The sequence below is a fragment of the Methanolobus sp. genome (assembly GCF_030682845.1).
Lineage (GTDB): Archaea > Halobacteriota > Methanosarcinia > Methanosarcinales > Methanosarcinaceae > Methanolobus.
Genome location: NZ_JAUXNK010000075.1, coordinates 1 through 183,903, shown reverse-complemented (window position 1 = coordinate 183,903; position 183,903 = coordinate 1). Strand labels below are relative to the sequence as shown.

General features: G+C 46.4%; 199 protein-coding genes, 3 tRNA genes and 2 pseudogenes. 108 read left to right on the top strand and 96 right to left on the bottom strand.

The window, feature by feature from the left end:
• Positions 1-86: 86 nt before the first annotated feature.
• From Q8J68_RS10475 to Q8J68_RS10460, 4 genes are all read right to left on the bottom strand, one after another.
• Entirely contained in the window at positions 87-671 is a 585-nt protein-coding gene (locus tag Q8J68_RS10475; protein ID WP_305311463.1) for a winged helix-turn-helix domain-containing protein, read from the bottom strand.
• Positions 672-751: 80 nt separating this feature from the next.
• Positions 752-1,434 (bottom strand): IS1 family transposase gene (locus tag Q8J68_RS10470; protein WP_305311462.1). Its coding sequence is split into 2 segments (ribosomal slippage): positions 752-1,111 and positions 1,114-1,434, totalling 681 coding nucleotides; the frame shifts between segments, so codons are not numbered across the junction.
• A gap of 55 nt (positions 1,435-1,489) precedes the next feature.
• Complete coding sequence (locus Q8J68_RS10465) at positions 1,490-1,843, bottom strand: DUF1622 domain-containing protein (protein WP_305311461.1); 354 nt, start codon at positions 1,841-1,843, stop codon at positions 1,490-1,492.
• Between the two features lie 83 nt (positions 1,844-1,926).
• On the bottom strand, positions 1,927-2,106 hold the full coding sequence (locus Q8J68_RS10460; RefSeq protein WP_305311460.1) for a hypothetical protein: 180 nt from the start codon (positions 2,104-2,106) through the stop codon (positions 1,927-1,929).
• 247 nt (positions 2,107-2,353) lie between these two features.
• Between Q8J68_RS10460 and Q8J68_RS10455 the strand changes: the two genes are divergently transcribed.
• From Q8J68_RS10455 to Q8J68_RS10440, 4 genes are all read left to right on the top strand, one after another.
• A complete protein-coding gene (locus Q8J68_RS10455; RefSeq protein WP_305311459.1) occupies positions 2,354-3,163 on the top strand; it encodes an undecaprenyl-diphosphate phosphatase in 810 nt (269 codons plus the stop codon).
• An 83-nt stretch (positions 3,164-3,246) separates the two neighbouring features.
• Entirely contained in the window at positions 3,247-3,555 is a 309-nt protein-coding gene (locus Q8J68_RS10450) for a DUF134 domain-containing protein (RefSeq protein WP_305311458.1), read from the top strand.
• A gap of 93 nt (positions 3,556-3,648) precedes the next feature.
• On the top strand, positions 3,649-4,482 hold the full coding sequence (locus tag Q8J68_RS10445; protein ID WP_305311457.1) for an Mrp/NBP35 family ATP-binding protein: 834 nt from the start codon (positions 3,649-3,651) through the stop codon (positions 4,480-4,482).
• Positions 4,483-4,576: 94 nt separating this feature from the next.
• The gene (locus tag Q8J68_RS10440; protein WP_305311456.1) at positions 4,577-5,296 is read left to right on the top strand and encodes a hypothetical protein; all 720 of its coding nucleotides are present in this window, start codon (positions 4,577-4,579) and stop codon (positions 5,294-5,296) included.
• Here Q8J68_RS10440 and Q8J68_RS10435 read toward each other — a convergent pair.
• Entirely contained in the window at positions 5,262-7,298 is a 2,037-nt protein-coding gene (locus tag Q8J68_RS10435; protein WP_305311455.1) for a PAS domain-containing sensor histidine kinase, read from the bottom strand. The genes Q8J68_RS10440 and Q8J68_RS10435 overlap by 35 nt on opposite strands.
• Positions 7,299-7,518: 220 nt before the next feature.
• On the opposite strand from Q8J68_RS10435, the gene Q8J68_RS10430 reads away from it, so the two are divergent.
• Positions 7,519-7,947: a polymer-forming cytoskeletal protein gene (locus Q8J68_RS10430; RefSeq protein WP_305311454.1), complete on the top strand. Its 429-nt coding sequence runs from the start codon at positions 7,519-7,521 to the stop codon at positions 7,945-7,947.
• Between the two features lie 18 nt (positions 7,948-7,965).
• Here the strand turns inward: Q8J68_RS10430 and Q8J68_RS10425 are convergent, their stop codons facing one another.
• The 3 genes from Q8J68_RS10425 to Q8J68_RS10415 all read right to left on the bottom strand — a co-directional run bounded on the left by Q8J68_RS10425 (position 7,966) and on the right by Q8J68_RS10415 (position 10,651).
• Positions 7,966-8,730, bottom strand: coding sequence for an ABC transporter ATP-binding protein (locus Q8J68_RS10425; RefSeq protein ID WP_305311453.1), 765 nt, complete (start codon positions 8,728-8,730; stop codon positions 7,966-7,968).
• Complete coding sequence (locus Q8J68_RS10420; protein ID WP_305311452.1) at positions 8,731-9,558, bottom strand: ABC transporter permease; 828 nt, start codon at positions 9,556-9,558, stop codon at positions 8,731-8,733. It abuts the gene before it with no gap.
• An 85-nt stretch (positions 9,559-9,643) separates the two neighbouring features.
• On the bottom strand, positions 9,644-10,651 hold the full coding sequence (locus Q8J68_RS10415; RefSeq protein WP_305311451.1) for an ABC transporter substrate-binding protein: 1,008 nt from the start codon (positions 10,649-10,651) through the stop codon (positions 9,644-9,646).
• Positions 10,652-10,803: 152 nt separating this feature from the next.
• On the opposite strand from Q8J68_RS10415, the gene Q8J68_RS10410 reads away from it, so the two are divergent.
• Complete coding sequence (locus tag Q8J68_RS10410) at positions 10,804-11,331, top strand: helix-turn-helix domain-containing protein (protein WP_305311450.1); 528 nt, start codon at positions 10,804-10,806, stop codon at positions 11,329-11,331.
• 23 nt (positions 11,332-11,354) lie between these two features.
• Here the strand turns inward: Q8J68_RS10410 and Q8J68_RS10405 are convergent, their stop codons facing one another.
• From Q8J68_RS10405 to Q8J68_RS10380, 6 genes are all read right to left on the bottom strand, one after another.
• Positions 11,355-15,245, bottom strand: a complete 3,891-nt coding sequence (locus Q8J68_RS10405; RefSeq protein WP_305311449.1) for an S-layer protein domain-containing protein — start codon at positions 15,243-15,245, stop codon at positions 11,355-11,357.
• 50 nt (positions 15,246-15,295) lie between these two features.
• A complete protein-coding gene (gene thiL / locus Q8J68_RS10400; protein ID WP_305311448.1) occupies positions 15,296-16,285 on the bottom strand; it encodes a thiamine-phosphate kinase in 990 nt (329 codons plus the stop codon).
• 141 nt (positions 16,286-16,426) lie between these two features.
• Positions 16,427-17,278, bottom strand: a complete 852-nt coding sequence (locus Q8J68_RS10395) for a DUF4349 domain-containing protein (protein ID WP_305311447.1) — start codon at positions 17,276-17,278, stop codon at positions 16,427-16,429.
• 64 nt (positions 17,279-17,342) lie between these two features.
• Positions 17,343-18,131 (bottom strand): anaerobic ribonucleoside-triphosphate reductase activating protein, encoded by a 789-nt coding sequence (locus tag Q8J68_RS10390; protein WP_305311446.1) that lies wholly within the window; start codon positions 18,129-18,131, stop codon positions 17,343-17,345.
• A 5-nt stretch (positions 18,132-18,136) separates the two neighbouring features.
• Entirely contained in the window at positions 18,137-20,440 is a 2,304-nt protein-coding gene (gene nrdD / locus Q8J68_RS10385) for an anaerobic ribonucleoside-triphosphate reductase (RefSeq protein WP_305311469.1), read from the bottom strand.
• Between the two features lie 128 nt (positions 20,441-20,568).
• Entirely contained in the window at positions 20,569-20,820 is a 252-nt protein-coding gene (locus tag Q8J68_RS10380; protein WP_305311445.1) for a glutaredoxin family protein, read from the bottom strand.
• A gap of 391 nt (positions 20,821-21,211) precedes the next feature.
• On the opposite strand from Q8J68_RS10380, the gene radB reads away from it, so the two are divergent.
• Positions 21,212-21,868 carry a DNA repair and recombination protein RadB gene (gene radB / locus Q8J68_RS10375; protein WP_370867629.1) on the top strand — a complete coding sequence of 219 codons (657 nt, stop codon included), beginning with the start codon at positions 21,212-21,214 and terminating at the stop codon, positions 21,866-21,868.
• 9 nt (positions 21,869-21,877) lie between these two features.
• Here radB and Q8J68_RS10370 read toward each other — a convergent pair whose 3' ends face one another.
• Positions 21,878-22,630 (bottom strand): tRNA (adenine-N1)-methyltransferase, encoded by a 753-nt coding sequence (locus Q8J68_RS10370; RefSeq protein WP_305311444.1) that lies wholly within the window; start codon positions 22,628-22,630, stop codon positions 21,878-21,880.
• A gap of 13 nt (positions 22,631-22,643) precedes the next feature.
• Complete coding sequence (locus Q8J68_RS10365) at positions 22,644-24,470, bottom strand: HD domain-containing protein (RefSeq protein WP_305311443.1); 1,827 nt, start codon at positions 24,468-24,470, stop codon at positions 22,644-22,646.
• A gap of 273 nt (positions 24,471-24,743) precedes the next feature.
• Here Q8J68_RS10365 and Q8J68_RS10360 point away from each other — a divergent pair, with 273 nt between their 5' ends.
• The 8 genes from Q8J68_RS10360 (at position 24,744) to Q8J68_RS10325 (ending at position 33,021) form a co-directional block, all read left to right on the top strand.
• Positions 24,744-25,310: an LURP-one-related/scramblase family protein gene (locus tag Q8J68_RS10360; RefSeq protein ID WP_305311442.1), complete on the top strand. Its 567-nt coding sequence runs from the start codon at positions 24,744-24,746 to the stop codon at positions 25,308-25,310.
• A gap of 40 nt (positions 25,311-25,350) precedes the next feature.
• Positions 25,351-26,133 (top strand): hypothetical protein, encoded by a 783-nt coding sequence (locus tag Q8J68_RS10355; RefSeq protein ID WP_305311441.1) that lies wholly within the window; start codon positions 25,351-25,353, stop codon positions 26,131-26,133.
• A 92-nt stretch (positions 26,134-26,225) separates the two neighbouring features.
• Complete coding sequence (locus tag Q8J68_RS10350; RefSeq protein WP_305311440.1) at positions 26,226-26,720, top strand: DUF1269 domain-containing protein; 495 nt, start codon at positions 26,226-26,228, stop codon at positions 26,718-26,720.
• Positions 26,721-26,758: 38 nt separating this feature from the next.
• The gene (locus Q8J68_RS10345; RefSeq protein ID WP_305311439.1) at positions 26,759-28,030 is read left to right on the top strand and encodes an anaerobic sulfatase maturase; all 1,272 of its coding nucleotides are present in this window, start codon (positions 26,759-26,761) and stop codon (positions 28,028-28,030) included.
• Between the two features lie 119 nt (positions 28,031-28,149).
• Positions 28,150-29,688 carry an arylsulfatase gene (locus Q8J68_RS10340; RefSeq protein WP_305311438.1) on the top strand — a complete coding sequence of 513 codons (1,539 nt, stop codon included), beginning with the start codon at positions 28,150-28,152 and terminating at the stop codon, positions 29,686-29,688.
• A gap of 36 nt (positions 29,689-29,724) precedes the next feature.
• A complete protein-coding gene (locus Q8J68_RS10335; protein WP_305311437.1) occupies positions 29,725-30,441 on the top strand; it encodes a bile acid:sodium symporter family protein in 717 nt (238 codons plus the stop codon).
• A 148-nt stretch (positions 30,442-30,589) separates the two neighbouring features.
• Positions 30,590-31,867, top strand: coding sequence for a sodium:proton antiporter (locus tag Q8J68_RS10330; protein WP_305311436.1), 1,278 nt, complete (start codon positions 30,590-30,592; stop codon positions 31,865-31,867).
• 68 nt (positions 31,868-31,935) lie between these two features.
• Positions 31,936-33,021, top strand: a complete 1,086-nt coding sequence (locus tag Q8J68_RS10325) for a mechanosensitive ion channel family protein (protein ID WP_305311435.1) — start codon at positions 31,936-31,938, stop codon at positions 33,019-33,021.
• A gap of 22 nt (positions 33,022-33,043) precedes the next feature.
• Here Q8J68_RS10325 and Q8J68_RS10320 read toward each other — a convergent pair whose 3' ends face one another.
• A complete protein-coding gene (locus Q8J68_RS10320; protein WP_305311434.1) occupies positions 33,044-33,643 on the bottom strand; it encodes a hypothetical protein in 600 nt (199 codons plus the stop codon).
• A 657-nt stretch (positions 33,644-34,300) separates the two neighbouring features.
• Here Q8J68_RS10320 and Q8J68_RS10315 point away from each other — a divergent pair.
• The 3 genes from Q8J68_RS10315 to Q8J68_RS10305 all read left to right on the top strand — a co-directional run bounded on the left by Q8J68_RS10315 (position 34,301) and on the right by Q8J68_RS10305 (position 36,743).
• Positions 34,301-34,816 carry an HdeD family acid-resistance protein gene (locus Q8J68_RS10315; protein WP_305311433.1) on the top strand — a complete coding sequence of 172 codons (516 nt, stop codon included), beginning with the start codon at positions 34,301-34,303 and terminating at the stop codon, positions 34,814-34,816.
• Positions 34,817-35,085: 269 nt separating this feature from the next.
• Positions 35,086-35,601: an HdeD family acid-resistance protein gene (locus Q8J68_RS10310; protein ID WP_305311432.1), complete on the top strand. Its 516-nt coding sequence runs from the start codon at positions 35,086-35,088 to the stop codon at positions 35,599-35,601.
• Between the two features lie 101 nt (positions 35,602-35,702).
• On the top strand, positions 35,703-36,743 hold the full coding sequence (locus Q8J68_RS10305; protein ID WP_305311431.1) for an AI-2E family transporter: 1,041 nt from the start codon (positions 35,703-35,705) through the stop codon (positions 36,741-36,743).
• Between the two features lie 37 nt (positions 36,744-36,780).
• Here the strand turns inward: Q8J68_RS10305 and Q8J68_RS10300 are convergent, their stop codons facing one another.
• Positions 36,781-38,367 (bottom strand): MFS transporter, encoded by a 1,587-nt coding sequence (locus Q8J68_RS10300; protein WP_305311430.1) that lies wholly within the window; start codon positions 38,365-38,367, stop codon positions 36,781-36,783.
• Positions 38,368-38,596: 229 nt separating this feature from the next.
• Here Q8J68_RS10300 and Q8J68_RS10295 point away from each other — a divergent pair, with 229 nt between their 5' ends.
• A complete protein-coding gene (locus Q8J68_RS10295; protein ID WP_305311429.1) occupies positions 38,597-39,616 on the top strand; it encodes an S-methyl-5-thioribose-1-phosphate isomerase in 1,020 nt (339 codons plus the stop codon).
• A 97-nt stretch (positions 39,617-39,713) separates the two neighbouring features.
• A complete protein-coding gene (locus tag Q8J68_RS10290; protein ID WP_305311428.1) occupies positions 39,714-39,893 on the top strand; it encodes a preprotein translocase subunit Sec61beta in 180 nt (59 codons plus the stop codon).
• A gap of 113 nt (positions 39,894-40,006) precedes the next feature.
• Here the strand turns inward: Q8J68_RS10290 and Q8J68_RS10285 are convergent, their stop codons facing one another.
• Positions 40,007-40,303, bottom strand: a complete 297-nt coding sequence (locus Q8J68_RS10285; protein WP_305311467.1) for a signal recognition particle protein Srp19 — start codon at positions 40,301-40,303, stop codon at positions 40,007-40,009.
• A 105-nt stretch (positions 40,304-40,408) separates the two neighbouring features.
• Between Q8J68_RS10285 and Q8J68_RS10280 the strand changes: the two genes are divergently transcribed.
• Positions 40,409-40,663 carry a hypothetical protein gene (locus tag Q8J68_RS10280; RefSeq protein ID WP_305311427.1) on the top strand — a complete coding sequence of 85 codons (255 nt, stop codon included), beginning with the start codon at positions 40,409-40,411 and terminating at the stop codon, positions 40,661-40,663.
• A 24-nt stretch (positions 40,664-40,687) separates the two neighbouring features.
• Here Q8J68_RS10280 and Q8J68_RS10275 read toward each other — a convergent pair whose 3' ends face one another.
• Positions 40,688-41,125, bottom strand: coding sequence for a DUF5806 family protein (locus Q8J68_RS10275; RefSeq protein WP_305311426.1), 438 nt, complete (start codon positions 41,123-41,125; stop codon positions 40,688-40,690).
• A gap of 123 nt (positions 41,126-41,248) precedes the next feature.
• Here Q8J68_RS10275 and Q8J68_RS10270 point away from each other — a divergent pair, with 123 nt between their 5' ends.
• Entirely contained in the window at positions 41,249-41,671 is a 423-nt protein-coding gene (locus Q8J68_RS10270) for a universal stress protein (RefSeq protein ID WP_305311425.1), read from the top strand.
• Here the strand turns inward: Q8J68_RS10270 and Q8J68_RS10265 are convergent.
• Positions 41,668-42,480: a sugar phosphate isomerase/epimerase family protein gene (locus Q8J68_RS10265; RefSeq protein ID WP_305311424.1), complete on the bottom strand. Its 813-nt coding sequence runs from the start codon at positions 42,478-42,480 to the stop codon at positions 41,668-41,670. The genes Q8J68_RS10270 and Q8J68_RS10265 overlap by 4 nt on opposite strands.
• Before the next feature lie 85 nt (positions 42,481-42,565).
• Between Q8J68_RS10265 and Q8J68_RS10260 the strand changes: the two genes are divergently transcribed.
• The 11 genes from Q8J68_RS10260 to Q8J68_RS10210 all read left to right on the top strand — a co-directional run bounded on the left by Q8J68_RS10260 (position 42,566) and on the right by Q8J68_RS10210 (position 49,860).
• Positions 42,566-43,597: a peptidase U32 family protein gene (locus Q8J68_RS10260; RefSeq protein ID WP_305311423.1), complete on the top strand. Its 1,032-nt coding sequence runs from the start codon at positions 42,566-42,568 to the stop codon at positions 43,595-43,597.
• The gene (locus tag Q8J68_RS10255; protein WP_305311422.1) at positions 43,594-43,980 is read left to right on the top strand and encodes a DUF5402 family protein; all 387 of its coding nucleotides are present in this window, start codon (positions 43,594-43,596) and stop codon (positions 43,978-43,980) included. Before Q8J68_RS10260 ends, Q8J68_RS10255 begins: the two co-directional genes overlap by 4 nt.
• A 254-nt stretch (positions 43,981-44,234) precedes the next feature.
• Entirely contained in the window at positions 44,235-45,146 is a 912-nt protein-coding gene (gene mtrE / locus Q8J68_RS10250; RefSeq protein WP_305311421.1) for a tetrahydromethanopterin S-methyltransferase subunit E, read from the top strand.
• A gap of 5 nt (positions 45,147-45,151) precedes the next feature.
• A complete protein-coding gene (gene mtrD, locus Q8J68_RS10245; RefSeq protein ID WP_305311466.1) occupies positions 45,152-45,862 on the top strand; it encodes a tetrahydromethanopterin S-methyltransferase subunit D in 711 nt (236 codons plus the stop codon).
• A gap of 1 nt (position 45,863) precedes the next feature.
• On the top strand, positions 45,864-46,709 hold the full coding sequence (gene mtrC / locus Q8J68_RS10240) for a tetrahydromethanopterin S-methyltransferase subunit MtrC (protein ID WP_305311420.1): 846 nt from the start codon (positions 45,864-45,866) through the stop codon (positions 46,707-46,709).
• Positions 46,706-47,020, top strand: a complete 315-nt coding sequence (locus Q8J68_RS10235; protein WP_305311419.1) for a tetrahydromethanopterin S-methyltransferase subunit B — start codon at positions 46,706-46,708, stop codon at positions 47,018-47,020. The genes mtrC and Q8J68_RS10235 overlap by 4 nt, the downstream gene beginning before the upstream one ends.
• Position 47,021: 1 nt before the next feature.
• Complete coding sequence (gene mtrA, locus Q8J68_RS10230; RefSeq protein WP_305311418.1) at positions 47,022-47,747, top strand: tetrahydromethanopterin S-methyltransferase subunit A; 726 nt, start codon at positions 47,022-47,024, stop codon at positions 47,745-47,747.
• A 5-nt stretch (positions 47,748-47,752) separates the two neighbouring features.
• Positions 47,753-47,980 (top strand): tetrahydromethanopterin S-methyltransferase subunit F, encoded by a 228-nt coding sequence (locus tag Q8J68_RS10225; protein WP_305311417.1) that lies wholly within the window; start codon positions 47,753-47,755, stop codon positions 47,978-47,980.
• A gap of 1 nt (position 47,981) precedes the next feature.
• Positions 47,982-48,230, top strand: coding sequence for a tetrahydromethanopterin S-methyltransferase subunit MtrG (gene mtrG / locus Q8J68_RS10220; RefSeq protein ID WP_305311416.1), 249 nt, complete (start codon positions 47,982-47,984; stop codon positions 48,228-48,230).
• Between the two features lie 19 nt (positions 48,231-48,249).
• Positions 48,250-49,206 (top strand): tetrahydromethanopterin S-methyltransferase subunit H, encoded by a 957-nt coding sequence (gene mtrH, locus Q8J68_RS10215; RefSeq protein WP_305311415.1) that lies wholly within the window; start codon positions 48,250-48,252, stop codon positions 49,204-49,206.
• A 90-nt stretch (positions 49,207-49,296) separates the two neighbouring features.
• On the top strand, positions 49,297-49,860 hold the full coding sequence (locus Q8J68_RS10210) for a hypothetical protein (RefSeq protein ID WP_305311414.1): 564 nt from the start codon (positions 49,297-49,299) through the stop codon (positions 49,858-49,860).
• Between the two features lie 21 nt (positions 49,861-49,881).
• Here the strand turns inward: Q8J68_RS10210 and Q8J68_RS10205 are convergent, their stop codons facing one another.
• From Q8J68_RS10205 to Q8J68_RS10195, 3 genes are read right to left on the bottom strand one after another with little or no spacing between them, the layout of a single operon-like run.
• Complete coding sequence (locus Q8J68_RS10205; RefSeq protein WP_305311413.1) at positions 49,882-50,163, bottom strand: DUF1894 domain-containing protein; 282 nt, start codon at positions 50,161-50,163, stop codon at positions 49,882-49,884.
• 15 nt (positions 50,164-50,178) lie between these two features.
• The gene (purM, locus tag Q8J68_RS10200; RefSeq protein WP_305311412.1) at positions 50,179-51,180 is read right to left on the bottom strand and encodes a phosphoribosylformylglycinamidine cyclo-ligase; all 1,002 of its coding nucleotides are present in this window, start codon (positions 51,178-51,180) and stop codon (positions 50,179-50,181) included.
• Positions 51,177-52,589, bottom strand: a complete 1,413-nt coding sequence (locus tag Q8J68_RS10195; RefSeq protein WP_305311411.1) for an aspartate kinase — start codon at positions 52,587-52,589, stop codon at positions 51,177-51,179. Before Q8J68_RS10195 ends, purM begins: the two co-directional genes overlap by 4 nt.
• 366 nt (positions 52,590-52,955) lie before the next feature.
• Here Q8J68_RS10195 and Q8J68_RS10190 point away from each other — a divergent pair, with 366 nt between their 5' ends.
• The 3 genes from Q8J68_RS10190 (at position 52,956) to Q8J68_RS10180 (ending at position 55,771) form a co-directional block, all read left to right on the top strand.
• Positions 52,956-54,158, top strand: coding sequence for a cofactor-independent phosphoglycerate mutase (locus Q8J68_RS10190; protein ID WP_305311410.1), 1,203 nt, complete (start codon positions 52,956-52,958; stop codon positions 54,156-54,158).
• A gap of 168 nt (positions 54,159-54,326) precedes the next feature.
• On the top strand, positions 54,327-54,788 hold the full coding sequence (locus Q8J68_RS10185; protein WP_305311409.1) for an Hsp20/alpha crystallin family protein: 462 nt from the start codon (positions 54,327-54,329) through the stop codon (positions 54,786-54,788).
• Positions 54,789-55,009: 221 nt separating this feature from the next.
• Positions 55,010-55,771: a coenzyme F420-0:L-glutamate ligase gene (locus tag Q8J68_RS10180; RefSeq protein WP_305311408.1), complete on the top strand. Its 762-nt coding sequence runs from the start codon at positions 55,010-55,012 to the stop codon at positions 55,769-55,771.
• On the opposite strand, the gene Q8J68_RS10175 is transcribed toward Q8J68_RS10180, so the two are convergent.
• Entirely contained in the window at positions 55,768-56,217 is a 450-nt protein-coding gene (locus tag Q8J68_RS10175; RefSeq protein WP_015054084.1) for a cytidine/deoxycytidylate deaminase family protein, read from the bottom strand. The genes Q8J68_RS10180 and Q8J68_RS10175 overlap by 4 nt on opposite strands.
• A 104-nt stretch (positions 56,218-56,321) precedes the next feature.
• On the opposite strand from Q8J68_RS10175, the gene Q8J68_RS10170 reads away from it, so the two are divergent.
• The 6 genes from Q8J68_RS10170 (at position 56,322) to Q8J68_RS10145 (ending at position 62,979) form a co-directional block, all read left to right on the top strand.
• Complete coding sequence (locus Q8J68_RS10170) at positions 56,322-57,224, top strand: protein translocase subunit SecF (RefSeq protein WP_305311407.1); 903 nt, start codon at positions 56,322-56,324, stop codon at positions 57,222-57,224.
• Positions 57,221-58,930: a preprotein translocase subunit SecD gene (locus Q8J68_RS10165; protein WP_305311406.1), complete on the top strand. Its 1,710-nt coding sequence runs from the start codon at positions 57,221-57,223 to the stop codon at positions 58,928-58,930. The genes Q8J68_RS10170 and Q8J68_RS10165 overlap by 4 nt, the downstream gene beginning before the upstream one ends.
• 31 nt (positions 58,931-58,961) lie before the next feature.
• Positions 58,962-59,990: an AAA family ATPase gene (locus Q8J68_RS10160; protein WP_305311405.1), complete on the top strand. Its 1,029-nt coding sequence runs from the start codon at positions 58,962-58,964 to the stop codon at positions 59,988-59,990.
• A 32-nt stretch (positions 59,991-60,022) separates the two neighbouring features.
• Positions 60,023-61,669 carry a tRNA uridine(34) 5-carboxymethylaminomethyl modification radical SAM/GNAT enzyme Elp3 gene (locus Q8J68_RS10155; protein ID WP_305311404.1) on the top strand — a complete coding sequence of 549 codons (1,647 nt, stop codon included), beginning with the start codon at positions 60,023-60,025 and terminating at the stop codon, positions 61,667-61,669.
• Positions 61,670-61,761: 92 nt separating this feature from the next.
• Positions 61,762-62,112 (top strand): helix-turn-helix domain-containing protein, encoded by a 351-nt coding sequence (locus Q8J68_RS10150; RefSeq protein WP_305311403.1) that lies wholly within the window; start codon positions 61,762-61,764, stop codon positions 62,110-62,112.
• A 111-nt stretch (positions 62,113-62,223) separates the two neighbouring features.
• Positions 62,224-62,979, top strand: coding sequence for a ParA family protein (locus tag Q8J68_RS10145; protein ID WP_305311402.1), 756 nt, complete (start codon positions 62,224-62,226; stop codon positions 62,977-62,979).
• A 25-nt stretch (positions 62,980-63,004) separates the two neighbouring features.
• Here Q8J68_RS10145 and Q8J68_RS10140 read toward each other — a convergent pair whose 3' ends face one another.
• Entirely contained in the window at positions 63,005-63,817 is an 813-nt protein-coding gene (locus Q8J68_RS10140) for a hypothetical protein (protein WP_305311401.1), read from the bottom strand.
• A 486-nt stretch (positions 63,818-64,303) separates the two neighbouring features.
• Between Q8J68_RS10140 and Q8J68_RS10135 the strand changes: the two genes are divergently transcribed.
• Positions 64,304-64,705 carry a DUF1699 family protein gene (locus tag Q8J68_RS10135; protein ID WP_015054076.1) on the top strand — a complete coding sequence of 134 codons (402 nt, stop codon included), beginning with the start codon at positions 64,304-64,306 and terminating at the stop codon, positions 64,703-64,705.
• 79 nt (positions 64,706-64,784) lie between these two features.
• Here the strand turns inward: Q8J68_RS10135 and Q8J68_RS10130 are convergent, their stop codons facing one another.
• The gene (locus tag Q8J68_RS10130) at positions 64,785-65,210 is read right to left on the bottom strand and encodes a secondary thiamine-phosphate synthase enzyme YjbQ (RefSeq protein WP_305311400.1); all 426 of its coding nucleotides are present in this window, start codon (positions 65,208-65,210) and stop codon (positions 64,785-64,787) included.
• A gap of 14 nt (positions 65,211-65,224) precedes the next feature.
• Positions 65,225-65,404 (bottom strand): hypothetical protein, encoded by a 180-nt coding sequence (locus tag Q8J68_RS10125; RefSeq protein ID WP_305311399.1) that lies wholly within the window; start codon positions 65,402-65,404, stop codon positions 65,225-65,227.
• Positions 65,405-65,500: 96 nt separating this feature from the next.
• Here Q8J68_RS10125 and Q8J68_RS10120 point away from each other — a divergent pair, with 96 nt between their 5' ends.
• Positions 65,501-65,998: a hypothetical protein gene (locus tag Q8J68_RS10120; RefSeq protein ID WP_015054073.1), complete on the top strand. Its 498-nt coding sequence runs from the start codon at positions 65,501-65,503 to the stop codon at positions 65,996-65,998.
• Positions 65,999-66,007: 9 nt separating this feature from the next.
• Positions 66,008-67,390, top strand: coding sequence for a DHH family phosphoesterase (locus Q8J68_RS10115; RefSeq protein ID WP_305311398.1), 1,383 nt, complete (start codon positions 66,008-66,010; stop codon positions 67,388-67,390).
• A gap of 55 nt (positions 67,391-67,445) precedes the next feature.
• Here the strand turns inward: Q8J68_RS10115 and Q8J68_RS10110 are convergent, their stop codons facing one another.
• From Q8J68_RS10110 to Q8J68_RS10095, 4 genes are all read right to left on the bottom strand, one after another.
• Positions 67,446-68,198 carry a DUF128 domain-containing protein gene (locus Q8J68_RS10110; RefSeq protein ID WP_305311397.1) on the bottom strand — a complete coding sequence of 251 codons (753 nt, stop codon included), beginning with the start codon at positions 68,196-68,198 and terminating at the stop codon, positions 67,446-67,448.
• Positions 68,199-68,256: 58 nt separating this feature from the next.
• Positions 68,257-68,991, bottom strand: coding sequence for a glucose-6-phosphate isomerase family protein (locus Q8J68_RS10105; RefSeq protein ID WP_305311396.1), 735 nt, complete (start codon positions 68,989-68,991; stop codon positions 68,257-68,259).
• A 74-nt stretch (positions 68,992-69,065) separates the two neighbouring features.
• Positions 69,066-70,868, bottom strand: a complete 1,803-nt coding sequence (uvrC, locus tag Q8J68_RS10100) for an excinuclease ABC subunit UvrC (RefSeq protein ID WP_305311395.1) — start codon at positions 70,866-70,868, stop codon at positions 69,066-69,068.
• Between the two features lies 1 nt (position 70,869).
• Positions 70,870-71,625: a ribonuclease H-like domain-containing protein gene (locus Q8J68_RS10095; RefSeq protein WP_305311394.1), complete on the bottom strand. Its 756-nt coding sequence runs from the start codon at positions 71,623-71,625 to the stop codon at positions 70,870-70,872.
• A gap of 148 nt (positions 71,626-71,773) precedes the next feature.
• On the opposite strand from Q8J68_RS10095, the gene mdh reads away from it, so the two are divergent.
• The 6 genes from mdh (at position 71,774) to Q8J68_RS10065 (ending at position 77,410) form a co-directional block, all read left to right on the top strand.
• Entirely contained in the window at positions 71,774-72,688 is a 915-nt protein-coding gene (mdh, locus tag Q8J68_RS10090; RefSeq protein ID WP_305311393.1) for a malate dehydrogenase, read from the top strand.
• A 105-nt stretch (positions 72,689-72,793) separates the two neighbouring features.
• On the top strand, positions 72,794-73,063 hold the full coding sequence (locus Q8J68_RS10085) for a PRC-barrel domain-containing protein (protein WP_015054065.1): 270 nt from the start codon (positions 72,794-72,796) through the stop codon (positions 73,061-73,063).
• Between the two features lie 7 nt (positions 73,064-73,070).
• Positions 73,071-73,832, top strand: coding sequence for a tRNA(His) guanylyltransferase Thg1 family protein (locus Q8J68_RS10080; RefSeq protein ID WP_305311392.1), 762 nt, complete (start codon positions 73,071-73,073; stop codon positions 73,830-73,832).
• Between the two features lie 43 nt (positions 73,833-73,875).
• Complete coding sequence (locus Q8J68_RS10075; protein WP_305311391.1) at positions 73,876-74,826, top strand: tyrosine--tRNA ligase; 951 nt, start codon at positions 73,876-73,878, stop codon at positions 74,824-74,826.
• A gap of 92 nt (positions 74,827-74,918) precedes the next feature.
• Positions 74,919-76,052 carry a hypothetical protein gene (locus Q8J68_RS10070; protein ID WP_305311390.1) on the top strand — a complete coding sequence of 378 codons (1,134 nt, stop codon included), beginning with the start codon at positions 74,919-74,921 and terminating at the stop codon, positions 76,050-76,052.
• Positions 76,053-76,102: 50 nt separating this feature from the next.
• Entirely contained in the window at positions 76,103-77,410 is a 1,308-nt protein-coding gene (locus tag Q8J68_RS10065; protein ID WP_305311389.1) for a methanogenesis marker 16 metalloprotein, read from the top strand.
• Here Q8J68_RS10065 and comE read toward each other — a convergent pair.
• From comE to Q8J68_RS14990, 10 genes and pseudogenes are all read right to left on the bottom strand, one after another.
• Positions 77,379-77,942 (bottom strand): sulfopyruvate decarboxylase subunit beta, encoded by a 564-nt coding sequence (comE, locus tag Q8J68_RS10060; RefSeq protein WP_305311388.1) that lies wholly within the window; start codon positions 77,940-77,942, stop codon positions 77,379-77,381. The two genes, Q8J68_RS10065 and comE, sit on opposite strands and share 32 nt — an antisense overlap.
• Positions 77,943-77,949: 7 nt before the next feature.
• On the bottom strand, positions 77,950-78,468 hold the full coding sequence (gene comD / locus Q8J68_RS10055) for a sulfopyruvate decarboxylase subunit alpha (RefSeq protein ID WP_305311387.1): 519 nt from the start codon (positions 78,466-78,468) through the stop codon (positions 77,950-77,952).
• The gene (locus Q8J68_RS10050) at positions 78,462-79,094 is read right to left on the bottom strand and encodes a (Fe-S)-binding protein (RefSeq protein WP_305311386.1); all 633 of its coding nucleotides are present in this window, start codon (positions 79,092-79,094) and stop codon (positions 78,462-78,464) included. Before Q8J68_RS10050 ends, comD begins: the two co-directional genes overlap by 7 nt.
• Before the next feature lie 3 nt (positions 79,095-79,097).
• Positions 79,098-79,796 (bottom strand): GTP-binding protein, encoded by a 699-nt coding sequence (locus tag Q8J68_RS10045; RefSeq protein WP_305311385.1) that lies wholly within the window; start codon positions 79,794-79,796, stop codon positions 79,098-79,100.
• Positions 79,793-80,557: an ATP-binding cassette domain-containing protein gene (locus tag Q8J68_RS10040; protein WP_305311384.1), complete on the bottom strand. Its 765-nt coding sequence runs from the start codon at positions 80,555-80,557 to the stop codon at positions 79,793-79,795. Before Q8J68_RS10040 ends, Q8J68_RS10045 begins: the two co-directional genes overlap by 4 nt.
• Positions 80,558-80,559: 2 nt before the next feature.
• A complete protein-coding gene (locus Q8J68_RS10035; protein WP_305311383.1) occupies positions 80,560-81,810 on the bottom strand; it encodes a cysteate synthase in 1,251 nt (416 codons plus the stop codon).
• 211 nt (positions 81,811-82,021) lie between these two features.
• The gene (locus Q8J68_RS10030; RefSeq protein WP_305311382.1) at positions 82,022-82,753 is read right to left on the bottom strand and encodes a tetratricopeptide repeat protein; all 732 of its coding nucleotides are present in this window, start codon (positions 82,751-82,753) and stop codon (positions 82,022-82,024) included.
• Between the two features lie 16 nt (positions 82,754-82,769).
• Complete coding sequence (locus Q8J68_RS10025; protein ID WP_305311381.1) at positions 82,770-83,441, bottom strand: HAD family phosphatase; 672 nt, start codon at positions 83,439-83,441, stop codon at positions 82,770-82,772.
• 53 nt (positions 83,442-83,494) lie between these two features.
• Positions 83,495-86,320: a tetratricopeptide repeat protein gene (locus Q8J68_RS10020; RefSeq protein ID WP_305311380.1), complete on the bottom strand. Its 2,826-nt coding sequence runs from the start codon at positions 86,318-86,320 to the stop codon at positions 83,495-83,497.
• Positions 86,321-86,404: 84 nt separating this feature from the next.
• Positions 86,405-86,566, bottom strand: a pseudogene (locus tag Q8J68_RS14990) (tetratricopeptide repeat protein); the annotation flags it as partial.
• A 374-nt stretch (positions 86,567-86,940) separates the two neighbouring features.
• Here Q8J68_RS14990 and Q8J68_RS10015 point away from each other — a divergent pair.
• The 3 genes from Q8J68_RS10015 (at position 86,941) to Q8J68_RS10005 (ending at position 91,148) form a co-directional block, all read left to right on the top strand.
• Positions 86,941-87,609, top strand: coding sequence for a phosphoribosyltransferase (locus tag Q8J68_RS10015; protein WP_305311379.1), 669 nt, complete (start codon positions 86,941-86,943; stop codon positions 87,607-87,609).
• A complete protein-coding gene (locus Q8J68_RS10010) occupies positions 87,606-88,271 on the top strand; it encodes a dienelactone hydrolase family protein (RefSeq protein WP_305311378.1) in 666 nt (221 codons plus the stop codon). The genes Q8J68_RS10015 and Q8J68_RS10010 overlap by 4 nt, the downstream gene beginning before the upstream one ends.
• Before the next feature lie 237 nt (positions 88,272-88,508).
• Complete coding sequence (locus Q8J68_RS10005; RefSeq protein ID WP_305311377.1) at positions 88,509-91,148, top strand: tetratricopeptide repeat protein; 2,640 nt, start codon at positions 88,509-88,511, stop codon at positions 91,146-91,148.
• 114 nt (positions 91,149-91,262) lie between these two features.
• On the opposite strand, the gene Q8J68_RS10000 is transcribed toward Q8J68_RS10005, so the two are convergent.
• Complete coding sequence (locus Q8J68_RS10000) at positions 91,263-92,045, bottom strand: winged helix-turn-helix domain-containing protein (RefSeq protein ID WP_305311376.1); 783 nt, start codon at positions 92,043-92,045, stop codon at positions 91,263-91,265.
• Between the two features lie 914 nt (positions 92,046-92,959).
• On the opposite strand from Q8J68_RS10000, the gene Q8J68_RS09995 reads away from it, so the two are divergent.
• The 4 genes from Q8J68_RS09995 (at position 92,960) to Q8J68_RS09980 (ending at position 95,981) form a co-directional block, all read left to right on the top strand.
• Positions 92,960-93,373, top strand: coding sequence for a hypothetical protein (locus tag Q8J68_RS09995; protein WP_305311375.1), 414 nt, complete (start codon positions 92,960-92,962; stop codon positions 93,371-93,373).
• Entirely contained in the window at positions 93,333-93,620 is a 288-nt protein-coding gene (locus Q8J68_RS09990; RefSeq protein ID WP_305311374.1) for a dihydrofolate reductase family protein, read from the top strand. Before Q8J68_RS09995 ends, Q8J68_RS09990 begins: the two co-directional genes overlap by 41 nt.
• A gap of 317 nt (positions 93,621-93,937) precedes the next feature.
• On the top strand, positions 93,938-94,849 hold the full coding sequence (locus tag Q8J68_RS09985) for a RimK family alpha-L-glutamate ligase (RefSeq protein ID WP_305311373.1): 912 nt from the start codon (positions 93,938-93,940) through the stop codon (positions 94,847-94,849).
• Between the two features lie 610 nt (positions 94,850-95,459).
• A complete protein-coding gene (locus Q8J68_RS09980; protein ID WP_370867628.1) occupies positions 95,460-95,981 on the top strand; it encodes a gamma carbonic anhydrase family protein in 522 nt (173 codons plus the stop codon).
• Between the two features lie 75 nt (positions 95,982-96,056).
• Here Q8J68_RS09980 and Q8J68_RS09975 read toward each other — a convergent pair whose 3' ends face one another.
• The gene (locus tag Q8J68_RS09975; RefSeq protein WP_305311371.1) at positions 96,057-96,737 is read right to left on the bottom strand and encodes a hypothetical protein; all 681 of its coding nucleotides are present in this window, start codon (positions 96,735-96,737) and stop codon (positions 96,057-96,059) included.
• A gap of 443 nt (positions 96,738-97,180) precedes the next feature.
• On the opposite strand from Q8J68_RS09975, the gene Q8J68_RS09970 reads away from it, so the two are divergent.
• Entirely contained in the window at positions 97,181-98,182 is a 1,002-nt protein-coding gene (locus Q8J68_RS09970; protein WP_305311370.1) for a hypothetical protein, read from the top strand.
• Positions 98,183-98,213: 31 nt separating this feature from the next.
• Here Q8J68_RS09970 and Q8J68_RS09965 read toward each other — a convergent pair whose 3' ends face one another.
• Positions 98,214-99,164: a mechanosensitive ion channel family protein gene (locus tag Q8J68_RS09965; RefSeq protein ID WP_305311369.1), complete on the bottom strand. Its 951-nt coding sequence runs from the start codon at positions 99,162-99,164 to the stop codon at positions 98,214-98,216.
• 342 nt (positions 99,165-99,506) lie between these two features.
• Positions 99,507-99,959, bottom strand: a complete 453-nt coding sequence (locus tag Q8J68_RS09960) for a DNA-deoxyinosine glycosylase (RefSeq protein WP_305311368.1) — start codon at positions 99,957-99,959, stop codon at positions 99,507-99,509.
• A 163-nt stretch (positions 99,960-100,122) separates the two neighbouring features.
• On the opposite strand from Q8J68_RS09960, the gene Q8J68_RS09955 reads away from it, so the two are divergent.
• The gene (locus Q8J68_RS09955; protein ID WP_305311367.1) at positions 100,123-101,250 is read left to right on the top strand and encodes a hypothetical protein; all 1,128 of its coding nucleotides are present in this window, start codon (positions 100,123-100,125) and stop codon (positions 101,248-101,250) included.
• 88 nt (positions 101,251-101,338) lie between these two features.
• Here the strand turns inward: Q8J68_RS09955 and Q8J68_RS09950 are convergent, their stop codons facing one another.
• The 7 genes from Q8J68_RS09950 to Q8J68_RS09920 all read right to left on the bottom strand — a co-directional run bounded on the left by Q8J68_RS09950 (position 101,339) and on the right by Q8J68_RS09920 (position 107,841).
• The gene (locus tag Q8J68_RS09950; RefSeq protein ID WP_305311366.1) at positions 101,339-102,337 is read right to left on the bottom strand and encodes a CBS domain-containing protein; all 999 of its coding nucleotides are present in this window, start codon (positions 102,335-102,337) and stop codon (positions 101,339-101,341) included.
• Positions 102,338-102,446: 109 nt separating this feature from the next.
• Complete coding sequence (locus tag Q8J68_RS09945) at positions 102,447-103,220, bottom strand: HPP family protein (protein WP_305311365.1); 774 nt, start codon at positions 103,218-103,220, stop codon at positions 102,447-102,449.
• 204 nt (positions 103,221-103,424) lie between these two features.
• A complete protein-coding gene (locus Q8J68_RS09940; RefSeq protein ID WP_305311364.1) occupies positions 103,425-104,018 on the bottom strand; it encodes a YkgJ family cysteine cluster protein in 594 nt (197 codons plus the stop codon).
• Positions 104,019-104,211: 193 nt separating this feature from the next.
• Positions 104,212-104,904: an ABC transporter ATP-binding protein gene (locus tag Q8J68_RS09935; protein ID WP_305311363.1), complete on the bottom strand. Its 693-nt coding sequence runs from the start codon at positions 104,902-104,904 to the stop codon at positions 104,212-104,214.
• Between the two features lies 1 nt (position 104,905).
• Complete coding sequence (locus Q8J68_RS09930) at positions 104,906-106,114, bottom strand: ABC transporter permease (protein ID WP_305311362.1); 1,209 nt, start codon at positions 106,112-106,114, stop codon at positions 104,906-104,908.
• 9 nt (positions 106,115-106,123) lie between these two features.
• Complete coding sequence (locus Q8J68_RS09925) at positions 106,124-107,251, bottom strand: COG1361 S-layer family protein (RefSeq protein WP_305311361.1); 1,128 nt, start codon at positions 107,249-107,251, stop codon at positions 106,124-106,126.
• A 101-nt stretch (positions 107,252-107,352) separates the two neighbouring features.
• On the bottom strand, positions 107,353-107,841 hold the full coding sequence (locus Q8J68_RS09920) for a GbsR/MarR family transcriptional regulator (RefSeq protein ID WP_305311360.1): 489 nt from the start codon (positions 107,839-107,841) through the stop codon (positions 107,353-107,355).
• A gap of 73 nt (positions 107,842-107,914) precedes the next feature.
• Here Q8J68_RS09920 and Q8J68_RS09915 point away from each other — a divergent pair, with 73 nt between their 5' ends.
• The 3 genes from Q8J68_RS09915 to Q8J68_RS09905 all read left to right on the top strand — a co-directional run bounded on the left by Q8J68_RS09915 (position 107,915) and on the right by Q8J68_RS09905 (position 109,282).
• Positions 107,915-108,103 (top strand): hypothetical protein, encoded by a 189-nt coding sequence (locus tag Q8J68_RS09915; protein ID WP_305311359.1) that lies wholly within the window; start codon positions 107,915-107,917, stop codon positions 108,101-108,103.
• Entirely contained in the window at positions 108,091-108,300 is a 210-nt protein-coding gene (locus tag Q8J68_RS09910; protein WP_305311358.1) for a hypothetical protein, read from the top strand. The genes Q8J68_RS09915 and Q8J68_RS09910 overlap by 13 nt, the downstream gene beginning before the upstream one ends.
• A 196-nt stretch (positions 108,301-108,496) precedes the next feature.
• Positions 108,497-109,282, top strand: coding sequence for a winged helix-turn-helix domain-containing protein (locus Q8J68_RS09905; protein ID WP_305311357.1), 786 nt, complete (start codon positions 108,497-108,499; stop codon positions 109,280-109,282).
• Between the two features lie 289 nt (positions 109,283-109,571).
• Here the strand turns inward: Q8J68_RS09905 and Q8J68_RS09900 are convergent.
• From Q8J68_RS09900 to cofD, 17 genes are all read right to left on the bottom strand, one after another.
• A tRNA-Gly gene (locus Q8J68_RS09900) sits at positions 109,572-109,642 on the bottom strand.
• Positions 109,643-109,720: 78 nt separating this feature from the next.
• Positions 109,721-110,671 carry a mechanosensitive ion channel domain-containing protein gene (locus Q8J68_RS09895; RefSeq protein ID WP_305311356.1) on the bottom strand — a complete coding sequence of 317 codons (951 nt, stop codon included), beginning with the start codon at positions 110,669-110,671 and terminating at the stop codon, positions 109,721-109,723.
• A 64-nt stretch (positions 110,672-110,735) separates the two neighbouring features.
• The gene (gene pscS / locus Q8J68_RS09890; protein ID WP_305311355.1) at positions 110,736-111,896 is read right to left on the bottom strand and encodes an O-phospho-L-seryl-tRNA:Cys-tRNA synthase; all 1,161 of its coding nucleotides are present in this window, start codon (positions 111,894-111,896) and stop codon (positions 110,736-110,738) included.
• 192 nt (positions 111,897-112,088) lie between these two features.
• A complete protein-coding gene (locus Q8J68_RS09885) occupies positions 112,089-112,367 on the bottom strand; it encodes a DNA-directed RNA polymerase subunit L (RefSeq protein WP_305311354.1) in 279 nt (92 codons plus the stop codon).
• A gap of 24 nt (positions 112,368-112,391) precedes the next feature.
• The gene (locus tag Q8J68_RS09880) at positions 112,392-112,961 is read right to left on the bottom strand and encodes an exosome complex RNA-binding protein Csl4 (RefSeq protein WP_305311353.1); all 570 of its coding nucleotides are present in this window, start codon (positions 112,959-112,961) and stop codon (positions 112,392-112,394) included.
• A gap of 402 nt (positions 112,962-113,363) precedes the next feature.
• Positions 113,364-113,951: an METTL5 family protein gene (locus Q8J68_RS09875; protein WP_305311352.1), complete on the bottom strand. Its 588-nt coding sequence runs from the start codon at positions 113,949-113,951 to the stop codon at positions 113,364-113,366.
• On the bottom strand, positions 113,948-114,946 hold the full coding sequence (gene dph2, locus Q8J68_RS09870; RefSeq protein WP_305311351.1) for a diphthamide biosynthesis enzyme Dph2: 999 nt from the start codon (positions 114,944-114,946) through the stop codon (positions 113,948-113,950). Before dph2 ends, Q8J68_RS09875 begins: the two co-directional genes overlap by 4 nt.
• A 1-nt stretch (position 114,947) precedes the next feature.
• Positions 114,948-115,502, bottom strand: a complete 555-nt coding sequence (gene hpt, locus Q8J68_RS09865; RefSeq protein WP_305311350.1) for a hypoxanthine/guanine phosphoribosyltransferase — start codon at positions 115,500-115,502, stop codon at positions 114,948-114,950.
• A 169-nt stretch (positions 115,503-115,671) separates the two neighbouring features.
• Positions 115,672-116,061 (bottom strand): Fic family protein, encoded by a 390-nt coding sequence (locus tag Q8J68_RS09860; protein ID WP_305311349.1) that lies wholly within the window; start codon positions 116,059-116,061, stop codon positions 115,672-115,674.
• 15 nt (positions 116,062-116,076) lie between these two features.
• Positions 116,077-116,385, bottom strand: a complete 309-nt coding sequence (locus Q8J68_RS09855) for a hypothetical protein (RefSeq protein ID WP_305311348.1) — start codon at positions 116,383-116,385, stop codon at positions 116,077-116,079.
• Positions 116,386-116,546: 161 nt separating this feature from the next.
• Complete coding sequence (locus Q8J68_RS09850) at positions 116,547-116,801, bottom strand: type II toxin-antitoxin system RelE/ParE family toxin (protein ID WP_305311347.1); 255 nt, start codon at positions 116,799-116,801, stop codon at positions 116,547-116,549.
• Positions 116,798-117,016, bottom strand: a complete 219-nt coding sequence (locus Q8J68_RS09845) for a hypothetical protein (RefSeq protein WP_305311346.1) — start codon at positions 117,014-117,016, stop codon at positions 116,798-116,800. Before Q8J68_RS09845 ends, Q8J68_RS09850 begins: the two co-directional genes overlap by 4 nt.
• Positions 117,017-117,367: 351 nt before the next feature.
• A complete protein-coding gene (locus Q8J68_RS09840) occupies positions 117,368-118,159 on the bottom strand; it encodes a hypothetical protein (RefSeq protein ID WP_305311345.1) in 792 nt (263 codons plus the stop codon).
• Between the two features lie 62 nt (positions 118,160-118,221).
• The gene (locus Q8J68_RS09835; RefSeq protein WP_305311344.1) at positions 118,222-119,574 is read right to left on the bottom strand and encodes a VWA domain-containing protein; all 1,353 of its coding nucleotides are present in this window, start codon (positions 119,572-119,574) and stop codon (positions 118,222-118,224) included.
• Between the two features lie 12 nt (positions 119,575-119,586).
• Entirely contained in the window at positions 119,587-120,708 is a 1,122-nt protein-coding gene (locus tag Q8J68_RS09830; RefSeq protein WP_305311343.1) for an ATP-binding protein, read from the bottom strand.
• Between the two features lie 37 nt (positions 120,709-120,745).
• Positions 120,746-121,153, bottom strand: coding sequence for a hypothetical protein (locus tag Q8J68_RS09825; protein ID WP_305311342.1), 408 nt, complete (start codon positions 121,151-121,153; stop codon positions 120,746-120,748).
• Between the two features lie 189 nt (positions 121,154-121,342).
• Positions 121,343-122,260 (bottom strand): 2-phospho-L-lactate transferase, encoded by a 918-nt coding sequence (gene cofD, locus Q8J68_RS09820; protein WP_305311341.1) that lies wholly within the window; start codon positions 122,258-122,260, stop codon positions 121,343-121,345.
• An 81-nt stretch (positions 122,261-122,341) separates the two neighbouring features.
• Between cofD and Q8J68_RS09815 the strand changes: the two genes are divergently transcribed.
• From Q8J68_RS09815 to Q8J68_RS09775, 9 genes and pseudogenes are all read left to right on the top strand, one after another.
• Positions 122,342-123,544, top strand: coding sequence for an HD domain-containing protein (locus Q8J68_RS09815; protein ID WP_305311340.1), 1,203 nt, complete (start codon positions 122,342-122,344; stop codon positions 123,542-123,544).
• Position 123,545: 1 nt separating this feature from the next.
• Complete coding sequence (locus Q8J68_RS09810) at positions 123,546-123,935, top strand: hypothetical protein (RefSeq protein WP_305311339.1); 390 nt, start codon at positions 123,546-123,548, stop codon at positions 123,933-123,935.
• Complete coding sequence (locus tag Q8J68_RS09805) at positions 123,926-124,477, top strand: UbiX family flavin prenyltransferase (protein WP_305311338.1); 552 nt, start codon at positions 123,926-123,928, stop codon at positions 124,475-124,477. The genes Q8J68_RS09810 and Q8J68_RS09805 overlap by 10 nt, the downstream gene beginning before the upstream one ends.
• Positions 124,478-124,505: 28 nt before the next feature.
• Entirely contained in the window at positions 124,506-125,252 is a 747-nt protein-coding gene (locus Q8J68_RS09800) for an ABC transporter permease (RefSeq protein ID WP_305311337.1), read from the top strand.
• A gap of 109 nt (positions 125,253-125,361) precedes the next feature.
• Positions 125,362-125,439, top strand: a tRNA-Pro gene (locus Q8J68_RS09795).
• A gap of 106 nt (positions 125,440-125,545) precedes the next feature.
• On the top strand, positions 125,546-125,830 hold the full coding sequence (locus tag Q8J68_RS09790) for a ubiquitin-like small modifier protein 1 (RefSeq protein ID WP_305311336.1): 285 nt from the start codon (positions 125,546-125,548) through the stop codon (positions 125,828-125,830).
• 15 nt (positions 125,831-125,845) lie between these two features.
• Positions 125,846-127,042, top strand: a complete 1,197-nt coding sequence (glp, locus tag Q8J68_RS09785) for a gephyrin-like molybdotransferase Glp (RefSeq protein ID WP_305311335.1) — start codon at positions 125,846-125,848, stop codon at positions 127,040-127,042.
• Between the two features lie 55 nt (positions 127,043-127,097).
• Positions 127,098-127,352: pseudogene (crcB, locus tag Q8J68_RS09780) on the top strand (fluoride efflux transporter CrcB); the annotation flags it as partial.
• Between the two features lie 201 nt (positions 127,353-127,553).
• Complete coding sequence (locus Q8J68_RS09775) at positions 127,554-127,907, top strand: CrcB family protein (RefSeq protein WP_305311465.1); 354 nt, start codon at positions 127,554-127,556, stop codon at positions 127,905-127,907.
• A gap of 30 nt (positions 127,908-127,937) precedes the next feature.
• On the opposite strand, the gene Q8J68_RS09770 is transcribed toward Q8J68_RS09775, so the two are convergent.
• Both Q8J68_RS09770 and Q8J68_RS09765 read right to left on the bottom strand, forming a co-directional pair.
• Entirely contained in the window at positions 127,938-129,056 is a 1,119-nt protein-coding gene (locus Q8J68_RS09770; protein WP_305311334.1) for a cytochrome c biogenesis protein CcdA, read from the bottom strand.
• The gene (locus Q8J68_RS09765) at positions 129,019-129,486 is read right to left on the bottom strand and encodes a hypothetical protein (RefSeq protein WP_305311333.1); all 468 of its coding nucleotides are present in this window, start codon (positions 129,484-129,486) and stop codon (positions 129,019-129,021) included. Before Q8J68_RS09765 ends, Q8J68_RS09770 begins: the two co-directional genes overlap by 38 nt.
• On the opposite strand from Q8J68_RS09765, the gene Q8J68_RS09760 reads away from it, so the two are divergent.
• Positions 129,485-129,670: a DUF190 domain-containing protein gene (locus Q8J68_RS09760; RefSeq protein ID WP_305311332.1), complete on the top strand. Its 186-nt coding sequence runs from the start codon at positions 129,485-129,487 to the stop codon at positions 129,668-129,670. The genes Q8J68_RS09765 and Q8J68_RS09760 overlap by 2 nt on opposite strands.
• A 20-nt stretch (positions 129,671-129,690) precedes the next feature.
• Here Q8J68_RS09760 and Q8J68_RS09755 read toward each other — a convergent pair whose 3' ends face one another.
• The 3 genes from Q8J68_RS09755 to Q8J68_RS09745 all read right to left on the bottom strand — a co-directional run bounded on the left by Q8J68_RS09755 (position 129,691) and on the right by Q8J68_RS09745 (position 131,519).
• Positions 129,691-129,951, bottom strand: a complete 261-nt coding sequence (locus tag Q8J68_RS09755) for a YhbY family RNA-binding protein (protein ID WP_015054006.1) — start codon at positions 129,949-129,951, stop codon at positions 129,691-129,693.
• Positions 129,952-130,092: 141 nt separating this feature from the next.
• A complete protein-coding gene (locus Q8J68_RS09750) occupies positions 130,093-130,800 on the bottom strand; it encodes a recombinase RecA (RefSeq protein ID WP_015054005.1) in 708 nt (235 codons plus the stop codon).
• A 179-nt stretch (positions 130,801-130,979) separates the two neighbouring features.
• Positions 130,980-131,519, bottom strand: coding sequence for a molybdenum cofactor biosynthesis protein B (locus tag Q8J68_RS09745; RefSeq protein WP_305311331.1), 540 nt, complete (start codon positions 131,517-131,519; stop codon positions 130,980-130,982).
• A 46-nt stretch (positions 131,520-131,565) separates the two neighbouring features.
• On the opposite strand from Q8J68_RS09745, the gene Q8J68_RS09740 reads away from it, so the two are divergent.
• The 7 genes from Q8J68_RS09740 to Q8J68_RS09710 all read left to right on the top strand — a co-directional run bounded on the left by Q8J68_RS09740 (position 131,566) and on the right by Q8J68_RS09710 (position 139,166).
• On the top strand, positions 131,566-132,645 hold the full coding sequence (locus Q8J68_RS09740) for a DUF1786 domain-containing protein (RefSeq protein WP_305311330.1): 1,080 nt from the start codon (positions 131,566-131,568) through the stop codon (positions 132,643-132,645).
• A gap of 212 nt (positions 132,646-132,857) precedes the next feature.
• Positions 132,858-133,376, top strand: a complete 519-nt coding sequence (locus Q8J68_RS09735) for a 50S ribosomal protein L16 (RefSeq protein WP_305311329.1) — start codon at positions 132,858-132,860, stop codon at positions 133,374-133,376.
• A gap of 24 nt (positions 133,377-133,400) precedes the next feature.
• Positions 133,401-134,009, top strand: a complete 609-nt coding sequence (locus Q8J68_RS09730; RefSeq protein WP_305311328.1) for a translation initiation factor IF-2 subunit beta — start codon at positions 133,401-133,403, stop codon at positions 134,007-134,009.
• Between the two features lie 135 nt (positions 134,010-134,144).
• Positions 134,145-135,008, top strand: coding sequence for an ATPase domain-containing protein (locus Q8J68_RS09725; protein ID WP_305311327.1), 864 nt, complete (start codon positions 134,145-134,147; stop codon positions 135,006-135,008).
• On the top strand, positions 134,929-136,131 hold the full coding sequence (locus tag Q8J68_RS09720; RefSeq protein ID WP_305311326.1) for a radical SAM protein: 1,203 nt from the start codon (positions 134,929-134,931) through the stop codon (positions 136,129-136,131). The genes Q8J68_RS09725 and Q8J68_RS09720 overlap by 80 nt, the downstream gene beginning before the upstream one ends.
• Positions 136,132-136,369: 238 nt before the next feature.
• Positions 136,370-137,677 carry a tryptophan--tRNA ligase gene (locus tag Q8J68_RS09715; protein WP_305311325.1) on the top strand — a complete coding sequence of 436 codons (1,308 nt, stop codon included), beginning with the start codon at positions 136,370-136,372 and terminating at the stop codon, positions 137,675-137,677.
• Between the two features lie 10 nt (positions 137,678-137,687).
• On the top strand, positions 137,688-139,166 hold the full coding sequence (locus Q8J68_RS09710; RefSeq protein ID WP_305311324.1) for a phenylalanine--tRNA ligase subunit alpha: 1,479 nt from the start codon (positions 137,688-137,690) through the stop codon (positions 139,164-139,166).
• 27 nt (positions 139,167-139,193) lie between these two features.
• Here the strand turns inward: Q8J68_RS09710 and Q8J68_RS09705 are convergent, their stop codons facing one another.
• Positions 139,194-140,315 (bottom strand): DUF362 domain-containing protein, encoded by a 1,122-nt coding sequence (locus tag Q8J68_RS09705; protein WP_305311323.1) that lies wholly within the window; start codon positions 140,313-140,315, stop codon positions 139,194-139,196.
• A gap of 204 nt (positions 140,316-140,519) precedes the next feature.
• Between Q8J68_RS09705 and Q8J68_RS09700 the strand changes: the two genes are divergently transcribed.
• From Q8J68_RS09700 to Q8J68_RS09675, 6 genes are all read left to right on the top strand, one after another.
• Positions 140,520-141,125 (top strand): PEF-CTERM sorting domain-containing protein, encoded by a 606-nt coding sequence (locus tag Q8J68_RS09700; RefSeq protein ID WP_305311322.1) that lies wholly within the window; start codon positions 140,520-140,522, stop codon positions 141,123-141,125.
• Positions 141,126-141,529: 404 nt separating this feature from the next.
• Positions 141,530-142,147, top strand: a complete 618-nt coding sequence (locus Q8J68_RS09695; RefSeq protein WP_305311321.1) for a PEF-CTERM sorting domain-containing protein — start codon at positions 141,530-141,532, stop codon at positions 142,145-142,147.
• Between the two features lie 181 nt (positions 142,148-142,328).
• A complete protein-coding gene (locus tag Q8J68_RS09690; protein WP_305311320.1) occupies positions 142,329-142,967 on the top strand; it encodes a PEF-CTERM sorting domain-containing protein in 639 nt (212 codons plus the stop codon).
• Between the two features lie 166 nt (positions 142,968-143,133).
• Complete coding sequence (locus tag Q8J68_RS09685) at positions 143,134-143,757, top strand: PEF-CTERM sorting domain-containing protein (RefSeq protein ID WP_305311319.1); 624 nt, start codon at positions 143,134-143,136, stop codon at positions 143,755-143,757.
• A gap of 266 nt (positions 143,758-144,023) precedes the next feature.
• Positions 144,024-146,183: a fasciclin domain-containing protein gene (locus Q8J68_RS09680; protein ID WP_305311318.1), complete on the top strand. Its 2,160-nt coding sequence runs from the start codon at positions 144,024-144,026 to the stop codon at positions 146,181-146,183.
• Positions 146,184-146,623: 440 nt separating this feature from the next.
• Positions 146,624-148,549, top strand: coding sequence for a hypothetical protein (locus tag Q8J68_RS09675; RefSeq protein ID WP_305311317.1), 1,926 nt, complete (start codon positions 146,624-146,626; stop codon positions 148,547-148,549).
• 84 nt (positions 148,550-148,633) lie between these two features.
• Here Q8J68_RS09675 and Q8J68_RS09670 read toward each other — a convergent pair whose 3' ends face one another.
• The 4 genes from Q8J68_RS09670 to larE all read right to left on the bottom strand — a co-directional run bounded on the left by Q8J68_RS09670 (position 148,634) and on the right by larE (position 151,270).
• Positions 148,634-149,392 (bottom strand): DUF166 domain-containing protein, encoded by a 759-nt coding sequence (locus tag Q8J68_RS09670; protein ID WP_305311316.1) that lies wholly within the window; start codon positions 149,390-149,392, stop codon positions 148,634-148,636.
• Positions 149,393-149,476: 84 nt separating this feature from the next.
• The gene (locus Q8J68_RS09665; protein ID WP_305311315.1) at positions 149,477-150,013 is read right to left on the bottom strand and encodes a DUF531 domain-containing protein; all 537 of its coding nucleotides are present in this window, start codon (positions 150,011-150,013) and stop codon (positions 149,477-149,479) included.
• 4 nt (positions 150,014-150,017) lie between these two features.
• On the bottom strand, positions 150,018-150,473 hold the full coding sequence (locus Q8J68_RS09660; RefSeq protein WP_305311314.1) for a GNAT family N-acetyltransferase: 456 nt from the start codon (positions 150,471-150,473) through the stop codon (positions 150,018-150,020).
• The gene (gene larE, locus Q8J68_RS09655; protein ID WP_305311313.1) at positions 150,470-151,270 is read right to left on the bottom strand and encodes an ATP-dependent sacrificial sulfur transferase LarE; all 801 of its coding nucleotides are present in this window, start codon (positions 151,268-151,270) and stop codon (positions 150,470-150,472) included. The genes Q8J68_RS09660 and larE overlap by 4 nt, the downstream gene beginning before the upstream one ends.
• A 105-nt stretch (positions 151,271-151,375) precedes the next feature.
• Here larE and glmM point away from each other — a divergent pair, with 105 nt between their 5' ends.
• A complete protein-coding gene (glmM, locus tag Q8J68_RS09650) occupies positions 151,376-152,716 on the top strand; it encodes a phosphoglucosamine mutase (RefSeq protein ID WP_305311312.1) in 1,341 nt (446 codons plus the stop codon).
• Positions 152,717-152,746: 30 nt separating this feature from the next.
• Here glmM and Q8J68_RS09645 read toward each other — a convergent pair whose 3' ends face one another.
• Both Q8J68_RS09645 and Q8J68_RS09640 read right to left on the bottom strand, forming a co-directional pair.
• A complete protein-coding gene (locus Q8J68_RS09645) occupies positions 152,747-153,337 on the bottom strand; it encodes a DUF99 family protein (RefSeq protein WP_305311311.1) in 591 nt (196 codons plus the stop codon).
• A 130-nt stretch (positions 153,338-153,467) separates the two neighbouring features.
• Positions 153,468-154,757 carry a proteasome-activating nucleotidase gene (locus tag Q8J68_RS09640; RefSeq protein WP_305311310.1) on the bottom strand — a complete coding sequence of 430 codons (1,290 nt, stop codon included), beginning with the start codon at positions 154,755-154,757 and terminating at the stop codon, positions 153,468-153,470.
• An 80-nt stretch (positions 154,758-154,837) separates the two neighbouring features.
• Between Q8J68_RS09640 and Q8J68_RS09635 the strand changes: the two genes are divergently transcribed.
• The 3 genes from Q8J68_RS09635 (at position 154,838) to Q8J68_RS09625 (ending at position 156,721) form a co-directional block, all read left to right on the top strand.
• The gene (locus tag Q8J68_RS09635) at positions 154,838-155,323 is read left to right on the top strand and encodes a multiprotein bridging factor aMBF1 (RefSeq protein ID WP_305311309.1); all 486 of its coding nucleotides are present in this window, start codon (positions 154,838-154,840) and stop codon (positions 155,321-155,323) included.
• A gap of 41 nt (positions 155,324-155,364) precedes the next feature.
• The gene (proC, locus tag Q8J68_RS09630) at positions 155,365-156,180 is read left to right on the top strand and encodes a pyrroline-5-carboxylate reductase (protein WP_305311308.1); all 816 of its coding nucleotides are present in this window, start codon (positions 155,365-155,367) and stop codon (positions 156,178-156,180) included.
• A gap of 163 nt (positions 156,181-156,343) precedes the next feature.
• On the top strand, positions 156,344-156,721 hold the full coding sequence (locus Q8J68_RS09625) for a DUF356 domain-containing protein (RefSeq protein ID WP_305311307.1): 378 nt from the start codon (positions 156,344-156,346) through the stop codon (positions 156,719-156,721).
• Positions 156,722-156,723: 2 nt separating this feature from the next.
• On the opposite strand, the gene Q8J68_RS09620 is transcribed toward Q8J68_RS09625, so the two are convergent.
• Together Q8J68_RS09620 and Q8J68_RS09615 are read right to left on the bottom strand one after the other, a co-directional pair.
• The gene (locus tag Q8J68_RS09620) at positions 156,724-157,194 is read right to left on the bottom strand and encodes a toprim domain-containing protein (RefSeq protein WP_305311306.1); all 471 of its coding nucleotides are present in this window, start codon (positions 157,192-157,194) and stop codon (positions 156,724-156,726) included.
• 440 nt (positions 157,195-157,634) lie between these two features.
• Positions 157,635-157,961 carry a DUF167 domain-containing protein gene (locus Q8J68_RS09615; protein WP_305311305.1) on the bottom strand — a complete coding sequence of 109 codons (327 nt, stop codon included), beginning with the start codon at positions 157,959-157,961 and terminating at the stop codon, positions 157,635-157,637.
• A 365-nt stretch (positions 157,962-158,326) separates the two neighbouring features.
• Between Q8J68_RS09615 and Q8J68_RS09610 the strand changes: the two genes are divergently transcribed.
• From Q8J68_RS09610 to Q8J68_RS09585, 6 genes are all read left to right on the top strand, one after another.
• Positions 158,327-159,430: an amidohydrolase family protein gene (locus Q8J68_RS09610; RefSeq protein ID WP_305311304.1), complete on the top strand. Its 1,104-nt coding sequence runs from the start codon at positions 158,327-158,329 to the stop codon at positions 159,428-159,430.
• 28 nt (positions 159,431-159,458) lie between these two features.
• Positions 159,459-159,914 (top strand): universal stress protein, encoded by a 456-nt coding sequence (locus tag Q8J68_RS09605; RefSeq protein WP_305311303.1) that lies wholly within the window; start codon positions 159,459-159,461, stop codon positions 159,912-159,914.
• Between the two features lie 14 nt (positions 159,915-159,928).
• Complete coding sequence (locus Q8J68_RS09600) at positions 159,929-160,783, top strand: CBS domain-containing protein (protein ID WP_305311302.1); 855 nt, start codon at positions 159,929-159,931, stop codon at positions 160,781-160,783.
• Positions 160,784-160,848: 65 nt separating this feature from the next.
• Positions 160,849-161,532, top strand: coding sequence for a 2,5-diamino-6-(ribosylamino)-4(3H)-pyrimidinone 5'-phosphate reductase (locus Q8J68_RS09595; protein WP_305311464.1), 684 nt, complete (start codon positions 160,849-160,851; stop codon positions 161,530-161,532).
• A gap of 140 nt (positions 161,533-161,672) precedes the next feature.
• Complete coding sequence (locus Q8J68_RS09590) at positions 161,673-162,137, top strand: co-chaperone YbbN (RefSeq protein ID WP_305311301.1); 465 nt, start codon at positions 161,673-161,675, stop codon at positions 162,135-162,137.
• 3 nt (positions 162,138-162,140) lie between these two features.
• Positions 162,141-162,788, top strand: coding sequence for a cytochrome c biogenesis CcdA family protein (locus Q8J68_RS09585; protein ID WP_305311300.1), 648 nt, complete (start codon positions 162,141-162,143; stop codon positions 162,786-162,788).
• Between the two features lie 80 nt (positions 162,789-162,868).
• Here Q8J68_RS09585 and Q8J68_RS09580 read toward each other — a convergent pair whose 3' ends face one another.
• The 7 genes from Q8J68_RS09580 to cbiT all read right to left on the bottom strand — a co-directional run bounded on the left by Q8J68_RS09580 (position 162,869) and on the right by cbiT (position 167,209).
• Complete coding sequence (locus Q8J68_RS09580; RefSeq protein ID WP_305311299.1) at positions 162,869-163,573, bottom strand: precorrin-8X methylmutase; 705 nt, start codon at positions 163,571-163,573, stop codon at positions 162,869-162,871.
• Positions 163,563-164,366, bottom strand: coding sequence for a precorrin-3B C(17)-methyltransferase (cobJ, locus tag Q8J68_RS09575; protein WP_305311298.1), 804 nt, complete (start codon positions 164,364-164,366; stop codon positions 163,563-163,565). Before cobJ ends, Q8J68_RS09580 begins: the two co-directional genes overlap by 11 nt.
• Positions 164,335-164,688 (bottom strand): cobalamin biosynthesis protein, encoded by a 354-nt coding sequence (locus tag Q8J68_RS09570; protein WP_305311297.1) that lies wholly within the window; start codon positions 164,686-164,688, stop codon positions 164,335-164,337. The genes cobJ and Q8J68_RS09570 overlap by 32 nt, the downstream gene beginning before the upstream one ends.
• Positions 164,685-165,131, bottom strand: a complete 447-nt coding sequence (locus Q8J68_RS09565) for a cobalamin biosynthesis protein CbiG (RefSeq protein WP_305311296.1) — start codon at positions 165,129-165,131, stop codon at positions 164,685-164,687. The genes Q8J68_RS09570 and Q8J68_RS09565 overlap by 4 nt, the downstream gene beginning before the upstream one ends.
• Before the next feature lie 62 nt (positions 165,132-165,193).
• Positions 165,194-165,928, bottom strand: coding sequence for a precorrin-4 C(11)-methyltransferase (gene cobM / locus Q8J68_RS09560; protein ID WP_305311295.1), 735 nt, complete (start codon positions 165,926-165,928; stop codon positions 165,194-165,196).
• 17 nt (positions 165,929-165,945) lie between these two features.
• The gene (locus Q8J68_RS09555) at positions 165,946-166,557 is read right to left on the bottom strand and encodes a cobalt-factor II C(20)-methyltransferase (protein WP_305311294.1); all 612 of its coding nucleotides are present in this window, start codon (positions 166,555-166,557) and stop codon (positions 165,946-165,948) included.
• Between the two features lie 79 nt (positions 166,558-166,636).
• A complete protein-coding gene (gene cbiT, locus Q8J68_RS09550) occupies positions 166,637-167,209 on the bottom strand; it encodes a precorrin-6Y C5,15-methyltransferase (decarboxylating) subunit CbiT (RefSeq protein WP_305311293.1) in 573 nt (190 codons plus the stop codon).
• 148 nt (positions 167,210-167,357) lie between these two features.
• Between cbiT and Q8J68_RS09545 the strand changes: the two genes are divergently transcribed.
• The 10 genes from Q8J68_RS09545 to Q8J68_RS09500 all read left to right on the top strand — a co-directional run bounded on the left by Q8J68_RS09545 (position 167,358) and on the right by Q8J68_RS09500 (position 176,824).
• Positions 167,358-168,851, top strand: a complete 1,494-nt coding sequence (locus Q8J68_RS09545; RefSeq protein WP_305311292.1) for a cobyric acid synthase — start codon at positions 167,358-167,360, stop codon at positions 168,849-168,851.
• A gap of 269 nt (positions 168,852-169,120) precedes the next feature.
• Entirely contained in the window at positions 169,121-169,357 is a 237-nt protein-coding gene (locus Q8J68_RS09540; protein WP_015053965.1) for a ferrous iron transport protein A, read from the top strand.
• 33 nt (positions 169,358-169,390) lie between these two features.
• Complete coding sequence (feoB, locus tag Q8J68_RS09535; protein WP_305311291.1) at positions 169,391-171,412, top strand: ferrous iron transport protein B; 2,022 nt, start codon at positions 169,391-169,393, stop codon at positions 171,410-171,412.
• Between the two features lie 34 nt (positions 171,413-171,446).
• On the top strand, positions 171,447-171,908 hold the full coding sequence (locus tag Q8J68_RS09530; RefSeq protein ID WP_305311290.1) for a hypothetical protein: 462 nt from the start codon (positions 171,447-171,449) through the stop codon (positions 171,906-171,908).
• Entirely contained in the window at positions 171,905-172,210 is a 306-nt protein-coding gene (locus Q8J68_RS09525) for a FeoC-like transcriptional regulator (protein WP_305311289.1), read from the top strand. The genes Q8J68_RS09530 and Q8J68_RS09525 overlap by 4 nt, the downstream gene beginning before the upstream one ends.
• Positions 172,211-172,395: 185 nt before the next feature.
• Positions 172,396-173,457 carry an anthranilate phosphoribosyltransferase gene (trpD, locus tag Q8J68_RS09520; RefSeq protein WP_305311288.1) on the top strand — a complete coding sequence of 354 codons (1,062 nt, stop codon included), beginning with the start codon at positions 172,396-172,398 and terminating at the stop codon, positions 173,455-173,457.
• A complete protein-coding gene (locus Q8J68_RS09515; RefSeq protein ID WP_370867627.1) occupies positions 173,444-174,100 on the top strand; it encodes a phosphoribosylanthranilate isomerase in 657 nt (218 codons plus the stop codon). Before trpD ends, Q8J68_RS09515 begins: the two co-directional genes overlap by 14 nt.
• Complete coding sequence (trpE, locus tag Q8J68_RS09510; RefSeq protein WP_305311286.1) at positions 174,093-175,664, top strand: anthranilate synthase component I; 1,572 nt, start codon at positions 174,093-174,095, stop codon at positions 175,662-175,664. The genes Q8J68_RS09515 and trpE overlap by 8 nt, the downstream gene beginning before the upstream one ends.
• Positions 175,664-176,251, top strand: coding sequence for an aminodeoxychorismate/anthranilate synthase component II (locus tag Q8J68_RS09505; protein WP_305311285.1), 588 nt, complete (start codon positions 175,664-175,666; stop codon positions 176,249-176,251). Before trpE ends, Q8J68_RS09505 begins: the two co-directional genes overlap by 1 nt.
• Before the next feature lie 24 nt (positions 176,252-176,275).
• Complete coding sequence (locus Q8J68_RS09500; RefSeq protein ID WP_305311284.1) at positions 176,276-176,824, top strand: adenylate kinase family protein; 549 nt, start codon at positions 176,276-176,278, stop codon at positions 176,822-176,824.
• A gap of 51 nt (positions 176,825-176,875) precedes the next feature.
• Here Q8J68_RS09500 and Q8J68_RS09495 read toward each other — a convergent pair whose 3' ends face one another.
• From Q8J68_RS09495 to Q8J68_RS09475, 5 genes are all read right to left on the bottom strand, one after another.
• Entirely contained in the window at positions 176,876-178,780 is a 1,905-nt protein-coding gene (locus Q8J68_RS09495; RefSeq protein WP_305311283.1) for a PAS domain-containing protein, read from the bottom strand.
• An 11-nt stretch (positions 178,781-178,791) separates the two neighbouring features.
• Positions 178,792-179,022 carry a response regulator gene (locus tag Q8J68_RS09490; RefSeq protein WP_305311282.1) on the bottom strand — a complete coding sequence of 77 codons (231 nt, stop codon included), beginning with the start codon at positions 179,020-179,022 and terminating at the stop codon, positions 178,792-178,794.
• 11 nt (positions 179,023-179,033) lie between these two features.
• Positions 179,034-179,240, bottom strand: coding sequence for a hypothetical protein (locus Q8J68_RS09485; protein WP_305311281.1), 207 nt, complete (start codon positions 179,238-179,240; stop codon positions 179,034-179,036).
• Complete coding sequence (locus Q8J68_RS09480) at positions 179,227-181,464, bottom strand: LytS/YhcK type 5TM receptor domain-containing protein (protein WP_305311280.1); 2,238 nt, start codon at positions 181,462-181,464, stop codon at positions 179,227-179,229. The genes Q8J68_RS09485 and Q8J68_RS09480 overlap by 14 nt, the downstream gene beginning before the upstream one ends.
• 279 nt (positions 181,465-181,743) lie before the next feature.
• Entirely contained in the window at positions 181,744-182,040 is a 297-nt protein-coding gene (locus tag Q8J68_RS09475) for a hypothetical protein (protein ID WP_305311279.1), read from the bottom strand.
• A gap of 127 nt (positions 182,041-182,167) precedes the next feature.
• Here Q8J68_RS09475 and Q8J68_RS09470 point away from each other — a divergent pair.
• Together Q8J68_RS09470 and cysS are read left to right on the top strand one after the other, a co-directional pair.
• Positions 182,168-182,240, top strand: a tRNA-Cys gene (locus Q8J68_RS09470).
• A 48-nt stretch (positions 182,241-182,288) separates the two neighbouring features.
• On the top strand, positions 182,289-183,725 hold the full coding sequence (gene cysS / locus Q8J68_RS09465) for a cysteine--tRNA ligase (protein WP_305311278.1): 1,437 nt from the start codon (positions 182,289-182,291) through the stop codon (positions 183,723-183,725).
• The last annotated feature ends 178 nt before the right edge of the window (positions 183,726-183,903 follow it).

Sequence of the window (183,903 nt, the reverse complement as noted above, 5' to 3'; positions counted from 1 at the left end):
TGTTTTGGCCTTAATTCAACCTTATCACAGGTCCTTGAATTGAATGGTAGAAATGACATAGGGCGGCGTTCCCGCCGCATATAAAGCTATCGGAAAGCATTATTCTGTGTCCTATTCAAAATTAGTGAAGTACTGAATTTGTCAAGTACTTCCCGGGCGATAATTAAATGGATTTGAACTTTTCGATCCATTAGTTGAGGATATAGTGTAGAATACATGGGATGAAAGTATGTACTTACTCTCGATACAGAACCGGATATCTTCGAATGCTCATAAAACTCATTGTTGAATTCATGCATTTCTGTGATTGCAGGATGTATTATCTTACATTTTCCAAGTTCATTTATTCTTTTCAAAAGATGTGGTGGAATGAAGTCAAGTTTATGAGTTCCCCAATAATCTATGTCACTATCAAAAACCTCAATAGTACCCAGCAAAGGAACCATTTTACCAGCAGCAAGTTTTCCAATAGTGGTTAATTCATAAACATGAGCGAAGTGAGCAACAAGATAATGTTCTTCCAGTGTCCTGATCTGTGGAAGTAATGCCTGTCTTGTAGTTCCAAGTGACTTGAGGAGGGTTTCCATTTGCTTTGGGCCGTCCTGCAACAATAATAGAACATTCTTTCTCTTCTCAGATGCAAATATCACATCAAGTAACGGTTTCGTCATGCTCCCCGCTCTTCCTTAATAATTCCTACTACCATCTTTGTAATCCGCACTACTTAAAGTGAACAGAAATTTTGGCATTGTTAATTAAACATCGCTAGTTCTTTATTTCTGTACTTCATTAACAGGAGAACAGAGTATCTCAACATTTCAAGACTCTTTGAATAACACTTAGACTTTCTTCTCAATCTTGCCAGGAAATGCCTAAATATGCTGTTATATCCTTCTACGGTATATGTTTCAGCTTTGGATCGAGTATGAATAGCCTCTGGAAGAAACTCTGCATATGCTTTCCAGTGATCTGTCATGACTTCTTTTATTTCCTTATCCTTTAATATTTCCCAGAGTTGTCTTCCAGTTTCCGTGCCTCTGCTACCAAAAGAGCAGTTGATGAACCTTTTCCCAATCCTATCAACAGCAATCCAGATCCAGCAATATTTTTTTTGTTGCCTATATAAGTGTGCATCTCGTCTAATTCAACAATCTCTATCTCATTTTCACTTTTTAGGTCCTCTAACTCCTGACCAAATTTTTTAATCCAATTATAAACAGAAACATGACTTACTCCCAAAAATCTTCCGATTGAACGAAATCCTAATCCTTCAAGATAGAGTTGTAAAGCCTGCCTTTTAACGGAAGTAGAACTCGCAGTCGATTTTATCTCGACTGTATAGTTATATCCGCAATCATAACATTTGTAGCGTTGACGTTCATCGACTTTCCCATTCTTTTTGTGGTTGGAACTCTTACATTTAGGGCAGTTCATACTGAAGTATAGGCTTTCATCCTATATACCTCTATTTACTTAACAATACCAAAAACTATTCTTCAAAAGAGTATTCCTCAATCTCCTTACTAAGGAAGTGAGCCATAATCGTCCTTATCAAAACGATTGCACCAAGGGTCAGAATCTCCTCGATTGAAGGATCCAGAACGGTCCTTATCACATCTGCAGCAATCAGGAACTCCAGGCCGAATAAGATCTTATCGGTGAACTGGTGCCTGATGTGAGCATAAGTATAGTTTTTTTTCTGCGCCTCATGGAGGATTATCTCTATTGTGGCCACAATACCCCCATAGATGATCATTGCCAGACCCACCATAACAAAAAACAGTTCAAAAAGGCCAAGGGCGAGAGATCCCCATTCAAGCAAAAGTCCTGTTCCCAATACCATACAAATACGCCCATTAAGAATTAACTGCCTCCCCATAATAAGCCTTACTTACGGAGGCACTTGTTGTGACCAAAAGAGCTTATTCATGGAAATCCGGGATAAGTGAATGCTTCGCGCACCAGTGAAATGAAATCTGCGATCTCATCAGAAGACATCGCCATCAAAGCCAATATCAAAAGCAGCACAAGCACTTCAGAGTAATCAGGAATCGATTGTAAGGCATGCGCAAAAGTCCCTGAACTCCTGTTCACTGATTGTGACATAAATAGCCCCAAATAGAATTCTGCCCTCCTACAATAAAAGGATTGCGAGTTCTATAACTATTTATAATTACATTTGCTGGTAACTTATTATGATTTAGTGTCCGATGTTAATTACTAACCATATCCTAGCATACTGGAACCCTTATTAGGCGTAACATATATTCTGTTTGGAATAAGAATATATAATTATACCCATATGTGCATAATACCTTAAAGACCACCCAATATATATACAAAAAAATCAGATATGGGCAGAATGTTAACATTCTATGAGGCAATAGTGATTGGGGTGGTCCAGGGCATAGCCGAATGGCTCCCGATAAGCAGCGAGGGTATGACAACTCTTGTAATGATCAATGTCTTTGACAAGACGCTTGCTGAAGCCTTGCCAATCTCTATATGGCTACATACAGGCACCCTCCTCTCAGCAACCATCTATTTCAGGAAAGACCTTAAAGGAATTTTTGAAAATATACCCCAGTATATCCGTAATATTGGCTCCCGCAAGGCAGAGGATCATGCACTTATAAGCTTCCTGGTAACCTCAACACTACTGACCGGAATTGTTGGCCTCCCACTTGTGATATTTGCCACAGGCTTTACGGACTTCTCAGCCAAGATAGCAACCGCATTTATAGGATTACTACTGATATTCACAGGTGTCCTGCAAAAAACAGCGCTTGGGAAAGAGGTTAAAAAAGAAGTACCTACATTCAATGATTCACTGATAACCGGAATAGCCCAGGGTTTTGCCGCACTTCCAGGCATCAGCAGGTCCGGCATTACAGTCTCATCATTACTTTTGAGAAATTTCAATGCATCAGATGCTATTAAGCTGAGCTTCCTCATGAGCATACCCGCAGTCTTAGCGGCAAACATAGGCATAGCTGCCATGGGAATGCTGACAGTTGACCTCAACGCACTGTTTGCAATGCTCTTTGCATTCCTTTTCGGACTTCTGACAATCGATCTGTTCATAAAGATGGCCCAGAAATTCGATTTCGCCAAATTCTGCATAGCACTTGGAGTATTAACCTTATCTGCCTACTTCATCTGATTTTTCCAAAAATAGGCACATTTGGGAAGAAATATATGAACTTAACTGGCAAGTAATAAATATTGGCATATCCATGAATATGCTTGATGAAATGCAGAGGGAGACCCAAGTCCCCAAGAAGAGTAGAGTGCTCTCCGGAAGTGCTTTATTTCAAACCAAGGGGAGTACCGCTGAGTGAACTTGAAACTGTAGCACTTGCAGTTGAAGAGCTGGAAGCTTTAAGGCTGGTCGACCTGGAAGGAGTATCGCAGGAAGAGGCAGCTTTCAGGATGGGTATTTCAAGGAGGGCGTTCTGGGAAGACCTGCAGAGCGCAAGGAAAAAAGTAGCTTTGGCACTGACAACCGGAAAGGCGATCGAGATATCAGGTGGCAGTTACATACACACAGGCTAAGAGTAGCACTGCTTCCGATTCATATATTACATTCCAGAATAATTTATACTTAGTATCCGATACCAATCATATAAATTATAAAGAGGTTACCAAATGACACAAACAATACAGAGCCCTCAGGACCTGTTACAGAAACCGCAGGAATCCAGGCTTATAAAGCAGATGAGAGCCATCAGAAAGAAGATAATGGTCATGAGCGGAAAAGGAGGCGTAGGCAAAAGCACTGTTGCCGCTAACCTTGCTGCACGTCTTGCAGACCGCGGATACAAGGTAGGCCTTCTTGATGCTGACATTCACGGACCCAGCATTCCCAAGATGTTTGGAATCGAAGACATGAGACCCTCTGTTGACGAAAATGGCATAGTCCCGATACAGGTTACCGAAAACCTGAGTGTTATGTCAATAGCACTCCTTGTGGAAGACAGGGACTCTCCTATAATATGGAGGGGGCCTGCAAAGATGGGAGCCATCAAGCAGTTCCTGCAGGAAGTCTCATGGGGCAAACTGGACTATCTTTTCATTGACCTTCCCCCCGGAACTGGCGACGAGCCCCTGAGCATTGCCCAGTTGATTGAGAAACTTGACGGGGCAGTGGTTGTGACAACCCCCCAGGATGTGGCCCTGCTCAGCGTAAGGAAATCACTCACCTTTGCCAGTATGCTCAAGGTCCCGGTCATTGGGATCGTCGAGAATATGAGCGGTATGAAATGCCCCCACTGCAATGAGAAGATCGATATCTACGGAACCGGAGGCGTTGAAAAGGCCGCAGCAGATTTCAATGTACCGGTACTGGGAGAACTGCCAATTGATCCGGCAGTAGCAACGATGGAAGATAATGGCAGAGTACACCTTGAAGGCAATTCAGACCTTGAATGGTTCAGGGAGTTCAGCCGCATTGTTGACAGCGTGGAGAATTTCAAACAATAAGAATACCAGGAAGAGCACATTTCGTCCTTATTTCCGGTTTTAGATGTACGAGTTCCTGCAAAACAATAAATAAATGGCTGGCATCTATGCCATTATGTACTTCAAAAGTGAGATCTCCTTTAATTGGCTCCTTTCCAGGAACATCCATGAGGTGAAGGAACTTTCACGCGCCATGCTTGCATGCCACCTCTGGGATGTGAAGAGCGACATGGCACCAAGGCTGATAAGGCTGAAAACTGAAGGTTCATGGAATCACTCCCTGAGAGATACCTCCAGGGCAGCCTCAGCCCTTGCAGCTATTGGCATTGCTTACCCTGATGTGAGCACATGGATGCTGTCGGAGCAGAGTGGCAGCTCATGGAATGAGGAAGTGTACGACACAGCCTATGCACTTATCGCTCTTGCAGATATGGGGATAGAGAACATGAATGGATGTTCATGGCTTGTTGAGAACTATGGACCAGCCTGGGAGCATCCCGGAACAACAGCTCTTATACTGCAGGCCCTGTTATCGCAGGGGAGACTTGTAGACAAAGATATTCATGATTGGAGCGGATTCATTCAGGAACGTGCCGGATGGCTGCTTTCAAGGTGCACCCTGGGAGGAGCATGGGGACCTATCGCCACAAGCAATCTGGTCATGCAGGCTTTACTGCTTGCAGGATACGCCCGTGAACTGGAAAGAGAAAATTTGTGGCTCTTTTCCAGCATGAATACAAATGGGTCATGGGGAAAAGGCACGGGAGATATTACTGCGACCTCCTTGTCTTTGATCACTCTTAAGTGCTTGGAGAAGATGAACAGAGAGGAATAGTGACAACTGGAAGATATACATGAATCGTAGTGCCTCTATTCCGGATGCTCTCCAGGCGGATACTGCCTTTGTGGGCTTCAACTATTTTTTTACAGATATAGAGACCAAGCCCGTTGCCACCATATTTGCGTGTTGATGAGCCATCCACCTGATAGAACCGAGTAAATATCTTTGGCAGATTTGCCTCCTCGATGCCAATCCCGTCATCAGATATCTGGATGTGTATGTTGCTATCTTCGACAGCTGCACAAATGCGGATATTCCCGCCAGAAGGTGTGAACTTGATCGCATTATCGATTAGGTTCACAAATACATCTGTTAAGTATTCAAGGTCGCCTTCTATCAGAGGAAGGTCACGGGGAAGGTCTTTTTCAATCTTATGACCTTTACTTATCATTTCCGGTGAGCGGTCACATATTGCAGATTCGAGAACCTCGGCCACACGTAGAAGAACAAATGTATATTCAGCATTGCCACCTTCAGTAATGCTTACATAAAGAAGAGAATCTATGAGCCTCTTTAACCTCTCAGAACTGAGCAGTACTTTTTCCATAGCATCTTTCTGTTTCTCGTTAAGCTCACCAAGGGCACCTTCAGCCATCAGCTCGCTGTAGCCGCGTATGGGAATGAGAGGAGTCTTAAGTTCGTGCCGCAGGTTGGAAAGGAACTCATCTTTCATGCGGTCAAGGGACTTTAGCTCAGTGTTTGCTTTTGCAAGGTCTTCGGCGTACTTACTCAGAGCTTTTTCTGCAGTCTTGCGCTCCGTGAAATCCTCAACAACACATACACCACCCATGAGCTTGCCTTCTTCAGAAATGACAGGACTGAATTCCGCCTTTATAGGTACGACCTTGTCTGAAAAAGGCGATATGAAATCATCTTCATACCTGGCCGGTATTCCTGAAAGCACCTGTTTTATGCATTTCACCATAGCTTCGTCTTTGAAGGATGTCAGCATATTGAAATTAATAATTGTGCTAATGACATTTTCATGAGCAGCACCGACTATCTTTACGAGTTTCTCATTACATTGAGTAATGACCCCTTTCTCATCAAAATGAAAGATACCCAAAGGCGACTTCTGGAAGATCATGCGGTACTTGTTCTTGGAAATGGTAGTCAGACGTTCTTTCATCTTACGCCTGGAGATATCATTAAGGAAAGCACCATGGAAGACCTTGCCATTCATCCTTGTGGTAGTGGCGGCAATCTCAAGAGGAAATTCACTTCCATCCTTCCTGAGGCCCGAAGCTTCAAATATCCTGCCCATCACGGGAGATTTACCGATGGAAATTATCTGATCCCATCCCTCGTGAGCTTTTTTGTAGCGCTTTGGCATAATGACAGTTAGAGGCTCACCCATGACCTCAGCTTCGTCATACCCAAAGAGAGTAGTTGCAGCCTTATTCCAGAAAGAGATCATGCCGGAGTGATCCGAAAAGATCACTGCGTATGTGGCAGAACGAAGGAAGGACAACAACCTTTCATTTTCATGTATGCAATTAAGTTCGATAGCTTTTTGCCTGGAAATGTCGTTGCCTGCGAGTATAAAACCTGCAGGAGAGCCATCATCATCCTTCAGGAATGTAACATTCCAGGATATCACTATCTCAGGGACATCTTTTCCAATTATCAGGGAATGCAGGGGTTCTGAAATAGCAGTGTTCCCTGAGATAATTTCAAGGAAGGCATCTTTTAACAGTTCCCTGGAGCTTTCATGAACCAGCGTATCTATCCAGTTCTTACCTGCAAGCTCATTATCCTTATAACCCAGCAATTTCTCTGCCATGCGGTTCATGGAAAGTATTCGATGTTCAGTATCTGTTGTAAGGATAAGGGAATTCAGGGTATCGAAAAAAATTCTGGCCTGTTCCAGCCCTCCAGGTAGGGGCCTGCTTTCCAATACGTAAAGAGGACCGTGTCCTATGGAGCAATCTGTATCAATATTGCCTGCCGACTGGTATTCATTACTACTATTGACCATCCATGCACCCCGGTCCATAAAACTAACCAGATGTCCAAATTATTATATAAAGGCCCAGAAATATACAATTGTATATATGCGATTATATATAATACTTGTCATTAACAGGAAGCCATACCCATTTTCCAGAAATTAACAGATGTCAACTTCAACTCACTTAACCTGTACTCATGAATGGACGATAGGATACAATCAATTTATAATGAACGAAACTATAGAGTAAGTTCAGGTGAATGAGATGAGTTCAGATCTTAGATATCATAAGGCATCAAACACTTATATTGCCAGGAGAAGGTCTTACTTTGAGAATGATGTCATTATTGACGGTAACTTTATTGCAGGAGCAGCATCCTCTTTCTGGAAAGGCCTCGTTGTAAAGGGGACTCTGAAGCTTGGGAAAAACTCTTCCGTCAGGGGAAATGTCAAAGCTGATGACATTGTTATTGGACCGGGATGTGAGATCAATGGAAATGTTGAAGCATATAATGATCTGAAATTCTTTGATTCTGTAACTGTGAATGGATTAGCCACCGCAGGTGGGACTATCTCGATACGCCCGGGGTGCTCCCTGGGATTTGCCAGAGCCAATGCAACACTTGAAATGATAGGGAAAGTACATGTAAAAGAGATCGAATCCGGCACCAAGGTCATAGTGCGCTCTGAATGAAGTTAAAACCCGGAGGTATCAGCTTATTTTTTTCTGCTCTTCTGCCAGTAGCTTCAGCACACGGTTACGTAATTGATTGACTTCCGTGCTTGTCCTGTCACGCAGCCTTTGGATATCGACTCTTATTACTTCTTTGATCTTACCTGGCCGTGCAGTCATTATAACGATCCTGTCCGCAAGGAAAACTGCCTCATCCACACTATGCGTGACAAAAAGAATAGTGATGTTCTTTTTTTGCCAGATATCCAGTAGTTCATGCTGCAATGAATTCCTTGTCTGAGCATCAAGGGCTCCGAAGGGCTCATCCATAAGAAGCACTTGGGGTTCATTTGCAAGGGCACGGGCTATTGCAACCCTTTGCTTCATGCCTCCTGAGAGCTCATGAGGATAACTGTCCCTGAACTGTTCAAGGCCAACAAGCTCCAGGTACTTTTGTGCTTCTTCAATTGCATCCTTCTTTTGCACTCCCCTCATCTGGGGACCGAATATAACATTATCTATAACGGTCTTCCAGGGGAAAAGGGAATACTCCTGGAATACCATGCCTCTTGTAGGTCCCGGACCTTTTATACGTTCATTGTCAACGAAAACCTCACCTTCATCGGGATAGTCAAGCCCGGAAACTATCCTGAGCAAGGTAGTCTTCCCGCACCCGGAAGGACCTATGAAGCATACAAACTCCTTATCCTCAATATCCAGACTTACGTTATCAAGGGCCAGGGTCCGTACTATGTCGTCTTTCACGAACTTCCGGGACACACCCTTTATGTTTACCCTGCCCATTTACATCACTACTCCCGTCCGCCATTTAAAGAACTTGTCCTCAAGATAGGATCTTAATAGCCGGTCTATCAAAAGCCCCAGGAATCCCAGGACAAGCATATAAACCAGCACAAAATCCATGTGATGTAAATAATAGTTGTGCCATATCTTGAACCCAAGGCCGTTCCTGCTGACACCGAACATCTCGGCCGCTACCAGACACATCCAGCCTACACCCATAGCTATCCTGACACCTGCTGCTATTGAAGGGAGAGCGGAGGGTATGGCGACACGTCTCATCAGTTCACGGTCAGTGTTGCATCCGAGGACCTTTGCAGCTTCAACATATATCCGTGGAACACTTTTGAAGCCTGTGAATGTGTTGATTATTATAGGGAACAGAGCTCCAATGAATATCACAAATCCTGCTCCAAATGGGTTTAGTCCTATCCAGATTATAGCAAAGGGGATCCATGCAAGAGGAGGTATGGGACGTACTATCTCTATCAAAGGATCGAAAACTCTTTCAACGGATCTGAACCAGCCCATGAGCATACCCACCGGGATACCTATGGCCAGGGCAGCTGCAAGACCGATAGAGAAGTGCATAAGGCTATAGAGGGTGTCAACCAGCAGCACCGGAAGCTCAAGGTTCATAGAGAGGAAAGGGAATACACCCTGCCTTGAAATGGTAATAATGAATGCTTCAGCAACATCTGTGAAACTGGGAAGGAAAAACTTGTTCTGTACAATATAGACAGCCGTCACCTGCCAGATGATCAGCGCAGAAACTACAGATAATAATTCCACACTGTTATTCTTTAATCTTTGAAAGCTTCCCCTAACCATGATTCCCCTACATAATTTGAAAATATTCCAGCGATTGTTACCTTATCGTTTTTTAACAGTATCCAACTCATCACCATAAAAATTATTAATCAAGAGCTTCATAGAAGCTCAGATCAAAGAGGTCGTCCTGTGTGAGTTGTCTGTTAATGGTGCCCTGCTCGTACTGGACCTGTGCATACTCAACTGTGGAGTTAATGATTACACCAGGATCGGCCACCCATGTGCCGTCCCAGTCCGCAAGGGACTTCTCTACTACACTAACATCCCAGTCCTGGTCTTCAGCAAAAGTGGCGGCTGCCTCATCAACATGCTCAGTGTCGTACTGGGTTGCACGTACATGGGTAGCAACTATCTGCTGCACGATCTCCGGGTGGTTGCGTATGAGATTGCCACTGACCACAACTACACAGCATGCATGGTCTTCTTTCATCTCTCCGGAGAGAACTACCGATCTGCCAATACCCTGCACTTCGATCTGGGTTGGTGCCGGATGAGGCAGGAACACCGCATCGACCTGTCTGGCAGAGAGCGCTGTCACAGCATCTCCCGGGCCCATTGGAATAATATTGACATCTCTATCAGGGTTGATGCCGTTATCCCTAAGCCAGTCCCTCAGAAGTGTGTCCTGTATGGTGCCTGGCGGGAAAGTAGCTATCCTGAGTCCCCTCAGGTTCTCCGGACCCTCGTATGGAAGGTCATTGCGAAGCACAATATCCGATCCCTGTATCTGTGCAGCGGCAACGATCTTGGCGTCAAGACCGCTTGAAGCAGCAGCTACGAATGGAGCGGCTCCGACATAAGCGACATCTATCTCGCCTGCTAGCATCGCGGACATTTCAGGGGCCCCTGTCGGGAAAAGCCGGTCGTTGATTCTCTGCACACCTAGCGGAGAAAGATCCTCAGCCCACCATCCCTGATCTTTCGCAGTCAGGTAAGCTATCTGATGGGTGCTGGGCTGGTATCCGAATGTCAGTGTGGACACCTGCTGGGGCTCAGTATCTCTTTCGGCACAACCGGATATAAGTACGGCTGCTATAATGAAAATAATCAGAAGCGAAAAAGCATATAACTTCGTAGATGTTCTGTATCTCATATTATCACCTATTGTTCCGTTTTTTGAAAGCATGACAAGATAGATTATATATATTACCGTTAAGTCCAGGCAGATGGCCCAAACGTATTAATATACAAGACTACATTGCCTTAAGAGGATATAATTTTAATCATAACAGTAGTGTGGGACAAATGAATGCCGCTGATAAAATAACTGATGCTGTCTTTGAATCTGACGAAAGGCTAAGGGAAGTGCTTTCAAAGGTCATAAAGGATGAACTTGGCCTTACTGCCCTGGAGTTTGCAGAAAAGGCCGATATACCTCAAAGCACCCTGTACAAGATAATGTCCGGAAAAAGAGAGCCAAATATGAAAACCCTTCGTCAGATAGTGAAAACAATAAAAAGGATAGAAGGATCGGAGAAGGGGAATTTCATAGCTGTGATAGCCGCGCGACCTGTACTTGACAATATAAATGAGACTAAAAGAAAGATATGCGGGAATCTCTGCACCATCAGGGAATATTCGGCAACCTCCATGGAAGAAGCTATAATTGCAGCCGTGCGGGCTGAAAGAGATGGTGCCAAAGCTCTTGTGTGCGCACCCATCGTAAGTCCGACTGTCGAGAAGATATTAAGGATCCCTGTTGCCACAATAATGCCAAAAGATAGTCTTATAGAAGCTATAGAGCTTGCGGCCAAGAAGATCAATTTAGAATAAAAATAAAAAGAGGATTGGAGCTATCAGCGCTTGCTGACAAGCTCCTGCAATGTCTGTATTGCTTCATCTACCTTTGCCTGGGCAATTTCTGCAGTCCAGCCCCCAGCGGTGAAGAGGTATCCAAGACCACCTACAACAACCACTGCGATGGCTCCAAGCACATACCAGATGACTCCCGATTTCTCGAACACCTCATAGGTCGTGGTCAGGTCAGCGACCTTCACAACATAAGTGCCAGGTTCTTTTTCCGCATGTTTGAACGAAAGTGTCTGAGATTCACCTATAGCAAGAGTAATTGTCTGGGTGCCAACAACAGTGTCGTTGACCTTGAGGTCAACAGTATAACTGCCTCCCGCTGTACCCGTATTCTTGACATCGACATTGAAAGTTGCCTCCTTACCCTGCCTGATGTCGAGCGGAGTTATAGCCAGATTCGTGAACTCGAACTTTGCTGCGATCTCTTTAACTTCCAGGTTCATTGAAGCGTCAAGGAATCCACTCTTAACTGCTGTCAGCTTGTGCATACCAGGGTCTGTTACCGTGTAAGTAATCGTTCCATCGGATGATGTAGAGCCAATCGACTTACCGTCATAAGACACCATGGCACCCTCTATGGCATCTCCTCCTATTGCCTTGAGCACAAAGAAGGTCACTGAAGATCCTTCATATACTTCTTCGGGAGAGACTTCAATAATGATCTTTCTTGAATCATCGTCCGGAGATATTACTTCAAGTTCACTGCTTCCTGAAGCATAACCTTCTTTCTCTGCCGTGATCTTGAGCTTTCCGATAGTGGAAGCTGTGTAGACGAGAGTGCCTTCATCACCGGTCTTCCCGATGGTCGAAGTGCCGGCCTCCACTGTGGCATCACTGATAGCTGCGCCGCGGGAAGTCACGGTGACCGTGACCTTGTCCCCTTTTGTTGCAATGGACTTGTCAAGGCTCACACTTAGCGTCTGGGATGGTGCAGTGGTTACCTCAACATACGGGTAGTACCTTACTGTGCTAGAGTCAGCGACATTGATGCTGATATCACCCATTAGTGTTATGGACTTACCTTTTGACAGGGAGATGGAATCTTTGTTGGACATTGTTATGCTGCCACCTATACCTGTGACTTCCATCTTGCCGAAGGTATCGCCATCTTCAATCTCAAGATAATCTTCCGATATCTGGAAGATACCCTTTACGAATACAGCATTTGATTCCGTGCCGCTGAATATGGAATCGAAATGGATTGCAATTATCGGCACATCATCTGAATCGCCAAGGTCTGTCTCATAGATGTAAGTGCCACTTCCACTGATAATTGAAGTGTCTACCTCTTTACCGTCCCTGGTAAGAGTTACCATTACCTTGTCGCCGTTCTTGTCAACCTGGACGATGTTAAGAGTATATCCTTCCTCAAGAATTAGAGCGGAACCGGAATACACGGATTTCTTGTCATCCTCATCGATAAGAACCTTGGAGAGCAGGCCGTCAGAAATGATATCCGCGCTGCTGCTGCTGCCAAATGCACCAGAAGGATAACCTGCGAAGTATTTCTCGGCCATGAAACCGATTACATTGTACTTACCCCAGTCAGAGTGTTGAAAGGATACCTGTGCCGGAGTACTGGTATAGACTAACTGGTTTTTCGGTATGGACCTGTCGTTAATATCTTTGAGCTCAAGCTTCTCCGTCTGGATTCCTTCATCAATATCATAATAGAAGCCTTCGAAGTTCAGGGGAGTCCACGTAAGTTTCTCAATGCCCTCTGCTACAGTGCCGCGAAGTTCGTATTTACCCGGAGAGGACATGTCCACGAATGGTGCAAAACGCAGGGTGTTCGAATCAGCTACTATGAACTTGATTTTACCCATGATGGCAATTGTCTTTCCTTTTGAGAGAGAGAGAGATCCATCATTCTTCATCTCGATGTAATTATCGCCAAAGCCTGTGATTTCCATCTTACCATAACTTGCGCCATCCTCCAATTCAATGTAGTCTTCGGATATCTGGAAGATACCCTGGATTGTGACAGCGTTAGATTCAGTACCACTGAAGATAGATGTAAAGCGGACAGCTACGATAACAACATCATCGCTATCTCCGAGGTCAGTCTTGTATATGTAGTCGCCGCTTCCGCTGATTACTGCACTGTCAAGCTCGTCACCATCTTTTGTGAGGGTGACGAAGACCTTATCGCCATTCTTGTCAACCTGGACAATGTTAAGTTTGTAGCCATCCTCGAGGGTGAGTGAAGAGCCGGAATATACAGATTTCTTGTCATCATTGTCAATAAGGACCTTCGAGAGCTGTCCGGAAGATATCAGACTGACAGAATCCACTCCATTAATGTTTGTATTTGAAGTATATCCTGCAAAATACTTCTCTGCCATGAAACCAATGACTTGGTACTTGCCCCAGCCAGAGCGCCCGAAGTTGCTTTCCACAGACTCCGTGCGATAGACAAGCTTTCCATCACCTATGGTCCGTGAAATATCAGTAATCTTCATTGTCTCAGAGCTAAAACCGGTTTCCAGGTCGTAGAAGAAGCCGGAGAAACTCTTTGCATTCCATGTGTAGGTTGTTGACTGACCTGCATCCTCATCCCATATACGGTCACCTGTGAAGTAGGTCTTTGGATGTATGGTGATAGTTGCAGAAGCAGTGCTTACGGGATTGGTTCCATCAGACATATAGAAAATATATGTATGATTCCCCTGTGCAAGTGTAGTATTATAGGTATATTCAATACCATTGGTTGCATCATTATCTGCACTATTGACTTTAGACATTGTCTTGTTGACGCCATCTATCTGGACATAACTGTATGTAGGCAATTGGTTGTCGGAGTCTGTGTAAGTAACATTGAAATAAATGACCCCGCCGACAATGAAGTTGTTAGCCCCGGTTACAGAAGCATCTGTAAGAGTGGGGGCATGGTTTGAAACATCCACATCAAAAGTACCTGCTCCCACCGGACCTATGGTATCTGAACCAACACTTGCTGTAAAACTGTATGAGTGGCTGCCAACAGAGAAACCGGACATGCTGTAAGTATATTCTTTTCCGTCAACTGTATTTGTGTCTGCAGGAGTGACCGCAGTCATATCATAGGGAGTTCCGTCGATGGTAACCCGTACATAATCTGCAGTATCATTGTCTGCATCCGTGAAAATTGCGTTGAAGACGAATGTAGTGGAAGGAGTGCCGCTAGCAGAAGAAATAGTTCCTGACAGTGAGGAGTCAGAGTTTACAGAAAAAGTGCCCACAGAGGTAGGAGTAGCTGTGGTCGTACCATCTGATGCGGTGAAACTGTATGTGTGAGAGCCTGCAGCCATACTTGAATTGGAGAGCGTGTAACCTTTTCCGTCAGCCGTATTTGTGTCTGCAGGATCGACAGCTGTCATTGGATAGTTAATACCGTCAATTACTGCATTTACATAACTTGCGGTGTTATTATCGGCATCTGTATAGGTCACCGTGAACACAAATTCCGTTGCAGGTGAACCACTACTTGGAGTAACCAATGGAGAAGACAGCACCGGTGCAGTGTTTGTGACAGCAAAGGTGCCTGCCCCATAGGGACCAACTGCGCCATTTGCATTGCTCGTAGAGAAAGCATAACTGTGAGCTGGATTTACAGAGAAACCCGATTTTTCGAACCTGTAAGCTTTCCCATCAACGGTATTGACATCTGAGGAGTTAACTTCTATCATTGAGTAAGGAATAGTATCTATAGTAATGTTAACAAAACTTGCACTGAGATTATCAGGGTCAGTGTATGTAACTGTAAAAATAAAGTTTGTTCCTACAGTACCGCTTCCCGGAGAAATGCCTTCACCAGAAAGAGAAGGTGCAGCCATTGCACCACCCGTGAACATAAGCAATATTAGTCCAAATAAAAGCAGTCGAATGTTTTTATTCATTTTTAATCATCCTTTTTTCCTTAAATATTGTAATCTAATCTTGTGTAAATCTAATTCCCTAATTGTAGATAACCTTTTCGATTTATCGACGAGTTTGACCCGTCATTTCGTTCAATGAGCATACCAGCTGATTGTTCAACTACTTCACCGATTATACTTAAATTAAATGTTGGAAATACTTGGTTCAGTATATCAGGAGAGGCGGTAAAGAGCAATTCGAAGTCACCACCCGTGTAAAGTGCAAGGTCCGTGAGCTCATGAGGATCTGTGGTCACATGCTCCCTGATGTCATCATGTATCGGGAGCTTGGATTCGTATATGAGGAAGCCGACCTGGTTGAGGTCAGCAAGGTCATAGAGCGACAGGGCCAGGCCATCGCTTGTGTCCATCATGGAGGTCACGAGGCCGGAACGTGCAAGTTCCCTTGCTTCAGCGACCCGGGGATATGGCTCAAGAAGTTCCTTTAGCAGCCTGTCAGGTACAGAGATGTTGTTCTCGATGGCGTGCAGGGCAGCGCCGGCAGAACCTGCAAAGCCAGTAACGCAGACTTTGTCTCCTATCCTGGCACCCTTCCTGGCGAGCAGCTCGTGCCTCGGGACTATTCCAAGAGCAGTGCCGGTGATGGTTAACTCATCATGAGTGTCGATATCACCGCCTATCACAGAAGTACCACAGGCCTTTGCACAGTCTGCCATTCCGTGAGCGATATCTTCGACGAAAGACACATCCGTATCCTTTGGAAGACCGATAGCCGAGAGGAAACCTATAGGACTTGCACCCATGGATGCGATATCACTTAAGTTGACAGCAGCAGACATCCAGCCTATCTGCCATCCGGTCATCTGAATCGGGAAATCAGTCTTCCGATGAAGCATGTCGGTGGTTATGACAAGATATTCATCACCCTGCATCTCAAGCACCGCACAATCATCACTTCCAGGGCCTACGGCAACGTAAGGATTGCTGCTTTTGTTGAATATTCTTGTCAGGAGGCCGATCAGGGGGCGTTCACCGACTTCAGATACAGGTATGGACTCCATTCTTTCACGTTGTAATTTAAAGTTATGACATTATATATTTATACGCTAACAAACTTATTTTATTTAAAATGAGTGGGTGCAGAGGGAAAGAAGATAAAAAGAACATAATTGTCCTAATTGCCCTCTCTCCGTATGCTCGCATTACCTGCGGGCAATACGTCTTATCCCGATGAAGACACCTCCAAGAGCAGTCAGCAGAATAACTATCGGTAGGAGATAACCTGCCAGAATTATCAGCGCATTGACCATTGATATGAAACCTCTGGCGGATTCTGAGACGGCATTTCCAAGTCCCCATGAATAGATCACACGGTCCGGCTCTGTAAGACGGATGCTGATAGTTGAGAATTCGACCCTGTCATTGAGGTATGTAAGGCGCCCGGTCAGACTGTCTATCTCACCACGGACACGCTCGATCTCCTTCTCCACGCTCAGCACTTCCTCAACTGTCCTGCTCATATTGAGAACTTCATAGAGACGCTGCTCCTGCCTTTTCAGGTTTTCCAGACGGGCAGTGACGTCAATATATTCCTCAGTAACATCCTGGCCACTCACACTCCTTGAAGTGACTTCCCCGAGTTTTTCAACTTCTTCCAGGAAAAGGGGGTGCTCTGCTTCAGGCACCCTTACAGTGATATAGCCATCCTTCCAGGTGCCTGAATCATAGGTATGAACATATATCGAAGAACCGGAAACATAACCACCGAAAGCTCTTGCGGAGGTAGATATCTGTTCGATGGCCGCAGGGACTTCGTCCACTTCAAGGGTCATATCGACAGTAGTAATAGTCTTCCGGTCCACGGAAACTGTACCTGCCCCCCCTGAGGAAGCCTGTCTTACGGAATCCTCTGTGGCAGAGTCATAGCCATATACAGCCTTTTCGTTGGAAGTATAAGATAAAGAATCAGCATCTTTATCCAGACTCATGCATCCACTGACAACAACAGCAGATACCAAGAGCATTAGTGCGCATAGAAGGTATGTTTTTTTCATTCGAAGATACTCCTTTTAGTATGTTGAATGATTGCACCAAACCTATAAGAAAATTGTTTAAACTTCAAACCGGTTCGAAGTTAACTTTCTCGTTACCACGTTCCTTTGTCCGAATCCATACATTATCCAGAGATTCATGAGCGGACGAGGCTAGCCCAAGCATCTCCTCCCTGATGAATGGCCTGATATCCCGCATGCTTGCAAGTGCCGCGTTCTCCGCAAGACCCTGCTGGAGCACGTAAGGTACGTTCCTGTCACCTGTGAGAGAGAGAATGGAAGCGGCTATTTTCCGGACATCATCTGTATCACCCATGAATCCCCTGAAAACAGTGGTCCTTAACTCCAGTTCAACACCACTTTCAAGAACAAGCAGTACTGATTCCCTTATCCTCCTGACCGAATCCGCAGGGTCTGCCCGGACCTGTGGAAAAATGCCGCAGCCAATTACCCTGCCGTATGCCTCAATATCGTCAAGATGAGCCTTGATATCTATAAAAGCCTTGTCGAGGAGCTTTTCCTTTATCAGCTCACCAAGGGCCAGCGGATAGAAACCATTGGTATGTACTCCCACAAGCAGACCGTTCTTTTTTGCGAACCCTGCCAGATGCATCACCGCCTGCTTCTGCATAAGAGGCTCACCCCCAAGAAAGATGACACTGCTGACAAAAGGTTTTGATTTCTTAATGGCATTCTCAAGTACCTGGACATCTGTCATGTCTGAACTATCCAGGATCTCATGGTTCTGACAATAGGGACAACGAAAAGGGCATCCTCTTAAAAAAAGAACGACTGACACATGACCGTGCCAGTCCACAGTAGAGATTGGAACACAACTACCGTAATTAACTTTCATCGATATCAGATCATATCGCTTGAACTGTAGCGCATCCGGTCTGCAAGTTCCTGCTTCTTGGCAGAATTCCAGCCGTTGACAGCCTGCACATAACCGGTTACCCTTGAAACCTGCTCGACATCTTCGGAACCACAGTTCTCACAGCATTCCTTCAGGCCGGACATGATGTGGAAATCGTTGAGGCAAACAGTCATATCCTTAGTGAAGGCAAAATAGCCGATCTGGGTGTTCTTCGCAATGTTCATCGCAAACTCCTTCAGCCCCTTTGCATCCGGTGCTCCCTCTCCCATCCATATATGGCAGATGTTACCGCCGTCAACAATAGGGAAGAACACATGCTCTATGTTCATCCTGTCTACCAGGGATATACGGGCACCCGGAGGAACATGGGTACCATTAGTGTAATAGACAGGCAGGTCATGGGTCCTTTTAATATTTGCAAGAGCTGCTTCCTTGTCGCCCTTGACAACCTGCAGGACAGCATCCTTATATTCGTCGTGCAGCATATCGGACACTGCAAACCTCTGACATGTGGTTTCAGCAGGGGTGCGTGCAAGAGCTATTTCCATACCGTGCTTACGAGTGAGCTCTTTGCCGTACAGCTCCATCTCGGTCATTGCCCGGATAGCGAACTTGAACGCTTCTTTTGACTCATGTATCTGGGAGCCTACATGGTACTGCACCATCTCATTGATCCCGATAACGCCTATTGTGTTGACAAGTGCACCTATGTCGACAGCTATTGCACCTTTCTCACCCGTAACAGGGTCCTTTGGCCTCTGGGTAGCAAAGGGCATCCTGCTGTTCTCGATAATACTCTCCATCCAGCTGCGCTTTGTTTTGAAGAGCTTGATGCTCTGGTCCATGAGATTCCTCAGGTCTGCAAACAGCGCTTCATCATTTCCTTTAGCCCTGTATGCCGCCCTTGGACAGTTAAGGGACACAACCTGCCAGGAGCCCATTGAGAAATGCTTTCCGTCCTTGAACAGGAGTTTGTCATCAAAGCTTTCGTCAGCATCAGCATTTGCCGAGAACTGGTATGCGCAGCACTGGTAACATGATATGCCCTCGCCTGCACCCCTGTACTCCGGCAGCTGGTTATCAAAGTAAGGCGTTCCGAACTTCGCGGCCAGTTCGAAGGTCAGGTCATAGAGCTCTTCGTAAGTAGGAAGCTCCGGGTGGGCCCTGTTGAAGAAGTCGTCCTCTTCAATGAAATCAGGCTCAATGGATATTTCGGGCTTGGGGAAGTTGAAAGGCTTGCCCCAGTTGTCACCTTCTATCATTACATCCATAAGAGCCTTGAATGACAGGCGCACTTCACGTTCGAACTCGCTGTAGTTACGCTTCTGGGTGCCATTGGTTCCGTCGTGTACCCTGCCCTTATAGACTGCAGGCTTATCCTTCCAGAGCTTTGGCACTCCCGGGGAAAGCTGGACAGAGGAGAATACGACCTGCCCTCCGCGGGCAACCATCATCTGAGTCATCTCGTACACGAACATCTGCATGAGCTGCTTTATGTCGATGTAACTCTTGCCTTCAAGGTAAGGAGCAAGGAAGGTCAGGAAATTGTAAAAGCCCTGTCCGCCCGCAAAGTTGGTCTGGGCGCTTCCCAGAGCCTTCACAGCGTGCAATATGGCCACTTCCGCCTTCATGGCGGGGCCTGCAACACTTGCCTTTGCTCCAGAGCCATCGGGCATGAGCCCATAGTAGAAGAAATACCTGAGATCCCAGTCCTGGCAGAATGCACGGGTGCCAAGGTACTCGAGGTCATGGATATGGATGTCGCCGTCCAGGTGCAGGTCTGCTATCTTTGGAGGAAGCAGGAGCAGGTACTGTTCTTTGGATATCTTGTCCGCCTTTTTCTTGTGAGAGGTCTCAGCGTTCTCCTGCAGGTTAGCATTGTCCTTTGCCTCGAAACCGCTTCCAAGGTCTATCTCGCACGCGTCATATACAGGAGTACCTACTCTTGTACAGATATTCCTCCATTCTATGTGGCCTTTCTCAAGAAGCACTATGTTGACAACTTCCCTTATAAGAGGGCCGGAAAGGAACTTCAGTTCAAGACTCCTGATACGGTGTTCAACCTCTTTTGCAATATTATGGGCTTCTTCCTTTTCTATGCCGGGCTTTCCGTGGAATCTTTCGGAGAGTTTTGTCTCTTTCAACAATTGGTTAATGATAATATTGCGGTCCCACTCGACCATATGCCCTGCTGTGGTGCGCACCTTTGGCAATATGGATATAGTGTTACCATCAAGCGTTTTCTGAATCGCAAGCGGCTTACTGGTCTGTGTCATACTTATCGGCATCTCTCTTTTTTCCCCGGACTGAACCTGTGTATCACAGCCCTGATCGAATTGTTCATATTCAGTTTCACCGGTAGCGGTTTTATTTATAGTAGTGCATTCTTCCATTTTCCCACCTCACACCATGATCATCAGAGCAGGCTGCTCAACGCTTCCAGGTTAACATCAGGACCCTTGAAGAGGTCTTTATGGGTTAAAAATTCATCGTTGATCTGGAGGACCGGTGCGGTCATGGTGAACACCCCGTTAAACTTCAGTTCTGTGAGTGCTTCAGGAGTTGACATGTCTGCAGTCTTGAAAGGTATACCTTTCGATTCCAATACCTTCTTCAGCTGCTCACATTTGGGGCATGTCTTTGTTGTATATATAATTACGTCAGCCATTATCTCGCGTCCCTTCGATGATATAATTTGATTATTATATTAGTTGGCTCCGGAGAGGAACTACAATGCCATCTGAAAAAATAAGATTCAGTTGGCATTGCATTTTGACTTGTTCTTTTCACCGTGAGGTAAATTATAAAATGACCTCCAGCTTAATAATGCTTTTTCAGACTCCATCTGGTAACAGAAAAATCTGCCATGATAACAAAAAGGATTGTAGTGATGAACTAACAGATAATATACCCTTCACAATATACATCATTACTGGTAACTATACTTAATCCTAATTGAATACATACCTGAATACAAATGTTTCTGCCAAAAGATGTATATTAAGAACTCCATTATAAGCAATTATCTCAGGCAAGGGGTGTAAACAATAACCAAGCAGATATCATCAGGCTGTCAGCCTATCGATGAACTCCTGGAAGGAGGATTTGAAACAGGCATCGTGACACAGATATTTGGAGAAGCCGGAAGCGGCAAGACCAATCTCTGTATGCAGCTGGCTGTGGAATGCGTGAAGAATGGCAACAAGGTCATATATATAGATACTGAGGCCATCTCACCCCAGAGATTCAGGCAGATCGCCGGAGAGAACGCAAAAGAGATAGCCAGGGAAATAATTATCTTCGAGCCAACAAGTTTTGAAGAACAGTATTCTGCAGTTAAGGAGATCGGGAAGCTTATCTCGGACAGGATAGGGCTGATAGTAGTTGATTCCGCAACCTCTTTCTATCGCTTCGAACTTGACCAGGATGAGTCCAGCATACGATCCAGAAGGGAGCTCTCAAACCAGATAGGCGTCCTGCACGGAATTGCCCGTAAGTACAGGCTTGCAGTCGTCATAAGCAACCAGGTCTACAGCGATATGGCATCAGGCACCCTGAAACCTATCGGTGGCAGCGGGATAGAACATATATCCAAGACCATCATCCAGCTGGAAAAGACAGGAGAAGGTACAAGGCGGGCGAAACTGTGGAAGCATCGCTCACTTCCCGAAGGCAGGGCACGTGACTTCAGGATAACCAATGAAGGCCTCAGGTAAGTTTTAACTTTATTTCCTTGCTATTGTTATAAAACCGGTGTGCCCCACCCTTGCAGTTGCCGGGCGTGTACCTCTGTCTGAAAAGGAGATCTCACGTTCTGAGAACTCCATGGTCCTTACATCATAGAAATGCGCAGCTTCTATTGCCTCACGGATATCTTTTGTCTGCTCGAAGAATGGGGAATAGGTAACCAAGAACCCACCCGGATTGAGAACATTCCTGACGTGAGGGATGACATATCTTGAATCCTGGGTATCCAGGGTGACCACATCGAAGCTCTCATCGAGGGAAGCTATCTCTTCGATAATGTTCCCGCAACGTATCTCCACATTATCAAGCCCTGCGCTGAGAACATTCTGCCTGGCAATCTGCGCGAAGTCCTCACGAATCTCATAACTAAGCACACGTTTTGCGATCGAACCCAGGTACATAGCAAGCACGCCTGAGCCTGTGCCCGCATCTAGTACATTATCCTGCTTATTGAGACCAGTATAGGCAATTATTGGACCGATGTCCTTTGGCATCATCGGTGCGCCTGAACGTTTCGCGTGGTTGAAGAAATCAGGCATACGTGGACGCTGTATAGTGAACTCCTGGCCCATATGTGAGATTACAGCATCTCCAGGCTCTTTATCAATGAGTACAGACAGGTCGATTTTCCCGAAATCCGTATGGAAATCATCTTCAGATACATTCACAATGAACTCCCGGACCTTTCCGCGGTGGGAGGTTTTTAGCATGACCAATTCGCCTGATAACATTTTGCACACCTGTCTAGCGTTTTTTAGAAGCGTATCTGTTAGCCGGAATAGTGACAATGTCCCTGGGGATGGAATGCTTGTTCATTACAAGATAATCCCTTATCTCCCCGAACTCCGGCTGGTAAGCATCCGCAAGCATCCTTGCATATTCGACACCATCCCATGTCAGCACATATTCATAACTCTGCCGGAACCTGCCTCCTTTCTCATAGTACCTGAGATCCTCATCGACTATACCCATGGCAACAAGTATCTGTATGTCCTCAAAGAGCCTGTCGCTGTAAGGGAAGCCGTACCTATCATGGAAGGAGTAGTCGAAGAGATTCCGAAGCCGTGAAGAGTCGCGCAAGTGCCGGATAGTACGGTACAGCCAGGTGATATGCCTTAGCCGGGGAATGGATACAAAGCCATCCTTCCCGTTCTCAAAAAGACTATGCACTCCGTAAAAGAGCAATAGCACACCTTCTATGGGCAGGTACTGTTCCGTACGTATGAAATGAAGGAGCTTCGGAGACAGTTCCTCAACAGCTTCCCGGAGGTTTAAGGAAACTGATCCGTCATCCATATCCATAACAACAGAGGGATGCGCAAAAGCTGTGAGAGACAGCTGTCTTGATATTGCACGCACAAGACCATTGGCAAGTGCGGACTCATCGTAGAAGAAGGCGTCCTCTTCGCCTATGGAAATGCGCATGCTTTTGGGAACTCCAGAGGCAACGCTCAGGTCCACTAGTACATCCCCAAGCTCCTTTGCCAGAAGGCTTTCCAGTTTTTTTGTAGCCACCCCATGACGCGCAATAGTGGCCAGCGCCATCCGAGTGGAAGGCGGAATGGTTTTCTGGCTGAGCCTTGCAACCGGAGCATAAATATTGCCATCGCGAATATCTGCAAGCAATTGTAAGGACCTTTGTGATGCATGCGACCTGATGAAACCAAGAAGGTCGCTATCATTATAGGTCTTGAAAAAGAGCACGACCTCTTCCTTTGCCTTTTCCATGCCTGCTTTTTTCGCATAGCTCCCAAGGGCGTCCTCAAGCGCATACAACAGCATGACGCGGGATGCCTGCGTCTTAGGGTTGTGAATAATAGCAGTGTAGTGATGGGCCCTGGATATCAGAAGGGACTCGGCTGCCGTGAGGGCCATGTCCTCGCCATAACCCGAACTGTCCAGGCTACCCAGAACTATATTCCCGTTTCTTATGACCAGGCTGCGCACTATCTGGTCCACGTCTATCATCCCGAAGGATACACCTGTATGATAGGAATCCCTGAGCAGGAAGTCGATGCGGTCTGCATCCACATCGTCTGCGATTATCTGCGCAAGGTATGGCTTCTTTAGAGAAGTGTCACCTGTGGCAATCTTTGCGATCTCCCCGAAGAATTCAAAGGGATCAGTCCCGAATTCCTTTTCCACGTACCTTGCAATGTAATTATCTTCAGGCAGGCTACCGGTGATAATATCCTTAGTGAAAGCCTCATGTTTTATCAGACGGGTACCATTAATATTTGGCTGCAGCAGAGGATTCCTTTTCAGCACACCCTCCACCACGTGGGAGAAAGCAGAGTGTCCTACATCGTGTAAAAGCCCCGCCACCCTGACTTTGCGAATATCATCCGGTTCCAGGTTAAGGGAATGACCGATAACAGATGCCATGTGCATTGTCCCGATGCTGTGCTCAAAACGAGTATGGTTAGCACCTGGATATACAGTATCCACAAGCCCGAGCTGCTGGATGTTCCTGAGCCGTTGGACATGCTTAGTATTAACAAGCATCTGCTCGAACTCGTCCAGCAGGATTGTCTTGTGCACAGGATCATGGATGAGCATGGGTTTCTGCATATCAGATAATATTCAATATTAGAATATATAAACATAGGAAGTTTGTTGAATTTCCTGAAAGTGGCTATTCCAAAGAGAAAATCCTGAATAAAGCACTGATAGAAACTTTACTTCTACATACTGTTTCATAAGATTTTTAATCCATTCCGAACAAATATCTTCATACAGCAAGTTATTAAGTTAAACTGGATCTTGCAAAGGGAAGTCAGATGGACATGGGGATTGCATAAGCCTGTCCTTGGTACAACTATAGGGAGAATTCTAATGTTGAGAATGAGGGACAAATTAGCCGGAGGCAGGGATATAAGTCAAAATAAAGATACGCCTCCAGCTACCGTAGAAGAAGAACAGCTAGGTACACGATTCAAAATGCGCCAGCGTTTTTTTACAATTGGGGATCGTTTCTTCATAGAGAATGAGCATGAAGACAAGGTTTTCCAGGTTGAGAACAAGGTACTACGTTTGCGAAAAACGCTGAATTTTCAGGACCTCCGGGGGAATGATATCTACAAGATCCAGGAGAAAGTAGCGCGCATACGTGATACCATGGATATCGAGAAGGACGGCCATGCAGTAGCTAAAGTACACAATGCTTTAATAACACCACTACGTGACCGCTGGAAGATCTCGGTTTCCAACGGCGAGGACCTGACGGCAAAGGGCAATATCCTCAATCATGAATACAAGATACTCAGGGGGAACCAGGTGATAGGAGCCGTCTCCAAAAAATGGTTCCGCATCCGAGACACTTATGGCGTAGATGTGAGCAACAATGAGGATGCCTTACTAATCCTGGCCATTACCGTGGTTATTGACAGCATGGCACATGAAGGAAGGTAAAAGGGGATACAAAATAATTGGATAAATAAGGGAGAGAATTATGTTAGGTCCTATACAAATGTTAGCTATTGGCTTTGAAACTAACGAAAGGTTCAAAGGCGACATTATGCGGGAATTGAACGAGACACGCAGCAGAGGAGTAATAAGACTGCTAGATATGCTTTTTGTAATGAAGGACAAGGAGGGGAATGTCCTTACCATGGAAGACACTGATCTGACACCTGATGAGGAAGTAGAAGTCGGTAAAGTAATCAGTAAGATGCTGGGAATAGAAGAAAGCAGTGCAGGAACTGCCGGGTCCGATACATCTGCTGAAAATAGCTATGGTCTGGGCATACAGGATATCATGGATGTTGTCGACCAGATAGAACCCGGTACATCAGCAGGTCTTCTGCTCATTGAGCATGTCTGGGCTGCAGGTCTGAAGCAGGCCATCAGAGAAGCTGGAGGACATCCCATTGCCCAGGGCTTCCTTACACCCGAAGCAATGATGATGATCGGCAAGGAAGCCGAAGCTATTGCCGAAGCTGAGATAGCCGTTGAGATCTCCGAGGCCATTAAAGGTGCTGCCTTGCTTGACGTACTGTCCACCATTGACACTGCTGAAGAACTTAAGGAAGCTGCCATTGACGAAGCAGCCGAAACAGTTGTGGAAATGGAGTTTGTAAAGACGGCTGCCGTTGCAGAAGCTGTGAGGACTCTGGTTGTAGCTGGAATCATAGAAGAAGCTGCTACCATGGAAGCAATTGACACCCTTGCAGAAGCCGGATTAGTTGAGGCTGCTGCGCTGAAAGTGGCTGAGAAAGAGGCGGCTGAAGCCTGACAATTGATTGGCGATGGATGTTCATCTCAGGGCGGTGAACCTGATCAATCAATGAACAAATTGAGTTTTAAGGTTTTAAAGGAGAATCGAATATGACTATGACGTCTTTAACAGTTCTGAAGTTTGAAAGCGCAGATGGCGCAGAAAAGGCTCTTGGAGTTATCGAAGACCTGAACAAGAGACAACTGATCACTTTGCATGATGCAGCTATCGTTACATGGCCGGAAGGTAAAAAGAAACCAAAAACAAAACAGCTGGCCAATATGACAGGTACGGGCGCTTTAAGCGGTGCTTTCTGGGGCATGCTCTTTGGCCTGATATTCCTGGTCCCGTTCCTGGGCATGGCTTTCGGGGCAGCGATGGGAGCTATGGCAGGCTCTATGGCGGAAGTGGGCATCAGCAAGGATTTCGTTAAATCGGTCAGGAGCAAAGTGACCGAAGGAACCTCTGCCCTCTTCCTGATGAGCAGTAATGCCGTGATGGACAAAGTTGTCGAGGCTATGAAAGACTTGAAGTTCGAACTGATCGCTTCCAATCTTTCCAAGGAACAAGAAGAGAAACTACGTGAGGCCTTTTCAGAAGACTAAGAGGACTTATCAATACCATAACTGGCAGAGCCTTACGAATGACACTAAGTTACAGGTCTTCCCGTATCCATGTGCTGGCCAAGCCAACAGGAGCAGTCTGCAACCTGGCCTGCAAATACTGCTTTTTCCTTAGTAAAGAAGCACTCTATCCAGACAGCGATTTTCGCATGTCTGACGAAGTGCTGGAGGCATATATACGACAGCTCATCGAAGCCCACCGTACTCCGCAGGTGACTATCGCGTGGCAGGGAGGAGAACCTACAATTATGGGCATCGACTTTTACCGGCGAGCCATCAAGCTACAGGAAAAGTACCGTAGACCAGGGATGACATTCGAGAATACCATGCAGACCAACGGCACGCTGCTAAATGATGAATGGTGTCGCTTCTTTAAGAAGAATAACTTTCTTATTGGCATCAGTATCGACGGTCCACGTGAACTGCACGATGCATACAGGGTGAACAGGGAAGAACAGGGGACCTTTGACCGTGTAATGCATGGGCTGCGTCTCTTGAAAAAACACAGAGTTGAATACAACATCCTGACCACCGTCAATCATGTCAATGCTGACCATCCGCTGGAAGTCTACCGCTTCCTGCGGGATGAGGCAAAGACCACATGGATCCAGTTCATCCCAATCGTGGAGCGCATCAACGTGGACGGAAGCACGCTCTGTCAGGAGGGGGACAGAGTATCGGAACGTTCCGTAAGACCTGATCAATTGGGTAACTTCCTTATCAGTATCTTTGATGAGTGGATATACAATGATGTGGGAAAGATGTTCGTCCAGACATTCGAAGCCGCAGCACGTAACTGGATGAAACTGCCTTCATCAGGTATGTGCGTCTTCGATGAGACCTGCGGAACGGGCCTTGCTATGGAACACAACGGTGACATTTACTCATGCGACCATTTTGTAGAGCCAAAATACCTGCTAGGCAACATCCTGGAAAAAGAACTTGCCAGCCTAGTCTCATCCGAGAGGCAGCACAGCTTTGGCAGCAACAAAAAGGATTCTCTGCCCATGGAGTGCCTGGAATGTGACGTGTACTTTGCCTGTCATGGAGAATGTCCGAAGAATCGCTTCCTTAAAACTTCAACAGGTGAGGCGGGCCTCAACTACCTCTGTGAGGGATGGAAGGCTTTTTTCCATCATATCAGTTATCCCATGCAGATCATGGTCGCGCTGATGCTGCGTGGCTATTCGGCTTCAGAAGTTATGCGTGTTCTATCCAGGGAGAGAGCTTCTCAGGAAAGAGCCCTTTCAAAGATAGGGCTAACGAGCCCTCCCCATGTGGCAAGGGACTAAATTCAAACGCTTCCGGGGCAAGAATATCAGGGAAGATGAGGAGAATAGGGAGCAGGTAAGATACGTCAATATTCAATCATTTAGATTATCGGTGATTAATATTAGAAGGAGAACAAACAATGGGAGAAAAGAAACCAAACATTCTGGTCATCTGGGGAGATGACATAGGCATCAGCAATCTAAGTTGCTACAGCGATGGATTAATGGGGTACAGAACACCAAACATAGACCGCATAGCCAATGAAGGCATGAGGTTCACAGACTCTTATGGGGAACAGAGCTGCACGGCAGGACGTGCATCATTTATCACAGGCCAGAGTCCTTTCAGGACAGGACTGAGCAAGGTGGGCCTGCCGGGGGCAAAGACAGGATTGCAACAGGAAGACCCTACCATTGCCGAACTGCTGAAATCCCAGGGCTATGCAACAGGCCAGTTTGGCAAGAACCACTTTGGAGATCGGAATGAATATCTTCCCACAGTCCATGGCTTTGATGAGTTCTTCGGAAACCTCTACCACCTGAATGCCGAAGAGGAGCCGGAACTGCCCGACTATCCGCCTGAGGAGGACTTCCCTCACTTCAAGGAGCGTTTTGGTCCGAGGGGAGTGATGCATTCCTGGGCCATTGATGAAGACGATCCCACCGAGGACCCTCGCTGGGGCCGTGTAGGCAGACAACTGATCGAAGATACTGGTCCGCTAAACAGGAAACGCATGGAGAAGGTTGATCTGGAGTTCATAGGGGCTGCTATTGACTTCATCAAACGCCAGAAGGAAGCTGGTAAGCCCTTCTTTGTCTGGCTCAATACAACCTGGATGCATTTCAGGGTGCACATCCCCGAAGAGATCCGCGGCCAGGCCGGGCGCTGGCAGTCGGAGTATCACGATGCCATGATCGAGCATGACAGGCAGGTTGGTGTGATGCTTGATCTGCTTGACGAGCTGGGTATTGCAGAGGATACTATTGTCATGTACAGCACAGACAACGGACCTCACATGAATTCCTGGCCAGACGGAGCTATGACTCCTTTCCGCTGCGAGAAGAATTCGAATTGGGAAGGTGCTTTCCGTGTTCCTGAGGTCGTGCGCTGGCCGGGCAAGGTGCCTGCAGGCGTGGTATCCAATGAGATCATCAGTCACATGGACTGGCTGCCCAGTTTCCTTGCCGCTGCAGGGGTGCCGGACATCGGAGAGAAGCTTAAGAAAGGGTACCAGGTTGGTGAGAAGAACTTCAAGGTGCATCTGGATGGTTATAACCTGTTGCCTTATCTGACAGGCAAGGAGAAAAAGTCCCCGCGCACTGAGTTATTTTACTTCTCCGATGATGGGGATCTGGTTGCAGTACGGTATGACAACTGGAAGCTGGTGTTCATGGAACAGCGTGCTGTCGGGACCCTGCAGGTATGGGCCGAACCTTTCATACAGCTGCGCGTCCCAAAGATATTCAATCTGCGAACGGATCCATATGAGCGCGCAGACATGACATCCAATACATACTATGACTGGATGCTTGATCATGCTTTCCTTCTGGTGCCGGCACAAAGCATAGTTGGTGATTTTTTATCAACCTTTGTGGAATTCCCACCACGTCAGAAGGCAGCCAGCTTCACCATAGACAGAGTGATGGAAAAGCTACTGGAGGGTATCGGCAGCACCTGATACATTCAGTAATTAAGAGAGGACAGAAGTGGCGACATGGTAGAGACAGTATCTTTTGCAGAATTCCTCGGGACCATCGGAGTCCTTGCAACGGTGATCTTCGTACTCACCAGCATGCTCGCAATGGGGTTCTCCCTCACACTGCAGCAGATCATCAAGCCTCTGAAGAACACACGGCTGCTGATTCTGACACTGGTAGCCAACTTTGTGCTAGTGCCACTCCTGTCACTCCTGATCTTATTTGTTATACCGCTCTCGGAGGGACTTTCAATAGGACTTGTCCTTATAGGAACTGCCGCAGGAGCTCCATTCCTTCCAAAACTTGCCCAGGTGGCAAAGGGAGATCCTGCCTTTGCAGTTGGCATGATGGTGCTTCTGATGGTCGTTACCATAGTGTATGTACCTATCATTCTACCATTCTTGCTTACAGGAGTCACTGTCGACCCCTGGGCAATTGCCAGATCTCTCATCTTTTTGATGCTCATTCCGCTGGCTATTGCCCTGCTGGTGCGTGCACGTTACGAGGAGATAGCAAATGGCCTCATACCTTTGATGACACAGGCAACGAATCTGTCGCTTCTGGTACTTGTTGTAGCTTTCTTTGTAGTCTACTTCAACGACCTTATAGGTGTCATGGTCATGATCCTGGTAGTTGGTCTGGCTGGGCTTATCCTTTTGATGTTCGTAAGCGGGGAAATGGGAAAGCATGCAAAAGATATCGAAAATATAAATCCGGAAGTTACAGGGGTTTGAAAAAGATTCATCAGTAAGAAGGAGTTGATCGTCAAAATTTCAGGACAAGAGTTTCTGGATAGTAGGTAAATGCAAGTGTTTTGCATTCAGAAGCCACCGAACAAGTTTGTATCATATTCGGCAGATTAACAAGAAACAGAGTAAATCAATGGCAAATGAACTTACGACCTTTGTCCTGATATTCGGAACACTATTATTTGTTTTTGGCCTGTTTTCCAGGAAGATTGCCGGGACAGTTGTTACTGCCCAGATGATGTTCCTTGCAGCAGGAATGCTTCTTAGTCCCATAGGGCTTGATCTGATATCCCTTTCTCCTAAAAGCGGACTCGTTCTGGGGATAATCAAGGTTGCACTGGTGCTTACCTTTTTCTCCGATGCATCAGCAATAGGGTTACACTCGCTGTTTCTGAAAGAGCGGCTTTCATCACGACTGCTCTTTTTTGGACTTCCACTTACGATCTGTCTGGGAACAGCGTTTGCAACTCTGCTTTTTCCTGACATCACCTTTACAGAGGCAGCATTGCTCGGAGTCATTCTTGCTACTACAGATGCAGCTCTTGCTCAGAAGGTGGTGGAAGAACGTAAGGTACCGACTCTGGTCCGAAAGGGCCTGATCATTGAAAGCGGGCTTAATGACGGTGCTGTCATGCCATTATTCATTTTTGTCATTGCGCTTGAAACAGTTGAGGAAATGAACAAGCCCCTGGGAACATTCCTTACCATCGCACTTGAACAGATAGGATTTGGGATAATTGTTGGTATAGTCATCGGCCTTGTTGGGGGATGGTTGTTCAGCAGGGCCTTTATGAGCGGGTCGATGTCAGAGATATACTATAGGACTGGATTTTTAACATTGGCCCTAATCTCCTGGATTGTGGCAGAATATATAGGAGGAAGTGGATTCGTTGCAGCTTTCGCTGCAGGCCTTGCAACAAGGACGACAGCAAGGAAACTTACCGAGGAGGAAGTGATCCTTCCAAAAGCCGAAGGGAATACACTTAGCCTTGCTGTCTTATTTATCCTGGGAGTCATGTCGGTAGAGTATCTTCCCCTTGTAAACCTGAAAATATTCGCATATGCCGTGCTTAGCCTTACGGTCGTTCGCATGGTCCCTGTAGTTATCTCGCTTATTGGAAGCCATCTTGACATTAGGACTGGCCTGTTCATTGGCTGGTTTGGTCCGAGGGGTCTTGCATCTATTGTCCTTATGCTCATCGCCATTGAAAGACTTGAAGGGATAAAAGTTTCGGGAACCATAGGCTTGGCTGTAATAACAACAGTCATTATAAGCGTCTTTGCACATGGGATCACCTCGGGTCCTGCAAGCAACTGGTACGCCCGGATAGTAGCGACGCTCCCGCCGGATGCTCCGGAAAAAGAAGATGTTGAAGAATTGCCAGCACTTTTGGAAACTGGCACTGTTTAGAACTTAAATCATGAGTTTCATTGAAAACGTTGCAAGGATATATCATCATAAATGGAGGAACTATATCGTTGATAGCAACTGATACCGTGCTGACAACCGGGAGTGTACTCCTCAGAATTACCGCTATAATCGTACTCACTGCAAGTGCTATACTGGCAAGCCGGTTAATACTGAAGCATCTGTTCTGGTCCAGGATCAGAAAGACCGAATCAGAACTGGACGACAGGATCCTCCACCTTTTTGAGAGCTTTCTGCTGATAATAATCATCCTTCTTGGTACTCAGGCGATAATCCGATTGCTGGGGGAATACCTTGGAACCTATGGGAAGTTCACGGATGATATTTTCTTTGTTATATATTGGATCGTCGGGCTCCATATGAGCTATCGTATGATATCGATTGTTTCTAACTGGTACCTTTCAAAAGTACCGCTGAGAGATCGCGGGGCTATTGACAAGCGCTTGATCTACTCCATACGAAATATCCTTATGGTTACAGTATCTTTTTTTGCTCTCCTTATACTCCTTGACTATTTAGAGATCAACGAGACCGCATTGACTGCGATGCTTGCTGCGCTGGGAATAGGTGGCGTCATAGTGGGCTTTGCTGCCAAGGAAACCATCAGCAATATCATCACAGGAATTATGCTCCTTATCGACCGTCCCTTCAGGATTGGAGACCGTATAAGGATAGAACAACTTGATACATGGGGTGATGTGATAGAGATTGGCTGGCGGTCAACACGTATCCTGACCAGAGATAACCGGCTTGTAGTAATTCCCAACTCAATAATCGGCACAGACATGGTCACAAACTATTCAATACCTGAAAAGATGTTCCGCGTTGAGACTGATGTGATAATATCCTATGGACCGGACATAGAGTACTTACGCGATCTCATCCTGGATGCCCTGAAAAAAGAGAAGTGGCTCATGCAGGAGAAACCTGTACAGGCTTTGCTTCTCGAATTCACCGAGTCGGGGGTTAAGTTCAGGATTAGGTGCTGGATAGAGAATTATGTGGAAATCCGCATCTCTGAGGACAGGCTTAACACTGCCGTATACAAAGCCCTCATAAACAAAAAGATTGCCATGCCGTCCTCGGATCTGGTAGTCTACTTCGCCAATCCTGAAGATAACAGGTTCGTTCCCTGAGGAAATAAGTGCATCATTAATTCTAATTTATCTGGCCAGGTCCGGCATTGATATCATTGGTGTCTTGCTGTCGAAGCTGCTGGCGCAGCTTCATAGCATCATTGAAAAGGACAATGAAGCCAAACAGGGCCCACAGGCCTGCCACCAGATATAATCTATAATCATCCTTGGCACGTATATACATCAGCAATAGGCCCAGAACCATCTCAAAGAAGCCTAAGGATATGACACTCTTTGGCCTTTGAAAAAATTCTTTCTCTTCTATGGAAAAGCCACCTATCACACGTAAAATGCCGGTCATCAGGATCACTGTCCCCAAGACAAACATACCTAATGCTCTGGGAAACGGCCAACCGATCAGCACGATAGAACCTGTAAGGATACCGACGATGCCAGCTAAAATTGGAATTATTTTTTTTTCATTACTTCGAATACCCCAGCGCAGGATGATAATACCGTTCATTAACCAGAACATTCCCATAAAGTCTACCAACATTGGCACTTGCTCTCCAGGCAGGAAAATAAATATCACTGCAAGACCCAGAGTAAGTGCAAGACCTGCTCTTATGAGTGTGACCCAGTAGAGGATCTTAGTCTTTTTCTCTAGTGCTATTTCAGACATTTATAACTCCCAGCCATTTCCTCATGACCTAATCCTCATGAGATGGCCTGCATGTAAGCAGGAACAAAACAAACTGAGTTCACGCCTACAATGAATGTAACATACAAGCTAAAAACAAATCCTCATAATCTTGTTTGCATCGTAAGATTTAGACTTTTCGACACAATGTTACATAGTGATGGAGCATGGAATTACTGAAGTCGGTTCTTCTTATGGATATATGCCTTCAGAAGCCGATGGAACTTTACTTCTGCTTATAGTTCCATTAAACTTATAAGTCTTTTAAGAGAGATAATGAATTATAGTAAACTACTGAAAAAAACAGAGGTCTTGCATTAGGAATGAGGGTTTTTGGGGGTCAGATCCTCCCTTGGTGCAATTCAGGCAGATGTGGCGCCTTTTGGGTTATGGAGGAGCATTGCTGGGTGTACTTGTGGATTACCTGGAAGATATAATCAGGTCGGTAAAGTGATAGCGAACAGGAATTCTTCCCTTTCCATTTTTGCTTTTCCTGGAGGGAGCATTCCAGGGATATCGCCTGACAACGTAAGATAGTCTCAATGAAAGAACACAAACTTGCATCTTCTTCCGATATCATACATATGTTGCCAGAATATCAAATCTAAGTATAGTTAATATAAATTGTGGGGTAAATGAATGTCAAATGCAGACTATATACAGAAAGTGAATAGCCAGGAAGCCGTGCTGGGAGGGATTGCCTCCATTATATTTGGTATTTTGTTACTTACATGGCCTGGAGCGACTCTATCTGCGATCATGATGCTGGTCGGTCTCTGGTGGCTGGTCCAGGGAATATTCATGATATTCTCCATTTTCATTGACCGGTCCAAGTGGATCTGGAAATTGACTGGAGGCCTTATTGGCATATTTGCAGGTATTCTTGTTCTTCAACATCCACTTCTGATCCCTGTGATTGGTACAATCACCCTGACACTAGTTTTAGGGATACTGGGTATGAGCATGGGCATTCTAGCTGTGATTGCTGCCCTAGTGGGAGATGGATGGGGGACCGGGATATTGGGGATTGTAAGCATCATAATCGGACTGCTGTTAATATTCAATGTCCTTATAGGTGGAGTGGTACTTCTATTTGGAACAGCTTTCCTGATGATCATATCGGGAATCAGCACTATATACTGGGCGTATAAGTAAACCGGTCTACAAAAACTAACACCCATAGAAGCGCATGATAGAAGTGGGTAGATGCAGGAAGATACAAACGGAACTCTGTTTCTGCTCATAGTTTCAAGTAATTTATAATTCTTTTAAAAGAGATATAGAAACAGATAAGAAGACGGATAAAAACAGGATGCTATCGAAGATAATTGACCTAATATCTCGACTTTCTTGAGAAAGAATAAGAAGAACACAGATATGGATTATCAGAAAGGGGTAAAATCGAATTTTCAAGGGGGAGTGGAATGGAAACTACAATCGATGAATATAATATAAACAATCAGGCTCTGCTATTGGGAGGTATAACCTCCCTCATATTTGGAGTAATGTTGCTGACATGGACAGGAGCCACCCTGACCGTGATCACATTGCTTATTGGTCTCTGGTGGCTTATACAGGGACTATTCCTTATACTTGGCATTTTCCAGAACAGGTCTCAATGGATATGGAAACTCCTTAGTGGTGTTATTGGTGTACTTGCAGGTATCCTGGTCTTGCAGCACCCTTTGCAGAGCGCCCTTATCTTGCCTGCAACCCTTGTGTTCATTCTTGGGATCATGGGTATAGTCATAGGCATCACATCCCTGATCGCTGCTTTTGGTGGTGAGGGCTGGGGCATCGGAGCTTTCGGAATCATCAGTATAATAATAGGGGTAACCCTGGCAACGAATGTAATAGTGGGCGCTCAATTTTTGTTATGGATCACAGCTGGTTTGCTTATTCTGGAGGGAGTTGTGGCAATCTACATGGCTTACAAATGATGTGCGGGTTCTTGCAAAATGGATGGAAAACAGGTAGATCGGGACTTATATAATAAAGTATATAGATAATAGATATTAATGAATATCCAAGAGGTATGTGCATGAGAAATTTACAAACTGACACATTTTCCGCGCCCGCAAAGCTTCTATTCATTATAGTTGCCGTGGTACTTCTGACAATTGGAATGCGGGCGATCGCACCAATATTGATACCCATCCTGTTCTCACTCTTTGCAACACTCATATTTGCTCCTTTGATATACAAGCTCCAGAAAAGAGGAGTACATCCTGTGATCAGTATCGCCCTTGTCATCCTGCTGTTCCTGGTGATCGTTGTGGTTGTCAGCATCCTTACAGTCAGTGCTATACTGCAGTTCAATGAACTGACCCCTGCTTACCAGAGCAACCTGGCAGAGAGAGTTGACAGCCTTATGGAATACATTCCATACATAGAGAATCTTGATATCTCCCTGGGGTCTATCGCCCGCGACGTGGGAATTTTCCTGCTGGCTTCTCTGGCATCGATATTTTCAGGAACTGTAAGTGCTGCAACAACAATCGGTCTCATAATAATCACAACTGCGTTCCTGTTGTTAGATGCCATAGGAATTTCGGAGAAGGTCCAAAGAGAAGTCGAAGAGCGTTTTACACTTGCAGTAAACATCAAGAATTTAGGCGGCCAGGTAATGGACTATGCGGTGATACGTACAAAAACCAATCTTGTGATGGGCATTGGAACTACTATCATTCTGCTCATCGCAAATATTGAATTTGCCTTCCTTTGGGGTTTTTTGGCATTCCTGCTAGGCTATATCCCATATATAGGCCTGACACTAGCCGTTATCCCTCCGGCGATCCTTGCGCTTTTGCAGCATGGCCCCCTGGGTGCTCTGGTTATTGTAGTGGCCATATTGATCGTAAACGGTCTTTCTGAGAACCTCCTGTTCCCCTCACTTGCAGGGAAGGGACTGGAATTATCGCCATCTGTCGTATTCCTGTCCCTTATATACTGGGGTTTCGTGTTAGGGCCTGCAGGAGCACTCATAAGCACTCCTCTTACAATGGTGGTGCGGACCGTCCTGGGAAGTTTTGAAGACACACACTGGATAGCTGAGCTTATAGGAGAGAGCAAAAACAAATGATTATGCCTTTCTTCTTGGGCATCCTCACATTTAATCCTCAGAGCTTCCTGTTCGATAACCCGACGGTGGACACCAGGCCCACCATGGCCAGGAAGATCAGGAAGATAATCCCTATTTTAAAGGCCTTCGTTCGGTTCTGAGCATAAATATCCATGAGCTCTGCCTGCATTGCAGCATCAGCACCTGATGCTTCCAGCGTCGACTGTAGCTGGGTGTCCGAAACCAGCTCTACACTACTTTCCACAGCCGCAAGCAGTTCAGGCTTATATTCCTCAGGAATCTCAGTGCTTTCCTCAATGCTCATCTGCAAACCGATAAGCAGTGTGCTCAGCATAATAGTACCCACCAGGGCCACGCCTATTGAATTACCAAGCTGCTCGAAGGTGCCGTTCAGACCTGAGGTCTCAGGAGTGTCCTTCTCATCTACCGAGGAGAAAATAAGGTTCAGTATCTGGGAAGCTATCAATCCCACGCCTGCGCCGAATACCACCCCCAGGCTCATATCGGAAGGTTGCACATCAGGCTTAACCGCCCATGCAACTATTCCCAGGCCGAGGATGGCCAGCAGGAATCCTGCCTGTATAATGCGCTTTGCAATGAACCGGCCCGTTAGTTTGGCTCCGATTATGGCAGATATCAGTACAACTATCGAAAAGGGAAGAAGGGCAAACCCTGTCTGTAAGGCAGAGAACTCGAATGTCAGCTGCAGCAACAGCGGGAATGTAAAAAGGAAGGCTGCCATAATGGCCATATGGAGATTACGGACAATGAATCCCGGCGTAAGTCCCTGGGTGCTGAAGAGCGATGGTTTGAACAGGCCATCACCACCTGTTTCTTCCTGCCGCTTTTCCCACCTGAACAATAACATTATCAATAATGCACCCAGCCCTATCAGGATAGGGGTTACGGAGAGACCGAAGGGAGCTATTTCCCATGATCCGATCACCAGCGGCTGCTTGGCCAGCCAGAATCCGTAGGTCTGTCCCAGCAAAATACCCATGACAATGGAAAACAAGCCCAGAACTGATAGAAATGCCCCTGCAAAATCGAACTTCGGCTTCCTTGGGAGGGGCACATCGGCTTCGATGCTGCGACTGAGCACTAGCACTGTAATCACTATCAACACTTGCCCGAGGAAAGCCCAGCGCCATGTATAAAAGGTCGTCAGAAAACCACCTACGATGGGTCCTACGGCCACTGCTACTGCACCGATAGCGCTGACTATGCTATAGGCAAAAGCCAGGTCTTTTCCCTGATACTCGTCTCTCAGTAGTGTCTGGATATTGGGAAGCATCAGCGCCGAACCCAAACCCTCGAAAACAGACCAGCCAATGACTAAAACACCCAGACTGGGGCTTATGGAAGCCGTGAAAGTGCCTATACCAAAAAGAACTGAGCCAATCAAAAAAGTTCTTTTCTTGCCCAGGATGTCCCCAAGTTTACCACCTATGAGTATAAAGGATGCCATGACCAGAGCATAGAGCGAGATAGCACTCTGGATACCTCTCACACTGGTATCCAGATCTACTATCAAAGCCGATATCGACACATTCATTATCGTCGTGTCAATGACTATGATGAACATCGCCATTGAAAGAGTAATCAACACTAACCATTTCTTCATATACCTAATCCCCCGCCTACCACAGTCTGAACAAGAGCAAGAGCTGAAAAACTGAGCTGTCGCAGTTCCCCCATCAGAATAACCTAAAAGCCAAACCCAAATTCCCATAATGTGTTTATATCCTCAGATTTTAGACTTTTCGAAACATTATTAAGTATAATTGGTTTCAAATGTGTAAGCTGACCTTCACATTTTTATCTAAGGCTTGTCTTTTATTCGGATAGATATTATGAGAACCATAGACTGGAATGACGAATCAAACTCTATTGTAATGATTGACCAGACCCTTCTTCCACTGGAATATAAGGTAATTGAGTGTAACACTCTGAGCTCCCTCTGCGAAGCCATCAGGTCCCTTCGGGTAAGAGGGGCGCCGGCTCTTGGTGCAGCCGGTGGTTTCGGAGTAGCGCTTGCAGCCACGCTGAGCAGTGCCGGCACGATGGATGCGTTGATAAGGGACATGGATATAGCTGCAAAGACCATCAAGGCCACACGTCCTACCGCAGTGAACCTGGCATGGGGAGTTGACAGGGTCATCGATGCAACATCAGATGCCTACGATGTGGAAGGCATCAGGGACATTACCCTTTCCGAAGCAAAGAACATCGCAAATGAAGATGTGGCTACTAATAAGATGATAGGCAAGCATGGGGCAAAACTGCTCAAGGACGGTGATACCGTTATGACCTACTGCAACGCCGGAAGGATGGCCTGTGTGGACTGGGGTACTGCTCTTGGCGTAGTGCGCTCGGCAGTGGAGGCAGGGAAGAAGATCAATGTGATAGCCTGCGAGACCCGTCCCCTAAACCAGGGAAGCAGGATCACAACATGGGAATTAATGCAGGACAATATCCCGGTGACACTTATTACCGACTCTATGGCCGGGCATGTGATGAGAAAGGGTATGGTAGACAAGATTATTGTTGGAGCGGACAGGATAACAGGGGATGCAGTGTTCAATAAGATCGGAACCTACACCCTCTCGGTGCTGGCAAAGGAACATGAAATACCGTTCTATGTCGCGGCACCGGTCTCAACCTTTGATTTTGAGGGCTGGGAAGAGACTGTGACCATAGAACTGAGGGATGAGGACGAGCTCAGGTTCTGCAGGGGTGCCCAGACTGCACCAGCAGATGTAAAGGTGTACAACCCTGCTTTTGACGCTACCCCAATGGAGAACATCAGCGGGATAATCACTGAGAATGGTGTGTTCCACCCGCCTTTCCTGCTGGACGAGGTGCTTCCCTGAGGCACAATCTTTTAAATGATTAAGTCCATCAATGATAGCAAATAACTAATATAACAACTAATCATATATCACTGAATAAAGGTTCACGGAGATAATAATGACAAAGAAGAAATCCAGCGGCAGCGGGCTGATGTCATCGGCCGGCCTCATGCGCTATTACGAGGCTGACAAGAAAGCAATACATATCAATCCAAAGACAGTAGTTGCCTCAGGCGTGGTAATCGGCCTGGTAATAATGATACTTGACGCCAGCTTTGGAATATGGCCTCTTCCCTGAGATTTCCAGGGAACAGGACCTTTTTGATTTATAATTTTGATCCAGAGATCACTATTTACTCATTTTTTGATCGTTCCCTGCTTTGGGGTTGCTTGCTGTAAGTATCAACAGGATTATTTTGTCTGACCGGAGCGCATGTCTTTGATGGTGGAAGCTATCTTTCGGGCTAGCGCTGTCTTTGGTGCAGTATTATCTATCAGGACCCTGCCTTTAGACTCCCACCAGGACTTCGGATAAGCTTTATCAGCTTCAATTTCCGGGGCCATTCCCAGCTTTTGGGCTGCAAGGCCTATTTCCTGGAGAGTAGGTTCACTCACAGAGGACTTCCGAGAGATAATACGGCCATTACTTCTTGATCTGGTCTTGTCGATATATACAGGCCAGATAACGAGTTTTCCCTTATCCTTCATTAACATGGAGCATACATTGGAACTCATTAAATTTAAATTTGCCCGGGAAGGCCTGCTGCCGGGAGAAGAATAAAACTTAAGTAGTGAAAAGAAGGGTTTAGTCCCATGACAGACAATCCAGTGCAAATCCGGATAGAGAAAGAAGTAGAAGAATTCATAAAAAAATCTGGCAAGGATTTCAGGCTGTGCACGACCTGCGGGGGACCTGCCATATATCCTGTAGAGTTCAGCATCCCAAAGGAGTCGGACATAGTTGTGAAACTTGGCGACAGCACCCTGTATGTATCAGTAGTGCAGGCCAGGTATCTGAGACAGATAGAGATGAGGATGATCGAAAGATATCGCAGATCGCTGCGATAAATGCAACAAACCCATGCCTTCCTTTTAATCCTCGTCCAGGGACTCGTTTATCCTGCGAAGCACCTCAGCGATCAATAGCTGGACCTCAGTTGCATGTTCCTCAGGGACTTCGCTGCCTTCTGTGACCATGAGCTTTTTGATGTCTGTAACGATCTGGTGAATTATTCCGAGCATCTCTTCCTGGGTGATCAGGCCTGCATAGTATGCATAGAAGAATGTAGTTCCACTTCGCTGGACTTTCTTTTTGAAGGTTGCACGCGCATTGGAGACTTCCTGCCTGGTGTATGTTTCTTCCATGAAGGGAACAAGCTCAGGAAGCTTTTCTCCTATCCAGGTCATTTCTGACTGGTTGGAAAGGTTCTTGAAATCCGCACATAGGCGGGCAGTCACCCATTCCCTTGCTGTGAGATGTGTGGTCTTCTTGAGGAAGCGGGTCACATCTGAATAACTCTTAGTATCCATTTTCTTGAATTTCTGGTATTTGTTCACCTTTGCACTTCCTTGATCATAAATTGTATTGCAGCCAGTATAATACATACATTACAAACCCAAATATTTAATATTTGCGTGACATATCCCCAAATAATGAAAATCTTGATACCAACAGATGGTTCGGCATATGCGGAGAATGCTGCAAAGGTTGCAGCTAAGATCGCAATTAAACACGACTACCAGTTAATAGTCCTCCATGTAGTGCCTGACAAGGGCATTACCAGGAAAACATGGCGCAATGAAGGTGCTGAGAATGCACTTCAGGCTATCAAAGACACACTCATGAAGATGGGATGCCAGGAAGAACTCATCGAAACGATCATAATGGATGGCAGTGCCCCTGAAAAAATAGTAGAGGTGGCAAAAGAGCGCAACGTGGACAGGATAGTGATGGGTACACAGGGGAAGAGCGGCATTAAGAAATTTTTAGGCACTGTAACTGAAAAAGTATTGCAGTTATCCGATGTGCTGGTGCTTGTGGTGCCTCCCAACTACAATGGAGCAGCAGCTGCCTAAGGTATGCGGATAGCATTAAGGATTGTTTCCCTGCCTTTCACCACATCTTCCATGGAAAAGACTTCCATGTTGTAGATGCCTCTGTAGCCGGTCAGTTCGTTGAGGACGCTATAGTCTATTATCCCTTTTCCCGGTGCCAGGTGCTCGTCACCATCGTAATGCTCCAGCCATATGCCCCTGTTATCGTGTACGTGCACATGCACTACATACGTAGCTATGGCGCCTGCGAACTCGCGCAGCTTCACCATATTGCCCCCGCACGTAAGATTGGCGTGCCCTATATCAAAAGTTATACCCAGATTATCAGAATTGACTTCCTCGATCGCTCTTATCAGCTCTGCATAGCCGGTGCATAAATTGCCCTGATCCGTACCTTCTTTGTTCTCAAGACCCAGCATTACCCCATGCTCTTCTGCTGTTTGGGCGATTGAGCGGAGATTGCCGACCATTGAGGAGAAAGCCCTCTCACGATTGCCGTTTACTCTTCCCGGATGCAGCACCACAGCACGCGAACCAAGCCTGCCTGCAATCTCTATGGATTCCCGGATAAGCCGGAAAGCAACATCATCCATGTCCCCGGTGTCCACCAGTACATCCTGCGGATAAGTGGGCGAGGCGGCAAAATAAGGTGCATGCAGGGAAGTGTACAGATCAATTGTCGACAGCTCATCGATTATCTTGTCAAGAAGATCATTCCTGAGTATCGCATTGCTGTAAAGTCCCATCTTGGGAATGTAGAGTTCTATGGATTCCACTTCTGATGCTATCTGCGAAAAACTGCCTGCGAAGGATGAGGCGCCAAGTATCATACCATAAAGAGATAGCTGAAACATGATATAGTTTTGGCCTCCGCATACCAAAATACTTATCTTAATTCAGGATTACCAGCAAACAATGAAACTTTACGTACCGCACGCAGGGCATATGGAAGGACTTCAGGACCTGTTAGCTTGTCCGGAAGATATCTATGCTGTGTATATGGCCGGGGCTCCCGACTATGTTGGAACCGGGAGGACAAACCTAAGCGCGCCAGGACTTGAGGAGATACGGGAGCAGACCGAGTATGCGCACGAAAAGGGCGTTAAGATGGAAGTGGTCCTCAACAGTTCATGCATGGGAGGGCAGCACCTGACTCCCCAGGGTTTCAATAAGATCAACTGGTACTTTGACCAGCTCAATAAATCAGGCATTGATTCCATTACAGTTGCAGAGCCTTATTTTGTAGAGATGCTCTCAAGAGAATATGACATGGAAGTAGTAGTGTCAGTGCTTTCCTTCGTGGACTCGCCGCAGAAAGCAGTGTTCTACGAGGAACTGGGCGCAGACACTATTGTTATAGATCCTGCTGTCAACAGGGACTTCCAAAAGCTTGAAGCCATCAAAGAATCAGTCTCCTGCGGGCTGAAGCTACTGGTGAATGAAGGATGTCTATACCAGTGCCCTTTCAGGTACGCACACTTCAACTTCTTCTCACATGCCAACGGTCCTGGCCCGAAACTGAACGTTCTTGACGATTACTATTATTATAAGTGCCTCTCACTCAGGATCAACGACCCTCAGCAGCTTATTAAATCACCCTGGATAAGGCCTGAGGACCTCAAGGAGTACGAACATATAACGGATACGTTCAAGATCGGCGGAAGGACACACTTTCCCAACTGGATACTGAACAACGTCAGAGCATATGCAGGAAGGCACTACGATGGCAATCTGATGGACCTGCTTGACTGCCCGAAGGACATAAGGGACCTGTTCTACATACCTAACAAGGAACTCGAAGGCGCTATTTCCCAATGGAAGCGCTGCGATAAGGTATGCATCAGGTGCGGATATTGCAAAAGGCTCACGGAGAGGGTCGTACAGATATACTCTTCCGAGGGTGAGCAACAACTGCTTCAGCCCCTGAATACGGAGAGAAGTATATGAGAATAACAGACAGACTATCAAAGAACCGCGGGCAACTTGAGAACAAATTAAGGAACATTCTTGCCAAACCTGTTTTCCTCATCGAGGAGGATATCTTTGCACTTCCCTGCGGATGCTGCGGTATTACGATCAATACAAGGGGACTCCAGGCGGATGACCTCGAGATATTTGAAGAGCACATAAGAGAATACCTCAAAGCCGCATCTTTAGATCTTGAAGTAGAGCCATCATTCCTTTTTGCAAGACTTGTGCCCGGCACCGCAGAAATAGCTTCCCTCAACTCCCGCCTGCTATGCAGCAGATGTTACATGGATTTTGCCAGAGGCAGCGGTAAAAAGCCCAGGCCGGACATATATATACTTAACTTTGACCGGCGGGAATGACACGAGTTAAGTAGTCAAAATATTATATAGATGGAAAATTATATTTTTGTACCTTCGTTAATATGCGATTTTAATAGGTCACAAGGGTTTTTCATAAGATTTCATTCGAAAGGTTTAATAAGTATTTAATATAATGCAAACCACCTGACGTTAGTTTACGCCATATCAAGTATGATAGGAGATAGAACAGACAGTGTTGTATCTCTGGTGCTATTTACCCTTAAGAATGATAAAATAAAAAGGAGGAAATGTGAATGGAACCGCTCACAAGTATGGGCGTAATGGCACTGATCGGAGCCGCAGCAACTATTGCTGGTGCCTCGGAGGACCTTGAATCTGATGTAGGGTCCCAGAGTAACCCGAACTCCCAAGTGCAATTAGCGCCCCAGATGATGTATCCACACAGGATCTATAACAAAGCTATTTCTGGTGAACCACCATCGAATGCACTTATGTGTGCGATCGGTGGAACTACTGCTGCTGTTCTGATGAGCACCGGCGCATCTGTTATCCTGGCACTGGCCATAGGAGCCATTGTCGGAGCAGTTGTACACGGTACTTATTCAGTCACAGGTTATTTTGGCAGAGTAGCAAGCCAAAAACGTTTCAAACAGCCACTATATCTTGACATCGTACAATCACACACCCCTGTCATTATGGGATACGCATTCATTACTACTTTCTGTATACTTGTTGTATCGTATCTTATGACAGCCGTTATGGGACACCCATTCTCACTGCCACTGCTGGCATTCATTTGGGGAATCACTGTCGGTGCGATAGGATCTTCCACAGGTGATGTCCACTATGGTGCAGAACGTGAATTCCAGAACGTGGAGTTCGGGTCAGGCCTGAACGCCGCCAACTCCGGAAACATCGTGAGGAAAGCAGAATCCGGTATCAGGAACGGTATCGACAACTCATGGTTCTGTGCCAAGTTCGGAGGACCTGCCACAGGGATTGCCTTCGGTATGGTCGTGTTCCTCAGCGGATGGATAACTGTAGTATTCGATCCTTCGATCAATGAAACCCTTGGATGGGAATCCATCATAGCAGGTGTTGTCATTGTACTGTTGCTGGCTATATGGAACAGGAAGATCGAAGTAGCTGCTCGTAAGGCATTTGGGCCTTATAAGATAGATGAGGAAGCAGAGGTGGCAGCTTGATAGATATTGTTGGAATTATAGCAGAAGATTTTCTTAATATACTTTTAATTACCCTCGGTGGTGTACTTATTTCATTGGGTGTCCATTTAGTACCTGTAGGTGGAGCCCCGGCAGCTATGGCACAGGCAACTGGAGTAGGTACAGGTACAGTTCAGCTTGCTGCAGGGGCAGGTCTTACCGGCCTTGTAACAGCAGGGTACATGATGAATGTGACTGACAGTATGGGACTTATCATAGCATCCGGAACTGTTGGTGCCATGATAATGATATCAGTTACAATGCTTGTCGGACAGTGGATGTATGTTTATGGCGTTGGTTGCCCGGCAGCATCTGCAAAGGTCAAGTATGACCCCATAACGAAGGACAGGCAGGACCTCTATGTATCACAGGGCACAGAGGGTCACGCAATACCGACAGCATCTTTCATAAGCGGCATCATAGGTGCCGGACTTGGAGGATTTGGCGGGTCTTTGATATACTATTCCCTTCTCAGTATCGAGAATGGGTTGCCTGAGGCAGACTTCATAGGAATTGCAAGCATTTTCGCTATTGGTCTTTTCTTTGTTAATGCGGTCATACCCTCATACAACATCGGAGGAACCATCGAAGGTTTCCATGACCCCAAGTTCAAGAGATTCCCAAAAGCTGTGTTCGCGTCCTTTGTTGCAACATTCTTAGCTGCCATCATGGGTGTAGTAGCAATCGGAGGTATGTAAAATGTCAGCAGGCGGAGGAGGAGGAGGAGCCCATGCGGTAATTCCCCAGAATAACATAATCGCCTTCGGAATAGTAGGAGGCCTTTTAGGAATATATGGAGCGTATTTCCTTGTTGACATTGTAGGACCGTACATGTCATTCTTAGGTGCCCTTGGTGCGATATGCGGCATCGTATGGGGCGCTGCAGCAGTCAGGAGAGTCGCAAATTACGGATTAGGTACGGGTGTACCTTCAATCGGCATGCTTGCCCTCGGTATAGGTATAATAGCAACTACATTCGGACTTGCAGTCGGAGGAATACTCGGACCCATAGTAGCACTGATTTTTGCTGGCCTAATAGGACTCGTAGTAGGTTTCCTTGCTAACAAGGTACTCAATATGGGCATACCGATAATGGTACAGTCCATGACCGAAATTGCAGCCGCGGGTGCCATAACCATTGTCGGCCTCAGCACTTCTATGATCGGGACATTCATGTTCTTTGACGAAGTAGTCAACGGCGTGGTCGTGGCCCAGGGAGTCGCAAGCGGAGTCATGACAACCGGATACATAGCAGTCATCTTCATTGCAGGCGGTCTTGCAATTCTGCACCCCTACAATGCAAACCTCGGACCTGATGAGAAACAGGACCGTACACTTGCGTGTGCTTTCGAGAAAGGTGCTATTGCAATGATAATTGCAGGAATAGTTGCTACCATTACCCCATTTGCGTCCGGGTCCCTTACAATCCTTATAGGAGTCGCTATATGGTACGTTTCCTTTAGCGGATTCTACAAGCGTGTAAAGAGAGATGCATATATGGTAACAGGTGCAGGGCTTCTGCCTTCCAAGGAGGAACTGGAATGAGCATGATTCATGTAGCCCCAGAGGCACATCTTGTATTGGATCCCCTCACCTCTTTGCTCGCTGCAGAGAGAGAGGATGTTATAGCATATTCCATGGATCCTGTCATGGTACAGCTTGATGAACTGGATAAGATAGCAGATGATCTTGTAAACTCCCTTTCGCCCAACAAGCCATTGCTCAGCTCATTTGCAGGACGTGAAAACACTTCCATGCAGGCTGGTTTCTATGGCAATACCTTTTACGGTATCGTAGTTGGCCTGGGAGTCGCCGGACTGCTGCTGCTTGTGATGAGCGCACTCGGAGGCATATAAAATGGTTACAAAAAGAGAAGCAGCTCCTGACTGGCCAATACTCAAAGGAGAGTATGATGTAGGCAACATCAAGAACTGTGTAGCTGTGATTACCTGTGGCTCTCACCTTGCACCCGGAGCCCAGCTGGAGGCCGGTGCCGCCATTACAGGCCCCTGTAAGACAGAGAACCTGGGTATTGAGAAGGTAGTTGCACACATTATCTCAAACCCAAACATCAGGTACCTGATAGTTACCGGAGCCGAAGTAAAGGGACACATCACCGGACAGGCAATGCTATCCCTGCATCGTGGCGGGGTGAAGGACAACAGGATTGTCGGCGCAACAGGTGCGATCCCATACATTGAGAACCTTACCGAGGCTATCATTAAGAGATTCCAGGAACAGGTGGAATGTATAGATTTCATCGGTACTGAAGATATGAATGCCATAGTTGCCAAGATCAAGGAATATGCGGCAAAGGACCCTGGAGCCTTTGATGCAGATCCCATGGTCGTTGAGGTTGGCGGAGGCAGTGAAGAGGAAAGCGCAGAGGCAGGCGGGCTTAAACCAATGGCTGCCGAGATGGCAACCATCAGGAACAGGATACTGGACATCAACAGGGAAATGATGTACATCGGTAACCTGAACAAGTTCCACTCCGGTGTGCATGCAGGCAAGGTTGAAGGAATAATGATAGGTCTTGCCATCACTCTGACACTGCTTGGAATGTTATTGTTCGGGAGGTAATTGACATGGCAGAAGAAGAATATGGAAAAGGAGTTCCGACGGTCATCAGCCCACAGATGGGATCCATTGAAGCAGTTGTAGAGGATATCCGCTACAGAGCTCAGCTCATAGCAAGGAACCAGAAGCTGGATTCAGGAGTGTCCGCAACAGGCATTTCCGGATTTATCGCCGGTTTTGTCTTTGTATTGTTCATGGCCATCATACTTCCGATGTTTATCTGGCAGGTGATCTGAGATGAGCAATGCAAGTGACAAAATACCAAGCGTGGTAGTTGATCCTGCAGATTTCAGTGCTGTGCTCGAAAGACTCAATAAGATAGATGAAAAGGTCGAGTTCGTAAACAGTGAGATCTCACAGCGTATTGGTAAGAAAGTAGGCAGAGACATAGGCATATTGTACGGAGCAGTGACCGGGATAATCATATTCCTGTTGTACGTTCTGTTCATAGCACCATACCTGGCAAGTCTAGGAATCAGCATCTAAATGATAAGAGGTTATTCATATGTTCAGATTTGACAAAAAGCAAGAAGTATTCGAAGTCGGAGGCGTCAAGTTCGGTGGACAGCCCGGCGAATATCCGACAGTGCTTGTAGGGACGATGTTCTATAACAGGCATAAGATCGTGACTGATGAGGATAAGGGTATTTTCGACAAGGCTGCAGCAGAAAAGCTCTGGCAGAATATCGTCGAGATGGGAAGCATCACCGGTAACCCTTATGTCAATCAGATAGTGGGCGAGACACCCGAAGCCATCAAGAAATATATCGACTGGTTCGTCGAGCTTGATGACAAGACACCTTTCCTCATTGACTCCTCCGCTGGCGAAGTACGCGCTGCAGCAGCAGAGTACGTGACCGAGATTGGCGTCGCCAAGAGGGCCATCTACAACTCCATCAACGCCAGTGTCCACGCAGACGAAATAGAGGCTATCAAGAACAGTGACATCAACTGTTCGATTGTCCTCGCATTCAATGCAACCGACCCCAGCGTAAAAGGAAAGCTGGAAATCCTCGAGACCGGTGGTACCGGACAGAGCAAGGGTATGCTTGAGATCGCAAGGGAATGCGGTATCAAAAAGCCCCTTGTGGACGTTGCAGCAACTCCCCTCGGAGCCGGTTCAGGCGCATCCATGAGATCAGTCATAGCCATCAAGGGCCACCTTGGCCTGCCTGTTGGCGGGGGATACCACAACATGGCATCCGCATGGGACTGGATGAAGAACTACAAGAAGAAGTTCGAGACAAAGGAAGAGAAGCAGGCAATCTATATGCCCGCAGATATCGGAACAAACCTTGTGCCACAGGTGCTCGGTTCAAACTTCCAGCTGTTCGGACCTATAGAGAACACTGACAAGGTGTTCCCTGCAACAGCAATGGTCGATATCATGCTGGCTGAGACAGCAAAGGAACTTGGCATCGAGATAAAGGATCCGAACCACCCCATCTTCAAACTGGTTTAAACCACCAGCTTTTTCTTTTTTTTCGTTCCCTGCAACCTTTAGCCACAGCACTGGAAAAAGAATTAAATCAGCAGATTATATTGTCACCACATGACAGATGTGATGCTGCTCTGGGACAATCCTCTTCTTTTCGAGAAGCTTTTCGCTGAACATGGCATAAAGTGCCAGAGAATAAGCGCAGAAAGCATTGGCACTCCTTTCCTGCCGCCATGCAGATGCCTGGTCATACCTACAGGCTTTGCAAATCAGAATTATACAAAGATCCTGAAAGGTCTTGTTCGCAATAAAAAACAGATTGCGAAATTTGTGGAGAAAGGGGGGACCTTGCTGATTTTCGGACCAATGGTGGACGGACATGAATTCAACTGGCTTCCTATGGAACTCAAATATGTACAAAAACAGATGTCTGCAGATGTAGTTAAAACCGATAAGCACAACATCCAATGTATAGTCGATGAGTTGGGCCAGCTGGAGTTTGACGGTTATTTCACAGATGTACAGGGAGAAGTACTTCTCACTGACAAAGACAGGAATGCTCTGATGGTATCCAAAAAAATAGGAGAGGGCATGATCATTGCAACAACCATTCACGAATTTCCGTCAGGGAATTTCCTGAAATGGATGGTAGAAAGATCAAAAAGCGCAAGGCTGTGAGAGTGGCATGCAACGCAGAGGTTACTTCTTTTTGAATTTGGAACGCAGCTTTGCGATCTCATCTGCAGCATCAGGAAGCCTGAGGACAAAGAGTCCGAAGCAGGGCTTTATGTACACAAAAAGAATCTCTTCCCCTTTAACGCCTATTGGAAGAGAAGCACCTTTGAGCATGACACCACGGATGGTGTATCCTCCCTCAACATGGTAAACCTCATCGCATCTCTCCCGGATGAAGGCTTCGCTCTTCGCAGGTGTAGTGCCTTTAAGCATTATCTCGTAGGGAATATCGTCGATACAGGCCATGGTCTTCCTCATTGACTATACAATAACTAGGCCGGAAACCTTTATACCACTTTCCACTATCCTGCCTACTATTTTACCGCCAGTCATGGAAGCTGCTTTCTCTGCCTGCTCCGGCGGGAGGATGATGACAAAACCCATACCCATATTGAACGTCCTGTACATTTCAAGGGTATCAACATTACCCTCCTTCTGGAGGAGCTTAAAGATGTCATGGGGCTCAATGGGGTCGTAGAAGTCAAACCCCAGGCTGGTCACACGCTTCAGCTTCAAAAGACCACTACCTGTTATATGGGCAAGCCCGTGGACATCGCATTCCTTTATGACATCAAGGATCTCCATATAAATACGAGTGGGTATCAGCAACTCGTCACCAATTGTGGTTGACGGGTTGAAGGGAAAAGGATCATGATATGAATATGAGGAGTTCTCAATGATCTTCCTGACAAGGGTGTACCCATTACTGTGGACTCCTGCGCTTGGTATACCCACAATGGCATCTCCCAGGCGGACTTTCTCGCCGGTGATGATGTCCTCCTTCCTTACCATACCCAGGCATGTGCCAGCAAGGTCAAAGCCGTTTATTATATCGGGCAGAGTGGCAGTCTCCCCTCCCGCGATAGACATGTGGGAGAACTCTGCTCCTTTTTTAAGGCCTTCCCCTATCTGGGAGGCGAAATCCTCATTGTGCTCCTCAAGGGCAAGATAATCGACGAATGAAATGGGCTCTGCGCCTATTGCCAGCAGGTCGTTGACGTTCATTGCTATACAGTCGATGCCCACGGTGTTCCAGCGTTTCATCTCATTGGCTATGAGAACCTTGGAACCCACCCCGTCGGTGGCAAGAGCCAGCGCATATTCCCCGAAGTCAATGAGACCGGCATAATGACCTATGTCAGTCAGTGGCGCACCGAGTCCTGTACGCTTATAGGTCATGCCCTTTGTCAGAGCCCTTATGGTCTTCTCTTCCTCTTCGATGTCTACTCCTGACTCTGCATAGGTTAGCTGCTTATCACTCATTGTTGATCCCTGCATTGACGGTCCAGTTCAAATTCCTTGTGTAGGACCCTTACAGCTTCAATGGCATCCTCAGAACTGACAACAAATGATATGTTATGCTGTGAGGAACCCTGGCTGATCATGATAATATTAATGCCTGCCTTCCCAAGGGCATTGAATACCTTGCCTGCAACGCCTGGTATGCCATCCATGCCTGCGCCTACGACAGCCACAACGCATACGTCCCGGTCATAAGCAACATCCCCTACCACATTGTTGCTGAACTCACGCCTGATGGCAGCAACTGCCTTCTCAAGGTGGTCCTCGTTAACAATAAGGGTCATGTTAGCTTCAGAGGAACCCTGACTGATCATGATAATGTTAACACCTTCGCTGGCCAGTGATGAAAAAACCCTTGCCGCAGTGCCTATAGTACCCATCATGCCGGCGCCAGATATGTTTATAAGAGCTACTTTTTTGATGAGCGTCACAGCTTTTACGACATCCTGCTTTTTATTCTGCTCAGCAACGATGAGAGTACCTTCGAACTCAGGATCGAAGGTGTTTTTTACTCTCACGGGTATCCTGTGCCTGATAGCAGGCTCTATTGTGCGGGGATGAAGGACCTTTGCGCCGAAATAAGAGAGTTCCATTGCCTCTATATAGGATATCCGGGGAATGGACTGAGCTTCCGGCACTATCTTGGGGTCTGTTGTCATGATCCCACCAACTTCCTTCCAGAGCCATATCTCGTCTGCGTTCACTGCAGCGCCGAGGATGGATGCTGAGAAATCGGAGCCACTGCGTCCCAGAGTAGTGATTATCTCCTGGCTGTTCTGGGCGATGAATCCGGTCACCACTGGTATCGAATCTGCCACTAATGGACACAACCTCTCGTTTGCCTGGGAATAGCTTTGCTCAAGGGGCTTTGCATCACCATAATTAGAGTCCGTGGTTATGCCTGCCTCTCCACCAGTGAACGACCTGGAACTGATTCCCAGGGAGCGTATGGAACCGCTGACAATGGGAGCTGCAAGGCGCTCACCATAAGATGAGATATAATCTATTGAACGCGGTGTGAGTTCACCCAGATAGCATATGCCAATAAGGGCTTTTTCAAGCTCATCCAGCCGGCAGTCAAGTGATCCTATACACTCCGCCTGGAGAGCTTCACCATCGACCGCTGCATGGATAGCATCGTAATGTTTCTTAGTTATGTCGGCTATGAATTCCTTGACACGTGTGACTTTTCCGCTAAGAGATACCTCATTTGCTGTGCTTAGCAGACCATCTGTGACACCGCTAAGCGCCGAGGTCACTGCTATAACTTCATTACCGCCCTGATGATACCTCTTTAAGAGCTCTGCGACATGACGGATCTTTTCGCCGTTGGCAACCGACGTACCGCCGAATTTCATTACGATTCTCATAGTTCAACCACGTTTTGATCAATACCGCTTTTGCCAGTATAAAGATACGGACTGATATAAAGATTATGAGTATCCAAAAATGATAAAGAATGATTAAAGAACCTTCGGACCAATATCTCAAGGGGAATAACATTGGAATGCACTCCTGTCAGGAAAATGGTCCTCCCCTTAATTCGCGGTAAATTCGTACTGATACTTGCTTTTATAGAGCTCGTAATGCCTGGATACAATCTCTTCTGACAATTTGCCTTGTATGATATTTCTCCAGGGTCTATCATCCATCTGAACAACAACGGCAAAGTAAACATACTTGAGAGAACGTTACTAACTAATTCCTGTTTATTGAAGTCTTACTGAGGTTAAAATATGAAATATGTAGTACTTATCGGAGACGGCATGGCTGATGAGCCCCTTGAGGAACTTGGCGGAAAGACAGTCCTTCAGAAAGCCAACACACCAAACATGGATCATATAGCAAGGAACGGACGCGCAGGACTTGCCCGGACAGTGCCTGAGGGCATGCACCCAGGCAGCGATGTTGCAAACATGTCCATTATAGGTTACGACCCGAAGAAGTACTACTCTGGCAGGGCACCGCTTGAAGCCGCAAGCATGGGGATCAAGATAGCCGGAGATGATGTGGCCTTCAGGTGTAACCTTATTACGATAAATGACGGGCTTATAGCAGATTACAGCTCCGGGCATATCACAAATGCCGAGGCGAAAGAGCTTATCGAGGCCGTGGATGCGAAACTGGGCAACGCGACTTTCAGTTTCTATCCGGGAATCAGCTATCGCCATCTGCTGGTGAGCAAGGGATCGCTTGGATCTGAAACCAAATGCACACCTCCCCATGACGTTATAGATCAGGAGAGGCTTCTTCACATGCCTGTGGGAAAGGATAGTGAAGTGCTGAGTGAGCTTATCGAAGCTTCGATGCCAATACTGGAAAATCATCCGGTCAATGAGAAAAGGATTAATGAAGGCAAGAACCCCGGTAACTCCATATGGCTCTGGGGTCAGGGATTCGCACCTGCTTTCCCGCTTTTCAGCGAACTTTATGGTCTTAAAGGAGCCATAATATCGGCCGTGGATCTGGTGAACGGCATCGGCATATATGCCGGGCTGGATGTCATAAAGGTCCCCGGGGCCACAGGTTATCTTGATACTAATTACAAGGGGAAGGGTGAATACGCAATGAAAGCCCTGGATGACCATGACTTCGTATTCGTGCATGTCGAAGCGCCTGACGAGGCAGGGCACATGGGAAACCTGAAAGCCAAGATCCAGGCTATAGAGGACTTCGACGAGAAGGTCGTCGGCACAGTCCTGAAAGCAGCCATGGAATATAGTGAAGCTGTCACCATAATGGTACTGCCCGATCATCCAACTCCTGTTGCACGCAGAACGCACACTTCAGTGCCAATACCCTTTGCAGTCTATTCAACTGCCGCAGATGAGCCGGATGACGCTCAGGCCTTTGATGAGGAGTCAGTGAAGAAAGGCTCTTTTGGTACAGTATACGCAGCAGACCTTGTAGGGATTTTGATCAGATCCGGTCAACAATAATTGGAAAGGGAGATGAGTTCCTCCCTGCTTAATCTTCCGAAATTCAAATCCGGTTGACTTTTTTCTTTAATCATCTTTAAATAGAACCATCTTTAAATATAGATAGTGGAGGCGCCTGAAGCAAGTGCTTCCATGTGACTATATGAATTAGAAATGAGGAGTGGCATAATGAGATTTGGACTTACAAGATGGAATCCTTCTTCCGTGGACAGAATGGATCCCTTTGAAGAAATGAGAAGTATGCAGGACCGTCTGAACCAGCTTTTCGGGGAGAGTGAGACTGGTGGAGGATGGATGGATCTTGACACATTCCATCCTCTTGCTGATATCAAAGAGAAGGAGAACAATATAATCGTCACCACAGACCTTCCCGGCATCGAGAAGAAAGATGTTAATATCGACATCAAAGGGAACAGGCTTTGGATCAGCGCAAACACCCAGAGAGAGAACGAAGAAGAAAAAGAAGGTTACCTTATGAAGGAGCGCTCGTTCAAAAGATTTGCCCGTTCCTTAAGCCTGCCTGCTTCTGTGACCGAACAGGGATCAACTGCCAAGATGGAAGATGGTGTGCTCACGATCACACTTCCCAAGGCAGAAGAGGAAGAAAAACATAAGATAATGATAGAATAAGTACTCTAGCACAATATATTTTGCAGTGTTCCCTGAATGTCCACAAGGAAGTGGACATCTTTCTGTTTTCACCTTCTTCAAAAATACGGTCTTAGCGCGGCATCAGTTAGAGTAATCATCATCCTTTGCTCAGTGGGGGTAACTATCATCATCGCCGCGATTTCCTGTTATACGATACTATTATTTATGCCTACTCCTGTTACTCCCCTGAGGAATATCCTGTGAAGATGGAAGCATTTACTGTTGAGAACGTGCCGCTGATCAAAGCGGGAGATGACATAGCATCTATTATCTGCCAGAATGCAGAGATCAGGGATAAAGACATCATTATTATTGCTTCAACAATAGTAGCAAAAGCCGAAGGCAGGGTGTTCAGGCTAGATGACATAGTAGCAGGCGATGAGGCTTGCAGGATAGCACAGGAACATCAGGCGGACCCCCGCTTTATACAGGCCGTGCTTGACAGGAGCCGTGACATATTGATCGAGTCACCCATATTCCTGGTGGAGACAAATAACGGGCATGTGTGCATAAAGGCAGGCATCGACACATCTAATGTAGACAAGGGATTCCTTGTGGATCTCCCGACGGATCCCGATGCAAGTGCTGCGGATATGGGAAAAAGGATCGAGGATATCACAGGCAGGAAGATCAGCGTAATCATAACCGATACCAACGGTCGGGCATTCAAGATCGGACAAACCGGGGTTGCGGTTGGCCTCTATCATATCCATCCAATCAAGAACTGGAAAGGGGAAAAGGACCTTTTTGGGAACATACTTCAGATAACAGAGGAGTCAGTCGCCGATGAGATAGCAGGTGCAGCGAACCTGCTCATGGGAGAAGGGGATGGAGGGTACCCGGTGGTCATCTTAAGAGGTCTGGAACTGCGCTCCGATGACAAATCATCTGTGAAAGAGATGTATCGGGACAACAGTCAGGATATTATCAGAAAAGGACTTTTCAGTCTCAGGCATGCCTAAAAGGGCATGCTGACAACCTCTACACCTGCATCTGCAAAGAAACTTAGTGCATCAGTGTCAGGATAGGGCTGGATATATACCACTCTTTTGATATTCGCGTTTATGATCATCTTGGCACACAGGATGCAGGGCTGGTGTGTGCAGTAAATTGTCGCCGAATCAGTACTCACACCATGGAGTGCCGCCTGAAGTATGGCATTCTGCTCTGCATGAACGGCCCTGCACTTCTCATGACGGGTGCCCGATGCGATATTGTTCTGTTCTCTTATGCAGCCGATATCAAGACAATGTTGCATATTACGCGGGGCACCATTGTAACCTGTAGACAATATTCTCTTATCTCTGGCAATAACAGCGCCAACCCTGTTCCTAAGGCAGGTGGAACGCTTGGCAACCACAGTGGCAATCTCAAGAAAATACTCATCAACGCTTGGTCTGTCTGTCATTCGTTTAGAAGAAATGGCAAGTAGTATATATAAGTTGTAGTGTATGAATAGCAACTACTTTGTTGGCACCAAGAGAGCTAAAAAAGTTTTTTGGAGTATAAAACATGGAACTCGGTTTAACCGAACGTTTAGATTCATTTGTTAAAAGCCACAGTAACCGTCAGCTTGCAGCAATACCCCTTGCCCTTTTCCTCGTATCCGTTATTATACTGGGAATTACTTTTGCAAGCACGGGCTCACCTGTGCAACTTGGAATGGAATTCAAGGGCGGAACATTGGTCTCAGTAGCGACCACCCAGAGTGCGGAGTCGCTTGAGGATCAATTTTCCAGCTATCCCATCATCGATGCCCGCGAAACGGGTTCACGCGTTGTGATGCAATTCGGGCCTATGAGCAACGAAGAACAGAGCCAGTTAGCAAGGGAAGTGACATCTGCATACACGGGCGTGGAGATAAAACAGATAGGACCTGTATATGGAGCAAGCCTTCAGAAACAAGCAGTTATAGCCGTGCTCCTTTCATTCATAGGAATGGCTGCAGTCATATTCCTGATATTCAAGACCTTCGTGCCATCCGGCACCATAGTGTTCACAGCCATGTCAGACATCCTGATAGCTGCCGCATTCATGAATGTGGCAGGTATCGAGCTTTCACTCGGCACGGTTGCCGCCCTGCTGATGCTTATAGGTTATTCAGTGGACAGTAACATCCTGCTCACTACAAGGGTGCTTAAAAGGCGTGGCACGGTCCAAGAGAACATATCTAATGCAATGCAGACAGGCATAACAATGACAACAACAACACTTTCAGCACTTATTGTGATGTACGTGGTCTCAACATATTCATATGTTGTCATCCCGTCCTTTTCACAGATAACACTGTTGTCAGATATCTCTATAGTGCTGATATTCGGACTGGTAGCTGACATGACTAACACATGGCTGCTTAACACATCGATCCTCAGACGGTATGTAACCGGTTCAGGCCAGAGGAGGAGAAAAGCATGAGAGAGGATGAAGAACAGCAAAGTCTCTTCAGGGACTTCAGGGTAATAGTTTTCATAATTGCCATATTTGCCTCGATCATCTTCATCCAGCCAGGATACTCTTCTGAGGAAGGTTTCACTACCGGGCTCAATTACGGACTTGACCTTGAAGGAGGTTCGTGGCTGCAGGTCAAGCTTCAGGGAGCCACGGCGCAGCTTGACGCTGATGCCGAAGCACTGTCTGGCGCAGTACTCAGGAATGAGATTGGCGATAGTATCAATATCGTGAATGTTAACACGGATAACGAACAGCTTGTTGTCACCTTTACAACTACCGAACAGCTTACCACTGCCAGGATGGACCAGCTAGGATTGGGGCAGTCAACTGTTACCAGGGAGAATAACGTAACAGAAGTTGTATTCTACACATCCAAATCAACACTTATCACATCTTACCTCAGCGATACCCTCAAAGCAGAAGTCATTCCCGAAAGGACCGATTCAGGCAGCATTGAATATGAGATAAGGACTCCTGTATCCCAGGAAGACCTGGAAAGGATCATGTCCAATGTTGGCGGGTACATAGTCCGCGGCAGTGATGGTACGCCCATCTACCGTGAAGGTGTAAGGGAAGAAACAAGAGACCTGACAAAGGACATACTGAGTGAGAAACTGAACACCCTCGGACTCAAGGACATACCCGTGAGAGTGGTAGGTGATGATTACATCCTTATTGATTTTGCGGGAATGGACCTTGCCACTGCTCAGGATATCGCATCAAAACCAGGAAAATTCGAAATAAGAATAGCGACACAGGGCAATGCCAGCAGGCATGTGCTCTATGGTGATGAGATCCAGAGTGTCGGAATAGCAGGGTATAATGACAGGGACGGGCAATGGTACACCCCATTCACCCTGACCGATGCCGGAGCACTTGCACTGCAGAGAGCAGCCATTGAAACGGGGGCAACAACTGACCCCATGTCACATAACCTGATAATGTACCTCGATGAGAACGAGGTATACAGTGCACCTCTAAGCTCTTCTGCGGCAGCAACACTATCCCAGTATCCGATATACTCCTGGCAGGCATCCACCGGAGGAGATGAGGAGAGCAGGGCAAAAGCTGAGCAACTGCAGATACACCTGCGCGCCGGGGCGCTTCCCGTTAAGGTGGAGATAATAGGCTCAGGGCAGGTGGACGCCTCCCTGGGTGAGCAGTTCAGGAGCCAGGCCATCTTTGCCGGGCTGATGACCCTGCTTGCAGTTGCAGCAGTCGTTTACAGAAGGTACAGGAAGCCGGAGATACTACTGCCAATGATAGGAATAGTTGTCAGTGAAGTGATAATGATCCTTGGTTTTGCCGGCGCCATCGGATGGCAGCTCGACCTTCCAAGCATTGCGGGTATCATAGCTGTCATGGGTACTGGTATAGACCACCTTGTCATCATCACAGATGAAGTGCTTTACGAAGGCAAGCTCCCTCCGAGAAAAGTATATCTGGCCAGGATAACAAAAGCATTCGCCATCATATTCGCTGCCGCTGCGACAACTGTGATAGCAATGTCCCCGCTGGTAGTAATGGGATTCGGTGCCCTCAAGGGATTCGCAATAACAACTATCGTAGGCGTCCTTATAGGCATACTGATAGCCAGGCCGGTATATGCAAAGATCATCCACAGCGTGCTTGAGGCAAGTGCTGAGAAAGCCGCCAGTAAGTCAGAGTGAACAAAAATAAACAGACAATCGGGTGAGGAAAATGAAAGATCTCTGGACGGTAAAATACAGGCCTTCGAATCTGGATGAAGTATTGGGTAACGAGGAATCCATAGATATGATCCGCAGGCTGGTCCGTTCCAGGAATCTTCCTCACATGGTTTTCCACGGACCTGAGAACACAGGCAAATCCTCGGCCGCCTTTGCACTGGCACACGAAATATATGGTGAAGACTATGAGCGCAACTTCACTTATTTCAACGCCTCTGATTTTTTTGAACAGGGCAAGCGCTACCTTGTGCGAGATAAAAGGTTTTTGCGCATCATAGGCACTGACGACCCTTCTAAGATAACAAAGAGCGTTATTGCTATTTTTAAGGAAATCATCAATGAGTATGCCAGTATGGGACCTATCGATGCAGACTTTAAGATAATATTCATTGATAATGCAGAAGCTTTCAACTCAGATTCCCAACACGCCCTGAGAAGGATAATGGAAAAATACACAGCTACATGCAGATTCGTGCTTTCCACGACACAGCCTTCAAAACTTATAGCACCTCTGAGATCAAGGGGCCTTCAGCTGTTCTTCAGGCATGTGTCGGTAGACAAGCTTGCAGCTTTTATCAGACAGGTTGCAGACAACGAAGGTGTGCCAATATCAGATGACGGGATTGATGCACTTGGCTATCACGCAAATGGGAACGTTGCCATAGCACTTCATACCATGCAGGTGGCATCCCTGCAATCCCAGGGCTCCGGTATCGGGGCACAGGAAATATATGACTGCACTTTGAAGGAAAGGTCAGAGAACATCACTCATCTTTTCCATGCAGCTGTGGCAAAGGATATCATCGAAGCCCGCAAGGCTATAGACGATCTGATCCTGGAGGATGGCATGTCGGGCCAGGAAATCCTCTTGCAGTTACATGCGATGGCAGCATCTTCCAACGAGAGCGATGCGACCATTGCGGGCTGGATAATAAAGATATCTGATGCCGACCTCTGTATGACAGACGCATCCAGTGAGCGAATACAACTGGAAGCCCTCGTAGCAGGTTTTTGCCAGTAATGCAGGGCTGCAGAGGATAGGGCTTACAATAAATGACTGCGCAAGACACTGATTATAATAAAGCATGCAGAGAGATACTTGAGTTGGTTATCGCCGGGAAGATCACCGATCTGCGCCAACTGAACGTGGAGAAGAAGAGAACAGCAAAGAGCTGCAGGCTTGCCAGCCTCCCGAAGAATGCAGACATTATCATGACAGGCAACGAAGAAGAACAGGAAAAGGTAAGGGATATCCTGCAACGAAAACCGGTGCGTACCATATCAGGGGTCGCGGTCATAGCAGCTATGACGTCCCCTGCGCCCTGTCCTCACGGAATATGCGTTCCCTGCCCGGGAGGACCGGATTCGCAATTCAATTCCCCCCAAAGTTACATGGGCAGGGAGCCTTCCACCATGCGTGCGATACAGCACGACTACGACCCTTACAGGATAGTTACTTCCAGGCTTAGGCAGCTAAAGGAGATAGGGCATGAGATAAAGAAAGCCGAACTCATTGTCATGGGCGGCACTTTTTCCGCAAGGTCTGTAGACTACCAGGAATGGTATGCAAAACGCTGTATTGAGGCAATGAACGACTTTTATGGTACTGAGTGGCGCAATGATGCCAATACTATAGGAGAGGCTTGCCCCTATGTCACCCTGGAAGAGGTACACAAGGCCAATGAGACCGCAGAGGTGAGAAATACAGGTATTACCTTTGAGACCAGGCCGGACTGGACAAAGCCTGAACATATTGACAGGATGCTGGAACTTGGAGCTACCAAAGTCGAGATCGGCGTTCAGAGTACTTATGACTTCGTGCTCTCAAGAATGCGCAGAGGGCATACTGTTGCAGACAGCACTGAAGCTAACAGAGTGCTGAGGGACAGTGCCCTTAAGGTAGGATTCCACATGATGCCCGGGCTTCCAGGCATGAATGAGGAAAGCGAGATAAGGAATTTCAAAAGACTGTTCACTGACCCGAGATTCATGCCTGACTATCTTAAGATATACCCCACGCTTGTCACAGAAGGCACAGAACTGCATAAAATGTGGGAGGGCGGAGATTATAGCGCGATAACAGACGAAGACGCTGTGGGGCTTCTGGCGCAGATCAAGTCACTTGTACCGAAATGGGTCCGCCTGCAACGCATACAAAGAGATATTCCTGCTCCCCAGATACTTGCCGGTGTCAGGAAAAGCAACGTGAGACAGCTTGCACAGGACCATCTTGAGCGGCATGGGGGAAGGTGCCGATGTATCAGGTGCCGCGAAGTAGGACATAATATCCTCAAAGGAAGAGAGCCCGATTACGAACATATCGAGCTCACGGTCGAAAGTTATGACTGTTGCGGAGGAAAGGAGCATTTTATTGCTTTTGAGGACACGGTTCAGGATATACTCATAGGCTTCATGAGGCTGCGCTTCCCTTCCATGCCACACCGGGAAGAACTTGAGAATGCTGCTCTGGGAAGAGAGTTGCATGTATATGGTTCCATGGTGGCTGTGGGCGATAGCGCCGGAAAGTTTGACTGGCAGCACAGAGGGTATGGCAGGGAACTAGTTGCATGTGCAGAGGAGATATCCCTTGACGCAGGTTATAGCAAAATGGCAATCCTTAGTGGCATAGGCGTGAGAGGATACTACCGTAAGTTGGGCTATGAACTTGACGGGGTATACATGTCAAGGAAACTGGGATAAGGGAAATGAAAAGATTTATTTTGATTAACCAGTAAACCTGAATAAATATCAGGAAGCATGCTAAATAGCAGATAAAAACAAAAGGGAAAATAATGCCTGAAAACGAAATCCTTGAGGAGATACTTTATAATCTTAAAGAGATCAATTCCAAATTGGACAGGTTGCTGTCAAAAGGAGAAATAGTTCCTTTTTCAAATGAAAAATTGAATGTGAACAGTTCACTGGATGTCATGATGCTGCTTTCACTGCCTGATCATTTGCGTACTACAGCAACCACACTCTTTGAGATCGGACCCGCGACGGCTGAAGATATTGCAGAGATCACCCGCAAGGAAAGAGCTGTTGAAAGCAATTACCTCAATCAGCTTGTACGAATGGAACATGTTGAGAAATACAGAGAAGGAAGGAAAGTGTATTTCCATATCAACAGCAACATGTGTTGATACCCGGAAACTCCTTACATTTTATTATTATTTATCGTGTACATTCAAAGGAAAAGTATTTCTTATCAAAAGTCTAAATTGCTCCAAACTGTTCAGGAGCAGCGAGTTGCTATGACATTCACAATAGCAGTACATTCAGCAAAAGGCGGGACCGGAAAAACGAGTATCTCAGTAAATCTTGCCGCAGCTTATGCTCTTGATGGAAGGAATGTGTGCCTGCTGGATATGGATGTAAGGGGACCGTCTCTGCGTACATTCTTCAAACATGACACATCCGGCATACCCTTCTGGGTCAATGACCTGCTCTCCGGGAAAAGAGGGATCAATGAAGTGGTAGTGGATGTAAGCGGAGAACTTGGGACAAATGGAAAATTCCTTGTTGGCTATTCCAAGGCGGATATAAACGAGATACGAGAACTTGCGAGCAAAGACAGGAAATGGCAGTCTAATGCACTGAAAAATATAATCATCGGGAAAAAAGAACTTATCAGGAACGGGACAGATGTGATCATATTTGATACGGGGCCCGGGGTAGAGTATGAGTCGATCAATGCTGTTGCAGCCTCTGACATCGTCCTGATAGTGCAGAGCCCTACTAAAGCCTGCTTTGATTGTACTGAACAGCTTGTTAATGGAGTCTACAAGTCCCTTAACAAGAAGTGCGCCATAGTCGACAATATGCATCACTGCTCAGTTGATGGGAATGTTCTGCAGCAAAAGCGTTACGACATACCTGTGCTTGTGACGATACCATGCATGTGCAATATTGCAACAAGGAGCCAGGAGATACTGGTCCTTTCAGACAGGGGACATGTGTTTTCCATGGCCATCTCATGCATGAAGCATAAACTGGAAAGTTTTCAATAGACCCTTGGCCGGAAAAGCAGCCTTGTCAGCGTTCATACCCTTCATTTTCAATTATCTGCATTACATCGCGGTTCAAATACTCCTCCAGTTCCTGTGATTTGAGCCTGTCGACATCTTCTTTGAAGTTATCGGAAGACAGGATTAAGTCCCTGTAGATAGCCAGAATGAAAAATGCAATGAGAGTGGCACTCAACGCCAGTATGGCGCGTTCCATTGGATAGAGCAGCACTACGGAAGAAAATGCAGATGCTGGCAGGTCATAAATGTAGGAATAGGCAATGGAGCCTGCGATATGATCCGAGAGGACACCTAAAAGGGCTGCAAAGAACAAATAGATAAAAATAAACGTTTTTGAGTGGATAGACTCTACAACATATTTGCCGACTACTAGAAACGCTATTAATGTGATTATATGGAACCAGGGATAATAGTAAGCTTCCCTGCCGACATCCGTAGAGTACCACAAAAACAACAGGAACCCGTAGATAAGTGCAGCCATACGATGCTGCCTTTGAACTATCAGGCCTGAAACCACTGAGCACAGCATTATGAAGAAGAGAGAGAGCATGCTGAATGCGTTCTTGCTGATATAGCCGGGAGTGTTGAGCTCATGAAGAAACATGCCTGTACCTGAAACAATAGCACCCCAGAAAGGACCGAAAAGCATGCCATTCAACGATCCAAATGCAACCAAGGAGCTTATTCTTGTTCCTTCTATCCCCACTACCCCTGAAAGATCAGGCAGATAGCTCGAGAAATAAGTAAGTATCACACCAAAGAGCAGATAGCTGAATCGAATATTCATTTTAATCCGAGGGCTCGCTGTATGTGGTGGCATGACAAAGAGGGAATGTCATTTTATTTATAAATAGATTTACATAAGAAATGTATCCTGCGAAGGATGAGATAGGCTTCTTTATTGAAAGTGAGAAAAACTTAAATACAAATTGCTGTATGTGTATACAATACTTTGATTATATTTAGAGTTGAATAAATAAAAATTAAGGTTGGATAATAAAGAATAAGATAAACATAAAATAAGGTTTCAATTTGAATATAAAATTACGAATATTAAAAATTATGCATTCCATTGGATTCACACAAAATTGTTAAGATCACTGTCCTCGACGGCTATTTATAAAGCAAGGTCTGCCTAAATAAAAATAGACATTATACGATTAAACTAATTTATACTATGAGTATAATCTTATATGTTTAGGAACCTTTAAATAAAACTTTGTATATACACTAATTTATTACTGGGTAAAATGCTGCACAGTTTGTGGCAAAATAATATGCGCATATTAAAATAAGGTGATAAAACATGAAAATAAGAGTCGTAAGTTCAAAAGATGAGATTAATACGCTTGGACAGAATGAAGAAATCGTACATCTTGCGTTCCGGCCATCTAACACTGATATATTCTCCCTTGTCATGAAATGCCCCAACGTAAAGGCATTACACATCCCAAGCTCCTACAAGAGGACCATTTCAAACTCAGCCAGGATGTACCTTGAAATGCAGGGAATCGACCTTCTTGAAGGCGATGTATGGGGACACCGGAAAGATATCAATGAATACTCAGAGGTTTCACAGAGTGTTTATGACCGTATTGACCAGTACAGGGCAGACGGACTCTCAGACGATGAGATCGAGGACAAGATGGTCAGGGAAACAAGGCTTAGCCCGGATTTTGTTAAATTCCTTGTCAAGCAGAATAACTGAAATGAAATATCCACAAAAGAGATCCTGATTTCCGGAATCAGGGTTTCTATTATATTATCAACTTTTTATCTTCCGGTACCTATGCCCTTTCCCCGCATACCTGAACTACTACTTTTCTTGAGCGAGGACGGTTGTCAAGATCGATAAAAATAATCTGCTGCCATGTACCAAGTAATATGTTCCCCTTGATCACAGGGAAAGATTTGCTTTGCCCAAGCAGTGAAGCCCTTATATGAGAATGTCCGTTCCCGTCGTGCCACTTTTCATGATGTTTATAATACATATCCTGCGGAACAAGGCGGTCCAGGGCTTCCCGAAGATCAGAAACAAGACCCGGCTCATATTCAAGTGTGGTTATTGCAGCTGTGGAACCCGGTGCAAATACCAGAACAGTACCATCAATGATAGAGGATGAGGCAACAATCCCTGCGACACGGGAAGTCACATCTATGATATCAGTGTCCCCTTTAGTATCGAATTCCAGATAACCTGTAAATACCGCCATTACACATCCCGGCTTCATTCCATCCTGGTCAGTTTAAGACCAATTAAGGAAACAACTACTATAAAGACAACAAGCGCAACAACAAAACCATATTCCTGGGACTGCGGGATGTTCTGGTGGACCAGAATGAAAAGTATTGTCAGCAGGATCACAGAGCCTACTGAGGATAGTATTTCCATGTTTCTCTTATTCATCCCCGGATAATTGAAGCATAAAGTACATCAAGTTAACGCAAATACACAGTATTTTTAAATTATAAGGATTATCTTATCCTAAAAAGCAGGTTTTGTATGACAGAGTTTGAAAGAGTACTTGTCCAGTCGTTCAATAAATATTTTGAAGAAAAGAACATAAAAGGCATCGCTCACCGCCTGAAGCAGCACAGGTTCACTGCGCAGTTCCTGGATGTGCTTGTAGATTCACTCAATCCGGACTACTATCTGGGCATAGAGTGCAAGAGTATCTCTGTCGATAAAGGGGCGAAAGCGCTGTATTTCACCCAGCACTTCACTACAGACAAGAACGGTTCACACCAGATAGACAGGATATCTGATTTCCTGAAACGCTCCGGGAGAACAGGTTTTCTTGCTGTGGAACTGAAAATGGGAGTCGGACATTCAAGGGAAGCTTATATCGTTCCCTGGGACGTGCTTGATGCCAGGTTCCATCAGGATGAGATGACCAAATTCACCATCGGAGAGATCCAGGAGTTCTGCAGGATGGAGAGAACAGGAAACAAATACGTAATCGATCCAGATGGCTGGAAGAAGAATTCAAAGGCAATATGATGAGGAAAGATGTCTGACACCATGATACAAATGGCTCAGCGTGCCAGAAGGTGCGCAGAGGAGATAAAGAAACACAAAGAAGTGCAATTGGTGTCGCATATCGATGCCGACGGGATAAGTTCTGCGGCTATCATTGCCAGGTCAATGGAAAGAGCTGGTATCGAGTATGAGATGCTTTTTGTGAAACAGCTTGATGAGAATATCGTCAGGAAGCTTGCAAACGAGAACCCCGAACTTGTGATATTTACAGACCTTGGCAGCGGGCAGATAGAACATATTAACAATTACGGACTGCATGCAGTAGTTGCTGACCATCACCGTCCACAGGGAGATCTGGAAATGCACCTCAACCCTCATCTTTTCGGGGCCAATGGTTCCTTTGAGATCAGCGGCTCAGGGACTGCATTCCTGCTTGCGGAACAGCTCGGAAGTAACAGGGATCTTGCAGACCTTGCCATCGTAGGATGTATTGGAGATATGCAATACCGCAAATATGGCAAACTCGTAAGTCTCAACCGGGAGATACTTGACAATAATCCGGACATCATCACAGCAAAGACAGATATATCCCTTTTCGGCAAGCAGACAAGGCCGGTCTATAAAATGCTGCAGTATTCTTCAGACCCTTATCTGCCGGGGCTTACAGGCAACGAGGACGCTTGCATAGAATTCCTCCGGAAGATAGGATTCCGCTGCGCAGAAGATGAGAGATGGCGCAGGTGGATAGACCTTACAGAGGAAGAAAAAATAAAGGTGACTTCTTCCCTCCTTCAATATTCGGTGAAGAACGGCCTTTCATCATACAGCGTCAACCGCCTGGTCAGCGAGTGCTACATACTCCTGCAGGAAAGTGAAGGAACCGAAATGAGAGACGCCAGCGAATACGCCACTCTACTTAATGCCACTGGACGATACATGAAAGCAGATATCGGAATGGCTGTCTGCATGGGGAACAGGGGAGAGGCTTATGAGGATTCGAAGAAGCTCCTGGGCGAGCACCGCAAGAACCTTGTGGACGGCCTTAACTTTGTCAGGGAAAAAGGAGTAACTCAGTTATCGAACCTCCAATATTTCGATGCAGGTAGCTCTATACCGGAAACTATTGTCGGGATAGTTGCGGGTATGAGCCATGCATCCAACAACCGGCATCTCCCCATCGTAGCATTTGCCGATAAGGAGGACGGACATAAGGTATCTGCAAGAGGCACACAGGAGCTTGTGAACAAAGGGCTCAACCTTTCAGAAGCCATCAGCCAGGTGTGCCAGGAGATCGGAGGCGCCGGAGGAGGGCATGACATTGCTGCGGGTGCAACAGTACCTTTTGGTAAAAAAGAGGAATTCATTGAGCGACTGAATGAGCTCATAGCCAGGCAGATAACAGGCCGCACCTGATATTTCCAAAGCGCATTGGAAGGATATACATTGGCATCGCTTAGATGCTTGATGCTTACAGTTCCCTGATATGTTTCATTTCACTGAAGCTCATCAGAGTGGACATTGCATTGGTCCTGATGGAAATGCCGTGCTCCTGGACAATAGCCATGGGGTTCGTGCCCCCTATGACCACGATGCCCAGGTGGTCCCTTTCCACAGGTATATCCAGTATCCTTGTATTGGGCTCACCCACCTCAAGTATGCCTGTTATACCTGCCTCGACCATATCGGAAAGAGTGCTGTCGATGATGTCCCGTGCGATCATGGGGGCTTCCCTTAAGTTCGCAAGGATCTTGCCCGTCCCGGTCCTGAGCATTTCCATGACAGATGTGAGTTCCTGTGACATCAGTACTTCCAGGGGGTCTATTGTAGTGCTTTGATAAGTGAGCACATTGGTAAACCTTACAGGCAGGCCTTCCCGGATCTCCACCAGACCGCCAAATTTAGGTTTTATCATCACACCGGATTTAAGGAGGATTCCGTCGATAGTTATACTGCATACCGTTGCAAAACCGACCTCGTTCTTCCCTATGATCATGTTCCCTATCGCATCTCCTTCACGGAAGACCTTTATCATTGGACTCACCGTGAGACCGCTATTCATCGCCATACTGAATATCTTGATGACATCATCGTAATCTTTGCTGCTGATGAGGGAAAGATTAACTATCACGTCCCCTTCACGGGTCCTGGGGTCAAATGTAGTCCTGAACATCAGGTCCTCTATCCTGGCAGAAGTAAACTGTATACGACCATTTTTTTGCAACGATACACCTCTAACCGTTCTAATAACTCGGACCATTTATATGTTCGCACATAAAAAGTTACTTTCCTGCAATAGCTTTCTCAAACACGGACGAGTAATCCTGCGGTTCTCCCAGGAATGCCAACTGGGATACATCATTGACAAGTTCGTACATATCCTTTCCTGCAAAAAGTCCCAGTTCCGGATAATCCATGACATCCATGAACCGAATGGGCGGAACATCCTGATAGCGGGTATTCCTGACGAATCCTTCCACAAGCAGGTAGTAGGCCCCTCCTGAAAGTTCCTTGATAGTCCCGTATATGGAGGAAAAATCCCTGTACACCCAGTTTGCCATCTTCAGGGTCTCACCGGTAGCGTTGATGGTTATATGCCCGTATCCCGGAGGTATGAGCACACAATCTCCCTTCTTTGCGTTGTAGACCATTACATCAGTTATCATGTCACCTTCCTGCTTCTGCAGCAGGTAAGTAGCTTTGCCCTCAAGCACCTGGTAAACTTCAGTGTATGAAAGCTCAGTTCCCGGAACATGGGGGTGATAATGGCCGGCGGTCTTTATATATTCCCTGCCCAGCATCCTTGGAGGTATTATCGTGATATCATATCTTAGGTTGTGCCTGCTGATGAGCTCATGCTCAGAGTTGTTCCTGTACAGGTTCCTGTACATGTAGTACAATTCCATATTTTCAGCGGATATGAGCCATTCCCTGTCAAAGAGAACCTCGGACATATCGTAAAGCATCCTGACATCAGGAGTCCTGATGTTGCCATAAAAATCAAGTTCATTTCCCATTTTAACTCACCCTTAAAACACTAACTCTGATTAACTTTCAAACTTCCTACAAGAAGGTAGGAACCCAAGATATTTTAATTTTGGGTCTTAAGATATTCATGGATAGACTCTGCAATCTTCTTGTTTATCCCTTTGACCTCTGTCAGGGCCTGGACAGACGCAGACCTTATGTTATCCACTGAACCAAAGTGTTCGAGCAATAGTTTCTTTTTACCGGGGCCGATACCAGGTATCGCATCGATCTCGGAATGAGTCAGTGTCGCAGATCTCCTGCGGCGATGGGATGTGACGGCAAAACGATGGGCTTCATCCCGGATATGCATCAAGAGCTTGAGCGCGGAAGAGGTCTTGGGAAGGATGATAACTTCCTCAGGACCTTTCCTGGGAGTTATGATATGCTCAAAGCGTTTTGCAAGTCCTATAAGAGGAATATCAAGCCCGAGGGAATCCAGGGAAGACTTTGCCGCACCTACCTGACCCGGACCCCCGTCTATAAGAACCAGGTCCGGCAGAGGCGCATTTTCCTTTATCAGACGTGTGTACCTGCGGGTAACCACCTCGGCCATCATTGCAAAATCATCTATTCCCTTCACTGTCCTGATATTATGCTGGCGGTATTTGCTGTTTGAAGGGAGGCCGTTCTCGAATATCACCATCGAGCCCACCGCATTGGTACCGGAAATATTGGATATGTCAAAACCCTCTATATGCTGAGGCAGTTTCTCAAGTGATAACACTTCCTGAAGTTCTTTAAGTGCAGCCTGTGCAGCAACAGACGGACCGGGTCTCAGCTCAGCCACCCTCATAGCCATTTCCGCATTACGGACAGCCATTTCAAGCATCTTCTTCTTATCGCCTTTTTGGGGCACATGCAATTTGACTTCCCTGCCGGACCTGCCGCTAAGCCATGTCATGATGAGTTCTTTCTCAGGTACCTCATATTGCACAAGTATCTCAGGAGGGATGGGAGAGTCCTGATAATACTGTTTGATAAATGTGGCAAGGGCTTCAGGTATCTCTTTGGAGCCTTCAGCGCCGACAAGAGAGAAATCGGCCTTCCCCACCATACTTCCGTGCCTTATGTAGAATATCTGGAGGAACACCACGGTTTCGTCAGATACCGCTGCAATGACATCCCTGTCATCCGTGCCCGAGGTTGCAATCTGTTGCTGGCTGAGGCATCTCACTCCTTCTATCTGGTCACGCACCTCTGCAGCGGATTCATAATCCTGCTGCTGTGCAAGCAGATGCATCCGCTCTTCCAGTTGTCTCAGCAGGCCGGAGGTATCGCCTTTCAAAAAGCGCACAGCTTCCATAATTCGAACTCGGTATTCACTCTCTACCATTGCGCCCCTGCATGGGGCAGCACATAACTTTATGTGGTAGTTGAGGCAGGGTCTTGTCCTTCCTGCAACGATGGGTTTTCGGCATTTGCGCAACTGGAATATTCTCGATATGAGTTCCAGAGTACTGTGAATAGCCCTGGAATTAGTGTAAGGGCCGAAATAGAGAGCATTATCCATCAGCCTTCTGCGTGTAAGGAATATGCGCGGAAATTTTTCATTGACAGTTACCTTGACATAAGGATAACGCTTGTCATCTTTCAGCCGCACGTTATAGCGAGGCTTGTATTTTTTGATAAGGTTGGCTTCAAGTACAAGAGCATCTATTTCAGTGGCTGTCAGTATGAACTCGATGTCCTCAATATGCCTGACAAGCACCTTTGTTTTGGGTGTATGACCGGCAGAGGATTGGAAATAAGAACGTACTCTTCTGGAAAGGGATATCGCCTTTCCGACGTAGATGATATCTCCGGATACATCTTTCATGAGATATACACCGGGAGAATCAGGTATCTTGCTTAGATCGGGAACCATATCATCTGCAGTCTGCAAACTTGTTATCGATAAATCTTTGAAGGGTCATCTGCATTATAGTTTCGAGGTTAACTATATCGGCTCTGTTGTACTCAAGGAGTAGTTCAAGTGCTTCCTCATCACCTCTTTCGTATTGATGCCACAGGCGCACTGCATCAAAGCCAGAAATCCCTGCAACATCCTCGCTTCTGGTGATTCCAAGCTCCACTTCGATCTTTTTAAGGCCGCCTGTAAGAGAGATGCGCCTCAGAGGATACATCAGGTCTGCATGAAGCTTATTCATGTCAACCTGGGGGAATTCGCGCTTGATAAAAGGAAGATCGAACCTTGCGCCGTTGAAGGTGACAAGGAAATCGTATTTCTCAAACTCCTCGACTATATCGTCCATATCTATGCCCCGGACGAATGTCTTTGCCTCTTTTCCATCATATATACCGATGACTGTTATGTGCGAATGACAGGGTGAAAGACCTGTAGTCTCAATGTCTACATAAGCGACTTTATCCCCGAACTCAGGGAAAGCACGCCAATGCTCCACGCCAGGGAGTGAACGGGCAAAGAACTCACAGTCATGTGACACTAGACGCTCACGGGATTCCTCTATTCCCGGAATAATGAGCTCCATCTTGGAACGCGGTATGTGAAGGTCGCTTTTTTTATCCAGGAACTCATCCCATGTCCTGATGCCACTTGCCCATATCTTTTTTTCCACCGTGGCCCCTACCCTGGGAATATGGATGTATGTACTGGTGAGCATTTATTTCACTTAACCTGTTAGGTCTGATATATGATAAATCATAACGTTCCACCGGGAAATTTACAAATACGATCATTCTTTATATAATGCACCCCGGCCATGGATAAAGGCTTAAGGGTATGACTTGATAATTAAGCAGGGATAACTTATGAAAGTCTCAATAATTGGAGCCGGAAATGTGGGAGCCACGACAGCGCAGCGTCTTGCTGAGCTTGATATTGCGGATGTCATGATGCTGGATGTAGTGGATGGCCTGGCGCAGGGCAAAGCACTGGATATCGCCCAGGCAGCGCCTGTCATGGGATACAATGTGGATGTTGCGGGTACTAATGACTACAGCGATATTAGCGGTTCTGACATTGTCATTGTGACTGCAGGTATTGCCCGGAAACCCGGAATGGACAGGGATGACCTGCTTACAACAAACATAAAGATAACCAGAGAAGTTTGCAGTCATATTCAGGAACATACGCCTGGTGCCATCATCATGACAGTTACAAATCCCCTTGATGTGACAACATATGCAGCTGTAAAGTGTACACAGCAGGAAAGAGGAAGGGTATTCGGGATGAGCGGGCTTCTGGACTCCAGCAGATTTGCGACCTTCATAGCAAAAGAGATTCAATGCAACGTGAGAGATGTCAATGCAATGGTCCTTGGCGGACATGGGGATTCCATGGTGCCTTTGCCCGAATATACCACCGTTTCGGGAATACCGCTTCCAGGGCTGATGGAAAAAGAAACTATTGACCGGCTGGTGCAAAGAACTGTCAATGCGGGAGCGGAGATAGTAGGTCACCTGAAGACAGGCAGTGCATTCTATGCGCCATCTGCGGCAGTTGCAATCATGACCGAAGCAATCCTCAAGGATACAAAAAAGATCGTGCCGGCGTCTGTCTATCTTGATGGCGAGTACGGCCTCAGGGACATTTGCCTGGGAGTTCCCGTAAAGATCGGAAAAAGAGGCGCTGAAGAAATAATAGAGCTTAAGCTTACCGTGGATCAGGAGCATGCATTGAAGCAGTCTGCAGAAGATGTGCGCCGTAGCATATTAAAAATATAAATATGATGATGGCTGTATTAGATATTAGCAAAATTAATAAATACGGCACCGGCACTTACATACAAATATTGATATATAAGTAAAATATAAGTAAGAAGGGATACCATGCGTGCAGACATAACTTCACTCTTCGGATTGAACATTTACACCGATACAGGCACATATGTAGGCAAGGTTGCCGATCTTGTGTTGGACGTTGATGAAAGGACGGTAAGGGGAATAGCAGTTTCCTCCATAAACAAGGATATATTCGACGTCACTTCTAAGGGTGTCATAATACCCTACAGATGGGTAGTCACAACAGGCGACATAGTCCTTATCAGGAACATTGTGGACAGGTTCAGAAAACCGGCCAAGCAAGAGCCTGAAGAATGAACGGTTTATGAAAAGGCGAGAGATCTATTCAGATCTTTACTGTGTACCGCCTGTCATTGTGCGCGTTGATGGCCGCAACTTCAGACATGTGCTCTTGCGCATGGGATTTGAAAGACCATATGACATCAAGTTCGCATCTGCAATGGCAGATGCTGCGGAGCTTTTCTTCAAGCATAGCGGCCTGAGTCCGGTGTTTGCTTACACTTTTTCGGACGAGATCAGTTTCTTTTTCAATGAATTAGCTTTTGATGGCAGGATAGAGAAACTTGATTCCGTGATAGCTTCGTTTATCAGCAGTGCGCTGACATTACTTCTAAAGCCCGACGAGCCCCTATCCTTTGATTCAAGGATCATACCTATACATGAAAACCTTATTGAGGAATATCTTGTGTGGAGGCAGGCTGAAGCGTGGCGCAACTGTATCAATTCCCATGCCTATTACGCACTCCTTAGTGAAGGGATGGACGAAAAGAGCGCTGCAGGACTCCTGCGAAGTAAAAAGTCAGGACAGATGCATGAACTGCTTTTCCAGCGCGGCACAAATGTAGCGGCTGTTCCGGCCTGGCAGAGACGTGGGATCATGGTGCTCAGGGAAATATATGAGGTTGAGGGTTTTAATCCCTGCCTGCAAGAAGAAACACTGGCCACCCGCACCCGGATAAAGCAGGACTGGGAACTGCCACTTTTCAAAGCCGGAGATGGAGCGGATCTTATTGATGAACTGCTCAGTTTAAAAGAGCAGAATGACCGCATAAGAAAAAGCATTTAAGGAGATAGGCAATTATACAGCACACGATTGCAACGGTGAACCTATGGACAGACTTGAACTTATAAAAAGGAACGTACAGGAAATAGTAACAGAAGAGGAGCTGACAAAACTCCTGGAAACAAAAGAGCATCCTACTGCTTATGTAGGGTACGAACCTAGCGGCAAGATCCATATGGGGCACGTGCTGACTGTCAACAAGCTCCTTGACCTGCAGAAAGCAGGCTTTAAGATAACCGTCTTGCTGGCAGATGTCCACGCATATCTCAACCAGAAAGGAACGCTAGAACAGGTTCGTGAGACTGCGGACTATAACAAGCGCTGTTTCATTGCCCTGGGACTGGACCCTGAAGAGACGAACTTCGTCTACGGGTCAGATTACCAGCTCAAGCCGGATTACATGCTGAATGTCCTCAAACTCACGCGTCTCACCTCCCTTAACCGGGCCAGGAGGAGCATGGACGAGGTAGGGCGACAGATGGATGACCCGAAGGTGTCCCAGATGGTCTACCCCATCATGCAGGCGATAGATATCGCAATGCTGGGAGTTGATGTGGCTGTTGGCGGTATCGACCAGCGCAAGATCCACATGCTTGCAAGAGAGGGACTTCCGGCACTGGGCTATAATGCCCCGCTGTGCATTCATACTCCCATTATCCTCGGATTTGACGGCAATAAGATGTCCTCGTCAAATGACAATTTCATTTCTGTCGATGATTCCGAGGCAGAGATCAATGCCAAAATGAAAAAAGCATTCTGCCCTGCGGGGGAAATTGAGAACAACCCTGTGCTGGAACTATTCAGGTATCACATCTCTCCGCGCTATGAAGAGATTGTATTTGAACGGCCTGAAAAGTTCGGAGGGGACCTCAAGTGCAAAGGTTACGGGGAGCTTCAGGAAGTCTATGCAAGCGGCCAGCTTCACCCCATGGACCTGAAGAACGGTGCTGCACGCTATATGAATATGATATTGGAAAGCGTAAGATCCGTAATATGATCTTATGGGAAAGACAAACTCTCAAATCGAAATATATATAATCGAAATGAGGACATAATAATATTAGAAGTATATTTCAAAAAGGGATTTGGATGAAATACACATTCCAGGATTCAACTGCATTACCATTGCAAAGGGATTTTATTCAGGACCTGAATGACTTCATAGGAACTGCCAAGAAAGTCATTCCTCTGGAAAATTCTGCCATTGAGCTTAGCGAGGATGAATCCGAGGAGATATCTTCCCTCGAATTAAGGATAATGGAGCTGGATAAATTCAGTAAGGATGTCCAGGCTTATGTAGATCAGCTTTCCAGGGATGCAAGGGACAAGGAAATACTGGAATGCCGCAACTCTGTTATGGATGCCTGCATTGCAAGCTCAACAAAGGGACTGAAGAGCCTGAACCATAAATTGGACCTGATCAGAAACGATTCAGAAAGCGGATTATATAAACTGGAGAAAGAGATCCTTGCCACTCTGAACCCTCTTTTCAGATCAGGCATATACGGGACAACGAACCAATATCATATTTCCATGAAGGAAGGTGCCCTCGTTGGCACAATGATGGCAGTATTTTCAGGCATGGAATATACATCCGAACTCACCTATGCCCATGAGACACTTACCATCAAGGAAGCATACGGAGACCTGTTCCTGCCTACATGGACAAAATCCGGCCTGATCCATAAGGAGAACAAGGTCAAGATGATCGATGTTTCCGAGTATCTTGTCACTTCTGTGAACTATGACGGAGTTGACCATATCGATGCCACCTTCGAAACAAGGAAGAGGGACCAGCAGTTCAGAATCAGTTGCAATGATGGCAACTGCCAGATCAATTTCGGCGAAACCGATATAACAGCCGATGAGACCCTCATAAAGTCAGTCAAGCTGGAAAGCATCGAGGACCTTATGAGCGAACTGCGCAAGTATGTCGAGTTGTTCATACGCTCGCAGACCCTCACCCGAATAATGCTTGACGGGAGGGATGCCGTTCGCACCAATGAAGTGTTCGACTGCCTCAAGCTGATAGCTCAGCAGTACGGGGAAATTGTCAGGGAATCCTTCGAGCGCGGTTATGTCAAGAACGAGATAACCATCAAGGTAGAAGCCTCCGATGGCACCCGTACCGAGAAATACATAACCAAGCAAGAGGCCTTTGACAGGCTTTCCGAGATCGGAAGCGAAGGGCTTGAGCTGGCAAGTATCCTCGGCCTGGACTGATAGCAAAGCATAAATTAAATATCAGTTCCTATCTTCTTTTAGAATATCAGGTGAGTGGATACAGGGGTACTATCGTGGAGCGTTCAATTGAAGATATCAAAAAGAAGATTATTAGTAACGATGCAGTAGTGATGACCTCGCAGGAGATATGCGAGCTTGTGGAAAAAGGAGAAGGCATCACGATCAGGGATGTTGATGTGGTGACCACCGCCACAAGGGCGGTAATGAGCGGGACCTATGCCGTGCTTTCTTTCCCGGTAGAATCCCCTTTTCCCTTCAAGAGAGCGTCAAAGGTTTTCCTTAACGGAATAACCGCACATGTAGGACCATGTCCCAACGAAAGCCTTGGCATGCTCGACCTGGTAGTTTTCGGGACAGCACATTCACACACAATTCCCGGATACGGCGCAGGCCACCTTTTCCGGGAGATGGCAGAAAAGAAGTCAATAGATGTTGCAGTCACCACTGAAGGGAACGAAACTTTCCACACACAGGTCACACTGGACGGGATGCCTCACGCAAAATTGTTTGCCACCAGGCACACATTCAAAAACTACGCAGCTTTTGTTAACTGTTCCGGGAAGCCTGTCGGCACGATATTCCACGCCACGGAATTCGAGCCTGATATGAAGACTGCGACATTCTCAGGATGCGGCCAGATCAATCCTCTGAAGAATGACCCGCAGCTTGAGACAATCGGAATAGGCACACGGATGCTCATGAACGGTGCACAGGGTTTTGTCATCGGAGAAGGGACACGCAGCAGTCCGGCAAGGCCAAACCTCACCGGATTTGCAGATATGCACGACATGGACCCTTCTCTCATGGGAGGGTTCTCCACTTCTGCCGGGCCCGAGTGCATAGTCTCATGGGCGATACCTATTCCCGTTGTCAGCCAGTCAGTGCTTGATGCCATCATTGTGACAGATCCGGATGTACCGATGCCCGTAATGGATGTGGACAGGCGCGTGACGATTGGCAGTACCAGTTATGCAGACGGCTGGAGGGGCACCGATATCTCCGTGGAGTTCAGGCCTTCATCATGTATCCAGTGTGAAGAATGCAGGGCTGCAGAGTGTTGCCCTATGGATGCGATACATTACAATAATGACAGGCCGGTCATGAACATGAGACAATGTTTCAACTGCGGCCTGTGTACTACCCAATGTCCAGGGAATGTATTCCGCGCAGAGCTTGGGAGCATCCGGTTCGAGATGGAAGGCAGGATGCACGAGGTTCCAATAGTGCTGAGGCAGTCTGACCGTAAAAGAGCATTGGAGCTTGAAGAAAAGCTCAAAAGAATGATACTTGACGGCTCTTTTGTGATCAGTCAGATGGTTGATACGATCCGGTCATGAACCTGCGCAGTATATCTCCTGGGCACATGTTTATATTTGGAGCATCTGCGTTCCCGGGATTCACTTTCACAACGATAATGCCGTGATCATTATCTTGCAGGATATGTTTCAGTTCCTCATGGCTGTCGGCCCGGCAGACCCTTCTGTTGCCGGCTCCCATTGCAACCTTTGACAAATCAGCTCCTTTTGATGTTGCTGTAGGCTGATCGCCTGTGGAACCGTAAGAGCCGTTATCAATTATGACAAGAAGATAATTTTCCGGAGCCTGTGTGGCTATGGTTGCCAGGCTCCCCAGATTCATGAGTACAGAGCCGTCACCATCAATGGCTATGATCTTCCTCCTGGGAAGGGAAAGCGCAAGGCCAAGACCGATGGACGAGGCCAGGCCCATGGAGCCAAGCATGTAGAAATTGCCAGGAGTGTCGCATACGCTGTAGAGTTCCTTGCAGGGTATACCGATATTACATACAAGGAGAGCATCATCTTGTCCTGCTTTTTGGGCTATCTCCCTGATAGCGTCGATACGTTGCATGCTTGCATCACCTCCAGAAAGGGATTGGCAAAAGCACTGCTGAAGGTTTCTTTCCCTCAAGTGCGGTTTTCCAGGCCACCTGTATCTTCTCTATTGCATCGGCCTTTGAATCCGGAAGAAAATAAGGGATTTCGAGTATTTCCAGCAACTGCGTAGTCAGCTCCCCCATGGGCACCTGGGCACATATAGGCTCACCTTCAACCCCGCGATGGCTCATTATCATTACAAGAGGAATGCCATACAATTGATTCAAAGAGGCAAGCGCATTGACAGAATTCCCAAGCCCCGAGTTTTGCATCAGCATCGCGGGCCTTCTGCCTCCCATGTAGGCGCCTGCACATACTCCGACACCCTCTTCCTCCCTGGTCACAGGCACATGGATGATATCAGGGTCCCGATGCACCATTTGGATAACTTCCTTCAGGTTAAGGCAGGGCACACTGACTACAAAGTCAATGCCTGCTCTCTTCATACCCTGGTATACAGCCTCCGAAGAGGTTCCATCCACCGGCAAAGGTTTCACCATACCTTCAGGTCTATACCCTCTATACGTATATTCTTACCCTCTACACCCACGACCATCCCGGAGTGGACTTTCTGCATCATACAGTATTCCGGGATGAATTTGACTGTCTGGCCGACCTTTGGGAGTTGCCCTCTGGAAATTCTGCCCTCAAAGGCAAGTATCATGCAAAGGCCAAGATCCTTGAACTTGAAGTCCTCCCTGCCTAAGCGATGCAGGGGACCCACAAGGTGTATAGTGTATATGCCGGGATCTATATCGATCACCTTTGCAAAATGAGTGACAGGGCAGGCAAGTGGCCTGTAGCGTATGAAATCACCGACCTGTATCTCAACTGAGCCATCGAACGGATGGATGAACTCCCTGCAGGAGCATTCGTCCCTGAGAGGAGCCAGCATGAAGTCTGCTTCAAGCCCGTCGATAATGCCTATTATCTTTTCTTCCTGAGTTGTGTCGGTACCTACAAGAGCTGTCAGTTTCTCGAGGTTTTCCCGGAAAGTATCCCTCTCGAGGAAAGGACAGCGCTGGAGGTCCTCCGAACTTTTCAGCTGTGCAGCAAAATCCCTGCACTGCCTGAAACCGCAGCTTCCGCAGTTATAACCAGGCAGGAGTGACAGGACGTCAGTCAATGCTCACTCACCCCTGTACTCCATGAAACCGTCAAGCTGCCTCAACACGCCCATGTGATGCTTGCGCGCCACACGGGTCTCTCCTGTACACAGGGAGCATATGGCAAGCGGAGGGTTGTATCGCAACACCATGTTCTCACACACATCCGGGCCTTCGGTGACCATTTCAGCAAGTTCGAAAGCCCCTTTTCCGGTAAGCCCGTTGGCCTCAACTATGATACATCCGGGATTGACATCAAGCACCCTCTCCCTGAATACCTCCCTCTCGGCCTGGGAAACCAGGTCGCCTTTTGTCATAACGACTATATCCGCAGTTGTGAGCAGGGGACCCACTTTCAGGGGCGTGTTAGGTCCGGTTGTGACATCGATCACACAGATGGCCAGGCATTCGTCCGGGTATGGCGCACATCGAAGGCACAGTCCTGCAGTCTCGTTCAAAACTATGTCAGCACCATTGGATGCCCCCCAATCCAGCATTGCATCGGTGTTATAGATCGTGAAATGATCGGGGCACATGTCCTTTGCAAGACCCACATGTACCGGGATGCCAAGCTTGCTGAAGCGCTGATCGTCATCTGTCCACAGGCAATCGACCTTAACGACAGCCGGTTTCTTTCCGCTTTTAATAAGCGACCTGATGGTATGGAGCAGCACAGATGTTTTACCTGAACCCGGAGTACCCGCAAGTACCACCAGCTTCATGCCAGCTCCTCTACGATCTCTCCCCTGCGAATGGTATCCCTCAGAGACATGAGCCAGTTGTCCACCTGAGTGATCCTGCCACACACATCCTGCTCCTCCCTGCTGGTGGTGATGATGTCCATCATTGCACCGTTGCGGATAACTATCCTGCGGGATGCCATTAGTGCCAGGACCGGGTCATGAGTGACTACAACAACGATCTTACCCTCACCTGAAAGCAACCTGAGAGCCTCCTGCTTTTTAATACCTGCATTCTCGATCTCGTCTATCAGGACTACAGGGGAATCACTTATGACCGCAATGTCTGCTGTCATCAGGGACCGTGACTGGCCTCCGCTGAGGACTGTCAGGTAATGGTCGGGGGATATAGGCTCTCCTGTCAGGGTGTTGGCAAGTTCGATAACCCTGTCCACGAGCTCAGGCCCCTTACCCCTGCTGCGCGCATGCATGTGCAAGAAATCAACAACTGTCATGTCTGCCAGGAAATGCATCTTCTGGGACAGCTGTGCCACAAGTTTTTTCCGCGGATCTACACGGATAACAGCATCCGGCCTTTTACCGTTGATAAGTAGGGACCTGCCAGTGGGCGTGTCTCCCTGGGCAAGCTGTTCTATATCATCTATGAGGGTGCTCTTGCCCGAGCCGGTCGGCCCCACAATTCCTATGATCTCGCCTTTGCTTACTTCCACGAATTTCACAGGTTCAGGGACCCCATCCTTATCTACACCGCCAAGTATTGTTAGAGTCAGTTCTTCGTTCATATCTATCCACCAAACACACTTTGTACCATAGTTACAATCATATCCTCTGCATGGGAGTCTTTTGCAGACACCCTTACAGATGGCTCAATTATCTTTGTGGGATAGTCCTGCATCAGCCTCTTCTGACCGCCGCCGGTTATGTTCAGGACTATCCGGTCGTCGGGCTGGACACTGCCTTCCCGTACTGCTTTCACCAGTGCTGCAACAGCCACCGCAGCAGCAGGATTTATGTCTATGCCTTCTTCCTTTTCAAACACTGCCTGTGATTCAGCCGCTTCCTCATTCCTTATTGCATATACAGTGCCGCCTGTAGCTTCAAGCGCGTCCCTGACGCCTCCTTTTATCGCATATGGAGGTTTCCGGTTGAACAGCACGTCATCATACATCCCTCCTGGACATTCTGGTTCAACAGCATCAGCTCCATACTTAAGAGAGTACAGCGGAGCACAGGGGAGGCTCTGTGCCAGATGAAGGCGTGGGAGCTTTGAGCCGAACCTGCCATCCTCTATCAGCCGCATGGATGCCTCCCAGGCAGATATTCCGCCTGTACCGCTCCCCACCGCCTGGAAATAATGATCCGGAAGTGAACCTGCCGTGAGAACGGCATCAAGCATAACAGTCCCCATGCCGTCCCTCCTGGCGACGTTCCTGGCCCCGCCTTCATTCACAAACCCTTCCCTTGAGGCAATCTTGCCTGCAAGGGAAATAGCATCAAAATAATCACCTTCCACTGTAGCCAGGAAGACCGCGGAGGTGTCGTCATGGGTTGTCCATAACCTGTGTGAGCTCTCCTGTGGTACAATCAGGAGCAGAGGCTGTCCGGTGATGCTGCACACGTGGGAAAAAGCTCTTGCAGTGTTGCCTGCAGATGCCACCACCATTATCCTTGCCTCATCCTGTTCCCTCAGTCGCTGCATGGTCGGGAATGATTCCAGGTCCTTGAATGTGCAGGTCATCATCCTGGCATCTCTTTGTGGCCAGTAACCATTGAAGGCTATCCACAGGTCCTTAAGCTCCAATTCCGAGGCAAGCTTTTCACTTTTGTAAGTGACAGTCTTTCCCGAACCTTCTTCGATGATGCCCTGTACAGGTAACCATTCCTTATACCGCCATATACCAGGCATGTCCACAGGCTGAAGCTGCCTGGCTGAATACTCTGCACGCAGGAGAGCATCGTCACCATTCCTGCAGCTCAGTGAATATGGCCCATGGATTTCCCCGCAGTGCAAACATCTGACAGTATACTTATTCATTAACTCAAGTGAACAAAAATATGTTATAAAACTATCCCTTCTCGGAGCATGTTTTACCTGAGTAGGGCAAATAATATAGAGATATTAATACATATAGGACATATAAGAGGTAAATATACATAGATTACGATACGCGCATTTCCAAAAACAGGAACTGAAGAAGAGGGAATGAAAAAGAGATAGAGAAGAGAATTTTCTCTGTAAATGGAGCTTATTTTTCCTCTGCATCATCCATTGTCAGATGGTAAGCCTCCTTCCCTGCTACTTGTCCCATCCTGTAAAAGTTACGTACATCCGGACCGAAATTGTCGATCAGACTATTGATCCGCATGAAACTTTCAGAAAGTTTCTTATTGTGATCTTCATTCAGACCGTTCTGCTGTATCCTTGAGAGATGCTCACCCATCAGGCCGTCAAGCATGCCCTTGAAATGCCATTGAGGGGCTTCCTGTGGAGTTATACTGATAGAAGCCTGATATGCTTTCATGGCCTGATCATGCTTTTTTAACCCAAGGAGAGCTATGATCTTTCCGGATACCGCCTCAAGGTCGCCGGAATCTTTTTCCAGCAAAGTCGTAAATGCATCGACAGCTTCCGCGAACTTCCTTTGCTTGTTAAGCAACATGCCCCGGTATCTTTTCAGCCGGATGTCTTCCGGGAACTTTTCCTCTGCTTTTCCCAGGAGTTTAACTGCCTCATCATCCCTATCCACCATGCTCAGGACCATTGTGTTCATCACGAGCCTTTCCATTTCATCTTCTATCTGCATGAGGAAAGCCTCTGCAAAACCTATGCCGCGTTCGGTCTGCCCAAGTGCGTCATATATAACGGCTATCTGGAACAGGTTGTCCATAGTGGGATCCTTGCTGAAATCCTGTTTAAGACCTCTCAGGTCTTCCAGAAGCCTCTCCCTTGGATCTGTACTATCGGTCGTATTATCCATACATATATATTGGAAATTACGCTTTAAAACTTTCCGAAGGATGAACCGGAATCATCCGCAAAAGGTAGCCGGAGAGAGATGAATGGTTATCCAGTACAACATCTGCCTTTGATAACTTATCGGCAGTAACGTAAGTGGGAACGCCCACGCAAAAAAGCCCGGCACTTTTTGCAGCCTGAACGCCCATAGGAGCATTCTCGATGACGATGCATTCTTCCTTCTGGATACCAAGCAGTTCCACAGCTTTCAGGTATGGGTCAGGAAAGGGTTTCCCTCGCTGCACGTCATCTCCGCACACGACCACATTGAATATGTCCGGGAAGAACTCATCCAGTAATCGCATGACTGTTACTCTCTCGGAGCCTGTCACAACGGCAAGATCGAACAGTCGAGCGAGTTTTTCAAGGCAATCATAGATTCCCTCAAAAGGTCTCACCCGGGATATGCTGGAAAATATCTCCACTTTCCTGGCGAGTATAGGATCGTAATGTATGGGATCCAGATCCCTCCCAGCCTTATGGAAAAGCCACTGAAGACCCAGTATATGATTGGCTCCTTCTATCTCGTAAATATCATCCCGGCTGACATGAACACCCCATTCACGGGAAACCTGTATCCATGCATCTGCATGGGACTGCATAGAGTCCAGCAGCACGCCATCCATATCAAAAATAAGAGATTTCAGCATGGTGAGAAAAGGGGGATATGCACGATAAAGTTTGTGATATCCACCCCTGCAACTTACTTCTCACTCACCCGGATATACTCGGTGGTCCCATTGTACCATCTTACCGGCAGCTCATAGTCAAGTGTGTCACTATAGGCTGTCGGCAGGAAGAAAGCTGTGCCCCTGTCCTGCAAAGAGGTAACAAATTCAGGATCTATGAGCCCTATCATCTCGTGTAGACGGGCGGCTTCCGAGGACTTACCCAGACGATACAGGGCAAATTCCTTATTGTACATAGCTGAGACGGAAGCGGGATCCAATTCCAGCACTCTGTCATAACTCACAATTGCACCTTCCGTATCTCCCCGGACATTCTGGACAAAGCCCCTGTTATACCATGCAGTGATACAGTCGGGATCCAGCTCCAATGCCTTATCGTAATAATAGATAGCACCTTTGGGACTACTGAGCATGTAAGCCAGCATACCCCTGTGATACCAGGCAGAGGGATTTTCGGAGTTAATGGATATTGACTTATCAAACATATCCGCTGCAGTTGCCGGATCGCCCATGAGATAATAGGCAAATCCCTTCTGGTTCCACGCTTTGGTATTCTCTGGCTCAAGTTCAAGTATACGGTCGTATACCTCAATAGCCATTGAATACTGGCCGGCTTTCTCGTAGGTTGTTCCCATTATGAAAAGCACCTCAGTGTCATCCGGGTGTATTTCCAGTATGCGCTCATTGTAGCCGATAGCTTTGCCGTAATTGCCCATCTGCGCCGAGGACATGCTCTGGTACATAAGTACGGTCACATTTGAATTATCATGCTGCAGAACCTTATCAAAAGATTCCAGTGAATCATCATACATGTAAGCCTTATATTGCGCCAATCCCCGCATATACCAGATTTCGGTATTCTGAGGATCTTCTGCCAGCATGGCATCATAAGACTCTATGGCGTAAGCATACAGTGAAAGGCTTTCGCAAACAGACGCCTTATAGTATAGAGCTTTCTGGTTGCCAGGTTCCTGTTGCAGTACCCTCTCAAAATATTCCAGTGCTGTCCATTCATCCATATTCCTATAATGTGAGATCCCTGTCCTTAGAAGGGCTTCAGGATCATTAGGCTGTGCCAGAAGAGCCTTTTCATGAAGTCCAAGTGCTTCCTCATGCATACCTAACAGGTCGAATGAGAAGCCTTTGCCGGACCATGCAGCAGTTGAATCACTGTTTAACATCAATGCCTTATCATAGCAGGCCATGGCATCTTCGGGCATGTTCATGCCATTGAGAGCATCGCCTTTGCCTGCCCACAGCTGATCAAGGCTTACAGGCATGCCAAGTGTTTCATAGGCACCAGCAGCTTTCCTTGTACTGTACGCGGGTGCAGGTGAAAAGCTGTTGTAAAGAACAAAGGCATTGGGCAACAGCATATCGTTAGCTGTGTTCCCTGACAATTTGTTGTTGTTCGCAATGGTCATGGATCTCAGGAGAACGCTGGAAGTGCCGTTCTGCTTCTGAAGTCCGGCATTCATCTTCTCTGTTGCACCAGGATGCGAGGGCTGCAACTCAAGCACCGTTTCATAGCAAACGATAGATTCGGCCGATCTTCCCAGGCTGTCCAGGGAATTGCCTTTATTGAACCATGCATCTACGAAGCCGGGCTCAAGTTCGAGAACTCGGTCATAATATCCTATTGCATCGCTGTGCTTTCCAAGACGGGAGAGATCTGCAGCACCGGCATACCAGGCAGCTGCAAAATCCGGGTCCAGACTGAGAGCACTTGAATAGGATTTTAGCGCCATACTGCTTTTTCCAAGCCGGTCATAATCCTGACCCATCTCATACCATACCCGGGGATAGGATGCATCTATTTTGAGAGCCTGAGCATAGCAATCAATGGCTTTATCGTACTGTTGCAAGTTGTCCAGTGCAACGGCCTTCTTATACCATACGACAGCAAAGCCCTTTTCCTGACCCAGCACCCTGTCATAGGCATCGACAGCCTCCTTGTGCCTGCCAAGCCTGTCATAAGCCAGTCCTTTATTATACCATATCCCGGCAGTATCGGATGTGAAAACAGGTTGTTCATCATAGGAAGCCATCACATCGATGCTTGAAGCAAAAATATCCGGCGTATCAACCGGATTTGAAAGTGAGAGCCTGCGCTGGCTCTGGAGCTGAAGGGACATATCATAGGCAAGGATAGCCTCATCATACATACCCAGAGAATCCAGCAAAAAGCCTTTCTTTGACCAGACCTCTTTATTGGCGGGTTCATATGTAAGGATCTGTTCATATGCCCTTAATGCATACTCATAGTTTCCCTGATCCTCATAATTACGTCCCATGCCATACCATGCTTCGGAACTGGAGGGATTGACCATAAGCAGGAGATCATAATCCTCTATTGCTTCTTCGATAGCGCCTGTTTTTTCCCAGGCCTTCGCCCTGTTCAAAAGAGCGTCCTCATAAGAGGGATCAAGCTCGATCGCCTGGCTATAACAACCAATGGCATCCTCATGATTTCCCATTGCATCGAGTACAAGCCCTTTTTCATACCATACTACGGCATTGTAAGGTTCGATTAAGAGCACACTGTCTAACAGCTGTAAAGCCTTGCCGTACTCCCCGGAGCCATAAGATTTGAGACCCTTCCTATGCAATGAATCTGCATATGATGATGTGAGTGCGGTGGCATTCTCATAGCACACCAGGGCTTCCTCGTATCTGCCAGCTTTCTCCAGTGCTTTACCCTTATGATAAAATATGGTAGCAGCCCGGGGGTCAAACTCCGTTAATTGGGATACATTGTCCCCATGTGACAGAACAATGCTGCCGATGTCAAAACCATTATCGTAGTCAGAACCGCCTTTTTCAAGCCTGTTCAGGGACATGTCATAGGCACTTATAGCATTCTCATAATCCCCCGTTGCGGAAAGGATAAGCCCTTTCTTGAAATGTGCTGTAGGGGAGCCAGGATATCTGTTGAGCAGGATTTTGTTTACGTCATAAGCTTCCTGGTACTGCCCCGACAGGAACAGAATTGAGACCTTATTATCCAGTGTTTCGGCATTTGAGGAATCCAGAGCCAGAGCCTTGTTATAATATTCGAGTGCCTGGTCGTAATTTCCATCTTTTGTGAGAGCAACAGCATGTGAATTCTAATCCTTTACGTCAGTGCTGGCACTGACAGCCAGAGGGCTAAAAAGAAATGTTGCAATAAACATCAGTGTTAAGGAAAGCACATATATTTTCGTTTTCATGGGAATCATTTTTTAGCGTGATGTGGTTACTCGAGGATAGATTTGAAGATATATACGGATAACGAATGTTAGTTAATTAACTATCATCCTTATTAAATATAAGTATTCTACTCTATTTTCACTTTCATAAGACGTCTTATGGCTACTGATTATCCTGCCTGGGATATGCAGTCCTCCAGGGTACTTGCAGTATTCCCATGCGCATAAGTAAAATAGTAATTAAGGACATTATAAAACAGGGGAAGGGAACAATGAGTTTATTCAGTAACAGAATTGATGCAGGTCAAAAGCTTGCAGAGAGACTTTCCGGATATTCAGGGCACAAGGACTTGCTTGTGCTTGCGCTGCCACGGGGAGGAGTGCCGGTTGCTTTTGAGGTTGCCAAGGAGCTGGGAGCGCAACTTGATGTGTTCATTGTCAGGAAACTGGGAGTTCCGGGTCATGAGGAGCTGGCGATGGGAGCCATTGCCAGCGGAGGCATACGTGTGCTGAATATGGATGTGGTCAGATCCCTTAGAATCTCCGATAATACTATCGCTACTGTCGCTGCTGCTGAGCAGGTGGAACTGGAGAGAAGGGAACAGACATACCGTAAAGGAAAACCGGAGCCACATATAGCCGGCAGGACAGTTATCCTGATAGATGACGGATTAGCTACAGGCGCTACTATGAGTGCGGCAGTAAAAGCTGTCAGGACCCAGAAGCCTGCGCATCTTATAGTGGCAGTTCCTACTGCAGCAAAAGACACTTGTGAGAACTTTGCGGCAGAGGTTGACGAGACAATATGCCTGACAACTCCTGAGCCTTTCTACGGTGTAGGCGCCTGGTATACGGATTTTTCTCAGACTAGCGACAACGAGGTTTGCAACTTACTGGAGAAGGCTGCAAAAATGGAAACTCAGGAGGAGGGTAAGGGATGATGGGCCCCATAATCGAAGAGCATGTCAGCATTCCGCTGGGTCCGATCATTCTTGAAGGAGATCAGAACATACCTGATGGTGCGGCATGCATTGTGGTGTTTGCACACGGCAGCGGAAGCAGCAGGCACAGTCCTCGGAACAGGTATGTCGCGCAGCAACTTCAGGACAGAGGGTTTGCAACACTGCTGTTCGACCTGCTGACCCCGGAAGAAGAGAATATAGATGCAGTGACAGCCCATCTTCGCTTTGATATAGAGCTGCTTGCTACCCGTCTTGTCGCGGCAACCGACTGGCTGTTGCAACAACCAGCTACAGAAAAATTCCGAATAGGTTATTTTGGGGCCAGTACGGGTGCTGCTGCAGCTCTTATCGCTGCTGCCCGCAGGCCTGAAGCTGTCATGACCGTGGTGTCCAGGGGAGGCAGGCCAGACCTTGCAAAAGATTCCCTTGCAAATGTAAAAGCTTCCACGCTGCTCATTGTGGGAGGTATGGATACACCTGTAATAGAGATGAACAAATGGGCTCTGGACAGGCTGAATGTACAGAAAGAGATGAGAATAGTTCCGGGGGCTACTCACCTGTTCCAGGAGCCGGGCAAACTTGAGGAAGTTGCTGCTATTGCAGGAGAATGGTTCGCAGGGAACCTTGGCTCGCTCAGATGAGATGTGAAAGGAAGATAAAAATACCAGGCAGAATTCTCTAGATATCCTTCCAAAAACTATCTTTTGCTTTAGAACAGGCTTCATAGGTGCATTTTTAAATAATGTAATGCAATTAGCAACATTCCGGCAGAAAAATATAATACTATGCTAACTGTTGCTTTGAGATATAGTACCAACTGACTAACACTCAGTATCAACACTCACTATCATAACTGAAGATCCAGAGAAATACCACCTATGTCCACACGATCAAGAGATATAGCAGTCAGACACCTCAACAAAGGGGTGTCCTTCATCGAGAAAGGGTTATATGAGGATGCGCTTCATGCCCTGGAGCTGGCAGAACACAGTGTAAAGGAAGCCGAATCTCCCGAGATCCATGCCAGCGTATTGCAGACATACGCCGATCTCTTGCTTTCAACGGGCCGTGAGGATGATGCTTTTGAAAGATACAGGCTCGCTGTTGATGTCAGCAATGATCTTTCGGTCAACGGCTATGTAAATTACGAACAGAGGGCAGGTATTTTCAGTAATCTGGCTGGCATCCTGGAAAAAAAGGGATCCAAAGAAGAGGCAAGGAAAAATTATGATATATCCATACACGCTTATGATAAACTTCTGGGGAGTGACAGTAACAACATGACTTACAGGTCAAACGCTGCTTCAACGCTGAACAACCTTGGAGCCCTGCTGGCGGAAGAGGGAGAAGAGGAAGCTGCACAGAAAAGCTTTGAAAAAGCTCTACGCATACTCCGGGAGAGTCCCGAGGAAGCTGGCAGGGCTACGACCCTGCAGTTCAAGATGGCAACTATCCTTGAGAATCTCCTCAATCTTGAGGCAGGCAGCTCGCCAGGGGATCTTTCGGAAGAGAAGTACCGGCAACTGGTGGATACCTACCGCAGAATTATCGAGATGGACCCAACAGCACTTTATGTTGAGAGGCTCGCCTTTGCCCTGAAGGGCTATGCAGATGTGCTCATGTCTGCCGGTAAAACCATTGATGCCAAAGCCCTGTACGCCGAGGCACAGGCAATAGAGGAACGCCTTGCTGCAGAAAGGAAAGATGACAGCGCAGCTAACGCTGCAGGAGCCCCGTCAGAGGATATAAATCATGAACTTTTTGCAGAATCAAAGGAACCGGAAAGTGAGAGAGAGAAGCTCATCAATTCTTTGCAATACTTCCGGGAGTTACTTGAGAATGAACCTGAGAACCCGGAATACCGCTCAGGGATCATCTCTGTGCTCAGGGAACTTAATGAGTTTGTAGACCAGGAGGAAAGTTCCCGGGAAAAACTCCGAGACCATGAGCTAATACTCACAACATGCGAGCTGCTACAGGACATCGATCCTTCCAACATGTCCTATCGGCTGAATGTTGCTTTTGCTCTGGATATCCGCGGAAAGCTCCTAAAGGATCTGCATGAGGAAAGCATGGCTATGCAGGATCTTGTCCTGGCATCTGATATTGCACTGGAAGCTCTTGAAGCAGAAGCATCGGATGAGATGTTCCAGTCCGGCGCCAGGTATATTATCGATGATCTGCGACATTTTGCAGAAGGGATAGATGAAGGTCAGGAAAAGATCCGGGCCTGCGAGATAATACTTAAGAGGCTTATAAGGCTTGGCGGGATCATGCAGGATGATGCCGGCATCAAAAAGGATATTGCAGGCCTGCAGGATGAGACAGGGAAGCTTATGCTGGGCATGGAGATGCACAATGAGGCTGCAGAGCATTTTGAAAAGGCTGCCGCAATGTATGAGTCACTGATGTCCGTTGAGGGTAGCAATGAAGAATACATGGATAAGCTCGTTTCCGCTCTTGAAGCCGTCGGTATTGTCCGGACAGACCTCAAAGAAAAAGACAAGGCCCTTGAGATATATTTCAGACTCTGTGGCATGGAGCCTTCTGTTAAGAGCCATAGGGATAAAGTTGACAGCATCCTCATGAACATGGAGAGGGATCCCCTTGATGCCAGCAACAGGCAAGCGCTTATCGCTGAATACGGGAAGATACTTGCAATGCGTGAGAAACTGCTTGCAATAGAGCCTGATAACCTGCGATACTTCCAGAACATAATAAGCCTCAGGGAGGAGATAGCAAACCTGATGATCGATGAGGGACAGGTCGCAGAAGGGTTGGACATCTACTTGAAACTCATTTCAGGAGAGGGTAAGAATTCACAGTACCGCCTAAAGGTCACTCGCATGCTGGAGAACTTGAAGGTGTCTGTTCCTGAGATAGAGGATTTTGAGCAGAGGATCAAAAGCTATGACATGCTGCTCAGGCTGTGTGAGAAGCTTGCTGAGATGGACCCTGGCAATATATACATCGGAAAAGACAGTGCTGCCATACTGGAGAATATGGCACTGCAACTCGATGAGAATGGATACATGGACGAGGCAAGGAAGTACTATGAAAGTGCATTATCATCCTATGGAGAACTGGCCGCAGTGGATACTTCGAGTCTTTTCTACCTTGAAAGAACAGCATCCATGAGATGCAAGCTAGGCGCCCTGCTGACTGATATGGGACAGGTGGAAGAGGCACGAGGCTTGTTTGAAGCATCTTTTATGGAATACCAGACACTTCTCGGAGAGAACAGCCACAACATTGAGTATCAGCAGAACGTAGCGTATATACTTAACAACCTGGGGTACTTCCTTCTTGAGGAAGGAGAGCTAGAGAGAGCAAAGCCCCTGTACGAGAATGCACTCAAAAGATACGCCATGATTCTTGAGGAAGAGCCTGATAACGTGTCATACAGGGAAAGCGCAGCATGCACCCTGAACAACCTTGGCTACATACTTGAGAATATGGGTAAAGAAGATGATGCACTCTGGATGTACGAAAAAGCAAAGGAACTGATAGGTAATTGATATAACAGCCCCGTAAAAATCCCCTTCTTGTTTTCATTCGCAAGTAGCACCAAGGGGACTTATCTTTTTTAAATCATTGCGCAAGTATTAGTAGTAAATAGGCCACTACAAAGCCTAAATTTCAGTTATTGGTGTTGAATCTTTCAGATAATGGTCAAAAAGATCTTTTCCCCATTTAAGCGCATCCTTTGTACTACACAGGATGTACTTGCTATCAACATCCCCATTTTTCTTTAGCATGTTTATAACTATATGGTAATCATCAAATGTAAAGAATAAAAAGTTCATGTTTTTATCGTAGACGTATAAATTAAAATATTTACTTTTAATGAAAACTTTAAAATCTTCATAATATTCATTTCTTACTTTATCAAACAAATTCTCAGACACAATATAATTAGTAGTGATTTTATTATCTATCATCTCAGTGAATCTTGATTGGTAATCAGGATAAAAGATGTTACCAACTGAATAGACATATTCTGTTATTTTATTGTGATGGTATGTTTTATGCAGAGAATACAAGTCCGCAAGGGGAGGATTAATAATCTCATAACTCCTCAACTCTTTGATTCTTTTCAGTAGAGCTGGTGGAATAAAATCGAAATCATGAGTTCCCCAGTAATCAATATCTGCATCCAAAATTTCAAGGGTACCCACCAGTGGAGCCATCTCATCAACTGTCAGTCTACCAATGGCTGTCAGTCCATAGGTATCTTCGTAGTGATTAACAAGGTGATGCTCTTCCAGTATCCTTATCTGAGGCAGCAGAGCCTGCCTGGTAGTACCAAGGGATTTGAGAAGATATTCCATTTCCTTCGCACTGTCCTGCAAGAGTAAAAGTGCTTGTTTTCTCTTCTCTGACATTAACAGCACGTCAATTAATGGTTTCTTCACTTGCGACACTCCTCTTAATACAACTATATTTTCAAATACTCCCCTCAAAAAAGTATAAGGGCTTATTTGTATTTATAAGAATCTAAATACTGGAATAAGCATATTTTTTGAGCTGCACCTAATTTAGTTCTCATTTATACGCCTCCAACCGGGAAAATGATTCATGCAGCTGGGATATCTTTAACTGGCTACCTCAAAGAGTCAGAGAAGAAGATGATGTGCTTCGGATTTACGAAAAAACAAGGGAACTGAGTGGTAATTGAGTTTACCACCCGTTATTTTTCCCCTGGACGGAGGGACTGACTATAATCGCAATGTTGACAATAACCCCGGCACATCCCGGCATTGCCGTGATGTACCCCAACTTGCTCATACTCCGATATTTACTGTACCCACACTCTTTTACTTCCCACTCCTAATCCACTATTCCCACTGAACCACCACAGTCCATCGTTTCCCACTAAACCGCTCATACTCCACTTATTGTGTGTTACTGCATGGATAAGGACAAGGTTCAATGTTTGGAGGGAGAGGTTGAGGGGATGAGCCTTTGCCCTTATTCCATTTTGCAGTTACATTTCGTTTTTACTTATCGGGATTTCCGGTTAAGTTACATATCATACCTATATGTAAATTGGTCATTGCAGTTTCCTGCGTCGCAGGCATTGCACCTGCAAATCCTAGTAATTGATTATACTATATAAATATATCTATACTATCTAATATAATAATCATCATCATTATGATATACACGATTTATGAAGTTTTAGCCATAAGAGTAATAGAAACAGAACGAATGCAATTCAGGTCGGAAAGCATTGATTATTACTTTCGGAGGACTTTCCTCAGGATTAAATAGGATGGTCTATAATCTCAAAAGAAATCATATAGCTTCCACGGGCCTGGAGAAATAGATGTTCCCAGAACTGATAATACATAACACCATCAGCCTTGATGGATCCCTGGCAGGGTTTAGCGCAGATATAGGATTGCACTACCGGATACTAGGTTCCCTTGGACCTGATGCGATGCTGGTCAGCTCCAATACAGCTAAGACCGGAGCCGAGATGTTTATCGGCAATATCCCGTCAGAAGAGCCATCCGATATCGTAAAGTCTGCATATAAAGGAGATGAAGCAAGACCTTACTGGATAATTGCGGACAGCAGGGGCATTCTGGAAGGTATGCTACATGTGTTCAGGCGATCGGAATATTGCCAGGATGTAATCGTACTGATTTCCGAAGGAACGCCTGCTTCATATGCAGAGTACCTGCAACAGAGAGATTATGACCACATTATCACAGGTAAGGAACAGGCAGGCACTTGAGATATGCAATCAGAGATATGGCTTCGGGAAAATTGTGACTGATTGTGGCAGCACGCTATGTGGCATACTGCTGGATCAGGGACTGGCAAGCATGATCAGCCTGGTGGTCACACCAGCAATAGCCGGAAAAGAGAATCTATGCCTGTTCGGGAAAACTGTGAAGGCAGGCGTGACCCTGGAACTGGTAAGGCAGGATGTATTTGACAGCGGACATTTGCATGTGCTTTACCGGGTGATCGAAGGGTAATCCTACAATAGACCAGCCTGACTGAAAATGTAGGCGAATATTGCGCCAAATGTGACAGTCTCCACCTGACTCTGACTGCATGGAAGGGGGCTTGTTAATGCATATATTGCAAAACAGACTAACACGCCAATAGCAATCGCACAAATGATCGTATCTTCTGTTTCCATCTTGTACCTGCCTGATCTGTCCCGCGCAATGACAGTATGCTATAAAGCCGTGACCTTGGGCTTTAGATGCAAATGGTCATGATATTTTATCAGATATGCTATATACTAATAAGCCAATTGTATAGCAATATCCAGTTGAGGTTAATCGGGATGAAGGGATGGATTCTTTACAAATATACCCAGAAAGAACTGTGGCCTGATGCTTATGAGATTCATCGCCTGATAGAAACAGCACGCAAAAGGAACATAGAGATACAGGTTGTAAGACCCGAACAGATAGACCTCATTGTTACAAGGGAAGATCGCAAGAGCATACTTCTCGATGGAAAGATAGTTTCACTACCGGATTTCCTGCTTCCGCGTACAGGAGCCGGGACCACCTATTTCGGGATGGCGGTTATCAGACATCTTGAAAGGCTTGGCGTCCGCACATTTAACTCAGCCCATAGCATAGACACTGTCAAGGATAAACTTTATTCGCAGCAGATACTTGCAGAGAATAATATCCCTGTGCCAAGGACCATGCTTGCAAAATACCCTGTAAATGTGGACCTTGTGGAAAAATACCTGGGATTTCCTCTTGTCATAAAGACCATTTCAGGGTCCCGCGGAAAAGGAGTATACCTCTCGGACAATAAGGCAAGTTTTAACGACCTGATGCCTTTAATACACTCAACCGATCCTAAACTGAACATAATACTCCAGGAGTTCATACAGACGAGTAAAGGCAGGGACCTCAGAGTCTTTGTTCTTGGCGGCCGGCCCATAGCCTGCATAGAAAGGACATCCAGGGATGGGAATTTCAAAGCAAACTTTTCAACAGGCGGGCATGTGAAAAGTTACGAGATGACGCCTGAAATAGAATGGCTTGCAACAGAGACCTCGCGTATCTTTGGCCTTGATATAGCCGGAATCGACCTGTTATTTGACGGGAACCACTTCAAGGTGTGCGAAGCAAATTCTTCACCAGGGTTCCAGGGAATCGAAAGCTGCTGCGATATAGACATAGCTAACGAAGTATATAATTTCATAAAAATAAGGCTTGGTATTTTCGATGACTGAGCAACTGTATGCTAAAGCAATAAATTAAAAAAGTAGAAGTATTTGCAAGAGATATTTCTACCAATTTAAAGGAAATCACCGGATGCATGGTAACCACAGCCCGGACAGAAGTAAAATAGATTCATGCCCAGCATATGTTTCTTAAGTGTCCCTTTGCACCTGGAACAGGATTTTCTCTCTTGTACTTCCACTTTCCCACCTTATGCAAACACCATTACCGAATCCATTCTGGCAGTTCCCTTCTGCGTCCAATATCCACATATCTCACAATGCTGTATGTTTTGGTCCATGTCATGCAAGCGTGCCTTACACTCAGGACATTCTTTTAGCTGCTTCAAATATTCACCCCACTATTTTCAGGAAATGTACCTGTCCCCCACCCGTTAATAGATTATAAGGGTGCCCGGGGAACTCCATCCTGACATTAACATATAACCCCATGTTTTTATTTAATCTAAACCCTACTTAAATTCAATAGCTTGTCACAAATCATACGGCTTTGAATATTCTAACAGCTCTTGGTCACAGACTGGCAGTTATATGTGGTGTCAGCCTGACAGGGAACATAGACAAATAGCTCTAAACAAAATGAGTGTAAGGAATTGAATAGATGATTCGGGAATTTATGACTAAGATGCCCTTGATTTGCAGCACAGCATTCATTGCAGATTCCGCTGAGATAATCGGGGATGTGCAGATCGGGGAGTTCTCCAGTGTATGGTTCAATGCAGTCATCAGGGGAGACATGGGAAAGATAATCATCGGTAACAGGACCAGTATACAGGATAGCGTGGTCATCCACACTGATCCTTCCATAGTGACAGAAATAAAAGACAATGTAACAGTCGGCCATGGAGCAGTTCTTCATGGATGCAGGATAGGAAACAATGTAATGATAGGAATGAATGCCACGGTCCTGAATGGTGCTGTCATCGGGGACTACTCCATCATTGGAGCTAACGCGCTGGTAGCCCCGGGCAAGGTGTTTGCTGAAGGAAGTGTAATTCTGGGTATTCCCGCCGACATCAAAAGACAGGTGAATGAGAAGGAAAAGGAACACATAGAGGAAAACGCTGCCTCGTATGTGGAACTTGCAAACCGTTACAAGGAAATGTCGCCTGAATATCTGTAATAAATAATAACTGCCACTCGTGACTGATACCCTTAGAACCAGTAAAAGAGAGCAGGAAATGAATGATGCCTGCTACTATTCCTTTCTTCCGAAGATTAACGCCAGTCCTATCAATATTGTCATGGGAAATAGTATTGTAGGGAACTCCGGTATGTCAGAGACAGGAACTTTCATTCCATAATAGAACATATTGTGTTCATCACTACAGGCCTCAAGAGTGCTCTCGTTGAATGCGACAACTTTTCCTGCACTGGAGAACTGCCCCTCCAGGACATCGTATGTGACTGAGAAAGACACACTCTTACCTGCTTCAAGGGTTCCATATTCCCCTATATCTCCAAAGATAGTATCTGTGACAATGATGTCATCAAATGATACATTACCGATGTTGGTAACAAAATACTCTGCAGTGGCCTGTGAGCCTGCAACAAACCCTTGGCCCGGAGAATTACCTGCATCCTGCCCGTTAAGGAGAATTACCAGATCCACCTTCGCAATCTCTGCAGTATTGCCCGTGTATTCCCTGCCGCCGTAAGATACATAGCTGCGCCCCTTATGAAGCCACCAGCCGCGCTCGTCTTTAACATTCTCTTCCGTGTTGGGATCACTATCCGGGACAGACATCATTGAAGCAGGAATTGTGTCACTGTCATTTACATCCACATCATCTGGAGTATATTCATGAGGAAGATTCAAACCGAGAATTGCAGCGAGCATTACTACAAAGAACAGTAAGAGCAAATAACCCGTTTTCATTTTTATCCCTGAGGCATCTGAATTATCCCTAGTGCCAGCAAGATATTATAATGCAGGTCCTATATAATTATGTATCGCATGGATCTTACCTGCATGGAGTGTTACTGATACAATGGTAAGGAACATTAATACCCGAAAATATATACGGCCCTATTGAAATAGAGTATCAGGGGTAGTGGGTAAAAAGACCATTGTCGAATTCAGATTTACCTGACAGACATATCCCTTTACGAACAATATAAGGAGGTATAGGGGACATGGGACTAAAGAAACTGGCTTTTATTACTATAGCTACAAAAATAATAGCCTCTCTGATCAAAAGGAGAAAATGACATTCTGCAGAATAAGATTGTCGGGTGTCAGTGCAGAAAGAGATCAGCCAGTATTTGAAAAGACCCGGGAAGGCTGGCCAGGGTTATAACAATCCGAATCATGGAGACAACATGCTTGAGACTACCGCATTCGGCCTGTCAGTAATTGTGTCAGGAGCTATTTTCATCGGACTTATGTTCTGGCTCTGGAGCAAAAGGAACCTTACCCTGCAAAGAAAAGGCCAGATCACCTTGTTCCTGCTGGTAGGACTGACAGGAGTGATATATGCTTCCTTTGCTTTTGCGCTGATATCCTTTGACAATGCATCTTACTCTAGTGAGGGGCGAAACCTGGGAAATACCGATTACGACCAGATGATATCAAGTGCACGGCAAGCAGGCTACATTGTCGAAGGTCCAATGTATATTGATTCAGACTTATTTGAGGCAAGTGGCATCTGGTCTCCCGGAGTCTCTCAGGTCAGAGCATATCTTGGAGACAGCTTCTGGGTCAGTTCCTTGAATTACTATTTTCCAGACGGGATATCGATGGAAGCAAAATTTGGAAATGGGACAACGATCATCACTTTCTATAACGAGACCTGGCAGGATCCGTCCTTCAGACATTTTGAAACCGAGCATCTTCCCGACGATGAAGTGATGACAGAGCTATTCAGGACTATGTTTGGAATAAGTGATGCAGCAGCTCAAACATATCTGGTTCGGCTAAAGGAAAACATCGAGAGTGAAGAAAGTGCCACGGTCATAGTTACTCATCCACCGGACTTTAATTCAACATATACGGATATGAAGAGCAGAAGTGATGCTTTCAGCTTCACAGAAACGACAGGTTCCGGCTCAATAAGACAATTATTCTATGAGGATGACAGGATAGCAGGAAGTATCAATTATATTCTGCAGAATTCAAGAGTGATCCATCGACAAAACGGGAACGATTACATCATACAGGCCGACCCCAAAGGAGGAGTAAATCTTCATGTCCGGCTTACAACAGAAAAAGAGATACCTGAGGAAGATTACAGAAGTGTTTTCAGGAAAATGTTCTCTGACCTTGGCTTGGATTCAGATGAAGTTGATAATTTTGAGTTTGAATATTCTCCATCGCAATGGTGACAGGCTGCCGGGGTTTCAGTTATGGTTGCTATCATTCAGTCTTGTTGCCATCAACTTCCTGCTGCTGACGTGAAGACCTGTGGATTTCCCTGAACATGACCCTCAGCACCCTGTCCCTGATCATGTTGCGCTCTTTATATGTACACTTGTAGTACACCCTTATTTTCATGCCTTCCTTGTCTGAATCCAGCCTCATTGTAACCCGTGTTGATACCGTCTTCCCGATCTCCAAGGATATCCTTTCCAGCAATTCATCAAGGTCCAGGAACATATCCCCCATATCAACCGGCATTTTCTTCAGGTATAGGTCAAACTCACTGCTAAAACGGCTTCTTCCATAATTGTGAATAGGTTTTTCCAGGAACATCTTATTGGGTATCTTATAAAAATCCTCATAAGTTTCGGGAGAATCGTCCAGAAGTACATAGAACATTCCTATATGCTTGACAAGCCCTTCCACCCCTTCGATACTTATATAGTCCCCTATCTTGAAGGGTTTTTTCGTGAGCAGGATAAACCATGCAATGTATGAAAGGATAACATCCCTTATCGCAAAAGCAAAACCTGTAGCAATCAGACCGAAGAAAATCGCTATGTTCTGGACAGTTATTCCCAGCTGCACAAAGATAAAGACCGACGCTATAGAATACAGCAGGCCGATATACGCTTTTGTGAGCAATATCTTCTGTTCAGGTTCAAAAGTGTCCCCGAAAAAGTCCATAATACTATTAACTGTCAGCCTGGCAGCCACAGATGCAAGTGCATATGCCAGAAGGATAGTAATGACCAGCTCCACATATTCCATGATGGCCTGTGGGATATTGATGATGTTTTGCTGGTTGGCGAGCACAATGGATGCCATTACCATGCTCAGGAGCAAGAACAATAATATTGTCCGGTTCAGGAAAGTGTGTTTCAGCCGCCCTTTGAACTCGTTCAGTGAATTTCCATTTTTCTTCCCAGTGGGTGGTTCTGTGACCATAAAAGTACCTTTTTAAAGCATTTTTGCCTAGTCATGGCTTTAGTGCATATATATCTTTGTCGGATATATGAATCTATAGGCTGTAGAAAAACTATTCGGATGTAATGCCCTTGGTTAGTAGCAGAGGTGTGCCGTGGAAACTGGGTGTGGAATGTGGGGGGGTGGTACGTTGAGAACAAACACACCTCTTGCTAAAACTCTAACGAATTCTTATAATAGATCATTGCTTTAAAGCCTTGCGGACAACAGTATATCGTTTCTTATGTATGGTATAAGTTGCTCATGCAGTCACACATGATCTTGCGGATATCCCATCCATAAATACACTTTTGGATAATAATCTTAGCAGGACATTGCCTTTTTCCATTGCTCCAGCTTTTCGCTGAATTTCATAACCCTTGCAGAACTTGAAGACGGAACTGTGAATACCATGACATCAGCAGGCACCTTGCAATGCCTGATGTATTTTCCGGCCATGCTGCCATTACAAATAATCCTGCGGATATGGGTCAGACCTGAAAGGTCGTTGTATATCTCGTTTTGGATGTTGCTGTCAAGGCTGCCCTTCCTCTGGCAACTTTTTAGAGTATCCCACAGACCTATCCTGTGCTCCTGTAAAACCCGGAGTCTCTTATCATAATACAACCCCGCCAGATCAACATCAAGAACACAGCCCACCAGTTTCCAGAAATGGTTCCTTGGGTTACCGTAGTACTGGCCAGAACTCAGAGATATTTCTGAAGGATAGCTTCCCACAATCAATATGTCAGTATACTGGTCAATTACAGGCTCCATTTCCTTCTACCCAATATTGTGCCGGGCACATATAAGTATGATTGAACGGGCAACTTTACCCACATCTAGTTTTTGAACATTGATTCAAAAATGATAAGGGGTATCATCCTATAATCAAATTGTGCATCAAGATAGGGGAACCGGATAGAAGGAGAGTTATCAAATGATCATTAAAAAGACTGCTGCAGTCTGTTTTTTGAGTGTATTGCTTTTGACCGCCACAGGCACCGTTGCGGCACAGACTGAAGGCAACGAGACTCCTATAACAATGGGAGAGTCAGACCAGAACGATCCTGCGATATATGCAGACATAGTTGTGTGGACTGACTGGCGCAATGCCAACACATCTTCGGATGAACTGCTTGTATGGAACGCGGACATATACATGTATAACACCTCCATGGAAGAGGAAGTGCAGATAACCGCAAACGAGTCACTGCAGATAGGACCTGCAATATATGAGGACAGGATAGTGTGGACAGATCTGCGTAACGGGAATGCAGACATATACATGTACAATGTCACTTCCAAAGAGGAGACACAACTGACAGACAACGAGTCTGATCAGTGGTATCCTGCCATTCATGGTGACCGGGTAGTCTGGGAAGATATGCGCAACGGGAATGCAGACATATATATGTATAATATCACATCAGGAGAGGAAATCCAGATAACATCCAATGAGTCATTGCAAATAGACCCCGTAATATATGGGGACATTATAGCCTGGACGGATACCCGTAATGCAAACATACCAGAAGATGACCCGGACTTGAAACTGCAGGACCTGCTCCGATCAAATGTGGATATCTACATGTATAACCTGTCCTCGGGCGAGGAAACACAGGTAACGGCCAACGAGTCATGGCAGGAAGGACCGGGCATCCATGGGGACAGGATAGTGTGGACAGACATGCGTAATGCAAACCTGACATCCGATGACTGGCTGGAATGGAACGTGGACGTCTACATGTACAATCTTACCTCTGGAGAGGAAACACAGGTAACAACCGATAGGTCTAACCAGTTGCTTCCTGCAATATACGGGGACAGGATAGTGTGGGAAGATTACAGGAATCATGCTGCATTATCAACGGATATGAACACGGCGGGAATGCAATGGAATTCAGACATATATAGTTACAATATTTCCTCCCAGGAAGAGGAGCAGATAACTGCAGATCCGTTCCCGCAGGAATATCCGGCAATATACGAGGATACTGTAGTGTGGGTGGATATGCGCAGCGGATACTTTGACATATACATGATCGAACTTGCAGAAGAAACCTAAAGGGATGTATGGGAACACTGCAGGAACAAAAGGATTAAGCTGTGAAGTAAAAAATAGGAAGGGTGGAGAAGGGATTCAGGGCACTTCTTCACTCGGATATTGCCCGGAGGAAGTCTCTTTCAGTGATTATCCCTACAAGGAAATCACCCTCCATCACAGGCAGCGAACCAATGTTTTTGTCAACCATAATATGGGCTGCCTCGCCTATATCTGTTTCCTGGTTTACCTTTACCGTTTCCTTTGAGATAAGGGAAAGGACAGGTTCATCGAATGCTTCATGGATGTTGCCTGTAGTGAGTTTCTCAAAGGCGCTGCCTCCCCCCAGGAAGTGCATTATATCAGAGGCAGTTACCATGCCAAGGATCTTTCCGTTGTTGACTATGGGAATTCTCCTGAACCCATTGTCAATCATGATCCTTGCCGCCTGACCGATACTTGTATCGGGAGTTGTGGTCTTCACTTTCCTGCTCATATACTGAGATACCTTCTTCGTGGAAGTAATGCCTGCTGCAAATCTTATCAGGTCCTTTTCGGTGCATATAGCCACAACCCTGCCCTCATTATCAACTATCGGCAGCCCGCTTGTGTTATTGTCAAGCATTGCCCGTATAGCATCATCGATGCCGGCATTATCCCTTATGCTGACGACGTCCTCCTGCATGATCTCCCGCACAGGAGAATTGATAGCAGACAGCAGGTTTCCATGATGACGTTCTTCCACGAGCAGATTCTTGCTGCCGCCTCCCAGGAAATCGATGATTTCTACAGATGTGACAATGCCTTCCAGCCTGTTCGTACCGGCATCTGTCACCGGGATACGCCTGAAACCGTTTTCGGTCATGGTCCTGATGGCATTGATGATGCTTGTAGTGGGCGGCATGGTCACTGCATCTCTGCTTGCCAGTGCCATGATGCCGCCCTCATGCTTTGATATCTTTTCATCGAAGTCAATAGGTCCGGTCTTTATCATACGGCTATTATTGTACAATGCAGAGCCCTTTTGCTGAATGGTCCTGTCGTTAGCGTGCAGTTTTCCCCGCACTCTTGCCTCATTTTCTGCAACCCTTATATTATCTCTTGTACTCAATATATCACCACACTTTTTGATACCTTGATACCCATTGAAAAAAGAAGATGGGAGTGAAAATTTACAATTTATAGATACAGTCTGATCCGGATAGTCAGCCCGGATGCTGTCATAAACCAGTTCCTTCTAAACAGGCCTTCAATAGATCGTGCCTGTCCACAATGCCCAACAGTTCCCCTCCGTTGGTAACGCTGATCCTGCCGATATCATTACGAAGCAGTTCACCGATGGCCTCACTTACGGATGTTGTCGGAGGTACCGAATATAAAGGAGTGGACATGACTTTTTCCACTTTCATAGAACCGCCCGAGCTTCTGCCTTGCATATTGGTGGTACCTATCCTGGCATAACCGGCCTTTATTATATCAAGCCGGGTAACAATTCCCATTGTTTCTTTTTTATGGGACACCACAGGTATACCGGTATAATCCCATTGAAGCATATTCTCCCATATTCTGGAAATGTTATCATCCGGAAGTGCTGTCTCGACCTTTGTGGTCATGATCTCTCCGACATTCCGGGGAGAAACTTTTGTTGGCTGAATGTGCCGCAGGAGGTCCGCGTTGCTCAGTATCCCTGCAATGGACCTATCAGACGTTGAAACGATCACAGGTGAGAGGGGCTGTTTTGCGTCAAGCAGCATTCTGGCAGCTTTGCGGATATCCATATCCGGCGTGATCAAAGGTGACTCGCTTATGTAACCACGGACAGTCACATTGGATTTGCTGGACCGGATGTTCAGTATATCCTGATCTGTGAGGATCCCCAATACTTTATTCCCTTCGTCCACCACAGGAAGACCCCTGAGAAAATTGTCCCGCAAGATCTGCCGGGCGTGGGTCATATAGTCGTCCTCCCTTATGGATATAGGGTCCTTTGACATTATTTCTCCAACTGTTATTCTTTCACTCCCTGGGGTACAAAGTCGATGCTACAGTACTTTTCCCCATAGAAAAAATGAATCCGCAACTATTTAAATGCAACCTCTGTAAAGCAGAAAAGACATTTGGAGATCTAACAGACAGGATTCCCAGGTGGCTTTTCCGGGTGGCCATTTCCCATCCCGGATGAAATTACTGTAAGCCGGTTATTTTCCACTGTTCCTTGAGGCAAGGAACATGGAGAGCATCCCAAGCTCGTCATAGGGGATCTGCATTTCCATGAGAACAGGCCTGGAATGAAACTCTGAGAGTTCCAATGCATATGATTCCACATTCTTCTTCCATTCATCAACCAGCACGGACCTTTCTTCCGGAGAGATATCCGACTTTGAGAGAGTGTCAATTATCCAGGAAGCAAAGTCCCTGATTATCAAATAACCCACCGGACATGGCTGTAACCCAACTGTGGTACCCGAAGTATTGACCTTGAAAGGATACATGCCGCAGACCGTGGGCCTTCTTTCATATACATGGCACCTGCCTATGTCATTAAGGAACGAACATGGAGCCTGCATGAGATACAGGCTGGGGGAATTGCTGTCCGTGGTGATCTTCCCCGCCCTTGCCGGATCAAGGGACGACAGCACCTTCAGCTCATCCTCGAACATATGTATCTGCCCTTTACTGCAACAGTGGGAGTGGCAGGAGGGCGGGCACTCATAGTGCCGGAGTATGTTCTGTATAATATCGTAACGAATTGCCCTTTTTACGGCCAGGCTAATAGCCACACTTTCTCCCATGATCTGTTTTCACCGACTGTATCTTCGTTTATAAAAAAGTATAAGGGCTGGATAAAATGCCCGGAGAGATATAATGGTTTTGCTGGTAGAGATGGATATAAGGACTTACTAAAAATACAACCCCTACAGACTGTTAACACCGTTCATGAGACAAATCCTACTTTGTTTTTCATGATGTTCACTTCATGTTCTTTCATTCTTTCACTTTCATTTTTTTATCATCGCTAAGTAAACTACCATCTTTGAATGTGATCACCCTGTCAACATAATCAGTGTGCCATGGTTCATGCGTTACCATCACGATTGTCTGGCCATATCTTTCATTCAGCTCTTTGAATACATCCAGTACTTGTTTTGAATTGGTGGTGTCCAGGTTGGCACACGGTTCATCGGCAAACAAGATGTCCGGTCTTTTTGCAATGGCCCTTGCGATTGCCACTCTTTGCTTTTCGCCACCCGACAATTCATCAGGAACTCTATCATGCTTTCCTTTCAGGCCAACCTTTTCCAGTGCTTCAAGGGCAGTTCTGTACGATTCCTTCTTAGACTTTCCTTCCATCATGGAAAGCAGATACACATTTTCGGCGGCACTCATCTCGCTGATAAGTGCATAATCCTGAAAGATATAACCGACCTGTGTCAGCCTGTAATAACTTCTTTCTGCTTCAGGCAAGCTTGAAACCTTTAATCCCCTGATCGTATATTCCCCATCTGTTGCATCGTCCAGGAGTGCCAGTATCCTTAGCAGGGTTGTTTTTCCACTTCCGGATGCGCCCATTATAGCTACAAATTCCCCTTTGTTGATCTCAAATGAAACACCCTTAAGAGCCCTGACAGCCGTGTCTCCTGTGCCATAACACCTTTTCAGGTCCTTTACTATTATCATTTTATCTTCCCCATATGGCTTTGAGTATGCTTTCCCTTGATACACTCCAGGCAGGGAGTATCCCGGCTATCACTGACAGCGTAAGCATGGTGACCACGCTCTGGACAAGCAGCACAGGATCAATAGCGGGCCTTATCTCCAGAGTTTCATAGAATGTTACCGGATTCGCCTGGAAGTAGAACATAAGTGACAAGTATAGTATCAATCCTGCAGATATTCCCAGGGAAACATAGAACGTGCTGAGGAATGCATAGGACAGCACAATGGACCTTGGAGTGATACCCACTGCTTTCAGGATACCTATCTCTTTTTTCCTGTTCAGCACATTGATGTAGATTATGATAAGGACCAGTGCTGCACCTACGATCAGGCTCACGATCTTGGACATGGTATCTATGGCGCCCATGCTTTGCATTGCCTGCCTTATGAGAGACTCCGACTTATCAGCCCATGTAAAGATCTGCTCATTCACTCCTGCTTCTCTTATCTTGTCCTGTATCTGTGCTTCCGTTCCCTGCCTGTCAACCCTGACAACTACACTGGTGGCTTCTTTTCCTTCAAGGCCATATACATCCTCGATCTCTTTGTAATGGACCAGGGCATTAAGATCGACAACCTCGAATTTGCCTTCCATTATGCCTTTGACCTTATAGGTCCTCTTTACCCCATTGCTGTAGGTTACGTCAACAAACGCTCCCGGCCTTACTTCACCCAGGTTGTCATATATCTCGGAGCCAAAACCGGTCCCTGCGATCATAGCGCCAATGATGATCTCGTCCCTGGAAAGATCGCTTAAGAAATCCCCTTCTGAGATAATGTACGGATATCGTGATATCTCGTATTCTTCCGTGGGAAGCATTCCGGTTATCGTTACACCGACAACTTTCTGTTTATGGTTGATGGATGCTCCCACGTCCAGTCTTTTTGTACCGGCTCTCACGCCTTCTACAGCCCGGACCTTCTTCAATACGTTATCAGCATTGTTAATGTAAGTGTTATCGCCCGTTGGCTCAATGACGATATCTCCGTAGGGATAGTCCTGCATGAATCCGGTAAACAGGCCTGAAAGTCCTCCTATCATTGACGGAAGGAACACCAAGTTCATGAAAATGAGTGAAAGGACAAAAACTATGAAAATGAGGGTTTTCTTGTTTCCTCTCTTTACACTGCAGTATGCAATGAGGGCTCCCACCCGGATATCATTGATCATATTGAGCCCTCATTCTTTTTTGTCGTTACCGGAATTATCGTTGCCTTCCATCAGCTGCCTGATGACCGCATCTTTTGATCTTGTGGTCCTGTAATTATAATATATAAGGCCGCCAATAACTGTCAGGATAAGCAATATGATTATTATTGTTCCTATCCCGCTGTTCTTTTCCATAATAATGAGATTAATGTTGGTTTTGATCTGCTCTTCCCCAAAATCATCACTATAGGTTATGGTTACCGGCAGTTCGTATTCCCCTGCCCGGTCCGCTACAAAGGTAATCACGGCAGGCCCGTCTTCATTAGGGGCAAGGGTTCCTATGAAAGATTCTTTTAATCCTTTGAACGGGTGGTCATAATAAACCCGTATTGAATTTATTGTATTGTCACCGGAGTTCTCGATCCTCATTGTCAGTTCGACAGTATCCCCGTCATAGGGGAGAACCGGATTGACCTTTACCGATGCAACGTTCAGATTCCCTTTCCTGTCAAGCACGGTCAACTGGATGTCATATTCGTCCCTTTGCTTGCCATAGTCGTCTTCATAGCTTATGATAACAGGGATCACGAATGTGCCTGCCGTGCTTGCCTTGAACTTGAATAATGCGGTCTGATTACCACCCGGGGCAAGAGAGCCAACTGTAGAGTTGGTGATTCCCTTAAAATTGTGATCTAAGTTGACTACTACGGATTTTGCTATTGCTTTACCGAAGTTCTCTATCTCCAGATTCAGGTCAACAGTATCCCCTTCATAGAGATATTGAGGATTTGTTCTGACAGAAGATATCCTTGGTTCTGCATGTTCGCCTGTCACCATCACTTCGACATCATAGTATTTTACTACGTATGCATCCTCACTTCCGTATGTCAGTCTCATTTTTATGATATGGGGGCCGGGGTTTGCATCAGGGGCTGTCCGCATATGGTACCTTAGCTGCCTTTCGCTGTTACGGTACACGAATCTGGGAAAATAGGCAACCAGATCTTCTGTTACTATGATATCCGGGGGGATGCGGATTATTTCAAAAGTGATGTTTTCAGGAACCCTGGTGCCGCAATTCTCAAGACTGATACCAATGGTGAATTGTTCATTGATTCCTACCGAACTTGGACTTATGTTCTCTACAACCGCATTCAAACATTCATCACCGGCAGATACTGCCTGAACAGTATTTATTCCTGTTAAAAGGAGTGTAAAGATAAACAGGACCAAAAATGTCAGTTTTGTATTGTAATTCATTATGTACTCATCTCTTTTTGGATTTTTTCCGTAAATTCGATCAGGTTTTTAAAAATCATATCCAGTGCCACCATCTGCTGATAATATTGTTCTATTATCCTGAGTGTCCTTTCGGAACCTTCCGCTTTGCTGTTCCTGCATTTTTCAATTATACCGGGAAGATCATTAAGTGCAGGAGCTACCATGAATTCACTCTTGGACCTTATTGCAGCAATGGTGAGCGTCAACATATTCCTCTGAACTGAAAAGTATAACTTTTTTGAACCGGCTTTCTTTGTTTTCTCCACGACCTTTATGCCACTAAGCAGTTTCATTGTTGCACTCACAGCCGAAAAACTATACCCCGTGATCGCAGAAAGCTCTTCCAGTGTCAAAGGATCCGGTTCAGAATACAATATTGCGATCAGCCTGGATGACAATTCGTCAAATCCCTGAGATTTTATCCCCTGATACACAAGATTCTCAAATTCCTTTTTTGTAGTTTTCATCATAACCACATTTACGCTATTTCCAGTGATTACAGTAAATAACATAAATCAACATATATAATTTCTGGTGGCCATGATGGGAGTTGAAAATGAGGTTGCCTGGAAATACTGGAAGCCATTAAGTGACGTGTTCCTTGAATTCATAGATCATCCTGAAGCCAAATTTGAAGGCAATATGGGGTTTTGCAAAGAAGGCATGTTAAGCCTAAAGGGTGCGTGTACATTGGCAAGGAAGCTAATAAAGTTGAAATGCAGGAATTAGAGAACAATAGAGTTGAAACCTATTATGACATTGCAAAGTTGCGAGAGTACATTCTTAATTTAACTCCTGCCGAAGCTAGAGAGATTGGGATAAAATACAGGAGTACGTTGAATAAATTGAAGGATAGGGTGAGGGAAGGGGAGTTAAATATGAATACGAAGGAGATGAGGAAGATATTGAATAAGGTTATTTGGTAAATTTTTTTCTTTTTTTCAATTAGCTTATGCAAATGGCAAATTATAAATACGAGGGGTTAAAGGTTTAACTCTTCGAATTTTAACAATTATACATTAAATAGAATATCGACAACTTGATTCTATAAGATTGAGCGACCAGCAACTATATGAGTCAATTATCCCCTTACAAGTATACTTCTGCATGGGATGGGGAACAATGAAGAAACCACTACTTGATGTTATTTTCATGTCAGAGAAAAGAAAGGGAGTTCTTCTCTTGCTCAAAGATGGAGCTAAGAAGATGGAATATTTACTAAATTCCCTTGATACTACTAGGCAGGCATTGCTTCCTCAGATAAAGACACTTGAAGAACATTATCTTGTTAATAAATACGATGATACTTATGAATTGACAACAATTGGAGAACTTGTAACTGATGATATGTTTCCTCTTTTAAATACTCTCGAAGTTTTGGATAGTGATGTTGATTACTGGGGAACTCATAACCTTAATTTTATCCCGCCTCACCTTTTAAAAAGAATGAATGAGCTTGGGGGTTGTGAAATCATAAAGCCTCTTGTGAGTGAAATGTATGACCTTAACGCCAAAATAACTAATTCCTCTTATATTTCTAATTCTGTAAATATGATTGCTGCGTCATTTCACCCGAGTTATCCCACTGTTTTTTCTGAAATGGCTCGTAAAAATGTAAATGTAAATGCCATCTTCTCCAAAGATGTGATTGACACTTTACAAGAGAATCACTATACTTTTTTAGAGGAAATGACGAAGGGCAAGTCATTTAATATTTTTGTTCACCATAAAAAGTTAGACTTTTTGGCATTTCTGGTCAATGACTACTATACTCTCATGCGGTTGCTAACAAACGAGGGGGAGATTGATGGGCAATACATTATGTGCAGCAATCTCGCCGCTCTTAAATGGGGAAAATATCTTTTTGACTTTTATTTAAAGGATTCCATTCCAATTACTGAACTCTAGTGTTATTTCTTCTTCAAATAAACATAATTTTAATTTGAAGTTATGAAAACAACGTCTTTTTTAATATATTCATTTTATTTCTCAAAATTAAAACGTGGTTGTGCATAATAAGCGCAAAACATCATACATTATTTCTTTGCTTCAAAAGTAGTCTTAAAAATTAGCGTACACTTTTTTCACGTTGTATATATCCCCCACCTTCTGTGCGGTGGATATGATCAGAACCTACGAAAAAAGAAGTTTTAAAGAGGTGGCATTATTGAAACTCACACAATAAACACAAAAATCATGCGGCTGCCGGGATTCGAACCCGGGTTAAAGGCTTGGGAAGCCTCTGTCATACCGCTAAACCACAGCCGCGTGCATGATATATCCTTAATAATACTTCTGAGATTAAAGGCTTTATGGTATCAGGGCACGCGAAAAGAGGAATGGGGGTCAGAGGGAATACCTGAGCTTCCTGGGTTCATGTACCTTGGCGGCCTCGGGGGTCAGGATGCCCATCTCTTTCATGATAATGCAGATCAGATGGTGTCTTGCTTTTTCTTTGGATTCGAATGTGGCCTTATATTCGGTGGTCAGTTTGAGGCCGTCCTTGTCGGAATCGAGGTGGAAGCGTGCATCCCCGTAACCGGCTGACCTTGCTTTCTCTCTGATGCTCTCCACCTTCTCATCGAGATACGCGGGGATATCTTTGATGTAAAAGTCGAACGCCAGTTTGAATTTACCCTTGCCGTGGTTGGTGATAGCCCTCTCAAGGAATACCTTGTTAGGTATCTTGTGGAAGTCCTCGTATGTCGAGGGGGTAGGATCCACCACAACGTAGAACAGGCCTATGTGCTTGACCATGCCTTCCTCATCCCCAACCTCGATATAATCGCCTATCTTGAACGGTTTCTTTGTGAGCAGGATGAACCATGCGAAGTAGGAGAATATGATATCCCGCAGCGCAAAGGCAAAACCCGTGGCAATAAGCCCGAGGAATATGGCTATATCCCTGGTATCGATACCAAGCTGCCAGAAAACGACCAATGTCGACAGAGCGTAGATGAACGCTACATAGGCCTTGCTGAGCAGTATCTTTTCTTCCTGACTGCCTGCACCGCCAAATCGTTCGGGAACCAGATAGATGGTCAGTTTGAGAAAAACAGTCGCTATTGTATATGACACCATTATGGTTAGAATAGCTTCCAGAAAGGCCAGGATTAGTTGAGGAACAACTATGTATTCAAGTCTGATAGCTATTATGGCACCCTGGAGGGGAAGGATCACAAACAGGAAAAGAAGTATCAGCTTGTTGAGAGCCTTATTTACTGTTCCTGCCTTGACCTTGACTTTGTTTAATGCCTCGTCTGCACGTTTTTTCCTCAGTATCGTACTAATGGGCATGGTCCATTGAAGTAATTCTTAAGCGTGCAATTGAGTATAAATGGGGAATACACGTTGGGAGTCTTTAAGCGGTCCGATGTTTTTCAATTATTTCTTCAAAGGAGTCAGCAACATACTTCAAGTTGTCCCTTCCGACCTGGTAGGTACTGAGCTTGAAATACTTTGTCAGCCCGGACTTGATGCCGTGTATGTTCCTTTCCTTCAGCTCTCGGTAGAGGAAGTAGCGGCCTTTTTTGGCTGTCTGGGATATCTCATAGAACACCGGCGCTTCAAAGAACATCAGGTCATGGTTATGTGGCATCTCACCCTTTTGCACGATGCCAAGGTCTGCCAGCCTTGAAGAGAACCAGCGGGCATCTGCTACTTCATTGTACCAGTTCCTTGTGCGCTGCACCACCTGGGGGAAAGAGGCTATCATAGTCATTATGGGGGCACCTCTTACACTGCATCCCAGCAATTCAATTTCCTTGGCAGGATGGGTCGGCGATTTACCGAACACGATACCTGCGTAGTCCTCTTTAACACCCAGGACACCGATGGGACCAGAAGATGCCATGGACTTGTGGCCGCTCCCTACGATGAAATCCGCACCCATGGCCTTTGCGTCAACGGGCATCTTTCCGACTGAATAGGCACCATTGACCATGAGAGGCACATCATAGCTGTGACAGATGTCGGATATCCGCTTCACATCCGTAAGATTTCCATAGTTGCCGTCGGGGTAGGTCACCTGTGCAAGCGCCGGCGCCTTACCCGTATCCCTTATAACTTCCTCGATAGCAGTGGCATATCCTTCGACATAGGTCATGTATCCAGGAGCCTCACTGTGAGGAACTGTCCTGACATTAAGCCTTGCACGCTGTGCCGCAACGAAAGAGGAATAATGAGCAAGCTTATCCATGACTATATAGTCCCCTTCCTTTGCCATGGAATGCATCACAGCAAACTTAGACTCCCTGGCTCCATGAGTGACCCGTACAACGTCAATATTGAGGAACTCAGGCAATGCGCTGTGAACGAACTCCTCTATAGGTGGCTTCTTTATAAGGTCCAGTACCCCTCCACAAAAATCACAGACAGAGTAACCGTCACCCCATTCCAGAAGAGCCCGGCGGGCCTCCTCGGTAAGTATACCGCCTGTCTGGAGCGGATCGATATTGATCGCATCCTTCGGTTCACGTGGAATAAAACCAAACTTCTGTAGTGCTGCATCATCAAGTGCCATTGTCTTCACCTGTTAAATCTTCACCTGTTAGAATTACCTTTTTGGATAGTGAGCCAATACTAATTAAGAATATTCATTAAAGCTTCCCCTGCCAAACAGCAATGAATGTCAGAAATACAAAGCCGGATCTGAGGCAATAGCCACAGAGAGCCGTAAAAAGAGAAATGCACCTCAAAGGTGCTGCAGGTAATCTCAGGCTTCTACTGCTTTTGAGAAAACACCTATGAACTCATCGCATTGGGAAATGAGAACTTTCAGTGCATCCTTGATGACATCTATAGGATCGGTGCCATCTGTTTTGACAAAAAGTATAGGGTCGCTGATAGAAACATGTTTCATATCATAGGTTGCTATCTGCACTCTGCTGTCGTCAAGGAGAACTGACTTGAGCATGTTGAGAAGCGTATGTGTCTCGCCTTTGATCTCAAGGTGCATTTCGTCATCGATCTTATCAATTATCTTCAATTCCATCTTTATCTCACCTGTTATAGTTATTCAGAGTATTCCGGTTCCGTAATCGGAAGACAACTTTCTCTTTTCGATATAGCCACATGAAGGGCATTTGAGTTTACTTTCGTCCTTCTCAAGGATCGTCCTGCATCTGGAGCAACTGGCCCTCATGACACCCAATGACGCTTCAGCAGTGCTCAGGCGCATATTCTGGGTATTGATGACCTTTGCCTTGACGATGTCAGACATCGCAAACTCCTGGGAAAGGCTCTTGACAAAAGAATCCCTCACATTGGAAACATGAATAGCGGCCGGACCATCCATCTGGAACTCACGCTCTCCCTTGCCCCTGATCGCACCAATCGCAACCAAGACAACGGATTCACGTATATTCACAACGCTGCCAACAACAATATCCCCTTCGATCAACTGTGGAGGCGTTTTGGTTTTAGGAAGCACGGATATTACTCTTGAGTTCCTGTCAATATGCACATATCCTGTACCTATTGAATGTATATCACCCACATCAATGTAGGTGCCTTCACCGGCAGTGAACTCTTCGGTAGTACCGACAAGGTCACCGGGCATGACAAAAACACTTTCTTTTGCATCCATTTTATATTCTTCCACAGAACCGCTCACCGGCGGATTTGTTATTATCTCTGCCTCACGTTCTTTGGCCTTTACTTCTGCTTTTGCAGCAGGGCTTTTCCTTGCCCCGGACTTCCCGGAGAAGGGTTTTTTGGCCTCGGATCTTGTATTTCCTGCTTTCTTTGCCTCTGCTTTTGGAGCGAAGGCTCCCTTAGGTCCAGCAGGTTTGCCCTGAGTAGGGGGGGTATCGACAGATACCTCAACTTCACTGACCTGCGCATCCCCGGAGCTGGAAGACTTGATCTTCCTGCGTGAAGTTTTTCTCCTGTTTCTTATTCTAATTAGAATCCCTCTTATGACACTGAAATCGATTTAAAAGTTTGAAAATACCAATCCTGAAATAAGACTGCATTATGACTTAAGGATTTATCGCATAATACGGTACATTTCTACATTGATCATCTCTACATCTTTTTTATGGAATTTGAATGTTCGCTTTAGCGGAAACGCCGTTGAATACCAGTCGGTAATCCTGGCATCACCTATGAACCTGGTGATAAAATCATGGCTCCCACTGTTATGAATGGAATATACCACATCACTGGTTCTCAAGGCACTTAAAAGGAACGGTCGGTCGTTACCTTTTGCCTGGGCCCCGAAAGGAGGGTTCATCACCACCGTATGAGTATGTCCCTGAATCTCTGAGATGTCACAATGGACAAACTCGACATCCACTCCCATTACCTCTGCATTCCTCCTGGCAACCTCAAGAGCCTTTTTGTCCAGGTCAAACCCGACAACTTTCTCAGCCCCCAGCATTTTTGCGCCTATGGCAAGTATGCCGGTTCCGCAACCAAGGTCAGATACCGTGTCCTCAAGATCACCCTGCATATATGCAAAATGCAGCAGTTCAGCAGCAAGGACCGCAGGAGTTGCATACTGCTCAAGAGCAGCACTTGGAGAATCGAATCCCTCTATCTTCTCAAGCAACATCTCGAGTTTGCGTTGTTTCAAGGGCAATCACCTGTGATCTCATCAAATACAAGAGCTTCCCATGACCTCTCCCCCAGGACGATCTCAAATTCCTGTGGAGTCAGCATGGGAGCACTGAACCTGCCAACTTCATCCACTGCAAGCCGCGGGCACGCGGTGTTAACAAAGGCATCCACCCTGAACTGAAGCAGCTGGTCCGGGGTCACCAGGTCCATGGTAAATATATGAGCACTCATGCCATGCCTGACAGCCAGGTCCTTTAAGTCCTGTGCCAGTTGCATTCGCTCCTGCCCCGGCTTTGAGGATACAATGATCCCGAATACTTTTGCATCAAGGGATTTAGCTATCACGGCACTCCTCTGCCTAAGCACTCTTGAAGGATCAGCATGGCGGACCTCATTCACGAATGGGTCCGCTATAAGCACATTTTTTCCCGTTGCAAGTGAAACACCAAGAGGGTGAAACTCACCGCTGCCGATGTAAAGATACTCATCACATTCCTCCCCGCGGCCGGCAGAGAAATTGCACCCGAGCACCTGGCCCGGATAAGCTATCTTACTGTCACCCCTCCCGATGACACATTCCTTACCGCCGGTTTCAAGTATCCTGCAGGCATCCTCCAGTTTATGAACATGCTGGACTGTGGTTATCAGGCATATCCTGTGTCCTGAGAGTTCAGGCAATGCCTTTCTCACAACCTCTGTCACATCCGCCCGGGACCTGACCTCGATAAAGAAAGTCTTTCCGGCCAATCCATTATCATCCAGCGGCGCATGTCCGAAGTGGAAAAGCATGTCCACCTTGTCCAGCAGGGCCACATCTATGTCGCATGCTCCGAAACAGGGATTACCGGATATGATAACATTTACACTGGTCCCGGATTCTATCTGCGCTGCAATTGCAGGTGACTTGCGCTTGAAGCCTTCCGGGAACTGCAGGCCAACTACCTCCGCACCACTGTCCTTTATCACGGAAATGATATGATCTACCTGGAAATCGAAACCTTCCTCTCCCATACTATGCCTCTATTGAAACCCCTTTTTCATTAACGCTTATGCGGACAAGGGTCTTTACGTTAAAGCCCATTTCCCGTAACCTGGAAGCCCCTTCACCACGCTCGATCACAACAATTGCATCTGATATCTCCACACCTGCGTCCCTCAGTGCGGTCATCAGCGCGAGGAGCGTGCCTCCGGTGCTTATCACATCATCAACTATGAGTACCCTGTCTCCTTTTTTAACAGAGTTCACATACAGTTCCCCTTTGGAATATCCCGTATTCTGGGAGATAACGATCTCCCCGTCAAGTGCATACTGGCGCTTCCTGATAATGGAGAAAGGGATACCCGTTCTCATGGACAGGGAAGTTGCAAGAGGAATGCCCATGGCCTCGATGGTCAGTATCCTGTCAATATCCATATCCGCTATCTGGATTATATAAGCCGTAATCTCCTCAAGAAGTTCCGGTTCCAGAAAGGGCACGCCATCAGAGATAGGATGTATGAAGTAATTGTACTCCCCTCTGCGTACTATAGGAGCATTCATTAAAGACTCATGGAGTTTTTCAAGCATAATTATGGCTTAATATCTGACAATATATAAGAGGTATTCCTGAGAACGGAACTTCACCCGGGCATGCTGGCAGGAGTCATCCTTCTTTTTTCCCGTACTCCGACAAGTACCTTTCAACTGCATTCCTTGAGGAGTAACACGCCCTGCCCATTTTTACCGCATCCAGCACTCACTGCCTTGCACGAAGGCTTAGGTACTCCTGTGAGTAAGGCGTATATCCTGCCAGTTCCTTAAGCAAGAGAAGCTCATCGGAACCTCCGGAAGCCGAGACATATAAAGTCAGGCTGTGGTCGACTGCCTTTGCGATGAACTGTGCCAAGGGTTTCAGGTTCCCGGAGTCCGCCGACCTGAGTGAGGCATAGTATTGCCTTCGGTCTTCCTTTTTCAGGACCACCGGTGGATAATTCCGGGAGATCAGGTAGAGATTCGTGAGAAGGCGTGCCACCCTGCCGTTACCGTCGGTGAAGGGGTGTATCTCAACAAGCCTGTGGTACAGCAATGCAACGGTCTCTATCGGATGGGTGCCTGCTGCCCTCACCCTGCCCAGCAGCTCATCCATGAGCACGACAATCTTTTACCGATCAGGAGGTGTTTTTACAACACCCGTGATCCTTATATTATCTGTGCGATATCTGCCGGCATCCTCAGGCAGGCCCGAAGTTACAACTTCATGGAGCCGCTGGATACTGACATGATTTATGGGGACCTTGCCCCTTGCCATGTCCCCGACCAAGTCAAAGGCCCTTGCAGTGTTGCTGGCCTCGATATGCTCCCTCAGGGATTTCCCGCTTATGGTTATCTCCTCCAGCACGATCTTTGTTTCCTGAAGAGTGAGAGTGTTTCCCTCCATGGCGTTGGAATGATATGTGTGCATCAGTTTCATTTCCTCATACAGCCGCCTGAGAACCGCCGGAGGCAAAGGAAGCATGAATCAAGCATTTCAGCTTCATACCGATGCGCTCAAGAAGCCGCCCATCAATGAGTGTTGTATCGGTATCGGCTTATTCCCTGACTACCCGGTACTGCCAAACAGTTGGAAACACATTATCGCGTATAGATACTCTTTCTGTGCCCGATCATGATAACAAGTATGTACAGATTCTCATTATCAAGGTCCAGAATTATCCTGTAATCCCCCACCCTGTATTTGTAACCCGGGTCACCCACAAGTTTTGAGATATAGCTTTCCGGGCGTATCCTTATCCTCTCAAGGGCTGCTATTATTCTCTTTTGCACATTTTGTTCAAGCTTCTGAAACTGCTTTTTTGCATTTTCAGAGAAGATCACAGTATAGGTCATAGACCCAGCTCATCCCTGACCTCTTCAAGAGTTGAGAATTTCCCGGCCCTGATCTGCTCACGTGACTCCTCTATCTCTCTTTTGGTTTCAGCGGAAAGCTCTTTCGTATCCTCGAGCAGGTCCCAGATGACCTCTTCATAGGTCTCCCTTGAGAAAAGTTTCCGGTTTGCCAGTTCAGCCTGCAGTTCTTCACTGATCTGTATCGTCGTGGCCATAGTTTACTATAATATACTATAGAGTATTAAAGTTTTGCAGCTCTGAGCTTCAAATAACATCATTTCAAAAAGACAGGTCCAAATTATCACTTAATACAATCGTTGCGATGGTGATTATGCTAATTCTTGTGGTTGTGATACTGCTTCTTGTGTCAAACTCGACTGGCGGATATTTCGGGATTATGAAAGAAAAACTCGATGTACCAACTCATACTTCTGAATGCAAGATTAAATGCTATAAGTGTTGTAATTATGTTAATTTAGATCCTAGTACTCCATATCCTGAGAGTTGTGGAACTTCCGCAGATAATAATAGATTTAAAACTGAAAATTGTGACTGTAAATGCTAAATTAAAGACCTAAATTTCGTTCTGCAATTTTAAAATAAGATTCGGGAAGACCTCTATTTAAACTAAATTCTTTATTTATTTCATAAATCTCAGAAGTTAAGCCACCGGTCTGATCTGCTTGAACATAATCTGCTGCTAAATTACTGAAATAAGGCATCATGATTACATGTTTCTCGCCGCTGGATCCATGCAATGTTAAAGCACCGTAATTATAACGAGGACCTGTGTAGGGGTCCTTAACCGCTAAGGTCGCTTGGGCGGTCGCTTCGATCATGTCAAGGTCGTTTAGGTCGCGGTAAAATTCTAAGGTTCCGGATGTGGGTCGGAAATATTGTTCTGAAAATTCACGGCCGACATCGGATTTCAGGAGGCCGGATAGAACTACGGGGGATAAGTCTGCGCGGTAATAAAACAGAGTTCCTAAAAAATCTGGATGTTCAGTGAAGAGATTCGTTGACACAATTGTGAATCTAGTGCCTCCTTCATGGGCATATTCTCGCATATAACCGGATACATCGCCACCGTGGACTCTCTCAAATGCTGAATCTTCAATAACAATATGAGAATATACATTTGGATTATAATAATCAGCTGCAATATCTATATTTATTTCTTCGGGAATTGGTTCTTCAAAGACTGGTATTTCTGTATCAAAAGTCGGATCTGCAACTACTTCAAGCTCACTTTCAGCAGCAGGTCTTGCCGCTTCATCGTCAGTGCTGGAGGAAAGGCAGCCTGAGAATGCAAGAACTACTATCATTATGAAGACAATTAAGCCTGAGATCCTGTTCATGTGATAATATCGCTGTCAAAAAGATATAAGATTTTTTTCTTTGTGCCGGATTCCCTTTAACATCATACAAAAGCAATTTTTGCATCCCTCTCCTGTGTGATGGCGGAGTACAGGGCCTCTTTGCTGAGCGAACCGGGATGGTAGTAATTGCCCCTGCTATGAGCAGCCATCTCCTGTACCAGTTTTGATCCTGTGGGGCTGATATCCACCAGAAGCATATTGACATTATGGATGGCTATCTGCCTGCAAACCTGCAGTACCTCCCTCCTGATATTGCCTCCCAGGTGCAAGGCACAGTTAGCAGTTCCGTCCGTGACCAGTACCATTATGGGAACTGCTGAAGGTTCCTTTTTCACCTCACGCAACATGGTGTCCATTCCGGTAAGCACACCTGCGGCCATAGGTGTTGTGCCTCCGAAGGGAACCTTCTCCAGATACCTTTTGGCAGCCTCCACAGATGAGGTGAAAGGCAGCACAAGTTGGGAAGACCTGCCGCTGTAAGTTACAAGTGAAACCCTGTCACGCCTCTGGTAAGCATCCTTGAGCAGGGCTATGACAACACCTTTGGTGATCATTATCTTATCCTGCTCATCCATGGAACCGGACGTATCAAAGACAACAGTGATAAGGCTGGAAATGCGTCTCCTGCGGACCTTCTCCCTTATATCGCCACTCATTATCTCAAGTTTGCCATCCTTTGCGTGCAGGGCCGCTGCGCGCACAGTTGGAGCAATGGCTATATCGTTTATCTTTTCCCCGGGCATCCGGTATCTGACATAACGCCCACGCTTGCTTTTTGTCAGCACCTCTGCCCGCCTGCCGGACTTCAGCCTGCCGGAGGCAAGCCTTTTCTTTGGAGAATTTCGGGCGAAATCATTCATGATCTTCCCGACTTTCTTATCCTCCTGCAACTCCCGGCGTAATTCAGTATCTGAAGCAGGAACAGATGCCTGCCCGGTGTCCTTTTCACCCTCAATATTTCCAGGGAGATATTCTTTTGGTGTCAGCTCTACAAGGACCTGCCCCCCGGAGGAAAACAAGCCTGACGTATCTTCAATCAACGCATCTTTTTCATCCAGGAGTACTGCAGGAGTTTCTCCTGCCTGTATCAAAGGCAGTTCCAGCAGCGCATTTCCAACACTTCCCAACAGAGGTTCGAAGAACTTTAAAGGCTCCATTTCCAGATGGTCTGAATCAGCTATGATATAGATCACACTGATCTCATCAGGTCTTACCTGCTCGAAATTATACTGCAGGATCCCGTATAGTGTGTCAGTGTCCTTTTTAGATATATCCGCCACCGACTCCCGGGGTATGCGCAATCCAAGCACTGCTGCACCGAGATACATCACCTTTACTCCGTAATTCCGGAGAAGGTTCCTGCGAAGTCGCTGGGCATTATCACCGGAGTTCATGTGCACACCCCGTCAGAAGTTGCCTTCTACTACCGCACGCAACTGATCTGTGCTGAATTCTTCTTCTTCGAAAGGCTTCTTGCGCATCCTGTGTGGCAGGACCATTTCGGCAGCCTCGATGATGTCATCATTTGTGATGCGCTCCCTGCCTTCATAGGCAGCGTTAGTGCGTGCCGTGCGCTCGATCATGATGTCAGCCCGGTGGCCGTCCACATTGAAAACGATGCATATCTCCGCAATGGTACGCAGATTGTCCCTTGTGGTCGTTACCCTTGGCAGCAACTGCATAGCCTTGAGTATCCTTGAACGCAGTTTTTCCTGCTCGCTCTCAAACTCGCGCATGAAGTGCTTAGGATCATCATTAAAGCGATTCCTCCTCTCCACGATCTCAATACGCAGTTCAACATCATAGATACCTGTGACCTCCACCTGCAGCGCGATCCTGTCAAGTAACTGAGGCCTTAGCTCTCCTTCTTCCGGGTTCATGCTGCCTACGATAATGAAATTTGCAGGATGGCTTACACTCACACCCTCACGCTCAACTGTATTCACACCCATGGCTGCCGCATCCAGCAACGCATCTACAACAAAATCGTCAAGCAGGTTGATCTCATCCACATATAATATGCCGCGGTTGGCCATAGCAAGAATACCAGGGTCAAATGCCTGCACACCCTGCCGGACAGCTTTCTCGATGTCAAGGCTGCCCACGACCCTGTCCTCGGTAGCACCCACTGGGAGATCTACGACCTTCATCTGCCGCTTCTGGATACGCAGGGTCCCCTTAGACCTTTTGCCCATGCATTCCCAGCACATCTTCTCCGTATCTGAAGGGTCACAGTTGAACTTACACCCTTCCACCACTTCTATTTCAGGCAGTATCTCGGCCAGTCCCCTGACTGCCGTGGACTTGGCGGTTCCTTTCTGCCCCCTTATAAGCACGCCGCCTATGGAAGGATTGATGGTGTTCAGTATAAGGGCCCTGAGCATCTTTTCCTGGCCCACCACAGCAGATATGGGATACAGCACCCTTTCAACCTTTGTAACCGGACGGATGATATCCTCCAGAGAGCCGGCTGGTTTTTCTATCTCTTTAGGGACTTCTTTTATTGTTCCACTTATGTTCAAACTCATATTATCGCCTTCCTTGACAAGGATGACCGGATCATGTTTACAGGTACCTCAGTATTATTGCTGATATCAGCGCCATGAAAAGTAAGACCATTCCAATGGCAAACAGTGTAAAGGTAATAGTTGTGTGTACCTTTTTGTCTTCTTTTTTTGCAAGCGTGTTCAGCCCATACAATGAGAGGGTCATGGAAAGCAGGAAGAAAAGAGATGATATGAGCAGGAGTGAACCTGCAACGACTATGTACTCCGCTGTCCATGTAAGGGCCTTCGCATTAAGAAGATCGATAAAAAAGTCCTTGCCGTTCCTCTCGTAAGCTGAAGTTATCCACATCATTGTGTAAGCGATCTCCGCCGCGCTCAGGATAACTGAACATATCGCAGTTGCCAGAAGTGTGATCATTGTCCCTATATCAGGAATCTTAAGGTCTATTTTCCATTCATCGCCCACAATTTCACCTTGTAGAGATATTAAATAACATTTTGCAATATATCAGTAGTAATATGATATTAGGATAATAAAAATGTATTTACTAAAACGCCAAATGTAAAACAAGCCTTTTCAGGATGTTCGGGGCAGAACCTGAAACTCCGGCAGCACCATCAAAAGCAAAAAAGAGGGCATCGACCTGAAAACGCTTCAGGCATTGAACTGTTCCATTACCATGCGGGATAGATCCATACTTATTTCCCGGTTCTTCATGAGAGTATCGGCGCGCACCACTTTACAGCCTATTTCCTCAAACATGGATTCATCTGCAGTGTCGCGATTATCGATAACCATTATATCCAGGAACTCCTTGTAATAGGCTGCCACACCTGCCGATGATACGGGTAATCCTTTTGAACGCATCAGCTTTCCTGCAGGGCCACTCACGGGCTCATTTCCTATAACAGGACTGACTGCAATGACCTTCTTAGTCCTGAGGATGTCCACCATCCCCGGTAATCCTATTATCGGACCGATACTTGTTATCGGGTTGCTTGGGCCTATCAGGATATACTCCTCAGCTTCCAGGGCTTCCAGGACAGCAGGTGATATTGTTGCCGTTTCTATCCCTTCCTGAAACACGTCCAGCACTTCAGGCTTCCCGTGATTAGCTATCCAGAAGTCCTGGAAATGCATCTTTCCTGCCGGAGTTACTATCATGGTCGCGACCTGATCATCCGACATGGGCAGTACTTTGGCTTTTATCCCCATGGAGGCTGACAAACTCCTGATGGAATCGGTCAGCGAATAACCATTGCGCAGGTACTCTGTGCGGATGATATGAGTAGCGCGGTCGAGGTCTCCCAGCATCATCCTTTCCCTGTGTCCTAGCGACCTCATAAGCTCATATGTGCAAAAAGTATCGCCTGACACACCCCACCATTTATCAAGGTCGATCCTGTCCGAGAACAGATAGAGCACCGTGTCTATGTCCGGGGTCACCAGGTTACCGGAAACCCACAGATCCTCTGCAGTATTCACAATCACAGTGATGTCTTCTTCAGGCATCACTTTACGAAGGCCGTTCAGCAATTTTGGGGTTCCTGTCCCACCAGATAATACAAGCATGTTAATTTCTCTCTTCGCTTAGCGGAATATAAGGGATTACAATCAAGATAGCATTTATACCATGAAATATATTTAAAATATATGAAAGTCATCCGTGACCCTATCCATGGATATATAGAACTTGACGCCCTCACCATGGCCCTGATAGATTCTTCTCCAATGCAGCGCCTCAGGAGAATAAGCCAGCTGGGGCTTTCAAACCTGGTCTATCCGGGAGCTAATCACACCCGTTTTGAGCACTCCCTCGGAGTGATGCATCTTGCAGGTATGCTCACATCCAGGATAGACACTGTCACAAGGGAAGAAAAAGAGGAACTGCGGGTTGCTGCCCTGTTGCATGACCTCGGACACGGGCCTTTCTCTCATGTGACCGAAGGGCTGGTGAAGCACTATACCAGGCAGGGACACGAAGATATACGGGACATATTGAAAAAGGGAGAAATTGCCGAGATACTGGGCGAACATGGCATCAATCCCGTAAAGGTCGAGAGACATATCCAGGGGCAGACGGATTTTGGCAAAATACTCAACAGCGAGATAGATGTGGATAAAATGGACTATCTTGTGAGGGATTCACATTATACGGGCGTTGCATTCGGACTTGTGGACCATGCAAGGCTGATAAACGAGATGCAGTTCTATGAGAACAAACTGGTTGTCGCCGCAGGCGGCGTAAAGGCTGCGGAATCGCTGCTTGTTTCCAGGTTCCTGATGCATCCTTCGGTATACTACCATCATGTGTCCAGGATTGCTGAGACAATGTTTGTCAGGGCTGTTGAAGACCTCATCCAGCAGGAAATGCTTGACCCCTTTGAGCTGAGGAGGATGGACGACGCCAGGATATTCGAGACAATGCGTAACAATAGCGGCTATGCCGGAGAACTTGCAGCAAGACTTGATGACAGGAAACTGTACAAGAGAGCCCTTTATGTTGGTTTTGAGGATGTGGGGGAAGGTGTGCTCAAGCAGCGCAAAAACGTCCGGCGCATCGAAGCTGAGATTGCCGACATTGTGGGCATTGACAGCAAGGAAGTCCTCATCGATATACCAAGAGACCCTGAGATAGTCGAGATGAAAGCACTTGTCAAGATGAACGGAAGGATGCTGCGCCTGGATGAGGCTTCGCATGTTGTGGCAACGCTGGAGCAAGCTCACAGGGATAACTGGAAGATGGGAGTCTACACCACACAAGAGAACCGTGAAGCAGTAGGAAAAGCTGCTAGGGACTTCTTTGATATCAAGAGAGAAACAAGACAGTTCCGTTTGACGGACCTGGAGGTATAGCTTGGAAAGCCGCCAATTGCCCTGCCAGCGCATAGAGCGTGTTTTAGGTAGAACAGCCCTTTTACTTGAATGGGAAAAGCTAGGCAGCGACTATAGCGCGCGGCTTACTGGCGGCAGGGCACATGTGGGGGCGGTGGCATTGGGTAGCTTTGACAGCATATCAGGGCGTGCTTCATCCTCTGTGATAACCGCACCCGGGCACAGGGAAGATGAACTCGCGCTTAAGGGAGCGAGGCAGTTGAGTGAAGCCAGTCGCTCGACAATTGTATTTATAGTTGGTATCCATGTGGACAGTATAACTAAAAAGGAGATAGACGAGATAGTCGACGTTTCAGAAGGGATGATAGATGAACTATCGGACATCCTGCGGGAGGATAAAAAATGGAAATAGTCATTGGTATCAGCGGTGCATCGGGTTCCATATACGGGATAAGGTTATTGGAGATCCTTTCTAAAATGGATATTGTAACCCACCTTGTCATAACTAAGACCGCGAAGCAGATAATAGAGATTGAAACTGATTATTCTGTCATTGAAATAGAAGACCTGGCAAGCCACGTATATGGGGAAGGAGAGCTTACAGCGCCTATTGCAAGCGGATCTCACCGGTTCGCCGGGATGCTGGTCGCCCCCTGCAGCATGAAAACGCTGGGTGAGATCGCCTGTGGCATGTCCAATAACCTGCTTGGGCGCGCGGCGGATGTGTGCCTGAAAGAGAGGAGAAGGCTTGTCCTGATGCCCAGAGAAGCGCCATTCAACCAGATACACCTGGAAAACATGCTCAAACTCGAACGGGCAGGCGCAATAATACTCCCTGCATGCCCCGGTTTCTACTCCAGGCCGCAGACAATAGACGATCTGGTCAATTCCATGGCAGGCAGGGCACTGGACCTCATGGGCATCGATAACGAAGTGTACAAACGCTGGAGATAATATGGGCCTCACCGGGATGAAGCATAGCATGAACACTGTATTCACCCTGTGGCTTCGGGAGATGCTTCGATACAGGCGCTCACGCTCAAGGATAATCGGGTCACTTGCCACACCGTTGTTTTTTCTTGTCATAATGGGGTCTGCCCTGGGAAGCACAATGACCATGCGCAATGGCAGTTACATTGACTATATGGCCCCGGGCATCATCGGCATGTCTGTGCTGTTCGCATCGCTCATGGGTGGTGTTTCCATCATATGGGACCGTGAGTTCGGTTTTCTCAAAGAGATACTTGTGGCGCCTGTAAGCCGCTTCTACACAGCTCTGGGGAAAGCTGCAGGTGGCGTGACAGCAGCTATGGTGCAGGGAACGCTGCTTATGATCATCAGCGGACTGTTCATTGTGGACTACACATCTGTCATGGGGCAGATATTAAGCATCCTGATAATGTTCATTACAGGCATGGGCTTCATCGGACTTGGGATCACCCTTGCGTCAAGGATAGAATCTCATGAAGGCTTCCAGATGATGATGACATTCATCACGTTCCCTACACTGATGGCAAGCACGGCATTCTATCCCATGGCCAACCTTCCTCCATGGCTAAGCATACCTGTTCAGCTCAACCCCCTCACCTATGGCGTGGAAGCTCTCAGGTGGGCGCTTCTTGGCGTATCCGAAATACCGATCATGCGTTCCATGACAGTCATAATAGTATTCGCACTTACCATGATACTGCTTGGAAGCTGGTCTTTTGATAAGGCAGGAGATCGTTAGACCCTGTATCCGGAGATATTTAGCCGGATTACCCTGCATCAAGACCTTTTCTCACGCAACCTATTTAACCGAGAAAGTATATTGAGCAGCTACCCTTCTGAATCAAAATGGGATAGTAGGGTAGCTTGGTCCATCCTCGAGCGTTTGGGACGCTTGGACCGCGGTTCAAATCCGCGCTATCCCACCACTTATCCAAATTTTCAAATATGCCACACATTCATTTGTCACACATTTTTGTCTAAAATTCCCGAACTGGAATAGATTTATTAATTATACGTTTAGAATAGAGGTCCATGGCAATGGTCAAGGTCAAACTATTCGCAAACCTGAGAGAGATCGCAGGCGAATCTGCGATTATGCTCAGCGGAGATACCGTGCAGGAAGTTTTGTTCTCTCTTACAGACCGGTACCCCGCCTTAAAGGAAATGGTTTTTGAAAGAACAGGCGATGAGCCTAAGCTTCGCGGGTACATCAATGTGTTCCTCAACGGGAACAATGTAAAACATATGGAGAGCCTCGCAACGGAAGTCAAGGACAGGGACGAGCTAGGTGTTTTCCCGCCCGTATCCGGCGGATAAGCTTGAGGATAAAGCATGGACAGCAGGATATTTAAAGAGCGCAGCAGTGTGAATGAAGCAAGAGAGAAGTTCCTTGGAGAGATAAGCTCCCTGGAACGCACTGACATAGTAGCGATCAATGAAGGTGTGGGAAGGGTGCTTGCAACCAGCATACTTGCACCGAGAAATGTGCCTCACTACCGCCGCTCTGCCATGGATGGCTATGCTGTCCGTTCAACTGACATCCTGGGAGCCTCACCAACCAACCCTGTGATGCTGCTGATTCAGGACGAAGTGAATGAGGGCATTTGCTGCCCAATGAATACGGGAGCCTATGTACCTGATGCTGCCGATGCCGTGCTCATGGAAGAGGACACAATATGTATCGGAGATATGATAGAGGTGCGCGCACAGGTCCATCCGGGAAAGAACATAGGCGACATAGGCGAGGATGTGAGGCAGAATGAGATCATATTCTACAAAGGCCATCTGCTGCGACCCTGCGACATAGCAGTGCTCGCTTCACTCGGAATAAGGGAAATAAAGGTTTACTCCAGGGCGCTGGTTGCCATCATTCCCACAGGTAACGACCTTATACTGCTTGAGAGCAGCAGAGAGGTGCCACCTCCGGGGAAGACACTGGATATCAACAGCCTCATGATAGGCCTGTATGCCAGTCAGTGGGGTGCACTGCCGCGATACTGCGCAATCGTTCCCGAGGACAGGGAACTTATAAGGAAAGCTATCTCAGAGAATATCGATGCTGACTTCATAGTAATCTCCGGCGGGACATCTGTTGGCGAAAAAGACTATGTGCCCGAGGTGGTGGCTTCCATGGGCAGGAAGCTTGTGCACGGCGTGGGTTTAAGCCCCGGGAAACCGACAGCACTTGGGATCATCGGTGATGTACCTGTACTGTGTATGCCCGGATACCCTGCCGCAGGACTGGTGGCGCTATTTGCTTTCGGTAAGCCGGCAATACGCAAAAAAGGAAACATCCCGCAGATACCTGACATCACCGTAAAGGCAAGACTTACAGGCAAGATAAATTCCAGGGAAGGCTATGTGAGCTACGCAAGGGTGATACTGGAAGGTAATACAGCCCGGCCTCTAATGACCGCAGGAGCGGGGATCCTGAGTTCCATCGCCAAATCCAACGGTTTTGTGATCATACCTGAGAACGTGGAAGGGTACGAAGAAGGAAATGAAGTGGATGTTGTATTGATTGAGTAAAGAAGCCACGTTTCAGGAGAAGTGCCAGCCCCTGCTTATAATAGGAACAGGGGGGGTGCTGGGCGCAACATCCAGGTTTGCGCTTTCAGGTTATTTCAGCCCGGCCACGGGTACACTTGTGGTCAATGTGCTCGGCAGCATCCTGCTGGGCTTTTTGCTATACAACTCCGAGTATCTCGGTTATGTCACCCCAAAGGCAAGGATGTTCTTCGGGATAGGTTTCCTGGGCTCTTTTACAACATTCTCTGCATTTGCATTACAAACATTCCAGATGCCGCCCCTGGCTGCATCCCTGAACATCCTTGGGAACACAGTCCTCGCGGTTGCAGGAGTTTTCGCAGGCAAGGGGATAGTGATATACCTTACAGGTCTGAAGGAAAGGAGATTATTTTTCCCCTTGCCAGACACGATGGCGACTCTTCTTAAAGGCAGGCATGCGGGTCACATGGCATATGGCGTAGCAGGATTATCAATCCTGATACTTTTCCCGGCCATGGAGGGAGGATATACAATGAGTACAGAGTTGTTGCTTGTGGGGACAGGAGGATTTGCAGGTGCAACTCTCAGGTTCCTTGTAGCCGGCGCCATTCCGAGGGTAGGAGGGATCCCCACCGGCACCCTTGCAGTGAATGTCATAGGCAGCTTCGTACTTGCCGCACTTACATTCTCATCAGTATCCGGTTCAATGACATATCTTGTGAGCATTGGAGTGCTCGGCTCTTTCACAACCTTTTCTACGTTTGCCTACGAGTCCTTCAGGCTCCTCGAGGAAGGAGAGAGGAAATATTCATTCCTAAATATCATACTGAACCTGGGTGTGTGCATGGCAGGCGTTATGGCCGCATACCTGATATTCGGGCAATAAGTGCCGATGCCGGAACCCATAAGATGTACATCAGATCACTTTCAATTGCAGCAGTACAGCCAGCAGGATAAGCGTCATTCCGGTTATCAGCCGTATCTCAACACGCCTTCTCTCCTTGAAGTCCGAGACCTTTTCAGGATCCAGCCCGAAAGCAAGCATGCCTCCCAGTATGAGGATAGGCAGGACTACGCCAAAGTTGTAGAGGCCTAGGTACACAGCACCTCCTAAAAGGTCGCTCCCGGAAATAAGCATATCCAGGATTGCAAGGTACACAGCCCCTACACATGGAGCTTTTATAAGTGAGAATAAGCCGCCTGCGAGGAAAGAGAGTAAAAGGATGTTCCTGCCTTTGATCTCCCCCATGAACCTGATAAAAAATTGAGGCGTCCTGAATGTGCCTTTATGATGAATCTTCATGTAAAAAGCATCATAAAGGTGCCATATCCCCAGAACAAAAATGAGTGCGACCATTACCAAGGTGATGGTTTCCTGCACATTCGGGAAAGAGTTTACAGTATTGAGTATCCAGATACCTACGATCATATATGTTACAAAGATGCCTGTGCAAAAGCCACAAACAAGAGTAAGCAGATCCCTGCGGGTCCCGTTAGAGGATATGATGGCTGATGACAGGAAGGCCATGACTGCCAGAAGGCAGGGGTTAAAACCCGCAAGCAGGCCTGCAATGAATACAAGCAGATGGGACTTCCCGAGAATCAGGCCTTCATTTGGAAATGCATCGTTTTTCCAGGACACTTCCGGACCCTCAGCTGCAGGAGGATTCTCTATGCCCTCAACCAGCAGGTTCTCAAGTACTACGATGTCACCTTTGTAGTCATCGTAAGTTATTACCAGGCTTTTATTTATGACAACAGCCGGTACAAGGGTTACCCCATATTGCTGTGCATATGTGAAAGAGGAACGTATATCATAACGGGTAAAATTGACGTTCTCATACCGGCCTGCGACATCTTCGATCACCGGGGCTGCCCTTGTGCACTTGATGCATGCAAGATCAGAGAAGTATTCTACCTGTACTTCATTTGAAATGACTGTAGCTGCCGGAACCGGTACAATGAAAAGCGCGCACAGAGCCAGTATTAAAAGGAATTTAATGACAGGCTGTTGAAGCACAGGTCTCTTTTTCATAGTTCTTCTCCGGAGCCTTCATAGTTTTAACGTAAAGGATGTTGCCCGTATCTGCATCTACATAGCCCTCAACCACATAAAGTTCATTTGGCGCCGGGCATGCACAGGTACGTTCCATGATCTCGACCTTCCAGACCCGGTCACCGTATGCTGCATTACTGTCGGGGTCGTCCTGAGTGCTATTTAAGAACTCAGCTCTCTGAATAAGCGTAGTCTTTGTCGCCCTCCAGCTTGAAACCTTGAAATTGTCAGAGATAAAGGCAGCTGCTGCAGGATTAGTCTCTATCATATTCACTGCCCTGGAGGAACTCACATTCAATCCGCCAGGATTTTGAGCCTTCAAATGAACCATTCCCAGATAGATGCCCCCGAGAAGGAGGAGGAGCACAAGAACTCCCAGGAGAACTGCCGGGAATCTACTTTTTTCCATGAGAGAAAATAGTTACCTTAAGATTATATATCTTACTAACCTGCCCGTGATCATCCAGGCCGTCGACAGGGAAGAGAAAATAAGAGACATTATCCCTGAACTCAAAAGGATCCTGCCTGGAAAACTGATCATTATTGAGGACATCGAGATAGTTTCCGGTGAAAGATTCACGGAAACATCCTGATATCCTTCAGCCTAACAGGATCACCTATAGAGGACCACAGTACTGCCGCGCACTTCTATAAGAGTTGTGCCCGTAACTTCAGCCAGCTTTTGCGCAGCCTCTTTAACGTCCTCTCCCTCAGGAGTGGTCTTTAACATCTTGATCTTCACCAGACGGTACGCTTTGACCTGTTTTTTAACCTCTTCAACTACAGCGTCAGTAATCCCGTTCTTGCCGATATTGAGAATTGGTTTTATGCCTGAGGCTTCCGCCTTAAGCTTGTATAATTTGTCTTTTTCCATGTGATACACCTACATAATAATGATTGTACTTTATAATTGCTTTTAGTGAAAAACATATGTCCGGTAAAACCGCACTTATTGTTTGCCAGGTACATATGGCTGAAAATGCCCTTTCGCATATTTTAAGTAATCTGCCGGGACCTAAGGTTTTTTCGGCTTATTAAGAATTATTTCGGTCCCTATGATATCATACTCGAACCAGGGGGTCGGCTTTGAGGTCATACCGACTACTCTCATAGCATAAGAATCCCCGATGTCCTTTATCTCGATCAGCCCATCGAAAAGTTGCTTTAAGGTTGCTATGGTTTGTGCATCATGCATCTCATCTTCCACTACATACAACCCGAAACCATTCGCAGCTTTCACACGGCCGGTAAAAACGTGCAGGAACCTGAAAACGGTCTGCAGGTTAGAGTACATCAGTATTGTTGAAAGGGAATTTATGGAAAGCCTGATCTTTCCGAGGTTCTTTTTTACAAGGAAATCCTCGAAGAACTGGCTAATCTTCACACCAATGCCAGTCAGGTCCACGGGGCTTGAGGCCCGCTTTATCCTGGCCGTGTCGGATGCACCCATTCCAAGGGTCTTTGTGACACAGTCCACTACCCCGATGTTGGCTTCTGACAGGTCTATACCCTGGTCTGTGAACCATTCCAGTACCCTCTCTCCGGGTTCTCTGGTGGAAACTATGATCACCCCGTCATCGGCACCGAGATTGTGGGACAGGATAGCGTCCAGCAACTCGTCCTTCCGGCTCATAGGCGGACCTATCATCATAAGATTAGTGCCTTCCCGGATGCTACCTAAATAATCATCCAGTTCCTTGATACCTAGTGAATAACCGGGCATACTTTCTCCATCACGGGAACAATGTAGCGAATGTCTCTGCCATATCTGTACTCTTTTCGGGCTCACAATGAAGTGCAGTGCATACCTTTTGTTAAGATGTGCAATATATAATTATCGGCCTATATTTACAATATTTACTCAGGTATGTACATATAACAAACAATATAAAACTTTTTTCTTTACTCGCGTACATGTTTCATTATATGCCCTGCCTCAGGGATTATTATATCGCCCAGAGCTAACTCCACTGCAGCCGGAGAGCCAGGCAGGCAAAAGACTGCCTTTCCCGATATAACTCCAGCCGAGGCGCGGGTGAGTATAACAGAATTGCCTATTTGCTCAATGCTCTTATACCTGAAAAGCTCTCCGAAGCCCTGCATCTGCTTGCTGAACATGGGCACAACGGACTCGATGGTCACATCCCTTGAGGTGAGACCTGTGCCACCACTAGTTATAACCATGTCGGCATCCGACTTTACAGCCTCAAGGACCGCGCCGGCGATAGAGTCCGGGTCGTCATCCACAAGCCGGTAACGGTATATCCGGTGGCCTTCCCGGAGAATCAGGCTCTCCATTATCTGCCCTGACCTGTCCTCCGCTTCCTGCGGAGAGGATACATGACCATATTTCTCAAATCTTGAACTTGATATTATGATAATGGCAAAACTGTAAGGGCCTTTGCTCCCTTTATGGTGTTCCTTTACAGCGGAGTCTTTCATACCAACTTTTATACGCACCCGGGTATATGAACAACTCGATACGATCATGAGAATACTGGCAATCGATATAGGTGCAGGTACCCAGGATATAGTCCTGTACGACACGGAAAGGGAAGTGGAGAACAGCCTTTTAATGATAATGCCGTCACCTACCGTGGTAATTGCCGGGAGGATATATGGTGCCGGATCAAGGAATAAAGGTATCTTCCTTAAAGGCAGCCTGATGGGAGGCGGGGCTTCAGCCAGGGCTGTAAGGCAGCATCTGAAGCAGGGACTGGAAGTCTATGCCACCCCGGATGCCGCACTTACTATCAACGATGACCTTGAGAAAGTGAAGGAAATGGGAATAAGGGTAATAAGTGATGATGATACAAAACCGGGAACACTCGAAGAAATAATCCTGCAGGATATTGATATGCAGGCCATTGGGAAGGCTTTGGCCGGTTTTGGAGTGGAAATGCCCGATATGTTCGCTGTTGCCGTCCAGGACCATGGGAATTCACCTTACCTGAGCAACCGCATTTACAGGTTCAGGATATTTGAGAGGATCATAGGCGAGGGAGGGGAATTTGAGAGGTTTGCATATACCAGAGATGACATCCCTGCAGATCTCACGCGCATGAAGGCTGCAGCGCACACGCTGGAAAAAAAAGGAATGATCTTCATGGATACAGGGCCTGCGGCAATCTTTGGGGCCCTGTTCGACCCTGCGGCGATACAGCCGGCCATTGTCGTGAACATAGGCAACGGACATACCCTTGCAGCCATCGTTAAAGATGACAGGGTCAGGGCGCTCTACGAGCATCATACATCCAGCCTTACCGGGGAGAAGTTACAGGAGCAGATAATTCTTTTTGCGGATGGCAAACTCTCATTCGATGATGTGTTCAATGAAGGCGGACATGGGTGCCATGTAAAAGAGACTGAAGGCTTTGATGCCATCAGGTCAGTCATAGTAACCGGCCCCAGGCTTAATGTACTGAAGAACATGCAATCTGAGAAAAAGAATATGAGATTATGGGAAAAGCTGCATTTTGCGGCGCCTTTTGGGAACATGATGCTCTCAGGTTGTTATGGCCTGCTTGCTTCCTACCTGCGGGAAACACAGGCAAGGTCACATATATAAATTAGAAGACGGATACGAGAGTACAGTTATGAAGACAATAAGGCTTATAAAGTCCTAAGTAGTAGGGGATGAACCATCCAGATGAAATCGTATCCAACTGATATTTTACGATATCAACAAATTCATATACGGACATATCAATTAAGAACGGACTAAAAAGTAAAATTGATAGTGACTTTATCCTTATAATCGATCCAAGGAGACTTAAACTCATGGTAAGAAAACCAGCAAGTATGTACAGGAACGTAAGACAGCGTTCATTCACAAGAAGAAAATACATGGGTGGTGTGCCTGGAAGCCAGGTCATTCACTACGATATGGGTAACAAGAATTTCGAGTTCCCGATAAAGCTTTCACTGGTAGTTGAGGAAAGATGCCAGATACGCCATACTGCACTTGAGGCCGCACGTATCACTGCCAACAGGGCCATAACAGCTGCAGCTGGACGTACAGGCTTCCACCTCAAACTGAGAGTCTATCCTCACGAGGTGCTCAGAGAGAACAAGCAGGCAACCGGAGCAGGTGCAGACCGTGTATCCAGTGGTATGCGTGGCGCCTATGGCAAGAATGTAAGTACCGCAGCAAGGGTTTCTGTAGGACAGAAGATATTCACGATCTCAGTCAATAAAGAGAACTTTGCAACAGCAAAGGATGCACTTCGAAAGGCTGGCCACAAACTGCCGACTCCAGTCAGGATCACTATCGATCAGGGACTTGAGCTGGTGCAGTAAAGTGTAGGACTTGGGAGTGATGGTATGAAAGATTACGAAGCGCTTTTGAACCGTGCGATAGAGAACCTGCCTGACAAGGAGACCACGGACATCCGTTTCGTGATCCCTGAGCCTAAAATAATGATGGAAGGCAAGACCACCATTCTGGATAACTTCCTCAACATAGCGGATGTCCTGAACAGGGATCCAGACCACGTGATGAAATACCTTACACGTGAGATGGGAACCGCATGCAAGATAGAAGGCATGCGTGCTATATTCCAGGGACGCTTCTCAAAAGACCAGATACGGTCCAACATAGAAGCCTATGTGGAAGAGTTTGTCATGTGCTCTGAATGTTCAAGGCCTGACACACAACTCACCAAGATGGAAAGAGTGCTCGTGTTGAAATGCTCTGCATGTGGAGCCCACAGACCTGTGAAGAAGAGACGCAGCACAGCGCCAGTGAAGCAGGATGCTATTGAGGAAGGAAAGGAATACGAAGTTCACATAGATGCAGTCGGCTCCAAAGGGGACGGCATTGCCAAAGTGGATAAATACACTATCTTCGTTCCCGGCGCTGCAAAGGGCCAGGCAGTGAAGATAAAAGTAAAACGCCTCAGTGGTACTTTGGCCTTCGCAGAAAAGGTATAATCTCCAAAGGGTCAGATGCATGTCTGATCCTTATCTGTTTTTATTTATCATTTTAAGTCTCGTGTATAAGCAATAGGTTATATTATATAAAAGCCATGAATATAATATCGCTTTAATTTTACCTCGAGGTTTTGAATGGCTCGCGTACCTACTGGAATACCCGGATTTGACCAGCTTATAGAAGGCGGCTTCATAGAGAATGATGTGATCCTCCTCATAGGCGGGCCTGGAGCCGGAAAGTCAACCTTCGGAGCACAGTACCTGTATGAAGGTATCACAAGATACGGAGAAACAGGAGTCTATGTCACCTTCGAGGAGACACCTGCGCGCATCATGCGCAATATGTGGAGACATGGCTGGGACCTTGAGAGGCTCGTAAAAGAAGACAAGCTACGTATGATCAGGGTAGACCCCATCGCTTATGAAAGGTACATCAAGAAGAACCAGGATGCAGGGTCCGGCAGTGAAACAGATACGACCACCATTGAGGCTGTTCTGCGGCAGATATACGCCAGCGTACAGGAAATTGGCGCCAAACGTCTGTTCATTGACTCTATGACATCCCTCAAGATTACTCCCGACCCGGTCAATGTCAGGTACATCATCCTTGAATTCATCAAGAATATCGAGAGCTTTGATTGCACTACCCTGATAACAAGCGAACTCAATAATGACCCGGACCATTTCAGCGTAGAAGAATATCTTGCCGAAGGAGTTATTTGCCTTAAGGTATTGAGGATTGGCGGAGAAAGGATCAGGTCTATAGAGATACTGAAGATGCGAGGCACCAAACACGATGAGGTGTTGCGCCCTTATGTTATGACCGATCACGGGATCGTTGTCTACCCAACACAGTCCGTCATAGGTAAGGAAGCGGATGTTTTCTCCACGGAAACACTCAATGACAGGAGAAAACCAGATGAAACCGGATCATGCAGACTCACAGGACGAGAAGATCACGTTACTCTCAATACCGGGACTTTCCATCAGGATGGATAAAAAAGACGATTTCATCCAGTTGAAGGCAACCGGAGGCTTGCACAAGGCTTGCGCTCCTTTTCTAAGCAGGATCAACGAAAGACTCAAGGAGGAAAGGCCAGCTCTTGTTACAAAAGACTATGTTGTGGCTTCCACATGGCTTCCGCCCATACCGGGTAAAGCCTTCAAGAGACTTCTTATGGCTGAAACCCAGATAGCCCTTGGAAGGTACATCCCTGAAACCGTTTCTTTTGAAATTACCCGCCAATGCAAATGCAAATGCGAACACTGTGTTGTAAGCGGAGGGGAGGGCGATCTGGATATAAACACGATCAAGCGTGCAATAGATGAAGTACTTGACATGGGAGCAATGGTTATAGTGTTCACCGAAGGCGACCCCATGATGCGGGAAGAGATATACGAGCTCATAGACTATGTCGACAAGGAACGCGCCATAGTCAATATGTACACTCCAGGAACCGAGATGACTCCTGAGAACGCAAAGAGGCTCAAGGAAGCAGGACTGCATAACCTGCTTGTGAGCCTCTACTCCACTGACCCTGCAAAGCATGATGCTGTACGTCGCCTCGAAGGAGCTTTTGAGATAGCCACGGGTGCTATGAAAATGGGACTTGAAGCAGGTTTGCTTGTCACAATGGCAACGCACGTTTCACCGAAGAACATAGGTGAACTGCCTGCCATGTACGAACTGGCAAGGCAGATAGGTGTGCATGAGTTCTCACTTTGGGAATCAGTTCCCAAAAAGAAAGGTGATGCCATAATAACGGAAGATGACAGGCGAATTGTCCTTGACATGTACCACCGCATCAATTCTACCGGGAAAGGACCCCGTCTTTTTGCAAACTCGTATTTCGAGGGAAAGATGCTTGGTTGCATGGCAGGCCAGAGATGGCTCCACATATGTGTGGACGGCGCGGTCAAGCCCTGCCCCTACATTCCCTTCAGTTATGGGAACATCAGCAGGGACAGCATGAAGGATATATGGGAAAGCATACGTAAGGACAAGGCTTTCAGAGGGCAGCGCAGCACCTGTCTTATGCAGGAAAGAGAATATCTGGAGCTTGTGGAAAAGATACCTGAAGGTGCATCGAAACCTTACGATATCGAAAAAATAGAACACTAAACTTATCATTGACTTCTTTTTCACTTTATGGAAATCGTTTGTATCAAGGTTTCCCAGCAGTTTTTTGTTTTGCCAGTAAAATCCAATTACGGCATATTTGATGAAAATTGGAATGTATGCCCGGACTTGCGATAAGAACCTTTACATATCACTACGTATTTTTACTAACAATTTTATGCGACACGCTTATAGGAAAACGAGTGCTCCTATCTGACCATTCGATATAAAGAGGCCTCAAATGAATATGAAGATCGACCCCTGGAGTGCATTGATCATAGAAGATTATTCCAAGTTATTTGAAGAGTTTGGGATATTACCTTTTGATAATGTGCTTTCGGAGATACCGAATCCGCACAGGTACATGCGCAGGAAGGTCATTTTCGGCCATCGTGACTACGACATGATAGCCGATGCAATGAATAACAGTAAACCATTCTCCGTTATGAGCGGATTCATGCCCTCCGGTAAGATACACCTTGGACACAAGATGGTGATGGAAGAGATCATCTGGCACCAGCAGCAAGGCGCCGATGCTTTTGTCGGTATCGCAGACAGGGAAGCACATGCTGTCAGGGGTATCTCCTGGGAAAGGTGCAGGGACATCGGTATCGAAGAATACATAATCAGCCTTATTGCCCTTGGTTTCGAACCAAAGGGGCACATATACTTCCAGTCGGACTCGCAGCAGGTGAAGGACCTGGCTTTTGAGCTAGGGTCAAAGGCAAACTTCTCAGAACTGAGCGCTATCTACGGGTTCACGGGGGAGACCAGCGTATCTCACATGCTAAGTGCCGTGACCCAGAGTGCCGATATACTGCACCCGCAACTCGAAGAATACGGCGGGCCAAAACCCACAGTCATACCAGTGGGTGCGGACCAGGACCCGCATATTCGCCTCACAAGAGGGCTGGGCAATAAAATGAATATGCTCAAGATAGAGAGACGCAAGGACAAGGAAGGCAACGGCTACTTCAGCATACGAAGCAAAACTGCATCTCAGGAATCCATGAAAGAGCTTCAGGAGCGTATCCCCGGCAGGACAAAACTGTTTGAAGGGCACCTGGACGTTCAGGACTGCGATAACTTTGATGAGTTGCTCCGAATCGTACGGGAAGTGGAGCTTAGGTCAGGTGGGTATGCGTTCGTTCCCCCATGTTCCACTTACCACAGGTTCATGTCAGGACTGCAGGGCGGGAAAATGTCAAGCAGTGTTCCTGAAAGTTATATCTCACTAACAGAAGATCCAAAGGAAGCCGCAAAGAAGGTTAAAAGGGCAAAGACTGGCGGCAGGATGACACTTGAGGAGCAAAAGAAGCTCGGCGGCGAGCCTGGGAAGTGTTCAGTCTACGAATTGCTGATGTTCCATCTCGTGGAGGATGAAGAGGAGCTTGCATTGATATATAGCGAATGCGTGGGCGGACAAAAGGTTTGTGGCAACTGCAAGGCCCTTGCTGCGGAGAGGATGGAAAGGTTCCTCAGGGAACATCAGGAGCTACGCGAGCATGCGAAGGACAGGCTTGAAGAATATGGTTTAAAGAGAAAATGAAGGTGCAATTATGAAATCCCGTTATAACCTTACATCTAATGAGAAGACCCTGCTGATCTCACTTGAAAAGTTGAAGAAGGCAACTCCGGGAGAGCTTGCGCAAAATGCAGGAATGAAAATAGAGACTGCGATGCAGGCAGCTTTCCTGCTGGAAGAGAACGGCCTTGCACGGGTGGATGAAAGTATCATAGAGACCTATGAGCTCACCAGCGAGGGACAGAAGTATGCTTCCGAAGGGCTTCCGGAGAGGAAGGTAATTGATGCTATCTCTGAGCCGATACCAATGCAGGAACTCAAGCAGAGATTCTCTCCGGATGTAGCCGGCATAGCTACCGGCTGGCTGCGCCGCAAGGGATGGGCCAACATAGAAAATGGAGTGGTCGTACCTACCGGTAATGCCGGGAAGGGAGAGGATGAACATGTGCTGGAGAAATTTGAAGGTCGGGCAAGAACTATTGAGGAACTGGGAACAGACACAGGAATTGTTGCCGAGCTGCTCAAACGTAAACTTGTGACCAAAAAAGAAGATAAACACCGTTCTGTTAGTATCACCCCCGAGGGTCTTGAAGTGGCTGCCTCCGGAATCGTAATCGAAGAAGAGGTTGCCCAGATCACTTCAGAGATGCTCAAGAGCGGACAATGGAAGGATATGAAGTTCAGGCCTTACAATATCCACACTCAGCCAAGGGCCATATACGGTGCGAAATCCCATCCATACCAGCGCCTGATAGACCAGATGAGACGGATCTTCCTGGATATGGGTTTCACTGAGATCAAGGGGGAGGTCGTGCAGAGTTCGTTCTGGAATTTCGATTCACTGTTCCAGCCTCAGGACCATCCTGCAAGAGAGATGCAGGACACTTTCCACCTTTCCAGTACTTCGGAACTACCAGCGGAATATAAGGATAATGTCTGTACCATGCACGAATATGGCGGAGATACCGACTCAACCGGCTGGGGAGGCACCTGGAGCGAAGAAGTGGCCTGCAAGAACGTGCTCAGGACGCACACTACGGCTCTGACCATCAAGTATCTCGCAGACAATCCCAACCCTCCCGTGAAAGCATTCTCCATTGACAGGGCATACCGCCGCGAGACCATAGATCCAACCCATACACCCGAGTTCGAGCAGCTGGAAGGTGTCGTTATGGATAAAGACATGTCCTTTGCCAATCTGCTGGGATGCCTGAAGGAGTTCTATCACAGGATGGGATTTGAGGATGTGCGCTTCAGGCCCGGTTACTTCCCATACACAGAGCCCAGTGTCGAGCCGGAAGTATATGTCGAAGGGCTTGGCTGGGTAGAACTTGGGGGAGCAGGCGTGTTCAGGAAAGAAGTGACACAGCCCCTGGGAATCAAGTACCCGGTACTTGCATGGGGACTTGGCGTAAGCCGTCTGGCCATGCTGAAGCTGGGGCTTAAGGATCTGCGCCTTCTGTACCAGTCCGATATAGACTGGCTACGCAAGAGTGAGATATGCCAGCTCTGAGCTGGCTATCCTTTTTTATTTTTTACTTCAGGCATTTGCAAGTATTCTTGCAAGCAGGGACCTATCGGATGCTACTGCGTTCTGCGGGCACATCTCACGACAGCAGTAACACAGGATGCATCTTTCATTGTCGATCCTGAGCTTTCCATTCTTACTTTCAATGGCATGGACCGGACAGGCACCAGCGCACGCTCCGCAAAGGATGCACTTTGAAGCATCTATGCACGGCCTTACGGTGTAGTATCTTCCGAATATACGAGTGATAACAGGCGGGACATTGAACAGGATACCTCCGTTGGAGGGTTTGTACTTTACTGCTACCTCATCGAGCGGAATTCCTGCTACTTCAGGTTCCACAGTCCCCAATCCTCTTTCAAGCGCCGCCCGGGTTGTTGGGACCTTCATCGGGTCAAGCCCTATCAGCCTGGATGCAACTATATCCAGGGAAACAGGATCATAGCTTGCCATTACAACACCCGTATTTACCGGCTTACCGTGTGAAGGACCGTTGCCTTCCATTCCTACAACGCCGTCCATCACAGCAAGGTGGGGCCTTGTCACGGTGTAAAGATCGATCACAGCCTCTCCGAACAACCGCCTCTCGGCAAGGAGATGCATCTCTTTTCTGGCCTTCAGCGGCAGCGCGCCGAACATATTCTTGACAGCACCTGTGTAATAGGTCAGTTCATGGGTCTTGAGCTTTGGAAGGGATATTATGACATCTGCATCCAGCACAGCCTTTGATACGAAGAGTTGTGGAAAGTGTCTGGAATTCGGCACATTTACTAGCTTAAAGCCTGCAGTCTGGAAATTGATGAGCTCGACATCCAGCTCTTCTGCCACTGCAGCTATCCCTGAGACTACGAACGCCTCAGCAGTCGCTCCCGGACGGGCGATACCTGCGCCATCACCTATTACCGGGATGCCGCCGGCCTCGCGCACAATCTCACACAGTGTGGAGATTATGGCCGGATGGGTGGTAACAGCTTCTTCCGGCCTGCGTGCAGCAAGGATGTTGGGCTTGAGAAGCACACGATTACCCTTTTTGATAACTGCAGAGAGACCGCCTATCAGGTTAACTGACATCCTGACGCTCTCTGCGGCGACAGAATAGTCAGTGCAGCGAACTATGGAGACTTTACTGGCCATAAATGAATGTAAGGCCGGGGGAGTAAATCTCTTTTACTGCAGTTGTTAGGATAGAAATGAAGTATAGGTAGACAAAACTATAGAAAACACTATATCACTGCACCTAAACTGCTCATCATCATTATGAGCACTTTTATAATCAGCAGAGAATATAAATATCAGAAGAGGACACTGTGCACTTGTACAAACATAAAAGGTGGTACAATGCAAAACACAATATTTAGGATAATCATGGCAGCTTGCCTGCTAATGATTGTGGGGACAGCTAGTGCAGCAGTAACTGAATTCCACTTGACCGAAGAAGACGCAAACGAATACTATAACGGCGAGATCGATGTAAAGATCACCGTGAATGATGTCAGCAAAACAGTAGAACTTGAGATCATAGAACCATCCGATGCAAAGGTCTCTATGAAGACAGTACTTCTCAATATCCCGGCAGACAAGATCATAAATGTCTCAGATGATAACCCGAAGGTTGACTGGGTGATCGAGGATGACAAAGGCCAGGGCAATGCAGGATACGGAGCAATGCTCACGGCAGTTGACAGGGACAAGGGCGACCAGGGAACTGTACAATACATCAAGATACAGATGAAACAGGACTGGGACGGCGTGCTTCCAAAGAATGTGAATGACTATTCCATAGTTCTGCACGTTACAAGGCTGCCTGGATGCCCTGAAAGTGTCTGGCTGGGATATCAGGATAACGGTGGCAACATCAACGAAATCCCTGAATTCCCAACAATTGCATTGCCAATAGCAGCAATACTGGGACTTGCATTCATCTTCCAGCGCAGGAAGGAGTAAAACCTCCTTCCACCGTTCCTCCCTTTTTTTCCTTTATATAGTATTCGCGTTTATTAGAGCGATATTTTCCTTTTATCATACTCATAAATATAAACTTTATGAGTAACATCCATCAGTGCGGCAACTCAGGCGCGATTAGAAGTGATGAAGTCATTAGTTCCGGATGAGGCATAAATTCCTGGCACCGCAGACAATTTGGCCTCGGCGACCATAATATGAGAGAAAATTAAGCTAAACTCTTTTCAGAGTTGTTGCAGATAATTGGTAAATATGCCTGGCAGTAGAGAAACAGATATATAACAGCCTCTTTGAGCCTAATTATAATTAGACCCTTTAATATTTCAAGAGGTAAATATAAATAGGTAGAGAGGTCATGTGCGCCTGTACTTAAATAAGGTGGTACGATGAAAAACACACTACTCAGAATGATCATGGCAGCTTGCCTGCTCATGGTCTTAGGAACAGCCAGTGCAGCAGTGAATGAATTTCACCTGACTGAAGAAAATGCGAACGAATACTACAAAGGCGATATCGACGTTTTAATCAAAGTCAATGACGCAGACAAAACAGTAGAACTTCAGATCCTGCAGCCAACAACTGCCAAGGTTTCTATGAAGACATTACTGCTTAACATCCCTGCAGACAAGATTGTAAGTGTCACAGATGACAACCCAAAAGTCGACTGGGTAGTCGAGGATGACAAAGGTCAGGGTAATGCAGGATACGGAGCAATGCTCACAGCAGTTGACAGGGAAAGCGGCAACCAGGGAACTGTAAAGTACATCAAGATACAGATGGACCAAGACTGGGATGGCGTGCTTCCGAAGAATGCGAACAACTACTCCATAGTTCTGCACGTTACAAGACTGCCCGAATGCCCTGAGAGTGTATGGCTGGGATACCAGGACAACAGCGAGGATAACGGCGGCCCTGTACAGGAAATCCCTGAGTTCCCAACAGTTGCACTGCCAATTGCAGCAATACTGGGACTTGCGTTCATGTTCCAGCGCAAGAAAGAATAAGCTTACATTCGTAAGCTTTAATCCTCTCCTTACTTTTTTAAATTAAATAGTCATATTTTAAGATTAAGCATAAATGCTGAATCTCATCATCATCATCACAATCACTTCATGCACAAATTAGAAAAGTATATATCCTCAGGAAGAGAGATAAGGAATGAATATATCAAATAGAGGTGGTAAGGTGAGAACGATACTGAAAACTGCAATAATGGCTATTTGTATGCTAATGATTATAGGGACTGCAAGTGCTGCGTTCACTTGTGACGACTGGCAATACAGCGATGAGCTCCCTCAAGGAATTGATATTGACTTTGATATAGAATGTGACAATGGCATGTTGTCAATTGTTGACAACAGTAGCGGCATTCTGAATCCAGGCATAAAGACAATACAGATATGGTCTAATACATCAACTGCAACACAAGTCATTGATGATGATACAGCCATAAAATGGAGTCCAAAGTCTCCTATGACAGGACCATTCAAAAATGAATTTGCTGATGGCGTTGAGTTTGAGATAGATCAGGCAAACAAGAGAAGCACCGGAGTAAGCATACTCTTTAATGATGGAAAGTGTCCCGAAGAGATTGCACTTGCAATCCACATCCGCTGGGAAAATGAAAATGGCGAAATGATGCAGGGTGTACTTTTCGCAAATGGTTGTCCAGTTGAGGAAGAGGAACTTAGCTCCGTCTGGGCATTCACACGCTGCACCAATGGCGGCAGTGGAATAAACGAGATTCCAGAGTTCCCAACTGTTGCGCTCCCAATAGCAGCAATCCTTGGTCTGGCATTCTTCTTCCAGCGCAGAAAGGAGTAATTTTACTCCTCTCTTTTTCTCTTTTTTACTGCTTATTATTCTGTTTTAAAGTGTTAACACTGAATAACACACCTCCTAATTATAGATATACATATAACATAAATTAGAAAAGTATATATCCTCAGAACAGATAGTTAAGAGTTGAAATACCGTTTGGGGTGGTTAGTTGAGGACAATACTAAAGATAGTGACAATAGCTGTAGCTATTTGCATGCTAGTGATTGTGGGAACTACAAGTGCTGCCTATAGTTGCAGTAGCTGGAAATATAGTGATGATATCCCGGAAGGGATGGACATAGATTTTGATATAGAATGTATTGACGGCAAACTGCACATTGTTGACAACAGTAGTGGAATCCTGAATCCAGGCATCAAGACAATACAGATCTGGCCAAGCGCAACAACAGCAATTGATGACAATCCCTCCATAAACTGGAGCATAAAAAGTCCAATGTCAGGACCTTTTCAAGATGAATTTAGCGATGGTACTGAATTCGAGATCGATCAAGCAAAACTTAGGAGTACTGGATTAAACATCTCCGGCTTCGAAAATGATACGTGTCCCGATGAGATTAAGATCGCGATCCACATCCGCTGGGTAAATGAAAATGGGGAAGAAGAGTATGCAGTGCTTTATGCAACTGGCACAGAAGGAGAACTTAGTTCCGTCTGGGCATTTGCAGAATGCACCAGTGCCAGCATCCAAGAGATTCCAGAGTTTCCAACCGTTGCACTTCCAATAGCATCAATCATTGGTCTTGCATTCATGTTACAGCGCAGAAAGGAGTAAATTAACTCCTTCCTGACTTTTATTTTTAAATATTATTCGTTCTATTTTTGTTTCCGTGCATTATTCAATGTACTTTTGCTGCTAAGACGGTTTCAGCGGTACTTGTGGCTAACTATATACATAAACCGGCAAGGTCATGCTTTTTACAATCTAACTCAAAAGCCAGAATGTATCTGCCTTTACAATCCTCCGAAGTTAAGTTTCGCAACCCCCTTAAGCAAAAAAAAGAACCTTATATGTAACACTTTAAGTGGGGTGGTACAACAATGAAACAAAGAATATTGCTTTTAGCTGTTGCGATTGCGGTCCTTTCTATAGGCTTTGCGAACGCGGCATGCTATATAAATTTAGTTGAGGAGAATAAGAGCCAGTATGATGGCGACCTCAACGCAACAATGACCATAAACAACCAGACCACACCATACTCAGCTGAGATCGAGCTGAGCAATGAAACTCTGGAAGTTTTCCCGAACGCTACTATGACCACTATTCTATTGAATGTCCCTGCAGACCAGATAGAGAGTGCAAGCAGTGCAGCCGGGAACTGGTCAATAGTAGAGATAGATGAACAAGGTCAGACCAATACTATCATAACGGCTGATATAGACGAGAACACCGAGAATGCATCAGGTCCTGTAATCATAAACTTCAATGACAGCTGGAACGGAACATTCCCGGAGAACGATGAAGGATACGTTATAGCAGTCGATATAGAGAACATTGGAGAGATGGAGGATGACAGTGCATGGGTAACCCTGGGATTCTGTGATGAGGACACACCCATAGATGATGTGCCTGTAGATGACGAGGAACCAGTCAACGGGGAAGAACCCGCCGAGAACGTTACCAATGTAACAACATGCTACCTGAACATTGTTGAAGAGAACAAGACACAGTATGATGGTGATCTGAACGCTACAATGATCGTCAATAATGAAACCACGCCCTACACGGCTGAGATCGAACTGACGAATGACACCCAGGAAACGTTCCCGAATGCAACATTAACGACAATAGTGCTGAATGTGCCAGCGGATCAGATAGTCAATGCAAACGATACACTTGGGAACGAGTGGGAAATAACGGAGATAGTGGAGGAAGAACCAAATCCGTTTGGTAATTTCACTACAATGCTCACCATGAGTGAGGATATGATGAACCCGTTCGGCCAGTTCATTACAAAGATAACCATCAATGAGACCAGCAGCAATGCAACAGGTCCTGTCACAATATACTTCGACGACAGCTGGAACGGTACATTCCCAGAGAATGAGGAAGGATATGTGATAGCTGCGAACATCGAAGATATCGGAGAGATGGGTAATGACAGTGCATGGGTGACACTTGGTTTCTGCGAGACAGAACCAGCAGTGGAAGAACCACCTGTTGAAGAACCGCCAGTAGAAGAACCACCTGTTGAGGAACCTCCAGTGGAAGAGCCACCAATAGAGGAACCGCCTGTGGAAGAGCCACCGGTTGACATGATGACCCTGTGTTATATCAACCTTGTTGAGGAGAACAAGAGTGAATATGCAGATGACCTCAATGCAACCATGATGATCAGCAATGAAACAGAGCCTTATTTCATTGAGATCGAGCTTACAAATGAAACTCTTGAGACGTTCCCGGACACGATGATCGAAACCATCCTGTTCAATATCCCTGCAGACCAGATAGACAATGTAACAGCTCCGCATGGAAACTGGACATTGGTTGATCTGGGTGACAACAGGACAGTTATCGAGAGATTTGCAACGGACGAGGCCAATGCAACAGATACAGGCCCCATTACCATCTACATGAATGAGACATGGGATGGAACTCTGCCTGCAAACGAGGAAGGATATGTTATCTCTGTTGATTTCCAGAACATTGGAGAGATGGGAGATGACAGTGCATGGGTAACCCTGGGATTCTGCGAGGTAGATGAAACCACAGAGGAAATGAATATTGTCGAAACAGCAACCGCGGCAGGTTCTTTTACAACTCTGGTCCTGGCCCTGGAGGAAGCAAATCTTACTGAGACGCTGAGTGGAGATGGACCTTTCACGGTATTTGCTCCAACAGATGAAGCCTTTGAAGCACTCCCGGAAGGTACACTGGATGAACTACTACAGGATGAAGAAGCTCTGACTGCTGTTCTGACATACCATGTAGTTTCAGGAGAGTACACAGCCAGTGACATAGCAGATATGGAATCCCTGACAACGGTACAGGGCGAAGATATCAATGTCACAATAGAAGACGAGAATGTCATGGTAAATGATGCCAATGTAACAACAGCAGATATTGAAGCCAGCAACGGCATCATACATGTAATTGACTCGGTGATGCTGCCACCTTCAATGCTTGAAGGAACAAATGAGACCGAAACAATGGAGGACATGGAAGCTGTAAATGATACAGACATGAACGATACAGAATAATTGAGAAGGTGATTAAGAGATAGATCAGATTGCAAGAAACGAATAGTAACAGAATGAAGGTGTACCAGTGGAAGAAGGGAAATGTCCGGCAATTGAAACTGTTTTCATTTGCGACACTGGTCCTTTATTCAATTTTATATTTTACCATTAACTTTCTTACCATTAACTTTCGCCATTTCTAATTTCCAGTAGTTCTAATGTTCCTTATCGGGCATATTTTTAGCTCCTGATGTTGTTGTTTCTTGTGTTCTCAAAGCAGAGAAGGATCATTTATTACAGCCTTTTTGATCACAAGATATAGCCTCAAGATTGCTCTTGCATTAGTGCTACCACCTAAGATATGTAATCACTAAGCAAATTATGTAGCAATGTTTCGCAAAGAGAATAACACACTAGAAACAAAAGCATTATCGACTACACTTAAATGTAGGTGGTACAATATGAAAATGAATGATTCGAGGTTAAGAATAGCGTTGATAACTGCTGTTATGGTATTCCTGTCAATCGGGCTTACCAGTGCGGCATGTTATCTAAACGACGTCCAGGAAGACGAGTACGACGGGCAATTGAATGTGAGCATGGATGTGGCCACATCAGTTCCATATACAGCTGAAATGATGCTGACAGATGAAACTCAGGCCCTTTATCCGGAAGCAGTGATTGAGACCATACTGCTCAATATTCCTGCCGATCAGATAGAAAGCGTAACTGATGCAGAGGGAAACGAATGGCAAGTAAATGAGGTTAGCGAAGATGCAGAGAATCTTGGCACTTTCACTACCAGCGTTGAGCCAGGTGCAGATATAGAAGTCGAACCTGCTACTACCATCACCATAACTATGGTGGAGGACTGGGACCAATCATTCCCAAGTAACGATGCAGGATATCTCATAGCAACTGAGATCAACAACATCGGAGAAACTGCCGATGACAGTGCATGGGTAACCCTCGGTTTCTGTGAAGCACCAGCACCTATAGAAGGTGTGCCTGAAGAAGCACCGGTAGACGAAGAAGCACCAGTGGATGAAGAAGCTCCGGTAGACGAAGAAGCACCAGTAGATGAAGAAGCACCAGTAGATGAAGAAACTCCAGTGGATGAAGAAGCTCCGGTAGATGAAGAGGCGCCAGAAGAAGCTGACTGCTATCTGAACATTGTTCAGGAAGACAAGAGCGAATATGAAGGACAGCTCAATGCAAGCATGATAATAGATGATGAAGCAAACACTGCCGAAATAGAGCTGGCAAATGAAACTCTTGAAACATTCCAGAGTGCACAGATAAGCAAGATTCTAGTCAATGTACCTGCAGATCAGATCGAAAGTGTGACTGATGCTGAAGGAAATGAACTTGAGTTCACAGAGATCGAGGAAGAAGCAGACGACAGGCCATTCGGAGACTTCCTTATAGTGATCGTTTCTAGGATGACCGCTATGGAAGAACATGATTTCGGAAACTTCGCAACAGAGATCACAGTATCTGAGGAGAACGGCAACGCAACAGGTCCAATCACCATAACCTTTACAGAGGAATGGGATGGAACCATGCCGGTTACAGAGAGTGGTTATGTCATTGCAGCACTGGTCGAGAACATCGGTGATGCTGAGGATGACAATGCGTGGATAGCCTGCATGGGAGAAGGGATAACAACATGTTATCTGAACGTTGTTCAGGAAGACAGGAGCGAATATGATGGTCAGCTGAATGCCACCATGATAGTTAACAATGAAACGACCCCTTACTTCGCAAACATAGAACTGACAAGTGACACCCTGGAAACATTCCCGGATGCATCTATCAGTACTGTCATGCTCAATGTGCCTGCAGACCAGATAAGCCATGTAAGTGATGAGAATGGAAACTGGACTGAGATAGAGGACAATGAGACAGGCCAGGTCATGTTCGTAAGAGATGAAGCGAACATGACTGAAATGGAGGACATGGAGAACCAGACTGAGGACATGAACCAGACTGAAGACATGAACCAGACTGAGGACATGAACCAGACTGGTGAAGCCGGAATTACTTCTATTGTCGTTCACTTCGAAGATACTTGGGACGGAGTACTTCCACCAAATAATGAAGGATATGTCATTGCATTAGAAATCGAGAACATCGGAGAGATGGGAGATGACAATGCATGGGTGACTCTGGGATTCTGCGAGGTAGATGAAGAAGCTCCAGTAGATGAAGCTCCAGTAGACGAAGAAGCTCCAGTGGATGAAGGAGCACCAGTAGACGAAGAAGCTCCGGTAGACGAAGAAGCACCAATGGATGAAACTCCAGAAGACACAGAAACAGTAAACGATACTGAGACTGTGAATGATACAGCAACACCAGATGATGACAATGTTATAGTCGTGAATTAATGTTGGTCAGCTGTTGTTCCAAGGGTACTCTGGATGAGATATTCTAATCCGTTGAAGGAAGGGGTGAATGTCACTCCTTTCGGTCTATTTTTTCTGAGCGTCTTTTTTCATAGCATCTTCAACACTTTTCCTAATGATATAACCTGCTTCATGCAGGACAGTATCGCCGATCTGAGAGTCTTTCTCCATACTTGCGGTACATGGATAAGAATGATGAGCTCCGGAGATGGTATCCTTATAATCCTTGACATCCGACCATTTGAGCTTCTTCGCAACGAACCATGTTGAGCCACAGGGAGCGTCTCTCAGAACCTCTGCATGGGTGAAGATCTCATCATCGTGCCCCAGTTCCACTTTTAAGAGAGGTTTCCCAAAACCCAGTTTAACAAAATCATCTATAGGTTTTTTTCCTGTCAGGTGAAGGGCACAGAAAGGCTTGGGACATTCACAATCAATGCCTTTTTCTTCCAATCTTTGCCTCACTTGCTCGGCCAGGCCTGCGGGAACTATCTTTGAATCATCGATAGGAATTATAACACCTTTTGCACCTGAGATCTCTGCAATCTCAGGAATCACTGTAAGTAAATCAGGATTTATATCAATGGCTATGACAAGATCACACCTCGGAACAATGTCAGGCATGTATTCCATCGGCTCTTCAATGAAGTCCGGAAGATCGTTCCTTAATTCAAAGATTCCTGTGATGATGTTTCCAAAACCTGGTCTGAGCTCTCTGCAATGATCGCACAGGTCACCACAGGCCACGCAGAACCGGTCGGAATTGACAAGATTACCGATCACCTTTTTCCCAAACTCACCCGAATAGAAAATGTTCACTCGCATGCATTGTCTTTTCCGGATAAAGTATTAATTAGGTTTCCCTGAAATAATCATGGATTTCCCTGGAACTCTTCGCAATATAGTTTTTTACTTCTTTCCTGCTTTCATTCTCACAAGCCCCATCAGATAGGCAGGTATACATCCAATGGCAGTGCAGGTTTCCAGGGAGATGCCATTGCCTGTAATATCAAGATGGAGGGGTGCTACCTCAAAGAGGCTCTTTGGAAGGCCTTTGTGACCGAGCCCCACAAGCAGCAGGAAAGATTTGTTACGCACGATCTCGTCAGCAAGTTCTTCGGGCGTGATAGCACGCCTGTCCTCGGGTTTGGAGGATGTCACCACAACATCACCGAACTGGGACTGGAAGCCTTTTTTGGGAAGCTCAAAGACAAAGAGCTTGCGCTTCTCATGAAGCAGGCGCAGGTATTTCCCGGATTCACCTATTGTTGTCTTGTCCGCAACAAAGTCCACAAGCTCATCGGGTGTCATCTTAAAGGGGAAATCAAAGAGTGCGAGTGAAAATCCAAATGCATGGCATATCGGCGCAGCCCTGGCAATGGCCCTGTAGTGTGCATCGAGCACTTTGATCTTATCATAAGTGTTAACAATTCCAAGAGTCAGCATTTTTTCACCTTTGTCCTTGTTTAAGGCACATGACAGACTGCCTGCACGTACTTAACCTGTCGCATGAGGAACAGTCTTCCCATAATTCTGCTTTTGTGACAGGATCAAGTTCGATAAATCCCACTTTTTCAAAGAACAGAGGTGAAGTTGTCCTTGTGTAGACACAAATATCAGCATCGTTCCTGCTCTTCAGTCTCAACAGGAGATAACGTATCACGGACGAACCAATTCCCTTTCCGCGGTAGTTCGGATGCACAGCTATGGAATGGACCTCAGGAAAACGACCGTTCACAATAGCTCCTGCACCCACTATTTTTTCACCGCTCTGTGCAACAACGAAATCTTCCACGGGAACTCCTTCAATATCAAGGAAGTAAGTAGACATCAAAACCTGGATAGAGGGGATATCTTCCGGTAAAGCGTCACGTATCCGGATATCAGCGTTCAGGTCGGAGTTCAAAGTATCTCATCCATGCTGCCGCTACGGAAACCTTCGATATCGAGTGTCACATAATCAAAACCGATCATTTTGAAATAGGACAGGATCTTTTCCCTGTTGATCAGAAGCTCCCTGAAATCGGAAGGACATAGTTCAATGCGCGCCATCCCATTATGGTCTCTCACTCTCAGCTCTGTGAAGCCCATATCTGAAAGGAAATACTCAGCTGTTTCGACCCTACCGATCGATTCCCGGGTCAGTACATTCCCGTATGGAAACCTTGATGCAAGACAGGGTGAAGGAGGTTTATCAGCTACAGTGAGCCCGGCTTGCCTGGCTATTTGCCTTATCTCTTCTTTTGTTACACCATGTTCGACGAAAGGAGAGTACACAAGTTTGCCTGCTTCTGAAAGAGCTTCCCTTCCAGGACGATACACAACTGTATCTGAGGCATTGCTGCCTTCGAGTATCACATTAAACCCCAATTCTTCCTTTACAATAGCAAGCAAACCCAATATCTCTTTCTTGCAGTAATAGCATCTTCTGGAAGTGTTTGCTGCTATTGAAGGGACCTTCAGCTCATCAAAGTCCACTATCCTGTGCTGTATACCTATTTCTGCTGCAATCTTTTTCGCATTATCGAGCTCCCTTTTTGGATAAGAAAAGAGCTTCACTGTGACCGCTACAGCCCTGCCTCCCAGTGTATTGTGAGCAAGATATGCAAGTGTTGCACTGTCGACACCACCTGAAAATGCTACAACGGCACTATCCTTTTCCATTATCGCTTTCTGCAGCTGGTCAATCCTTGCATCAGACATAACCTTCAATATGGAGAAATATCTTATTAATAGCATCGCGTTAACAAAATATAAAGTGCAGATTTGACATATCATATTAAGGAATCTGAAGATAGGAGAGATTAAATGGCTTTTTTTGGAACTAACGGAGTAAGGGGAATCGCAAACGAGTACATAGATCCTCAGCTTGTGATGGATGTTGCCAGAAGTCTTGGCACATATATGGGGTCAAAGGGAACAGTTGCAATCGGCAGGGATACAAGAGCTTCGGGAGAGATGCTCAAGTCAGCAGCAATTGCCGGTGCCCTTTCAACAGGACTCACCGTGGTAGATATAGGAGTGGTCCCAACGCCTTCCATCCAGTATTATGTACGGGATCATGCTGATGCAGGCATAGTAATAACGGCATCACATAACCCCCGTGAGTACAATGGCATAAAACTGATAGCAAAAGACGGCACTGAACTCTCACGGGAAGGAGAAGCTGAAATAGAGAAAATATACTTCTCCAAGGAATTTGCCACAGCCAGCTGGGAAAATACCGGGAGTCTTAGAACATGCCTGCATGCAAATGAGAATTACATTAACGGGATCGTAAAATCCGTCGACAGTGAGAAGATAAGGGAGAAGAGATTCAAAGTGGTTGTGGATACCGGTTGTGGAGCGGGCTCGGTCACTCTCCCATTCCTTCTGCGGGAACTCGGATGCGAGATCCTGACCCTGAACGCACAGGTGGACGGCACATTCCCCTGGAGGAACCCGGAACCTACCCCTGATGCGCTTACGGAGATAATAGACCTTGTTAAAAGGACAGGCTCCGTTATGGGAGTGGCGCAGGACGGGGATGCGGACCGGGCAGTGTTCATCGATGAAGAAGGCAATTTCATCCCCGAGGATGTGCTGCTTGCCATGATGGCAAAGTATGTGCTTGCGAGGAAAAAAGGCCCTATTGTAACGCCTGTAAGCTCTTCCTCCAGAATGCAGGATATCGCCCGGGAAGCAGGCGTTGAACTTGTTTGGACCGAGGTCGGGTCGATACATGTGGCAAGGAAGATGATGGAGATCAATGCTGTTTTCGGCGGAGAGGGCAATGGAGGCCTTATCTTCCCTGAACACCAGTATTGCCGCGATGGGGCCATGGCCTGCGCCAAATTCCTTGAGATCATTGCTAACGGGCAAAAGCTATCCGAGCTTTCTGCAAGTGTTCCTGTATACTACAACTCAAAAACAAAGATAAGGTGTGAGAATCTTGACCTGACGATGCAGAAGGTCAAGCAGAATATAATCATATGGAATAAAGAAGCCGACACGATCGACGGGGCCAAGGTATGGCATGAAGATGGGTGGATACTCATCAGGCCTTCGGGCACTGAGCCCATCATACGTATCTTCGCCGAAGCGAGGTCTAAACTGAGAGCAGACGAACTTATGGGAGAGGGTGTCCTGCTGGTAGAAAAATGCAAATAAGTATTGCGGACTTAAAACTGGACGGAGGGCTTATGCCTTCCCCCGGGATTCGCCAAGAATTACCCCCGTTGCAATAAGATGCGCCACACGCAAAGGCTCGGGGATATTACTCCTTGTGGAACTTGACCGCACTATTTTAGCTGCATCCATGAGATCGATCCCGCAGCATTGGATGTAAACCGGGTTTAGAGGGTCAACTGTGCACACTTTAGTTATGCTGCCCGCTCTTTTGAAAATAGCCATTCTTTCTTCCCCATGCGGCAGATGGGTGAGGGCTTTTGCTATCAGCTCAAAATCCGGATACTTTCGCATCAGTACGATCACAGGTATCCCTGTTTTCTTATGCAGGGTAATGATATCTATCGGATTGAACCCTCCGTAGGTGATGCCATCAAGCATAATGATCCTCAGCTGAGGAAAATGCTTGCTGGACTTTACCATTGAGATGATAGAATCGGTGCCATCCATGCCGTCCCGTGTAATGTAAGAACTCATCACGCCATCCAGCCATATCCCTCCCCTGAAGAAAGCCCCGACTATCAGTATCTTTTCTCCTATAAGGGCCGAATCATCGATCCCAAGAATGCGGATCTCATCCTTGATGTGAAAACGCCTGCTCACACCTGAAGTTATGCGGAGGATAGCAGAAGTAGTTTACTTAGAATGGATTTGGATGGCAAAAGAGTAAAGAAACGTCTATTGAAGGAACTGCGATGAAAGTTATTAAACAAAAGAAGGTAAGGGAACGGATTTACCCGAACATCCCTACTGGCAAGTCTTCCGGCTTGGCTTCTATTTTTGATACTACTTTTTTGACAGATTCGAGGAACTCGTCCATGCCGACATATCCCTTGTCAAACCTCACTGCAAGCATTCCTGCCTCCATGGTTATTGCATTAAGGTCTGCTCCACTCATACCTTCGGTCATGCGTGACAATTTGCTGAAATCGATATCATCACCGAGAGTCATGAAGCGGGAATGAATTTTTAGGATGTTTGTTCTGGCTTCCTCATCCGGCATCGGCACGTGCACTATCCTGTCAAACCTTCCGGGCCTCAGGATAGCAGGGTCCAGCACATCCAGCCTGTTAGTGGCTGCAATGATACGTACATCACCCCGATTGTCAAAACCGTCCATTTCTGCGAGCAGTTGCATAAGGGTCCGTTGCACTTCACGGTCGGCCCCGTTGGTATCATTGAGACGCCTTGATGCGATAGCATCCAGCTCATCTATGAAGATGATACTTGGGGATTTCTTCCTCGCCATCTCGAACATATCGCGGACAAGTTTTGCACCGTCACCGATATATTTCTGGATCAGCTCAGAACCCACGACCCTTATGAACGTAGCTTCGGTCCTGTGCGCAACTGCTTTTGCAAGCAGGGTTTTACCCGTACCCGGGTCACCATACAGCAGCACTCCTTTGGGAGGAGAGATGCCAATACGCTTGAAAGACTCGGGTTTTGTAAGCGGCAGTTCCACAGACTCGATAAGTTCCTGTATCTGCTCTTCAAGACCTCCGATGTTATCATAGTTAACATCCTGAGAATCCACAACTTCCATTGCGGAAACTGCGGGATCCTCGGTTGCAGGGATGACTTCTACTATTGCAAGTGTCTGCTGGTTCAGAGCCACCTTTACTCCCGGAACAAGGTCTTTGTCATCGATATACTGGGATACGTTCACCATGAACTGAGGGCCTGTCGAACTTCTCACAAGGACCTTATCGTTACTGATTATATCCATTATGGTTGCAACTACAAGAGGAACGGTTTTCAGGCGGTCTATCTCAGCCTGAAGTCTTCTGACTTCCCGTTCGTATTTCAGTTTCTGGCTTTCCACAAAACGCTTTTCTGACTCTATCTGGTCACATTGCTCCTTCAGGAGATTGTTTCGCGACTCCAGTTGCCTCATACGGTCTAGCAGGTATTTCGAGAAGTCCTCTTCACTTTCTGCGCCAAAGTAGCCGTATTCTGCTTTGTTTACATTGGTAAAGTCATATCTTTCGTGATTTACATCACTGTCGCTGGTCTCGCTCATATGCCTCCGAACATTATTTAAGTGCAAAGGGTATATAGCCCTTTCGTAAAGATGAGATTTGACTTTTCGAGTTGAGATCTATGCAATGTGAAATATGCGGCGCTGATATTAAAGGGCCTTCTTCCAAGATCACTATAGATGGTAGTGAACTCACTGTGTGCCCAAGATGTTCCCAGTATGGGAAGAACGTGGAAAAACGTGCACCAGTTTCCAGAAAGGTTTCACCTGTTGCACCTGTCACACAAAGGAGGAGCACCAGGCCTGCAGGAAAACGCCCGGATGCCATGAGTGATGAACTTGTTGATGACTATGACCGCATCATCAGGGAAGCCAGGGAAAAGAAGCAGTTAAGCTATGAAGAGCTCGCCACCAGAATAAAAGAAAAAGCGGCATTGATAAAGAAACTTGAGCGTGGAGAGATAGTCCCGGAAGAAGGTGTGCGCAAGAAGCTTGAGAGAGAGCTTGACATCAGGCTTACGGAAAGGAGCGGAGAAGATGACTGGAGCGGAGAACGCCTCAACAAAGGCACCACGCTTGGAGACATCGTAACGATAAAAAAGAAGTAGATCATTTATTTATTTCATTTTAATGTATCAAAGTGGTTATCATGAGTTTGGTTGGTAAAAAAATTGGTTTTATCGGAACCGGAAAAATGGGAAGCGCGCTGATCAGAGGAATATGCACTGCAGGAATCATTCCCTGCTCAGGCATCTATGCCAGCGACGTCTTTGAGGCTTCATTGAAGGAGCTTCGTGAAAGCCTGCACATCAATGTTACTCAGGATAACATTGAGGTTGTAAGGAATTCAGACATAATAGTTCTGGCTGTGAAGCCACAGATACTGAAGACCGTCCTCTCCTCGATAAAGGATGCCATCACCCCGGACAAAATGGTTATATCCATTGCTGCGGGCGTGAAACTGGAAACAATCGAAAGCGAGCTGAATGAAGGGACACGTGTTGTACGTGTCATGCCAAATATAGCTGCAACTGTGGCAGAAGCAGCCTCTGCGGTAGCACAGGGGAAGAATGCCTCTGCAGAAGATGCGGATGATGTCCTCAGGATATTCCAGTCCGTAGGCAGCGCGATAGCCGTTCAGGAAAACCTTATGGATGCTGTCACCGGGCTTTCCGGAAGCGGGCCTGCATTTATATTTCCGGTAATAGAGGCCATGGCTGACGGCGGGGTCTATGAAGGGCTTGATCGCAATAGTGCGCTGATACTGGCCGCACAGACAGTACTTGGTGCTGCAAAGATGATGCTTGAGACCAATATCCATCCAGGAGAGCTCAAGGACATGGTCACATCTCCCGGAGGAACTACGATAAGAGGCATATACGAGCTGGAAGAGAGCGGCATAAGGGCAGCATTCATGAAGGCAGTCATTGCATCCTCCAACAGGTCAAAGGAGCTTGGCAAATAAGTATTTTCGATAGAATATTATTTTTCCCCAATATATTAATAGAAAAGTTTATTATACGCAAAGTTTTAATAAGATTTAAGCTGGTATTCTTATGCTACTTGTGGAGAGGTAGAAAAGGATTGATATCTGTACTAGCATGAAAAACACAGGGGGATAAAATAAAATGGGGATCGAAGTAAAATCTTTTGCCGTTATCCGGGGCGATAATCCGGATAAAGTGAATGTTGCACTGCACGACCTTGAACACTACGGACACATGAGGTTTGCATCCAAGCCTAAAAGGATCGAGCCTAATTTTGCAGACAATCTGCTTGTTAGTGTTGCAGGGGTGCCCCTGAGGGCAAAATGTAACTCAGCCGCGCTGGTAGAACTGGACAACAACGCCGGTGCAGCTATTAGTAAACTGAGGAAGATACATCCGCCTGCTCACGTGGTAATAGTCAGCCCAAGACATGATGTATATGCAGAGTTGATGGACAAGTCCGAACTTTATCCGGAATTTGAAAGAACGTGGGAACCACATCATCGGGATGTAGTTTAACCTTATTCATTAAAATGACCTTGAATTGTGGAATGCCCTACCAGTCGTCTTAGTTTTATTACATAGGTATGCAAGCTTTCCACATCTTTTATTTCTTTCTGGACAATGGATATCAGGCGTTCCCTTAACCGTATATCCGGGTTCACACCAAGTGAGTGGAAATGTTTTGTTATCTTCAGCATTAACATATTCCCGCGCCGGTCCCAGTCTGTAAGGATGATCACTTTTTCATTAAGCTGTGCAATACTTTCGCAGAAGTTGGATAGTGAACGCTGGGTAGCGATTTCAAAATGGCCCTCAACTCCCAGCTTCTTAAGTGCCTGAACGTCCCTTTTGCCTTCAACTATGAATATTGCATTCTCTGCTGCAAGCTGGGTCAGCTCGCTGATTATCTCTTCAATATTCTCAAGCCTTTTCTCGTAGACATGAAAAGGCGCTTTAAATTGCCGATTCTGCTTGTTGTTATCTGTCATGGGTCATTTGGACCTGGATAGTGGGACGATATATTTAGTTTGAACTGAAAAAGCTATTTCCAGTGTATCCTACATGCTGTTATATCAGACAATAGATGACTACAGTAATTGTCACAGACAATTAATAGATAATATGATTAAAAGCTGACTGTCAGTAGTGTCAGCCACAGGAAAAGCACCCCACATTAAAAGGGCTGCATAAATTGAAAACAAGTGAAAGTTGGGACCTGCCGTTAATGAAAGCGGTTTGCTTTGGGATTAGGAGGGCGACACGGCAGGGTAACATTACGATCACTTGTAATAGCGAACGAATTCTTCGAATTGTTCGAAGTAAGCAGCTCTTGCTACCAGACTTTGAAAGAAATCATCCATCTATTTCACCTCAATGATTACATAGACATTCAGATTATATTAAGAGGATCCAAGCTAAGTGAAAGTATTCAATCCAGAATATTCTCAAGGCCTTCTCTCATCGCAGCCACTGCCTGTTCACGCCCGATTCCAAGAAGAAGGATAGATTTCTTAGTATTTTTCATTCCCGTAACAATGGAGACTTCTGATGCCCGTAATCTGAACAATGCAGAGAAGCTTTCCACTAACTGCTCGTTAGCCTTGCCTTTCTGGGCATTCTCTGAGAGCTTGACCTCGATCCTTTTCCTCCAGGGATTGTAACCGCCTGGAATGCATACCCTTTTTGCACCAGGCGTTACCTCTACATCTATAATGGTACCGCATTCAACAGTTTTGATTGCATCCTCAAAGGACATGGGATCACCAGAAGAGATAACCAACTGTAAGATCAAAATGATAATGCTGTTGCCCGGCGCACTAACTCCGAAAGATCATCCTATGGGATTCCCGCTGTCCTTCCCGGTTTCCCTCGTGACAGGCTTTTATCGCATTATCATGTGTGTAGCGCATTGAGGTTGTCTGTACAATCACAGAAAGGCTCTGCCATACTCTCATGCAAGGACCTAGCAATACGCAGTTGTACCTTATAGAAACCAATATATAAATCTAACGATATCTCAACAGCAAGCAAATAATAAGTTCATATTACCAAGCTGACATTCTTAAATCAGTCAACTGGAAATAGAAATACTGTGTAGATATTATACAGCGGATGATGCAAATGACCACTGAGCAAACAGTCTACGGAACAATCGTCTACGGCCCCGAAATGGATATAATCGAAGGCTGCATCGTTATCAGGGATGGTATCATCAAAGAAGTCTCGGAAGAGAAGAACAACTCAACGAATATCATTGCACCTTGCTTTATAAATGCGCACACTCACATCGGGGACTCGGTCCTTAAAGATCCTAAACTGGGTGAATGTGTAGACTACCATGTAAAGAGAGACCTGAACGCCCTTGTGAAGCCTCCGGACGGATTGAAGCATCAGGTGCTAAACAAGGCGCCTTACCACGAACTTGTGGAGGCTATGGAGCATTCCATCCGGGACATGATCATGACCGGTACGGGAGCTTTTGCTGATTTCAGGGAGGGGGGGCTGCAGGGAGTACATGCATTGGAGGAGGCGGTTGACGGACTTGGCATTGAGTGCATCAAACTGGGGAGGCCAAGGAACCCTTCTGTCAATAATGACGTGCTACACAGGGAGATAGAGCAGGTCCTCGGGAGAGCTGAAGGCATTGGGATGAGTGGTGCCAATGATGTGGATCTGCAAATCCTTAAGCAGATTAGAACATATACTAAGAAAGAAAAGAAAAAATTTGCTATCCACGCAGGTGAGAATGACAGAAGCGATATACAAGGAGCGCTTTCCCTTGAGCCGGATATGCTGATACATCTTACAAAAGCACAGGAAGGAGACCTGAAAGAGATAGCAGATCAGGACATCCCTGTTGTAGTTTGCCCGCGCTCTAATTTCATAACGGGTGCAGGTATGGCACCTGTAAGGGAAATGCTTAAAACGGGTATCAGGGTGGCTGTGGGGACAGACAATGTCATGCTAAACTCGGTCAGTATGTTCTCTGAAATGGAGATACTATCCAAGGTGTTCGGGCTTGAGGACAGACAAGTATTTATTATGTGTACGCTTATGGGTGCAGCAGTATTGGGGCTTAATACCTCAGGTTCTATCCTGGAGAAGAATCAAGCAAAAGTAATGATCCTCAATGGAAATTCACATAATCTTGCAGGGGTAAGAAATCCTATCAGCAGTATCGTGAGAAGAGGAAGACCTGACGATATTCTATCTATAATCATCTGATTTAATCTGTTCACAACGGAGAGGGACTATGAAAAGCGACCTATATAAGAAGATCTTTATTGCAACTGATGGATCCGACCAGAACAAGAAAGCAATCCAGCATGCCCTGGAGTTTGCTAAGATGTGCGGTGCGAAACTGTACGCAGGATATGTTGTCGATACAGCTGCTTTTGCCTCCATCCCAATGGATGCAGGCTGGGAAATGATGTATGAACTTCTGGGAAAGGAAGCAAATGACGTAACAACAGCCTTGGGAGAGATTGCAGAGAAAGAAGGCGTTCCATTCGAATCCATAATCCTCGAGGGACATCCCGGAACGGAGATAGTCGATTTTGCGGATAAACAGGGTATGGACCTTATTATTATGGGAACTCTCGGGAAGAGAGGACTTGATCATTTCTTACTTGGAAGTGTGGCTGAGAACGTTATTCGTAACTCCAAGGTACCGGTACTTGTCGTTCGTGGCATGTCCGGCAAGGAGTAAAGAGGGAGCAGAATATGCCAAAGAATGTAAAAGTTATGGACATTATGAGGACAGATGTCGCCTATGCAACCCTTCCGGGTTCAAGGGATGAAGTCCATAGTTTACTTAAAGATAAGAGGGTATCAGGAGTTCCTGTCCTGAAGGATGGCAAGGTCGTAGGGATAGTCAGCCGGGCAAACCTGTTGAAGAACCCGGAGGAAGAACAACTTGCTTTGCTGATGACACGCAACCCCCTGACTATTGAGCCGCATGTAGACATAACTGTTGCATCTAAGACCCTTCTTGAGAATAACATCAGAAGGCTTCCTGTTGTTGAAGATGGTAAACTTGTTGGCATAATATCAGTTGCTGACATTATAGCAGTGCTTGCTGATATGAATATTACCGAGCATGTCGGGCAATACCTGAATCCGGTTTCAGTGCCTGTGTGGACAGACACCCCACTGAACGTTGTTGCAAGGATCATGGAACTTGCAAAAACAAAAGCTGTTCCTGTGATCGACAGCCATCTTGAGGTAGTAGGCATAATCACTGACCGGGACATAATAAACGCAAGCATTATCGAGGACACTGTTGAAATGGCTGACATGTCCAATGGTTCGGATGATGACGAGTGGACATGGGAATCCATGAGGGATACCATGAGCATCTACTACAGCGTATCAAGAGTAAAGGTTCCTTCTGTGCCTGCTATGGATATCATGGTCAAGGACCTCGTAAAGGCTGCCTACATATCCGGGGTCAGCGAATGCGCACTCAAGATGAAGCGCAACAGGATAGACCAGATCCCTATCGTGAACGCGAACCAGAGATTCCTGGGCCTTTTAAGGGACCGCAACCTCCTGAGAGCTATTGTGAACGGTGACTGAACAGTGGACCTTCTGACAGAAGGTTCATACTTATTCTTTTTTCAGGGCTCTTGAGCGTGGTCATAATGGGAAGACCTTTCATATTCATCAATTCCGCAATGTCGGCCGACGGAAAGATATCCACAAAGCAAAGGAAGCAGGTAAGGATATCAGGAAAAGAGGATTTTGACAGGATGGATGCTTTAAGAGCCTCCTCTGATGCCATCATGGTAGGCATTGGGACGCTGCTGGCAGATAATCCAGGCCTTACCGTCAAATCCCCGGAAAGGAGGATTGAGCGCAAAGAGGCAGGGCTGGAAGAGAACCCGGCCAGGATCGTTGTAGACAGCAAGGCAAGAATCCCCCTTGACTCAGACATTTTCATCAAAGGAGAGGGAAAACGGATAATAGTGGTATCCAGTTCCGCGCCTGCTGACAGGATGGAAAGGCTTCGGGAGAAAGCTACTATTGTCAGTGCAGGAGATAGTGAAGTAGACCTTGCTGCAGCAGTGGAAATACTGCATGAAATGGGTATAAACAGGCTGATGGTCGAAGGCGGAGCCACCCTCAACTGGGGACTTCTCTCTGGCGGCCTGGTGGATGAGATCTATACCTTTGTTGGCAATCTAATAATAGGCGGTAAGACTGCCCCTACTTTTGCAGATGGCAACGGGTTTTTAGAAAAGGACATACTAAAACTGGAACTGATTGATGCGGCCAGGATGGAGGAGGGGGTCCTCCTTAGATGGAAAGTACTATCCGGAAAATAAACTGATTTCAGGACTTCCGCTAAAATGGATTTCTGTATGTTCATGAAAAAACATATTTATCTGGAAGTTAATAGAAACCTGCTATTGGGGGTAATCAACTGTACAAAAAGACTCTTCAACTTATAATTCTCTTTACCTTATTGCTGGCAGTCAGTGGGTGCACAGAAAATGATGGCAATGACATAAACGCGTCATCCCCGGCTGATGTGGGAATGATATCCGCATCCAGCCTGGGGGATATCAATAGTGCACTTGAAGATGGACCTGTGCTTGCCATGATTGGCTTTGATAGTTGTCCAGGGTGCAAAGTTCAAAAGCCTATAATGGAAGATATATCTTTAGAATATCAGGACAGAGCTACTGTGATATATATAGACACGCAGAAAGTCGGCACATTGGGGTTCAGCGTATATTACGTACCTGATTCCTTTGTTATAACTGATATTGAGAACGGGACCTATGTTTATATGAGGAGGGATGGCCGGACTACCACAGACAGGCTTGAAAAAGATGCAAGATTCATAGGAGTTACAAGGAAGGCAGACCTTACTCAGACACTTGACTATGCACTGAAAGAACGCAGCAAAAACACTGCAGAAAACTAAAACATGTTTCAGGATACTTTTACACTGGGCCCGGTGGCATCCTTCCTTGCAGGTATCGTAAGTGTGCTGTCACCATGTGTACTGCCTCTGCTGCCTGTCATCCTGGCATACTCTGCAGGAAAGGGGAAGTTCAGGCCTTTTGCCATTGTGTTTGGACTTAGCCTTTCATTCACTCTCATGGGCATCATAGCGTCAGCCTTTGGAGCAGTACTCTACCCACATATTGAGAACCTAAGGATTCTCGCAGGACTACTCATAGCGATATTTGGCATCTCTATGCTCTTTGGAGCTGACATTTTCGGCATCGTAGCGAACTATACAGGAAAGATACACGTCCAGAATAACAGTGCTTTTGGAGGGTTGCTTCTTGGAGTTTCCCTGGGAGTGATCTGGATTCCCTGCGTAGGACCTATACTGGGAGCGATACTTGCCGCCGTTGCCCTCGAAGGGAACATGACCTATGGCGCATCAATGCTCTTTATCTATTCAATTGGTTTTGCAGTGCCTATGCTTATCATCGCATATTCAGCAAACATATCTTCAGCCAGGCTCAGCAGGATAGCAAGATATGACGCCATTATTAAAAAGGTTGCAGGGGTACTGCTCATACTTGCAGGTTCCTGGATGGTATACACTAATGCTGCGATGTGATACTGACATTTTAAAGGCACTTGCGCCAATCAAAAAGAGATTTAAGTGCGCCATATTCTGCGGCACACTTACAATTGCACTTATTTTTCATTTGCAATTGCAACGAGCTCATTGATACAGGCTACTGCCATTGGTGTTCCGCCCCGTGTTCCGACACATGTGATTGAGGGAACATCCATGTTCCTGACAGCTTCCTTGGATTCTGCGGCATTGACAAAGCCTACAGGTGTGCCTACAATGATAGCCGGCTTGATACCGTGCTCTATCATCCTGCATACTGCAAACGCAGCAGATGGCGCATTGCCTATGGCAACAATTGAACCTTCAAGTATGTCCTTGCATTTCAGGAAACCTGCTGCGGTTCTTGTAATACCGTGCTTGCGTGCAAATTCTGCATCCTCATCCTTATCTAGTACACAGATTATCTCACATTTGTGCCCCATTTTGGTGATCCCTGCCTTGACCATGTTGATATCAACAAGAATAGGAACACCTTTTTTGATAGCTTCCACGCCTGCTTTGACAGGATCGTTCACAAATCGCATGATATCTGCAACAGCCGGATCGCCGGTGGAGGTAACACAGCGCTGTTTGACGCGGTCCTCGACCGTCTCATCACCTACAAGTTTGCGGGCGATGTTGCGGCTCGTCATGTAGATAGCCTTTGCCTCATCGGTCTGTGATCCAAGGTCATTACAGATAGCAATGAGCTCCGAGTCGATCTCAGTAGTCATTTCCACAAGGTCTTCGATACCTGCATCAGTATTTTTGGATTCAGTAGTCATATTTCCTGTGATACCCCCTTGGAGTGATTATCCTCTTACCATACGGTGTGTCCCATACACGGGAGTCGTTAGTAGTGATAAGGATGGTGGTGCTCATGTCCACCCAGTCGTTATGATCAAGTACCTCGCCAAGGGTTGTGACAATGTAATCCTGATCCTTGTCCCTCAGGGCGTTCTTTACAAGGCCTACAGGCACGGAATCTTCCTTATGGCGCCTGATGATCTCGATAGCCCTTGAGAAATTAGAATTACGCTGGCGGCTCTTGGGGTTGTAGAGAGACATGACAAAATCTGCTGAAGCTGCTGCATCAAGCCTTTTCTCAATGACTTCCCAGGGAGTCAGCAGGTCACTGAGGCTCACGGTACAGAAATCATTGACAATAGGCGCACCGAGGACACTTGCTGCAGCGGTGATAGCTGTAACACCTGGCAGCACCTCTATCTCAACATTGAGGTTTGCGTGCTCTGCGACCTCAAGCACAAGGCCGGCCATGCCATAGATATTAGCATCTCCGCCGCTGATCATGGAAACCACGTTACCCTGCGCAAGTTCCACTGCCTTACGTGCACGGTCTACTTCCTTACCCATTGCGCTGCGGACAATGTTCTGCTTGTCCAGCAGACTTGCCATCTGATCAAGATAAGTACCGTTACCGACGACATAATCGGAATTCAGTATGACCTCTCTTGCCTTTACTGTAAGGTGTTCCACAGAACCTGGGCCTATACCTATAATGTACAGCCTTCCTTTCCCGGATGCCTCACTCTGCGATTGCGATTGTGATCCTACCATAAACTTTCTTCCTTAGTATAAGTTCTTTTTTTTCCGATAGCGCCAGTGCAGCCGGTTCTGCTACACCTGTAAGCCCGAAGCGTTTTGCCTGCGAATCAGACGGCGCATCATACCTGTTCAATTCATCGTGATCTATGAACCTTAATTCGATCCCAAGGGTCTTTGATGCCTCATGAAGACCCTCTTCGTTCTCTTTCAACTTTGCAGAGGCAAGCAACTGCACATCAGCGATGTCCCTGCCAAGTTCTGCCAGAGCATTATGCACAGCATCTATTGCTTCCTGACTGCTGACACCCCTGCGGGCTCCGATACCTATTATCATGGGTTTTCTGCCTTTTCTCTTTTCAGGACGGACACATCATCGCCGACAATAACTATTCGGGGCCCTTTTATCTCAAGGACTTCCACATCCTGCTCAAGCAGGGCACAGTTGACCTGCACTGTGGAGGGTTTGTTAACGATATCACAGCCGAGGGATTTAGCTATGCCTTCAACCGAATTGCGATTATGCACTTCGGTCGCTGTCGTGATGACCGGAACCGGCCCGATCTCGGAGATCTTTCGAACCAGCTCATTGCCACCGTGGTGGCCCCCAAGCAGGGAAATGGCGAAATTCATGTTTGAATCCACAACCACTACCGCCGGGTCCTTCCACTTGTCCTGGATGAGTGGTGCGATATCGCGCACGACTATCCCCGTGGCAAAGACCGCCACTATGGAGTCATATTCCTCAAATGCTTTACTGAATACATCCTTCCCGTACATCAGGACATCAGCTTTCAGGTGCTCTGCAATACGCTGTGCAACTTCGAGATTGCGCTCGAAGGTTATGACAGCGGTTCTTGTGCCACTCCGTATAAGTAAGACCTCCCATAATTCACAGGATCCACAACTCCGCCAATCAGTATCATAGCTGAGCGTTTGACACCTGCTTCTTTGACCTTGCCTGCAATATCGGCAACCGTTCCCTTTATTATCTTCTGGTCAGGCCATGAGGCATGGAAGACTACTGCCACTGGAGTTTCCGGCGGGTACTCGACCTTTTCCATGATCTCCTCGATCTTCTGGGTTCCCAGGAAAACAGCCATGGTCGCATTATGTCTGGAGAGCTCCTTTATCTTGTCCTTTTCCAGGGTCTGTCCTGCCGGGCGTGTGATAATAAGTGTCTCTGAGACATTGTTAAGTGTCAGCTGTGTTTGCAATGCGGCAGCAGTGGCGAAGACGGAAGACACACCTGGTATTATCTCAATTTCCACACCGGCGTTCTTTAACTCTTCCATCTGCTCCACAATAGATCCGTATAGAGACGGGTCACCGCTGTGCAGCCGGACTACTTTCTTGCCGGCTCTGAGGCTGTCAAGTATGAGCTTGTTGGTCTCGTCCAGGGTCAGACCATAACTGTCGATCTTTTCCCCTTTAGAGTAATCAAGTACTTTTGGATTCACAAGTGAGCCTGCATATATAACCAGGTCCGCCTCTTCCAGAAGTTCACGGCCTGCAACTGTTATATATTTCTCATTGCCCGGACCGGAACCTACAAAATATACCTTATTGTTCGTCATTGTGATGCTCCTGTGAGTCACTCCTTTTCCGCGAAGATAATGCTGAAATAATTACCTTTCTCCGGAATATTTTCCTGTTCCGTGATAATCACTTCATCAGGACTGAAGAGCCGTTCTGCAAAAGTGAACTTACTGTAGCCTTCCTTTTTGAATGAATCGATGATCTCAAGAGGTCTGCTGGCCTTCAACCTTATCTTATACTTGCTGTCAGATCCGTCACTTACCTCAAAAGAAGCATCCACCTCTGCACCGGTCTGTGCGGCAAAGGAGGTTATCGAACTGATACCCGGAATTGTCGAGGTCTCTACATCAGGATACAGCCTCTTCATCACGCGCTTAAGGTGAGTGAAGGTAGAGAAGAAATTGGGGTCACCGATAAGACCAAAAGAAACAAGATTATCTCTGGACTCCTCAGCTATCATCTCAGCATTCTTCTTCCAGACTGCATTAAGCACATTATAATCGGTCAGCATGGGGAAGTCCATTATCTCGGCTTCCGCATAAGGTGCTACCAGTTCTGCTGCAAGGCGGCCGGGAACGTAGACCTTATAGCTCTTTTTCAGTGTTTCGACAGCTTTCAATGTCAGAAGTTCCGGGTCACCGGGTCCAAGTCCTACTCCAACAAGCATTTTTTAATCACCATACGCTTAAGATTGTACTTACATAATTTCACTATGAGTTGACTATAATTATTACTAAGCAATATTACTAACAACTGTTGTTGTGCTGATCTTCGGCTGACCTTCCTACAACGACGTATACAGGATTCTCAGGCTTGAACATCGTCTCACCTGTCAGCGGCGCACCACGCGACACTATAATGTGCAGCACCTCATCGAATAAGCCAAGTTCTTTTAACTTGTTTATTACATTTACGACTGTTTCTATCCTGACCGCATTCACCACGATGCTTCTGGCCTTCTTCTCTGCAAGGACCTCAAGCACCCGGGAGATATTCTTCGTACCGCCGATGAATGCACAGCCGATACTGCCAACCGGCTGTTTGCTCAGGATATCGGAGGATTCACCTGAATAAAGAGTTACATTCTCTATGTTGAAGGACCTGAAATTGGTCCTTGCGACCTCGATTGCCTCTTCCCTGGCGTCGATGGCATGGATCTTCAGATCGCACACCATCTTGCTGGCTTCAATGGATACAGCACCTGTACCGCAGCCAATATCGAAAAAACTATCCCCATTTTTTAAATCAAGTTTAGATAGGGATATTGCAATTATCTCGGGTTTTGTAGGTCCGCCACTTACATGCAAAAGTTCAGTCATGTTCCACCTTAACTAAGATAAACTGGAGTTAATTACTAAGATTAACCGGAGTTAAGTAGATATAAGTTGTCCCTCATAAAACTGTTGGACTATCTCACATCCACATAACCTTAACTTAAAAACTTCCAAATCTGAAGGGTTGTTCTACATGGCAGACGGTAAAAAAGCAAAGAAACTATTGGTCCTTGGTACTGCATCAGACGTCGGAAAGAGCATTATGGTCACAGGGCTTTGCAAAGTCCTTTCCCGTAAATACAAGGTTGCACCTTTCAAGGCACAGAATATGAGCCTGAATTCCTGGATAACAAAAGACGGCAAAGAAATAGGTATCGCCCAGGCAATACAAGCCAAGGCAGCCGGGGTCGAGCCTACTGCCGATATGAACCCGGTCCTTCTGAAACCCAAAGGAGACAGGACATCACAGGTGATAGTACTGGGAGAGCCATATGCCGACAAGTCTGCAGGCAACTATTATGACTCCATAGAAGAGATGCACGGTGTCCTTAAGGGAGCGCTTGAAAGACTGGAATCCGAATATGAGCTGATAGTCATGGAGGGCGCAGGCGGGGCCGCCGAGATTAACCTCTATGACCGCGATATCGTTAATGTGGGAACAGCCAGGATAACCGGTGCACCTATTATACTTGTAGGCGACATTGAGTCAGGAGGCGTCTTTGCCAGCCTCTACGGCACCAAGGCCCTGCTTCCCGAGGACATTAGCAGGAATATCAGAGGATTTGTCATTAACAAATTCAGGGGTGACCCTGCCATACTCGAGCCGGGACTCCGGCAGCTTGAAGAGCTGACTGGTGTGCCTGTGCTGGGCGTGTTGCCATATTACAACCTCAAGATACCTTCCGAGGATTCCATGGCTATACGCAAGAAGAAGAAAAGCCAGGAGAAGCAGGAAAATATCAACGATGTGGATATTGCCATCATCCGCCTGCCCAGAATATCAAACTTCACTGATTTCGAACCCCTTGAGAAGATAGCACGCGTAAGGTATGTCAATCCTGATGAAGACCTCGGGAAGCCGGACTGCATAATCATCCCCGGCACAAAGAACACTGTGAGCGACCTGCTGGACCTGAAGGAAAGTGGCATGGATGTACGGATACGCGCCCTGCACGGCAAGATACCTATACTCGGCATATGTGGCGGGTACCAGATGCTCGGCAGGACCATACATGACTCCGGAGTTGAGAACGGGACAGAAGCTGACTACGAGGGCCTTGGTTTGCTGGATGTGGAGACTTCTTTTGGTGAATACAAGAAAATGACCATCCAGGTCCGTAAGGAGGTTGTTGCCGAAGGACCCATATTCAAGCATATCAAAGGCCAGGAGGTATGGGGTTACGAGATACATATGGGCACCACAAAGACCCAAAAAACCGTTTTTGGCAATGATGGCAGCATCGATGACAGCGGTACTGTTGTGGGTACCTACCTTCACGGCCTTTTCGAGAATGCGAATGTCAGGCATGCCCTCATGATATACCTTGCAGAGAAAAAAGGTGTTGAATATATACCCGAGGTTGTGACGACCGAAGAAGAAGCCTATGAAGAGCTTGCGGGGGTTGTGGAGAGTTGTCTTGACATGAGAAAGATATATGAAATGATAGAAGAACAAGACCAACATTAGAATTCCTTTCCTGCAGGCAGCATCGCTTGCAACTTCTTTGTTATTTTTTATTTGTTTTTTATTCTTTATTCATTATTGCATTTGGCTTTTAGAGTGCGGAGCAACGGCTTTTTTGCGAGATTCCAACTCATAGACCATCTTTTTGAAAATACCCCCGTTACCATTATGTTTGCATTGTGAAATAAACTAGACAATGAAAAAGAATATATAGAATACAACTGATTGTAGGTTCAACTACATTAAATAGACATACTTATAGGAGAATAGCAATGCCGGAAAAAACACTGGACCTCATTGAACCTGAAACATCTGTAAAGATACTGAAGCTTACGGGACAGAGATCCCTGAGAAAAAGGATCCTTGACATGGGACTGACACCGGGGACAAAAGTAGAAGTAATGCGACGGGCACCCCTTGGAGACCCTGTGGAATTCAAGATAAAAGGATACAACCTCTCTCTTCGGAAAAAAGAAGCACAGACGGTTCTCGTTGAAACAGTCGAATAGATAGGGCCGGAACAAGACCATGATGGTGACATTATGACAAAAAAAATAACAGTAGCCCTTGCTGGGAATCCAAATGTTGGGAAAACCTCCGTATTCAATGCGATAACCGGCTCAAGGCAACATGTTGGCAACTGGCCCGGTGTGACTGTTGAAAGAAAGATGGGAAAAAGGGTCTACAAGAACACTGAGATGGAGATCGTAGACCTTCCCGGAACATATAGCCTTACAACATATTCCCTGGACGAGATAATTGCGCGCGACTTCCTGATAGAGGAAAAACCGGACATTGTAGTACAGGTCATAGATGCAACGAACCTTGAGAGGAACCTTTACCTGTCGACCCAGTTGATGGAACTGGGTGTGAAACTGGTAATTGCACTCAATATGAAAGACCTTGCCCTTGCAAAAGGAAACAGGATCGATGAGGAAAAGATACAGGAATTCCTGGATGTGCCGGTGATACCTACAATCGCAAGCAAAGGTACTGGTATTGAGAGACTGCTGGATGCTGTTATAGAAGAGGCATCTAAGGCCAGGAAAAATGATGATCCATTAAGTTATGACGAAGCGACAGAGGGCATGGTACATGAACTTGAGGTAATCCTTAAAAGTGACCAGTACTTTGCACATTACCCTTCGCGATGGTTCAGCATAAAGTTACTTGAGGGTGACGAAAATATAATCAAAAAAGCACAGGAGAGTAAGAAATACACTCAGATCAGGGAGATACTCAGGAAGACGGATGAAGATAATTTTGAAACAAAGATCGCAGACCAGCGGTACAGTACTATCCAGGCCATGTTGAGACAGGTATGTGATATCAACACAAGCCAGCTCAGTGGTTCAGATATGGTTGACCGCGTTGTGACAAACAAACTACTGGGGATTCCCATATTTCTTGCATTGATGTGGGCGGCGTTTGAATTAACATTCACATTTGCCACTCCGTTCATGAACATGATTGATATCTTCTTTGGATGGCTTGCGGGTGCAACTGCCGAAGTTATCAGCACAGAGTGGCTGGCTTCCCTTGTAGGCGACGGCATCATTGCAGGCATCGGGTCCGTGCTAATATTCCTTCCTAACATACTGCTGCTCTTCTTCATGCTCTCCCTTATGGAAGATAGCGGATACATGGCAAGGGCGGCATTCATCATGGACAGGGTCATGGGAAGGATAGGGCTTCATGGAAAATCCTTTATTCCCCTGATAATGGGATTCGGATGTAACGTGCCTGCGATAATGGCAACAAGGACCATCGAGGACCCTCGGGACAGGCTGATCACTATACTTGTCGCACCATTCATATCCTGCGGTGCAAGATTGCCTGTTTACGTGCTCCTGGCCGGGGCATTCTTCGGAAGAGATGCAGGAATCGTAATTTTCGGACTCTATGCACTTGGAATACTGGTTGCAGTGCTAAGTGCAAAGCTCATGAGGACAACAGTCCTCAGGGGAGAAGATGCACCTTTCATCATGGAACTTCCCGATTACCGTCTGCCTACTCTTAAAGGCAGTTTCATCCACATGTGGGAAAGAGCTAAAATATACCTGAAAAAGGCTGGCGGAATAATACTCATCGGTGTTGTAGGTGTATGGCTGCTGGCATCCATTCCTGCACCTGGTAGTGGCGGAGTGTTCGGATCTGAAGAAATATACGGCAGTACCGATTCACTGGTAGGAGTGATAGGACACCTGATAGAGCCTTTAGTCGCACCCCTTGGATTTGACTGGCGGATAGCTGTTGCACTGGTGTTTGGTATTGTTGCCAAGGAGATAGTCGTAGGATCCATGGGCGTGCTCTACGGAGCTGGTGAGGACGAACAGAACCTGTCCAATATCCTGGCAGCCGGAGCAATGACACCCCTTGCAGGACTTGGGCTCATGGTGTTCACTCTTCTCTACGTGCCTTGCTTTGCCTGTATAGGCGTTATAAAAAGAGAGACAGGGTCATGGAAATGGACACTTTTCCAGCTTGTATACGGAACAGGGCTGGCATGGGTCTTTGCATTTACTTTGTATCAGATAGGAAGCAGAATAGGTTTCCTTACTTGAAGATCAGGAAATATAGAATTAGAGAGGGAAACAGATGGAACAAATTAATCAAAACAAAGAACTCCTGTTCGCATTACTTGCCGGAGTTCTGTACTCCATTTTTGGAGTACTTCACATTGCAGAAGGACTGAGCATAAATACAGGGATTGCAGAGTTTTTGTTCATTTCCGGAGATATTCTTGGAGGAGCATGCCTTGTGATAATCGGAACCGTGTTCCTCTATGGGTCAAGGGAGATGACAAAAGGTGTCAATGCAGGAGTTTCCTTTGTCTATGTGGGAATACTCTTGTCGCTTGTATTCATGGCAGTATATATCCTGACGATGGGAGGGAATCTCCTGGATTCAATTATTGTCCCGGATGATTATGAAGGATGGAGCGTTATGGAGAACTTCAGGCCGGGAATATACCTGGGGATACTTCCACTCATGGGGATACTGTATTGGAAAAACAGGTTCTCACTGAATGAGATACTTGTAGTCAGGGAGGTAGCATGATAATAGGTTACAACTTTTTTTTAAAAAGAATAGCCGCAATGATGGATTCAAAAGAGAATCTCACAATGGGAACGATTGCAAGCCGCCTGAACCTCAGACAGGATGAGTTCAAGGACCTGCTCAACATCATGGAAAAAAGAGGAGATCTCAAAACTATTGTACAAAACGCAGGAACATGTGAAGGAAAATGCGCAGGATGCCGGAGCTCCTGCGCATCAACCTTTAGCTCTTTTGCACAGAAGAACACAACATATTACCAGCTAACGGAAAAAGGCAGAAGCGTCTGTGGAAAATTGTCCTGAAGACTGCTACATGTGATTTTATTCAAACCTGCCTTTGTATTCTTTTCTTTCCTGTATGTCTTTTAGTGCCAACACTCTTGTTCCGTAGTTGCCCTGTTTTCAAAAGCCATAAGCTATAAATACAAGTGATGCTCTTTATCCATTAGTGTACATAAATATACATTAATGTTTTTAGAGGTGCTTGGATGAAGGCGTATATCAAGAAAGTAAGTGAAGGGCAGGACCTGACAATAAAGGAAGCTGAGGATGCTATCACCAAGATATTCACAGAGTCCACTGATGCCCAGATCGCAGGCCTGCTAATGGCCCTGAAAATGAAAGGTGAGACTGCAGATGAGATTGCCGGGTTTGCCACCGGGATGAAAAAAGCAGCCAATCTTATCTATCCTGAAGTGAAAGGAACACTGATTGATATTGTCGGGACGGGGGCTGACAGGCATAACACCATCAATGTTTCAACAGCCGCAGCTATTGTCACTGCCGCAGCCGGTATTCCAGTGGCAAAGCATGGCAACCGTTCCATTACTTCACTTTCGGGAAGTGCGGATGTGCTCAGGGAGTTAGGAATAAAGGTGGACAAGAGCCCTGAGGAAGTGAAGCAGATCATTGAAAAAGCAGGTATTGGATTTATGTTCGCCCCTGTTTTCCACCCTTCCATGAAAAGAGTTGCAGGTATAAGGCAGGAACTTGGTACAAGGACAGTGTTCAACATACTGGGGCCCCTGACAAACCCTGCCAATGCAAAAGCACAGCTTGTAGGGGTCTTTGACAGCAGGTTGTGTAAGACCTTTGCCGAAGTCATGAAGAAAATGGGAGTTGAGAGGGCAATGGTCGTTCATGGCGACGGCATGGATGAGATATCCAGCATAGCCGAGACCTGCGTGGCTGAACTCAGGGATGGCAGGATAAAGACATATACCCTTACTCCTGAAGAGCTTGGGATCAACAGGGCAAAAGCGACAGACATTGTCGGCGGGACTCCGAAAGAGAATGCAAGGGACATAATATACGTCCTCAAAGGAGAAAAAGGCCCCAAGAGAGATATCATTGTCATCAACTCTGCTGCCGCCCTGTACCTGGCAGGCATGGCTGACTCAATAAAAGAAGCCATACCACTAGTTGAAGAAATCATAGACAGCGGCAAGGCGCTTGAAAAACTGATGGATTTCTGTGACGATAAGAGCGCCTGTGAGGCAATAAATGAAACACATGCCAAAAGTGAAAATATGCGGTATGCGATGTGCTGAAGACATAGACATGGCTGTAAGGTGCGGAGCAGATGCAGTGGGTTTCATCACCGATGTTCCGGTGCAGACATCCAGGAAGATAGACCCGGATACTGCATCCGGGCTTATCCGGCATGTGCCACTCTTCGTTGAGTCGGTCCTTGTAATAATGCCATACAATACTGATCAGGCCCTGAAGCTCATAAGAAAAACCCACCCGGATAGTATTCAGCTCCATAATGACATGGGTCCGGAGGAGATAGGGATCATCCGAGATGGAATTGATGACGCTCGGCAAAGAATCATTAAGACATTCACAGTGCCTCCAGGAGCGAGGGAAGTGACGACCGCAGGCCTGATAGCACAGATAGAGGCACTTAGTGAGACAGGTCTGATCGATGGTGTACTACTGGATTCCGGAAAGACCGGGATGAGTGGCGGTACAGGAATCACCCACGACTGGTCAGTGAGCAAAGAGATAGTGGAAAATACCGATATCCCAATCATACTTGCCGGCGGGCTGAAGCCGGAAAACGTTCGCGATGCTGTTGAACAGGTCCGGCCGTTCGCTGTGGATACAGCCTCGGGAGTGGAGACGGAAGGGAACAAAGACCCTGCAAAAGTGTGCAGGTTCATAAGAGAAGCAAGGTGTATCAATGGTTGATTTTGATCTTAGTAAGGAAGAGTTCATATCCCTTGTCAGGGGGTCACAGAAACCTGCCATAGTGCAGCTCATGGCAAAGGTGCCAAGCGTATGCACCCCGCTGCAGTTATACGCAACCCTTCAGAATGCAGGACACTCCTATCTCCTGGAGTCTGTCGAGAAGGAAAAAAGGCATGCCAGATATTCTTTTGCAGGTTCTGAGCCTGAGATTGTGGTGTCCATTAAGGACCGGTTCCTGACGATAGAATGCCAGATAAGTTCCGAACTCTCACAATATATATATAGGAGAGTAAAATGCATGGGCCGGATGGAGCCTCTCATCGGGGGCAGGTACAGGGTGAAAATAGAAGATGGTAAAGATGCCCTGGATGCATTTCGTGATATATTCCCCACAAGCAATGACGCGGTCCTCCTGAACCAGAAACGCTTTGACAGGCAAACCTTCCTTGGAGGTGCGATCGGATACAACAGTTACGACTTTGTGTACGATTCGTGGCTTGATATCGATAAGAAACCGGATGCTGACACCCCGGACATGCATTTTGCCATCATGACAAAGACATTTGTCTTTGACCATATGACTGGCGAAACCTACATTGTCATCTCACCCTTTGTGACAGGCGAAAGTGATCTTGAAGCAGTATACGAGCATGCCTGTGCTGACTCACGACTTATGGAGAGGTCACTGAGTATGGCTTCAGTTATTGGGATCAGCGACAGCATCCTTGGGAAAGTGAATGCTGAAGAGCCGGTGCCGGATACCGACCAGGAGACTTTCGAGAAGGCTGTCCTTCAGGCAAAACAGCACATCATAGATGGCGATATCTTTCAGATAGTGCTCTCCAGACGGTACACGGTCAGGATGGGGCAGACACCCCTGCAACTGTACATTAGGCTAAGGAACATTAATCCAAGCCCTTACATGTATATATTCAATTTCAAGGATATCGGCATCGTAGGTGCAAGTCCTGAGACCCTGATGACAGTCTACGACCGGAAGGTAATAACCAACCCCATAGCAGGGACTTGTCCAAGAGGTCGTGATGAAGAGGAGGACAAAGCACTTGCTGCCCGAATGCTCGATGATGAGAAGGAAAGGGCCGAGCATATAATGCTCGTGGACCTTGGACGCAACGATGTGAGAATGGTATCCAAGGGTGGCACCGTCAGGGTCGATGACCTTATGAGCGTCATCAAGTACTCCCATGTGCAGCATATCGAAAGTACAGTGAGCGGGGAGATGAGGGACGACTGCGATCAGTTCGACGCTACACGTGCCATCTTCCCGGCAGGTACGCTTTCCGGCGCTCCCAAGATCCGGGCAATGAAAATAATCGATGACCTTGAACCGGAATCAAGGGGAATTTATGGAGGAGGCGTCGGCTATTATTCATGGAACGGGGATGCTGACTTTGCCATTGTTATAAGGACAGTGCTGATTAAAAACAACACTGCCTATGTACAGGCAGGTGCCGGGATAGTGGCCGATTCCGATCCCGCTTACGAATATCAGGAAACTGAGAGAAAGATGGCTGCAATGATAAAAGCCATAGGAGGGAAGTGATGAGAGTACTGTTCATCGATAACAAGGATTCGTTCGTATGGAACCTCGTGGATTATGTTTCCGTTTTCGAGCCGGATACCATAGTAGCCCCAAACACAATCTCAGTCGATGAGGTAAGGCAAATTAAGCCCGATGCTATCGTGATATCCCCGGGACCCGGCACCCCCCACAAATCTGAGGACGCGGGTACATGTCTGGAAATCATAAGTGATATCGGGCCCGAGATCCCGTTGTTGGGAGTCTGCTTTGGACACCAGGCCATAAATGCTGCCTTCGGAGGCACCATTGGGCATGCAAAGAGCGGGCCGGTCCATGGGAAGACTTCCGAGATAAGCCACAATGAATCACAGCTCTTTAACGGCCTGCCGGGGAGTTTCAAAGTCGGAAGGTATCACTCCCTTGCAATAGATGACTTAGCAGAAGGCCTGACAGTGACTGCAAGAACAGCAGACGGTATAATCATGGCTGTGGAACACAGGGAATATCCGGTTTATGGTGTGCAGTTCCATCCGGAGTCCATCCTTACCGAAAAAGGCATGTGTATCATCGGCAACTTCCTGAGGATTGCAGGTATGGGTAAGGATTAAGCCTTTACAGGCTTATTAGAGATCATGCTTGTAGGGATCACAGGAACACCAGGAACCGGGAAAACATCTGTTACAGAGTTACTGGAGAGCAGGACGTCATACCGGGTCATTCACATCAACGAACTCATCAAGGAGGAGAAACTCTACTCAGAAGTGGATAATGAAAGAGATTGCGTGGTTGCCGACATGGACCTTGTGGACCGGCGTGTCAGGGAAATGGCAAGTACCGACGACATCACTATCCTTGACAGCCATCTTTCTCATCATCTGGCTGATAGTGTTATTGTACTGAGGACAAAGCCTGAGGTGTTAAGAGACAGGCTGCAAAAGAGGAACTATTGCACTGAAAAAGTAGAGGAGAACCTCGAAGCAGAATCTCTGGACATTATCCTTTGTGAGTCGGTGGAGTGGTGCGATAATGTCTTTGAGATCGATACAACCTCTCAGTCCGTGGAAAGAACTCTCGATGACATACGGAACATCCTGGAGGGACTTGCCAAAGGCAGGGAGAAGGAATTAGCTGAGAGATACAGACCGGGCTCTGTAGACTGGAGTGAGGAGTTCTTCGGCTGAAGAGCCTTTCTTATATCCCTTCGTGGTGCTGCTCCTGCCCAGCCGGCATTCTTATTCCGGGCTTTCTGATGGCGGTGTCCCTATCGGGATTATGAAAGTGAAAGTGCTCCCCTTGCCAGGCTCACTCTCGACCCAGATCGTTCCTTCGTGCATTTTCACATATTCCTTAACAAGCATAAGTCCTAACCCGGTACCCCCATAACTGCGGGATGCGGAACTGTCCACCTGGAAAAAAGGCTCAAATATGCGCCCCTTTTCCTGATCAGGTATCCCAATGCCGGTATCACTTACTGATATCTTGATATGATTCACTTCAGGTATGGCTCTTATCGTAACTATTCCACCTTCCGGTGTGAATTTTATGGAGTTCTCCACCAGATTATACAATATACTTTTGAACTTCTCGACATCGGCGGTTATCTCAGTGAGACGGCTGTCTATGTCCGTGCGAAGTTCGATCCTTTTCCTGACAGCCAGGGAGTTCAGGGACGTATATGTATGCTCAACAGCAGAATGAATACTCAGCCTGTCCAGCCTTATGCACATGCTGCCTGAATCAATGCAGGATATTTCCAATATCTTATTGATAATATGCAGAAGCTGGTTTCCACTCCGGTTTATGGTAGATATGTACTTTATTTGTGTCTCGTTCATCCCTGCAGATAATTCCTCCAGCAGTATATCGGAAAAACCAATCACACCGCTTAAAGGAGTTCTCAGTTCATGGCTCATATTGCCCAGGAACTCGCTCTTGCTGCGGTTAGCTTCCTCGGCAGCTATCCTGGCCAGCAGCATCTGTTCTTCTGCCTTCTTGCGCCTGGTTATATCGACGTATGTGCCCACTGCCCTGTGTGGCACCCCGTTACCGTCCACTTTGAATGATCTGCCGCGTCCTGTCACCCACACCCACTCACCGGACTTAGATCTCATCCTGTAGTCCATTTTGAAATACTGCAGGGCACGAAGGTGAGCCATCAGGGACTCAAGCACGATGTCACGTTCATCAGGATGCAAAAGGCCGGACCATGTTCCAAAGTTCATAGCAAGCTCATTAGGCTCGTACCCCAGGATTGTGTACCATTTCGGACTGAAATAGGCTTTGTTGCTATCCATATCCCAGTCCCAGAAACCATGCTCTGACACTTCCATGGCCAGCTGGAGTCTTTCCTCACTCTCTTTTAGAGCGTCCTCCGCCTGTTTACGGTCAGTGATGTCCCGGGCAGCCGCGTATATGAGATTATCCTTTGGAGAGGATTTCCACTCTATCCAGCGATATGACCCGTCAATGCACCTGAAACGGTTTACAAAACCGGATATTTCCTTACCATTCTGCAGGAGAGAGAATACATCTGCTGTTGTGCGGAGGTCATCAGGATGAACAAAATCCAGAATGGTTTTCCCTTCCAGCTCTTCCACTCTGAGACCAAGGACCCTCTCCCATGCTTTGTTGAGGCGCACGAAGAGACCATCTGTACTGACGATGCAGAAAAGATCAAGGGCGTTGTCGAAATAATTATTCAGCTCTTCTTTTTTCTGGGCAAGCTCTTTCTCAGCCCGGTCCCTGGACAAACTCATCTTCTTCTTTAAAAGAGCTTCACGCACAGCAAAAGGGAGCCTTTTTGTATATTCCTTGATAATGTAATCCGTAGCGCCGGCTTTCATACAGGCTACAGCAGTCTCTTCATTCATGGAGCCGGTAAAGACGATGAAGGGAATGGTACCATCGTGCTCCAGTAACAGCTTAAGCGCCTGCATGCCATCAAAGGAGGGTAGGGAATAGTCAGAAATGACAAGATCGGGTTTGAAACTATCCAGGTTCTTTATGAATTCGTCCCGGGTTTCAACTCTTATTGATACGAAAGAGATTCCGTTTTTTGTAAGTTCCCTCTCTGCAAGTTCCATGTCAGAGGGCATATCCTCAACGAACAGTATGCGTAGCTGATTATTTTCTTCCATGGCTCTTCCATTCACCTCTTGCCCATGGGCATCTGGTTCAAAAGTAGCCAGTACATGCCTATATCCCGAACTGCTTCGACGAATTTATCAAAATCAACTGGCTTGACAATATAACTGTTCACTCCCAGACGATAGCTTTCGACAATATCATTCTCTTCCTTGGAAGATGTCAACATAATTATGGGAATGGTCTTTGTCGAGTTGTGGTCTTTCAGGACTTTCAGCACCTCCATTCCATCCATTTTTGGTCACTTCAGGTCCAGAAGGACCATTTTCGGTATATTGGCAGCATCACGCCCGGAAAACTTCCCCCTCGCAAAGAAAAATCAAGTGCCTGTTCTCCATCTGTTACAACCACTACATTGTTTGCGATCTTGTTTTTCTTCAATGCCCTCAGAGCCAGTTCCGAGTCATTGGGATTGTCCTCCACAAGTAATATTTCCACCTCACCTTCGATCATCGCTGTAATCCTCCTTTGCAGGTAATGAGAAATAGAATGTTGCTCCTTCGTTTACCTTGCCCTCTGCCCACACTGTCCCTCCGTGACGGTGAACAATGCGCTGCATGATAGCAAGTCCCACACCTGTTCCTTCAAACTCCTTTTCTGTGTGCAAGCGTTGGAAAAGACCGAAGAGCTTATGCACATATTTAGGGTCGAATCCAACTCCTGTATCTTTCACGTAGTAAACGTTCCTTCCATTTTCCCTGTAGCCTCCAATGGATATCACAGGCTCTTTCACAGGCATAGTATATTTGATGGCATTTGCAAGGAGATTGCTCCAGACCTGCTTCATCAGGACAGGATCTGCGCAGCCCTCTGGCATCTGATTTATACTGACATTGAATCTGGCTTTTATTTCCGGTGAAGTAAGCTCTTTGAAGACAGATTCAGCCATACCGGCCATATCTATATTTGTCAGGTTCATCTCATTTCTGCTGACACGTGAAAGAGAGAGAAGGTCCGTAATAAGTTTATCCATTTTTTGCGCGTTATCCCGGACGACACTCAGCAGCCTGTTGCCTTCCTCGTCCAGTTTGTCCGCATAATCCTCCAATATGATCCTGGAAAAGCCGTCAATGGCACGAAGAGGTGAGCGAAGGTCATGGGATACGGAATATGCGAAGGCTTCAAGCTCCTTGTTTGCAGCCTCAAGCTGGAATGTCCGCTGCCTGACACTTTCTTCCAGATCACAGCTGTGGCGTTTTATCTGCTCGTTCAGGCGGGCCTGCTGAATAGCAACCGCAAGCTGAGCCGCGATCTCCCGGACAATCTCCAGATGCTCATCATGGAAAAAGCCATCGTCTTCCGCCAGCAGATTCAGGGCCCCCATGAGCTCACCCTCAAGTATAAGCGGTGCACTGATACCGGAATGAAAAGTATCTTTAGGAATATGGCCTGATAAGGGAGAGAATAAACCTTCAAATTCAGGCAGGTCTTTAAATGAGATTATATATCCAGAGCTCAGTTCACTTAACTGCTTTTGCATGGAGACTCTAAAAAGCATACCTTCAGAAAAAGCAGGGCCCATCTCACCGTCAGCTGCAAACACATAAGCCTCTGCTGAATTCTTTTCGAACAACATCAAATGAACATTGGAGCATGCAATTATACGGCGCATGCATTTCAGAACAGTACATGCGATCTCCCGGGAGGAATGGGCACTGATGATGCCCTTGTCTATCCTGTGAAAGATGTTCAGGCGCTGGTTATACAGTTTCAGCTTTTCATCTGCCCGCTTCCTGTCAGTTATATCAAGAGAGATACCGCCCAGATAAGGCGAACCATGTTTTCGAGTAATAACGAATTTATAGGAAAGAAATGTCTGTGTGCCATCATCCTGGATTAATTCTTCCTCAACGACCAGAGTACCCTTGTTTTGTAGCACCAACTGGTCATTGGCGGAGAATTGCTTTGCTACATCAGGAGGGAACAGGTCTTCATTGGATTTGCCCAGTAAATGGGGTATTTCCAATCCGACCCTTTCCTCCAATTTCTTATTGCAGAACAGATGCCTTCCTTTTTCATCTTTGATGTAGGCGTACCCGGGGAAATTGTCCATGAACAGTCCGAATATTTCCTCGCTTTCCCTGAGTGCCTGCCTGGAGTTTTCCCGGTCGATCTGACAGTTCATCATGTTTCCAAGCAGCACTGTCACCAGAGGATAGATCACCAAGACGGGAAGAATTATCCTGCTCAAGGTATCAATTGCGAGCTGCCACGGAAGTATGAAAGTACATAGAAGCATTGTAATGTGGATAGTAAGACCAAAAGCATATAGTTCGAATCTCCCGAAGATGCGTTTAAGTTTTTCATGATAGCGGTTCCAAAAAAGACCCAGCATCGACGATGTGATTATGACGGAAACTCCCATCCAGACCCCGGCACCTCCCTGGTACAGGCGGAAAATTGCGGCAATAGACATGGCTATTATTGTCGGTACAAGGCCAAAGAATAGTCCGGTGATACCCAGGAGAATCGAACGCGTGTCAAAGAACAGTCCGGGGACCAGCTCCCAGGGGTTCATCATCAGTGCAATGCATATAAACCCAATGATAATCCCGACAAGCATTTTTTTCAAACGCGGGCTTATGCTGATATTAAGAAAAGTCGCTTCATATATCACCCAGAGTGCAAGGAGCAGCGCAGCATTGCTGATTATGCCGGCCAGAGGTTCATGGTTCACATGAGCCTCCCCTGGCATCCTGATAGTTCACAGATAGCGCATACATTTTTCTTCACTCCTCCCGACATTTGCCTTACATAAGGTTACTGAACATGTTCCTGGGAAGGTTACCGGAAACAACGATTCTAATGCTAGGACAATAATACATACATCACTTTCTAAATTAATATACTAATTATAGATAATATGAGTCATCACATATAAAATTTGACATTAAGCTTATCCAGTTGCTTCATGATGCTACAATAAAAAAGTGCGTATTTGTAAGACAGTTAGAAACTACAGATCATCCAGAATGAGTGCTTTGGTGCAGGCCATTGCAAGCATGCTGTTGATGAACTTTTCAGCTTCTTCCGTGGTATCCACCATGCGCACGGCCACCCTGCCATCGCTATAGAATGTAATCTCCCTGTACCCGCTCTTCGCCATAACGACACCGAGCCCCTCACTATAGCGCCCCTGAAGGTACTTCGCAAGCATTGGAAGGTCCGGACATTCGTCCAGCTGTGCTATGACCCTGAGCTTCCAGGGGTCTGCTATACATGGCAGTACCTGTTCAACGGATATGACCCTCATGGTTCTACACCTTATATTTCAAAAGATATTGAAACTAACTTGGATATATTTTGTGGTGCGGACAAGCAAAAACTAAATAAGCCAACCCGCAGACATTACTTTACAGCAGAGGCTGGATAATGAGAGTGCCGAGGTGACAGAGTGGCCAATGTGACCGCCTGCAGAGCGGTTTTCCGGGAGTTCGAATCTTCCCCTCGGCATATTACATTTCATATTTTGAGACATTTAACATCGATGAGGCTTTACTGATGGCATTGAGAGTCTATAATACACTTACCAGGGAGATGGAAGAGTTTGTCCCCCTCCATGGAAAAAAAGTCAATATGTATGTATGTGGCCCCACGGTGTACGACCACTGCCATCTGGGACATGCCAGGAGTTACATATCATTTGATATCATCAGGCGCTACCTATCCTATCGCGGCTACGATGTTCACTATATATCTAACATAACAGATGTGGACGACAAGATAATAAATAGGGCAAAAGAAACAGGCGAAGACCCTTTCGACCTCTCAGCAAGGTTCACCTGCTCCTTTATTGAAGACATGGCGAGCCTGATGGTAAAAAAGCCAGACGTACAACCCACCGTTACAGGACATATCACGGAAATAGTAGACGCTATTAAATTGCTGATGCTCAGGGAGTTTGCTTATCCTACGCCCGAAGGCAACGTCTATTACGATCTCACAAGGTCGAAGGAAAAGATAGGGATATTGAGCCACCAGACGGAGGAAGGTCTGATGGAGGGGTCCGGTGCCCGTATCGATGTGGAAAAAGATAAGAAATATCCGCTTGACTTCGTGCTCTGGAAATCCTCTGCAAAAGGCGAGCCGGGATGGGACAGTCCCTGGGGCAGGGGAAGGCCGGGATGGCATATCGAGTGCTCGGCCATGTCCATGAAATACGGCTCGCAGCAGCTGGACATCCACGGCGGCGGGGCGGACCTTATATTCCCGCACCATGAAGCTGAGATACACCAGTCAGAAGGCTGCACCGGCAAGCATCCCTTCAGTAAGTACTGGCTGCACAACGGTTTTCTTACTATTGATAAAGAGAAGATGTCAAAATCCCTGGGAAATTTCTTCACCATAAAGCAGGTGCTTGAGGAATTCCCGCCTGAGGTAATCAGGTTCTTCATACTCAATACCCACTACCGCAACACCATCGATTTCAGCAAGATGCATCTTGAAGAGGCAGGCAGGGCTTACGAAAGGATAGCAAACACGATAATCAATGTAAGATATGCTATTGAGAACGCAACTGAAGGAGACAATGATTCCGGCCTTCCAAACGAGATCAGTGAGGCGAGGGATCAGTTCACCATATCAATGGATGAGGATTTCAATACACGGGAAGCTCTGGCAAATCTTTTCATTTTCTCCCGCAAGGTAAATGCCATCATATCCGGGAGCAGTCCTGACAGACCTGCCCTTGAAGCAGTCCTTGGTTTCTTCTCTGAGATAGACGAAGTACTTGGAGTTTTCGGAAAGGACATCAGCGGTGTGACTGAAGGGACTAGCGGAGAACTCTCAGATAAGGATATCGATACCATGATACAGCAGCGCGAAGAAGCCCGCGGGGCTAAGGACTGGAAGAGGTCTGATGCCATCAGGGATGAGCTGAAGGAGAAGGGCGTCATTATCGAGGACGGAAAAGAAGGACTCAGGTGGAGGAGAGTTTGAAGTCCGGCAGAGTGCCAGAAACACCCGATACCGCGATTTTTTTGCGATAAGTATATGTATATATGTACAAATATGCATACATAATGACTGAAGAAAAAGCCAGATTCTTCAAAGCCCTGGGAGACAGGACCAGATTAACGATTGTCGGATGTCTTTTAAAACATGATCACTGTGCCTG

What these genes read in the sequence shown, in the direction of transcription:
- Q8J68_RS10475 (WP_305311463.1), bottom strand. Translation starts at nt 671, where the DNA reads ATGACGAAACCGTTACTTGATGTGATATTTGCATCTGAGAAGAGAAAG.
- Q8J68_RS10465 (WP_305311461.1), bottom strand. Translation starts at nt 1,843, where the DNA reads ATGGTATTGGGAACAGGACTTTTGCTTGAATGGGGATCTCTCGCCCTT.
- Q8J68_RS10460 (WP_305311460.1), bottom strand. Translation starts at nt 2,106, where the DNA reads ATGTCACAATCAGTGAACAGGAGTTCAGGGACTTTTGCGCATGCCTTA.
- Q8J68_RS10455 (WP_305311459.1), top strand. Translation starts at nt 2,354, where the DNA reads ATGGGCAGAATGTTAACATTCTATGAGGCAATAGTGATTGGGGTGGTC.
- Q8J68_RS10445 (WP_305311457.1), top strand. Translation starts at nt 3,649, where the DNA reads ATGACACAAACAATACAGAGCCCTCAGGACCTGTTACAGAAACCGCAG.
- Q8J68_RS10440 (WP_305311456.1), top strand. Translation starts at nt 4,577, where the DNA reads ATGTACTTCAAAAGTGAGATCTCCTTTAATTGGCTCCTTTCCAGGAAC.
- Q8J68_RS10435 (WP_305311455.1), bottom strand. Translation starts at nt 7,298, where the DNA reads ATGGACCGGGGTGCATGGATGGTCAATAGTAGTAATGAATACCAGTCG.
- Q8J68_RS10430 (WP_305311454.1), top strand. Translation starts at nt 7,519, where the DNA reads ATGAGTTCAGATCTTAGATATCATAAGGCATCAAACACTTATATTGCC.
- Q8J68_RS10425 (WP_305311453.1), bottom strand. Translation starts at nt 8,730, where the DNA reads ATGGGCAGGGTAAACATAAAGGGTGTGTCCCGGAAGTTCGTGAAAGAC.
- Q8J68_RS10420 (WP_305311452.1), bottom strand. Translation starts at nt 9,558, where the DNA reads ATGGTTAGGGGAAGCTTTCAAAGATTAAAGAATAACAGTGTGGAATTA.
- Q8J68_RS10415 (WP_305311451.1), bottom strand. Translation starts at nt 10,651, where the DNA reads ATGAGATACAGAACATCTACGAAGTTATATGCTTTTTCGCTTCTGATT.
- Q8J68_RS10410 (WP_305311450.1), top strand. Translation starts at nt 10,804, where the DNA reads ATGAATGCCGCTGATAAAATAACTGATGCTGTCTTTGAATCTGACGAA.
- Q8J68_RS10405 (WP_305311449.1), bottom strand. Translation starts at nt 15,245, where the DNA reads ATGAATAAAAACATTCGACTGCTTTTATTTGGACTAATATTGCTTATG.
- thiL (WP_305311448.1), bottom strand. Translation starts at nt 16,285, where the DNA reads ATGGAGTCCATACCTGTATCTGAAGTCGGTGAACGCCCCCTGATCGGC.
- Q8J68_RS10395 (WP_305311447.1), bottom strand. Translation starts at nt 17,278, where the DNA reads ATGAAAAAAACATACCTTCTATGCGCACTAATGCTCTTGGTATCTGCT.
- Q8J68_RS10390 (WP_305311446.1), bottom strand. Translation starts at nt 18,131, where the DNA reads ATGAAAGTTAATTACGGTAGTTGTGTTCCAATCTCTACTGTGGACTGG.
- nrdD (WP_305311469.1), bottom strand. Translation starts at nt 20,440, where the DNA reads ATGCCGATAAGTATGACACAGACCAGTAAGCCGCTTGCGATTCAGAAA.
- Q8J68_RS10380 (WP_305311445.1), bottom strand. Translation starts at nt 20,820, where the DNA reads ATGGCTGACGTAATTATATATACAACAAAGACATGCCCCAAATGTGAG.
- Q8J68_RS10370 (WP_305311444.1), bottom strand. Translation starts at nt 22,630, where the DNA reads ATGTTATCAGGCGAATTGGTCATGCTAAAAACCTCCCACCGCGGAAAG.
- Q8J68_RS10365 (WP_305311443.1), bottom strand. Translation starts at nt 24,470, where the DNA reads ATGCAGAAACCCATGCTCATCCATGATCCTGTGCACAAGACAATCCTG.
- Q8J68_RS10360 (WP_305311442.1), top strand. Translation starts at nt 24,744, where the DNA reads ATGAGGGACAAATTAGCCGGAGGCAGGGATATAAGTCAAAATAAAGAT.
- Q8J68_RS10355 (WP_305311441.1), top strand. Translation starts at nt 25,351, where the DNA reads ATGTTAGGTCCTATACAAATGTTAGCTATTGGCTTTGAAACTAACGAA.
- Q8J68_RS10350 (WP_305311440.1), top strand. Translation starts at nt 26,226, where the DNA reads ATGACTATGACGTCTTTAACAGTTCTGAAGTTTGAAAGCGCAGATGGC.
- Q8J68_RS10345 (WP_305311439.1), top strand. Translation starts at nt 26,759, where the DNA reads ATGACACTAAGTTACAGGTCTTCCCGTATCCATGTGCTGGCCAAGCCA.
- Q8J68_RS10340 (WP_305311438.1), top strand. Translation starts at nt 28,150, where the DNA reads ATGGGAGAAAAGAAACCAAACATTCTGGTCATCTGGGGAGATGACATA.
- Q8J68_RS10335 (WP_305311437.1), top strand. Translation starts at nt 29,725, where the DNA reads ATGGTAGAGACAGTATCTTTTGCAGAATTCCTCGGGACCATCGGAGTC.
- Q8J68_RS10330 (WP_305311436.1), top strand. Translation starts at nt 30,590, where the DNA reads ATGGCAAATGAACTTACGACCTTTGTCCTGATATTCGGAACACTATTA.
- Q8J68_RS10320 (WP_305311434.1), bottom strand. Translation starts at nt 33,643, where the DNA reads ATGTCTGAAATAGCACTAGAGAAAAAGACTAAGATCCTCTACTGGGTC.
- Q8J68_RS10315 (WP_305311433.1), top strand. Translation starts at nt 34,301, where the DNA reads ATGTCAAATGCAGACTATATACAGAAAGTGAATAGCCAGGAAGCCGTG.
- Q8J68_RS10310 (WP_305311432.1), top strand. Translation starts at nt 35,086, where the DNA reads ATGGAAACTACAATCGATGAATATAATATAAACAATCAGGCTCTGCTA.
- Q8J68_RS10305 (WP_305311431.1), top strand. Translation starts at nt 35,703, where the DNA reads ATGAGAAATTTACAAACTGACACATTTTCCGCGCCCGCAAAGCTTCTA.
- Q8J68_RS10300 (WP_305311430.1), bottom strand. Translation starts at nt 38,367, where the DNA reads ATGAAGAAATGGTTAGTGTTGATTACTCTTTCAATGGCGATGTTCATC.
- Q8J68_RS10295 (WP_305311429.1), top strand. Translation starts at nt 38,597, where the DNA reads ATGAGAACCATAGACTGGAATGACGAATCAAACTCTATTGTAATGATT.
- Q8J68_RS10290 (WP_305311428.1), top strand. Translation starts at nt 39,714, where the DNA reads ATGACAAAGAAGAAATCCAGCGGCAGCGGGCTGATGTCATCGGCCGGC.
- Q8J68_RS10285 (WP_305311467.1), bottom strand. Translation starts at nt 40,303, where the DNA reads ATGAAGGATAAGGGAAAACTCGTTATCTGGCCTGTATATATCGACAAG.
- Q8J68_RS10280 (WP_305311427.1), top strand. Translation starts at nt 40,409, where the DNA reads ATGACAGACAATCCAGTGCAAATCCGGATAGAGAAAGAAGTAGAAGAA.
- Q8J68_RS10275 (WP_305311426.1), bottom strand. Translation starts at nt 41,125, where the DNA reads ATGGATACTAAGAGTTATTCAGATGTGACCCGCTTCCTCAAGAAGACC.
- Q8J68_RS10270 (WP_305311425.1), top strand. Translation starts at nt 41,249, where the DNA reads ATGAAAATCTTGATACCAACAGATGGTTCGGCATATGCGGAGAATGCT.
- Q8J68_RS10265 (WP_305311424.1), bottom strand. Translation starts at nt 42,480, where the DNA reads ATGATACTTGGCGCCTCATCCTTCGCAGGCAGTTTTTCGCAGATAGCA.
- Q8J68_RS10260 (WP_305311423.1), top strand. Translation starts at nt 42,566, where the DNA reads ATGAAACTTTACGTACCGCACGCAGGGCATATGGAAGGACTTCAGGAC.
- Q8J68_RS10255 (WP_305311422.1), top strand. Translation starts at nt 43,594, where the DNA reads ATGAGAATAACAGACAGACTATCAAAGAACCGCGGGCAACTTGAGAAC.
- mtrE (WP_305311421.1), top strand. Translation starts at nt 44,235, where the DNA reads ATGGAACCGCTCACAAGTATGGGCGTAATGGCACTGATCGGAGCCGCA.
- mtrC (WP_305311420.1), top strand. Translation starts at nt 45,864, where the DNA reads ATGTCAGCAGGCGGAGGAGGAGGAGGAGCCCATGCGGTAATTCCCCAG.
- Q8J68_RS10235 (WP_305311419.1), top strand. Translation starts at nt 46,706, where the DNA reads ATGAGCATGATTCATGTAGCCCCAGAGGCACATCTTGTATTGGATCCC.
- mtrA (WP_305311418.1), top strand. Translation starts at nt 47,022, where the DNA reads ATGGTTACAAAAAGAGAAGCAGCTCCTGACTGGCCAATACTCAAAGGA.
- Q8J68_RS10225 (WP_305311417.1), top strand. Translation starts at nt 47,753, where the DNA reads ATGGCAGAAGAAGAATATGGAAAAGGAGTTCCGACGGTCATCAGCCCA.
- mtrG (WP_305311416.1), top strand. Translation starts at nt 47,982, where the DNA reads ATGAGCAATGCAAGTGACAAAATACCAAGCGTGGTAGTTGATCCTGCA.
- mtrH (WP_305311415.1), top strand. Translation starts at nt 48,250, where the DNA reads ATGTTCAGATTTGACAAAAAGCAAGAAGTATTCGAAGTCGGAGGCGTC.
- Q8J68_RS10210 (WP_305311414.1), top strand. Translation starts at nt 49,297, where the DNA reads ATGACAGATGTGATGCTGCTCTGGGACAATCCTCTTCTTTTCGAGAAG.
- Q8J68_RS10205 (WP_305311413.1), bottom strand. Translation starts at nt 50,163, where the DNA reads ATGGCCTGTATCGACGATATTCCCTACGAGATAATGCTTAAAGGCACT.
- purM (WP_305311412.1), bottom strand. Translation starts at nt 51,180, where the DNA reads ATGAGTGATAAGCAGCTAACCTATGCAGAGTCAGGAGTAGACATCGAA.
- Q8J68_RS10195 (WP_305311411.1), bottom strand. Translation starts at nt 52,589, where the DNA reads ATGAGAATCGTAATGAAATTCGGCGGTACGTCGGTTGCCAACGGCGAA.
- Q8J68_RS10190 (WP_305311410.1), top strand. Translation starts at nt 52,956, where the DNA reads ATGAAATATGTAGTACTTATCGGAGACGGCATGGCTGATGAGCCCCTT.
- Q8J68_RS10185 (WP_305311409.1), top strand. Translation starts at nt 54,327, where the DNA reads ATGAGATTTGGACTTACAAGATGGAATCCTTCTTCCGTGGACAGAATG.
- Q8J68_RS10175 (WP_015054084.1), bottom strand. Translation starts at nt 56,217, where the DNA reads ATGACAGACAGACCAAGCGTTGATGAGTATTTTCTTGAGATTGCCACT.
- Q8J68_RS10170 (WP_305311407.1), top strand. Translation starts at nt 56,322, where the DNA reads ATGGAACTCGGTTTAACCGAACGTTTAGATTCATTTGTTAAAAGCCAC.
- Q8J68_RS10165 (WP_305311406.1), top strand. Translation starts at nt 57,221, where the DNA reads ATGAGAGAGGATGAAGAACAGCAAAGTCTCTTCAGGGACTTCAGGGTA.
- Q8J68_RS10160 (WP_305311405.1), top strand. Translation starts at nt 58,962, where the DNA reads ATGAAAGATCTCTGGACGGTAAAATACAGGCCTTCGAATCTGGATGAA.
- Q8J68_RS10155 (WP_305311404.1), top strand. Translation starts at nt 60,023, where the DNA reads ATGACTGCGCAAGACACTGATTATAATAAAGCATGCAGAGAGATACTT.
- Q8J68_RS10150 (WP_305311403.1), top strand. Translation starts at nt 61,762, where the DNA reads ATGCCTGAAAACGAAATCCTTGAGGAGATACTTTATAATCTTAAAGAG.
- Q8J68_RS10145 (WP_305311402.1), top strand. Translation starts at nt 62,224, where the DNA reads ATGACATTCACAATAGCAGTACATTCAGCAAAAGGCGGGACCGGAAAA.
- Q8J68_RS10140 (WP_305311401.1), bottom strand. Translation starts at nt 63,817, where the DNA reads ATGCCACCACATACAGCGAGCCCTCGGATTAAAATGAATATTCGATTC.
- Q8J68_RS10135 (WP_015054076.1), top strand. Translation starts at nt 64,304, where the DNA reads ATGAAAATAAGAGTCGTAAGTTCAAAAGATGAGATTAATACGCTTGGA.
- Q8J68_RS10130 (WP_305311400.1), bottom strand. Translation starts at nt 65,210, where the DNA reads ATGGCGGTATTTACAGGTTATCTGGAATTCGATACTAAAGGGGACACT.
- Q8J68_RS10125 (WP_305311399.1), bottom strand. Translation starts at nt 65,404, where the DNA reads ATGAATAAGAGAAACATGGAAATACTATCCTCAGTAGGCTCTGTGATC.
- Q8J68_RS10120 (WP_015054073.1), top strand. Translation starts at nt 65,501, where the DNA reads ATGACAGAGTTTGAAAGAGTACTTGTCCAGTCGTTCAATAAATATTTT.
- Q8J68_RS10115 (WP_305311398.1), top strand. Translation starts at nt 66,008, where the DNA reads ATGTCTGACACCATGATACAAATGGCTCAGCGTGCCAGAAGGTGCGCA.
- Q8J68_RS10105 (WP_305311396.1), bottom strand. Translation starts at nt 68,991, where the DNA reads ATGGGAAATGAACTTGATTTTTATGGCAACATCAGGACTCCTGATGTC.
- uvrC (WP_305311395.1), bottom strand. Translation starts at nt 70,868, where the DNA reads ATGGTTCCCGATCTAAGCAAGATACCTGATTCTCCCGGTGTATATCTC.
- Q8J68_RS10095 (WP_305311394.1), bottom strand. Translation starts at nt 71,625, where the DNA reads ATGCTCACCAGTACATACATCCATATTCCCAGGGTAGGGGCCACGGTG.
- mdh (WP_305311393.1), top strand. Translation starts at nt 71,774, where the DNA reads ATGAAAGTCTCAATAATTGGAGCCGGAAATGTGGGAGCCACGACAGCG.
- Q8J68_RS10085 (WP_015054065.1), top strand. Translation starts at nt 72,794, where the DNA reads ATGCGTGCAGACATAACTTCACTCTTCGGATTGAACATTTACACCGAT.
- Q8J68_RS10080 (WP_305311392.1), top strand. Translation starts at nt 73,071, where the DNA reads ATGAAAAGGCGAGAGATCTATTCAGATCTTTACTGTGTACCGCCTGTC.
- Q8J68_RS10075 (WP_305311391.1), top strand. Translation starts at nt 73,876, where the DNA reads ATGGACAGACTTGAACTTATAAAAAGGAACGTACAGGAAATAGTAACA.
- Q8J68_RS10070 (WP_305311390.1), top strand. Translation starts at nt 74,919, where the DNA reads ATGAAATACACATTCCAGGATTCAACTGCATTACCATTGCAAAGGGAT.
- comE (WP_305311388.1), bottom strand. Translation starts at nt 77,942, where the DNA reads ATGCAACGTATCGACGCTATCAGGGAGATAGCCCAAAAAGCAGGACAA.
- comD (WP_305311387.1), bottom strand. Translation starts at nt 78,468, where the DNA reads ATGGTGAAACCTTTGCCGGTGGATGGAACCTCTTCGGAGGCTGTATAC.
- Q8J68_RS10045 (WP_305311385.1), bottom strand. Translation starts at nt 79,796, where the DNA reads ATGAAGCTGGTGGTACTTGCGGGTACTCCGGGTTCAGGTAAAACATCT.
- Q8J68_RS10040 (WP_305311384.1), bottom strand. Translation starts at nt 80,557, where the DNA reads ATGAACGAAGAACTGACTCTAACAATACTTGGCGGTGTAGATAAGGAT.
- Q8J68_RS10035 (WP_305311383.1), bottom strand. Translation starts at nt 81,810, where the DNA reads ATGAATAAGTATACTGTCAGATGTTTGCACTGCGGGGAAATCCATGGG.
- Q8J68_RS10030 (WP_305311382.1), bottom strand. Translation starts at nt 82,753, where the DNA reads ATGGATAATACGACCGATAGTACAGATCCAAGGGAGAGGCTTCTGGAA.
- Q8J68_RS10025 (WP_305311381.1), bottom strand. Translation starts at nt 83,441, where the DNA reads ATGCTGAAATCTCTTATTTTTGATATGGATGGCGTGCTGCTGGACTCT.
- Q8J68_RS10020 (WP_305311380.1), bottom strand. Translation starts at nt 86,320, where the DNA reads ATGTCCCTGAACAGGCTTGAAAAAGGCGGTTCTGACTACGATAATGGT.
- Q8J68_RS10015 (WP_305311379.1), top strand. Translation starts at nt 86,941, where the DNA reads ATGAGTTTATTCAGTAACAGAATTGATGCAGGTCAAAAGCTTGCAGAG.
- Q8J68_RS10010 (WP_305311378.1), top strand. Translation starts at nt 87,606, where the DNA reads ATGATGGGCCCCATAATCGAAGAGCATGTCAGCATTCCGCTGGGTCCG.
- Q8J68_RS10005 (WP_305311377.1), top strand. Translation starts at nt 88,509, where the DNA reads ATGTCCACACGATCAAGAGATATAGCAGTCAGACACCTCAACAAAGGG.
- Q8J68_RS09995 (WP_305311375.1), top strand. Translation starts at nt 92,960, where the DNA reads ATGTTCCCAGAACTGATAATACATAACACCATCAGCCTTGATGGATCC.
- Q8J68_RS09990 (WP_305311374.1), top strand. Translation starts at nt 93,333, where the DNA reads ATGACCACATTATCACAGGTAAGGAACAGGCAGGCACTTGAGATATGC.
- Q8J68_RS09985 (WP_305311373.1), top strand. Translation starts at nt 93,938, where the DNA reads ATGAAGGGATGGATTCTTTACAAATATACCCAGAAAGAACTGTGGCCT.
- Q8J68_RS09980 (WP_370867628.1), top strand. Translation starts at nt 95,460, where the DNA reads ATGATTCGGGAATTTATGACTAAGATGCCCTTGATTTGCAGCACAGCA.
- Q8J68_RS09975 (WP_305311371.1), bottom strand. Translation starts at nt 96,737, where the DNA reads ATGAAAACGGGTTATTTGCTCTTACTGTTCTTTGTAGTAATGCTCGCT.
- Q8J68_RS09970 (WP_305311370.1), top strand. Translation starts at nt 97,181, where the DNA reads ATGCTTGAGACTACCGCATTCGGCCTGTCAGTAATTGTGTCAGGAGCT.
- Q8J68_RS09965 (WP_305311369.1), bottom strand. Translation starts at nt 99,164, where the DNA reads ATGGTCACAGAACCACCCACTGGGAAGAAAAATGGAAATTCACTGAAC.
- Q8J68_RS09960 (WP_305311368.1), bottom strand. Translation starts at nt 99,959, where the DNA reads ATGGAGCCTGTAATTGACCAGTATACTGACATATTGATTGTGGGAAGC.
- Q8J68_RS09955 (WP_305311367.1), top strand. Translation starts at nt 100,123, where the DNA reads ATGATCATTAAAAAGACTGCTGCAGTCTGTTTTTTGAGTGTATTGCTT.
- Q8J68_RS09945 (WP_305311365.1), bottom strand. Translation starts at nt 103,220, where the DNA reads ATGTCAAAGGACCCTATATCCATAAGGGAGGACGACTATATGACCCAC.
- Q8J68_RS09940 (WP_305311364.1), bottom strand. Translation starts at nt 104,018, where the DNA reads ATGGGAGAAAGTGTGGCTATTAGCCTGGCCGTAAAAAGGGCAATTCGT.
- Q8J68_RS09935 (WP_305311363.1), bottom strand. Translation starts at nt 104,904, where the DNA reads ATGATAATAGTAAAGGACCTGAAAAGGTGTTATGGCACAGGAGACACG.
- Q8J68_RS09930 (WP_305311362.1), bottom strand. Translation starts at nt 106,114, where the DNA reads ATGATCAATGATATCCGGGTGGGAGCCCTCATTGCATACTGCAGTGTA.
- Q8J68_RS09920 (WP_305311360.1), bottom strand. Translation starts at nt 107,841, where the DNA reads ATGAAAACTACAAAAAAGGAATTTGAGAATCTTGTGTATCAGGGGATA.
- Q8J68_RS09915 (WP_305311359.1), top strand. Translation starts at nt 107,915, where the DNA reads ATGATGGGAGTTGAAAATGAGGTTGCCTGGAAATACTGGAAGCCATTA.
- Q8J68_RS09910 (WP_305311358.1), top strand. Translation starts at nt 108,091, where the DNA reads ATGCAGGAATTAGAGAACAATAGAGTTGAAACCTATTATGACATTGCA.
- Q8J68_RS09905 (WP_305311357.1), top strand. Translation starts at nt 108,497, where the DNA reads ATGAAGAAACCACTACTTGATGTTATTTTCATGTCAGAGAAAAGAAAG.
- Q8J68_RS09895 (WP_305311356.1), bottom strand. Translation starts at nt 110,671, where the DNA reads ATGCCCATTAGTACGATACTGAGGAAAAAACGTGCAGACGAGGCATTA.
- pscS (WP_305311355.1), bottom strand. Translation starts at nt 111,896, where the DNA reads ATGGCACTTGATGATGCAGCACTACAGAAGTTTGGTTTTATTCCACGT.
- Q8J68_RS09885 (WP_305311354.1), bottom strand. Translation starts at nt 112,367, where the DNA reads ATGGAATTGAAGATAATTGATAAGATCGATGACGAAATGCACCTTGAG.
- Q8J68_RS09880 (WP_305311353.1), bottom strand. Translation starts at nt 112,961, where the DNA reads ATGGATGCAAAAGAAAGTGTTTTTGTCATGCCCGGTGACCTTGTCGGT.
- dph2 (WP_305311351.1), bottom strand. Translation starts at nt 114,946, where the DNA reads ATGGGAGAGGAAGGTTTCGATTTCCAGGTAGATCATATCATTTCCGTG.
- hpt (WP_305311350.1), bottom strand. Translation starts at nt 115,502, where the DNA reads ATGCTTGAAAAACTCCATGAGTCTTTAATGAATGCTCCTATAGTACGC.
- Q8J68_RS09860 (WP_305311349.1), bottom strand. Translation starts at nt 116,061, where the DNA reads ATGGATGAGCTGCTGGGCAGGGTGAGGGCAGCAGGCACCCATCCGATA.
- Q8J68_RS09855 (WP_305311348.1), bottom strand. Translation starts at nt 116,385, where the DNA reads ATGAAACTGATGCACACATATCATTCCAACGCCATGGAGGGAAACACT.
- Q8J68_RS09850 (WP_305311347.1), bottom strand. Translation starts at nt 116,801, where the DNA reads ATGACCTATACTGTGATCTTCTCTGAAAATGCAAAAAAGCAGTTTCAG.
- Q8J68_RS09845 (WP_305311346.1), bottom strand. Translation starts at nt 117,016, where the DNA reads ATGGCCACGACGATACAGATCAGTGAAGAACTGCAGGCTGAACTGGCA.
- Q8J68_RS09840 (WP_305311345.1), bottom strand. Translation starts at nt 118,159, where the DNA reads ATGAACAGGATCTCAGGCTTAATTGTCTTCATAATGATAGTAGTTCTT.
- Q8J68_RS09835 (WP_305311344.1), bottom strand. Translation starts at nt 119,574, where the DNA reads ATGAACTCCGGTGATAATGCCCAGCGACTTCGCAGGAACCTTCTCCGG.
- Q8J68_RS09830 (WP_305311343.1), bottom strand. Translation starts at nt 120,708, where the DNA reads ATGAGTTTGAACATAAGTGGAACAATAAAAGAAGTCCCTAAAGAGATA.
- cofD (WP_305311341.1), bottom strand. Translation starts at nt 122,260, where the DNA reads ATGCTTGTATTATCTGGTGGGACAGGAACCCCAAAATTGCTGAACGGC.
- Q8J68_RS09815 (WP_305311340.1), top strand. Translation starts at nt 122,342, where the DNA reads ATGAAAGTCATCCGTGACCCTATCCATGGATATATAGAACTTGACGCC.
- Q8J68_RS09805 (WP_305311338.1), top strand. Translation starts at nt 123,926, where the DNA reads ATGGAAATAGTCATTGGTATCAGCGGTGCATCGGGTTCCATATACGGG.
- Q8J68_RS09800 (WP_305311337.1), top strand. Translation starts at nt 124,506, where the DNA reads ATGAACACTGTATTCACCCTGTGGCTTCGGGAGATGCTTCGATACAGG.
- Q8J68_RS09790 (WP_305311336.1), top strand. Translation starts at nt 125,546, where the DNA reads ATGGCAATGGTCAAGGTCAAACTATTCGCAAACCTGAGAGAGATCGCA.
- glp (WP_305311335.1), top strand. Translation starts at nt 125,846, where the DNA reads ATGGACAGCAGGATATTTAAAGAGCGCAGCAGTGTGAATGAAGCAAGA.
- Q8J68_RS09775 (WP_305311465.1), top strand. Translation starts at nt 127,554, where the DNA reads ATGAGTACAGAGTTGTTGCTTGTGGGGACAGGAGGATTTGCAGGTGCA.
- Q8J68_RS09770 (WP_305311334.1), bottom strand. Translation starts at nt 129,056, where the DNA reads ATGAAAAAGAGACCTGTGCTTCAACAGCCTGTCATTAAATTCCTTTTA.
- Q8J68_RS09760 (WP_305311332.1), top strand. Translation starts at nt 129,485, where the DNA reads ATGAGAGAAAATAGTTACCTTAAGATTATATATCTTACTAACCTGCCC.
- Q8J68_RS09765 (WP_305311333.1), bottom strand. Translation starts at nt 129,486, where the DNA reads ATGGAAAAAAGTAGATTCCCGGCAGTTCTCCTGGGAGTTCTTGTGCTC.
- Q8J68_RS09755 (WP_015054006.1), bottom strand. Translation starts at nt 129,951, where the DNA reads ATGGAAAAAGACAAATTATACAAGCTTAAGGCGGAAGCCTCAGGCATA.
- Q8J68_RS09750 (WP_015054005.1), bottom strand. Translation starts at nt 130,800, where the DNA reads ATGCCCGGTTATTCACTAGGTATCAAGGAACTGGATGATTATTTAGGT.
- Q8J68_RS09745 (WP_305311331.1), bottom strand. Translation starts at nt 131,519, where the DNA reads ATGAAAGACTCCGCTGTAAAGGAACACCATAAAGGGAGCAAAGGCCCT.
- Q8J68_RS09740 (WP_305311330.1), top strand. Translation starts at nt 131,566, where the DNA reads ATGAGAATACTGGCAATCGATATAGGTGCAGGTACCCAGGATATAGTC.
- Q8J68_RS09735 (WP_305311329.1), top strand. Translation starts at nt 132,858, where the DNA reads ATGGTAAGAAAACCAGCAAGTATGTACAGGAACGTAAGACAGCGTTCA.
- Q8J68_RS09730 (WP_305311328.1), top strand. Translation starts at nt 133,401, where the DNA reads ATGAAAGATTACGAAGCGCTTTTGAACCGTGCGATAGAGAACCTGCCT.
- Q8J68_RS09725 (WP_305311327.1), top strand. Translation starts at nt 134,145, where the DNA reads ATGGCTCGCGTACCTACTGGAATACCCGGATTTGACCAGCTTATAGAA.
- Q8J68_RS09720 (WP_305311326.1), top strand. Translation starts at nt 134,929, where the DNA reads ATGAAACCGGATCATGCAGACTCACAGGACGAGAAGATCACGTTACTC.
- Q8J68_RS09715 (WP_305311325.1), top strand. Translation starts at nt 136,370, where the DNA reads ATGAATATGAAGATCGACCCCTGGAGTGCATTGATCATAGAAGATTAT.
- Q8J68_RS09710 (WP_305311324.1), top strand. Translation starts at nt 137,688, where the DNA reads ATGAAATCCCGTTATAACCTTACATCTAATGAGAAGACCCTGCTGATC.
- Q8J68_RS09705 (WP_305311323.1), bottom strand. Translation starts at nt 140,315, where the DNA reads ATGGCCAGTAAAGTCTCCATAGTTCGCTGCACTGACTATTCTGTCGCC.
- Q8J68_RS09700 (WP_305311322.1), top strand. Translation starts at nt 140,520, where the DNA reads ATGCAAAACACAATATTTAGGATAATCATGGCAGCTTGCCTGCTAATG.
- Q8J68_RS09695 (WP_305311321.1), top strand. Translation starts at nt 141,530, where the DNA reads ATGAAAAACACACTACTCAGAATGATCATGGCAGCTTGCCTGCTCATG.
- Q8J68_RS09680 (WP_305311318.1), top strand. Translation starts at nt 144,024, where the DNA reads ATGAAACAAAGAATATTGCTTTTAGCTGTTGCGATTGCGGTCCTTTCT.
- Q8J68_RS09675 (WP_305311317.1), top strand. Translation starts at nt 146,624, where the DNA reads ATGAAAATGAATGATTCGAGGTTAAGAATAGCGTTGATAACTGCTGTT.
- Q8J68_RS09670 (WP_305311316.1), bottom strand. Translation starts at nt 149,392, where the DNA reads ATGCGAGTGAACATTTTCTATTCGGGTGAGTTTGGGAAAAAGGTGATC.
- Q8J68_RS09665 (WP_305311315.1), bottom strand. Translation starts at nt 150,013, where the DNA reads ATGCTGACTCTTGGAATTGTTAACACTTATGATAAGATCAAAGTGCTC.
- larE (WP_305311313.1), bottom strand. Translation starts at nt 151,270, where the DNA reads ATGTCTGATGCAAGGATTGACCAGCTGCAGAAAGCGATAATGGAAAAG.
- glmM (WP_305311312.1), top strand. Translation starts at nt 151,376, where the DNA reads ATGGCTTTTTTTGGAACTAACGGAGTAAGGGGAATCGCAAACGAGTAC.
- Q8J68_RS09640 (WP_305311310.1), bottom strand. Translation starts at nt 154,757, where the DNA reads ATGAGCGAGACCAGCGACAGTGATGTAAATCACGAAAGATATGACTTT.
- Q8J68_RS09635 (WP_305311309.1), top strand. Translation starts at nt 154,838, where the DNA reads ATGCAATGTGAAATATGCGGCGCTGATATTAAAGGGCCTTCTTCCAAG.
- proC (WP_305311308.1), top strand. Translation starts at nt 155,365, where the DNA reads ATGAGTTTGGTTGGTAAAAAAATTGGTTTTATCGGAACCGGAAAAATG.
- Q8J68_RS09625 (WP_305311307.1), top strand. Translation starts at nt 156,344, where the DNA reads ATGGGGATCGAAGTAAAATCTTTTGCCGTTATCCGGGGCGATAATCCG.
- Q8J68_RS09620 (WP_305311306.1), bottom strand. Translation starts at nt 157,194, where the DNA reads ATGACAGATAACAACAAGCAGAATCGGCAATTTAAAGCGCCTTTTCAT.
- Q8J68_RS09615 (WP_305311305.1), bottom strand. Translation starts at nt 157,961, where the DNA reads ATGTCCTTTGAGGATGCAATCAAAACTGTTGAATGCGGTACCATTATA.
- Q8J68_RS09610 (WP_305311304.1), top strand. Translation starts at nt 158,327, where the DNA reads ATGACCACTGAGCAAACAGTCTACGGAACAATCGTCTACGGCCCCGAA.
- Q8J68_RS09605 (WP_305311303.1), top strand. Translation starts at nt 159,459, where the DNA reads ATGAAAAGCGACCTATATAAGAAGATCTTTATTGCAACTGATGGATCC.
- Q8J68_RS09600 (WP_305311302.1), top strand. Translation starts at nt 159,929, where the DNA reads ATGCCAAAGAATGTAAAAGTTATGGACATTATGAGGACAGATGTCGCC.
- Q8J68_RS09595 (WP_305311464.1), top strand. Translation starts at nt 160,849, where the DNA reads ATGGGAAGACCTTTCATATTCATCAATTCCGCAATGTCGGCCGACGGA.
- Q8J68_RS09585 (WP_305311300.1), top strand. Translation starts at nt 162,141, where the DNA reads ATGTTTCAGGATACTTTTACACTGGGCCCGGTGGCATCCTTCCTTGCA.
- Q8J68_RS09580 (WP_305311299.1), bottom strand. Translation starts at nt 163,573, where the DNA reads ATGACTACTGAATCCAAAAATACTGATGCAGGTATCGAAGACCTTGTG.
- cobJ (WP_305311298.1), bottom strand. Translation starts at nt 164,366, where the DNA reads ATGGTAGGATCACAATCGCAATCGCAGAGTGAGGCATCCGGGAAAGGA.
- Q8J68_RS09570 (WP_305311297.1), bottom strand. Translation starts at nt 164,688, where the DNA reads ATGATAATAGGTATCGGAGCCCGCAGGGGTGTCAGCAGTCAGGAAGCA.
- Q8J68_RS09565 (WP_305311296.1), bottom strand. Translation starts at nt 165,131, where the DNA reads ATGTACGGGAAGGATGTATTCAGTAAAGCATTTGAGGAATATGACTCC.
- cobM (WP_305311295.1), bottom strand. Translation starts at nt 165,928, where the DNA reads ATGACGAACAATAAGGTATATTTTGTAGGTTCCGGTCCGGGCAATGAG.
- Q8J68_RS09555 (WP_305311294.1), bottom strand. Translation starts at nt 166,557, where the DNA reads ATGCTTGTTGGAGTAGGACTTGGACCCGGTGACCCGGAACTTCTGACA.
- cbiT (WP_305311293.1), bottom strand. Translation starts at nt 167,209, where the DNA reads ATGACTGAACTTTTGCATGTAAGTGGCGGACCTACAAAACCCGAGATA.
- Q8J68_RS09545 (WP_305311292.1), top strand. Translation starts at nt 167,358, where the DNA reads ATGGCAGACGGTAAAAAAGCAAAGAAACTATTGGTCCTTGGTACTGCA.
- Q8J68_RS09540 (WP_015053965.1), top strand. Translation starts at nt 169,121, where the DNA reads ATGCCGGAAAAAACACTGGACCTCATTGAACCTGAAACATCTGTAAAG.
- feoB (WP_305311291.1), top strand. Translation starts at nt 169,391, where the DNA reads ATGACAAAAAAAATAACAGTAGCCCTTGCTGGGAATCCAAATGTTGGG.
- Q8J68_RS09530 (WP_305311290.1), top strand. Translation starts at nt 171,447, where the DNA reads ATGGAACAAATTAATCAAAACAAAGAACTCCTGTTCGCATTACTTGCC.
- Q8J68_RS09525 (WP_305311289.1), top strand. Translation starts at nt 171,905, where the DNA reads ATGATAATAGGTTACAACTTTTTTTTAAAAAGAATAGCCGCAATGATG.
- trpD (WP_305311288.1), top strand. Translation starts at nt 172,396, where the DNA reads ATGAAGGCGTATATCAAGAAAGTAAGTGAAGGGCAGGACCTGACAATA.
- Q8J68_RS09515 (WP_370867627.1), top strand. Translation starts at nt 173,444, where the DNA reads ATGCGATGTGCTGAAGACATAGACATGGCTGTAAGGTGCGGAGCAGAT.
- trpE (WP_305311286.1), top strand. Translation starts at nt 174,093, where the DNA reads ATGGTTGATTTTGATCTTAGTAAGGAAGAGTTCATATCCCTTGTCAGG.
- Q8J68_RS09505 (WP_305311285.1), top strand. Translation starts at nt 175,664, where the DNA reads ATGAGAGTACTGTTCATCGATAACAAGGATTCGTTCGTATGGAACCTC.
- Q8J68_RS09500 (WP_305311284.1), top strand. Translation starts at nt 176,276, where the DNA reads ATGCTTGTAGGGATCACAGGAACACCAGGAACCGGGAAAACATCTGTT.
- Q8J68_RS09495 (WP_305311283.1), bottom strand. Translation starts at nt 178,780, where the DNA reads ATGGAAGAAAATAATCAGCTACGCATACTGTTCGTTGAGGATATGCCC.
- Q8J68_RS09490 (WP_305311282.1), bottom strand. Translation starts at nt 179,022, where the DNA reads ATGGATGGAATGGAGGTGCTGAAAGTCCTGAAAGACCACAACTCGACA.
- Q8J68_RS09485 (WP_305311281.1), bottom strand. Translation starts at nt 179,240, where the DNA reads ATGATCGAAGGTGAGGTGGAAATATTACTTGTGGAGGACAATCCCAAT.
- Q8J68_RS09475 (WP_305311279.1), bottom strand. Translation starts at nt 182,040, where the DNA reads ATGAGGGTCATATCCGTTGAACAGGTACTGCCATGTATAGCAGACCCC.
- cysS (WP_305311278.1), top strand. Translation starts at nt 182,289, where the DNA reads ATGGCATTGAGAGTCTATAATACACTTACCAGGGAGATGGAAGAGTTT.